The following is a 224480-nucleotide window of genomic DNA, read 5'->3' on the forward strand; positions in this document are numbered from 1 at the left end:
CGGCCGCGTCGCCAGCGCCTGGCCGAATTTGATCGCTGCGGGACCCAGCGACTGGAACGCCGTTGCATAGGCTGGCGATTCCGGCACCCGCGCGCCGAACCGGGCGATCCGCACCAGCCGCCGCACCACCGGCGGCGTCATCGCGTCCCGCTCGATGCCGCGCAGCGCGCCATGCCGCGCCAGCGTCCGCGCCCATTTCAGCAGCCGGAACAGGTGAGTCGCCGTGGAGGCCAACTAGATTTTCCAGCCCGAATGAATGGCGACCAGCCCGCCCAGCATCGGCTCGACCTTGGTGCGGACGAATCCGGCTTCGCCGATCATCCGCTCGACCGTGGGCATATCCGGAAAGCGGCGGATGGACTCGATCAGATAGCGATAGCTATCTTCGTCATCGGCGACGATCTTGCCGATCTTCGGCACCACCCGGTGCGAGTAGAAGTCGTAAAGTTCGGCAAAACCCGGCCAAAGCGTGGTCGAGAATTCGAGGCAGAAGAAGCGGCCGCCGCGTCTCAGCACCCGATGGGCTTCGCTGAGCGCGGCGGGAATGTCGGTCACGTTCCTGATGCCGAACGCGATCGTATAGGCGTCGAAGAAGCGGTCCGGCCATTGCAGCTTTTCGGCATTGGCCTCGCTCCACACCAGCCCGTCGAGCCCGCGTGCCTGGGCCCGGCCCATGCCGACTTCGAGCATCTGGGGGTTGATGTCGGCGACGGTGACGTTCGCGCCGGCGGCGGCGAGCCGGAAGGCGATGTCGCCGGTGCCGCCCGCCATGTCGAGAATGTCCTCGCCCGCTCGCGGCTTCACGCGCCGCACGAACCGGTCTTTCCACAGCCGGTGCATGCCCCCCGACATCGCATCGTTCATGATGTCGTAGCGCCGCGCCACGTTCGAGAAGACGGCGCCGACGCGCCGCGTCTTCTCCTGCGGATCGACTTCTTGGTAACCGAACGACACTGTTTCAGGCATGGGCGTCCGTTAGCGGGAGCTTGTGGGGCAAGCAAACGCCGCTTAGCGCGATTGGGTGCCTGAGCTTCCCGAAGTCGAGACGACCGTCCGCGGCCTGCGCCCCGTGTTGGAAGGGCAAGTGCTCACCTGGGTGGAGCCGCGCCGCGCCGATCTGCGCTTTGCCTTTCCGCCCGACCTGCGTCAGCGGCTGACCGGTGCGCGGGTGACGGGGCTTGGCCGCCGCGCCAAATATGGCCTCATCGACACCGATCGCGGCGACACGATGATCTTCCACCTCGGCATGTCCGGCCGCTGGCGGCTCGATCCGGAAGCGATCGGCACTCACGACCATCTGGTGCTGCAGACGGGGGAGGGGCGCCGCCTGTCCCTGAACGATCCGCGCCGCTTCGGCTCGGTCGATCTGGCCGCCAGCGCTGCGCTGGCGGATTATCCGGCGTTCAAGGCATTGGGCCCGGAGCCGCTTGGCCCCGAGTTGACCGGCCGCTATCTCGCGGCTGCCCTCAAAGGCCGCAGCGCGCCGATCAAGGCGCTATTGCTCGATCAGCGCATCGTCGCCGGTCTCGGCAACATCTATGTCTGCGAGGCGCTGCACATGGCCGGCATCGCGCCGACCCGCGCCGGCGGCCGTATATCGCTCAAGCGACTTGAGCTGCTCGTTACAGCTGTCAGGGCCGTGCTCGAAGCGGCAATCGAAGCGGGCGGCTCGACGCTCCGCGACTATGCCCGCCCCGACGGCGAATTGGGCTATTTCGCGAAGCAGTGGCGAGTGTACGGCCGCGAAGGCGAAGTGTGCGGCTGCGGCGCGACGGTCAGGCGCCGCGTAGACAGCGGCCGGTCAACCTTCTTCTGCGCGAGCTGCCAAAGATAGTAGATTACCTAAACACCGTTCGGGCTGAGCTTGTCGAAGCCCTCCCTTTCTTGACCTCACCGCCAAAGAAGAAGGAAGGCCTTCGACACGCTCAGGCCGAACGGCTTTTGGTGTTCAGCGATTCCCCTCCAGTTCCGCTTGCAGCGTCTGCACGTCGAGCAGCCGGTCGTTGATCGGGCCCTGATGCTTCTCCGCCCACGCCTTCAGCGCCGGATTGTCGCCGCCATTCTTATAGGCGCGAACGGTGCCGATGAGCAGGGTCAACGACTCCATCTGCTGCTCGGCGACTGCCTTTTCGAGCGGTGCCCCGTGAGTCGAGGAAAGGATGGCGAGGTCGCTCTGGTCGGTCGGTCCGGGCGTGGCCTCAACCTTCAGCCCACCGGCCTCCGCGATGCTCGCCAGCTCCTGCCGCGCGGCGCCCAGCTCCGCCACCATCTTCTGAGCGAGCGCGCGGGTATTGGCGCCTTCGCCCCGCTCCGACGCCAGCTTGGCGCTGGCAAGCGAGAAATCGAGGCTGCCCAGCACCGAAGACGCGAAGGGCTGGCCCTGCACTTCCTGCGGCGCCGGCCCGGCGGGTGGCTGGGCCGACTGGCCGGTGACCTCGATCTTGTCTTCAGGGGCGCTGACCTGCTCGCTGCAAGCAGGAATGAGCAGCAGCGTGGTTGCAACAAAAAGCATGTGCTTCGTCATCGATGGCCTCGGATCGGTTTTTCCGGGCGCGCCGCTAGCGGCCACTTGCGCGACCCGCAACCGAGTCACGAAACCGTCATGCATACGTCTCCGATGCGTAACGGTCCCGTCGCGAAACCGACGCTTTGCGGGCCTAGCGGCGTGTTCGACGACAGGCGGCGCCGACGCTGCCTTTCGACTGATTTCAAAGGGGATCATGATGTCGCGCACTCGCCTGCTTTTGATGCTCGGCGCCGCCATTCCGCTCGCGGCGTGCGGAGCCGATGAGATTTCGTCGCCCGGCACCGGCGGCAACATCATCATCAACAACCCGGCGCCGTCGCCGACTCCGACGCCGACCCCCACGCCGACGCCGACACCGCCGCCGCTCATCACCCCGGCCAGCGCCTGCCCGACCATCGCCGATCCGCAGGGCCTGACCGACTCCGGTACGATCACGAACAACAGTGTCGGCACTTTCCGGGTCTGCACGCTGCCGGCGCGCATCAACACCTCGATCACGCTGCCGAAGATCGCCGGTCTCGTTTACCGCCTTGGCGGCCGCACCGATGTCGGCACCGATCTCGGGCCGGCGCCGGGCGCGAACGAGACCCGCGTGACGCTGACCATCGATCCCGGCGTGATCGTGTTCGGCGGCACCGGTGTGTCATGGCTGAACGTCAACCGCGGCCACCGCATCTCGGCCGTCGGCACCGCCACCCAGCCGATCGTCTTCACCAGCCGCGACAACGTCGCCGGCCTGAACACCGAGAATTCGTCCGGTCAGTGGGGCGGGGTGGTGCTCTCCGGCCGTGCGCAGACCACCGACTGTATCGCGCCGGGCGCAACCCCGGGCACGGTCGCCTGCGAGCGCCAGACCGAAGGTGCGCAGGATCCGGCGCTCTATGGCGGCGCGACCAACACCGACAATAGCGGCACGATGAGCTTCGTGCAGATCCGCTTCTCCGGCTTCGTGCTTTCGGGCAACTCGGAGCTGCAGTCGCTGACCACCCAGGCGATCGGCCGCGCCACGCAGCTCAGCCGCATCATGTCGTTCAACAGCTCGGATGATGGCGCCGAGTTCTTCGGCGGCCGGGTCAACATGAAATATTTCGTGTCGATCGGCGCCGAGGACGACAATCTCGACACCGACACCGGCGTGAAGGCGAATTTCCAATACGTCCTCGCCGTGCAGCGCAGCGCCGTCGGCGACTCGATCATCGAAGCCGACTCGGACAATGCCAATGATGCGCAGACGCCGCGCCAGAACACTTATGTGTCGAACATGACGGCGATCCACCGCATCTCGACCTCGAACAATGCGGCGATCCTGCTGCGCGGCGGCACCGACTATCGGATCTTCAACTCGATCCTGGTCGCGCCGAACAGCACCTGCCTGCGCATCAGCCGCGCGAACACCGTCCAGGGCGCGGATCCGGCGCAGGACGAGCTCGGGCCGCCGGTGTTCCGCTCCGTGCTGTTCCAGTGCAATGCCACGCCGTTCACCGGCGCCAACAACGTCACCAACGATCAGGTGGCGGCGATCTTCGGCTCGGGCTCGAACAACAACAGCGCGACCTACACGCCGACCCTGACCGGGCTATTCGTCAACGGCGCGACCGAAACGGCGGTGCCGGCGTTCAACGCCACCACCTTCAATGCCGATCCGGAGACGCCGAACACGGTCTTTTTCGACAATGTGACCTATATCGGCGCGTTCCGCGATGCGAACGATCGCTGGTACCAGGGCTGGGTCTGCAACAGCAGCACTGCGGATTTCGGCGCAGCCAACACCAACGGCGCCTGCACCAGCATCCCGACGACCTGAGGCCGAAGCGAACGCATATCGAGGCGGGGCGCGGCCGATCGGGCGGCGCCCCGCCTCTGCACTAAGAGGTAATCGGAACATGGCTAAGCCACTGGCCCTAGCGAGCCTGTTGCTGATCTCGACGGCCCTGGTGTCGCCCGCTGCCTTTGCGCAGTCGGACGCACAGGCGCCGGGCGGGGCGGCGGAGACCGTGCCGCAGACGGCGCCCGACGCCGCTGCTTCGGAGGCGGAACAGGAAGCGCCCGAAGTCTCCGTTCCCGGCGGCGAGGAAGACATCGTCGTCCGCGGCCGCGCCTATACCGATCCCTCGCGCAATACCTCGCAGGTGCTGACCGTGCTCAGCACCGCCGACATTGCCCGCACCGGCGAAGGCGACATTGCCGGCGCGCTCGGCCGCACCACCGGCCTGAGTGTGGTGGGAAACGGATTCGTCTACGTCCGGGGTCTCGGTGACCGCTATTCGCTCGCGCTGCTGAACGGATCGCCGCTGCCGAGCCCCGAGCCGCTCAAGCGTGTCGTGCCGCTGGACATCTTTCCTACCTCGATCATCGCCTCGTCGCTGGTCCAGAAGACCTATTCGGCCAACTTCCCCGGCGAGTTCGGCGGCGGCGTGATCAACCTCACCACCAAGTCGATCCCGACCGAACCCTTCTTCACGATCGGCGCGGGCATCGGCTACGACACCTATACGACCGGCCAGCTCGGCTACACCTATTTCGGCAGCGACAGCGACTGGACCGGGTTCGACAACGGCAATCGCGACCGTCCGCCCGCCCTCCAGGCCTATATCCGCAGCGGCAACCGCATCTCTCAGGGCAATGTGAACACCCAGGAGATTGCGGCACAGCTGGTCAACAGCGACAATGCTGTCGTCTTCCGCAACAACGAAATCCCGGTCAATTGGTCGGCCTCGATCAGCGGCGGCAATGTCTGGGAACTGGGTGACGACCTGACGTTGGGCGTCATCGCCAACTTCGCCTATTCCAACAAATGGCGCACCCGCGACACGCTGCAGCAGACGCCGGCCTCGCAGGATCTGTCGACGCTCGGTTCCGACTTCCGCCAGGTCGCGACCGACAACCGCCTCGTGGCGAACGCGCTGGTCGGCTACGGCCTTGAATGGGGCGAGAACAAGGTCCGCTGGACCAACGTCTATATTCGCGACACGCTGAAGCAGGCGCGGCTCTCCCGCGGCTTCCGCCCGCAATCTTTCGGCGAGACCGAGTTTCAGCAGCAGGACACCGCCTGGTTCGAACGCCAGCTCGTCTCGACTCAGCTGGTCGGCGAGTTGAAGCCGATGGATGGCCTCAGCGTCGACCTTCGCGGCGGCTTCGCCAACTCGCAGCGCGAGGCGCCGAACGAGCTGAGCTTCACCTATGCGCGTAGCAATCGCGCGGGCGATCCGCTGGCCGACATCTTCATCAACAACCTGAACAACGGCAATCCTGGCGGCGCCAACATCACCTTCTCCGACCTGAACGAGGATCTCTGGTCGGCGGGAATCGACGTCACCTACCGCTTCACCGACGAGATCCGCGTCACCGCCGGCTATGCCTTTTCGGATACCCAGCGCCGGACCGAACGCCGCGACTTCCTAATCGTCGCGCCCGGCGGTCTGCCCGGTGCCGTTGGCGCGCTGCGTCCGGACCTGCTGGTCTCGCGCAACATCATCAACGGCTTCAACATCGGCCTGATCGAGGACGAGAGCAATCCGGTCTTCGACGCGACGCTTCGCAACCATGCGGGCTATGTGCAGGCAACGGTGCAGGTCACGCCGGAAGTCAGCGTGAATGCCGGCGTCCGCTACGAGACCGCCAAGCAGACGGTCGCGCCGGTGCAGGTCTACAACACGCCGGTCGCGTCGCTCGCATCGACGAACCTGGACAACGATTATTTCCTGCCGGCGGCGACACTCACCTATCAGATCAACGACGACATGCAGGTCCGCCTGAACGCGTCGAAGACGATCGCGCGGCCGCAGTTCCGCGAGCTGATCTTCCAGCCCTATTACGATCCCGAGAGCAACCGCCAGTTCCGCGGCAATCCGCTGCTCGAAGATAGCACGCTGCTGAACTTCGAGGGCCGGTACGAATGGTATTTCGCGCGGGAGCAGCGGCTGTCGCTGTCCGGCTTCTTCAAGAAGATCACCAAGCCGATTGAAACTTTCGCCAGCATCGACCAGGACAGTGTCGTCTCCAGCTTCGCCAACGCGCCGAGCGCCATCCTCTATGGCGGCGAGTTCGAGCTGACCAAGCACTTCAACCTGGACAACAGCTCCAGCCCCTTCTTCCAGCGCCGCCGCATCGTGCTGATCGGCAACTATACCTACACCAAGTCGGAGCTGCGCGTGGGCCCGAACGACCCGGCGCGCGTGTTCAACCAGTCCGCCAATCGCGCGACCGATTACTTCCGCGACGGCGCCCCGCTGACGGGACAATCAGACCATATCGTCAACTTCGAGATCGGCCTGGAAGACCGCGATGCGCTGTCACAGCAGACCTTCCTGATCAGCTATGCCAGCGACCGCGTCACCAACCGCGGTGCCAACGGTCAGCCCGACATTGTCGAGCGGCCGGGCTTCCGCCTCGACTTCGTCGCGCGCCAGGGCATTACGTTGGCGGGCATCGAGTCCGAGCTGAAGCTTGAAGCGCGGAACCTGACCGGAACGAAATATCGCGAGTTCCAGCAGAACGGCGACAACATCGTCTTCTACAACCGCTACGATCAGGGCCGTATCCTCAGCCTCGGCTGGAGCATGACGTTCTGAGTCGGCGCTCAAGCGCATCAGATTGAACCTAGAAACACCGCTCGGCCTGAGCCTGTCGAAGGCCTGTTCTTCTTTTCATGTCAAGAAGAGCAGGGCTTCGACAAGCTCAGCCCGAACGGGTCATGGGGTTCACGAACGGTGACCACGTCAGGCGGAACGCTCCATCGTCACCGCCACCAGCGCGATCCGTTCGACATCAGCATAAGCGGGCTTCTCCAGCTCCTCCCCGAACACGTCGGGATCGAGCTCGCGGCAGGCATGCTCGAGCCCAAGCTCCTCCGCCAACGCGGCCACCGCCTCGCACAGCGCGTTGCGGCCGCCGACGATCGCCGCGCCGCTGTAGAGGATCAGCCGCCCGCCAGGTGCGAGCCGCTCCGCCGCCATCCGCGTCATCTTGAGCGGGATCTCTCCGCCATGCATGCCGCCGCCGTCGCGATAGGCGCGCTCGCCATCGTCGATGATGTAAGGCGGATTGATGACGGCGAGGTCGATCGGATCCTCGACTTCGTCCAGCGTGTCGGACTCGACCGTCTCCACATCGATCCCCGCCGCCGCGGCGTTGATGCGCGCGAGCCGCAACGCCTTGGGATTAAGATCGGTCAGCGTCACCCGCGCTCCTTCGCTGCATAGCCCGGCGACGATGCCACCGACACCGGCGCCTGCGCCCATGTCCACGATGTGCGCGCCGGGCGCGAGTGGCTGGCGCGCCAGCTCGGCCGCGATCAGGTTGGCGAAACGGTAGGTGTCCGGCCCGAAGAACACCGAGTCCTCGGCCTCGGTCGGATAGGCGGAGTGAAGCCAGAGCTGGTTCGCCAGGCTCGACACCCGCAGCCGGCTCTTCACCTGCCCGTCAGCTTCTTCCAGCATGCCCGCCTGCCGCAACAGGTCCTCGACCGAGGCATCCAGCCCTGACCGGGCAGGCAAACTCCAGCCCAGCAGCCCGCGCAAGTCTCGGGCTTCCTTCATGTCAGGACGATCGAGCACACGGGCATGGCTGGCCGGCGTCGGCGTGACGAACTGATAGGCACGCACTTTCAACAGCTTCAGCAGGCTCAGAAGGGCAGTATTCGCTGATTCGCTCATATCGTAAGCGCAACGAGCTGCGGCCGGCCGCGTTCCAATCGTTCCTCCGTTCGCTTCTAGCGAAGCCGAGAAGCGTGCGCGACGTTGCACGCGTATCTCGACTTCGCTCGATACGAACGGGGGAATGTGCAACTTCGTTTCTGCCAGACGGTTCAGCCACAATGCTCAAGGCGGCCATTTTCGACATCGACGGAACCCTGATCGACAGCAACGATCTCCATGCCGAGGCCTGGGGCGAGACCTTCCGCCGCTATGGCATCGACCTCCCGCATCATGTGATCCGCGGCCAGATCGGCAAGGGCGGCGACAATCTGATGCCGGCGCTGCTCCCCGCCGACCTGCTCGAAAGCCGCGGGGAGGAGATCGAGAGCGAACGCAAGGCGCTGTTCAAGCGCGATTACCTGCCTCGCGTTAAGCCGTTTCCCGGTGTGCGGGAGCTGTTCCGGACGCTGAAGCAGAATGGCGCGCTCATCGCCCTCGCCAGTTCCGCGGCGGAAGAGGAGCTCGCGCACCATAAGCAATTGCTCGGCATTGCGGACTTGATCGACGGCGCCACCTCCGCCGACGATGTCGAGCATAGCAAACCGTGCCCCGACATCTTCCGCGCCGCGCTTGAGAAGTTCCCCGTCGCCGCCGACGAGGCGATCGTCGTCGGAGACACGCCCTATGACATGGAAGCCGCCGGCAAAGTCGGCATAGCCGCGATCGGCGTCCGGTGCGGCGGCTTCGCGCCGGACCTGCTGCGCTCTGCCGGCGCCCGCGCGCTATTCGACGGGCCCTGGTCCCTGCCGCACAGGATCGATGAATGGCTTGCCGGCGAGGGCACAAAAGCCTGTCCTACACGCGAGCCGGTGGGCTAGGCTCCTCTCACCAACCGGTCGAACCGCACAAAATGCACATCCTGCACGGCAAACGTCCCGTTACCTTTGTTGCCTTTGTGCAGATTGACCCGTCCGGCCTGGCCCGCTTAAGGCCGCGCCGCGAGGAGGCGAGATGAAGAAGATCTATCCCGACGCCGCGGCGGCCCTGGAAGGGCTGTTGTTCGACGGTATGACCATCTGTTCGGGCGGCTTCGGCCTGTGCGGCATTCCGGAGCGGCTGATCGACGCGATCCAGGCGAGCGGTGTCAAGGATCTGACCGTCGTCTCCAACAATGCGGGCATCGACAATGAAGGCCTCGGCAAGCTGCTCCGTACCCGCCAGATCAGGAAGATGATCTCCTCCTATGTCGGCGAGAACAAGGAGTTCGAACGGCAATATCTGTCCGGCGAACTGGAGGTCGAATTCTGCCCCCAGGGCACGCTCGCCGAACGCTGCCGCGCGGGCGGCGCCGGCATTCCCGGCTTCTACACCAAGACCGGCGTCGGCACGCTCGTCGCGGAGGGCAAGGAGCATAAGGAGTTCGACGGCGAAACCTACATCCTCGAACGCGGCATCCGCGCCGACCTGTCGATCATCAAGGGCTGGAAGGCGGACGAAGCGGGCAACCTCGTCTTCCGCAAGACCGCCCGCAACTTCAATCAGCCGATGGCGACGGCAGCCAAGATCTGCGTTGCCGAAGTCGAAGAGATCGTCCCCGTCGGCACACTGAACCCGGATGCGATCCACGTCCCCAGCATCTTCGTGAAACGCATGATCCTCGGCGCACCCTACGACAAGAAGATCGAGTTCCGCATGACGCGGGAGCGGGAGCCGGCGTGAGGCAGCCCAATCCGTGGTTGATGGTCGGCGGCTGGCTGAGCGTCATCGCGTCCCTTCTGCACGTCGCCTGCATCTTCGGCGGGCCGGACTGGTACCGTTTCTTCGGCGCGGGCGAGGCGTTGGCGCAGGCCGACGCACGGGGTGAATGGTATCCCGCCGTGATCACCGCGGGGATTGCGACCGTGCTCGCGATCTGGGCTGCCTATGCCTTCGCCGGCGCGGGCGTGATTGGCCGCCTTCCACTGATGCGGACCGCCCTGATCACGATCAGCGCGATCTATCTGGTGCGCGGCCTGTTCATCCTCCCCGTCCTGGCCGAAGCGCAGGCGCGGACGCCGTTTAATATCTGGTCGTCTTTGATCGTGCTGGCGTACGGCGTCGCTTACGCGATTGGGACGTGGCAGGCCTGGCCTCACCTCAAGCGGGTTGCTCTTCGGGCGGAGGCCGCTTGATCCTCTCTCTCCTCCTACTAGCGGCTGCCATTGAGGATCGCGCGGCCGATATCGCGGCCTTGCGTGAGGCCAAGCTGAACGCATGGCCCGGATATTACCGAGCGAACGATCCGGACGGGCTCGCCGCGTTTCTCGCCGACGGCTTCGTCGCGCTGAGCGACGATGGTTCGTCTGAGACCAAGGCTGAGGTTGTCGCCTGGGTGCGCGCGAACAAATGGGCGGGCGGTAGCAACGGCTTCCGCTACGACATCAAGGACATCGCCTTTTACAGCGAGAACATCGCGAATGTGTACGGCGTCGGATCCTTTGACGGTAAAGCCGCCGACGGCTCTGCCTGCCGGATGCGCTACACCTCGGCCAATATCTTCGTGCGCGAGGGCGGCCGGTGGAAGCCCAAATTCAGTCACACCAGCAAGGCCGCCTGCGCGGCAAAGGACAGCTAAAATGCCTTGGGACCGCAACCAGATGGCCGCGCGGGCGGCGCGGGAGCTGCAGGACGGCTTCTATGTGAATCTCGGCATCGGCATTCCGACCCTGGTCGCCAACCACGTCCCGGCGGGCGTCGAGGTCACGCTACAGTCCGAGAACGGCATGCTCGGCATTGGGCCGTTTCCGTATGAGGACGAGGTCGATCCGGACCTGATCAACGCCGGCAAGCAGACCATCTCGGAACTGCCCTCGTCCAGCTATTTCGGCTCGGAGCAGAGCTTCGCCATGATCCGAGGCGGCCATATCGACCTGACCGTGCTCGGCGCGATGGAAGTCAGCCAAGATGGCGACATTGCCAACTGGATGATCCCGGGCAAGATGATCAAGGGCATGGGCGGTGCAATGGATCTGGTCGCCGGCGTCAAGAAGATCATCGTGGTGATGGAGCATAACGCCAAGGACGGCAGCCCCAAGTTCATCCCGTCTTGCACGCTTCCGCTGACGGGCAAGAACGTCGTTGATATGATCGTGACCGATCTGGCGGTCTTCCAGCGCCCCGATCATCAGAGTCCGTTCAAGCTGATCGAATTGGCTCCGGGCGTCACCGCCGACGAGGTCAAGGCGAAGACGACGGCGCACTTCGTCTCCTAGGCCGCTCGTCCCGAGCGAAGTCGAGAGGCGCTGACATAGGACAGGAGACACGCCCCTCGACTACGCTCGGGACGAGCGATCTTGGTGATCGGGCAGCAGGGTTCCCGCGCTTCAGCCCCTCGTTTCTGTCGTTTCGTCGTGAAAACGGCAGCCAAGGCCTTGGCGTAACGCTGAATCTCTGATTCCTTAACCCTACATAAGGGGCAATCGGGTCACAGGGGTCGCTGGACGTGGTGAAGAACATCAAGATGGGAATCCAGCAACGACCCAAAGCGGCAGCGATCGGCGGCGGCGTCGCCGGCATGCTCGCGCTCGCGGCGATTGTCCCGGGGCTCATCGCGACCCGCTCGCCGGCCGTCGCGTCGCAGCCCGGCGTTTATCAAGGCGCTCGGTCCGGCCTGATCAACTCCGCCTATCGTGCGCCGTACAAGGTCGACTATGAGCGGCTCGACGCGCGGCTTCGCCTGGCTGCGACCAAGCCCGACATGGTCGGCATGGCCGTCGCGGTCATCGAGAATGGCGAAATCACCTTCGTCCAGGGCTATGGCAAGACGACGGCGAACGGCACTGAGCCGGTCACGCCCAACACTGTCTTTCGCTGGGCGTCGCTGTCCAAGGGCGTCGCCTCGACCATGGCGGGCCTGCTCGAAGCCGAAGGCAAGCTTTCGCTGAACGAGCCAGTGGCCAAGTTCAACACCACCCTGCGCCTGCCAAAGGGCGGCGAGGCGATGACGACCATCGCCGACATTCTGTCGCACCGCGTCGGCATCGCCCGTAACGCTAATGACGGCAAGCTGGAGAGCGGGGCCGATCCCAAGGCGCTGCGCATGGCGCTAGCGACGCTGCAGCCCGCCTGCGCGCCGGGTACCTGCCATACCTACCAGAATATCGCATTCGACACGGTCAGCGAAATCGTGGAGAAGGTGACCGGCCAGTCCTATCAGAACGAAGTCCGCCGCCGCCTCTTCGCGCCTTTGGGCATGCAGACGGCGAGCCTGACGCGAGCCGGGCTGATGGCGTCGCGCAGCTGGGCGCGCCCGCATGTCGGCCGCAACACCGTCCAGGTGAACGACAACTATTACCGCGTGCCGGCAGCCGGCGGCGTCAACTCGTCGATCATGGATCTGGCGATCTGGATGCGCGCCCAGATGGGCCTGGCCCCGCAGGTGCTGCCGCCGCAGGTGCTCGACACCATCCACCAGGCGCGTGTCGGCACGCCCCGGCGCGGCACGGCCTTCGCCCGCGCCATGGGCCCGTCGCAATATGCGCTCGGTTGGCGCGACTATAACTATGCCGGCCGCTGGCTGGTTGGGCACCAGGGCGCGGTGATGGGCTATCGCGCGACGGTCCTGTTCGACCCGCAGGCTAAGTCGGGCGTCGCAGTGCTCTGGAACTCGCAGACCGGCCGCCCGTCCGGCGTGCAGCTGGAAGTGCTCGAGATGCTCTACGGTCAGCCCCGCAACGACTGGCTGAAGCTCGACACCGCCACTGCCGCGCCGACCACCGAAACCATCGTCGAATAAGGCGGATTCACAGGACTGTCCCAGGCTGATACAGGTCGGGTCGTGACTGGGCAGCGCACGCTTTATCAGAAGATCTGGGACGCTCACGTCGTCGAGCGGCGCGATGACGGCACGTGCCTGATCTATATCGACCGGCATCTGGTCCACGAAGTGACCAGCCCCCAGGCCTTCGAGGCGTTGCGCCTCAACGGCCGCAAGGTGCGGCGGCCGGACCTGACCCTCGCCGTTCCCGACCATAATCTGCCGACGACGCCGCGCCGCGGCTCGAACGGCATGCGCCTGCCGATCGCCGACCCGGAAAGCGCCCAGCAGCTGGCGGCGCTAGAGCGCAACGCGCCCGCCTTCGGCATCCGCTACATTGCTGACACGGATCCGGAGCAGGGCATCGTCCATGTCGTCGGTCCCGAGCAGGGGTTCACGCTGCCGGGCTGCACTCTCGTCTGCGGTGACAGCCACACCGCGGCCCATGGCGCGCTCGGGGCGCTGGCCTTCGGCATCGGAACGTCGGAGGTGGAGCATGTGCTCGCCACCCAGACGCTGCTGCTGAAACAGTCCCGGTCGATGAACATCCGCATCGAGGGCAAACTCGGCTTTGGCGTCAGCGCCAAGGACCTGATCCTCCACATTATTGGCCGGATCGGGGCGGCAGGCGGCACCGGCTATGTAATCGAATATTCCGGCTCGACCATTCGCGACATGTCGGTCGAGGGGCGGCTGACCGTCTCCAACATGTCGATCGAAGCGGGCGCGCGCGCCGGCTTGATCGCGCCCGACGACAAGACTTTCGCCTATCTTGAGGGCCGCCCAATGGCGCCGAAGGGCGAAGCTTGGGAGCAGGCGCTCGCCTGGTGGCGCAGCCTGCCAAGCGACGAAGGCGCGGTGTTCGACCGCGTCGTCGATATCGACGCGACGGAGGTGGCGCCGACCGTCACCTGGGGCACTAGCCCGGAAGACGTGGCGCCGATCACCGGCGCCGTGCCCTCGCCCGATAGCTTCGCAGAGGCGGCCAAGCGCGAGGCGGCGGCCAAGTCGCTCGCCTATATGGGCCTCACGCCCGGCGAGCGGCTGCAGGATGTCGCGGTCGAGAACATCTTCATCGGCAGCTGCACCAACAGCCGGATCGAAGATCTGCGCGCTGCCGCCGCCGTGCTGAAGGGGCGCAAGCGCGCTGGCAATGTGAAGCAGGCCTTGGTCGTGCCTGGCTCCGGGCTGGTGAAGCGTCAGGCCGAGGCCGAGGGTCTTGACCAAATTTTCATTGATGCGGGCTTTGAATGGCGTGAGCCTGGCTGCTCCGCCTGTCTCGGCATGAACCCGGATAAGGTGCCGCCGGGTGAGCGCTGCGCGTCGACGTCGAACCGGAACTTCGTCGGACGCCAGGGACCCGGCGCGCGCACGCACCTGGTTTCGCCGGCGATGGCGGCAGCGGCGGCGGTGACGGGAAGGCTGACGGATGTGCGAACGCTGATGGGGGAGCGGGAATGATGCGGACGATCTTCGGAGCCTTGTTTCTGGTCGCTGCGACGCCTGTCGTCGCGCAAGGCGTGTCGCTCCACGCATTCGAGTGCGGCTCGGCGCCTGGGCGGGACGTCGCAATGTTTTCCGATAGCTACGGCCTGACCGGCGTCAAAAAGGACTTTATCGCCGGCTGCTATCTGATCCGCCACCCCAAGGGCATGCTGCTCTGGGACGCCGGCATGACGCCCGACATGATCGGCGCGGCCGAGCCGGTGATGGGCTGGACGCTCAAGCAGAGCATTCCCGACCGGCTGAAGGCGCTGGGCCTGACGCCCGCGCAAGTCACCCATGTCGGCATCAGCCACCATCATGCCGATCACAGCGGCGGCGCGCGGGACTTCCCTCACGCCGAACTGCTGATCGGCAGGGGAGATTGGGAGGCACTCAAGGCGATGAAGCCGGACGACCGTCCGGCCGCCCAGCTCGCACATTGGCTCACCGGCGGCGGCAAGGCAACGCCGGTCGCCGGTGACAAGGATGTGTTCGGCGACGGCAGCGTCGTCATGCTAGCCATGCCCGGCCATACGCCCGGCCACACCGTGCTGCTGGTGAGGTTGGCGAGCGGGCCGGTGCTCTTGAGCGGCGACCAGTTCCACTTCCGCGAGAATCGCGAGGCGAGGGGGGTACCTGGCTTCAACTGGAACCGGGCCGACACCTTGGCCTCGCACCAGCGCTTTGAGGACATTGCCAAGAATCTGAAAGCCCGCGTGATCATCCAGCATGATCCGCGCGACATGGCGCAGCTGCCCGCCTTTCCGGCAGCACTGAAGTAGCAAGACGGGGACGCGGGGACATGAAAAGAGCAATCGTGCTGCTGATCGCAGGCAGCTTGTTCAGCGGCATCGCCGCTTTCTCGGTGAGCGCCAAACCGGAGCCGGCGATGGTGGAGCAGCGTTGACGCCGGTCCGCACCATCGAGGGCGCGGCGATCCCGTTCGGCCGCGCCAATGTCGACACCGACGTGATCATCCCGGCCAAGTGGCTGAAGACGATCAGCCGGCAAGGGCTGGGCCGCGGAGCCTTCGAGACGGTGCGGGCAGAGGCCGGCAACGTCTTCGACGACCCGGCCTATGTTGGATCGCCCATTCTCATTGCGGGCGAGAATTTCGGCTGCGGATCGAGCCGCGAGCACGCCGCCTGGGCCCTGGCCGATCTCGGCATCACCGCGGTGATCGCGCCTAGCTTCTCGGACATTTTCTCCGGTAACGCATTCAAGAACGGCATCCTCACGGTCGAACTGCCCCGCGCCGCCATCGACCGTTTGATGGAGGTCGCCCGCACCGACCCGATCTCGATCGACCTCGAGGCGCAGACGGTGACCACACGCTTCCAGGACCGCTTCACCTTCGACATCGACCCGTTCCGCAAGCATTGCCTGCTGAACGGTCTCGATGAAGTGGGCCTCACGCTCGCGATGGACGCAAGCATTTCGGCCTATGAGACGAAGCGCGCGACAGAGATGCCTTGGCTTTAGGCCCGGCGCAACGTCCGCCAGCCGAACCAGCAGAGAAGGATCAGCACCGCTTCCACGACCATGGGCACTACCGCTCCTTCATGGCTGCCCGCCGCCGCCAGATTGAAGGTACGTCCGGTGATCGCAACGGCATAGAGCGCGGCTGGCACCATCAGGCCCCCGCCGCGCCCGGTCACCGCCGCATGCAGCGCAAAGCCGGCGCCGACCAGGAAGAAGCTCGACATATCGGCGCGGAGCGTCGCCAGGCCCGCGGCTCCCTGCGGCGTCACGAAAAATGCGCCCGCCGCCTGCTCGGTCGCGAAGAAGAACCAAAGCCCGAGCGCGGAACCGAACAGCGCCACCAGCATCGCGCCGATCCTTGCCAGTGCCACCATCTTGCGCCCCCCCGTCTCTGCAACGCAGGGTAGCGCAAGACACGCTCCGTGCAACCTCAGCCGATCGCCGGATCGGCGATGTCGCCCCGTCCGACCGCATCCAGGAGAGCAAGGCCGTCGATCGTCGCCACCAGCAGAGCTGCCTGGGCACGGCGCTCCTGCGGGGCGCCAGCGAGCCTCTGCTCGGCCCAATCGATGAAGCCGTCGGCAATCGCGGCGCCGATGGCGCGATAGGGCTCCTCGCAGCCCACCGCCCTAGCGCAGAGTTCGAGCCAGAGCCGCATGAAGGGCCGAAAAGCATCGCTCCGCATGACCCCGCGGAGTTGGTGCAGCAGCGTCGCGAAGTCTGTGCGCTCCGAACTGCTTGCCGCTTCGAGCATGGCGGCGAGGCGAGCGGCAATGGCCGACAACGCCTCAGTCATCAGCTCGTCCTTATCGCGAAAATAGTAGAGCAGCATGCGGTCACTGGTGCCGGTGGCGCGCGCAATCTGGCGCAGGCTGCCGGCGGCCAGTCCCTCGACGATCAGGTGGTTGACAACCCGCGCCAACACTTCGTCGCGCCGCTGATCTCGAATTTTCATGTCATGGCTGTAGCGCCCGCTACACACGCATGCTACATGTAGCATCTGCTACACGAAAGGATTCGGTCATGAGTGACTTCTGGCGCAAATGGGTCGTGATCTGGTGTCTGGCCATTGGCCTGTTCGGGGTGGTGCTGACGCTCGCAGCAGTGCCCGGCAACGACTCGATGTTGGTCGCACTCTTATCACAGTTCGGACCGGCACCCCAGTCGATCGATGCTCCGCTCCAGTTCGCGACCGGCCTAATGGGCGCCGTCACAATGGGGTGGGCGGCCACGCTCTACATGGCATTTCGAGCGGCCGAGTTGCTTCCGGCCGACGAAGCGGGACGTTTCTGGCACGGTATATTGGGCGGTGTCGTGCTGTGGTATGTGGTAGATTGCAGCCTCTCGGTCGCGACCAGGTTCGGCCTAAACGTCGTGCCGAACACCCTGTTCCTGATCGCCTTTCTCCTCCCCTTATGGGCAGCGGGTGTGCTGAAGCCGCAGCGACTCTCGACAGCATCCTGAAGCCCCGCCACAAGGCGCAGCACAGGATGAGGAGAGCTCAATGAAGGCCTTGTTGTCGCGCGCAGCCGGCGGACCGGAGACGCTGGAACTCGCCGAGGTGCCGGACCCGGTGCCCGGCAAGGGCGAGTTGCTCGTCCGCATCCAATATTGTGCGATCAACTATCCCGACGTGCTGGTGATCGAGGATAAGTATCAGTTCAAGCCGCCCCGGCCTTTCTCGCCGGGCTCCGAGGTGTCGGGCACGGTCGAAGCCGTCGGAGAGGGCGTCGAAGGCTGGCAGGTCGGCGACCGGCTGCTTGCCCTCACCGCATCATCCGGCGGATTGGCGGAGAAGGTCGCGGTAGCCGCCACCCGGGCCTTCAAGGTGCCGGAGGGCTTGCCGCTGAAGGAAGCCTCGGCCCTGCTGATGACCTACGCGACGACGATTCACGGCCTGCTCGACCGTGGGCATCTGACAGAAGGCCAGACCTTGCTCGTGCTCGGCGCGGCGGGCGGCGTCGGCCTGTCGGCGGTGGAACTCGGCAAGGCGTTCGGCGCGCGGGTGATCGCCGCCGTCTCGTCGAAGGAAAAAGCGCAGGTCGCGCGCGAGGCGGGCGCGGACGACACGCTCGTCTATGGCCGTGCCCCCTTCGACAAGGACGCGTCGAAGGCGCTCGCCGATCAGTTCAAGGCCAAGTGCGGGCCGGAAGGTGCGCACGTCATCTACGATCCGGTCGGCGGCGATTATGCCGAGCCGGCGCTGCGCTCAATCGCCTGGGAGGGGCGGTATCTGGTTGTCGGCTTCCCTGCGGGCATCCCGCGCCTGCCGCTCAACCTGACGCTGCTCAAGAGCTGCGACGTCTGCGGGGTCTTTTGGGGCGCCTTCACCATGCGCGATCCTAAACGCCACCAGGAGCATGTCGCGACGCTTTTCCGCCTCTGGCAGGAAGGCAAGATCGCTCCCCGCGTCACTGAGGCTTTCCCCTTGGAACGCGGCGGCGAAGCCATCGCCAAGCTCGCCTCACGCGGCGCCATCGGCAAGCTGGTGGTCGAGATCGGCTGACGCGTTGCGCGAGAAGCGCAGGGCACCTATCTCAGGTCCGAAACAAGAGGGGTAGAAATGACGACTTTCGACGATCGCGAGCGCGCGTTCGAGGCGAAGTTTGCCCGCGACGAGGAAATGCTGTTCCGTATCGTCGCGCGGCGGAACAAGCTGCTCGGCCAATGGGCGGCGAAGCTGATGAAGCTGACGCCCGAGGAGACCGACGCCTATTCCAAGGCGGTCGTGCAGGCCGAGTTCGAGGAAGCGCATGACGAGGACGTCATTCGGAAGCTGCTGGGCGACCTGACCAGCGCCGGAGTCGAGATGGACGAGGCCACCATCCGCAATGCGCTTGCCGAAAAAGCGGTCGAGGCGCGCCGCCAGCTGATCGAGGCGCAATCCTGACATGCCGATGGCGGCCGAACATATCGAGGCGATGATCCGCGAGGCGATCCCCGACGCCGATGTCGAGATCACCGATCTGGCCGGTGATGGCGATCATTATGCCGCGCGTGTCGTCTCGGCGAGCTTCAAGGGAATGCCGCGCGTCCGCCAGCACCAGAAAGTCTACGCGGCGCTGCAGGGCCGCATGGGCGGCGAGCTTCACGCGCTGCAGCTGACCACCGCCGTTCCGGCAGGAGAGTAGAGTATGACCGACGAATCCCAGGCCCGCATCCAGGAGCTGGTCTCCACCAACGACGTGCTGCTGTTCATGAAGGGCACGCCGCTCTTTCCCCAGTGCGGCTTTTCAAGCCGCGCCATTGCGATCCTCGACCGGCTCGGCGTCGATTATGAGAGCGTTGACGTTCTGCAGGACCAGGGCATCCGCCAGGGCATCAAGGCGTTCAGCGACTGGCCGACCATCCCCCAGCTCTATGTGAAGGGCGAGTTCGTGGGTGGCTCCGACATTATGATGGAGATGTATGAGAGCGGCGAGCTGGGCGAGCTGATGAGCGAAAAGGGCGTCGCCAAGGTCGGCTGAGGTGGAAGTCACCATCTACCACAATCCCGAATGCGGCACGTCGCGCAAGGTGCTCGCGGCGCTGCAGGAGGCTGGCCACGAGCCGCAGATCATCGACTACCGCAAGACCGGCTGGACGCGCGAGCAGCTGGAGGACTTGTTCGCGTGCATGGGCGTCAGCCCCCGCGACGCGCTACGCACGAAGGGCGCTCTGGCGGGCGAGCTCGGCTTGCTAGAAGGTGCGTCCGACGATCGCATCCTTGATGCGATGGTCGAGCATCCGGCGCTGGTCGAACGGCCGATCGTCGAGACGCGCAAGGGCGTTAGGCTCTGCCGACCGGCGGAGCGCGTGCAGGAACTGCTCTAAAGCTTCCACCCTTCGTCATTCTCGCGAAAGCGGGAACCCAGAGGTGCCACGAAGAAGAGCTGAGTCCCCGCTTTCGCGGGGATGACGAAGATTGGGTATGCTCAAGCCGGCCGCGGCAAATGCCGGAGGAGTTTGCGCGAACTCAAGGGTTCGAACAGGCCTTCGGGCCGCTCCGGATCGAGCGTTTCGCTCTCCGCGATCTTCTCGGCGGTGCGGCTGAACTCGGGCGGCACGAAGGTCTTGAGGCTGCGGCCATTGCCGCGCAGGCTCTCCACCGTTGCAATCAGCGAGCTGGTCTCGGCCAGCCGGCGCCGGACCTCGTGCGCCTCCGCGCCCAGATGCTCGGCGAGCAGGTCGGCGCGGATCGCCTCGATCATGTCCCGGGCGCCTTCGTTACCCGGGCAGCCTGTGTCGATCACCACGTCGCATTCGCTGTCCAAGCCCATCGACCGGTTGTTCATATTGGCCGATCCGACCCGCAGCACACGGTCATCGACCACCATGATCTTGGCATGGACGTAGATGTCCTCGCCCGCTTCGTTGACGGGCGTGTAGATGCGGAAGCGCTTGTCGCTGTCGATCTCTGCCAAAGATGCCATTAGCTCGGCGCGAGCCGGGCCCATGACCGCTTCCTCCAACCAACCATCCGCCGACTCCGGATTGACCAGCACGAACTCGGGCCCGGCCGGCTCCTTCAGCCGCTCGGCAATCGCCTCCGCCACGGCGCGCGACGCGAAATATTGGTTCTCGGCATAGACGAAACGCTCGGCGGAGCGGATCAGGTCGACGAACAGCCGCTCATTTTCCCGTACTTCCTCGCGATCCTCATAGCCCCCGCGGGTGCGTGCGATCCCCACCGACACGTCGCGGAAGTGGGGCTTGAGCTCCGGCGGCCAGACATCCTCGGCGGCCTTGGGTACGGGCAGCGGATCGCCACCGGCGACCTGCCAGCGTTCCCGGGCCAGTTCTCCCAGCGCGCGCGCCGCCGCGCCGTCCAGCGCCATGGTGGCATCGTGCCACGGATCGTAACGGCGGCGGGTGGTCGGCCGACGCCGGCCGGGCTGGTCCGGCGCATGAGCGCGCGTGTCCCAGCGATCGGCCGTCATGTCGATACCGCCGCAAAAGGCGAGGGCATCGTCGATCACCAGGATCTTCTGGTGGTGGCTGGCGCCAGTCGGGTGCGCGCCGTCCAGCTTGAAGGTGATCCGGTCGTGCCACATCCAGCGCGCCAGCCGCAGCAAAGTCGTGCCGCGCCCGAGCAGCTTCAGCGCGCCGATGTCCCATTTGAGGATGTGGATGTTGAGTCCCGGCCGGTGCTTCGCCAGCCACTGGATGAAGGGGCCGAGCTCGTTTGGCACGCCGTGGGTCGGACCGCCGGGCCCGTCTTCGCGGTCAAGGAAGATGCGCGTGTCGAAATCCCAGCCGATCAGGATGATCTGCTCGCGCGCCTTCAGCATCGCGCGCTTGGCGTGGCGGTAATAGTCGGCGGCGTCGATCACCACCGCAGCCCGGTTCGCCCTCTCGACGCGCCAGCAATTGCGGCCGGGCTCAAGGATCGGCGTGGGATCGGACATGCACGCGTAACGATCTTCCTTGTCTCCCGTTGCGCCGGAGCGGAAATGATTTCCGCTCGTTCTGAAGCGCATGAAAGATCAAAGGGCTAGGGACGCGGCAAGCCCGCTGGAGATGCCGGCGGAAGGCTGGCTCGATGTGCTGAAGCGCAGCTGGCGCGAAATGGGCAAGGACAACCTGTCGCTGATCGCGGCAGGGGTCGCCTTCTACGCCTTCACTGCCATGGTGCCACTGCTGGGCGCCGTGGTGCTGACCTATGGCCTGGTGGCGGAGCCCGCCTCCGTAGTCCGCCACTTCCAGGAGCTGTCGCAGATGCTGCCGGGCGAGGCGGCGAAGCTGATCGGCGAGCAGCTGATGAACGTCGTCAACACCGCCGGCAGCAAGAAGGGCCTGAGCCTGATTCTGGCGCTGGCCCTCGCTTTCTGGGGCGCGACCAAGGCCAGCGGCGCGATCGTCACTGCGCTTAACATCACCTATGAGGAGGAAGAGACGCGCGGCTTCATCAAGCGCACGCTGATCAACTTGGCGATGGTGCTCGGCGCCGTGCTCGTGGTCGGAGTGGCGATGGTGGCGATCACCGTCTTCGCCCATCTGGACCGCTTCCTGCCTGGTGCACCGGGCGCGCTGCTGTTCCTGGGCCGGCTAGTCTCCTGGGTGCTGCTCGCCGCGATCGGAGCGGCGGCAGTGGCGACGCTCTACCGCTATGCGCCCGATCGCGATGCCGCCAAGTGGCGCTGGCTCACGCCCGGCTCCGCCTTCGCGGCGATCGGCTGGGGCGTGCTGACTGCCGGCTTTGGCATCTATGTGGCGAATTTCGGCAATTACAACGCGACCTATGGCTCGCTGGGTGCCGTGGTGGTGCTGCTCACCTGGCTTTACCTCTCCGCGCTGGTGCTGCTGCTCGGTGCCGAGATGAATGCCGAACTGGAGCATCAGACGGCGCGCGACACCACGAGCGGACCAGAGCGCCCGCTCGGTCAGCGCAATGCCGAGATGGCGGATCGCGTCGCCCCTGACGAGCATGGCGAGCCGGTCAAGGCCTCTTCGCCCCGGCCTACACCGGCCCTGGCCCGCGAGGAGAAGCCGGGCGCCTTGCCTTACGGCCTCAAGGTCTCGGAAGCTTTGCTGATCCTGGTGCTGGCACTGATCCCCGGCCGCAAGCGTGGGCTGCAGCCCGCTGAATGACCAACGAGCGGACCATGGAAGAGCAAGCGGCCGAGCGCCCGGCCTGAACCGTCCGGCAGCGGACACCGTTGCTGGTCGGGAACGAGAATGGCGCGGTCGCGTTCGGAGATTGCGGACCACCGCTCCCCCCTTGCGGTTGTCCTGCACGTTCTGGGAGAAACATGATGAGGGTCTCACGCTTCTGCTTGGCTTTGGTCGCCCCGATCGGCCTGGCCGCCTGCACCAACATGGATGAAGAAGTCGCCGTCGCCCCCGCGCCGCCAGCCTGGCCCGGCGTGATCGTCGGCTCCGTGGCCGCCGACCGCAATGGCGATGGCATCGTCGATGGCTATTACACCAGCGATGGCACCTTTGTGGCCTATCAGGCGCCGCCGTGTCCGCAGCCGCAGATGATGATGCAGCCGGCTCCGGCTCCGTCGGGCGAGCGCGGGCTCTAAGCCCTAGCGGGCGCCGTCTCTCCGTGGCGGCGCCCGCACCTGCCTGAAGAAGGAAGTCAAAGTTGCGTAACTTGTATCGCGGCGCGTTCCTTGCCGCATTGCTGATTTCGACGCCCCTGGCCGGCGTTGCCGCGCAGAGCACTCCGGATGCAGTGGCGCTCGCGGTCAAGGAAAAGGCCGACGGCAAGTTCAAGTCCGTCTATGCGACCCGCGGCTTTTGGCCGCTCTGGGTCAAGGACGGGGCGCTGAGCCCGGCCGCCTCCAGCCTGATCTCCTATCTGGAGACCGCCGATCTGGATGGCCTCGAGCCGTCCGACTATGATGCGCGCGGCCTGCGCGAACTGGTTGACAGGGCTGGGTCAGGGGATCCCGAGACGCTTGCCCGGGCCGAGCTACGCCTGTCCCAGGCTTTTGCCCGCTATGTGCGGGACGTGCGCCGCGCCCCTAACGCGCAGATCCGTTTTCTCGACGAGGAGCTGCGGCCGAAGAAGCTGGGCGAGACCGATGTGCTGCGCGCCGCTTCGGTCGCGCCCGATTTCGATCGCTACATTCAGTCGATGGGCTGGATGAACCCCGCTTATTCCGGCCTGCGCCGCGCACTGGCGGAGCGGCGCGAGCGCTGGTCCAACCTGCCGCAAAACTATGTGCCCGAAGGCTCCGCGCTGAAGCCAGGTATGGGGGGCGATCGCGTCTGGGCGCTACGCGAGCGGCTCGGCCTCAATCCGCAGGGACGTTTCGACAAGAATGTCGTGACGGCGCTCCGCGCTTTCCAGGCCGCTCATGGCTTGAAGGCGGACGGCGTGGCGGGCGCAGGGACGATCGCGGCACTCAATCGCCCGACCAGCTGGTACGACCGCAAGCTGGCGGTCAATCTCGACCGCGCACGGCTTCTGCCGGGGCCAAATACGCGCCACATCGTCGTCGACAGTGCCGCGCAGCAACTGGTCTATTACCAGGACGGGGCGGAGGCGGGCCGCATGCGCGTAGTCGTTGGCAAGCCGGACCAGCAGACGCCGATGCTCGCCGGCATGCTGCGCTTTGCGACGCTCAACCCTTATTGGAATGTGCCGGACGACCTGGCCTATAAGCGCGTGGTCAGCCGCGTCCTCAACGGCGCCTCGCTCCAGCGGCTCGGCTTCGAGGCCCTGTCCGGCTGGGACGCCAATGCGCAGCTCCTTCAGCCGGAGTTCGTTGACTGGCAGGCGGTCGCCGACGGCCGCCAGCGCATCCGCGTGCGCCAACTGCCGGGGCCCGAGAACGCGATGGGCCGGGTCAAGTTCATGTTCCCGAACGATCTCGGCATCTACCTCCACGACACCAACGAGCCCGAGTTGATGAACCGCCAAGCGCGCTTCTTCAGCTCCGGCTGTGTGCGGCTGGAGGATGCGCAGCGGCTCGGCCAATGGCTGTTCGGTCAGCCGCTGAACGCGAACAGCGACCAGCCCGAGCAGCATGTGCCGCTGCCCCGCCCGGTGCCGGTCTATCTCACCTATATGACCGCGCAGGCGACACCCGAGGGCGTCCGCTTCCTCGAAGACGTCTATGGCCGCGACGAACTCGATCCGCGGGAGTTCGCGAGCCGGTAAATATCGTCATTGCGAGCGTCGCGAAGCAATCCAGTCGCTGGGTTCGGCGAAGCTGGATTGCTTCGTCGCTATGCTCCTCGCAATGACGGTGGTTACGGCCGCTGCGGATCGATCCGGGTGGTCTGGCTAGCCACCGCGACCCAGCGCCCGCCGCGGCGCGCGAACACGTCGGTGAAGCCCCAAAGTCCGCTCGTGTCCCGTCCGCTCATCGAGGTGATTTCTTCGTCCACGCCCTGGACGACGGCGACGTCGCCCATCACCTTCACGCGCAGATCTCGCACCTTCATCGACTTGATGACGTAGCGCCGGTCCTGCAGCCGCTTGAGCAAGGTCGATTTGGTGAAAAAGCCAAGCCAGTTCCCGCCGCGCCAATCGGGTGCGTAGAAGGCGCGCAGGAACGCCATGTCTTTGGAAACCAGTGCGCGAGCATAATCCTGCTCCAGCTTGATCAGCTCGGACTCGGCACGGCCTTGCTGCGCCAGAGCCGGAGCGCTCGCAATGGCAAGAGCGGCGATCAGCAGGAGCGGCAAGCGCTTCATGCGCTCGGCCTTTGCAGCCTCTTGCGATCCTGTGCAATATGGCCTGACGCGCCCGCTGTGCCTTGACGGGACAAGCTGCGGAAGCGAGCGGGAGCACCATGCGGCACAGCCTCTTTGCCTCGCTTCAGCGCGGCTTTCCTGAAGACTTGAACGCGCCGGCATTGGTCGAGCCGACCGCGAGCAGCATCAGCTATGGCGATCTGCTGAGGCGCTCTGGCGGTATAGCCGCCGCGCTTCAGTCGCAGGGGCTGAGGCAAGGAGATCGGCTGCTCGTGCAGACCGGCAAGTCCGTGGAGGGGCTGCTGCTGTACCTCGCCGCGATCCGCAGCGGGATCGTCTATGTGCCGCTGAACCCTGGCTACACGGCCGCCGAGATCGACTATTTCGTTCGCGATGCCGAGCCCGCATTGTTTGTCGATGAGGCGCGGCTCGCGGCGCTCGCAAGCGCTCCCGCCGCCGAGTTTGCCGATCCGGAACTTGCGGCGGAGTCGCTCGCCGCCATTCTCTACACGTCGGGCACGACAGGCCGCTCCAAGGGAGCGATGCTCAGCCAGCGCAACCTCGCCTCCAATGCGGAGACGCTGATCGGTGAGTGGAAGTTTACCGGGTCGGACCGGCTGATTCACGCGCTGCCGATCTTCCATGTCCATGGACTGTTCGTTGCGACCCACTGTGTGCTCGGATCGGGCGCGTCCATGCTCTGGCTGCCGGGCTTCGATGCCGATGCTATTCTGGCCGCGATGCCGGACGCCACCGTGCTGATGGGCGTGCCCACCTTCTACACGCGCCTGCTGGCCCGCCCGGACCTGACGCCGGAGCGCACATCCTCGATGCGGTTGTTCGTATCAGGATCGGCCCCGCTCTCTGCCGAAACTCACCGCGCCTGGGAGGGCAGGACAGGGCACCGCATCCTTGAGCGCTACGGCATGACGGAAACAGGCATGCTCGCCTCTAACCCCTACGAGGGGGCGCGGCGCGCCGGGAGTGTCGGACCCCCGCTGCCGGGCGTCGACATCCGTATCGCCTCGGCCGATGCTGACGGCGTCGGGGCTATCGAAGTGCGGGGTCCGAACGTCACCAGCGGCTATTGGCGAAATTTCGAGAAAACGGCGGAGTCCTTCACGCCCGACGGCTTCTTTCGAACCGGCGATCTCGGTCGATTCGATAACGACGGCTATCTCTGGATCGTTGGCCGCGCCAAGGACCTGATCATCTCCGGCGGCTTCAACGTCTATCCGGCCGAGGTGGAAGATGCGATCGAGGCGCTGCCTGGCGTCGCCGAAGTTGCGGTCGTCGGGGTGCCGCATCCGGACTTTGGAGAGGGTGTCATTGCCGTTATCGTTCCGCGGCCTGATCAAGTGGTCACTAAAGAGCGAGTTTCAGCCGCCCTGCGCGAGACCCTCGCCGCCTATAAACGGCCCAAGCGCATACTCATCCGCGACGCGCTCCCGCGCAATGCCATGGGCAAGGTCGAGAAGGCTGTCCTTCGGAAGGAACTCGCCGGCTTGTTCGCTTAGACGACGCGTTCCGCAAGCAGGCTCAGCTGATCAGCAGGCGCCAACTCGTCCTGGTCAGTCAGCGTGGTCGGATAATCGCCCGTGAAGCAGGCATCGCAATGTTGCGGACGGACGTCCGCGCGGCGCTCATGGCCAAGTGCCTTGTACAGGCCCTCGATCGACACGAAGGCGAGGCTGTCGGCATGAATATAGTCAGACATGCCGGGCACATCGAGCTTGGCCGCCAGCAGCTTCGCCCGTTCGGGCGTGTCGACGCCGTAGAAACAGCTGTGCCGCGTCGGGGGGCTGGCGATGCGCATATGCACTTCGGCCGCGCCCGCATCGCGCATCATCTGCACGATCTTGAGGCTGGTCGTGCCGCGCACGATCGAATCGTCGATCAGCACGACTCGCTTGCCGCCGATCAGCGCGCGATTGGCATTGTGCTTCAGCTTGACGCCAAGATGCCGGACCTGGTCGCCGGGCTGGATGAAGGTGCGGCCGACATAGTGGCTGCGAATGATGCCCAGTTCGAACGGAATGCCGGATTGCTGGGCATAGCCGATCGCCGCAGGCACACCGGAATCCGGCACAGGAATGACCAGATCGGCATCGACCGGCGCCTCGATCGCGAGCTGCGCGCCGATCGCCTTGCGCACATCATAGACGCTGGTGCCGTCCACGATCGAATCAGGCCTGGAGAAATAGACATGCTCGAAGATGCACGGCCGCGGATTGATCTTCCCGAAGGGCTGGATCGAGCGGACACCGGCATCTGTGACGATGACGATCTCGCCGGGCTCGACTTGGCGGATGAACTCGGCGCCGATCACGTCGAGCGCAACTGTCTCCGAAGCGAAGATGGTCGAGTCACCGAGCTTGCCCATCACCAGCGGGCGAATGCCGAGTGGATCGCGGCAGGCCAGCATGCCTTCCGGCGTCATGCAGATCAGGCTGTAAGCGCCCTCCAGCTGCTTCAGCGCGTCGATGAACTTGTCCAGCAGCGTCCGATATGTCGAGGTGGCGACCAGGTGAATGATCACCTCGGTGTCCGAGGTCGACTGGAAGATGGATCCGCGGCGGACGAGCTCGCGGCGGAGCTTCATCGCGTTCGAGATGTTGCCGTTATGCGCGACTGCGAAACCGCCGGAGCTCAGCTCCGCAAACAGCGGCTGAACGTTGCGGAGCGCGGTCTCGCCGGTCGTCGAATAGCGGACATGGCCGCAGGCGGCCCGCCCCGGCAGTCCGCGAATGACTTCGTCGCGGTCGAAGTTGCCAGCGACATGCCCCATCGCGCGATGCGTGTGGAAGTGGTGGCCGTCCCAGCTGGTAATTCCCGCCGCCTCCTGGCCGCGATGCTGAAGCGCGTGCAGGCCCAGCGCCACCACGGCCGAGGCAGTTTCGGCATCGTAGATGCCGAAGACGCCGCACTCCTCGCGCAGTTTGTCGTCGTCAAACGGATTGGTCGTGAGCATGTGAGAGACCGCGCCCTAAGCCTCGTTGGTGCGGCATATAGGGAGCGGGGGGCGATTTGTCTCCCCTCTGTCACAAAAAGAAAGCCCCGCCCGGCACGCTGCCGGACGGGGCTCGCTTTGCTTCAGCGTAGTGGCTTAGGCGTAGGTCACTGCGACGCTGCGGCGACGGCGCGCGGCGGCGCCGACAAAGCCGAAGCCAGCGATCATCATGGCCCAGGTGGCCGGTTCCGGCACCGCCAGGTCATAGCCCATCGCGTCGAAGGCGATCGCGTCGAACTTGGTGAAGGCCTGGAACGGACGGGTGCCATCAAAGCCGGTCGCCGTCGGGTCCATCAGACCGATTAGGTTGTTGGTGAGGCGGTCGTCCTTCCAGTGGCTCGCCTGGCGGCCATCGCCAACGGTGCGGCCGGTCGAAAGCAGCGCGAGGCAGTTCCGGCCCGCGTTGATCGAATAGCAGGCCTCGCCCGACACGGACCAGTCGAGGGTCTGCTTGCTGTTGAAGTTCTTGTAACGGAACAAGTCATGGACGGTGCCCCAGGCAAGGCCGTCGAGACCGGCTGCGCCGACGTTCACGTCCGCCAGATCGACGCCCGAGCGGAAGCCAAGCGCGTGGCCAATCTCGTGCGCGGCAACGCCAACAAAGTCGATCTTGCCTTCGGCGATGCCGTCGGAGCGGTCGAAGTCCCAGTCGAACTGATTGCTGAACTGCACCGTGCCGTCGCGGCCGTTCGGGTTGTTGGCGTTGTACATCGGGTTGAGACCCAGCGCCTTCACCTGCGCGGTGTTGATGTTGATGTTCAGATTGTCGACGGTGTTGTCGTTGTCCAGCGTCCGGCGCGTCGCGCTGATCGCCTGGCAGGTCGGCACGTTGGTGACGCAGTTGCCATCCTCGTTCGAGACGAAAGCTACGGTAGCGCCGCTCTGGAGGCTAGCCACGGCCGCATTGTCGAACACTGACTTCTTGTCCGCGTTCAGCAGCGTCTTCAGGCCCGCATAGGTGATGCTGTTGGTGGTCGAGCCGGTCGAGCCGAGCACGCCCGGGTTCAGCTGAGCAAAGCGCACGTCCAGGCGGATGGTGATGTCGTCGGTGAAATATTTCGAGAAGATCGCTGCCGCGGCGGTGAAGCCCTTGTGTGCGTCAGTGCCGACTTCGACCCCGCCGAGATTGTTCAGGATGAACTTCATGCCGCCACCACCGACGACATCGCTCTTCGCGGCTGCGTTCAGACCAGTGGTCTTGAGCGTGCCCTGGTTCTCGGTGAACTGGTGATTGCAGCTGGCAGTGTGGACGTGCTGCGCCATAGCAGGCACAGCCGATGCCGCGCAGCAGAGCGCTGCGAGAACAAGTTTCTTCATGGAACCCCTTCCCCAATAGACAGTCGATCCGAAACACCCCTCCGGATCGATCAGGCCCGAACGCCTATGATTAACAAATACTTGCGTCCAGACGCTTTTTTCATGCCGATGTCACATTTTCGGACAGGTGCGAAACGATCTCCAATGGGTTATCCGGTGGGCATGGACGAGCGAGAACAGGGCCGCCAACTGCAGCCCAGATGGAATGCGAACGGGCTGGTCACCGGCGTGGTGACGGATGCCGGAACCGGCGAGTTGCTGATGGTCGCGCACCTGAACGAGGAGGCGCTTCGTCTCACGCTGGCGACGGGGGAGGCGCATTTCTGGTCGCGCAGCCGCGGGCAGCTTTGGAAGAAGGGTGAGACGTCCGGCAACGTGCTTCGAATCGGAGAAGTGCGCGTCGATTGCGACCAGGATGCCCTGTGGCTTCGCGTGGAGCCCGCAGGCCCTGCCTGCCACACGGGGGAGCGGAGTTGCTTCTATAGGCGTGTAAACCCGGATGGATCGCTGGAGCGAGACACGGCAGCGCTTTTGCCCTAGCGCTGTCGAGTAGGTTCAGCCGGACGGAGTTGTTGATGCTCGATATTCTTCTGCTCGCATCGGCAGCCGCGGCGCAGCCGAACCCGGCGCAGCTCCGCGCCACCGTCGAAAAGCTGGTCAGTTTCGGCACTCGCCACACGCTCTCCTCCGCGACCGACCCGAAGCGCGGCATCGGTGCGGCGCGGCGCTGGACCGCAGGGCGGTTCGAAGCGCTCGGCAAGGCTTGCGGCGGCTGCCTGACCGTCGAAACGGTCGGCGACCAGTTCAGCGGCCCGCGGGCGCCGAATGGTGTGCGGGTCGAGAATGTTCTCGCGATCCAGCGCGGCACGTCCGACCCCGAACGGGTCGTCATCGTCCAGGGCCATATCGACAGCCGCGTCTCCGACGTGATGGATTTCACCTCCGACGCTCCCGGTGCGAATGACGACGCATCAGGGGTCGCGCTGGTCATGGAGGCGGCGCGGCTCCTCTCGAAGGAGAAGTTGGCGGGCACTATCGTCTACGCCGCTCTGTCTGGCGAAGAGCAAGGGCTCTGGGGCGGGCAGCTGCTAGCGCGGATTGCCAAGGAGCGCGGATGGAAAGTCGCCGCCGTCCTCAACAACGATATTGTCGGTAACACCACCGGTACAGGCGGCGCGCGCGACGACCGGCGCGTGCGCGTTTTCAGCGAAGGCATTACCGCGGCGGGCGATCTCGATACGCTAAAGGCGCAGCGTGCGAATGGCGGTGAGATGGACTCGCCATCGCGCGCAGTGGCCAAGGCGATCCGGCGGGTGGCCAGGCAGCAGCGCGGGCTCGAAGTGATCGCGGTGGGCCGGCCCGACCGGTTCCAACGCGGCGGCGACCACACCGCCTTTCTGAATGCGGGCATCCCCGCCGCGGTGCGCTTCAGCGAAGTGACGGAGAATTACGACCACCAACACCAGACGCTGCGCACCGAGAATGGCAAATTCTACGGCGACACGATCCAGTATATGGACTTTCCCTATCTGGCGAAGGTCACTGCGCTGAACATGGCCGTTGCGCGAGAACTGGCCAACGCGCCCGGAGCGCCGGAGGGCGTGACGATCGCCGGTGCGCTGAGTGCCGACACGACGGTGTCTTGGCAGCCTTCAGCAGGTGCGGCCCGCTATCGCATTCACTGGCGTCAGGCGGATGCGGGCGACTGGACTGATCACCGCGACGTTCCTGGCGATGCGACGAGCATCAAGCTCGACGGCGTGAACATCGACCATCATTTCTTCGGCGTGTCCGCACTGAGCGCGGGCGGTCAGGAAAGCGTGGTGAGCTTCGCCGGGCCCGCGCCCCGGCAGTAAGCGTGCCTATTCCGAAAGCTGGAGGTGATCGGCGAATTCCTCCAGCACGGCGCGGTACAGCTGCTGCTTGAAGGGCACGATCATTGCCGGCAGCTGCGACGGCTCCGCCCATTTCCAGGCGCGGAACTCCGGGTTCGGCGTGTCGATATGCACGTCTTCGTCCCGCCCCAGAAACCGGGCGAGGAACCAGGTCTGGCGCTGGCCGCGATACTTGCCGCCCCAGACCTTGCCCTTCAGCTCCTCCGGCAAGTCATAGTCGAGCTCGCGCGAGGCCCTGGCGACGATCTCGACCAGGTCGCGATCAATCCCCGTTTCTTCCTCAAGCTCGCGCAGCGCGGCCTCTTCCGCGCTTTCACCCGGATCAGTGCCCCCTTGCGGCATCTGCCAAGCGTCGAGGGCATTATCGAGCCGCTGCCCGACGAAGACCTTGTTCTCGGCGTTGAGTAGCATCACGCCCACGGCGGGGCGGTAGGGGAGGTCGCTCACTCCGCCGCGGCCGCGGACGTGTCGGCGCCGCGCGCGGCGATTGCCATGGTCAGCTCGGCCTCCGCTTCCAGGATCAAGTCCTTCAGGATGCGGAAGCAGGCGGCGACATCGCCGACGCTGGACGGGATGGCTTTGCGCAACGTGATGAAGCCATGGATGTTACCGACCGCTTCGCGATACACGGTCGGCACACCCGCCCTGACCAGCTCGGCGGCATAGGCGCGGCCCTGGTCGCGCAGCGGGTCGAGGCTGGCGGTGATGACCAGCGTCGGCGGTGTGCCCTCGTGGCGGTGCAGGATGGGAGCTGAGCGCAGATCGCCTTCAGTGGCGCGATAGGCTTCGTAGAAATAGCGCATTCCATCCTGGGTCAGCAGGTAACCGTCGCCGAAATCATGATAGGATTGGTATTTGGTGGCGTCATCGACGGCCGGATAAATTGGCCATTGCACGATGACGGGCACCTTCGCCGGCTCGTCCCGAAGCCGCTGTGTGACGACGATGGTCAGATTGCCGCCCGCACTGTCGCCCGCCAGCACGAGGCTGGTGACGTTCAGGCCCAGCTCGGCAGGACTGTCAGCCACCCACCGCGCCGCTGCTTCGCAATCGTCCGGAGCAGCCGGGAAGGGGTGCTCGGGCGCGAGGCGGTAATCCACCGCAATGACCGGCAGGTCGAGCGCGCGCGCCGCTTCGGCGCAGAAACTGTCGTGAGTTTCCAGGTCGCCGATGACAAAGCCGCCGCCGTGAAAGAAGACCATCGCGGGTCCGGGCTCGCGGCGCTCGCGTGCATCGTAGAGGCGCACTGGAATGCCGCGGCACTTCAGGTCGCGCTTGATCGCCAGTTCGCCTGCCGGCGGATCGGCGATCTCCTTCATGGCCAGCATTTGCGCGCGTGCTTCCGGCGCGCCAAGCTGGTGCATTTTGGGGCCGGGCAGGTTGTTCAGAAAACCAAGGAACATCTGCACGTCCGGGCGGACATAGGGCTGCGTCATCGTACGGTTCCTCTCATTTTGGTTTGCCGGAACCATAGCCAGCAGGTCACCCGAGCGAAAGGTTCAGCGCGCGGCGAGTGGCACTCCGAAGAGGTCATGCTCGTCGGCGTCCTCGATCAGGACGGAGACGATGTCCCCCTGCGTCAGGTCCCCGGCATCGCGGAGCAGGACATTGCCGTCGATCTCCGGCGCATCGGCCTGCGAACGGCCAGTCGCGCCGCCTTCCTCGTCCACCTCGTCGATGATGACGGGAAGGGTGCGGCCGATCTTCGCCTGGAGCCGCGCCGCGCTGATCGCCGCGGTCCGCTCCATGATACGGGCGTAGCGCTCTTCCTTCACCTCGTCGGGCACGGGATCAGGAAGGGCGTTGGCCGCCGCGCCCTCGACCGGCTCGAAGCGGAACGCGCCGACACGATCGAGTTGGGCCTCGTCGAGCCAGTCCAGCAGATACTGGAAATCCTCTTCCGTCTCACCTGGAAAGCCGACCACGAAGCTCGAGCGGATGGCGAGGTCCGGGCAGATCGCCCGCCAGGCCTTGATCCGCTCCAGCACCTTGGCGTCGTTCGCCGGCCGCTTCATCGCCTTCAGCACCTTCGCCGCCGCATGCTGGAAGGGGATGTCGAGATAGGGCGTGACCAGGCCCTCGGCCATCAAGGGGATGACCTGCTCCACATGCGGATAGGGATAGACATAATGGAGCCGCACCCAGGCGCCGAGCTTGCCGAGCTCGCGCGCCAGGTCCGTCATGTGCGCACGGACGGGCGCGCCCTTCCAGTTCCACTCGGCGTGGCGCAGGTCGACGCCATAGGCCGACGTGTCCTGGCTGATCACCAGCAGCTCACGGGTGCCCGCGGCAATCAGCTTTTCCGCCTCGCGCAGGATAGCATCCGGACGCCGGCTGGCGAGGTCGCCGCGCAGCGACGGGATGATGCAGAAGGCGCAGCGGTGGTTGCAACCTTCGGAGATCTTCAGATAGCTATAGTGGCGGGGCGTGAGCTTCAGCCCCGCTTCCGGCACCAGATCCAGGAAAGGCGAGGGGATGGGCGGCGCCGCTTCGTGCACCGCGTCGACCACCTGCTCATATTGATGCGCGCCGGTGACTGCGAGAACCTGCGGGAAACGGGCGCGGATCACTTCCGCTTCCTTGCCCATGCAGCCCGTGACGATTACCCGGCCATTCTCGGCGATGGCTTCGCCGATCGCTTCCAGGCTCTCTTCCTTGGCGCTGTCGAGAAAGCCGCAGGTATTGACCAGCACCACATCGGCCCCCGCATAGTCGGCCGACATCTGATAGCCGTCCGACCGCAGCTTGGTCAGGATGCGCTCGCTGTCGACCAGGTTCTTCGGACAGCCGAGCGAAACCATGCCGACCTTGGGCGGGGTGGGGAGTGCGGTAGCCATTGGGAAGGCGGGCGACATAGTGCGTCGGCGCGCGATTTGCCAGTGGCTCGCCCATCAAGGTTGCCAAGCGCCTCGGGAGCCGCTCAAATGCCGGGGTGAGTGGGGGGCGTCGATGTTGAGCGGATCGCCTGCGAGCCTGGTCGAGCGCGCCAGGGCTGCGATCGAACGCGGCGACCTGCTTTCCGCCTATGATCTGGCGCGGCCCGAGGGCGCGACCGGCAGCTCGCCCGAACTGGCCTATATCGCCGTGCTCGCCATGGCTCGGATGGGCGAGACCGAGCAGGCTATGCGGCTCTATGAGCTGAGCGGGCTTTCGACAGCCGACGATGTTGACAGCCAGGCGCTGGGCGCACGGCTGCTCAAAGATCATGCGCTGCAGGATGGACGCGGCTATGCCGGGCTGAAGCGGGCGGCGGAAGCCTATGCGGACGTCTATTTGCGCAGCCGCGATCCGTTTCCGGCGATCAACGCGGCCACGCTCAACCTGCTCGCCGGCGATCTGGAGCGGGCAGGTCAATTCGCGCTTTTTGCCCTGGGAGCGCCGTCGGTCGCTGAGCCCAAGGACTATTATGGCGCCGCGACCCAAGCCGAGGCGCTGGCGGTGCTTGGCCGCGAAGTCGAGGCCGTGGCGGCCATCGATCGGGCGCTGACTCTGCCGGGCGCCAATGTCGGGGCGCGCTCCTCGACACTGAGGCAGTTCGAGTTGCTTGCCCGATATCGGCACGAGGGCCACAAGCTCGCGCCTGTGATCAGGCGGCTGACGCCGCCAGCGGTCGTTACCTTCTCCGGTCATATTTTCAGGGCGGACGCGGAGAAGGAAGCGAGGCTCGCCGAACTCATCGACGCTCACCTGGACGAGTCGAATATCGGCTTCGGCTATGGCGCCCTAGCCGCAGGCGCCGACATCCTGATCGCCGAGCGGCTGCTCGATCGCGGCGCGACGCTCAACCTCGTGTTTCCGTTCAGGGAAAGCGACTTCATCGCCAACTCGGTGGTGCCGGCCGGTGATGAGTGGCTGAAACGCTATTACTCGGTTCGGGAAAGGGCGGCCGGCATCAACTTCGCCACCCTCGCGGACTTCGTGAACGATCCGGCCCAGTTCGGCTATGGCGCAACGGTCGCTATGGGCATGGCGCGGCTGCGGGCGCAGCATCTCGGCACGCGGGCGGTGCAACTGGCCCTGTGGGACGGCAATCCTCGTCCAGGAGCGGCAGCCGGGACGGCGCACGACGTGGATCAATGGCAAAGGACCGGCGGTACGACGATCCGAATAGACTCGGCCGGGCTCGACCGCTCGATCGGCTACAAGAGCAGCGACATGTCGCCGCCAGACCGTCGGCTCAAGGCTCTGTTGTTCGCAGACTTCCCCGGGTTCACGCGGATCAGCGAGGGCAAGTTGCCGCTCTTCTGGGCGCGGGTGATGACGATCGCCGGCAGGGTCTTCGCCGATCACGCGCCGGATGTGGATTTCACCAACAGCTGGGGCGACGCCGTGTTCGGCGTGTTCAGCACCGCCGAGGCCGCCGCCGACGCGGGCTTGGCCCTTCAAGCAGCGCTGCTGAGCGTGTCTCCCGCCGAACTGGGCTTGGACCGGCCGACGCAGATGCGTGTCAGCCTTCATTTCGGGCCGGTCTATTTCGGCCCGGACCCGATCACCGGACGCGAAGCCTTTTACGGGACCGAAATCTCGCGAGCGGCGAGAGTGGAGCCGCTGACCCCCCCAGGCAGTGTCTATGCCAGCCAGCCGCTGGCAGCGATATTGGCGAACACCGCGCCCGAGAAGTTCAGCGCCACCTATGTGGGCAAGATCGACCTGCCCAAGGGGTTCGGCCAGTACCCGCTCTATGCGCTCAGGCGCCGGCCGACCAAAGCTCTCTAGGCCGCCGCCGTAACCACGCGCCGGCGCCGGGCCGCACCGCCGATCAGGCCGAAGCCGCCGATCATCATCGCCCAGGTAGTAGGCTCAGGTACCGCCTGCGCGCGAGGATCGAACAGCGCGCCATATTTGATCGGGCCTTCGCCGCCCGGCTGCTCCGGTCGAGGCGCATCGAGGGGCACGAACGCGAAGGGGATACGATATGCGTCGTAGTTGCGGCCGATGACCGGATAGACGCCTTCGTCCACGAGGTTCGGACCGAAATCGCTGAGGCTGGTGATATTGCTCACGCCGCCATCATTGCGAGGATCGCCGAACACCACCTGCAACCCGGCGCAGTCCAACACGTCCTGGCACACCGCATCGGTATAGGTCTGATAGCTCGCAATATACGAAATCTGGGTGGTCTGACCCCCCGCGATTTGAAGCAGCGGGATGCTCAAAGCCGTCGCGCTCCAGTCGATCACTTCCCAGCGTTCGTCAGGATCGAAGGTTTCCGTCAGACCATTGAACACAAGATTGCCGGTGTTCAGATAGGCACCGTCTGAGTTTACCCCGCCAGTAGCCGCGTAGAGCGTGATCGGGTCAGATTCGACGCCAAAGGATTGAACGACGCGAAAGTCGAACGAGCCCCGCTGCGTGCCACCTCCGCGAATATGGGCAATATGGCCAGGCGTGATCAGCGAGTCGAACCGTAATGCCACCGGCCCGTCATTCTCGTTCGTCAAAGTGAAGGTGATGACGGTCTCACTGAACGTCGTCCCCGCGCCGACGGCATAATTGTCGTGCAGGAAGAAGAAGTTGCCGACATCGGCCGTTCCGATGTAGTTGACGCCAACTTCCGAGCTTTCGGTCGGCAGCGTGTCGGCGACGTAAAAGGTTTCCTTCTCGCCTCCGATCTTCGGAACGAAGCTCGTGCCGCTACCCGCGGCGAAGCCATACTGGTTCTGGACGGTCGCAGTCTCCTTGATGCCGGGCAGGGCCGCGGCGGCCGGAGCGGCTCCAAGAAGCGAAAGCGCTACGACAGGCGTACAGCTAGCCGCCAACAGGCGTAGATGATTGCGCATACTCGACTCCCCCTTACACAAGTAACGACTCGTTAACATTTTTCGGGAGCTCTTCCTAGAGAGAGGCCGCGTCCCTGCTGTGCGCTGCGACACAATTGTCCCGCCTGTAGACAAGAGCGGGCGCGGAGCGGTCCAGCTTGCGCTGGAGGGCGGAAGCAGCAGCGCAGGCGGAGGAGGCTTCTTTCGCCCGCTTTCCTGCGGCGAGAATTCGCGAGCGGAGTAGGAGCAGCTCAACCTGGTCGGGGTCGTCCGGGCCGTAATTGGCGTCGTAAATGACCTTGGTGCGCGCGACCCGTGCGAGGGCGGCCTCGGTCCGGCCGCGTTTGGCTTCCGCTTCGGCCGCATAAAAATCGGCGTCTCCGACCGCAGCATTGTTCGCCCCATAGATGCGCGCATAGAGCGCACGTGCCCGGTCGAGCGCCTGAAGGGCGCCTGCGGCATCGCCTTGAGCCGTGCGGATGCGGCCTTGAAGGATCAACGCAGCACCGATGGTCGGATGATCGCCTTCGAGCACCCGGTCATAGGTGGAGACAGCGCGCTTTATGCCGGCCGCCGCGCGGTCGAGCTCGCCGCGCTCGAAATCGGCCAGTGCGCGGTTCTGAAAGGCAGTGGCAGTGCGGACGTCGTTGGTGCCAAAGGCGGCGGCGTAGCTCGCCTCGGCTTGGCCGAAGAGCCGGTCGGCCTCGTCAAACCGCTTGATCCGGACAAGCGCACGGGCCTGTGCCATCGACACGCGGGCCAGCGCTTCGCGGTGGTCTCCGGGGAGCTTTGCGATCAGCTTTGCAGCTTCCCCAAGCAGGCGCGCCGACTCGGCATATCGGCCGGCGAGCACTTCCGCCATGCCGCGCTGCTCCAGCACTTCTGCATCGAGTTCGCCGGAATAGGCTGCGCTCTTGTCGTAAGAAGCGGCGGCGGCGTCGATCCTTTGTCGGAGCTGCGCCTGATCCCCGCGCTTGAACGCGACCGTCGCAAGCTTGAGCAGGGTCCGGGCGCGCTCTTCGCTGCCCTCGGGCTGGCGGGCGAGCGCCGATTGCAGATCGCGCTCCGCCTCCTTCAGCAGGCCGAGATTGTAATAGATCTCGCCCGTCGCGCGCAGCAGCCGTCCGCTGACCGCCGGCTCCGTCTTCAGCTCTACGCCCGCACGCCGACTGGCGCGGTTCAGGATGGTGAGTGCCGTGATGGTTCGCGGGTTGTCAGTCGCCGGATTGGCGATAGCGAAAGTGCCGATCAGGAACTCCAGGCTGCGATCGGCCAACTGCTGCTGCCTGACCGCGATCCGCCGCTGGCTTTCGGCGTAGATGGCGAGGCCGATCGTCACCACCATCACGGTCAGCGACACGCCCGTGATCCACATCATCTGGCGCTGCCGCCGCGCCGCGTCGCGCCGCACCAGCCCGTCCAGCCGGACATCGGCAATGCCGGCGATCAGCTTCAGCAGTGCGAGCCGCTTGCCGTCCTTGCCGGGGCGAATGTCGGCTGCGATCGGCTCGGCCGGTGTGTCGGACAGCGAGCCGCCTGGGGCGAGATGGAAGCGCAGCGCTTCGGGGAAGCATTCGGTGTCGCCGCCGGCATAGGGCTCGCCGGACAGGATCAGCGCCAGCGTGCGATGCTCGCCATGGATGCGCTTGAAGGTGAGGATTTCCTCATTGACCCATTTCGACTTGGCGGCGCGGGGGCTGCACAGGACGATCTGAAAGCGGGACTCGGCCAGTGCTGCCCGAAGATGCTCGCCCAGATCGCCGCTCGCCGGCAGCTCGTCCCGATCGCGGAAGACGGGCGGCAGCTTTCGCGGGACCGGCCCGAAGCTGGTCTCTGCTCCAACCAGGCTGCGCGGCATCCGGAACGTCTCGAGCGCCTGGTGCAGCCAGCGCGCCGCCGCCTGGTCCGAATGGCTGTAGCTGATGAAGGCCGAAAAGCGGGTCATGTCGAGACTGCGGGGACGATCTCGACGATCCGGTCGCCGGGCTCCAGCCGCTGCGCCTCGGGCTGCCAGAAGCCAAAGTCCCGCCCCTCGCGGATGATCCGCACGCCAAGTCCGGTCGTCAGGGCGGATAGCGGCCCGCCCGCTTCGGCGGCGGCGATCGGACGCTCCACCAGCTGCACATGGCCGGCCGCGCTGGCGAGATCGGTGATGTATTCGGTGGTGTGCGTGCCTTCGCATGATCCGGCGAGCAGCAACCCGGCGAAGCTGACGGGGTTGACGACCGTGGTCGCTCCCGCCTGGCGGGCGAGCAGTTCATTGTCTTCGGCCCGGATGGTCGTGCTGATCCGCAAGTTGGGCGCCAGGTGCCGCGCGGTAAGGGTGATCAGGATCGCCGTGTCGTCGCGGCCGGCAGTCACCACCAGTGCGTTCGCCTGGTTGATGCGTACCGCCTGCAGCGTCGCGTCGCGCGTCGCGTCGCCCTGAATGACGGTGCAGCCCAGCGTCTCGGCTTCCGCCACCGCTTCGGCGAGGCAGTCCATCACGACGATCCGCTCCGCCGGCATGCCGCGGGCGATGAGTTCCTCCGCCGTCTCGCGCCCGGTGACGCCGAAGCCGGCGATGACGGTGTGATCGGTCAGCGTCTTTTGAATGATGCTCATACGCCATCTGTCCCAAGTGCGGCGGATCACGAACGTATAGGCCGTGCCGAAGAAGATCATCACGACGAAGATGCGGATGGGCGTGACGATAAAGGCGTCGAACATCCGCGCCTGCTCGGTTACCGGCACGATATCGCCATAGCCGGTGGTCGTGACGGAGATCATCGTGAAATAGAGGATGTCAATCAGACTGATCTCGCCGCCGGCGCTGTCGCGCAGCCCGTCGCGGTCGAACCAGTGCACGGCGACGGCAAGCCCGATCAGCGCCAGCACCAGCAGAATGCGCCACCCGATCTGGAGCCAAACGGGCGTGCTGGATGGCCGCCGCAAGGTCAAATGACGTTGCGGCGGAACGCGCATGCTCAGCTATAGGCCTGTTCGAGCATGGCGAGGCTCGGCCTATGCGTCAGGTCCAGCTGCAGCGGCGTGACGGAGATGAAGCCGTCCGCCACCGCCTCGATATCGGTGGCGTGGGCCGGCGTATGCACCATCGGCCTCAGCCCGAACCAGAAATAGTCATAGCCGCGGGGGTCTGTCCGTTGATCGATGCGGGCGCGGCCGTAATCGTGAAAGCCCTGGCTGACCACGCGGATACCCTTCACCTGGTCCGCGGCCAAGGCGGGGAAGTTGATGTTGACGAGCGTGCGCGGCTCGAACGGCGCGTCGAGCAGGGGGCGGAGCACCCGCTCGCCCCAGGCGGTGGCGGCGTCGAACGGCACGGTGTCGCCCATGCCTTCGCGAGCATAGACTTGGCTCATCGCGATCGCGCGCACTCCGGCGAGCGCGCCTTCCATCGCCGCCGAGACGGTGCCCGAATAGGTGATGTCATCGGCCAGGTTGGCGCCCCGGTTGACGCCGGATAGCACCAGATCGGGTTTAAGCTCCTTCATCAGATGCCCGACCGCCATCATCACGCTGTCCGTCGGCGTGCCGGTGACGCAGAAGCGGCGCTCCCCCAGCTTGCGCAGGCGGATCGGACGGCTGAGCGTCAGCGAATGGCCGGTGCCCGATTGTTCCTCGGCCGGCGCGACCACCCAGATATCGTCGGAAAAGCAGCGCGCGATCTGCTCCAGGACCTTGAGGCCGGCGGCGTTGATGCCGTCATCGTTGGTCAGGAGAATACGCACTTTACGCTCCGCTGGGCCGTGGCGCCGGCGGAAGGACGGCGCTCAGGCGGGGTTAACCGACCCGCCGCGCGCCTGCAATCGCCGCCGCGACGCCGCTCCGACGAGCCCGAAGCCGCCGATCATCATCGCCCAGCTCGCCGGTTCAGGCACCGCTGAACCAAATGCGGCAACGGAAATGCCTCCGCTATAGTTCTCGCCGAACGGTTTGAAGAAAAATCCGGTCGAAAATGGCGCCGGCGCCAGCAGGCCGTCGCCTGCGATTGGGGCGGAGAGCGTGAAGATGCCGACGGTTCCGCCCTGCTTCTGCCCGACCACCAGCGAGTCGCCCTTGGCTCCCGCGATGAAGCTGAGCGAGAGCTCGCCTTGATAGTCGTCGCCGAACGGCTTGAAGTCGAACGCTTCGGCCCCGCGGCTGAGGCTGATCACTCGCACCGACCCATCGCCTGCCGCGATCTTGCTCGCGAACAAGGCATTCTGCCCGAGGAACTTGCCAGCGGCGAGGTTGATGCCGCCCTTATAGTCCTCGCCGAATGGCGTGAAGGAGCCGAGTGCCCGGCCGGTCGCACCGTCGAACGGCCTCACCGAGCCGTCGCCCGCCGCAGCCGTGACGATCAGTTCCGCGACGCCGTCGCCGTTCAGGTCTCCCGTCGCGACGCGCACGCCACCCTTGAACTCGGCATCGAACGCATCGAACGCGTGGGTGGTGGCGCCGTTGCCGTCGAAGACACGGACATGAGGGCCGGCGCCCGGCCCGGCCCCGGTGATGATGTCGGCCTTGCCATCGCCGTTGACGTCACCGGCCGCCACCGAGATGCCGCCCTTGAACTCCGCGCCGAACGGATCAACGGCGAGATGCTGCTTGAGCGTGCGCCCGTCGAACACCCGGACATGCGGGCCGCTGGCATGGCCCGTGACGAGGTCCGCCACGCCGTCGCCGTTGATGTCGCCAGCGGCAACATTGACGCCACCCGCTTGTTCGAAGGGAGACAGGCTGGTTAGGAATTTACCCGTGGAGTCGTAAAGAAGAGTGGTCTCCCCGCCGCCGAGCGCCATCCTGAAATGGCTCGTCTTGGGCGGCTCCTTGGCCGTCGCGGCGTCGGCGCGGTCGAGTGCCGGGAGAAGTGTCGCAGCGGCAGCGGCCGCGGCGAAGGACACTGTCAACGTCTTGCTCATGATGGCACCCCCTGTTGTGCGGTTCATGATTAACACGAACCGGGGCACCTAGCGAAGCCGCCCTCAGCCGGGTGTGAGCGCCGTCGCTCCGCCCATATAGGGGAGCAGGACCTCGGGCACACGGACCGATCCGTCCTTTTCCTGATAGTTTTCAAGCACTGCGACCAGGGTGCGGCCGACTGCCAGCGCCGACCCGTTGAGCGTGTGGACGAACTCGGGCTTGCCGCCTTCGCGACGAAAGCGCGCATTCATGCGACGAGCCTGGAAGTCGCCGCAGTTGGAGCAGCTGGAGATTTCGCGATACTTGCTTTGGCCGGGCAGCCAGACCTCGAGATCATAGGTCTTGCGGGCGGAAAAGCCCATGTCTCCCGCGCAGAGCAGCATCCGCCGGTATGGGAGCTCCAGCGCTTCCAGGATCGATTCTGCCGCGCGCGTCATTCGCTCATGCTCGTCTTCGGACGCTTCGGGCGCGGTGATTGATACCAGCTCGACTTTCTCGAACTGATGTTGGCGGATCAGCCCCTTGGCGTCCCGTCCCGCCGCGCCGGCTTCTGCCCGGAAACACTGGGTCAGCGCGGTGAAGCGAAGCGGCAGTTGCTTCTCTTCAAGGATCTTCTCGCGCGCCAGGTTGGTCAGGCTGACTTCCGCCGTGGGGATCAGCCAGCGATCGTCGATCGTGCGGAAGCTGTCCTCTGCGAATTTCGGTAGTTGGGTGGTCCCGAACATCGCCGCGTCGCGCACCAGCACGGGCGCATTGACCTCGGTATAGCCCCATTCGCTGGTGTTCTTGTCCAGCATGAACTGCCCGATCGCGCGGTGCAGCCGGGCGATGCCACCCTTGAGAAACGCGAACCGCGCACCGGCGATGGCCGCGGCGCTTTCAAAGTCTAACCCGAGCGCGGGCGCGAAATCAGCATGCTCCGGCCACTCGCCCTGCCGCGGCTCGCCCCAGCGCGAGACTTGCTGGTTGGCGTCCTCGTCCAGTCCGTCTGGCACCTCCGCCGCCGGCAGGTTGGGGATGACCGCGAGGTTAGCCTCCAAGGCTGTATCCGCTTCCCGTGCAGCATCCTCCAGCTCCGGCACGCGGGTCTTCAGCGCCGATACTTCCGTCAGAAGGGCGATCGCCTCTTCTTCGCGCTTCTGGGCCTTGGCGTTTCCGATCGCCTTGGACGCTTCGTTGCGGCGGGCGAGGGCGGCTTGCAGTTCCGTCTGTGCCGCCCGGCGCCGCTCGTCCAGCGACACCAGCGCGGCCGACAAGGGCTCCAGTCCGCGCCTCGCCAGGCCGGCGTCGAAGGCTTGCGGGTCGTCGCGGATCAGGCGGATGTCGTGCATGGGGCGCGGCTAGCGGGGGCAGGGGAGGCGCGCAACCCTGACGCCGCGGCGGGCGTTCAGAGGTTCAAACGGACAATGGAGGTTAGCCCGATGCAGATCCCGAACAACGGCTATGTGCTGGTCGCCGACGGCCGCAAGATGCTGTTCTTCCGCAACGAGGGAGACGAGGCCTATCCCAATCTGCAGGTCGTAACCGCGACCGAGCAGAAAAACCCGAAGACGAGCGATCAGGGCACGGACGAGCCCGGCACCACCTTCTCCAGCTCAGGCACTATGGGCTATCGCACCGGCGGCCGTAGCTCCTATTCGGACACCGACTTCCACACGCTCGAAGAGACCCGTTTCGCCGAGGATGCCGCCGATATGCTGAAAAAGCGGGCGCTGTCGAATGAGTTCGAAAGCCTGCTGATCGTGGCGCCGCCCTCGACCCTCGGTGACCTGCGCAAGCACTATCACAAGGAGGTGGAGCGGCGGCTGGTCGGTGAGATCGCCAAGGACCTGACCAACCACCCCGTCGACCAGATCGAGAAGATCATCTCGGAAGCTTGATCGGCGCTTCGTAAATGTCGGCGAGCCCCGGCTCCTGGCCGGGGCGCACTGCGGTCGAGGCGAAGCGCAACCGCTTGCCGTCGGCACTTAAGGACGGCGTGAAGGTGAACGGGCCGAAGTTGATGTCGGCGTCCAGAGGCACCGGCGTGGTCCATCCGCCGTCTTTCCAGCTGCTGACATGGATCTTGGCGGTGGCGCCGCTGCCTCGCCAGAGGGCGGCAAGACGGCCGTTCCGGCTGATGGTGAAGTCGCTGTCGCTCTCGGGCGTATTGAATGGCCCGGCTAGTGGCGCAGCAGCGCTGAAGCCGCTCCCCTGTTTCCGGGCGGCGTAGATATCGAGTCCGCCGGAGCCGCCTTTGCGCACGGAGCTGAAATAGAGGACGCCGTCGAGCAGCTCGGGGCCGAGCTCCGGGCCGGACGAATTCACCTCCGGGCCCAGCGGCTCGGGTGCACCCCATTTGCCGGCCCGGTGCACGGATCGCCAGATGTTCAGATCGCGCCGGTCCGGTTGCGCCGGAAGGGGGCGATCCGAGACGAAATAGAGTGTGCGACCATCGGGCGTCAGCCAGGGATCGGTGTCCGAGTATAGAGGGTGGGAAAAGCCGATCGGCTTGGCGGCCTGCCATCTGCCGTTCCGCCGCTCGGCGACCAAAATCCGGGCATTGCGGAAATCGGCTTCGGATCGCGCGAACACGGCCCGGCGGCCGAACCCGTCCGTGCTGTAATTGTAGTCGTTCAACGGCGACGAGGCGGCTTCGATCATCTGGGCCGCGGCGAACAGGAGCAGAAGATTCATGGGCTGCCTCCAGCGACATAAACACTGCCCCGCTAGTGCCATTCGACGGGAGACCTTTTGCCGTCGACAAATGGTTCCCGCAATTTGCGCCAAGCCGAGTAGCGATGCGACGAAACGAAAGTCTCTTCTGATTCCGCAGCTTGTGCGGAGTCTTGCGCACGCGTATAGGCCGCTCCCGGGCAGAAGGGGCGCGGACCCCGCAGCATAGTTGGGCCGCGACAGTGGAGCGGAGACGATTATGGCAACGGCGTTGAGTAGCGTTGAGGCGGGCGGCAAACTGCCGACGCCGGTCAATGATGACGATTATCGGCCAATCGCCGACGAACCGTTCATGAACCCGCGGCAGGTCGAGTATTTCCGCCGCAAGCTGATCAAATGGAAAGAGGAAATCCTCCGCGAAGCGAAGGACACGCTCGCGCATCTGCAGACGGAGTCGCTGCGCGAGCCGGATGTGACCGACCGCGCGTCGAGCGAGACCGACTGGTCGATTGAGCTGCGTACCCGCGACCGTCAGCGCAAGCTCATCTCCAAGATCGACGCGGCGCTCCGCAGGATCGATGAAGGCGAATATGGCTATTGCGAAGTGACCGGCGAGCCCATTTCGCTCGCCCGGCTCGAGGCGCGGCCGATCGCCACCATGACTGTCGAAGCGCAGGAGCGGCACGAGCGGCAGGAGAAAGTCTCCCGGGACGAGTGACCGGAAGATTTTCTTTACCGATTATCGACCTCTTTCCGGCAATGGTTCGCGCATGCAGCATGACCCGGAAATGACCAGCATGATCGAGGCGGCGCGGGACCGCGCGTCCGAGCGCCGCAACTTCTTTCTGTCGACTAACCTTGCCGGTCTAAGCGAGGGCACGCTGAACGCGCGCGTTCGCAATCTGTCGGCCGGCGGAATGATGGTCGAGTTAGCTGCAGAACCGGAGCCGGAGATCGTGCGTGGTCAGCGGCTTACGGCCGAGCTGCGCAACATCGGCCGGATCAAGGGCGAGATCGCCTGGTGCGAAGGGCGCCGCTTCGGCATCCGTTTCGACCGGGAGATAAATCCCGAGGCGGCGCGCAAGCCGCTGGTCGCGGGCGAAGGCACACCGGACTATGTGAAGCCGATTCTCGTGCCCGGCCGTTCGCTCAGATATGTCGAAAGTTTGAAGGGGCGGTAAGCGCCGGCCCCCTGGGCCGGCGCCCAGCCAGGCCTGATCAGGCCCGCGCCATCTCATCCTTCAGGCGAAGCTTTTGCTTCTTGAGGCTGGCGACGGTCGTGTCGTCGGGATGAGGTCGTTGAAGTTCGCTGACAATCAAGGCTTCGAGCCCGGCATGCTTGGCTTGGAGTGCGGCCAGATGCGTATTGTCCATTGCGAGACTCTCCTCTTCGTTTCGCCCATGGGGGGCGGAGTAAATCACAGCCTGAGAGCCTTGTCTCGCCCCATGTGACAGTTGTGCGACGAACGCAGGGCGCTCGCGCGACGGGCCGCTTGAGCCCATTCCGGAACCTGCCTAGGCTGAGGCCATGGGCATGAGCGAGGAAGAGATTCAGCGGCGCTTGGGGCTGCTGCGCGTCGAGCATCGCGACCTCGACGACTCGATCACGGCATTGCTGGCCAGCAGCCATATCGACCAGCTGCAGCTTGCCCGGTTGAAGCGCCGCAAGCTGCGGCTGAAGGACGAGATCGCGGTCCTGGAGGATCAGCTGATCCCAGACATCATCGCTTGATCTCGCCCCAGAACGGGACGGCATTTACCGCGAACCTCCGTATCGGCAGCACGCCGCTTGTGGCAAAAAAGGTCATGCCCTTGGATCGAACCAGAAAACTGATGACGGCCCGGCTGGTCGACAGCCTCTATACCGAGGCGATGGTGCTTGCCGACGAGGCGCGCAGCTATTTCGACGAGATCGGCCGCGCCGACCGTGACATCCTCAATCCGATGGACCGCGTCGCCTTCTCCTGCGAATCGCTGAAGGTGACCACGCGGCTGATGCACGTCATCGCCTGGCTGCTGACTCGGAAGGCGGTGGCGGCGGGCGAGATCCCCGAGCATGAGGCGCATGAGTCGCGGCGGCTCGGCCAGGCGGCGACCAGCGAGCATGAGACGATAGCCGGCCTTCCGGACACGGCGCGGGCGATAGTGACCGCCAGCATCGACCTCTACGACCGAATTGCGCGCATCGACCAAGAGATGGTCGAGCCTGAGCCGGACAGCCCGGCGCTCGGCCTGATCAGAAGGATCGAGCGGGCGCTCTGACGCGCTTAGATGCGGACCTTGCCCTGCAGTTCGGCGTAAGCGGCGCGATACTCGCGTTCCAGACGGTCGACGCGGTCGGCGACGCTCTCGACGGCAGTGACAGCACCGATGCCCTGGCCCGAGCCCCAGATGTCGCGCCAGGCCTTCTTCGCTTGGTTGGCGCCGCCGCCGAAGTTCATCGTCTTATAGTCGCCCTCGGGCAGGTTTTCGGGGTCGAGCCCGGCGGCTTCGATCGACTGGCGCAGATAATTGCCGTGCACGCCGGTGAAAAGGTTTGAATAGACGATGTCGGCGGCGCGGCCGGCGACGATGCCCTGCTTGTAGCCTTCATCGGCATTAGCCTCCTTGGTCGCAATGAAGGCCGAGCCGATATAGGCAAGATCGGCGCCGCACGCCTGTGCCGCTAGCACAGAGCGACCAGTGGCGATCGCCCCAGACAAGGCGATGGGGCCGTCGAACCACTCGCGAATCTCGGAAACGAGCGCGAACGGAGACTGGACGCCCGCATGCCCGCCGGCGCCTGCCGCCACCGGGATCAGTCCGTCAGCGCCCTTCTCGATTGCCTTGCGCGCAAAGCGGTCGTTGATCACGTCGTGGAGGGTGATGCCGCCCCAGCCGTGCACGGCCTGGTTTAAGTCCTCGCGCGCCCCCAATGAGGTGATCACGATCGGCACCTGCCATTTGGCACAGGTCTCGACGTCCTGCTCCAGCCGGTCGTTCGACTTGTGGACGATCTGGTTGACCGCGAACGGCGCCGCGGGACGATCAGGGTTCTCCCGGTTATGCTGGGCGAGTTCCTCGGTGATCCGGTGCAGCCATTCGTCGAGTAGCGACTGGGGCCGGGCGTTCAGCGCGGGAAAGGAGCCGACGATTCCCGCCTTGCACTGGGCGATCACCAGATCGGGTCCGGAAACAATGAACAGCGGCGAGCCGATGATCGGCAGGCGCAGGCGGTCGAAGATCGGCGGCAGGCTCATGCCGGTTTCATAGCGAAACGAAACCGCCCGGCAATGGCGGCTATTCGGCCGCTACGTCTTCCAGCGGAATCGGCACCGGGTCAGACAGGCGAATCGTGTCGAGGATGCGCGCGGTCTCGTCCCGCACCTTCAGCATCACCCAGTGGATGCGGCATTGTTCCTGCGTCACACAATTTTTGCACGGCTCATAGGCAAGCCGGCTGGCGCATGGCACCAGCGCAAGGCTGCCGCGCGTCAGGCGAATGATGTCGCCATAGCTGATCTCGGAGGGCCGCTTGGCAATCCAATAGCCGCCATCCTTGCCGCGCTGCGTCTCGACCAGACCGGCACGACCCATTTCGGAAAGAATCACGGTCAAAAACTTGGGCGGGATATTCTGTGCCGACGCGATCTCCGTCAGCTGAACCGGGCCTTTGCCGACCCGATCCGACAAATGCAGCAGCGCACGAATGGCATAACGGGTTCGTTGCGACAGCATGACTGGCCAAATGGCGGAAAAGCACCGAATTTTCAACTGCCGCCGGCGAACTCTTCAAAGTGAGAGAATTTGCGGTGAGGTGTGTTTCGGGGAGGTTTTCTACAGACGAAATGATATTCTGTGGATTGCCGACTCGCCGTCTGGAACGGCGGCGGTGCCGGGGGAGAATGGCTATGCCGGAGTCGCAGAACGAATATTGGGCTAGACGAGCTGATGAACATGCCCGTCTGGCGCAGATGACGTCCCATCAGGCAGCCTATGCCGCGCACGACACGTTGGCACGCGCCTATCGTCGACGGGCCGAGGAACGCCGCACCGGCGGTTGATCCTTCGAGGGGCAGCGGAGGCGCGACCCGCCTGCGCGGGTTGGGCGTCGCATGTTGACACCCCCCGACTCCTCACCTAATCGGGCCGCGCCTTGGCGGGGTCGCTCGCCTCCGTGCGTTTTCTGCCCTTTATGACAAGGTCTTTCGGGCCTCGCTTTACGAGGAGAACACGCATGGCGGAGAACGAGCCCGGCCTGGACCCGATCCGGGAGGATGCGCGGCTGGAAACGCTCGACGAGCGGCTGCAACGCGCCCGAACGGAAGAGGCGGTCAGGTCCGGCCAGGCGCGCGACAAAGGCGAGGATGATTACAACCTCGGCAATCGCGTGCTTGCGGAACTGATCGGCGGAATGGTCGGAGGATCGCTGATCGGCTGGGTGCTGGATCGCTTCCTCGGAACATCCCCTTGGCTCCTGCTCACGCTGCTGTTCCTCGGAATAGTTGTCGCGTCCAGGAACATCATCCGGATTTCCAACAAGCGCTCGAAGTGATCTTCGGAGCGCTTTCGGGCTAGTTTGAGGGTCGACGCGTGGCGAGTGGTGGCAAGATCGATCCGATGCACCAGTTCGAGGTGCAGACGATCGCGGAAGGCTTCAACCTGGGCGGTCAGCAGATCGCCTTCACCAACAGCGCCGCATGGATGCTGGTCACGGTCGTCGTGCTGTGGCTGTTCATGCTGGGCGGGATGAAGCGCGCCGTGGTGCCCGGCCGCTGGCAGATGATGGTCGAGAATTTCACCGGCTTCATCGACAACATGCTGAAGGCGAACATCGGCAACGAAGGGCGGAAATACCTTCCTTACGTCTTTTCGCTGTTCATGTTCATCCTGTTCGCGAACCTGCTCGGCCTGCTGCCGCTGGGGCTGGTGGGCCTCCACCCGTTCACCTTCACCAGCCACTTCACCGTCACCGGCGTGCTCGCGATCATGAGCTTTTCGATCGTGCTGATCGTCGGCTTCTTCAAGCACGGACTGCACTTCTTCAAGCTGTTCGTGCCGCACGGCACGCCACTCTGGCTGATCTGGCTGATTCCGGTGATCGAGTTCGTGTCGTTCATGGTGCGGCCCTTCTCCCTCGGCCTGCGGCTGTTCGTCGCGATGACCGCGGGCCACGTGCTGCTGAAGGTGCTCGCCGGCTTCGTGATCAACTCGACCAATGCCGGCGCCGGCTTCGGCCTTGGTGTCGGCATCCCCAGCTTCGTGCTGATGATCGGCATCTCCGCGCTCGAAGTGCTGGTCGCCGGCATCCAGGCCTATGTCTTCGCGCTGTTGACGTCTCTTTACATCAACGACGCCGAGCATCTTCACTAATCCTTTCAACGTCTTTCACTCAGGAGTTACTAAAATGGACGCAGAAGCAGCCAAGCTGATCGGTGCCGGTCTCGCCGCGATCGGCGCCGGCATGGCCGCCATCGGTGTGGGCACCGTGTTCGGCAACTTCCTCGAGGGCGCGCTGCGCAATCCGGGCGCGGCCGACAGCCAGCAGGGCCGTCTGTTCATCGGCTTCGCGGCCGCCGAGCTGCTCGGTTTGCTCGCGTTCGTTGTGGCGATGATCCTGATCTTCGTCGCTTAAACCGTTCCGGCCGGGTGTGCCCCGAGGGCGCCCCCGGCTTGAGAGGGTAAGATGCCTCAGATTTCCCAGCTCGCGGCGACTTATGCGTCGCAAATCTTCTGGCTGTTGCTGACCTTCGGTATCGTGTTCGTGGTCATCGGCCTCGGCATGGTTCCGAAGATTCAGGCCAATGTCGACCAGCGCGACCAGGCCGTTGCCGGCGATCTGGCGGCGGCGGAAGCGGCGCGAGCTGCGGCCGACCGGGCTGAGGAAGAGTGGCGGACGCGCGAAAATGCGATCCGCGCCGATGCGCAGAAGGTGATCGCCGAGGCGCGGGCAACTGCCGCCAAGTCGACCGAGCGGACGCTGGCTGCTGCCAATGAGCGGATCGGCGCGAAGCTCTCGGCCGAGGAAGCAAGGATCGCTGAGGCGAGCCGGGCTGCCATGGCCGAAATCGAGGTCGTGGCGGCGGAAGCGGCGCAGACGATCGTCTCCCGCCTGTCGGGCGCAAATGTCAGCGAGGCGGAAGCGCGCGACGCAGTGAAGGCGGTGCTAGCCAATGGCTGAGAATGTGAGCGCCGGGTCGGCGGAAGTCGCCCACAACCTGTCCGAAGCAGATAAGCTGCAGGGCTCGCCCCATACCGGCGGCGAAGCGATGGAAGCGCATGCCGGCGGCGTCGGCCAGACCAACCATCCCGATCCGGCCGCTCTTGGGCTGGATGCGACGGCCTGGGTGTCGCTCGCGATGCTGGTCTTCATCGGCATTCTGCTTTGGAAGAAGGTGCCGGGGTTGATCACCCGCGGCCTCGACAGCCAGATCGCAGCCATTCGTCAGCGTCTGGATGAGGCGAAGGCGCTGCGCGCGGAAGCCGAAACGCTGCGCGACGAATATGCCCGCAAGATTGCCGGCGCGGAGCAGGACGCGGCGAACATCGTCGCCCATGCTCAAGAAGAGTCGAAGACGCTGATCGCCGAAGCCGAGCAAAAGGCCGTTGAACTGAGCGCCCGCCGCGCGAAGATGGCCGAGGACAAGATCGCCGCCGCCGAGCGGCAGGCCGTCGCCGAAGTGCGCGCCAAGGCGGCCGAGGCTGCTGCCGCCGCGGCGGCGAAACTGATCTCCGAGCGTCATGACGCCAGTGCCGACAAGGCGCTGGTCGATCGCACCATTGCCGGACTCGGATCCGTTCACTGATATCAGACGGCGTGACAGGCGCCGGACCGACCTGCTAGGCCTCTCCCGACCACGGGGGAGGCCTTTCATGTTCAGATCGGTTGCAGCTTGGGTGCTGTTGGCTGCGGCATCGCCTGCCTTCGCCCAGAAGTGCCCGGAGCCCCTTGGCTGGGACGCGCCCGAGCGCCACGTCGCCACGCGCGCGCCGAACTTCCGCTTCGCACTCAAGCCCGACAGCTCCCACCTGCTACAGCTTTATCCGCAACTATCGGTGGTGCTGGCGGTGAAGCCTCCCAAGCCGGCAAGGCGCGGCGATCATGCCGGCCTCGCCGCGCTCGACATCGCCAAAGCGGGGCGGCTTGACGTGCTCCTCTCGGAGCGCGCCTATATCGACCTGGTCTATCGCGGCAAGCCGCTCCGGTCGGTCGAGCATGGCCGGCTCCAGTGCAATGGCATCTTCAAACGGGTGAGCTTCGACGTGCAGCCAGGACGGCATATCGTCCAGCTGACGAGCAGCGAAGCGAAAGCCATCCGACTGGCGACGATCACCAAAGCCCGGGGAACGCGCAAATAGCTTGTGCGTCATTGGTCTTGATCTAGGGCAGCGAACGATGAGTGATCTGCGCAGCGTAACTTATGTGAGCCGTGTCACCGGCTCGATGTCCGAAGCTGAGTTCACGCTGCTGGGGATCGAAGCCGGACGCTTCAACGCGCTCGACGGCATCACCGGCCTGCTCGTCTTCAACGGCGAGCGATTCTGCCAGACAATCGAAGGCGCGTCTGCAGCCATCGACGATCTGCTGGGACGGCTCCGTCGAGACCCCCGCCATGACGAGTTCACGGTGGTGAATGATGAAGCGACGGAGACGCGCCGCTTCCGTTCCTGGGACATGCACCTACTCGTTGTGCCCAGCGACAAACAGGCCGCGCTTGATCTTGCCCGCACGCGTTTCGAAGCGGAAGCCGACTATACGGCCCGGGCCAAAATCTATCAGACCGTCGAAAGCGCCTTCGCCTAGCCAAGCGCGTTGGCGGCGCTGAGCACCGCCCGGACGCTGGCGGTCGCGACATCGGCGTCGATGCCGACGCCGAACACGGTCTGCCCTTCAGGGGTGCGGCATTCGACATAGGCTGCTGCTTGAGCATCGGTGCCGTGGCCCATCGCGTGCTCGCTATAGTCCGCCACTTCGAGTTCGATGCCGAAGCTCTGCTGCATCGCGGCGAGCACCGACGAGATCAGGCCATTGCCGCGCCCGCTGACGCTGCGTTCCTCGCCGTCGCGCGCGATCCGACCGGCGAAGATGCGATGGGAGGCGTCCTGCTGCTCCTGATAAGAGACGAGCGCGAAGCGGCCGCCGTCCAGCGCGTAGGCGCGGCGGAACACGCCCCAAATGTCTTCCGCGTTCAGCTCGCGGTTGGTGGCGTCGGCGAAAGCCTGAACATGGCGGCTGAAATCCGCCTGGAGGCGCTTGGGGAGCTTCAATCCCTGGTCCTGCTCCAGCACCCAGGCGACGCCACCCTTGCCCGACTGCGAGTTGACCCGGATCACCGCTTCGTAGGACCGGCCGAGATCGGCCGGGTCGATCGGCAGATAGGGCACGTCCCACTGCTCGTCATTGCGCTGCGGCTGGGCGGCGAAACCTTTTTTGATCGCGTCCTGGTGAGAGCCTGAAAAGGCGGTGAAGACCAGCTCGCCCGCATAGGGTTGGCGCGGATGAGTCTTGATATTCGTGCAATATTCGACCGTGTTCACGATCTCGTCGATGTTCGACAGGTCGAGGCCCGGGTCGACGCCTTGCGTGTACATGTTGAGGGCGACGGTCACGAGATCGACATTGCCGGTCCGCTCGCCATTCCCGAGCAGGCAACCTTCTACCCGGGCGGCGCCAGCCAGCAGGCCCAGCTCCGTGGCGGCGACTCCGGTGCCGCGGTCGTTGTGGGTGTGCAATGAAACGATGACCGCGTCGCGGTTGGGAATGTTGCGGCAGAAATATTCGATCTGGTCGGCATAGATGTTGGGCATCGCCGCTTCGACGGTCGCAGGCAGGTTGAAGATGATCGGGCGTTCGGCCGTGGGGCGGAGCACGTTCATCACCGCCGAGCATACCTCCAGCGACACATCTAGCTCAGCCGTCGAGAAGGTCTCCGGACTATATTCGAAGCGCCAGTCGGTGCCCGGATAGCGTGCCGCCTGGTCGCGCAGGATCGACGCGCCTTCGACGGCGATCGCCTTCACGCCCGCCACGTCCAGGTTGAACACGATCCGGCGCCATGACGGCGACACGGCATTATAGAGATGGACGATGGCCGATCGGGCGCCCTCCAGGCTCTCGAAACTGCGCTCGATCAGGTCGCGCCGGCTCTGCGTCAGCACCTGAACAGTCACGTCGTCGGAAATCCGGCCGGAGCGGACGAGCCCCGAGATGAAGTCGAACTCAGTTTGGCCGGCAGACGGGAAGCCGACTTCGATCTCCTTGACCCCGATCCGCACCAGCAGGTCGAAAAAGCGCTGCTTCTTCTCGCCGTCCATCGGATCGATCAACGCCTGATTACCGTCGCGCAGGTCGGTCGACAGCCAAATCGGCGCCTTGTCGATGGTGCGGGCCGGCCATTGCCGGTCAGGCAAGTTCACCTGGGGGAAAGGGCGGTATTTGACGGACGGGTCGCGCAACATGGGTCTTCTCCGGAAAGCGGGCTGGGGTTCAGTCTGCTGTGCCCTTAGGCGCGGCGCCTTGGCCGCGTGCGGGTGCGCGCGCCTAAGGGCGCGTAAGTCGAAGAAGAAGGCCGCGAGCGGTCATCACTGCTCAGTCGCTAACCCAGTTTGTGCGAAAATGTCCATAACGCAGCAGCCATTATTAGCGGCTTGGTTACGATGCTGGCCGTAATCGCCTCCGACCAGCGCATTCGGAGTTCCCGATGATCCAGCTCTGTTACATCAGCACCGCGCGGCCTCAGGTCACCTGGGATAGTGTGGACGAGATACTCGCCACCTCTCGTCGCAACAACAGCGCCGCACGCGTGACCGGCCTGCTGCTGTTCAACGGCAAGCGCTTCCTGCAACTGCTCGAGGGCGCAGCCCCGCTGGTCGAGGCGACTTACGCGCGCATCCTGAAGGACCCGCGCCACTTCGCCGTGGTGAAGCTATCCGAGCGGTCCATCGACGAGCGGGAGTTCGGCGGCTGGGATATGGCCTTTGAGCGCTTTGCGGCCGAGAAGCGCGACTTGGTCTCGGACAAAGTCGCTCAGCTGACGCGCAGTGCCAGTCCCAGCGTTAAGGCTCTCTTCACCAGCTACGCGGCGATCTGATCGCTATTTCTGAAACGCGGCGGCGATATCGAGCTTCACCTCGTCGCCGACCATCGGCACGCCGAAACCCAGACCGAACTCACTGCGCCGGATGGTCGTGGTGGCGCGGAAGCCCACATTCTCCTTGCCGCCCATCTGCGCCGGAGCCTTGCCGGCGCCGTGGAAGCTGGCGTCGAGCGTCACGGGACGCGTCACGCCGTTCAGCGTCAGATTGCCGGTAATCCGCGCCTTTTGGCCGTTTGCGACCACCGCTGTCGAAACGAAGCGCGCGTCCGCGGGGTTGGCGCCGAAGAAATCCGGCTTGCCGCCCGCCTTGCCGGGACGGAGGAGATGCTCGGTCAGGCCTGCGCTTGCGGTCGTGACCTTCGACACCGGAATGGTCACGTCCACCTTGGCGGCGTTGGGGTTCTTCGGATCGATCGTCAGCGTGCCGGTCACATCGCCGAAAATGCCGCTGTAAGGAGAAAAGCCCAGGTGATCGAGCGTCCAGATCACCTGCGTATGGCCGGGATCGACCGTATAGGTGCCGCCAGTAACCGCCGCCGGATTGTTGCTGCCCGGAGGAGAAGCCGGAGCTTGCGCGATCAGCGGGGCTGCGAGCGCGAGCGGGGCGAGGAGCAGGACAAAACGGCGCATGGTGACCTCCGGCGATGTTGAGCCTTGAGGAGGTTTGCGGCGGGTCTCCTTCAGTAGCAATCAACAATTGCTATCCGGCCCCGTCGGTCCAGCTGCATGTTCAGCCGCTCGCGGCGAAGATCCTGGATCACGGCCTCGCCGGGCTTGATCCAGCGAATTTGATCGTGGCCCACTACCCGCCGCACACGGGCGCGGACGGCCGGGGTCGCCGGCTGGCGGAGAAAGGCGCGGGCGCGATCGGCCCCGCACGCGCTCGGCACGATGCCCAGGCAGTTGGAACCACGAGGACGCCTGATGTCCGGATTGATTCCGGGGCAGGGCGGAAGATCGCCAGGCGCGGCGAGGAGGGCGAGGGCGAAGTTCAGCATCTGCCCATCCTCCGCCCCGCTGGCTGAACCTGCGCTTACCTCAGAGCCGTTCGCTTCGAGCGAAGTCGAGAAGCGAGTTCGCCACCGGTGTTTCTCGACTTCGCTCGAAACGAACGGAGTTGGAGAGCCTAGTTCTTCGCCTTGTCGACCAGCTTGTTCGCACCAATCCAAGGCATCATCGCCCGCAGCTCGGACCCGACCTTCTCGATCGGGTGGGCAGCGGCGCGTTTGCGGGACGCCTTGAGCTCGGGCTGGCCGGCGCGATTGTCGAGCACGAACTTGGAGACGAAGCGGCCCGACTGGATGTCGTCTAGCACCCGCTTCATCTCGCGCTTGGTCTCGTCGGTGATGATGCGCGGGCCTGTGGTGATGTCGCCATACTCAGCGGTATTCGAGATCGAGTAGCGCATATTGGCGATGCCACCTTCGTACATCAGGTCGACGATCAGCTTCACTTCGTGGAGGCACTCGAAATAGGCCATTTCGGGCGCATAGCCCGCCTCGGTCAGTGTCTCGAACCCGGCCTGGATGAGGTGCGTCAGCCCACCGCAGAGCACCGCCTGTTCGCCGAACAGATCGGTCTCGCATTCTTCGCGGAAGTTCGTCTCGATGATACCGGAGCGGCCGCCGCCGATCGCCGACGCATAGGACAAAGCGAGGTCATGAGCGTTGCCTGACGAGTTCTGGTGGATGGCGACAAGGCAGGGCACACCGCCGCCGCGCTGATATTCCGATCGGACGGTATGGCCGGGACCTTTCGGCGCGACCATGATCACGTCGAGGTCGGCGCGCGGTTCAATCAGACCGAAATGGACGTTCAAACCGTGCGCAAAGGCAAGGGTCGCGCCCTGCTTCAGATTGGCCGCGAGGTCATCGGCATAGATGGCCGCCTGGTGCTCGTCGGGCGCGAGAATCATGACGAGGTCGGCCCAGCCAGCCGCCTCGGCATTGCTCATCACCTTGAAGCCGGCGCCTTCCGCCTTCTGCGCCGTGGCCGAGCCGGGGCGTAGCGCAATGGCCACCTCCGCCACTCCGGAGTCGCGCAAATTCTGCGCATGGGCATGGCCTTGGCTGCCATAGCCGACGATTGTGATCTTCTTGGTCTTGATCAGCCCGATATCCGCATCCCGGTCATAGTAAACGCGCATGTATTCTCCCGCTCTTTTGCCGTCATGCCGAACTTGTTTCGGCATAAGCCTTCAAGCGACGGATCGTCGGAAGTCTTATCCCGAACCAAGTTCGGGATGACGAGGTGAATTGTTTTCTACACCGCCTCCCGCCCGCGGGCGATGGCGACGACGCCGGTGCGGGCGACCTCGACCAGGCCGACCTCGCGCATCAGGGCGACGAAGGTGTCGATCTTTTCCGAGCCGCCGGTGACTTCGAAGACAAAGCTCCCCGTCGTGGCATCGACCACTCGCGCCCGATAGACATCGGCCAGCCGCAAAGCCTCGATCCGGTGATCGCCGACGCCTGCAACCTTCACCAGCGCCAGCTCGCGCTCGACGTGCGGGCCCAGCTCGGTCAGATCGATGACCTTGTGCACCGGCACCAGCCGGTCGAGCTGGGCGATGATCTGCTCGATCGTTGCGGGCGCGCCGGACGTCACGATGGTGATGCGGCTGACGCTTTCGTCTTCCGTCACATCGGCCACCGTCAGGCTCTCGATGTTATAGCCTCTGGCAGTGAACAGGCCGGCGATCCGCGCGAGAATGCCCGGTTCATTGTCCACGACGACAGAGAGCGTATGCCGCTCTTTGGTCTCCTCGGTGATGTGCATCAGACCAGCGCCTTGGCTTCGTCGTCCATCTCGCCCGAAACTTCGTTCGCCTGGAGGATCATCTCGGTGTGCGCCGCGCCCGAGGGGATCATCGGGAAACAATTGGCGAGCTTCGCGACGCGGCAATCGACCAGCACCGGGCCGGGCGTGTCGATCATGGTGGCGATACCGTCGTCCAACTCACCAGGCTTCTCGATGCGCAGGCCGGTCCAGCCATAGGCTTCCGCCAGCTTCACGAAGTCTGGAAGCGAATCGCTGTAACTCTCTGAATAGCGGCCGCCATAGGTCAGGTCCTGCCACTGCCGGACCATGCCCATATATTCGTTGTTGAGGATGAACAGCTTGACGGGCAGCCGGTACTGAGTGGCCGTCGCCAGTTCCTGGATATTCATCTGGATCGACGCTTCCCCGGCAATGTCGATGACGAGCGCATTGGGGTGGCCCAGTTGAGCGCCAATCGCGGCAGGCAGGCCATAGCCCATGGTGCCGAGCCCGCCCGAGGTCAGCCATTTGTTCGGCCGCTCGAACCCGAAATGCTGCGCCGCCCACATCTGGTGCTGCCCGACTTCGGTGGTGATGATCGGCTGGCGATGCTTCGTCGCTTCGTAGAGCGCGCGGATCGCCCGCTGCGGCATGATCTCCTTGCCGTTCTCCGAAAATGAGAGGCACGCCTTGCCGCGCCACTCGCCGATCTGCCGCCACCAGGCGCTCAGGTCGTTCTTCTGGTGGCCGCGGCCTTTCCAGATCCGGATCATGTCCTCCAGAGCGCGGCCGACATCGCCGACGATGCCGAGATCGACGCGGACATTCTTGTTGATCGAGGAACGATCGATATCGATGTGGATCTTCTTGGAACGCGGGCTGAACGCGTCCAGTCGGCCTGTCACCCGGTCGTCGAAGCGCGCGCCCAGGCACAGGATCAGGTCGGCCCCGTGCATCGCCATATTGGCTTCATAAGTGCCGTGCATGCCCAGCATGCCGAGCCACTGGTCGGAGCTCGCGGGCAGGGCGCCCAGGCCCATCAGCGTCGAAGTGACCGGCGCGCCGGTGATCTTCACCAGCTCCTGCAGCAGCTGCGACGCGCCGGGCCCCGAGTTGATGATGCCGCCACCTGTATAGAAGATCGGCCGCTCGGCTGCGGCGAGCATCTCGACCGCGGCTTCGATCAGGCGCGTCTCCGGCTTCACCTGCGGACGGTAGGTCTTGTGCTGGATGGCGCCGGGCTTGGCATAAGGCGCGGTCGCGACCTGCACATTCTTCGGCACATCGACCACGACCGGACCGGGCCGACCGGAGGTGGCGATGTGAAAGGCCTCGTGGATCACGGTCCCGAGCTTCGCGGGATCCTTCACCAAATAGTTGTGCTTGGTGCAGTGGCGGGTGATGCCGATCGTATCGGCTTCCTGAAATGCATCGGTACCAATCAGGGTCGTCGGCACCTGGCCGGTGATCACGACCATCGGGATCGAGTCCATCAGCGCGTCGGTGATGCCGGTGACCGCGTTGGTCGCGCCGGGTCCCGAGGTGACGAGCACCACTCCCGGCTTGCCGGTCGAGCGGGCATAGCCTTCGGCCGCATGCGTCGCCGCCTGCTCGTGACGGACTAGGATGTGCTTGATCTTCGTCTGCTGGAACAAAGCGTCGTAGATCGGCAGCACCGCGCCGCCAGGATAGCCGAACACATATTCGACACCCAGGTCGGTCAGCGCCTGGATCAGGATGTCGGCTCCGCTCAGTTCTTTGGGCATCAGTCTCAACCTTGCTGGACGGCGGCTGCTAGGGACACAAGTGAATAGCGTCAAGCAGCTTTCGTATTACTTTATTTCAACACGTCGGATATGACGATAAAGAAAAAGGCCGCCCGGAGAACGGACGGCCTGCATGCGGACCCTCGTCTCCGGACGACGTGTCAGGGGATAATAAGTACGAGTCCGACAAGGGCGCACGACCGCGGCGCGGCAAAGAGGCCGCCGTGCATGTCGAGGTGCGCCACTGAGGTCATTGCCCTATTCTTAGCAGCTCGCGCACCCCGTTTCTAGCCCCTCAGACGAGTGCCGCTTTCGAGCGGCGGCGCGTCGCCGCGCCGGCCATGGCGAAGCCGGCGATCATCAGCGCCCAGCTGGCAGGCTCCGGGACGGCCGCGAAGGAAATGCTGCCGTTAAAGGTGCCGAGATGGACTTCGCCGCGCTGCGTGAAACTCTTCGCCACCAAAGTGCCTTCGATCGGCGTGCTGTTCGTTACCGCGGCGTTGCGGGCGAGGACGGAGCCATGCACGATCCGCTGCAGATCGACCGTCGTCGCGTCGACGAAGTTCCAGATGATCCGCTGGTTCAAGGATTGGTTGAAGCCGGCAGCTGCATTTGCCGTCCAGTTGACCGCCGTTCCAGTCACGTTGACGATGATCGGAAAATCGCCCGCGCCCGCATTGAACTTGATCTCGGGCGAGGAGAGCAGGTTCCCGTTGATGTTGAACAGCGCGAAGGCGTTGCTGCCTTTCACCACGTTGAACGTAGGGCCTTGGCCGCCCATGACGATGCTGCTTGGGTTGTTCGCGAGTGTGAGGCCCGAGAGCGCTTCGCTGAGGTGCGCGAAATTGTCCGAGAAGGTCGTGGTGGTGGCGGCGATCGCGGCTTTCAGGTCATTAACGCCACCGGCTGCAAGGCTCGCATCCTTTGTGACGAAGGCCTGGTCCTGCACCTGAACGTTGGACGCTGTGGTACCGTAGTTCACCTTCTTGTTCGCGTTTGGATTGAAGCCAGAGTTGTTGAAGGATCCGCCGACCTTGCTCAGGCTTGAAGCCGCGTTCACGCGCAGGCCGAGGGCATTGCCGCCGATCTCCACCTGAACGGCGGGCAGATTGATGCCATTCAGCACGTTGACGCCGCTCGCGCCGAGATTGCCGCCGACCGTAAGGCTCGCGAACGCCGAGGCTACGAAGCTCTGGCCATTGGTCGCGCCGCTCGCGACCGTGCCGCTGCCGCCGAGATTGCCGCCGACGAACAGCTTGCCTTCGACATCGGAGGTCATGCCCATATTGCCGAGAACGATGACGTTAAGCTTGTTCATCGCATCGAGGCCGGCCTGGGCCTTCACAAAGTCGACGGCAGAGAGGGCAGGCGCTGCGGGCAGGGCAAGCGCAGCAGCACACAGCAAGAGGCGAGTGGAAACGGTCATGGTGAGAACCCCCCGAGAATGAAGTCGATAGGCAGCAGCCGCTCCTGCGTGGGAACAGCCGTCGAGCGCTTCCTTAACATTGCGGGCCCGTTCCGACAATTGATCGAGCCGCCGAAAGGCTTGATCGCTTGTTAGCCGACGAGACGCTTCGCCCAAAGTTCGGTGAGATACGGCGTCAGCGGCTCTTCGACGCGCGGCCAGTCTTCCGGTAGCTGGTGGCGGAACCAGGTGAACTGGCGCTTCGCATATCGCCGGGTGGCGAGCCGGCCCGCCTCGACCATCTCGGCGCGCGTCATGTCGCCATAGAGCCAGGCGGTGATCTCTCGCACGCCGATCGCACGCATCACCGGCAGGTCGGGGTCGAGTTTGCGCGCGAGCAGCCGCTCCACTTCGTCGACAGCTCCGCTTTCGACCATGCCCAGGAAGCGCGCGTCGCTGCGCTGCACGAGCCACTCGCGCGGCGGCACCAGGATCATAGGGCGGAGATGGACCTGGGTCCCGATGCCGCCGGCACGTTGCCGGTGCCAGGCGCCGAGCGGCTGACCGGTCGAGCGCACCACCTCGAGCGCGCGCTGGACGCGGGTCGTGTCGGCCGGCGCGAGTCGTTCGGCGCTTTCGGGGTCTTCCTGGCGCAGCGCAATGTAGGCCGCGTCCACCGCCATCGCTCGGACGGCGGCACGGATGTCGGGATCGATGTCGGGGATCGGCGCGATGCCCTGGAGCAGGGTGCGGATGTAAAGACCGGTGCCGCCGACCAGCAAAGGCGTGCGGCCGGCCCGATGCGCCGCCGCGATCTGCTCGCGCGCGTCGCGGGCCCAGCGTGCCGCAGAGCAAGCTTCCGCCCCATCGACATATCCGAACAGCCGGTGCGGTGCCCGGCTCATGTCGATCTCGTCGGGACGGGCGGAGAGGATGCGCAGGTCGCGATAGACCTGCGCCGAGTCCGCATTGATGATGGTGACCTCGCCATGCTCCGCCGCGGCGAGCGCGAGCGCGGTCTTGCCGCTCGCAGTCGGCCCTGCGATGAGCGCCAGCGGCGGGAGGTCGGCCGTGTTCATCGCGACAATCGTAGCAGCAGAGCAGTTAACGAAGCAGTCACTAATGCAGGCGCTGCCACAGGCGCATAGCCTCGAGCAGGTGCACGACGCGGTGTTCCGCCTGGCCTTTGCCGGAGATCCGGTCGCGGCGCGGAGTTCGCTCGAGCAGTTCCCGGCCGATGTCTTCGTGCGTCCGGCGGATGCACCCGCACCCCAGCTCCTGATCGCCGACATGGATTCGACGATGATCACCGTCGAATGCATCGACGAGCTCGCCGACTATGCGGGCGTCAAGCCCCAGGTCGCCGAAATCACCGAAAGGGCAATGCGCGGCGAGCTGGACTTTAACGACTCGCTGCGGGCGCGGGTGGCGCTGCTGAAGGGGCTCGACGTCGAGGTGCTCGCCCGCTGCTACGAGGAGCGGGTACGGATCATGGAGGGCGCCCGAACGCTGATAAGGACGTTGAAAGCGCGGGGGGCGCGCACTCTGCTCGTCTCCGGTGGCTTCACCTATTTCGCGGAGCGCGTGGCGGCGCAGATCGGCTTCGACGAGTACCGCGCCAATGTGCTCGGCGTGGGAGAGGGGCGCTTGGACGGCATCGTCGCGGAACCGATCCTCGGCGCCGAAGCCAAGCGGCAGGCTTTGCTGGAACAAGGCTTTGACCAGGCCGCCACGGTCGCGATCGGCGATGGCGCGAACGACATTCCGATGCTGCAGGCGTCGGGTCTGGGCATCGCATATCACGGCAAGCCGAAGGTGATCGCGGCTGCCGGAGCGGCGGTGCGGTTCGGCGACCTGACGAGTGTGCTGCACGGCCTGGAGGTACCGCGCGCCGAGTGGGTGGAGTGAGTGCAGACCGCAGCTTTGCAAATGGAGAGAAGGCGTTATCCGGTCGTTGTCGGCCTGCCGAGTCACTCACGGGCTCGGCGGTAGCGCGAAAGGACTGACGATCGGTATCTCCACCATTGGCGCGGCGATGATGCTGGCGCTGGCGCCCGAGCTGACGGAGAGTTCGACCGGGGAGGTTGCTGTGCCTGCTGCCGTCTCCTCCGCCGGCGACGGGGAGACAGGAGAGGCGCCGCCCAAGCCGGCGCGCGAGGCGGAGATCGTGGTGCAGGGCGACCCGAGCCGCGGCGAGCCGCTTGAGCAGCTCAATGTCGAGGGGTTTCGCGCCACGCAGAAGGTGGACAGGGCGGTGTTCGGGCCGGTGGCGCGGACCTATGGCAAGTCGGTGCCGCGCCCGATTCGCAAGGGGCTGCGCAACTTCCTCACCAATCTGCGCGAGCCGGTCGTGGCGGCCAATTATCTGTTGCAGCTGAAGGTTGGAAAGGCGGGCGAAACGCTCGGGCGCTTCGCAATCAACTCCACGATCGGCGTGGCGGGCGTGTTCGATCAGGCGAAGCGCAAGCCCTTCAACCTGCCGCGCCGCCGCAACGGCTTTGCCAATACGCTCGGCTTTTATGGCGTGAAGCCGGGGCCGTTCCTCTATCTGCCACTGATCGGCGCTACCACCCTCCGCGACATAGTTGGCAATGTCGTCGACCAGATGGCAGCGCCTTCTGTCACCGTGCCGCCGTTCGACCAGAGCCAGTATATCGCGCCGGTCGGTGTGCTGACCGCACTCGACGCCCGCAACGAATTCGATCAAGAGCTGGAACGACGGCGCGCCGGCGGCGATCCTTATGGCACGACGCGCAAAATCTATCTGGAGCGTCGCGCGGCCGAGATCGAGGCACTGCGCAATCCACGTCGGAGCAAGCCGGCACTCCCGCCAGAATGAAGCCCGCCGCAGGTCGAACTTAACCCGATCTTAGCCTCTGGCGTGCGACTCCGCGTGTGAAAGCCACACCCAAAAAGGGAAGCTATGCGCGTACTCGCAATGGCATCGCAAAAAGGCGGATCGGGGAAGACCACTCTTTCCGGTCACATTGCCGTCCAGGCCCAGCTCGCCGGAGCCGGCCCCGTCGTGCTGATCGACATCGATCCGCAGGGCTCGCTCGCGGATTGGTGGAACGAGCGGCAGGACGAATATCCCGCCTTCGCCCAGACGACAGTGGCGCGGCTGGCGAGCGATCTCGATCTGCTGCGCCAGCAGGGCTTCAAGCTGGCAGTGATCGACACCCCGCCGGCGATCACCATGGCCATTCAGAGCGTGATCCAGGTCGCCGAGCTCATCGTCATCCCGACGAGACCGAGCCCGCATGACCTGCGTGCGGTTGGCGCCACGGTCGATCTGTGCGACCGCGCGTCCAAGCCGCTGATCTTCGTCGTCAATGCGGCGACGCCCAAGGCCAAGATTACGGCCGAAGCTGCCGTCGCGCTGTCGCAGCACGGAACGGTCGCGCCGGTGACCATCCATCAGCGCACCGACTTCGCCGCGTCGATGATCGACGGGCGCACGGTCATGGAGACCGATCCAAAGGGCAAGTCCGCGGCCGAGATCGCCAATCTGTGGACCTATGTCTCTGACCGGCTGGAGAAGAATTTCCGCCGCACGGTCTTCAACGTGCCCGGCGTGCAACCGCACATGGCGGCGGCGCCCCGGCCCGTGCCGGGCTTCGGCCGGCGGGTGGTCGGCCAGTGAGGGGCGGGGGCATGAACGCCAAGCCCTTGGCTTCGCTCACCTCCGGCCTGCTCGCCCGCAAAGGCACCGCCAAGCCGGCGATGCGGCCCCAGGGCTTTGCCGGTTTCGGGCACCGCCAGGAGGATCTGGGCTGGAACGATATGGGCTTCGACGCGCCGCAGCCTGTGGCCGAGCCAGTGGTCGAGCCGCCGGTGATTGTTCGCCAGCAGGAGGAGCTCGCAGCGCGCTTCGCCGAGTCGGTGCAGGTGCCCCGCGCAGCGCCGGGCACGGCGCGAGACAAAGCCGCATTCACGCTGCGCCTGGATAGTGAGCGGCATTTGCGGCTGCGCCTCGCCTCCGCGGTGCGGCACCGGTCCTCGCAGCAGCTGGTGACGGAAGCGCTCGACGCATTGCTGGCCAGCATGCCCGAGCTGGACGAGCTCGCCGCCCAGGCCAAGGCCCGAGCCGAAGGGAAGTGACCATGGATCGCACGCTGTTCATGAAGGCCGCCGCTTCCGCGCTGGTGATCGCCAGCATGACGGCGGCTGCTCCGCCCGCTGCCAAGCACGCGCAGCAGGCGGAAAGGGCGCTTGCAAAGAACAAGCTTGGCGCCGCGGTGGAAGCGGCCGAGGCGGCTGTGGCCGCATCGCCGCAGGACGCCCGCTATCGCATGCTGCTCGGCCGCGCCTATCTGGCGGCGGGGCGGTACCAATCCGCCTCGGCAAGCTTTGCCGATGCTATCGCTCTGGACGAAAGCCGGGGTGGAGCGGCGCTGAGTCTGGCGCTCACCCGCATCGGCCTTGGCGACCAGGCCCGCGCACGCGACATCCTCGAGCGGCATGGATCGGTGATTCCGGCCGGTGACTGCGGTCTGGCGCTAGCGCTGGCCGGCGACACGGCTCAGGGCGTGCAGGTGCTGGAGGCCGAAGTGCGTGGCGGTGCCGCCGACGCCAAGACCCGCCAGAATCTGGCGCTTGCCTATGCGCTCGCCGGACGCTGGCCCGAAGCCAAATTGATGGCGTCCTACGACCTTGATCCGGTGACATTGTCGCAGCGGATCATGGAATGGTCGCGCTTCACCCGCGAGCAGCAGGCTTCCGCGCAGGTCGCGTCGCTGCTGGGCGTCGCTCCGGGCGCCGATCCGGGCCAGCCGCAGCGCCTGGCGCTGGCGCCGCAGCCCAAGGTCCAGCTGGCCGAAGTCGCGCCTCCTCCTCCTCCTCCTCCGCCGCCGGTGCAGATGTCGGCTGAAGCGAGTGAGCCGGCAGCGGTGGTCGAGCCGGCGCCGAGCCCGGCAGCGGCCATTCAGTTCGCCGAGCGCAACGAGGTTGTGCAGCAACTCGCTTCGCCGGTCGTCAAGGCGGCGCTGAAGCCGAAGGCGGCCCCGGCTCCGGCTCGCTTGCGTCCGGCCAGCTTCGAACTGCCGTCTGGCGGCCGGTTCGTGGTCCAGCTCGGTGCGTTTGACAGCGCCGGCGTGGCCGAAGCGGCTTGGAACCGGATGAACGGCCGGATCTCGCTGCTGCGCAACCTCTCGCCTTCTACGATGACGGTGGTGAAGGGCAATGCGACTTTCCACCGGCTCTCGGTCAGCGGCTTTGCGACGCGCGCGAACGCCGTCCGCTTCTGCGAGGAATTGCGGACGCGCGGCGGCCAATGCTTCGTGCGAGAAGCGGCCGGCGACGCGCCGCTGCAATGGGCCCGGCGCGGCGGCGGTACCCGGCTCGCCGCCCGTTAGGCGATTTCGCGGCCGCCTTTGAAGAGGCGGAGCACACGGCCTTGAACCGGTAATTTGTCGAACGGCGTGTTGCCGGCGGCTGCGCGCATCTTGCTTGAGTCCACGCGCCATGGCGCTTCGGGATCGACCAGAATTAGGTCGGCCGGCGCTCCCGGCCCAAGCCGCCCGCCTTCGAGCCCGAGGATACGGGAGGGGTTGGCGGCGAGCAGATCGAACAACCGCTCCAGTCCGATCAGGCCGTCGCGGACCAGGTTCAGCGACAGCGCCAGCAGCGTCTCCGCGCCCGCCGCCCCAGGCGCGGAGTCCGCGAAGGGCAGGCGCTTGTCCTCGGGGCCGCGGGGATCGTGACCGGACGAAAGCACGTCGATCGTGCCGTCGCGCACCGCCTCCAGCGCTGCCTGTCGATCGTCTTCCGACCGGAGTGGCGGCGAGAGATGCGCGAAGGTGCGGAAATCGGCGATGGCATTGTCTGACAGGAACAGGTGCGCCGGCGTGATCCCGCAGGTCACCGGCAGACCGCGCCCCTTGGCTGCGCGGATCTGATCGAACGCGGCGCGGGTGGTGACCTGGCGGAAATGGAGGCGGGCGCCGGTCTCCTCGACCAGCATCAGGTCGCGCGCGACCGCCATGGCTTCGGCACGCGCCGGAGCGGCGGGCAGGCCGAGCCGCGTCGCCGTCTCGCCCGCGGTAGCCACTGCGTTGGTCGTCAGCCCGTCATCCTCGGCATGCGATACGACCGCGAGATCAAAGGCGGCAGCGTAGCTCAGCACGCGGTGCATCACGCCTGAATCCGCGATCCAGCGGCGGCCGGTGGCGACGGCTCTGGCGCCGGCCGCTTTCATCAACCCGTACTCGGCAAGCTCCTTGGCCTGGAGGCCGCGTGTGGCGGCAGCGAGCGGGTGAACCCAGATGTCCGGCTTGCCTGAATAAGCGGCGCGCTGGATCAGGCCGGGATCGTCGAGCGGCGGCGACTGGTCAGGCATCAGCGCCGCCCGGGCGATGCCGCCGAAGCGGAACGCCGGGCCATCCACCCTGAAGACGCCCAGATCGACAATGGCCGGAGCAAGCAACATGCCGCGGCCGTCGATCGGCTCCGCCATCGCGGGGATCTCGCCTCCGATGGAAGCAATCGTCTCGCACTCGATGAGCACCGACGGAGCACTGCCGTCCGGCAGGCGAACATTGGTGAAGGCTTTCATGCCCAGCCCTCCAGGCCGCGGCGCTTACGCGTCAGCACGTCCAGGCAGGCCATGCGCACGGCGACGCCCATCTCCACCTGCTCGGTGATGGCGGAGCGGTCAGGATGGTCGGCGACGCTGGACGCGATCTCGACGCCGCGGTTCATCGGCCCGGGATGCATGACGATTGCGTCCGGCTTGGCGCGGGCGAGGCGTTCAGGCGTTAGGCCCCAGAACTGGTGATATTCGCGCAAGGAGGGCACGAAGCCGCCCGTCATCCGCTCCATCTGTAGGCGCAGCATCATCACCACATCGGCGCCGTCCAGCCCGCGATCGAAGTCGGTGAAACAGCGCACGCGCATCCGCTCCACCTCCGCGGGGATCAGCGTCGGCGGGCCGACCACCCGCACATCCGCGCCGAGCGAGGTCAGTGCGAGGATGTTAGAGCGTGCGACCCGGCTGTGGAGCACGTCGCCGCATATGGCGACGGTCAGGCCATGGATGCTGCCCTTGCGGCGTCGAATGGTGAGCGCGTCGAGTAGGGCCTGGGTCGGATGCTCGTGCCGCCCGTCGCCGGCGTTCAGGACCGGGCAGTCGACCTTGTCGGCGATCAGCTGCACCGCCCCCGAGCTCGCATGACGGATCACCATCACGTCGGCCCTCATCGCGTTCAAGGTCATCGCCGTGTCGATCAGCGTTTCGCCTTTCTTCACGCTCGACTGCGCCGCGTGCATGTTGACGACGTCGGCGCCGAGCCTCTTGCCGGCGATCTCGAAGCTCAGCAGCGTGCGCGTCGAGTTTTCGAAAAAGGCGTTGATAAGGGTCAGGCCGCGGAGGCGGTTGTCGCGCTTTTCGGTCGTGCGGTTGAGCTCTACCCACTGCTCCGCCTCGTCGAGCAGGAACGAAATCTCGTGCGGCTGAAGACCGGCGATCCCGAGCAGGTGCCGGTGAGGGAACATCATGGAGTCTGGCATTAAAGGCGCATCATAGCGCCCTGGTCCGCTTACGTCACCTGCGTAACCAATCCTGCTGCTGCATGAACAAGCCGCTCGGAGTCGGTTCAGGCGCGCTTTGGCAAAAGCGATTCGTGAGGTCGCGAGAGGGAGTAAAGATTATGCGAAAGCTCATGATGGCTCTGGCCGTTGCCGGTACCGCCGTTCCCACCGCTGTGGTCCTGGAGGCTCCGGCGGAAGCGCAGCGTTACTATGCCCGTGACGGGCGCACTTACTATGCGCAGCCCAACACTTATCGCTGCCGCCGGGGCAGCGGCACCACCGGCCTCGTCCTTGGCGGTGCGGCGGGTGCGCTGCTCGGTCGCTCGCTCGACGGCGGCCGTGACCGGACGCTCGGCACTGTCCTCGGCGCCGCCGGCGGTGCCCTGCTGGGCCGCGAGATCCAGCGCGGACGCCAGTCGCGGAACTGCTACCGTTAACGGTAAGCGCCGCTTCCGTTCGTATCGAGCGAGTCGAGATACGCTTCTCGACTTCGCTCGAAGCGAACGGATCAATTCTGGCTCAAGCCGCCTCGAGCTGCTTATGAACCACTTCATCGGCCAGCTTGCCGCTGATTTCCTGCAGATGGTCGAACTCGGCAGTGTAGCTCGCCAGGCCCTGGCTCATCGATCGCAGGTCGGCATCGAGTCCTTGGAGCGCTGACGAGGGCAGCAGCGCCTCTACCTTGTCCCAACGATGCCAGCCTTCGCGCGGCTCCATCCCCAGCATCTGCCCGCGCCGTGACGAGATCGCCGACGTGACCTTGGACGTCGCGCTGTTCGGCGCGAGGATCGTCACTTTTGAGACCGGCTCCAGCAAATAGGGCTGAGCGGCGGCAAGCGCTTCGGACATGGCGATCCGGCCTGCCGTGCGGAAGGCGAGTTCGGAACTGTCCACCGAATGGAAGCTGCCGTCCGTCAGCGTGACCGCGACGTCCACTACTGGAAAGCCGAGCGGCCCCTTCATCATCGCGTCCCTGATGCCGGCCTCCACCGCCGGGATATATTGCCGGGGGATCGCGCCACCGGTGATCTTGTCCTCGAACACGAAGCCGGAGCCGCGCGGCAGCGGGCGCAGCTCGATCAGACAATCGCCATATTGGCCATGGCCGCCCGATTGTTTCTTATGGCGTCCACGCTGCGTGACGGTGCGGCGGATCGATTCCTTGTAGCCGACGGTCGCGGGCCGGCTGGTCACGTCGACGCCGTAGCGTCGCTTCAGCCGGGCGAGCACGACATTCAGATGCTCGTCGCCCATTCCCTTGAGCAGGGTCTCGTGGTGCACTTCATCCTGTTCCCAGGTGAGCGCGCCATCTTCCTCGGTCAGCTTGTGGAGGGCGGTCGAGAGCTTCACATCGTCGTTGCGGTTCTTGGGGGAGATGGCGACGACGTGATTGGCGGTGACGCGCGGCACGGTCGGCGTCTCATAGCCCTGGCCTTTGCCGGTCAGCCATTCGCCCGCCTGCACCCCTTCGATCTTGGCGATCGCGATCACTTCGCCTTGTCCGGCGCGCGGTACCTTGCTGCTCCGTTCGCCTTGCATACGCAGGAGCGTACCAACCCGCACCGGCCCTCGTGCGCCCTTCAGCTCCGCGCCTTCCGACAAGGCGCCGCCGAACACCCGGACATAGGCCAGTCGACCGATCTGGTTGCCGTTCGAAATCTTGAAAACGAAGGCGCAGGCATCATCGGTGCCGAGACGCATCGCTGCGCGCTCCGGCGCGGGCGCTTCATGGCGCAATGCCTTGAGCAGCCGCCGGACCCCGAATCCGTTCAGCGCCGAGCCGAACATGACGGGAACTCCCAGATGCTCGCTCGTCTCGCGGGCCAGGTCGGCGAGCACCGTCTTCTGGTCGGGCGTCTCGTCCATCAGCAATTGTTCGAGCAGTGAATCGTCATGGTCGGCGAGCTGCTCGAGCAGGTGCATGCGGTCCGCCACTTCGCGTTCCATCAGCTCGGGCGGTATCTCGGTGCGCTCGGACGGTTTGCCGGGCACGTAGTGGAAGGCGCGCTCGAGCCCGACGTCCACGAAACCGGTGATGCGGTCGCCTTCCCAGATCGGAATGTGGCGCGCCAGCAGGGGCTTGGACGAGAGCGGCTGCAGCACTTCCAGCAGGTCGCGGAGCCGGCCGCGTGCCTGATCGATCTTGTTGACGAAGATGATGTGGGGAATGTCCATCGCTTCGAGTTGGCGAAGCGTCGGCTCGGTGAGCTGGGCGCGGCCCTGTTCCGGGTCGATCACCACCACGGCGAGATCGCAGGTGGCGAGCGCCAGCGCACCGTCCGCGACGAAGCCGACCGAGCCCGGCGTGTCGATCAGCGCGAAATGATCGTCGAGATAGTCGAAATGCATCAGATTGAGCTCGGTCGAGCCCCTTCGCGCTCGCGCTTCCGGAGAGGCGTCGCCGACGCAATTGCCGTTGTCGACGCTGCCCTGCCGATCGATCGCACCGCTGCAAAAAAGAAGGGCCTCGGCAAGGCTGGTCTTGCCAGCTCCACCGGGCCCGACAAGCGCGATCGCGCGTGTGCCAGCTGATCTACCAGGCATGATCGTCTCCTTCGTCTGCCGCGCAAGCAGTTCCGCGAAGAAGACGCGGCTGCTCGCGTCTGGTGAGTCGAAGCGATGATGGTCTGCCTGTGGATTGTTTCGGTCAAGGGGCTTTCCCGCCCGCGTTCGATGCGGAAGGGTGAGCGGAAAGGAGACAGGCTATGGCGAACGGGCAGGGCCCGCTTGCGGGTGTGCGGATCGTGGAGATGGAAGCGATCGGGCCGGTACCGCTCGCCGCGATGATCCTGGCGGACATGGGCGCGGACGTTGTGCGGCTTGTAAGGCCTGGCGCGCGCACGATAGGCGTGCTCGAACGGAGCCGCGCGACTGTCGAGGCCGATCTGAAAAGTGAGGACGGACAGGAGCTTGCCCGGTCGCTGCTCGGTAAGGCGGATGTGCTGCTCGAAGGCTATCGGCCTGGCGTGATGGAGCGGCTGGGGCTTGGGCCAGAGCAGGTTCAAGCCCTAAATCCCCGGCTGGTCTATGGCCGGATGACTGGCTGGGGCCAGACGGGCCCGTTCGCACAAATGGCCGGGCACGACATCAACTATATCTCCCTGACTGGCGCGCTGCACGCGATCGGCCGCGCCGGCGAGCCGCCCGTGCCCCCGTTGAACTTGGTCGGCGATTATGGCGGCGGCGCGATGTTCCTGGTCTCGGGCGTGCTCGCCGCCGTGATCCGCGCGCGGGAAACGGGTCAGGGCGATGTCGTGGACGTGGCGATGACCGAGGGCACGCTGACCCTGCTGTCGATGTTCCACGCTTTCCTGGCGGCCGGGCAATGGCAGGACCGGCCCGAGGCGAATCTGCTCGACGGCGGCGCGCATTTTTACCGCTGCTACGAATGCGCCGACGGCAAATATGTCGCGGTAGGCTGCCTTGAGCCACAATTCTATTCGGCTTGCCTTGAGGGGCTGAGGCTGGATGCCGCGGACTTCCCGCAATTCCCGCCCAATCGTTGGCCGGAACTCGCACAGGGATTCGCGGCCAGGTTTCGCGAGAAGACCCGCGACGAATGGGCTAAGATCTTCGCCGGCACCGATGCTTGTGTGACGCCCGTGCTGAGCTTCGCCGAAGCGCCCAGCCATCCGCATAATCAAGCGCGGGAGAGCGTCGCGGTGGCAAATGGCGTGACCCAAGCCGCGCCGGCTCCTCGCTTTGCAAACGCCGCGACGAAGATCGGTCCGACCGAAGCCTTGTCGGCGCAGGAAGCGATCAGCCGCTGGAGTTAGTTGCTGATGTTCCTATTATGTTCTAAACAGGGACATGGACTCGAGTCTCCGGCCTGCGCGAGGTGCGACGCTCAATCGGGAGAGTGCCCGCTTCAATCTGCCCGAGCGGGTCGCGGATGGCGACTGGCTGGACGAACGAGGCTGGATTGACGGCGAGCCGCCGCCGCTGCGCACCTCGGTGACGGTCGAAAAGCCAAAGACGATCATCACCAGGAACGCGTCGCCCGACGTTCCCTTTGACCGCTCGATCAACGCCTATCGCGGCTGTGAACATGGCTGCATCTATTGCTTTGCCCGGCCGAGCCACGCCTATCACGACCTCTCGCCCGGACTCGACTTCGAGACGAAGCTGTTCGCCAAGCCTGATGCCGCGGTACTGCTCCGCGCCGAGCTGATGAAGCCGGGCTACAGCCCCCGCCCGATCGCAATGGGCACCAACACAGACCCCTATCAGCCGATTGAGGGCAAATGGCGGATCACGCGCAGCGTGCTCGAAGTTTTGAGCGAGTGCCGCCACCCCGCGTCGATCACCACCAAGTCAGACCGGGTGACGCGCGACATCGACCTGCTTGGCCCAATGGCGGCGCAGGGGTTGACTGCCGTGGCGCTGTCGATCACGTCGCTCGATCCCAAGGTGGCGCGCACTGTGGAGCCACGCGCACCGCATCCCGAAAAGAGGCTCGCCGCGGTTCGGAAGCTCGCCGAAGCCGGCATCCCTGTGTTCGTGTCGATCTCGCCGGTGATCCCAGCAATCACAGATCACGAGATGGAGCATCTGATCGAACGGGCAGCGGACGCGGGTGCCCGAGGCGCCTTCTTTCTGCCGGTCCGCCTCCCGCACGAGGTTGCTCCCCTATTCCGAGCCTGGCTCGACGAGCATTTCCCCGACCGCGCCGACAAGGTGATGTCGATCATCCAGTCGATCCGCGGCGGCCGCGACAACGACCCGAACTTCTTCTCGCGCATGCAGGGGCAGGGGCCGTGGGCCGACCTGCTCCGCACCCGCTTCCATCGCATGTGCAAAAAGCTTGGCTTGAACGACGCGCGGATGGACCTCCGCACCGACCTGTTCCGCCCGCCTGACGGGGCGCAGCTGCGGCTACTTTAGGGCATCGTCATTGCGAGCGCAGCGAAGCAATCCATTTTCGGCGCGCGGCCACTCTGGATTGCTTCGTCGCTATCGCTCCTCGCAATGACGAGGCGTTCAATCGGTGATCTTGCGGGTGCGCGTCTCGGGAAGGAAGAGGGCGCCGATAACCACTGTCAGGCCGGCGACGACGATGGGGTACCAGAGGCCGCGATAGATGTTTCCGCTCGCCGCGACCATCGCAAAGGCGATCGTCGGCAAGAAGCCGCCGAACCAGCCATTGCCGATGTGATAGGGCAGCGACATCGAGGTGTAGCGGATGCGCGCGGGGAACAGCTCGACGAGCAACGCGGCGATCGGCCCATAGACCATCGTCACCAGCAGCACGAGCCAGACCAATAGCGCCACGATCAGCGGCCTGTTCATCGCGGCGGGGTCTGCCCTGGCGGGATAGCCGGCTTCTTCCAAGCCTGTGGTAATAGCCATGCGAAAATCGTCTGCGACACCGGCATAGCCGATGTTGCGCTCGCCAATGGACACTGTCGCTCCGGTGCCGCTGCCGCCCGCCGAGGTATAGGGCACGCCCGACTTGGCCAGGAGCGACTTGGCGATGTCGCAGCCGGTGCGATCGAATTTGTTGCGGCCGATTGGATCGAACTGGACCGAGCAACTCGCCGGGTCTGCTGTCACCACGACAGGTGCCCGCGCCTGCGCTGCGGCGAGCGCGGGATTCGCGGCCTGGGTCAGCCAGCCGAACACAGGCAGATAGGTCAGCGCGGCGAGCATGCATCCGGCGAGGATGATCGGCTTGCGCCCGATCCGGTCGGATAGCCAGCCGAAGAAGATGAAGGCGGGAGCGCCAATTGCGAGCGCCACCGCGATCAGGATGTTGGCGGTTGCGCCATCGACCTTCAGCGTCCGTTCCAGAAAGAAGAGCGCGTAGAACTGCCCCGTGTACCAGACCACCGCCTGACCCGCGACGGCGCCGAACAAGGCAATCAGCACCAGCTTCAGATTGCCCCAGCGCGCGAACGCCTCCGTCAGCGGCGCCTTGGAGGTGGTGCCTTCCTCCTTCATCTTCTTGAACACCGGGCTCTCGCTCAACTGCAGCCGGATCCACATCGATACGGCGAGCAGCAGCAGGGAGACGAGGAACGGGATGCGCCAGCCCCAGTCCGCGAAAGCCGCTTCGCCCAAGGCCGAGCGCACACCGATCACCACCAGCAGGGCAGCGAACAGGCCCAGGGTCGCCGTCGTCTGGATGAAGCTGGTGTAGAGCCCGCGCCGGTGATCGGGCGCATGTTCAGCCACATAGGTCGCCGCCCCGCCATATTCGCCCCCCAACGCCAGTCCTTGCAGCAGCCGCAGGATAACGAGCATGGCAGGCGCCGCCACGCCGATGCTCGCATAGCTTGGCAGCAAGCCGACGATGAAGGTCGACAGGCCCATGATGCCCATCGTGACCAGGAAGGTGTTCTTGCGCCCGACCAGATCCCCAATCCGCCCGAACAAGACCGCCCCGAACGGCCGCACCGCAAAACCAGCGGCAAAAGCGGCGAGCGCGAAGATGAAGCCGGTCGTCTCATTGACGCCCGAAAAGAACTGCGCCGAGATGATCGAAGCCAGCAGCCCGTAGAGGTAGAAATCATACCACTCGAACACGGTGCCGAGCGACGAGGCCGCGATAACAAGCTTTTCGCTCTGCCTGGCTCCGGCGAGTGACTCCGCTTCCCTCGCGTCCATTCCCACCCCCGGTGTCGACCAGCATCAGGTTTCGGCGCTGGCGGCACTTCCCGTCAACCCATGCAGGAGTCGCAAAAATCGGACGAGAATATGGGCGTGCCGGAGAAATGCGCCGGGATCAGCAAAAGCGGCTCTGCTCAACGCTACACCGACTATCGCTTAATTGGCGTCGGCGACACGTTAGGACGGATCGTGTCAGCCGGCGAGCTTCGCCAGCCCGCGCGACAGCTGCAGCGCGCCGTTCAGCCGCTGCTTCGGATTCGCCCAGTCGCGCGTGATGACCAGCTTGGAGTCAGGCCGCAGCTTGGCCGTTTCGCCGATCTTCTCCACATATTGCAGCACCGCCGGCACGTCGGGCGGCGTGTCGTTGTGGAAGGTGACGACCGCGCCCCTCGGACCCGTCTCGATCTTCGACACGCATGCCGCCTTGGCGTTCAGCTTGATCTCGATCAGCCGGATCAGGTTCTCGGTCGGGGCGGGGAGCTTGCCGAACCGGTCGATCAGCTCGGCCGCGAACCCTTCGATTTGCTCCGCCGACTCCAGTTCGTTGATGCGCCGGTATAGGCCCATGCGCAGGTCGAGGTCGGGCACATAGTCTTCCGGGATCATCACCGGCACATCGACGGTGATGGTCGGCGAGAACTCGTCGCGTCTCACTTCGTCGCGCCGCCCGCCCATCTTCGCCTCGGTGATCGCCTCTTCCAGCATCGACTGGTAGAGTTCGAAGCCGACTTCCTTGATGTGCCCTGATTGCTCGTCGCCGAGCAGATTGCCGGCGCCGCGAATATCGAGATCGTGGCTGGCGAGCTGGAAACCGGCGCCGAGACTGTCGAGATCGGAGAGAATCTTGAGCCGCTTCTCGGCCGTGTCGGTGATCGACGTGTCGGCGGGCGTGGTCAGATAGGCATAGGCCCGGATCTTGGCCCGCCCGACACGCCCGCGCAGCTGGTAGAGCTGGGCCAGCCCGAACCGGTCGGCATTGTTGACGATCAGCGTGTTGGCGCTCGGAATGTCGATGCCGCTTTCGATGATCGTGGTCGATACGAGCACGTCGTAGCGCCGGTCGTAGAAAGCGGACATGCGCTCCTCCACCTCGGTCGGCGCCATCTGGCCGTGCGCGACGACGTAGCGGACTTCCGGCACATCCTTGCGCAGGAACTCCTCGATGTCGGGCAGGTCCGCGATCCGGGGAGTAACGAAGTAAGACTGACCGCCGCGATAATGTTCGCGGAGCAAAGCCTCGCGCAGCACCACGGGATCCCAAGGCATGACATAGGTGCGGACTGCTAGGCGATCGACCGGAGGCGTCTGGATCACCGACAGATCGCGCAAACCCGACATCGCCATTTGCAGCGTCCGCGGTATCGGTGTCGCGGTCAGCGTCAGCTGGTGCACGTCGGTCTTCAGGGCCTTCAGCCGTTCCTTGTGGGTGACGCCGAACCGTTGCTCCTCGTCGACAACGACGAGCCCCAACTGTTTGAACTCTATGCCTTTTGCCAGAATGGCATGAGTACCAACGACGATGTCGATCTTGCCCTCGGATAGACCCTGCTTGGTCTCTTTGGCTTCCTTCGGCGGCACCAGGCGAGACAGGCGGCCAATCTTCAGCGGAAAGCCCTGAAAGCGATCGCAAAAGGTATTGTAGTGCTGGCGGGCAAGAAGCGTAGTCGGGCACACCACCGCGACCTGCAGCCCGGACATGGCCGCCACAAACGCGGCACGAAGGGCAACCTCGGTCTTCCCAAAGCCGACATCGCCGCAGACGAGCCGATCCATCGGCTTGCCCGCGGAGAGGTCGCCGAGCACATCCTCGATCGCCCGATCCTGGTCGTCCGTCTCCTCATAGGGGAACCGGTCGGCGAAGGCGGGGTAGCTGCCGCTGTCCGGCTCGGCCACTTCGGCGGGCCTAAGCGCCCGTTCGGCGGCGGTCTTGATCAGCTCGTGCGCGATCTCGCGGATGCGCTCCTTCATTGCGGCCTTGCGCCGCTGCCATGCCTCGCCGCCCAATTTGTCGAGCGCGACGCCTTCGCTCTCGCTGCCGTAGCGAGAGAGGACTTCGAGATTCTCGACCGGCACGTAGAGCTTGTCGCCGCCGGAATAGCTGACCGCGACACAGTCATGCGGCGTCTTGGCGACGGGCACCTGGGTCAGCCCTTCATAGCGGCCGATGCCATGATCGACGTGCACGACCAGGTCGCCGGGGCTGAGCGTCGCCAGTTCGTTCAGGAAGGCGTCGGCTTGCTTGCGGCGCTTGCGGCGGCGAACGAGCCGGTCGCCGAGCATGTCCTGCTCGGTCAGCAGCGCCACATCGGGCGTGGTGAAGCCGTGATCGAGGGGAAGAACGACCAAGGCGGCATTGGCCTTGTCGGCCGTGCCGAGCGCGTCCTGCCAGTCCTCTGCTGGCTTTGCGTTCTTCAGGCCATGGTCGCCCAGCAGGTTCGCCAGCCGCTCGCGCGCGCCGTTCGAATAGCTCGCCAGGATGACGCGGCGGCCGTCCTTCTTCAGCTTGCCGACATGCTTGACCACCGCCTCATAAACGTTGGCGTTCTGGGCCCGCTCGGGCGCGAAGTCCCGCGGCCCCTCTACGGCGAAGTCGAGGCTCTTGTCGGTCTCCGGGGCGGCAAATGGCGTGGCGAGGTGCACCGGCTGCGCCTCGATGGCGTCGCGCCATTCGTCCGCGGCCATATAGAGGCGCGGCGGCTCGACCGGGCGATAGCTGCCGGGCTGAGCCGTCATCGCGCGTTGGCGATTGGCATAATAATCGTCGATCGCCTCGAAGCGCTGATCCGCCGCGGCGCTGGAGCCGAAATCCCGGACGATCACCGCGTCGTCGCCGAGATGATCGAACAGCGTCGAGAGTTTGTCCTCCAGCAGCGGCAGCCAATGCTCCATGCCCGCAAGCCGGCGGCCCTCCGACACCGCTTCGTAGAGCGGATCGCCCGTGGCGGTGGCGCCGAACGCCTCCCGGTAGCGGCTGCGAAAGCGCTTGATACTGTCCTCGTCCAGCAGAGCCTCGGACGCCGGCATCAGCGTGAAGCCTTCGATCCGGTCGATGGTGCGCTGGTCGGCCGGGTCGAAGCGACGCACATTCTCGATCTCGTCGCCGAAGAAATCGAGCCGCAGCGCATAGTCCTCGCCGGTCGGGAACAGGTCGATCAGGCCGCCGCGGATGGCGAACTCGCCGGCCTCGGCCACAGTGTCGACGCGGCTATAGCCGTTGGCGGTGAGCTTGGCCGCAAGCTGGTCCCGGTCGATCCGCTCGCCCGGCGCGAGCTTCGCCACCAGCTGGCGGATGCGAAAGGGCGTCAGCGTGCGCTGAGTCGCGGCATTGGCGGTGGTGACGAGCAATTGCGCAGCGCCAGGCTTCTGCAGCAGGCGGTGCAATGCCGCGATCCGTTCCGACTGGATGCGCAGCGACGGCGAGGCGCGGTCGTAAGGCAGCACATCCCAGGCCGGGAAGGTCAGCACCTCCAGCTCCGGTGCAAAATATCCGGCGGCATCGACCAGCGCGCGCATAGCGGCCTCGTCCGACGCCACGAACACCGCGCGCTTCGAGGAGGCGCGTGCCAGATCGGCCATCAGCCAAGGCAGGAACCCGCCTGGCACGGAGGCGAGGGTGAGCGGCTCGGATGCGGAGAGGATTTTCTTCAGGTCGGGCATAAGGCTCTTTGGTTCGTCATTGCGAGCGCAGCGAAGCAAGCCAGCTTCGGCAGCAGTGGATCGCTTCGTCGCTGCGCTCCTCGCGATGACGGGGATGGCTCACTCCGAAATCGGAATATAATCGACGCGCTGCAGACGGTTCATCATCTCGCCCCGCCATTGCTCCGGCACCGGCGCCGAGCCGATCGCCCAGGCCATGATGTCCACATCCTGCTCGTTCATCAGCGCCTCGAACCAGCCGATCTGCTCATCGTTCCACCCATTCGAGTAGCGATCGAAAAAGCCGCCGACGAGCAGGTCCGCTTCCTTTGTGCCGCGGTGCCACGCGCGGAAGCGCAGGCGTTTCAGGCGAGTCTCCCGATCCATCTCTGTCCTTCCGTCATTGCGAGCGGAGCGAAGCAATCCAGCTTCGGCGCCGCTGGATTGCTTCGTCGCTTCGCTCCTCGCAAAGACGGTGGGGCACGGTTCGATACTCCAATAGGGTACAGCCGGACGGCGCTGGCGGGCGCTCCGGCGATGTGGTTAGAGGCTGCACTTAGGCATGCGACCCGAAATCCTCAATCCGCTGTTCGCCGAAGTGGAGGCGCTGAAGGGCATCGGACCGGGTCTGAAGAAGCCGCTCGAACGGCTCGGCCTGAAGCGCGCGGTGGATGTCGCCTTTCATCTGCCCAGCGGCTGGATCGATCGGAAACGGGTGGATCGGCTCGATCAGAGTGACGTGGGCCAGGTTGTCACCATTGCGCTGACGCCCGTCGATTATCGTCAGTCAGGCGGGCGTGGCCCTTTTCGCGTGCACGCGACGGACTCGGCGGGCAATTACGTCAGCCTCGTCTATTTCGGCGGCAACCCGGGATGGGCGAAGAAGCTGCTGCCGTTGGGCGAGGCGCGCACCGTATCCGGCAAGCTCGAAAGCTATGGCGAGTGGCTGCAGATCGTCCATCCGGACCTGGTTCTAAAGCAGGGCGAGGAGCCGCCGGCGACGCGCGAGGCCGTCTATCCGCTGTCGGAGGGCATCACCTCGCGGCGGCTCGGTCAGTTGGTCGAGCAGGCTTTGGATCGCGCGCCCGAACTGCCTGAGTGGATCGAGCCCAGCCTGCTGCGTCAGCGTGGTTGGACGCCTTGGCGCCGGGCTTTGGCGGCGGTGCATGCCGACCCATCCGACCAGGCGGCGCGGTGCCGGCTCGCCTATGACGAAATCTTCGCCAACCAGCTTGCGCTGATGCTGGTCCGCGCCTCGACGCGACGCCGCAAGGGGCAGCCGCTGCAGGGCGATGGACGGCTGCGCGACGCGCTGAAGCTGCCTTATGCACCGACCGGCGCGCAAAGCCGGGCGGTGCGTGAGATTGAAGGCGACCTCGCCCAATCCACGCCGATGCTGCGGCTGCTGCAAGGCGATGTCGGCTCCGGCAAGACGCTCGTGGCGCTGATGTCGTTGCTCGTGGCGGTGGAGGCGGGCACCCAGGGGGCGCTGCTCGCCCCGACCGAGATCCTCGCGCGCCAGCATTTCGACTCGCTGACGCGCATGCTGGCCGGGTTGCCCGTCAACGTTGCCATTTTGACCGGACGCGAGAAGGGGCGGGCGCGGGACTCAACACTGATGGGGCTGGCTGACGGTTCGATCGACATTCTGGTCGGCACTCACGCCATCTTCCAGCAAAGTGTGAACTACAAGCGCTTGGGCCTTGCTGTCGTTGATGAACAGCATCGCTTCGGGGTCGCGCAGCGGCTGATGCTGAGCCAGAAGGCCGAGAAGCCGCCGCACCTGCTGGTGATGACCGCGACGCCCATCCCGCGCACGCTAACGCTGACTCACTATGGTGAGATGGACGTCAGCCGCCTGGACGAGATGCCGCCTGGGCGTCAGCCCATCGAGACTCGGGTGATCTCCGACGAACGACTGGCCGAACTCGTCGACGGGCTTGGGCGGCACATTGAGAGCGGCGGCCAGGCCTATTGGGTCTGCCCGCTCGTCGAGGAGAGTGAGAAGAGCGACCTTGCCGCGGCGGAAGAGCGCGCCGCCGCCCTGCAGCTGCGCTTCGGCGACCGCGTTGGGCTGGTGCACGGCCGCATGAAAGGGCCGGAGAAGGATGCCGTCATGGCGGCATTCGCAAGCGGCCGCCTCTCGGTGCTGGTTGCCACTACAGTGATTGAAGTGGGGGTCGACGTTCCGAAGGCGACCCTGATGATCATCGAACATGCCGACCGCTTCGGGCTCGCCCAGCTCCACCAATTGCGCGGGCGCGTGGGGCGCGGCGAGGGCAAGTCGGTCTGCCTGCTGCTGCGCTCGCCCCAGTTGAGCGAGACCGCGCGCTCGCGACTCGCCCTGATGCGGGATACCAATGACGGTTTCCGCATCGCCGAGGAGGATTTGAAGCTGCGCGGCCCTGGAGAACTGCTCGGCACACGCCAATCAGGTGAGCATGTCTTCAAGCTCGCCACCCCGGATCTGCTCAACGAGTTGCTGCCCGTCGCCAGCCAGGATGCGCGCTTGCTCGTGGACCGCGATGGCGGATTAGAGGGCGAACGCGGCCGCGCCGCGCGACTGGCGCTTTACCTGTTCGAGCGCGACGCCGGCGTGAACCTGCTGCGGAGTGGGTAACATGCAGAGCCGTCATCCGAACTTGTTTCGGGATAAGGTATCGGTCACTCAGCGCTCGAGAGAGCCCTCAAACCTACCGCGGCTCAATCCTTATCCCGAACCAAGTTCGGGATGACGGCCGGGTGTCAAGAGCGGAAGCGCTTGATCAGCGACGTCCGCTTCGTCTCCCAACTCTCCAGTTCCAGCGTCTCTTCCGACTCCATGCCGACAATCTCGTCCGAGCCGGGATCGATGCGCTGGACTTCGGGATGCTGCGCATCGGCGACCGAGAGTAGGGGCGGGCGCGAGGGATCGTCAGGATTTTCGCCGATCACCATCGCCGAGCGGCCGGATTTCAGCCTCACCAACGCGCCGACCGGATAGATGCCGACGCTCTTCACGAACAGTTCGAACATCTCCGGATCGAAATGGCCGGACCAGCCGCGCATCGTCTGGACCGCCTCGACCGGAGTCCAGGGCCTCTTGTAGCAGCGCTCGGACGTGACCGCGTCATAGACGTCGCAGAGCGCGGCCATGCGCGCGAACAAGGTTATGCGGTCGCCAGTCAGGCCGTCCGGATAGCCGCTGCCGTCGAATCGCTCATGATGATGAAGGCACACGTCGAGCGCGTTGTGATTGACGCCGCTGCTGCGCGCCAGCAGCTCCCGGCCGCGCACCGGGTGCGTCTTCATGATGTCGAACTCGTCGGAAGTCAGCTCGCCGGGCTTGTCGAGCACCTCGGCCGGCATCACCGCCTTGCCGATATCGTGCAGCAGTCCTGCCATGCCGGCGTCGCGCACCGCCGCGTCGCCGAAGCGCAGCTCCCGCGCCAGATTGATCATCAGCGCGCAGACGGCGACCGAATGCATGTAATGATATTCGTGCCGGCTCTTCAGCTGCGCGATGCTGAGAAAGGCATGCGGGCTCTGGTCGATCGAGCTGGTGATCTCATCGACCATCGGCAGCAGCTTCTCGGCCTTGATCGCCTTGCCCAGCCGCACGTCCGAATACATGGCCGAGACGACGCGCTTGGAGCGGCCGAACAGCTTGGTGGCGCGCGAATAGCTGGAGGCAAAGCTCTGCGCCGGCCGTTGCACCGGTGCCGGGCGCGCCTGGATATAGGGCGCCGAGGGCCGGGCCGGCGGTTGCCAGCTGGCGGCGGGGTTCGAGATCTCGATCCGCGGATTGGGCGCGACCCCTCGTTCATCGTCGATGAACACGGCGGCGACGGCGCTCTCGCGCACGCGCTGGAGGTCGCGCTCCTTGGTCAGGACGAAGCGGGTGCGCCAGAAGGGATGGTCGAACCAGGAGCCGTCAAAGCCCTGGATGAACATGCCGAGTTCGACCTCGTCCGGCGAAATGCGCTGCAGTGCTATGGCCGTGCCCTCCCCATTGATCCCGGTTTATGGACAGGAGGTTAGAGACTGGTGAATCGGCCGGCTCTCGTGTTAGTCTGAAAGGACGAGGAGTGCGGCTGATGACGAGATTGATGGCGATGATCGCGGCCCTGGCCTTTGCAGCGGGCGCCGCGCATGCGGCGGATTGCTGCAAGGAAGGCGTCGAATGCTGCAAGCAGCACAAGCCCTGCTGCGATCATGAAAAAGGCAAGCCCGAGCCGAAGCCTGAGCCCAAGCCCGAGGACGGCCACGCCCACTAGGGCGCTAGCGAGCTTCCTTCGCCAAGGTGCCGAGCAGCTCCAGATAACGGGGCAAGTCGATCGAGCGGGCGAACTGACAGCCGATGCGGCCGGCCAGCGCCCAGCGCACTTCCGCGTCGCATTCGCCGACCACCGGCAGCCTGATCTTCAGCTTGGCGCCAGGTTCCACTGCCGCTTCGGTGCGCGCCATGAAACCGCTCGCCGAGATGTTGACGAGCTGAAGCGGAACCAAAGTCCCGCCGATCACGGCGCGGGCGCGGTGATAGATTTCCTCACGCGGCTCTTCCCGCCGATCCTGCTGCACCCGTGCGCCGGTGCCGAACGCGATCATTGAGCTTCCTCCGGCTTGCCGGACGAAAGCTAGGGGACCGGGCTTAACGGGCCCGCAAGGAACAGCGTTAAGCGAAACTTGCGCCGGCGCTAATTATCGCCATGGCCGCGCTTGCGCTCGATATGCTCCGGTATCGTGCCGTGCCGCGCATTGCCCGCGGCAGGCAGTGGATGACCGCGCTCCTTGGCATCCGCCGGGCGGTCTTCCGGCTCCACTTCGGCATCGTCGCGCCCGATGATTATGTCGGGGTCATTCTCCTTGGCCATGCCGCACCTCCTTGCATGCTGGGGTCTGCCGACTAGAAGCCGCGGGCGAGGAGATTGTTCATGGCGGATTTCTGGCCGGTCGAGAAAGAGCGCAGGCCGCTCAAGCAGATGCTCGAAAGCGACCCGGACCGGCTCGGCACCCTGACCCTCGAGGCAGCCGGTCTGTATTTCGACTGGACTAAGACGCACCTCACGGCCGATCTCCTGGCCCAGTTCGGCGCGCTTGCCGAACGCCAGGGGCTGAAGCAGGCGCGCGAGGCGCTGTTCGGCGGGCGCGTGGTCAACACCAGCGAGGGCCGTCCCGCTGAACACACTGCCGAGCGGGGCGAGGGCAATCCGGACAGCGTCGCGCGCGCGCGGACGTTCCACAACCGCATGCGGGCGCTGCTCGATGCGATTGAAGCCGGTGCGCTGGGCGATATCCGCCATGTGCTCCACGTCGGCATTGGCGGATCGGCGCTTGGCCCCGACCTGCTGATCGACGCGCTGGGCCGCGAAGCCGACCGCTACGATGTCGCGGTGGTCTCCAACGTGGATGGCGCCGCGATCGAAGAAGCGACCCGCGACTTCGATCCGCACGCGACCCTGCTTCTCGTCGCCTCCAAGACCTTCACCACAACCGAGACGATGCTGAATGCGGCAAGCGCTCTCAGCTGGATGGCGGAAGCGGGGGTCGAGGATCCCTATGGGCGCGTCGTCGCGCTAACCGCATCGCCCGAAAAGGCGATGGAATGGGGCGTCGACGAAACCCGCATCCTGCCCTTTTCCGAGAGCGTAGGCGGCCGCTATTCGCTCTGGTCCTCCATCGGTTTCCCGGTCGCGCTGGCGCTTGGCTGGGACGCGTTCGAGAGCCTGCTCGAGGGCGCCGCCGAGATGGACCGGCATTTCCGCCTGGCCGAGCCCGCCCGCAACGCGCCGCTGCTCGCCGCCTTCGCCGATCTCTATTATGCGCAGCTCCGCGGCTGCGAGACGCGCGCCGTCTTTGCCTATGACGAACGGCTGCGGCTGCTGCCCTCCTACCTCCAGCAGCTTGAGATGGAGTCGAACGGCAAGCGGGTGACACCTTCGGGCGAACCACTCGCCTGGCCGACGGCGCCGATCACTTGGGGCGGAGTCGGCACCGACGCCCAGCATGCCGTGTTCCAGCTGCTCCACCAGGGCACGCGTCTTGTCCCGGTCGAGTTCGTCGCAGTCGCGGAAGCCGGCGACAATCAGGACGAGGCGCATCACCGGACGCTTCTCACCAACTGCTTCGCCCAGGGCGCGGCGCTGATGACCGGCAAGGAGAGCGAGGACCCGCAGCGCGCCTATCCCGGTGACCGGCCCTCCAGCACCATTCTGCTGGAGCGGCTCGACCCCGCAAGCCTCGGCGCGTTGATCGCCTTCTACGAACACCGCACCTTCGCCAACGCCGTGCTGCTCGGCATCAATCCGTTCGATCAATTCGGCGTCGAACTCGGCAAGCAGATCGCCAAGTCGATAGAGAATGAAGGCACCGAGAAGTTCGACCCCTCCACGCGCGCGCTGATGGCGAGGGCATTCCGATGATTTCCCTGTTCATCGCCGCGGCCACGCTCTCCGTCCGTGGCGACCGCCTCTACATTCCGGCCACCATCAACGGGGTCGCGACGGAAGCGGTGCTGGACTCTGCCGCCGAGGCGACGTTCATCGACGATGACTTTGCTCGCCGGATCGGCACGGGCAAGGGCAAGTCCGTGACCGCCAAAGGCTCCGGCGGCAGTGCGGAAGCCGAACTGATCCAGGGCGCGCGGATCGATGCGCTGGGCGTGTCGATGCCGAACCTGACCATCGCCGTCATCGATCTCGACGATGTCGGCCAGCGGCTGTTCGGACGGCGGCTGGACGCGATCGTCGGCCGCGAGCTGTTCGACGCCAGCCGCCTGTCAATCGACATCGAGGGCGGCCAAATCGCCGCCATTCCCCGCACGAGCCAACCGAAAGGCGTTCGGCTGCCGCTAAAGTCGCATCACGGCATCGAGACGATGCCGGTGACGATCGAGGGCAAGGCGGTGCTGGCGGAGTTCGACTTGGGCAACGGCTCCGACCTGCTGATCGGCAAGCCCTTCGCGGAGCGGAGCGGTCTGCTCGCCCGCAGCCATGGCGCCGAAAAGGGCGGCGGCATCGGCGGCGCGGTCGACCGCCGCATCGTCACGCTCCGGACGATCCGAATTGCGGGCGTGACCTTCCGCAATGTCCGGGCTGCCATAGACGAGCAGCCCAACGCCGGCGATGCGAATGTCGGCGTCAAACTGCTGCGGCGCTTCCGCATCGTCACCGATTTCGCGCAAAAAGCCGTCTGGCTGCAGCCTCGGTCCGGCAAGCGCTAAGGAGCACCTGATGGCTGAGTTCGACTATGACCTGTTCGTTATCGGGGGCGGCTCGGGCGGCGTACGCGCGGCGCGAGTATCAGCGGCGCACGGCGCGCGCGTGGCGCTGGCCGAAGAGCATAAGGTCGGCGGCACCTGCGTTATCCGTGGCTGCGTGCCGAAAAAGCTGCTCGTCTATGGCGCGCACTTCGCGGAAGACCTGGCCGATGCCCGCCGCTTCGGCTGGAACGTTCCAAAGTGCGACTTTGACTGGCCGACGCTCCGCGACAATGTGCTGGCGGAGGTGGACCGGTTGAACGCCGCTTACACCACGACCCTTGAGAGCAACAAGGTCGAGATCATTCTGGAGCGGGCGACAGTCGCCGGCCCAAATACGGTGCGGCTGGCGAGCGGCCGCGAGGTTTCCAGCCGCTATATCCTGATCGCGACAGGCGCCTGGCCCGCTATCCCAGACGTGCCCGGCTCCGAACATGGCATCACATCCAACGAGGTCTTCCATCTCGACACCTTGCCCAAGCGCGTTCTGATTGCGGGAGGCGGCTATATCGCCAATGAGTTCGCCGGCATCTTCCACGAGTTCGGGTCGGAAGTGACGATTCTGAACCGCACCGATGTGATCCTGCGCGGCTATGACGAAAGCATCCGCGACCGGCTGCTGCAGATCTCGATGATCAAGGGAATCAACTTCCAGTTCAACTCCACCTTCAAGAGCATCGAGAAGACAGGCGAGGGGCTGCACATCACCTTCGATGGCTGCGAGCCGATGGACGTCGACCTGCTGCTCTTCGCAACCGGCCGCGTGCCTCACACCAAGGGGCTCGCGCTTGAAGACGCAGGAGTGAAGCTGGACAGAAATGGCGCCGTGGTGGTCGACGAAGACAGCAAGTCCTCTGTCGACAGCATCTATGCCGTGGGCGACGTCACCAATCGCGTGCAGCTCACTCCCGTCGCCATCCGCGAGGGCCAGGCGTTTGCCGACACGGTGTTCGGCAACAAGCCCTGGCGCGTCGACTATCATTGCATCCCCTCGGCCGTGTTCAGCCATCCGCCGCTGGCCGGTGTGGGGCTGACCGAAAGCCAGGCCAAGCAGAAATATGGCGCCGTCCGGGTCTATTCGTCGGACTTTCGGCCGATGAAGAACGTCCTCGCCAACCGCAACGAGCGCGCACTCTACAAGATGGTGTGCGAAGCGGAGACGGACCGCATTCTGGGCCTGCACATGATCGGCCCCGACGCTCCGGAAATCCTGCAGGCCGCTGCCGTAGCGGTGAAGGCCGGCCTCACCAAACAGGCATTCGACGACACCGTCGCCCTCCATCCCAGTATGGCCGAGGAGCTGGTGCTGCTCCGTTGACGTGCTATATTGCGCGAAATTGTAGGAGTGGTCCCATGCCGCAGATCAACGTTTCGGTGCCGGACGGCCTGAAGAACTGGATCGACCAGAGGTTGGACGAAGGACGCTATAGCAGTCCGAGCGACTATATTCGTGATCTTCTGCGCGAGGATGAACGACGCGCCCGAAGATTGGCCAAGTTGCAAGCCGCTATTGACGAGGGGCGAGCGTCCGGGCCTGGCCGGGACTATCGGAGCGTCTTCGAGGAGCTGCGAGAGAAGCGTCACGCGTCTGCATGACGAGCCTGCTCATTCAGCCATTGGCTGAGCTGGACCTTATCGAGATAGAAGGGTTCAGTCGTGACAATTTCGGCGACGACGTTGCGCGGTCCTATATGGATGCGATCGAGAGAGCATTGGATCGGCTACTCCTTCATCCTCAATCGGGAGCACACTTTGAAGGGATCAGGCCCCCGATCCGCTATCTTAGCATCGGCAAGCACAGAATTTTTTACGACTTCGATGGCAAGGCGATTTCGGTCGTGCGGGTGCTACATCAAGCAATGGTTCCGGAAGATCACCTTTGATCGGTTCGGTGCCTTTCTGTTCGTCAGGCGGGCAGCTCGAACAGGTCGGCCGTGATCGTCTTCTCGTCCTTGCCGAGCCGCTCCGATGAAGGACTGTCGCAGATAACGAGCAGGGCGCGGCCGACGTCATCCATCAGCGCCAGGCCTTCAGGGTGGTCTTCGCCGCGGCCGAAGGGAAGTTCGAGGATGCGCTCCGGCCGGTGGAGACGCACCTTGCGATCGTGCAGCGGCGGGTCGCTCACCCAGTCGGCCCAGCGATAGACGGCGCACGGGCCACTCAGCCCTGTCGTCGGCCCGGCCAAGATCAGCAGGTCGTCGCCGTGCCGCTTCAGGTCGCGGATGCCGAGCCCTTCCATTGCGAGCAGTCGCACCGTGGGGCTGCCGTTCAGCGCGATCCGCCCGGACTTCCTCGTCGTGACCGACAGTTCCAGCAGCACGGCATGGGTGCCGATCACCGGGCCCCGCAACCCCAGCGCCACGCGATCGCCGCAGACCGCGATGCCCTCGACATCCAGGCCGCCTTCCTTGGCCGGAACCTTGGTGAAGGGCGCGAGCAGTGGGTCGTCGCGCAGGGCCTTGGCGAGCGCATTGCCGTGCTTGGTCTGCGGCATCAGTCCGGCTCGGCGCTTGCCGTCGATCTTGACCGGCTGCCAGCCGGCTCCGTCCGGGAGCAGCGGCAGCCGGGCCAGCAGGCAGCGCGAGCGCGTGTCGCGCAGGTCGGCGAGCTGCTCGAGATCGATGCAGCCATCCTCCTGCTTTTCGGCCTTAGGCCGGGTCCGGGCATGGCTGCCGACGACCCAAAGCCAGCCGTCGCACTCGGCAAGCCCTTCGATGTCCGCCTCGGCTTCCGGATCGGCAAGGTCGAGCAGATCGGCAAGGGGGAAACGGCGATGATCGCCGGCGCCGTCAGGCCTGATCGTCAGCCGCTCGATCGCGCAGGCCTCGTCGCCGCCGACGAACAGGCTCGCCCCGATCCGCACGCTTGCCGACAGGTTGGTGACGGTCTCGTCATCGCCGGCCGCGTCGAAGCGCAGCGGGATCCGCCCGATCGGCTCGGCAGGCGGCGGCCAGCCCCTCATTGCGGCTTCATCAACTCGAGCACGGCGAGCGTCATTCCCTCGGTTCCGAGGCGGATCGATGGTTCGGGATCGATCTTGAACAATGGTGAGTGGTGAGAGGGGACGGGCGGGCCGCCTGCCTTTTGCGCGTCGAATGCTGCCTGTGGCGTGCCGCCGACCCAGAAATAGACGCCCTTCACGCCCAGCTCGGGCTGGACGAAATAGGCGAAGTCCTCCGCACCCATGCCGGTGCGGGGAGGGGAGATGACGGCCTGATCGCCGAACGTCTGGACGAAGCGGCTACGGATCCGCGCGGAAAGTGCTGGGTCGTTGACGGTGGCCGGGGTCGATTGAACCACCGTCACTTGCGGCAGTTTGTCTTCGGGCAGACCGTTCATGCGGCCGACATTGGCCGCGACACGCCGGATGCCGGCGAGAAGGGTCTTGCGCACCGTCTCGTCGTCGGCGCGCACCGTCAGCTGCAGCTCGGCCCGGTCGGAAATGATGTTGTGCTTCAGGCCGCTGCGGAACGCGCCGACAGTCACCACCGCCGGCTGCAGCGGTGCGATCTCACGGCTCACCAAAGTCTGGAGCGCCATCACCAGTTGGGCGCCCATCACGATCGGGTCCTTGCCCATGTGCGGCGAGGCGCCATGCGCGCCAACCCCGTGGATCACGATATCGACGCTGTCGGATGAGGAGGCGGTGATCCCCGGATCGGCCGCGATGCGCCCGGTCGGATGTTCGGACGTGACATGGAAGGCGAGCGCATATTGAGGCTTGGGAAAGCGGGTGTAGAGCCCGTCCTCGAGCATCTTGCGCGCGCCGCCGATCCGCTCTTCGGCCGGCTGGACGATGAAGAGGATGGTGCCGCGCCACTGATCCTTCATCGCCGCCAGCCGCCGCGCAGTGCCGACCAGCGACGTGATGTGCACGTCATGCCCGCAGGCATGCATGACCGGCTGCTCCTCGCCCTCGAGGTTCTTCTGCCGGACGGTCGACGCATAGGGCAGGCCGCTCGCCTCCTTGACTGGCAGCCCGTCCATATCGGCACGGACCAGCACCACCGGGCCCTCGCCATTCTTCATCACGCCGACCACGCCGGTGCCGCCTACGCCCTCGGTGACGGTCGCTCCGGCGGCGCGCAGCTGCTGCGCCATGATCTTGGCCGTCCGCGTCTCGACGTAACTCAGTTCCGGATTCTTGTGAAAGTCGACGAACAACGCGTTGAGTGACTTGTCGTAATCGGCCTTGATTGCATCCGAAAGCGGCGACGCGACCGCGCCCGACGAAAGCAGAGCGAGAGTGGCGATCAGGGACTTCATGCGGCTTCCTTGCGGTTGGAGACGAGATCGCCGACCACGGACGGATCGGCGAGGGTGGAGGTGTCGCCCAGGTTCGAGGTGTCGCCCTCGGCGATCTTGCGCAGGATGCGGCGCATGATCTTGCCTGAGCGGGTCTTGGGCAGGCCGGGCGCGAACTGGATCACGTCGGGGCTGGCGATCGGGCCGATTTCGTTCCGCACCCATTGAACCAGCGACTTGCGCAGTTCCTCGGTCGGCTCCTCGCCGACGTTCAGCGTCACATAGGCGTAGATGCCCTGACCCTTGATCTCGTGCGGCATGCTGACAACCGCCGCTTCGGCGACCTTGGGGTGCAGCACCAGCGCGCTCTCCACTTCGGCGGTGCCCATGCGATGGCCAGAGACGTTGAGAACGTCATCGACCCGCCCAGTGATCCAGTAGTAGCCGTCCTCGTCGCGGCGGCAGCCATCGCCGGTGAAATATTTGCCCGGATATGTGGTGAAATAGGTCTGGAAGAAGCGGGCGTGGTCGCCCCAGACGGTGCGCATCTGCCCCGGCCAGCTCTTGGCGATGCAGAGATTGCCCTCGGCCGCGCCCGCCAGCACATTCCCCTCGCCGTCGACGATCTGCGGATCGACGCCGGGCAGCGGCTTAGTCGCCGAGCCAGGCTTCAGCTCGGTGGCGCCGGGCAGGGGAGCGATGAGGGCACCGCCAGTCTCCGTCTGCCACCAGGTGTCGACGATCGGGCAACGGCCTTCGCCGACGACCGAATGGTACCAGCGCCACGCTTCGGGGTTGATCGGCTCGCCAACGGTGCCGAGCAACTTCAGCGACTTGCGGCTCGTCTTTGCGACCCAGTCATCGCCCTCGCGCATCAGCGCACGAAGCGCGGTCGGGGCGGTATAGGCGATCTCCACTTGGTGCCGGTCGACGACCTCCCAGATGCGAGACGGCGTCGGCCAGTTCGGCACGCCTTCGTACATCAGCGTCGTGGCACCGTTCGCAAGGGGGCCGTAGAGGATGTAGCTGTGCCCGGTCACCCAGCCGATGTCGGCCGCGCACCAGTAAATCTGGCCGGGTTGGTAATCGAAGACGAGCTCATGCGTGTAGCTGACCCAGGTCAGATAACCGCCGGTCGTGTGCAGAACGCCCTTCGGCTTGCCCGTAGACCCTGAGGTGTAGAGGATGAACAGCGGGTCCTCCGCCCCCATCGGCTCGGGCGGGCAATGATCGTAGCCGTCGTAAAGGAGCGAAGCCCAATGGTCGCGGCCCTCCATCATGGTCACTTCTGCGCCGGTCGCCTCTACGACGACGACGCTCTTGACACCGGGGCAGTGGGTCAAGGCGGTGTCCACATTCGCCTTAAGCGGTATTCGTTTGCCGCCTCGACGGCCTTCGTCTGCCGTCACTACTATCGAGCTGTCACAGTCTTGAATACGACCCGCCAGTGCGTCTGGAGAGAACCCGCCGAACACGACTGAGTGGATCGCGCCGATCCTCGCACAGGCTAGGATAGCGAAGGCTGCCTCCGGAATCATCGGCATGTATATAGTGACGCGGTCTCCTTTGGCCGCGCCGGCGCGCTTCAGAATGTTGGCAAATGCGCAAACCTCACGATGCAGCTGCCGATAGGTGAAGCGGCGGGGTTCCTCGGCGGGATCGTCCGGCTCCCAGATGATCGCGACCTGGTCCGGCCGGGTCTTCAGATGCCGGTCGATGCAGTTGGCAGACGCGTTGAGCTTGCCATCCGGATACCAGCTAATGTGAAAATCTTCTTCGCGGAACGACCAGTCGCCTGCGATCTCGGGCCGCTTGATCCAGTCCAGCCGTCGCGCCTGCTCCAGCCAGAAACTGCCCGGATCGGCGAGCGAGCGCCCATAGAGCTGCGTATATTTGTCGGCATTGACGCGGGCGCGCTTCGCCCAGTCTCCCGGCACCGGATAGATGTCCGCCATTCCGCTCCCCTATTCTTGCCGCGGACCTTAGTCTGCGGCCAAACCGATGCAATGGTTCACACGAGCCGCGCGGGCGCCAAGAAGAAGGCGTTGTTCGCGCGGAGACGCGGAGACGCAGAGAGTTCGCGCCTGCAACGAGGTCGCTCCTGTTCTTCCAGCCGGACCAGATATGTCGCTGCGCACCGGGTCAAATGCGGCCTCTCCGCGTCTCTGCGCCTCCGCGCGAACAATCTCTCCTTCCTGTCCTGGCGCCCTCGTGTGAACCCCATCCATTGCCTTCTGCACGAAAGCTTGAAATGAGCGGACCCATGCAGACCATTCTCGACGAACTCGAAAAGCGCCGCGAACAGGCTCGGCTGGGCGGCGGACAAAAGCGGATCGACGCGCAGCACGCCAAGGGCAAGCTCACCGCCCGAGAGCGGATCGAAGTCCTGCTCGACGAAGGCTCGTTCGAAGAGCTCGACATGTATGTCGAGCACAACTGCACCGATTTCGGCATGCAGGACCAAGTGATCCCGGGCGATGGCGTGGTCACCGGATCGGGGACGATCAACGGGCGCCTCGTCTTCGTGTTTTCCCAGGATTTCACCGTGTTCGGCGGCTCGCTGTCCGAACGTCATGCGCAGAAGATCTGCAAGATCATGGACATGGCCCTCAAGGTCGGCGCGCCGGTGATCGGCCTCAACGACTCTGGCGGGGCGCGCATTCAGGAGGGCGTGGCGAGCCTGGGCGGCTATGCCGAAGTGTTCCAGCGCAATGTGCTGGCCTCCGGCGTGGTGCCGCAGCTCTCGCTGATCATGGGCCCATGCGCGGGCGGCGCCGTCTATTCGCCGGCCATGACCGACTTCATCTTCATGGTGAAGGACTCGTCCTACATGTTCGTGACCGGCCCGGACGTGGTCAAAACGGTCACCAACGAGGTCGTGACGCAGGAGGAACTGGGCGGCGCCGTCACCCACACGACCAAGTCCGGCGTCGCCGACGTCGCCTTCGAAAACGACATCGACGCGCTCTTGGCCGCGCGCGACTTCATCGACTTCCTGCCGCTGTCGAACCGCGAACATGTGCCGGAGCGGCCCACCTCAGACCCCTGGGACCGGACCGACGAGAGCCTCGACACGCTGATCCCGGCCAACGCGAATCAACCCTATGACATGCACGAGCTCATTCGGAAGACGGTCGACGAAGGCGATTTCTTCGAACTGCAGCCGGCGCATGCGGGCAACATCATCATCGGCTTCGGGCGGATCGAGGGCCGCACGGTCGGCATCGTCGCCAACCAGCCGATGGTGCTGGCGGGCGTGCTCGATATCGCCAGCTCGAAAAAGGCGGGCCGCTTCGTCCGCTTCTGCGACGCCTTCGACATCCCGATTGTGACCTTCGTTGACGTGCCCGGCTTCCTGCCCGGCGTCGCGCAGGAGCATAACGGCATCATAAAAAATGGCGCCAAACTGCTCTTCGCCTATGCCGAAGCGACCGTGCCCAAGATCACCATCATCACGCGGAAGGCCTATGGCGGTGCCTATGACGTGATGGCCTCCAAGCACCTGCGCGGCGACTTGAACTACGCCTGGCCCACCGCCGAAATCGCCGTGATGGGCGCAAAAGGCGCGGTCGAGATTATCTTCCGCGGCAAGACGCCGGAGGAGATTGCGAAACGCACGGCGGAATATGAGGCGAGGTTTGCCAACCCGTTTGTGGCAGCCAGCAAGGGCTTCATCGACGAGGTGATCATGCCGCACTCCACCCGGCGCCGCATCGCGCTGGGGTTGCGCAAGCTGAGGGGAAAGCAGCTCGAGAACCCGTGGAAGAAACACGACAATATACCGCTCTAGGGAATTCGACGATGTTCGGCTTCTTCACCTACCCGCAGAAAGTCCATAATCGTTTGTACAAGCTTGGCTGGCGACCAGATACGGTCCCGCCGATCTCTAATATCTGGCTTCAGCTCATTCACACGCTCAGGAAGAACGGAGTTTCGCCGGATGATGCGGCGACTCTCTTAGACGGTGCTCTGCAAGGCGATCGTGCAAGTTTACGGGCAGTGAGCGGGAAAGCCGGCCTTTTCGGGCTCATGTATTTCGGAAATGAAGAGACGTGGGATCAGCACCCCGAAGCGTTTCGCAGGAAATAGACATGAAACTCGGCCGCTTGAACCATGTCGGGGTGGCGACACCCTCCATCGCAAATTCCATCACCTTCTACCGCGACGTCATGGGGGCGGAGGTGATCGGGGAGCCGTTCGACCTGCCCACGCAGGGGGTAAGAGTGTGCTTCGTCGACACGCCGAACAGCCAGATCGAGCTGATCGAGCCGCTGGGCGAGGGCTCGCCGATCCATGGCTTTCTCGCCAAGAACCCGGCGGGGGGGCAGCATCATCTCTGCTACGAAGTGCCCGACATCCACGCGGCCAAGGCCTGGTTCGAGGCTAAGGGCGCGAGGGTGCTCGGCGAACCGCGGATCGGGGCGCATGGCACGCCGATCTTCTTCGTGCACCCTAAGGACATGGGCGGCGTGCTGACCGAGATCATGGAGACGCCGCGCGACCACTGACGGACGCGCGAACATTCCTTCTCCGTTCGCTTCGAGCGAAGTCGAGAAGCGGACCAATTACCGAGCAAGCGTTTCTCGACTTCGCTCGAAACGAACGGAGTAGTTTTTGACCTACCAGACCATTCGCACCGAACGCACCGGCGACGTGCTGACCATCACCCTCAACCGCCCCGAGCGCCTCAATGCCGCGCCGCCCGAGATGTTCGACGAAATCGCCGATGCTCTCGACCATCTGGACGGCGCTCGGGCGGTGCTGATCACCGGGGAGGGAAGGGCCTTCTGTTCGGGCGCCGATTTGGCCGGGCGCGGCGACCGCACCGACGTAAGCGGCGGGCAGGGCGCGTATCGCGCGCTCACCCGGAGCTACAATCCGACGATGGTGAAGATCGCGCGGCTGGACGTGCCGGTGGTGACGGCGGTGAACGGCCCCGCCGCCGGTGTCGGCTGCAGCCTTGCGCTCGCTTCCGACTTCGCGATCGCGGGTGAGAGCGCCTATTTCCTCCAGGCCTTCGTCAATATCGGCCTGGTGCCGGACGGCGGCGCGAGCTGGATGCTGGCGCGGCTGGTCGGCAAGGCGCGCGCGACCGAGATGATGCTGCTCGGCGAGCGCATCCCCGCTGCCAAGGCAGAGGCCTGGGGGCTGATTTATAAGGCCGTGCCGGATGCCGAGCTGATGGATCATGCGAATGCGCTGGCGGCGCGCCTCGCAGCCGGCCCGACGCTGGCGCTCGGCCTGATGCGCCAGGGCCTCGCGGCTGCGCTGGAAAGCGATTACGCTAAGGCACTGACGATGGAGGCTGAAAACCAGCGCATTGCCGGCGACTCGGAGGATGCGCGGGAAGGCGGCATGGCGTTCCTGCAAAAGCGCAAGCCGGCGTTCAAGGGGCGGTAAACTCCAAGATCGTCAGCCCGGGCTTGACCCGGGCCAAGGCTTCTTTCTTAGGAAGGAGAAGCCCAGCCCCGGCTCAAGGCCGGGGCGACGAGAATGGTGGTATCGTGTTGAACAAGCCCACAGTCGCGGACTGGTCCGCCCTCGCCGCCAAGGAAGTGAAGGGCCGCGACCTGACCTGGCGCACGCCGGAAGGGATCGCCGTCAAGCCGCTCTACACGGCCGAGGACTCAGCCGAGCTCGAACCCGGCCTGCCCGGCTTTGCGCCCTTCACCCGCGGTGTCCGCGCGTCCATGTATGCCGGGCGCCCCTGGACCATTCGCCAATATGCCGGCTTCTCGACCGCCGAGGAGTCGAACGCCTTTTACCGCCGCAACCTCGCGGCCGGACAGAAGGGGCTCTCCGTCGCCTTCGATCTCGCTACGCACCGCGGGTACGATAGCGACCACCCCCGCGTTACCGGCGATGTCGGCAAGGCGGGCGTTGCGATCGACACTGTCGAGGACATGAAGATCCTGTTCGACGGCATTCCGCTCGATCAGATGTCCGTTTCGATGACCATGAACGGCGCGGTGATCCCGATCCTCGCCTTCTTCATCGTCGCGGCGGAGGAAAGCGGCGTCTCCCAGGAGAAGCTCGACGGCACCATCCAGAACGACATCCTCAAAGAGTTCATGGTGCGGAACACCTACATCTATCCGCCCGACCCGAGCATGCGGATCGTGTCCGACATCATCGGCTACACCTCGGCCAACATGCCGAAGTTCAACTCGATCTCGATCAGCGGCTATCACATCCAGGAAGCCGGCTCGACGATCGTTCAGGAGCTGGCCTTCACGCTGGCGGACGGCATCGCCTATGTCCGCGCCGCGCAGGAGAGCGGACTGGATATCGACGCCTTTGCAGGGCGTTTGAGCTTCTTCTTCAATATCGGCATGAACTTCTTTATGGAGGTGGCGAAGCTCCGCGCCGCCCGCCTGCTCTGGCACCGCGCGATGACGATGCTGGGCGCCAGGCAGGAGCGGTCGAAGATGCTCCGTACCCATTGCCAAACCTCGGGCGTTTCGCTCCAGGAGCAGGACCCGTACAACAACGTCATCCGCACCACCATCGAGGCGATGGCGGCGGTGCTGGGCGGAACCCAGTCGCTCCACACAAACGCCCTCGACGAAGCGATTGCGCTGCCCACCGACTTCTCCGCTCGCATCGCGCGCAACACCCAGCTGGTGATCCAGGAAGAGACCGGCATCACCAAGGTCGTCGATCCGCTGGGCGGCAGCTATTACATCGAAGCGCTGACCAACGAGCTTGCGACCAAGGCCTGGGAGATCATCGAACGGGTCGAGCGTGAGGGCGGCATGGCCAAGTGCGTCGCCGCCGGCTGGCCCAAGGCGATGATCGAGGAAGCCGCCGCCGCCCGCCAGGCCCGGGTCGATCGCGGCGAGGACGTGATCGTCGGCGTCAACAAATATCAGCCGGCGGAAGAAGGCAAGATCGACATCCTCGAAGTCGACAATCACCGCGTCCGCGAAGCCCAGATCGCGCGCATCGAGCGGGTGAAGGCGGGGCGTGACGAGGCGGCGTGCCAGGCTGCGCTGGATGCGTTGCGAGAGGGTGCGCGCTCAACCCCCAACTCGGTTCGGCCTGAGCTTGTCGAAGGCCTCCCTTCTTTGGCTCCGCAGCAGGAAGACAAGGGAGGGCTTCGACAAGCTCAGCCCAAACCGAGCCTAAAGACAAATCTTCTTGCGCTCGCAGTCACCGCCGCCCGGGCGCGCGCCACGCTCGGCGAGATCAGCAAGGCACTTGAAGACGTGTTCGGCCGCTACGGCACCACGCCGACGCCGGTGAAGGGCATCTATGGCGGCGCCTATGCCGATGACAGCCGCTGGGCGGCGGTCGTGGCCGGCGTCGAAGCGTTCGAACACCGTCGCGGCCGCAAGCCGCGCATTCTTGTCGCCAAGATGGGCCAGGACGGGCATGACCGCGGCGCCAACGTGGTCGCGTCGGCCTTCTCCGATCTGGGCTTCGAGGCGATCAGCGGGCCCTTGTTCCAGACGCCGGAGGAGACGGTGGTGCTGGCGCTCGAGAAGGACGTCGACGTGGTCGGCGCCTCCAGCCTCGCCGCCGGACACAAGACGCTGATCCCGGAGCTGATCCGCCTGCTGCGCGAGGCCGGGAGGCCGGATATCCGCGTCACCGCGGGCGGCGTCATCCCGAGCCAAGATTATGAGTTTCTCCGCCAGGCCGGGGTTGCCGGCATCTACGGTCCCGGCACCAACTTGGTCGAATGCGCCGCCGACGTGCTGCGCCTGCTCGGCCACAACATGCCGCCAGTCGAGGAAGCTGCCGAGTGAGTGAGGTATTGACCTGTTCCCCGGCGCAGGCCGGGGCCCAGCCTTGTTCTGGACCCCGGCCTGCGCCGGGGAACACGGGGATCAGGACCGACTGGACCCGCGAAGAAATCCGCGCCCTGTTCGAGCTCCCCTTCACCGAACTCCTGTTCCGCGCCGCAACCGTGCACCGCGCCCACCATGCGCCGGACCAGGTCCAGCTCTGCACCCTGCTCAGCATCAAGACCGGCGGCTGCCCGGAGGATTGCGGCTATTGCTCGCAATCGAAGTTCGCCGATAGCGGCGTCAAGGCGACCAAGCTGATGGACCCGCGCGCGGTGCTGCAGATGGCGGCGCAGGCCAAGGATGCGGGCTCGCAGCGCTTCTGCATGGGCGCGGCCTGGCGCAACCCGAAGGACCGCGACATGCCTGCCATCGTCGAGATGGTGAAGGGCGTGCGCGCCATGGGGCTGGAGACCTGCATGACCTTGGGCATGCTGACGCCTCTTCAGGCCGAACAGCTCGCCGCCGCGGGCCTCGATTATTACAACCACAATATCGACAGCAGCCCGGAATATTATGAGCGGGCGATCACCACGCGGACCATGGCCGACCGGCTCGACACGCTGGCGCATGTGCGCGGGGCGGGGATCAATGTCTGTTCGGGCGGCATCGTCGGCATGGGCGAGACGCGGGAGGACCGGGTGGGCTTCATCCACACGCTGGCGACGCTAGAGCGGCACCCGGAAAGCGTGCCCGTCAACGCGCTGGTGCCGGTCAAGGGCACGGTGCTGGGCGACATGCTCGCCGATACGCCGATGGGCAAGATCGACGATATCGAGTTCGTCCGCACCGTCGCCGTCGCGCGCATCACCATGCCGCGCAGCATGGTCCGCCTGAGCGCGGGCCGCGAAAGCATGTCGGAAGCGACCCAGGCCCTCTGCTTCCTCGCCGGCGCGAACAGCATCTTCACCGGCGACAAGCTGCTGACCGCGCCGAACGCCGGCGACAATGCCGACGCGGCCCTCTTTGCAAAGCTGGGATTGACGGCGCTGCAAGGCGAAGAGCCGATGCGGGTAGCCGCGGAATAAACATCTCGTCACCCCGGACTTGATCCGGGGTCCAGCTTGTTCTTGAGGAGCGCGGAGGAAGCGGGATGCAGGACGGGTCCGGCATGACGGTCAGGGGAGAGACAAAAGGATGTTCAAGAAAATCCTGATCGCCAATCGCGGCGAGATTGCGTGCCGGGTGATCCGGACTGCCAAGAAGATGGGGATCGCGACGGTCGCGGTTTATTCCGACGCCGATGCGCGCAGCCCGCATGTGATGATGGCGGACGAGGCGGTGCGGCTGGGGCCGCCGCCGGCCGCCGAAAGCTATCTGCTGGCCGATGCGATCCTCGCTGCGTGCAAGTCGACGGGGGCGGAGGCGGTGCATCCGGGCTATGGCTTCCTGTCGGAGCAGACCAGTTTTTGCCAGCTGCTGTCCGACAACGGCATCGCCTTCATCGGCCCGCCGCCGAACGCGATCGCGGCGATGGGCGACAAGATCGAGTCGAAGAAGCTCGCCAAGGCCGCGGGCGTGAATGTCGTGCCCGGTTATCTGGGCGACATCGCCGACACGGACGAGGCGGTGCGGATCGCATCCGACATCGGTTATCCGGTGATGATGAAGGCCTCGGCCGGCGGCGGCGGCAAGGGCATGCGGCTCGCCTGGTCCGAACAGGATGTGCGCGAAGGCTTCGAGGCGACCAAGCGCGAAGGGCTCGCCAGCTTCGGCGACGACCGCGTGTTCATCGAGAAGTTCATCGAAAGCCCGCGCCACATCGAGATCCAGCTGCTCGGCGACCAGCACGGCAACATCGTCTATCTGAACGAGCGCGAATGCTCGATCCAGCGCCGCCACCAGAAGGTGGTGGAGGAAGCACCGTCGCCCTTCGTCACGCCCGAGATGCGCCGCGCGATGGGCGAGCAGGCGGTGGCGCTGGCGCGGGCGGTCGGCTATTTCAGCGCCGGCACGGTGGAGCTGATCGTCTCCGGCGCCGACCCGACCGGCAAGAGCTTCTACTTCCTCGAAATGAACACCCGGCTGCAGGTGGAGCACCCGGTGACCGAGGCGATCACCGGCCTCGATCTGGTGGAGCAGATGATCCGCGTCGCCGCGGGCGAGCCGCTCGGCTTCACCCAGGCCGATGTGCGGCTGAACGGCTGGTCGGTCGAGAACCGGGTCTATGCCGAGGACCCGTATCGCGGGTTTTTGCCGAGCACGGGGCGGCTGGTGCGGTATCGACCCCCGGCTACCCAAACTCCGTTCGCTTCGAGCGAAGTCGAGAAGCGGGGTTCGGAGAAGGTGGATGCGCGTTTCTCGACTTCGCTCGAAACGAACGGGACCTCTTCTCCATACATCCGCGTCGACGACGGCGTGCTCGAAGGCGGCGAAGTCTCCCGCTTCTACGACCCGATGATCGCCAAACTGATCACTTGGGCGCCCACGCGCGAGGCGGCGATCGACAAGCAGATCGAGGCGCTCGACCGGTTCGAGATCGACGGCCTCAGCCACAATGTCGATTTCCTGTCCGCGCTGATGCAGCACCCGCGCTTCCGCTCCGGCGCGCTCACCACGGGCTTCATCGCCGAGGAGTATCCGGATGGCTTTCACGGCGCGCCCGCGTCGGACCAGCTGCTCGACCAGCTCGCCGCCGTCGCCGCGATGATCGGTCTCGAAACCGATGCCCGCGCCGCCGAGATCAGCGGTCAGCTCAACGGCTCGGAAGGCGTGGCCGCCGAACGCGTCGTGCGGATCGCGGGCCGCGACCTGCACCTCTCGTTCGACGAGGATGAGGACGGCCTGATCGCCACCATCGATGGCGACCGCAGCCTGTCACTCTCGGGCGACTGGACGCCGGGCCAGGCCCTGTTCGAAGGCAATGTCGACGGCGAGCCCGTCGCCCTGCGGATCGAGCGAAAGGGCCTGCAGTGGAAGCTCACCACCCGCGGCGCCGCGCATCTCGTCCAGGTACTGCCACCCCATATTGCCGCGCTCACCCGGCACATGATCGAGAAGGTGCCGCCGGACCTCTCCAAATTCCTGCTCTGCCCGATGCCGGGGTTGCTGGTGTCGCTGAACGTCGGCGAGGGCGACAAGGTCGAAGCTGGCCAGCCGCTCGCCACGGTAGAGGCGATGAAGATGGAGAACATTCTCCGTGCCGAAAAGGCAGGCGTGGTGAAGCGGGTCGAGGCGAAGCCCGGCGACAGCCTGCAGGTCGACGCGGTGATCCTGGAGCTGGAATAGCTAAGCGTCGAGGATCGCCACTGCCCTGATCCAGCCGGCGCTTGCCCGGGCGATCTTCACCGGGAAGCAGCTGAGCGTGAACCCCGCGGCGGGAAGCGCCTCCAGGTTGGTCAGCTTCTCGATCTGGTAATAGGGCCGAATGCGGCCGGCCTTATGGCCTTCCCAGATGACTGAGGGATCGCGGGCCTCGGCCCAGCGCCTGGCGGTGTGGCTGAACGGCGCGTCCCAGCTCCAGGCATCGGTCCCGACCACCTGCACGCCGCGTTCTGTCAGGTAAAGCGTCGCTTCCGCGCCCATGCCGCAGCCCTGGTCGGTAAAGTTCTCGGTGCCATAGACTGCACCCGATTGGACCAGCACGATGTCGAGCGGCTGGAGCTCATGGCCGATCCGCGCCAGCTCTGCCTCCACTTCGGCGGCGCGCACAACATGGCCATGCGGGCGGTCGGAGAAGTCGAGCTTCACGCCCGGGCGCAGGAACAGGTCCAGCGGCGCTTCGTCGATCGAGGGGGCAGGGGAGGCGCCCGCGTCCGTCGTCGAATGGAAGTGCCAGGGTGCATCCATATGCGTGCCGTTGTGCGTGGACAGCGTCACTTGCTCCACCGCCCAGCCTTCGCCGTCCGGCAGGTCCTCTCGGGTCAGGCCCGGGAAGAAATGCGCGATCTGCGGCCAGGTGCTTTCATGCGTCATATAGGTGACGCTGGGCCGCATCACCTCGGGGTCGGAGACCACATCGTTGGTGATCGGGATGGACAGATCGATGAAGCGGGGCATGCACCCTTATTCCGTTCGTATCGAGCGAAGTCGAGATACGCTTCTCGACTGCGCTCGAAGCGAGCGGGGTTAGGTGATCCAGAGGCGGAGAAGGTAAGCCACCGAGCCGACCGCCAGCACGCCCGCCGCCCACAGCGCCAGGAACCAGCCGATCCGCTTCAGCCAGAGCCTAGTGATAGCCGGCCTCGGCGACCTTGCCGCGGAACACCCAATAGCTCCAGGCTGTGTAGGCGAGGATGATCGGGATCAGCACCGCCGCTCCGACCAGCATGAAGATCTGGCTCTTGGCGGGGGCGGCTGCCTCCCAGATCGTCACCGCGCCCGGCACGATCTCCGGAAAGATCGAGATGCCGAGACCGAGCAGCGATAGTCCGAACAGCGCAAGCGTGTAGAAAAAGGGGCTGCGCTCGTGCCCTTTCGCCAGCGCGCGGAAGAGGAGAAAGGCCGTGATCGCCACCAGCAGCGGCACTTGCGCGGTCGCCAGCACGCCGGGCCAAGCAAACCAACGGCGCCAATATTCGCCCTCCAGGAACGGCGTCGCCGTGCTCACCGCGCCGATCGCGACCAGAGTGGCAATGGCGAGCGGCCTGGCCCAGCGCCGGGCATCGTCATGAATGCGGCCTTCGGTCTTCCACATCAGCCAACAGGCGCCGAGCAGCGCATAGCCCGCGACCAGGCTGGCGCCGGTCAGCAGCGAGAAGGGGCTCAGCCAGTCCCACCAGCCGCCGCCATAGGCGCGGCCCTCGACCGCAATCCCTTGCAGCAGCGCGCCGAGTGCAATGCCTTGCGCCAGAGTTGCGGTGAGGGAGCCGGCAAAGAAGGCCCAATCCCAGAAGGCGCGGTGCGCCGGGTCGCGCCAGCGAAACTCGAAAGCGACGCCGCGGAACACGAGTCCGAGCAGCATCGCGATCAAAGGGGCGTAAAGCGCCGGCAGGATGATCGCATAGGCGAGTGGGAAAGCGGCCAGCAGCCCGCCGCCGCCCAGCACCAGCCAGGTCTCGTTCCCGTCCCAGACAGGCGCGATCGCGTTCATCGCCGCGTCCCGCTCCTTGCCGACCTGGAAGCTCGGGAAGAGGATGCCGATGCCGAGATCGAACCCGTCCATCACGACGTACATCGCGATGGCAAACGCGATCACGAAGGCGAAGATCACGGTGATGGTGGGATCGGGCGTCATGGCAATGCCCACCTGACACCCAGAACCGGTTCGGGCTGAGCCTGTCGAAGCCCTCCCTTTTTGCGGCTTGCACCCCGAAGAAGAAGGGAGGCCTTCGACAAGCTCAGGCCGAACCGAGCATTAATGACCGAAGCCATCACCGCGCCCCCTCCGCCACATCGGGACGCGGATCGATGCGCCGGTCGACCTGGCTTGCCGGCGTGATGCCGGCGGTGCGGATCGGGGCGTCGGCCAAGCCGGGGTCGTGCGGCTGCGGTGCGTGGCCCATTAGCTTCAGGATATACCAGGTGCCGATGCCGAACACGGCGAAATAGACGATCACGAAGGCGATCAGCGAGCTCGCCACAGCCGGCGCGGCGAGTGGCGCGACCGAGTCCGCGGTCCGCAGCACGCCGTAGACGGTGAAGGGCTGGCGGCCGACTTCGGTCGTCACCCAGCCGGCGATCACGGCGACGAAGCCTGCCGGGCCCATCAGCACTGCCCAGCGATGCAGCAGACGCCAGTCATAGAGGCGTTTCGTCAAGCGGGCGACGAGGCTTGCCAGGCCGAGAGCCGCCATCAGGAAACCGAGCCCCACCATTATGCGGAACGACCAAAAGACGATCGCCACCGGCGGCTCGCGATCATCGGGGATGGTGTCGAGGCCGGCCAGCGGCGCATCGGCATCGTGCTTCAGGATCAGCGACGAGGCCTTGGGGATCGCCACAGCATAGTCGACGCGTTTCTCCGCCTGGTTCGGCAGTCCGAACAGGATCAGCGGCGCGCCGTCCGGGTGGCTGTCGAAATGCCCCTCCATCGCCATCACCTTGGCAGGCTGATGCTCGAGCGTGTTCAGGCCGTGCAGGTCGCCCAAGACGATCTGCAGCGGAGCGACCAGGGTCAGCATCCACATGGCCATGGAGAACATGGTGCGAGCGGACTGACTATGCGGAGCAGAATGAGGACTCGCCGTGGCGGGCGGCGGCGCGTCAGAGCCGACCGACGGCGCGCCTTTGCCGTGCCGCTCCCTCAGTAGGTGAAAGGCGCCGACCGCTCCGACCACCAGCGCCGTTGTCAGATACGCCGCCGTCACCGTGTGGGCGAAGCGATAGGGGAAGCTGGGGTTGAAGATGATCTCCCACCAGCTTCCCGTTGGCAGTAGCTGACCCGTCGGCCCGACCGAAAAGCCCACCGGCGTCTGCATCCAGCTGTTCACTGACAGGATCCAGAAGGCGGAGATCGCCGTCCCCAGCGCCACCATGCAGGTTGCGACGAAGTGCATGCCCCTGCCGACCCGCTCCATGCCGAACAGCATCACGCCCAGGAATCCCGCCTCCAGGAAGAAGGCGGTCAGCACCTCGTACTGCATTGGCGGTCCGATCACCGGACCCGCCTTGTCGGAGAAGACCGACCAGTTGGTGCCGAACTGATAGGACATGACGATGCCGGAGACGACGCCCATCGCAAAGGCGATGGCGAAGATCTTCAGCCAATATTTGAACAGGTCGAAATAGACGGCCTTGCCCGTCTTCAGCCACAGCCCCTCCAGCACCATCAGGTAGGAGGCGAGGCCGATCGAGAAGGCCGGGAAAATAAAATGGAAGGAGACGGTAAAGGCGAACTGGACGCGTGCCAGGAGCAACGCCAGTTCGCCATCGGTCACGCCGCCTCTACCTCCCGCCGTTCGGCGAGCTTGCGCTCCCAAGCCAGCGCATCCTGGATGATCGTGTCGAGGTTGTCGCGCTCCGGCCGCCATGGCAGGGCGGCGAGGATCGCGCTGTTGTCGGCGACGAGCTCGGGCGGATCGCCCGCGCGGCGCGCTTCCATGCGCCGCTCGATCGTCATGTTGGTGACCCGGTCCACCGCGTCCAATACCTCGAGCACCGAAAAGCCTCGGCCATAACCGCAGTTGAGCGTGTAGCTCCGTTTCGGCTCTGCAATCAACGCTTCCAGGGCGTGGAGATGCGCCGCCGCCAGGTCACTGACATGGATATAGTCGCGAATGCCCGTGCCGTCGGGGGTGGCGTAGTCGGTGCCATAGACGGAGACGTGGGAACGCTTGCCCGTCGCCGCTTCGACCGCGACCTTGATCAGGTGGGTGGCGCCCGCCGTCGACTGGCCGGTGCGCCCCTGCGGGTCGGCGCCCGCCACGTTGAAATAGCGGAGCGCGCAAAAATTGAGCGGATGCGCCGCGCTCACGTCGCGCAGCATCTTCTCCGTCATCAGCTTGGACTCGCCATACGGATTGATCGGACGGGTGGGCGTATCTTCGGTGATCGGCACCGTCTCGGGCATGCCATAGGTCGCGGCTGTCGAGGAAAAGATGAAATGCCTGACCCCGCACTCGACCGCGCTCTCGATCAGCGAGCGCGATGCGGCGGTGTTGTTCCTGTAATATTTGAGCGGCTTCTCGACCGATTCCGGCACGATGATCGAGCCCGCGAAGTGCATGATCGCGCCGACCTGGTGCCGGGAGAGCGTGTCGCGCACCAGCGCCTCGTCGTCGATCGAGCCCTCGACGAACTGGGCGCGCTCATCCACCGCCCAGCGGAAACCCGTCACCAGATTGTCGATCACCACGACCGGATAGCCGGCGTCCAGCAAGGCGAGCACGGCATGGCTGCCGATGTAACCGGCACCGCCGGTCACCAACACGGTAAGCTTGGTCATGAAGTCCCCTTAGTTCGGCCTGTTGACCGGTAAAAGACTGCGACCCAATGGGGGTTCCAGCGTTAGGGGCCTCGATGACACGACTTTTCCATATCAGCGACCCGCATTTTGGCTGCGAGGACCGTGCGGCCCTCGATTGGGTCCGCGAGCGTATTGCTGTGGAGCGGCCGGATGCCGTGCTGCTGACCGGCGACCTGACGATGCGGGCCCGCACCCGCGAGTTTCAGGCCGCGTGCGACTGGATCCTGACGCTGGACGCACCGGTGACCGTCGAGGTCGGCAATCACGACCTGCCTTACTTCAACCTGCTCGAGCGCTTCTTCATGCCCTATCGCCGCATCCAGCGGATCGAGCGGATGGTCGAGCGCGAGCTGGCGCTGCCCGGCGTCTCGATCGTGCCGCTGCGGACGACCGCGCGGGCGCAATGGCGCTTCAACTGGTCGCGCGGCTGGGTCGGCCCGCGCGCGCTCGCCCGCAGCCTCAAATGCATCGACGCGATCCCCGACCGCAAGGTCGTGCTGGTCACCGCGCACCATCCGCTGGTCGAGGTGCGGCGCGGCAAGGCCATGACCAAGGGCGGGGAGCGGGCACTGGCGGCGCTGGCAAAGGCGCAGGTGACGGCCGTGCTCAGCGGTCATGTCCATGACCCGTTCGACCTGGTTCACGAGACGCCGAACGGCCCCGTGCGGATGATCGGCGCCGGCACCCTGTCGAAGCGCATCCGCTCGACGCCGTGCAGCTTCAACGAGCTGACCATCGAGGGGGGCGGGGTGCGCGTGAAGGTCCGCACCTTCGGCGAACAGGTGCCGACTCCCGACATGCTGATCGACGACGTGCCCCCCAATGCCGAGCCGCCCAAGCCCGGCGAGCCGGTGGCGCCGGTGGGGGCCACTGCCTGACTTTTGTCCGTTCGTTTCGAGCGAAGTCGAGAAACGCGTGTGACGCCACGCTCCGCTTCTCGACTTCGCTCGAAGCGAACGGATGAGAGTTACGCCGCCTCCAGGCAGCGCATCCCCGGCTCGCACTCCGCTTCCGCAGCCGCGGCGTAGAGCAGGCAGTCGACCTCGCCGCCACGCGCGACGCTGTGCCGCTTGACCATGCGTCCGGTCGGCCGGAAGCCGAGCTTGCGCAGCACGCGGCCCGAGGCGGGATTGTCGACGAAATGCCCGGAATGGATAGGCCCCAGCTTCAGCGACTCTCGCCCGGCGCGGAGCAGCGCGTCCGCCGCCTCCGTGGCAAAGCCCAGTCCCCAATAGGGCCGCGCGATCCAATAGCCGATCTCGTGCCCATCCTCGTCCGGGTGGATGCCGACGCCGCCGACCAGCCGCGGCGCGGCGGAGGTGCGCGCAAAGACGAGCAGACTCCAATGCGTCTCCGCCTCTTGCTGAAGCCGCAGATAAGCCTCGGCGTCCGTCATCGTATAGGGCCAGGGGATGCGCGCGGTGTTGCGAGCGATCGCCGGATCGCTCGAGATGGCGCGCTGCACGGCGGCCGCATCCTCGATCCAGCCGGGCCTCAACAACAGCCTGTCGGTACGCACGAACATCCTCGCTCTCCTTGTTTGAGCGCGCCTTGCCGACCTTCGATGACGGCGCGGCGACAATGGAGAGGGAGAAAAACAAAAGGGAGACCGGGGCTACCCGTCTCCCTCGTCACCTGCCTTGGCAGATATTCGGGTCGCCCCAGTGGCGACCCGTTTTCACGTTCGCCCGTTACTCGGCCGCTTCGGCCATAATAGCGTCGACCGATACGTATTTGCGGCCGAGCTTGCCCTCGTGGAATCGCACGCGGCCCTCTGCGGTCGCAAAGAGGGTGTGATCCTTGCCAAGGCCGACATTGCGGCCCGGATAGGTCTTGGTGCCGCGCTGACGCACGATGATGTTGCCGGCAAGCACCTGCTCGCCGCCAAACTTCTTCACGCCGAGGCGGCGGCCAGCGGAATCGCGGCCGTTGCGCGAGGAGCCGCCTGCTTTCTTATGCGCCATGACTAACTACTCCTACGAACCTGTCTTACGCGGCCGCTTCGGCCGGAGCGGCTTCGGCGGTCTCCGCCTTGGCCTTGGTCTTCTTTGCCTTGGGCTGCTCGCCGCCGATCGACAGGATCTTGAGGATCGTGTGCTGCTGGCGGTGGCCATTGCGGCGGCGGTAATTGTGGCGGCGGCGCTTCTTGAAGACGATAACCTTTTCGCCCTTCGCCTGCGCGACGATCTCGGCGGCGACGGTCAGGCCGGCGGTCGCCTTCAGCTCGCCGCCTTCGCCCGCGAGCAGGACATCGCCCAGGGTCACCTGCGACCCGGCTTCACCGTCGAGCTTCTCGACAACGATCTTGTCTCCTGCGGCAACGCGATACTGCTTGCCGCCCGTGCGCACGACTGCGAACATGGCCCTCATCAATCCATCAAAGCTGAACGCCGCGCGGAAACCCTTCCGCACGGGAAGTGGCGCAGCTAAGTGAGCCTGCCCGCCTTGTCAACCGAAACCGCGACTGCCGCGCTGCCGATAACCCCCATATAGTAGAGCGTTGTCGACGCGTTTCCGCCATGGCGAAGCGGTTGACCCGACTCGCCCCTGTCGCTATGGGCCCGTGCTTCCGGGGCGCGGCATCTGTCGCGCCCCTCTCACATTCAAGCCGAACCCCAGAGGACCATCAATGGCGAATACGCCGCAAGCCAAGAAGCGCATCCGTCGCAACAATCGCCGCGCGGACATCAATCACGCGCGCATCAGCCGCATCCGCACTTTCGTGAAGAAGGTCGAAGCGGCGATCGACGCGGGTGACAAGGCTGCGGCCAGCGCCGCCATTGCCGCCGTGCAGCCGGAACTGGCGCGCGGCGTCGCCAAGGGCGTGCTTCACAAGAACACCGCCTCGCGCAAATTCTCGCGGCTGACCAAGCGGGTTTCGGCGCTCGCCTGAGCGCGCGAACCAGACGCTTTCAAGGTTCGGAAAAGGGCTCGTCGGCAACAGTGCCGGCGGGCCCTTTGCTTTGTGACGCTTGCGTTACGGCCAAGTGACGGTCTTTCCTTGATTCGTTCATGGCGCCTGTTGGAACAAGAGGTGAAACTCTACGGAAATCAGCCAGTTTTCAGCTGCTTTCCTGGAAAATGGCGGATTCCCGAGTCAACCTGGATTATTTCCGAAATGCGACAAAGCATCGCTTGATCGACTCACGAATCGAGCCCTACAACTCACTTCCCGGCACTCGAATCAGAGCTTCCGGGACCTAGTTTTGAGAGACGGTCAGAAGGCGCTGGAACCCCGCGTTTCAGCGACGGGAGAGGCTTGTCTCCAGGAAACTGCCGGACGGCCGGGGGGCTGGAACAGGCATAGGGGAGGGGCAATTGGGTCCAATGCTGGTGCGCGAGAAACATATGGATCGGGGCGAACAGGTCTCCGGCGCCTGGGCGGCTATCCGGGAGGGCCTGAAGCGTGACTGCGGTGCGCGGCTGTTCGACCATTGGTTGAAGCCGATCATGCTGGCCGGCATGAGCGACAAGGGCGATGTGGTGCGCCTGACGCTGCCGACCGAGTTCCACGCCAATTGGGTCCGCGCGCATTATGCCGACCGGCTGCTGCTCGCCTGGCGAGCCGCGCTGCCGATGGTTCGCGAAGTCCGCATCGACGTCGCGCCGAACGACATTGTGACCCGCGTCTACACGGCCGACGAGGCCGAGGTCGCGCCGACAGCGCCGCCGGCGCCGGGCTTCGATACGCGCCAGACCTTCGAGCGGTTCGTGGCTGGCGACGAAAACCGCGTGGCCTTCAACGCCGCCAAGGCGCTCGCCAATGGCGAGCTGCGCTTCTCGCCCCTGTTCATCCATTCGGCGACCGGGCAGGGCAAGACCCACCTGATGAACGCGATCGGCGCCGCATACCGCGCGCGCGTGCCCTCCGCGACCATCCTGTTCATGTCGGCCGAGCGCTTCATGGTCGAGTTCGTCTCGGCAATGCGCGACAAAGACACGCTCACCTTCAAGAGCCGGCTGCGTTCCGCCGACCTGCTGATGATCGACGATGTCCAGTTCATCTCGGGCAAGGGATCGACGCAGGAAGAGTTCCTTCACACGCTCAATGAGCTGACCGGCGCCGGCAAGAAGGTCGTCATCAGCGCCGACCGCGCGCCGCAGGCGCTCGACGGCGTGGAAAGCCGCATCCTGTCACGGCTGGCGAGCGGCCTGGTCGTCGACATCAAGCCCGCGACCTTTGCCCTCCGGCTGAAGATCGTGAAGGCCAAGCTCGCCACCATGGCCGATGTCCAGATGCCGGAGGCCGTCGCCGAGCTTCTCGCGGCTCGCATCCAGACCAGCGTCCGGGAATTGGAAGGAGCGCTCAATCGGTTGACGGCCTATGCGCTGCTCAACGACCGGGCGATCGACCTTGCGTTCGCGCAGGAAGTGCTGGGCGAGATGCTGAACGCATCGACTCGCCGCATCACCATCGATGAGATCCAGCGCGCCGTGTCGGCCCATTATGGCATGCGTCAGGCGGAGATGGTCTCCGCCCGCCGCGCCCGCGCCGTGGCCCGGCCGCGCCAGATCGCCATGTATCTGGCGAAGCGGCTGACGCCCCGCTCGCTGCCGGAAATCGGCCGGCGCTTTGGTGGCCGCGACCACACGACCGTCATCCACGCGGTCAAGCAGATCGAGCGCCTCCGCGGCGAAGACGCCGACCTCGACGCCGACGTCCGCACCCTGATCCGCCAGCTGGAAGCGTAATCGTCATTGCGAGGAGCGTAGCGACGAAGCAATCCACCTGGCATCAAGCCCCGAACTGGATTGCTTGGCTACGCTCGCAATGACGAGGGGTGTACGACCCTACCGCCGGCTCGGCAGTGGAATGCTCACTTTCACCGTCTGTCCGGAGTTCCCCGGGAAGCCCGAGAACATCGCCTGCACCAGATTCGGCACTAGCCACGGCAGGTCACCAGATCCGGACGTCGCAGCCGTGGATGAGTGAACCTCTAATGCCATGCCTGTGTTGTCCATCGACATGGCAGCAGTTGGATGTCGACAAGCGCTCCTCAGCGGACACTGAAAAATGCGATGGTCGCACTTAGGAGCCGCAGAAGCAGGCCCGAGTATCGGAATGGGCCTGCGCTACTGGGCCCATAGGTATGTAAAGCACGGCGTTCCTCGAAAAACCGCTCCTCGCCCCCGGCCTCTAGTTCCGCCAATCGCGCTTGCCTGTGTCTTTCCTCCTGGGCCCGTTTAGGCGGTGGCCAAAAAGTCAGAACAAGGCAAAGTACAATACCGGCAAGCACGGGGTATTGCTCAGCGATGAGGCGCAGCATCTGACCTTGCTAGCGCTGCTATGGCCGGTATCCACTCATGACGGCATCAGCAGCAGGGTCAGTCGGCATCTCCGCTGACGACCTATTGCAGACGCCTGTTGCGGGTGGAACAGTCGCCAAGTGAGCACCCGAAACAACGAGTTCGACTATCGCTCTGACGAAGTGCCAGATACGGCGCTGTTCGTCGTCGCGGACGAGCCATTGCTGGTATTCCCGTCAGTCGCGGCTGCTCAGCAGTATCTTGAAGCGGTGGATGTGCAAGACGGCGTCTACCCGGCTGCATATGGGCCGACTGGTAAGCCCTATCGCGTGGGCACCCGTGGTCGGCAGGTTGTGATTGAACCTACTGGTGAGACCGAGAAACCTGACGAACTAAGGACACTACTCGTCCAGTATCTGCACAGGCGGATCATCCGCGAAGCAGACGTTCATGTCTCACTTGAGGCGCTCGTCGAGGATGTTTGGAAGATCGAGAGCAGTTTTTGGCAGGAGCACGATCCATACGGCGACCGCTTCGGTAGTCGCATACCGGCGTGGGGCTGCTTGGCGTTCCTCTTAGCGGTAGCAACGATCCTCTACCTCGTCCTAGGTAACCCGGCATGTCCGCAATCCACCCATTGCGGACACCCTTGATGGAGAGGTCACCCGAGCCCGGCTCGGGTGAACCTGACAGCTACGATACGCCCCCCCAAGAGAGAGGGGCTAAGCCCAAGCCCTAAGACCCGGCCCGCCGGCTCGGCAGCGGAATGCTTACTTTCACCGTCTGTCCGGAGTTCCCCGGGAAGCCCGAGAACATCGCCTGCACCAGATTCGGCACCAGCCAGGGCAGGTCGTCGGACCGCGAAGTCGCCCGTGCGGTGCCTTCGAACACGCGCTCGCCGCCATTGGTGCGGTTGATCTCCATCCGCAGCTGGCTGTCATAAACGGTGTAGCTGCGCACGTCGGCGCCCCAGTCCGGGCCCCAGAAAGGATCGTAGAAGCCCCAACGGCCCCAGCCGCCGCGCGCCCAGCCGCCGCGGCCCCAGCCCCAGCCGCCATAGGGGTGACCCCAATAGCCGCCCCAGCCCCAGCCGGTGAAGCCGGGCGTCGTCGTCACGCGCTCGCGGCCATTGTCGACGAAATAGTCGAGGCTGACCACCAAATTGGCCGACCGTGCATCGCTCGCAGGGCGATAGCCGAAGCGCTGCAGTTCCTGGGCGACCAACCCGGCATAGGAGCGAAACTCGATGCTCCCCTCCAGCTTCGGATCGACCGGCTGGATGGTGAAGGTCTCGCCCTGCGGCGCGGGCGGCAGCATCGAAAAGCGGTTCACCCGGGCGTCGAACGTCTGGGAGCAGCCGCTCAGCGCGGCGAGCGCCAGCGGCGCCGCGGCAGCCGCGAGGATCTTTTTAGACAACATGTGCGAAACCCCTCGCATTTTTTACTTAATCTGAATGACCTAGACCAGCTGAACATCGGTTGAACGCTCCCAAGCGTCAACTCGTCGCCTGGCCTGATGTCTCTACATCCATGGCGCTGCTCGCAAACCGCTTAAGGAACGGCTCTTTCAACAGTTTGCGTGCGATAGCTTCGGCTGCCTCATTATCTCTCGCGATCAGCCGGACGATGACGTTCTTATCGGTCGCGCGCACTCGCCTCTTGATCGTCAATGCCCCTTTGCACCGCCTCATCGCTCAACCGGCTGATTTCGTCCGTCGACCTCTTTGGCCCTGGCCAGCGCGGAAGCTGATCAAGGTCAGCGGTCGTGGTGTCTGCCAAATCCCGTGGGCCCTCACCTGACAAGATCGAGTTGGCGCTCATCCTTTCATCTTTAACGTAGACGAGGGTTCAGCAACTACCATCCGAGCTAACGGCAGAGCCCCAGTGCACGATAAGCGCCGTCGAGCCGGGGCTGGGCGAGCGTGCGGGCGCGGGCAGCGCCGTCGTCCAGCACCTTGTCCAGAGCCGCCGCGTCGCTTCTCAGCGCCATGAAACGATCGCGGATCGGGCGCAGGGTCTCGACCAGCCGCTCGGTGAGCGCCGGCTTGAATGCGCCGAAGCCCTGGCCGGCATATTGCCCCAGCACCTGCTCGATGCTCTCATCGCCAAGCGCCGCGTGAATCGCGACCAGGTTCCGCGCCTCCGGGCGGCCGTCCAGCTCATCAGTCAAGGCGGGCAGGGGTTCGGGGTCGGTCTTCGCCTTGCGGATTTTCTGAGCGATGGTGTCGTCGTCATCGGCCAGGTTGATCCTGGACATGTCGGACGGATCGGACTTGGACATCTTGGCCGTGCCGTCGCGCAAGGACATGATCCGCGCAGCGGCGGGCGGGATGATCGGCTCGGGCAGGGTGAAGAGTTCCACCTCGTAATCGGTGTTGAACTTGGTCGCGATGTCGCGGGCGAGTTCAAGATGCTGTTTCTGGTCTTCGCCGACCGGCACGTGCGTGGTGCCGTAGAGCAGCACGTCGGCCGCCTGCAGCACCGGATAGGCGTAGAGTCCGATGCTCGCGCCTTCGCGGTTCTTGCCTGACTTCTCCTTGAACTGCGTCATGCGGTTGAGCCAGCCGATCCGCGCCGTGCAGAAGAGCAGCCAGGCCAATTCGGCATGCGCCGGCACCCGCGCCTGGTTGAACAGGATCGCTTTCGCCGGATCGACACCCGCTGCCAGCAGGGCCGCCGCCATTTCGCGCGTGTTGGCGGTCAGCTCCTCCGGCTTGTTGTAGACGGTGATCGCGTGCAGGTCGGCCAGGAAGAACAGCGTGTCGCCGCCCTTGGCCGCATTCTCGTCCTGCATCCTCACCCAGTTGCGGATCGCGCCGAGATAGTTGCCGAGATGGAGGTTGCCGGTCGGCTGGATGCCGGAGACGATGCGCATCAGGCAGACTTCTTCTTTCTGAGCAGGACGAGAATGTCCTCGCGGTTCATGGCGCCGATCACCCAAGCGACGGAGAAGTAAACGAGGGCGCCGGTTCCGGTAATCGCGGCGACTGCGAGCAGCCGCTTGCCGGTCGAGCCGTCGAACCAGCCTTGGAACAGATGGCTGACGCCCCAGATCGCTGCGGCCATCAGCAGACCGGCGAAGAGCTGGCGGACGATCCGCCCCCACAGCCAGCCTTGCACCTGGAAATGCCCGCGCCGCGCCAGGATCACGTAGAGCGCCAGCATGTTGAACCAGGCGGTCAGCGCCGTCGTCGTCGCCAGCGCGGCAATGCCGAGGAACGGGATCAGCGCAAAGTTCAGCGCCACGCCCAGCACCAGCATCGCGACCGCGATCCAGACCGGAGTCTTCACGTCCTTGCGGGCGTAGAAACCGGGAGTGAGCACCTTGATCAGCACATAAGCGGGCAGGCCGGCGACGATGATCGACAGCACCAGCGCCGTCGTCGCTGCGTCCTCCGCCGTGAAGCGTCCGCCCTGGAACAGCGCCGCCGTCATCGGCCCCGCTGCGACGGCCAGCGCGATCGTGGCCGGCAAAGTCAGCAGCATCGACAGCTCGACTGCCTGGCTCTGGATGCGCGCCGCGTCGCGGGCGTCGCCGCGGTCCACCGCGCGGCTCACCGCCGGCAGAATCGCCGTTCCCAGCGCCGATCCGATGATCGCAAGCGGAAGCTGGTTCAGACGGTCGGCGAAGCCTAGATAGACGAGCGACCCTTCGGGCAGGCTGGTTGCGAAATAAGCGTAGAAGAACTGGCTCAGATAATAGATGCCGCCGCCCACCGTTGCGGGGAGGATCAGGATCAGCAGCTCCTTCACGCGCGGCGTCATTTTGGGGAGCCGAAGGCGGATCTTCATGCCCGCCCGGTGCGTCGCCCACCAGCAGAGCGCCAGCTGCAGCACGCCGCCGACGACCACCGCCCAGGCGGTCGCTTCCGCCGTCTCCGGCCCGCCCTCATGATGCAGGAGTAATGCGGCGATCAACGCGAAGTTGAGCAAGGTCGGCGCGAACGCGGCCGCCACGAACCGCGTCAGCGAATTCAGCACGCCGGAGAAAAGCGACACCAGGCTGATCAGCAGCAAATAAGGGAAGGTCACGCGCGATAGGTGGACAGCAAGCTGGAATTTTTCCGGATCGTCCCGCCAGCCCGCCGCCAGCAGCCAGACAAAGCCGGGCATGAAGACCATGAACACCGCGGTGATCAGCAGGAGGATCGGCATGAACACCGACAGTACCTCCTCGGCGAACACGCGCGCGTCTTCCTGGCCGTTCTCCTTGTTCAGATACTGGCTGAACAAGGGCACGAAGCCCGACGAAAAGGCGCCTTCGCCGAACAGCCGGCGGAACAGGTTCGGGATGGTGAAGGCGAGGATGAAGACGTCCGCCGCCATCCCCGCGCCCATTACTCGCGCGAAGATCATCTCGCGCGCAAAGCCGAAGATGCGGCTGACGAGCGTCAGGCCGCCGATCGTTCCCGTCGCTTGTATCAGCCTCATCGGTCAGGTCCTCGCCCGGCGAGGATGCCGGCTCAGGCCTGACCCGCCGGCTGACCTTCGCCGAGCTGCGCCGCCTGCTGCGCCTGCTGCATGTAGAGTCCGGCAAAGTCGATCGGCTCCAGCATCAGCGGCGGGAAGCCGCCGTCGCGCACCGCATCGGCCAGCACGCGGCGGGCGAAGGGGAAGATCAGGCGCGGCGCTTCGGCATAGCAGAAAGGCTGAATCTGCTCTTCCGGCACGTTGCGGATGCCGAACAGCCCAGCATAGGCAAGCTCGACCGCGAAGGCGACGCCCTGATCGCCATGGGCGCGCACATCGACCTTCAGCACCACTTCATAAACGTCGTCCGCCGCCTTGTTCGAGCTGATGTTGAACTGCACGTCGATCTGCGGCTGCACCTGCCATTGGTAGACGGCCGGCGAGTTCGGGTTCTCGAACGACAGGTCCTTCACATATTGGGAGATGATGCCGACCTGCGGCATGTTGTCGGCGCCGTTCGCGAACTGCTCGTCGCCAAGCGTGCCTGTTTCCTCAACCATATATTCGAACCTTTCTGAAGACCGTCAGGGGCTCTGCCCTTCGGTGCGGGCGGTTAGCAGCAAGGCGGCAGGCGGGCAATGCTTTGGGGGGCGGATCGGAACCCGTTCCCCAAGCATTTGAAACGAGCGCGCCGCGCGCCTATGTTGCCACGGTTGTTCTGTTCGGAGGTTTGGTGGTCGGCATCGTTTTGCTCGCTATGGTCGCCGCGTTTCTCGCGCTGCGGCTCTACATGGTGCTCGGCAAGCGGAGCGGCCATGAACAGGCGCTGCCGCCCAAGCCGGCCGAAGAGCGGCTGGCCCCCATCCTCGCACCGCGCACCCAGGCGGACCAGGCCGTCGAGCCTGTAAATCCCGCCGACAGCGTCATCGATCCGGACGCAGCTCAAGGCATGCGCGCGATCCTTTCCGCCGACCCGTCCTTCGACGTCGCCCGTTTCATCGACGGCGCCAAGTCCGCCTATCGGATGATCCTGGAAGCATTCTGGCGCGGCGACGAGGAAGAGCTGTCCTGGCTGGTGGCGCCCGAGGTGAAGGAGGCGTTCGCTGCCGCAATCGCTGAGCGCAAGGAAGCGGGCCACACGCTTGAGAACCGGCTGATCTCGATCGAGAACGCGAAGATCGTCTCGGCCCGTCTGGAGAACCGGACGGCGCTGGTCACCGTCCACTTCACCGCCGATATCGCCGCCGTCACGCGCGACGCGGATGGCAATGTCGTCGCCGGCACGCTCGAAGACGCGGTGACGACGAACGACAGCTGGACCTTCATGCGCAACCTGCGCGAGTCCGATCCCAACTGGCTGCTGGTCGAAACCGACGAGGCGGCGTGATCCGCAACCGGGGGGTATTGGCGCTGGCGCTGCTGCTCGGCGCCTGCGTTCCCAAGCCGAGTCCGCCGGTCGCGCGACCCCCGGCGCCCATGACATTGCCCACCCCTGCACCGACGCCCACTTCAACACCCGCGCCGGCTAACGCGCGCAGCCTCGGCCTGCGTGCCGGTCCGGCGATCGCCTCCCTTCCGATATCTGCGGAGGGGGCGCAGCGGGCGCTCACGGCCTTTCGTATCAGCTGCCCCAGCCTCATGCGCCGGACGGACAATTCCGGCATCGCTGCCGATTGGCGCGCTGCCTGCGAACGAGCGCGCGTTGAGGCCGACGCGCGGAGCTTCTTCACCTCGGCCTTCGAGACGGCGCAGGTCGGCGATGGCGCCGCGATGGTGACCGGCTATTATGAGCCGGAGATTGCCGCCTCTCGCGAACCCCAGCCGGGGCTCGTCCCGGTGCTGCGCATGCCGCCGGAGCTGGTCGAGCAGCAAGTGCCGGTCTGCCCGCCCGCCGTCGACCCGGCGACGCAGCAACCCAACCCCGCCGCCTGTCCGCTCCAGAAGCAGCGCGGCCGCATCGTCGATGGCCAATACATCCCCTATTATGATCGTGCCGAGATCGAGGCGGGGGCACTGAACGGACAGGGACTGGAGATTGCCTGGGCCGATCCGATCGACCTCTTCTTCCTGCAGATCCAAGGCTCTGGCCGGCTGCGTTTCGCCGACGGCAGTATCGTCCGGATCGGCTATGCCGGGCAGAACGGCCATCCTTATACCGGCATCGGCTCGCTGATGCGGCAGCGTGGGCTGCTCGGAGCGGGGCAGACGAGCATGCAGGGCATGGTCGCCTGGCTCCGCGCCAACCCGGAAGCCGGGCGCGCGCTGATGAACGAAAACCGCTCTTACGTCTTTTTCCGCGAACTGACCGGCCCCGGCCCGCTCGGCGCCATGGGCCTGCCGGTCACGCCGCAAGGCAGCGTCGCCGCCGACCCCCGCTTCGTGCCGCTGGGCGCCCCGGTCTTCATCGACGTCGAACATGCAGTCGCCGACGGTCTCTGGATCGCACAGGACACTGGCGGCGCGATCAAGGGCCCGAACCGCTTCGACACCTTCTGGGGCCCCGGCGAAGAGGCCGCTCGGATCGCGGGCGGCCTGCTCAGCCGCGGCAAGGCCTGGCTGCTGCTGCCGCTCGGCACGCTCGACCGCATCGCCCGGGAGGGCACCAGTGCAGGGGCGCCGGCTCAGCGCTGAAGAAGCGAGCCTCTGGGCTCGCGTCATCGCAACCGTCGAGCCGCTGGCGGGGAGGGGGGCGGCAGAGCCCTCACTAACTCCCGCCCTTCCAAGCTCCCCGGCGAAGGCCGGGGCCCAGATCGCCGCCAAGCCACAGAATGGACCCCGGCCTTCGCCGGGGAACAGCAAAGCCAACACCCTGGACGGCAGCTGGGACCGCAAGCTCACTCGCGGCACGGTCCAGCCGGACATCGCCGTAGACCTGCACGGCCACACGCTCGACAGCGCCTATCGCGCGCTCGATGCGGGCCTCGATCGCGCCATAGCCCAGGGCGCGCGTGTCCTGCTCCTCGTCACTGGCAAGCCGCGCGAGCCCGGCTCAGGCCGCGGCGCGATCCGGGCTGCCGTCGGCGACTGGCTCGCCGCCTCCCGCCACGCCGACGAGATTGCCGCTGTCCGCGGCGCACACCCGCGCCATGGCGGATCGGGCGCGCTCTACATCATCCTCAAGCGCGCGCGGAAATAGCGTTCCCCGGCGCAGGCCGGGGCCCAGGAGTCGTCGCCGCGAACGCCAGCGATGGACCCCGGCCTGTGCCGGGGAACACAGTTCTAGATCGCCTGGGCCGAGCGCTGCTCCTAGCCACTTCTTAACTCCTTCTCCGCCATAGTCCGCGCTTTCGCAGTTCGAGGACGCGGCGCCAGAGCGATGGAGAGATTGACGCTGAAAAGCAGGGCGATCGCGTTCGCCTTTTGCAGCGGCGCCGTCGCCTTCATCCTTGCATTGTTCGCGACCGCGCAAAGCGGCATCGAGAGCGGCGATCTCACCCGCTCCGTCATCATCGCGATCGTTTGTGCCGTGATGAGCTGGGCGTCGGCCGAACGCGCCATTGCCGGCTATGCCGAAGCAGTGGACGATTCGATCGCACGGCTCGCTCAGGCTGCCGAGGGCGATCTGACCTCCCCGACCCCGTCGCGCGTCTCGACTGTCTTGCCCGAACTCGCCTCCTCACTGGACGGGTTGTTGACCCAGGTGCGGAGCAATCTCGACCGGGTCCATACGCTGGCGATGTTCGATCCGGTCACCCAGCTGCCGAACCGCACCCATTTTCGCCGCGAGGCGGGCGAGCTGCTGGAAGCGCTGGAACCGAACGAGGTGGCGGCGCTCTTCTTCATCGATCTCGACAAATTCAAGTCGGTCAACGACACCTTCGGCCATGCCCAGGGCGACCAGCTCCTCATCAAGGTCGCCGACCGCCTTCGCTCCCTCGTGGAAAGCAGGGAGGGGCGTCTCACCTTCCAGTCGCCGCCGCTGATCGGACGGCTGGCGGGCGACGAGTTCACCATGCTTGCCTCCGGGCTCGCCTCTGCCGACGAGGCCGAACGGATAGGCGACGCGCTGCTCGACACGCTCAGCGAACCCTATGAGCTGCTCGGCAGCGAAGTGGAAGTCGGCGCGTCGATCGGCGTCGCCATCCGGCCGGACCAGGGTCATTCGCTGCACGATCTGATGCGCGCCGCCGATATCGCGATGTATCATGCGAAGGCCAATGGCCGCGCTCGCGTCCAGCTCTTCACGCCCAGCCTCGCCGCCAGACTTGCCGACAATATGCGGCTGGAAACCGAACTGCGCGAAGCGGTCGAAGGCGATCAATTCGCCTTCTTCTTCCAGCCCCAGCTCTGCCTCGCCACCGGTCGGGTAGTCGGAGCCGAGGCGGTGCTGCGCTGGCGGCATCCCGCGCTCGGCCTGCTGGCGCCCGACCGATTCCTGCCGCACGCCGAGAAGACCGGTCTGGTGCACGAAATCGGCTATTGGGCTGTGGAGGCGATCGCCGCCGCGCTCGGCCGCTGGGAGCGGCTCGGCCTGACCACTCGCATTGCCGCCAATGTCAGCGCCCGGCAAATGGCGCGGCCCGACTTTTTCGCGCAGGTGCGGCACGCGCTTGCCCGTCATCGGGCCTCGGCCGACCTGCTTGAGCTGGAGATTAGCGAATCGATTGCGATGCGCTGCGACGACATGGCGCTGGCAGGCATAGCGCGGCTGCGCGAACAGGGCGCGACCGTCGTCATCGATGAGTTCGGCAGCGGCTATTCCAGCCTGTCGCGGCTGCAGGAAATGCCAGTCGATCGCGTCAAGATCGCTGGCTCGCTGATCACCGACCTAGCTTCGTCGGAACAGGCGCGCACCATCGTCCAGTCGGTGATCGCGCTGGTCCACGGCCTCGGCTACCATGTCGCGGCGGATGGCGTTGAAAGCCGTGCCCAGCGCGCCATTCTCGAAGTCGCCGGCTGCGATCACATCCAGGGACCCGCTATTGCCGGGCCGATGGCCGAGGCCGATTTTCACGCCTGGCTGAGCGAACGCCAGGACCAGCTTCGCCGCGCCTGAAGATTTCCTCTGTCCTACAGGCCCGCCGCTGTGCCAGCATGACGGCATGAACAAGGCTCTGGCGATCGCTCCACATCCCGAGATTCACAGATTGCACGTGCAGAATGTGCGGATTGTGCGGATTGTGCGGAACGTGCGGATTGGACAGCCGGCATGACCGACACCGCCGTTAAGGGCGCCCCGGAACCCCGGCCCGGCCTGCTCGCCGCTATTCGCCCCTATGTCGAAAAGGCGCCGCTTGCCGCCTTTTTCCTCGGCATCTCGTCGGGCTTTCCTTACGCGATGATCGGCGCGACGCTGACCACGCGATTGGCGCAGGACGGCATCGACAAGAAGACGGTCACTGCCTTCACCCTCGTCTTCCTCGCCTACAACTTCAAGTTTCTGTGGGCATGGATCGTCGATGGCGTGAAGCTGCCGCTGCTCGGCCGGCTGGGGCAGCGCGTGTCCTGGATGCTGGTCATGGGCGTGCTCGTGATGGCGGCCGTGGCCAATCTCGCCATGGTCGACCCAGGTGCCGATATCGGCAGCGTGGCGACCGCGGCCATTCTGGTCGGCATTGCCGGTGCCAGCTACGACATCGTCATCGACGCATACCGGATCGAGATCCTGGAGCCGCGTCAGCTGGGCGTTGGGTCCGGCATGAATCAATATGGCTGGCGCATCGGCTCGGCGGGGGCGGGGGCGCTCGCCTTGGTCGTGGCGGCCCGCGCCGGCTGGGAAGCCGCCTATCTCGCCTGTGCCGCGCTCGCGCTGCCGGCCATGATCACAGCCCTGCTGATGGGCGAGCCGGCCCGGCGCCGTGAACCCAAGCAGCGGGCTGGCTTCGGTCGTGCCGTCGAGGCGGTGTGGCGCCCGTTCGTCGAGTTCCTGACGCGGCGCGGAGCGATGCTGGTGCTGCTCTTCATCCTGCTGCACAAGATCGGCGACACGCTCGGCCAGCTGACGCTCCGCCTGCTGCTTGACGAGCTCACCTACACCAATGACGAGATCGCCCTGTGGGACGTCGGCATCGGCTTCTGGGCCTACCTGATCGGCATCTTCGTCGGCGGTATCATGTACGCCCGCCTCGGCATGAAGCGCTCGGTGCTGATCAGCCTGATGCTGATGGCCGTGTCCAACTTCAGCTTCGCGCTGCTCGCGGCAGCTGGCAAGACGAACCTCGGCCTAGCCGGCGCGATCGGCTTCGAGAATTTCGCAAGCGGGATCGGCGGCGTGACCGTCGTCGCCTATTTCTCGGCTCTGACCGACCTGCGCTTCACCGCCGCCCAATACGCCCTCATCTCGGCCGCCGCCAGCATCGTCGGACGGTTCCTCACCGGCACTACCGCGGGCGCTCTGGTCGAGCAGATGGGCTTCGTGAATTTCTACCTGCTGACCACCGTCGCTGCTTTACCCGGAATCCTGCTCTTCTGGGCGATGATGCGGGCCGGGCTGATCGATGCGTCGGTCGGCAGTGCGGGGCGCGAACCGGCTAACCCAGATCAAAGCGACTAATCCTCACGGGAACCCGAATCGTTGCCAGTCCGTTCTACGGGGACAAACCCGCCCCTCACGGAGCCCCTCAAAAGTGGCAACAAAACTCCATGCGGCCGACACGCCGCAGTTCTTGAATAATGCCTTTCAGCGGACCCTTGCCAAGTGGAACCGCGAACGGCTCGCGCCGGGCTTTCCCGACGAGGATTGGCGTCGCGGCTTCGATCGGAACATGCAGATGCTCCGCCTTGAAGGCGCCTTTCTCGACGAACTGCGCGCCGAGGTCGCAGACGATCTCGCCCAAGTGCCGGACGAGGCCGACGCGTTCATCGCCTGGTTCGAGGCGCTGAAGGACGAGGGGCCGGGGCAGAACCACCCGCTCTTCTCCTGGCTCGCCGAGACCGCGACCGAAGGCCAAATGCGCTGGTTCCTGACTCAGGAAGCGGCCGGCGAAGCGGGTTTCGACGATCTCGTCGCCATGACGCAGGTTAAGCTGCCACACGGTCCGAAGCTGGAATTGGCCGAGAATTACTGGGACGAAATGGGCCGCGGCCAATATCGCGGCATTCACGGCCTGCTGCTGACCGAGCTTGTCGAGACGATGCAGATCAAGCCCGAAATCGACACCACGGTCTGGGAAAGCCTGGCGCTCGCCAATGCGATGACCGCGATGGCAACCACCCGCCGCTACACCTGGCTGTCGGTCGGTGCTTTGGGCGTGGTTGAGCTCACGGCGCCGTGGCGCTGCGAGCATGTCTCGGCGGGTCTCAAGCGGCTTGGCTATGGCCAGCGCCAAAGGCTCTATTACGATCTCCACGCCAAGATCGACATCAAGCACAGCGAGGGCTGGAACACCAATGCGCTGATGCCGCTGGTCGCGGAAGACCCGCGCCGCGCTCGCTTCATCGCGGAAGGCGCACTGATCCGCATGCGCTGCGCCGAACGCTGCTTCGAACGCTATTCTGAGCTGCTCGAGAACGGTGCCGAGATCTACTGAGGCGGTTCGCCGTTCAGCTCCAGCACCTGTCCGGCGAGGTAGAGGGAGCCGGCGATCAGTACGGGACTGCTGCCCTCGGCAAGAGCCGAAGGTATGTCAGCACAGGTCCGTGCAGGCAGACCAAGACGCTTGGCAAGGTTAGCCAGCGTTCCAGGTCCATGGTGCTCATGACCCTCGATCGGAACGGCGGTCACCGATCGCAGAACCGGCGCGAGGATCGACAGGAATGCCTCGGCATCCTTGTTGGCGAGCATGCCGATGACGAGGTCCAGCTTGCGCTCGCCGAGGGTCGCCGCCAGCGCCTCGGCCGCGGACGGATTGTGCCCGCCATCGAGCCAGGCTTCGCGATCTCCGACCAGCGGCCCAGGTTTCAGCCGCTGCAAGCGGGCGGGCCAGCGCGCGTCGGCTATCCCCTGCAGGATCGCGGCATTGGGAGCTCGCACCGCGTTCTGGTGCCTCAGCATCGCGACGGCGAGAGCCGCATTGTCCAGCTGATGCACCCCCGGCAGATGCAGTTCGGGCAGCTCGAGCTCGCCAAAGCGATCACGGTAGGTCCGGCCATTCCGAACCCAGTGATCTCCTTTCTTCAGCCTCACGGCACCTGAACTCGCCACAGCGGCCTCGATGCTGCGCTCCGCCTCATCCGGATAGGTAAGGGTCACGATCGGAACTCCAGCTCGCGCAATGCCGGCCTTTTCGCCCGCGATTTCGCCCAGTGTGCTCCCGAGAAAGCTCTGGTGGTCGATGCCCAGCGCCGCGATGGCGCAGCAGGCGGGGCGCGGGATCACGTTCGTCGCGTCGAGCCTCCCGCCTAAGCCCACTTCGACGATGCACGCATCGGCGGGCGCCCGGCTGAAAACCAGGAACGCTGCTGCCGTCGTAACTTCGAAAAAGCTGGCGTTCAGGCCCTCGGCGTGATCGAGCACCTCTTCCAGCACTGCCGCGAGCGCCGCGTCGTCGATCAACCGGCCGGCGACACGGAGCCGCTCGTTGAAGCGGACGAGGTGTGGGCTGGTATAGACATGCGCCGTCAGCCCCGCCCCCTCGATCGCGGCGCGGAGGAAGGCGCAGGTGGAGCCCTTTCCATTGGTGCCTGCGACATGGAAGACAGGCGGCAGCTCTCGCTCCGGATTGCCGACGCGTCCCAGCAGTGCCGTGATCCGCTCGAGCCCCAATATGTCCCGGCCGGGCGAAAGGCGGGCAAGCCGCTCCAGCTGCCGCTGCACGGCAGGATCGGCCGAGCGGGCGAAGTCCATTGGCTTAGGCGGCAGCCTTCACCGGCGCCAAATAGCCGAGCAGCCGCGCCAGTGTCGCCGGCAAGTCCTTCCGCTCCACGATCATGTCGAGCATGCCATGTTCGAGCAGATATTCGGACGTCTGGAAGCCCTCGGGCAGCTTCTCCCGGATCGTGTTCTCGATCACCCGGCGACCGGTGAAGGCGAGTGTCGCCTTGGGTTCGGCAAGATGCACGTCGCCAATCAGCGCATAGGAGGCCATGACGCCGCCCGAGGTGGGGTCGGTCAGCACCACAATATAGGGCAGGCCCGCTTCCTTCAGCTCGGCCACCGCGACTGTCATGCGCGGCATCTGCATCAGCGAGAGAATGCCTTCCTGCATGCGCGCGCCGCCCGAGGCGGTGAAGACGATGTACGGCAGCCGCTCGGCAATGGCCGCGTGGATGCCAGCAATGAAGGCCTCGCCGACGCCGACGCCCATCGACCCGCCCATGAAGGCGAAGTCTTGCACGCCGACAATGGCCTCATGGCCGCCGATGGGCCCACGCGCATTGAGCAGCGCGTCCGGCTCGTTGGTGGCCGCGCGCGCCGCCTTTAACCGGTCGACATATTTCTTTGAGTCCCGGAAACGCAGCGGGTCTTCCGGCGCCTTGGGCGCTGGCAGCAGCGTGAACTTGCCATCATCGAAGATCTGCCGGAAGCGCGTGCGCGCGCCGATGCGGCCATGATGGTCGCAGCTCGGGCAGACCGACAGATTCTCCTCGTACTCTTTGGTGAAGACCATCTGCCCGCAACCTGGGCATTTCTGCCAGAGATTGTCCGGCGTCTCATTCTTGGTGACGGACGCGATCGCGTTGCGGACGCGGTTGAGCCAACTCATGCGGCCTGCTCCTGACGGGCGCCGGCCAATGCCTGGCTCAGCGCGGAAACGAAGTGACGGACGGCGCCCGGGGCATTCGCACCCTCCGCGCCGATTAGCTCGACGATCGCCGAACCGACGACCACGCCATCCGCGACGCGCCCGATCGCGGCTGCCTGTTCGGGGCTGCGCACCCCGAACCCGACGGCGACCGGCAGGTCGGTCCCGGCGCGCAGTCGTGCTACCGCCGCCTCGATCGACTGCTGGGCCGCCTGCTGCATGCCCGTGATGCCCGCGACCGAGACGTAGTAGATGAACCCAGACGCACCGTTCAGTACGGCGGGCAACCGTGTGGGATCGGTGGTCGGGGTGGCAAGGCGGATCAGATGGAGGCCAGTCTGGCGGAGAGCAGGGCCGAGCGCATCGTCCTCCTCGGGCGGAATGTCGACGCAGATCACGCCGTCGACACCCGCCGCTGCGGCTTCGCGCCCAAACCAGTCAGCGCCGCGCGCGAGCATCGGATTGGCATAGCCCATCAGCACCAGCGGCACGTTCGGGTGCCGCTCGCGAAAACCGCGCGCGATGTCGAGCAGGTCGCGGGTGGTGGTGCCTGCGCCGAGTGAGCGCAGGTTGGCACGCTGAATGGCGGGCCCGTCCGCCATCGGATCGGTGAAGGGCATACCCAGCTCGATGATGTCCGCGCCGCCTTCAACCAGCGCGTCGAGAACTGCCGGCGTGGCCGCAGGCGAAGGGTCTCCGCCGGTGACAAAGGTGACAAGCGCGGCGCGGCCCTGCTCCCGGCAGCGCGCAAAGGCCGTAGCGAGGCGATCGTTCACAGCTTCACGCCCAGCGCGTTGGCGACGGTAAAGATATCCTTGTCGCCGCGCCCGCAGAGATTGGCGAGGATGATTTGATCCGAGCGCATTTCCCGCGACTTGCGGACCACGGCTGCAATGGCGTGCGAAGGCTCCAGCGCGGGAATAATGCCTTCGGTGCGGCAGAGCAGCTGAAATGCGTCGAGCGCCTCCCTGTCGGTAGCACTTTCATAGGTCACGCGGCCGATCTCGTGCAGCCAGCTATGTTCCGGGCCGATGCCGGGATAGTCGAGACCGGCCGAAATCGAATGCGCCTCGGTGATTTGGCCGTCTTCGTCCTGCAGCAAATAGGTCTTGTTGCCGTGGAGCACGCCGGGCCGCCCGCCCGCCAGACTGGCGGCATGAGCATCGGTATCTAGACCGTGCCCCGCTGCCTCGACGCCGAGCATCGCCACGTCATCGTCCAGAAACGGGTGGAACAGCCCGATCGCGTTGGAGCCGCCGCCGATCGCCGCCACCAGCAGGTCAGGCAAGCGGCCTTCGCGCTCCAGCATCTGCGCGCGCGCCTCGCGCCCGATCACCGACTGGAAGTCGCGGACCAGCTCCGGATAGGGATGAGGGCCGGCAGCCGTGCCGATGATGTAGAATGTGTCCTCGACGTTCGCGACCCAGTCGCGCATCGCCTCGTTCATCGCGTCCTTGAGCGTGTGCGCGCCGCTCTCCACCGGTTTCACTTCGGCGCCGAGCAGCTTCATCCGGAAGACGTTGGGGCTTTGCCGCTCCACGTCGCGCGCGCCCATATAGATGGTGCAGGGCAGGCCGAAGCGCGCCGCGACGGTCGCGGTGGCGACGCCGTGCTGGCCGGCGCCGGTCTCGGCGATGATCCGCGTCTTGCCCATGCGCCGCGCGAGTAAAATCTGGCCGATGCAGTTGTTGATCTTGTGCGCGCCGGTGTGGTTCAACTCGTCGCGCTTGAAGTAGATCTTGGGACCACCCAGCGCCTCTGTCAGCCGCTCGGCGAAATAAAGCGGACTCGGCCGGCCGACATAATGGGCGAGCAGGTCGTCGAACTCCGCCTGGAACGCCGGATCAACTTTGGCAGCGCGATAGGCGGCCTCAAGCTCAAGGATCAGCGGCATCAGCGTCTCGGCGACGTAGCGGCCGCCAAACTGGCCGAAATGCCCGCGTTCGTCGGGCTGCGTCCGGAGAGAATTTGCCAGTGTCATAAAGCGGCGACCGCTTGGAGGAAGCGGGCGATCTTGTCCACATCCTTGACGCCCGGCGCGCTTTCGACGCCCGAGGAGACGTCCACCATAGACGCACCGGTCGTGCGCACCGCTTCGGCGACGTTGTCGGGCCCGAGACCGCCGGACAGTACCCATGGGGCCGGGTGGGGAAAGCCGTCGAGTAGCTTCCAGTCAAAGCGCAGCCCCATGCCGCCGGGCAGCCCGCCTGGAGGCGTCTTCGCGTCATAGATGACGCGCTCGGCGAGCCCGCGCCATCGATGCGCCTGATCGAGGTCTGCGCGGGTGCGGACCGGCACGGCAACCCACAGAGGCAGCCGGAAGCGCGCGCGGATCGCGGCGGCACGGTCCTTCTCGACCTTGTGCATTTGGAGAGCATGAAGCCGTGCGGATGCGATGGCGCTCTCCAGAAGGTCATCATGGGGGTCGACGAACACGCCTACTCTTCCCACGCGCTCCGGCGTGCGGGCGGCGAGGCCCGACGCCTTGTCGAAATTCAGATGCCGGGGGCTCGGCGGATAGAAGACGAGGCCGACATGGCTGGCGCCCCCCGCGACAGCGGCATCGAGGGTTTCAGGGGTGGAAAGGCCACAAATCTTGGACTGGACGCGAAGCATGTCTGATCCCCCATGCCCGTTCGGGCTGAGCTTGTCGAAGCCCTCCGTTTCTGTTGGATCCCGAAGAAGGCAGGCCTTCGACAAGCTCAGGCCGAACGGGTGGAGGATTAGAGCGTTGCTTCGATTGCCCGTGCGGCCAGGTCCGGATCTTCCGCCGCGGTGATCGGACGGCCGATCACCAGGATCGACGCGCCGTCGTTCAGCGCCTGGCGGGGGGTGACGACGCGCTTCTGGTCGCCGGCATGCGCATCGGCCGGACGCACCCCGGGAACGACGAAGAAGCCGCCTGGCCAGAGCCGCTTGGCCGCCTTCACTTCGGCCCCGGAGCAGACGACGCCGTCGAGCCCCGCCTCGCGAGCCAGCGCCGTCAGTCGCTCGACCTGCGCATGCGGGTCGGCATTGAACCCGATCGACTGCAGGTCCTCGCCATCGAGGCTGGTCAGCACGGTAACGCCGACCACCTTCGTGCCGGCGGGCGCGGCGGCCTTGGCATCCTCCATCATCGCCCGCCCGCCGGCTGCGTGCACCGTCAGCACAGCGGGCTCAAGGTCGCGCAGGGATTGAACCGCCTTGGCGACGGTGTTCGGGATGTCGTGCAGCTTCAGGTCGAGGAAGATGGGCAGGCCTAGATGCGCCATTTCGCTGACGCCGGAGCGTCCGTTGGCGGCGAAGAACTCCAGGCCCAGCTTGATCCCGCCAACATGATGACGGACCCGTGTGGCGATCGTCTTGGCGCGTTCCAGATCGGGCGTGTCGAGGGCGACGAAGATCGGACCCTTCATGCGCCACCCGGCGGGACGGGTGCGATCGGGGCGGCCGAGGCGAGTGGCTCCGCTCGGATGGGGGCGGGCTGAGGCGGCGGCGCCACCACGAAACCCGTGCTGGCGTGCGCCTGGCGGCGCAGGCGGTAGCGCGCAGCCTGCCACAGCAGCAGCGGCGGAATCAGGCCCAGCAGGAAGAAGAAACCCAGCAGCAGCGGCAGCTTCGTCTCCAGGATCATGCCGTTCCACAGATTGACCGCGACCACCGTCCAATTGTTGAAGCAGAACAGCGCGACGATCACCGCCACGACGATCCAGAACAGGGTCTTCAGGAACGACATGCCGTGTTCTTAGGGCGTCGAAACGTTCAAGGCTAGCCGATCTCGGCGCGCAGCTTTTGAACCAGTCCTGGCACCGCGAGCAGCCGCGGCGCCTCTTCGTCCAGGATCGCGTGGAACAATGAGCGCTTCAGCTCCGCGGCGACGCCAGGAGGCAGGGTGCGGTGCGCGGGCAGGGTAGAAAGGATGATGTCCACCAGCCGGTCGGCCCCGTGGAGCCTGCCCCAGAGATAGTCATTCTCGCGATAGCCGCGGCTGAAAAAGGCGCCGAAGCTGTTGAAGCGAATGCCTTTCAGCGTCGCCTCGGCGCGACCGGCACGGATCGTCGTCGCGTCGTCGGGGGAGATGCGGTCGACCTTGACCGTGTCGAACTCGCCGTCGCGTTCGCCGGTAATCGAAAGCGTCGTCAGGTCGTAAAAGGCGAACCCCAGATAGGCGAAGAGCATCTCGCGCTTCTCGAACTTGGGCAGTTCGCTCAAGGCATCGGACAGCAGGCGGTCGGCATCGTCGTCGATCCGGCGCAGGTCGCGCGCGGCGCCGATCGCATCGAGCGCGGCTCCGGTGTCATCCCGGATATGGCAAGCGAGCTCACGCACCTCGTCGGAGAAAAAGCTCGCCACTTCCCGTTCAAGGTAGAGCGAGAGGATCTGGTAAATGCAGCGCTCGAACGCCTCGCAAGCGGCGGCCAGCCGTTCGTCCGATTCCTGGATGGACGCCAGCTTACGCGCCAGGAAGCGCAGCCGGCGGATCCGGAAGCCGAGATCATGTTCGCGGAAGAAATCGATCGCGGGAGGCGTCGCGCCGCCGCCCTTGGCCGTGACCCGCTCCAGACCGCGCCGTTGCAGCTCTGCCCAGATCGCTTCACGCGCCTGGGTCCGGGTGGGCCCGACTCCCTGCGGCGTGATCCGCCTAACTAAGCCGGCCAGCTCCTCGACGATGCCGGAAAGCTTCAGATGGCCATAAGCGGCATAGGCTGGGCCGGAGCGCCGTGCCGCTTCCGTCTGCGCCCGCGATCGCCAATTGGCGATGCGTGCCGGCGTCGGGCTGTCGAGGAAGAAGCTGCCGCCGAACAGCTGCACGATCGCTTCTTCGACCTCTTCCTTCAGCGCGTCGACGACACGCCTTGTGCGCCCCGATCGCTCCGAGCGCCCCTGCAGCGTCTCGAGATTGTCGCGGATCGGCTGCTCGCGCGGAATCTCGGCGAGCGCACCCAGGATGGTCGAGAAAAAGCCCGGCGTTTCGCTGCCCTTGGTCCCGCCGACACTGATGCTGCGGATACCGGGCTTGGGATCGATATAGACGAAGCGCCGGTCGATCTCGCGCCGCGCCGACCGGTTCTTGAGCGCGTCCATGGCCGGCTTGAACGGAGCATTGGCCAGCACCGAACCGTCGATCAATATGGCACGGTCGGCCATTCCCGCGGCCGCGTGGCGGGGCAGGGCGCGGGCGAGGAACGGCTCGCGCCCGTCCCAATCGACGCCGCGCTGCTTCAAGACGGCGTCGAGTTCGCCGACGGTGAACGGCGGAAAGGCACCGGGAAAGCTGGCGGTCGCGCGTGCCGCAAAGGCGAGCTCGGCCGCTGCGCCCAGATGCCGCTCCGGCCCGCCCCGGTCTGAGAAGCTGACGGTCAGCCGATGCTCGGTCTCGACCACCTCAGGCGGGCTGTTCAGCCGCAGCCGCTGCGGGTGGCCGCGAAAGTCGGTGACGGTCACGAACAGGTCGAGCGGCTGCTCGTCCGGGAGGAGGGGAGGGCCGGCCGGTGACGCCGCCATCGCGTCCAGTGCGTCGAGCAGCAGACCGGTGAAGACCTCGCCTCCGAAGGGCGGCTCGAACCAGCGCGAGCGCACGAAGCTGGACAGCTTGCGCCGCACTTCGGCGCGGGTGTCGGGATCGACGCTCTCCATCGCCTCGCCGCCACGATCAGCAAGCATGGCCAGGGGAATGGCCCAGAGCTTGGAAAGGCGCGTCGCGCGCGCCTCCGGATCGATCAGCCGTTCCACATCGGCGGCTTCCAGCCACAAATCGGTGAGCGGATCGAGCGATTGGCCGGTCGCCACCGCTTGAGCCAGAAAGATGCCGTTGATGCCGCCCGCACTCGCGCCGGCGATGATGTCGGAAAAGACGGTCAGGCGGAGACCGGCATGGGTTTCGACCCGTTCGAGCAGCTGGCGATAGACTTCCTGCGATCCGGTGCAGAAGCGGCCGTCATGAAAGGCGCGGCTGGCGCGGGCGAGGCGCCAGATCTCCTTAGTGATGCCGTGCATGTAGACGGCGAGGCTGATGCCGCCATAGCAGATCAGCGCCAGCCGAAGCTCCTTCTCCCGCATGAGACGGAGGGTGACGCAAAGCAGTCAGCCTGTCGAGGCGAAGTCGGCCCAGATCGGCAGATGGTCCGACGCCTTGCGCGACGCCGCCGACAAATGGACGCCGCAGCCGACCAGCTCCAGTCCCGCGAACATAATCCGGTCGAGCGCGGCGACCTGCCGGCGTGCGTGGAAGCTGCGGCCGGTAGGGGCAAAGGTGAAATGATGGCCGAAGTCGCGCAAACAGCCTCCCTGCGGCGTCCACTCGTTCAGGTCGCCCATCATCACGGTCGGCAGCTTGGGGCGATGTTCGACGTGGTGGATGATGGCCCGGCTCTGCCGCCGCCGCCACAATCCCGAGAGATCGAGGTGCATGCCGACGACGCGAAGCGGTGTGCCGCGCACGTCCAGCTCGGCAGCAACCGCGCCGCGCGGCTCGAGCGAGGGGATGTGCAGCGCCTCGCAATGGCTCATGCCGACGTCGCGCCGGACCAGGATGGCATTACCATGCCAGCCGATGCCGCCGGTGCGGTGGGGCAGGGTCAACGCGCGATAAGGGCTATGCTCTTCCAGCAGATGCGCCGGCAGCGCGCTCAGCCGCTCGCCGAAGCGCCGGTCCGCCTCCTGCAGCGCGATCACATCGGCGTCGATCTCGCACAGCACCTGGATGATCCGTTCGGGATTGCGCCGGCGGTCGGTGCCGATCGCCTTTCGCATGTTGTAGCTCGCCACGCGGATCATGGCCGCCGCACCTAGGGATGGAAGCGCGGTGCGGCAACGGGTTGGCGGCGGGGGCAATGATCTGACATGGCGTGCCATGGCCGAACACGCCATTCGAAGGCTCAAACTGATCGGCGCGCTGCTTGCAGTGGTGCTGGCCGGCTATGCCGTTGGCTCGCTGCTCGATCGGGCACGGCTACCGGGCGTTGACCTCGACGCGAGCTCCGTCGTCGAGCAGCTTCATGCTGATCACACCGCGCCTGCGACGGGAAGTCCGCAGGCTGCGGTCCAGGTGGTCGTCTTCACCGACTATCGATGCGGCGTGTGCCGGATCGATCATGCGGGTGTGAAGCAGGTGGCGATTGCGCGGCCCGATGTGCGCTTCGTCTTCAAGGAATGGGCGGCGCTCGGACCGACCTCGCGGCTCGCTGCCGAAACGGCGCTCGCTTCGGCTTATCAGGGTCGCTACCAAGCCGCACGCGATGCGCTGATGCGCGCGCCTTTGTTCGATGGAGCATCGGTCCAGCGAGCGCTCGCCACGGCTGGGCTGGACTTGATCTGGCTGGAGGCGGATCTTCGCCGGCACAGACGGGAGATCGACAGGGAACTCGCGCTCGCCTCGCGCCAGGCCTTTTCGCTGGGACTGCCTGGAACGCCTGCCTATCTTGTGGGGCGGCGCTTGGTCGTGGGAAGGCTGGAGCGGGGGAAGCTGGAGCGACTGATCGCCCGTGCCGAGCGCGAGCTGCTCAAAGAATGATGCGGAAGCGGGCTCCGCCCAGATTGCTTTCCTCGACATCGATGCTGCCGTCATGGGCGAGGACTATCTGCCGTGCGAGGCTCAGGCCCACGCCCGTGCCCTTGGCCTTGGTGGTGAAGAAGGGGAGGAAGATCTCGCTTCTCTTCGCCTCCGGCACGCCGGGGCCATTGTCCTCGACCAGGATGGTCGCGCCGCTGCCGCGGATAGCCTGAAAGCGCAGCGCGATCCGTGGCGTCTCGCTATGCGCCTGGGCCGCTTCCGCGCCGTTGCGCAGCAGGTTGATCAGCACCTGGGCGAGCAGGTCCGGATCCGCGTCGATCATCATCGTTTCCGGTTCGACGCTGACTTCGAGCGCTATGCGCGTTGCGGGCCAGTCCGCCTGGAACAGCCGCCTCAGCTCGCCCGCGAACGGCGCGGCGATGAAGGTCTGGCGATTGACCTGCGGCGTGCGGCTGATCTGGCGATAGCTTTCGACAAAATGCATCACGCCGTCGGCGCGCCGGGCCAAGGTCTCCACTGCCGCCCGTGCATCGGCCACAGTCTCGTTCTCGCCCGTGTCCACTTCCTTCATCAGGTCGGCGGCGGTGCGAGCGAGGGAGGTGACCGGCGTCATCGAGTTCATGATCTCATGAGTGAGCACCCGCACCAGGTCGGTCTGCGTGGCGATCTCGACCGCGTTCAGCGCCTCCTGGATGGGTTGAACCGTGATCACCCGGTGGGCGCCGCCCAAGCGGTGAACCGCGGCCGCGCGCAGCAACGCACGCTGGGTGCGGCCGCCTTCGAGGGTTAGCGTGACGAGCTGGCGCTTGCCGGCTTCCATATTGGCCAGGCAGCGCGAAAAGCCTTCGCCGAAGACGGCGTAATCGTCGACGCGTACCCCATCCAGGGCGCCGAACATGCGGCGCGCCGTTTTGCCGACCGGCTCCACCCGCAAATCCTGGTCGATCAGCAGCAACGCGACCGGCAGGTCGTCGACGATCGCCTGCAGGAAGCGGCTTTCGTCAGCCATGCGCGATCGTTCCTCGCGCAGGCTGCGGATGCCGCTATCGAGCGCCTCGCCAAGCGCCTCGAAGCCGGCTCCGGCTTGAGGCCGGGAGAAGCTCGCCGACATGTCGCCGAAGCGGATCGCCTCGACGAAGCGAGTGACTTCATGATTGGTGCGCTGAATATAGTTCCACAGCATGGCCGCGGCACCGATCACCAGCGCGGCCGCGATCACACGGGCGGCGCCGAGATTGGGGTTCGACAGGGCGCCGGCAAAAGCGGCGAGGGCCGCCAGGAGCAGCAGCATACGCAAGGCGAGGCCGAGCGCGAACCGTCCCTTGAAGCCGAGGCTGTCCATCGTCAGCGCTGGATCGCTGCGGCCTTAAAGGCCATGCTTTTCCATGCGGCGATAGAGCGAGGCGCGGGTAAGGCCAAGTTCGTTCGCGGCAAGCGAGATGTTGTACGCATTTTTCTTAAGCGCGCGCTCGATCATCTGCTTCTCGGCCTTTTCCAGGTTAAGATCGGCATCACCGGTAACCGCGACCACCGGAATATGGTCCGCCTGGCGCCGGATCGAGAAATCCTCGACCGTGAGCGGCCCGCCGTCCGACAGGATCACCGCGCGCTCCGCCGCATGACGCAAGGCGCGGACATTGCCCGGCCAGTCATAGGCTGTCAGCGCCGCCAGCACGTCGCCCGAGAGCGGCTGCACCGGCTTGTCGTACTTGCGTGCGTAAAGGCCGAGGTAATGATCGAGCAGCACCGGAATGTCCTCGCGCCGCTGGCGGAGCGCGGGCAGTTCGATCTCGACCGTGTTCAGCCGGAACAGCAGGTCGGGCCTGAAGCGCGTTTCGTCCGACAAGGCCTCGGGCGCCAGATTGGTTGCGGCGACAACGCGGACGTCGATCGGAACCGACTTGTTGGAGCCTACCGGCGTCACGCGGCGCTGTTCGAGCGCAGTCAGAAGCTTAGGCTGCAAGTGCAGCGGAAGATTGCCGATTTCATCGAGGAACAAGGTGCCGCCATCGGCTGCCTGAAGCCGGCCGACGCGGTCGGAGCGGGCGTCGGTGAAGGCGCCCTTCACATGGCCGAACAGTTCGGAATCGAACAGGCTTTCGGCGACGGCGCCCAGATCCACCGACAGCATCACCCGGTCGGCGCGTCGAGACCGACGGTGGAGTTCGCGCGCGACCAGCTCCTTGCCCGTCCCGTTCTCGCCCAGGATCAGCACATTGGCGTCGGTCGGCGCGGCCCGCTCGATCAGCTGCATGACCCGCTTCATCGCCGGCGACGCGCCGAGCAGCGGCGTCTCCGAACCGGCCGCGGGCGCCGCCGCCGCCACGACCTTCTGTCGCTCGGTGGTGACCGCCTTGCGCGACTGGCGCAAAGCGGCCGCCGTGCGCACCGTCGCCAGCAGCCGCTCGTTGGACCAGGGTTTGGAGACGAAGTCGGTCGCGCCACGCTTCATTGCTTCCACGGCAATTTGCACTCCTCCATGAGCAGTGATCATCACCACCACCGCCTCGGGATCGCGTTCGATGAAGCGGGCGAGCGCTTCAAAGCCTTCGGCCGCGTTCGTCGCGCCGCGCGCGAAGTTCGCGTCCAGCAATATCACGTCGGGGCTGCGTCCGGCGGTTTTGGCCAGCGCCTCGTCGGGCTGCTCGGCGACGATCACTTCGGCGAACAACTCGCGGAGCAACAGGCGCGCTGCGAGCAGGATATCGGGGTCGTCATCGACGACCAGGGCGAGTTCGAAAGGCTTGGCGCTCACCGCGTCCGGCTCCGCACAGTCTGTGTTCGAATCCGGACATAGGCCAGTTGCGGCGGACGTGCACCCGCCGAGTGCAGGAAAAGAGCGCCGGACCAAAAAGCCAGCATTTCCGCGGCTCCCAGCAGCTTGGCACGGCTTTCGCTGATCTTCCGACGACCGGGCATTCCGCCCGGCGAACAGGATTTGGAGAGCCGAGGGATGATCAAGATTCGCCATTCCTTCGCGTTCGCGGCCACGGTCGCCGCCGCACTGACTACATTTGTAACCGTCGCGCCGCAACCGGCCAGTGCAGGCACCATCGCCTGCATCGAAGCCGACGAGCCGGTGCGCGTCTGAATGGCTGCAGGGCTGAGCCTGTCCGGGAACGGACACTTCTGTTCGCTTCCGGACAGGAAAGGCCGGGTCGATCTGCATCTTCCCCCTCGACTACATCTGTTTTCGTGGCTGGCACGATGCTTGCTGAGCTGCCTGTGGAGACCCGTGAATGAGCGTCGTTCGAATGAACTCTGAGACCAAGTCCCCCCGCGAGCCGGTGAGCGGCGGCGCGATGGACAAGGTTGTCGAGAAGAAGGGGCTCTCGAACAAACTCAAGGCCGGCATCGCCGCCGGCGCGCTCGCGGTCGTCGGCATCGGCTTCTACACCTATGCGCCGAGCAGCAACTCGCAGACCGTCGCCGCCGAGCGGCTGACGATCTCGACCGTCGAGCGGGGCACGTTCGACGACTTCCTGCCGCTCCGTGCGCGGGTGACGCCGCTGCTGACCGTCTATCTCGACTCGATTGAGGGCGGCCGGGTCGAGCAGGTGCTCGTCGAGGACGGCGCCAACGTCCAGAAGGGGCAGATGCTGGCGGTGCTGTCCAACGCCGAGCTGCAGCTGTCTGTGCTCGCCCGCCAGACTGAGGTCACCCAGCAGATCAACTCGCTGCGCAGCCAGGAACTGGCATTGTCGCAGACCCGTCTCGCGGACGAACGCGGCATCTATGAAGCCAGGGCCGCGCTCGACAAATCGGAGCGGCAATTCGCCCGTGAGAAGGCGCTGGCCGATCGCGGCTTCGTCGCCCGCAAGCAATATGAAGACACGCGCGCCGATTACGAGGCCAATCGCGGCCGCTATGCCGTCCAGGCCCGCACCCGCGCGACCAACGAGCGGCTGCAGTCGAGCCAGCTAGCCCAGCTGCGCGAGGCGGCCCAGTCGATGAACGCAGGCCTGGCGCTCGCCCGTGCGAACCTGGACTCGCTGAACCTGCGCGCGCCGGTCTCCGGCCAGCTCTCTGGTTTCTCGATCCAGGTCGGCCAGTCACTGGCCCGCGGCGAGCGCGTTGGCCAAATCGACAGCCCCGGCTCGAACAAGCTCATCGCAGGCGTCGACGAATTTTATCTCGGCCGCGTCCAGGTCGGCCAGAAAGCGACGATCGAGCAGGGCGGCAAGACCTGGCAGATGAAGGTCACCAAGATCTACCCGCAGGTCCGCAACGGCCAGTTCGAAGTCGACCTGCAGTTCGTCGGCGGCGAGCCGCAGGGGTTGCAGCGGGGCCAGACCCTGCAGGCGAAGCTGACGCTCGGCGATCCGGCGCCGGCGCTGCTGATCCCCAATGGCAGCTTCTACAACGACACTGGCGGCTCATGGGTCTTTGTCGTCACGCCCGACGGCTCGGAAGCGGTCAAGCGCACCGTCCGGCTTGGCCGCCGCAACGCCGATTACATCGAAGTGCTCGACGGGCTTCAGCCCGGCGAGAAAGTCCTCACCTCTCCCTACACCGGTTTCGCCGACAAGGACCGGCTCGACCTCCAGAAGCAGTGAAAGGAAGCGTCACATGCTGAGCATGCGTGAACTCTCGCGGGTCTACCGCACCGACACCGTCGAGACGACCGCGCTCGACCGGATCGACCTCGAAATCGCGGACGGCGAGTTCGTCGCGATCATGGGCCCGTCCGGTTGCGGCAAGTCGACGCTGTTGAACGTAATCGGCATGCTCGACAGCCCGTCGAGCGGTTCCTACGTTTTCAACGGCCAGGAAGTTGCGGGGCTCGCCGAAAGCCAGCTCGCCGACATCCGCAAGAAGCATATCGGCTTTATCTTCCAGAGCTTCAATCTCATCGACGAGCTCTCGGTCCGCGAGAATGTAGAGCTCGCGCTGCTCTACCACGACATTCCCGCTGCCGAGCGCCGCGCGCGTGTCGATGCGGTGATGGACAAGGTCGGCATCGCCCATCGCGCCAAGCATCGTCCGAGCCAGCTCTCGGGCGGTCAGCAGCAGCGCGTCGCCGTCGCCCGCGCGGTGGTCGGCGAGCCCAAGATGATCCTGGCCGACGAGCCGACCGGCAACCTCGATACTCAGCATGGCGAAGAAGTCATGCGGATGCTTCAGAAGCTCAACGCCGAAGGTTCGACCATCGTCATGGTCACCCACTCGCCGGCCCATGCCGATTATGCCGGCCGCGTCGTCAATATGCTCGACGGCCGCGTGCTGGTGGAGCGCCGCCGCGCCGCCTGAGCGCTTTCGCCGACTGCTGCGCGAGGAGGGAGAGAAGGGGATGTGGGGCAATTATCTGACGCTGGGTTTCCGGTCGTTGATGAAGAACGGCACTTACGCCTTCATCAACATCGCCGGCTTGGCGCTTGGGCTTGCCGCGTGCCTGCTGCTGCTCCTCTATGTCCGCTACGAGACGAGCTATGACGCATGGCTGCCTGACGCAGAACGCGTCTATCAGCTGCAGTCGGTCAACACCGATCCGGAAACCGGCCGCGTTACCGTCAGCCAGGGTTCTCATGGTGTCGTCGCCGCGCCGCTGAAGAAAGACTTTCCGCAGATCGAATATGCGGTGCGGGCGGACGTGTCGCAGCTCGTGCTCACGCGCGGCGCCGACCCGGTCTTTGCCGATGTCTGGATGACGGAGCCGGACTTCTTTCAAATCCTCCGGCTTCCGTTCCTTCGCGGCGACCCCGCAACGGCGCTGAACGACGCGAATGCACTCGTGCTCAGCCGCAGTGAGGCGATCCGACTGTTCGGCAGCCTGGATGTGGTCGGGCAGACCATCACCAATGTTCGGCGCGGCAAGAAGATCGAGAAGCGTATCACCGGCGTCTTCGAGAATCTGCCAAAGAACTCTCATCTCGACATCAAGAATGTTGGCCGGATCAGCGAGGAAGCCGCCGCGGAATGCAGCTGGAGCTGTATTAACGGCGGCGTCTATGTGAAGCTGCGACCCGGCACCACCGTGGCGCCGATCCATGCCGGTCTGCCTGCCTGGGAAAAGCGCAACATCCCGCCGCAGGATGTGGGCGGACAGAAGGTCAGCGAAGGCGATCGTTTCGATTGGAAGCTCGTCAACGTGAGGGACGTGCATCTGAGCGGCGCTGAAGGCGAGCCTGAAAAGCCGACCAACGACCGCACGACGATCGTCACCTTCACCGTCATCGCGCTGCTGATCCTTGGCATCGCGTCTGCCAACTTCGTCAATCTGGCGACGGCGCGGGCTGGGCAGCGGGCCCGGGAGGTAGCGCTCCGCAAGGTGCTGGGGGCGAGCCGCAAGCAGCTGCTCGTGCAGTTCCTGGGCGAGTCGCTGCTGCTGACCGCGATCGCGATGCTGATCGCCTTGTCGCTGGCGGAGCTGGTGATGCCTTGGCTGTCGGCCTTTCTGAACGCCGACCTGAAGCTCGCCTATCTGGGTACGGAGGGCGTGCTCGCGACCGTTGTGGGCCTCTGGCTGGCCGTCGGCCTGGCCGGCGGTCTTTATCCCGCCTTCTTCCTCTCGCGCTTCCAGCCTGGTGCGGTGCTGAAGGCCAACCGCTCCAATGCCGAGCCGCCCGGAACGGGGCGGGTGCGCAGCGCACTCGTGGTCGCGCAGTTCGCCGTTTCAATCGGCCTGATCGCCTGCACCATCGTGATCTACGCCCAGACGCAGTTCGTGCGGACCAACGATGCGGGCTATCGCCGCGAGGGCCTGTTCACCGTATCCAACATGGATCGGGCGGCAGTCGTACCCGTCGCGGACACGATCATCCGCGAGGCGCAGCGCATTCCCGGTGTGCAGGCGGCGGCGGGAGCGGCGATCTTCCCGGCGAGCGGAACCACCCTCAATGCCAAGGTAATCGTCCCCGGGCGCGCCAAGCCGGCGACGATTGGCTGGTATAGCGTCTCGCCCGAATTCTTCGAGACGGTGGGCACCAAGCTGCTCGCCGGCCGTACGCTCTCGTCAAGCTTCGCCAACGATGCGGTGCGCATCTCCGACGTGATCATGGCGGAAGGCGACGCGCTTAAGCAGCGCCAGCGCGAGTTGAACGCGCGTGGCGGCAACACCGTCGTCAACCGCACCGCCGCCAGGCAGATGGGCTTTGCCGATCCGGCAAGCGCCATCGGCAAGACCGTTCGGGTTAACACCTTCCAGGACGGCGCCGGGCTGCTGCCGCTGACCATCGTCGGTGTGGTCGAAGACAGCCGCTTCCGCTCGATGCGCGAACCGCCCGAGCCGATGATGTTCTACAATGACGGCCTGTATCTGCGCCTCGTCGTCCGTTACGAGTCCGACAACCCGGAAGCGGTGCGGCAGTCGGTCGGCCGACTATGGAAGCGGCTGGCGCCCGACGTGCCTTACGAGGCCGACTATGCCGAGGCCGAGTTGGCGGAGCTCTACCGCACCGATCGCGCACGCGGCATCAGCTTCGCCGGCTTCTCGCTCCTCGCCGTCGTCATCGCTGCCTTGGGGCTGTTCGGCCTAGCGGCATTCACGGCCGACCGCCGGACCAAGGAGATCGGCATCCGCAAGGTGTTCGGCGCCACCGTCGCCGACATCGTGAGGCTGCTTGCCTGGCAATTTTCCAAGCCGGTCATCCTCGCTAACCTAATCGCATGGCCGGTCGCATGGTGGATCATGCGAGACTGGCTCAACCAGTTCGACGCTCGCATCGCGCTGACGCCGGGGCCGTTCGTTGTCGCCGGCCTCCTCGCGCTGATCATCGCGGTCGGCACCGTGTCCAGCCACGCGATCCGCATCGCCCGCACCAACCCCATCCACGCCCTCCGCTACGAGTAGGACAAGACCCCATGTGGCGCAATTATCTGACCGTCGGCATCCGTTCGCTGATGAAGAACAAGGTCTATGCCGGGATCAACATCCTGGGGCTCGCCATCGGCATGGCCGCCTGCCTGATGATCCTGCTCTTCGTTCGCTATGAGTTCAGCTACGACAAGTGGCTGCCGAACAGCGACAATGTGTACCAGTTCCAGAGCTGGTATCAGGACAAGGACACGGGCGAGCAGAACAAGCTGCAGATGACGCCCTGGCCAGCGGGCAAGGCGGCCGCCAAGGATTTCCCGCAGGTCGAAAAGGAGGTCTACGCTTTTTCCACCGAGCCGGTGATGATCGAAAAGGGCGTCGCGATCACCATCGAGGACTTCATCTATACGGACGGCAACCTGCTCGAAGTGATCGAGCTGCCGCTGCTTTCCGGCAACCGCGCCGACCTGAAGGAGCCCGGCACGGCGGCGCTCTCCCAGTCGCAGGCGATCGCCCGGTTCGGCACCGACAATGTCGTCGGACGTACGCTGACGGTGATCAGCCGCGGCAAGAGCCGCGACTTCCGGATCGTCGCCGTCTTCAAGGACCTGCCGAAGAACAGCCATATCGAAGCGAACGCAATCGCGCGGATCGACTATGTCGCGTGGAACTCGGACACGCCCGACGCGCTCGACTGCTGGGGCTGCCAAAATGGTTTCGTCTATCTGAAGCTCAAGCCCGGCACGGACCCGAAGTCGATCGAGGCACAGCTTCCCGCCTGGGAGAAGCGCAACATCCCGATCCAGCGCACCGGCGAAGCAAGCTTCGACGCCGGCGAGGAGCAGGATTGGCATCTCGTCAACCTGAAGGACATCCATCTGGGCGAGGGCCAGGACGGCGCGATGCGGCCCGGGAACGACAAGGGCACGATCACGACCTTCGCTGTCATCGCGCTGCTGATCCTCGGCATGGCGGTGGTGAACTTCACCAATCTCGCCACCGCCCGCGCCAGCCAGCGCGCCCGTGAAGTGGCGCTCCGCAAGGTGCTGGGCGCGGATCGCCGGCAGCTGATCATCCAGTTCGTCGGGGAGTCGATCCTTGTGGCCTTCCTAGCCATGCTGATCGCGCTCGCCTTGGTTGAGCTGCTCACGCCGGCCTTCTCGTCCTTCCTCGATGCAGACATCCGCGTCCGCTATTTCGGCGAAGGCGGCATCGTGCTGCCAGTGATCGGCCTAGTGCTGGTCGTCGGCATTCTCGGCGGCCTCTATCCCGCCTTCTTCCTGTCGCGCTTCCAGCCGGCATCGGTGCTGAAGGCGAACAAGTCGTCGGCCGAGACGCCCGGCACCGGCCGTCTGCGCCAGGCACTGGTCGTCTGCCAGTTCGCGGTTTCTATCGGGCTGATCATCTGCACGGGCGTCGTTTACGCGCAGACCGTCTACGCCCGCACCGTCGATCCGGGCTATAAGCGCGATCACATCCTGCAAGTCGATGAGCTCAGCCGCTATCAGTTGCTCGGGCGCGGACAGCAGATCGCCGACGCCGCCAAGCGCGTGCCCGGCGTGCAGGCGGTCGGCCGCACCGGCATCGGCGTCGCCACGCAGAACAACAGCAACACTGGCGTGATGGTGCCGGGCCAGAAGGATCCGATCACCATCGGCATCTATTCGGTCGATCACGGCTTCAAGGACGCGGTCGGCATGAGCCTGGTCGCCGGCCGCTGGTATCGCACCGATGCGCCGATGGACGAGGTGAATGCCCCTTATCCGCCCGACAAGGCGGCCGAAGCGCAGCTGACTGCCCGTGGCGCCAACCTCGTTATCAACGAGCTCGCAGCCAAGCGGCTCGGCTATCGCGATCCCAAGGCGATCATCGGCAAGACATTCCGCGTCGCCATGTTCAGCGAGGAAGCGGGGCTGATGCCGGTCACCATCATCGGCGTGGTCAAGGATGCGCGCTTCCGCTCCATCCGCGAGCCGCTAGACCCGATGATGTTCGTGAACTCATCAACGGGCGGTCACACCCACATGATCGTCCGCTTCAACGGCGACCCGGCCGCCGTGCGGAAAGGCGTTGAAAGGGCTTGGCAGTCGGTGGCCCCGGATGTGCCCTTCGATGGTCGCTTCAGCGAGGACGTGATCGAAGAACTCTACAATGCAGAGGAGGCGCGGGCCCAGATCTTCGCCGCCTTTGCCATACTCGCGGTCATCGTCGGCTGTCTCGGCCTGTTCGGCCTCGCGGCGTTCACGGCCGATCGCCGCACCAAGGAGATCGGCATCCGCAAGGTGCTCGGCGCCCGCACGCGGGACATCGTGCGGCTGCTGGTCTGGCAGTTCACCCGTCCGGTCATCATCGCCAACCTGATCGCCTGGCCGGTGGCCTGGTGGCTGATGCGGGACTGGCTGAACAAGTTCGACGATCGCATCGCGCTTGGGCCGACGCCGTTCCTCGCCGCCGGACTTCTCGCGCTGCTGATCGCGATCGGCACGATCGGCGCGCATGCGATCAAGGTCGCGAGCGCCAATCCGATCCGCGCGCTCCGCTACGAATAGAGAAGGGGGCAGGCCCATGTGGCGCAACTATCTGACGGTGGGCGTCCGCGCCCTGATGAAGAGCCGTGTCTATGCGGCGATCAACATCCTGGGTCTCGCCATCGGCATGGCGGCCTGCCTGCTGCTGCTCCTCTACGTCCGTTATGAGCGCAGCTACGATAGCTGGCTGCCGAATGCGGAGAATATCTACCAGGTGCAGAACTGGTCGCGCGATCCCGAGACCGGCGACAGCTTCAAGCTCAGGATGACGCAATATGTGTCGATCCAGGCGCTTAGGAAGGATTTCCCGCAGGTCGTCGGCACGGCCTATGCGCTGAGCGCAGGGCCGGTGGTGCTGCGCAACGGTCAGCCGCTGAGCGTCGAAGATGCGGTGCGCACCGACAGCCTGTTCTTCGACGTTTTCCGCTTCCCGATGGTCGCGGGCGATCCGAAGACCGCGCTGCAGCAGCCCGGCCGCGTTGCACTCAGCGAAAGCGAGGCCGTCCGGCTGTTCGGCCGCTCCAATCCGGTCGGCGAGACGCTGACGATGATCGAGCGCGGCAAGCATGTCGATTATAAGGTCGCAGCCGTGTTCCGCGACCTGCCGAAGAACAGTCATATGAAGCTGACCATGGTGATCCGCTTCGATCCGGTTAGCTACTTCGTCGATTATCCCACCTGGCCGACCAGTTGGGGCGAAATCTCCGGCTGGGGCTATATCGCACTGAAGCCCGGGACGGATCCGAAGACGATCACCGACCAGCTCGAGGCTTGGGAGAAGCGCAACATTCCCGACACGCTGTTCGCGGGACGCGCCGAGAACCCCGGGCGTGACCAGGATTGGAAGCTGGTGAACGTCCGCGATGTGCATCTGGGCGAGGCTCAGATGGCGGCGGCGCGACCGGGCAATGACCGGACGACGATCGTCACCTTCTCGATCGTCGCGCTGCTGATCCTTGGCGTCGCATGTGTGAACTTCATCAATCTGGCGACCGCTCGAGCAAGCCAGCGGGCGCGCGAGGTGGCGCTTCGGAAGGTGCTCGGCGCCACGCGAACCCAGCTCGTCGTGCAGTTCATCGGTGAATCGCTGCTGATCGCGACCATCGCAATGATCGTCGCCCTGGCAATGGCTGAGCTGTTCATGCCGGCGCTGGCTGCGTTCCTGGATGCCGACCTGAAGCTCAATTATTTCGGCGGGGACGGCGTCGCCCTGCCGGTCATAGCCTTGCTGATCCTGGTGGGCGCAGCAGGCGGCGTTTATCCGGCGCTCTATTTGTCCCGATACAAGCCGGCGCAGGTTTTGAAGGCCAACAAGTCTTCGTCGGAGTCAGCCGGCACAGGCCGGCTGCGCAGCATCCTGGTGGTGGCCCAGTTCGCCGTTTCGATCGGGCTGATCATCTGCACCAGCATCGTCTACGCGCAGACCGTCTTTGCGCGCACCGCCGATCCCGGCTTCAAGCGCGAAGGCCTGTTGCAGGTAAATATCGGCTATCGCAGTCTGATCCCGACCAGCGAAGCGCTGGCGCGAGCCGTCGAGCGGGTGCCCGGCGTGGTCGGCGCAGCACGCACGGCGATCGGCGTCTCGACCAACAGCACCATGGGCCGGGCCGTGAAGGTGCCCGGGCGCGAGGAGACGGTCGGCGTCGGCAACTACGCGGTTGACGAAGGCTTCTTCGACACGATGCGCATCCGCTTGATCGCCGGCCGCCTGCTCGACCGCGAGCGGGAGATGGACGTCACCTCGGTGCCCTATCCGGAGAATGATCCAGAGGCGGAGCGGGCGCTCGCGGCCCGTGGCGGCAATGTCGTCATCAACGCGCTGGCAGCCGAACGGCTCGGCTTCAAGAAGCCGGAGGACGCGATCGGTAAGGATGTGCGTGTCGCGCTGAGCCTGGACACGACCCAGCCAATGGTGCCGGTGCGGATCGTCGGCGTGGTGGCGGACTCGCGTTTCCGCGACATCCGCACGCCGGTCGAGCCGATCATGTACCGGCTGGGCAACGACTATCAGTCCGCGCTGATGGTCCGCTATGACGATCCCGACCCGGCCGCGGTTCGGGATCGCATTGCGCAGGTCTGGAAGAAGTTCGCGCCCGACTTGCCCTATGAGGCCGAGTTCAGCGAAGACATCGTCGCCGAACTCTACACCGCAGAGCAATCCCGGGCGACGATCTTCGCCGGCTTCGCGGTGCTCGCGGTGGTAATCGGCTGCCTGGGGCTGTTCGGCCTCGCCACCTTCACCGCAGAGCGGCGCACCAAGGAGATCGGCATTCGCAAGGTGTTGGGCGCGCGGACGCAGGACATCGTCCGGCTGCTGGTCTGGCAGTTCACGCGTCCGGTGATCGTCGCCAACCTGATCGCGTCGCCGATCGCCTGGTGGGTGATGCGCGATTGGCTAAACACGTTCGACACGCGCATCGATCTCGGGCCTACGCCCTTCGTGCTTGCGGGCCTGATCGCGTTGGCCATCGCCATCGTCACCGTCGGCAGCCACGCGATGCGGATCGCCCGCACCAACCCTATCCACGCCCTCCGCTACGAGTAGGCCCACTGCTCCGCCCCGGCATTGCAAGCGCCGGGGCGGAGGCTTTCCTCCCGACCTGCGCGAGCCTAAGGGCTCCCCATGCGTTGGTCTCAAAATCTCGTTTCCGCCCGAAACACTTACGTCACTCATCTCGAATGCTCGATCAGCGGCGAGCATTATGAGGCGGACAAGGTGCATGGCCTGTCGGACAAGGGCCGGCCGCTGCTCGTCCGCTACAAACTCGACGCGGTCCGTGCCGGTCTTTCCCGCGCTGATCTGGAGCGGCGGCCGAGCGACATGTGGCGGTGGCGCGAGCTGCTGCCGGTGCGCGACGTCGACAACATCGTCAGCCTGGGCGAAATCGAAACGCCGCTCGTGCCGCTGCCGAAGAGCGGCGGCGCGAACGTGCTGGTCAAGGATGAGAGCCGGTTACCCACCGGATCGTTCAAGGCACGCGGCCTCGTCATGGCGGTGTCGATGGCTAAGGCGCTCGGCATCAGGCGCATCGCGATGCCGACCAACGGCAATGCCGGCGCCGCGCTTGCTGCCTATGCCAGCCGCTGTGGCATCGAGACGATCGTCTTCTGTCCGGCCGACACGCCGGAGATCAACATCCGAGAGACGGCGCTGCAGGGTGCGCGCGTCTATCGCGTCAACGGGCTGATCGACGAATGCGGCGCTATCGTGGGGAAGGGCGCGGCGGAAGGCCGCTGGTTCGACTTTTCGACGCTGAAGGAGCCGTATCGGATCGAGGGCAAGAAGACGATGGGCCTCGAGCTTGCGGCCCAGCTCGGCTGGGAGCTGCCCGATGCGATCTTCTACCCGACCGGCGGCGGCACCGGCCTGATCGGCATGTGGAAAGCGTTCGACGAGCTGGAGGCGCTGGGCTGGATCGGCCCGAAACGGCCGAAGATGTTCGCCGTCCAGGCCGCCGGCTGCGCGCCGATCGTCAAGGCGTTCGACGACGGCGTCGAGCATGCCGAGCGCTGGGAAAATGGCCATACCGTCGCCGCCGGCATCCGCGTTCCCAAAGCCGTCGGCGACTTCCTGATCCTCCGCGCCGTCCGCGAAAGCGGGGGCAGGGCGGTTGCCGTTCCGGACGAAGCGATCCTCGGCGCCGTCGCCGATGCCGCCCGCCAGGACGGCCTGCTCCTCTGCCCGGAAGCGGGCGCGACGCTCGCCGCCTATCGCCAGGCGCTCGTCGAAGGCTGGATCGGCGAGGGTGATCAGGCGGTGCTGTTCAACTGCGCCACCGGCCTCAAATACCCGATGCCGGAAGCGGGAGCCGCCCTGAACAAGGACCAGCCGATCGACTTCGACCGGCTCTAGTAGCCGGCGTTGGTGCGGACGGCGGGACTCGAACCCGCACTCCCATAGGGAAGCGGATTTTAAGTCCGCTGCGTCTACCGATTTCGCCACGTCCGCTTGCGCCAGGCGTCTGCTTGATCGGTGCGAGTGTCGGGCGGGTCAAGCCCATGGTTGCGAGGCCGGTCCGATTGCCGCTACGCGAGCCGCATGGACCCGATCATCCGCATCGCCGGCCTCACCAAGATCTACGACTCGGGGCATCAGGCGCTGAAACCCGTCGATCTGGAGATTGGGCGAGGCGAAATCTTCGCGCTGCTTGGCCCCAATGGAGCCGGCAAGACGACGCTGATCTCGATCATCTGCGGCATCGTCCGCCCCACCTCCGGCAGCGTGATCGTCGATGGTCATGACATCATCTCCAGCTATCGGGAGAGCCGGCGCGCGATCGGGCTGGTGCCGCAGGAGCTGACCACCGATCAGTTCGAAACGGTTTGGGACACGGTCAGCTTCAGCCGGGGCCTGTTCGGCAAGGCGCGCAACCCCGCCCATATCGAGCGAACGCTGAAGCAGCTGTCGCTCTGGGACAAGCGCGACACTAAGATCAAGGAGCTGTCCGGCGGCATGAAGCGCCGGGTGATGATCGCCAAGGCTCTCAGCCATGAACCGCGCATCCTCTTCCTCGACGAGCCGACCGCCGGCGTCGATGTCGAGCTCCGCCGGAGCATGTGGGACATGGTCCGTGAGCTGCGGGAGCAGGGCGTCACCATCATCCTCACCACTCACTATATCGAGGAAGCGGAGGAGATGGCCGACCGGGTGGGCGTGATCAGCCGCGGCGATCTGATCCTGGTCGAGGAGAAGAGCGCGCTCATGGCGAAACTCGGCAAGCGCGAACTGGCGCTGACTCTCGCCGAGCCGCTCGCCGCCATTCCGCCCGAGCTCGCCGATTGGCAGCTCGAACTGAAAGGCGAGGGCAATCAGCTCGTCTACACCTTCGACGCTAATGCAGAGCGCACCGGGATCGCGTCGCTGATCCGGCGGCTGACGGACCTCGGCATCGGCTTCAAGGATCTCGCCACCCGCGAAAGCTCGCTCGAGGACATCTTCGTCAATCTCGTGCATCAGGGGAGGGCAGCATGAACCTGCGCGGCGTGCTCGCCATCTATGGCTTTGAAATGCACCGCTTCAAGCGGACGCTGTGGACCGGCCTCGCCGTGCCGGTGATAACCACTTCGCTCTACTTCATCGTGTTCGGGTCGGCGATCGGATCGCGGATGACCGAGATCGGCGGTGTGCCCTATGGCGCCTTCATCGTGCCCGGGCTGATGATGCTGTCGCTGTTCACGGAGAGCATCTTCAACGCCTCGTTCGGCATCCACATGCCGCGCTTCACTGGCACCATCTACGAGATCCTGTCCGCCCCGCTCTCCGCATTCGAGACGGTGCTCGGCTATGTCGGCGCGGCGATGACCAAGTCTGTGATCGTCGCACTCGTCATCCTGCTTACCGCCAATCTGTTCGTGCCGGTCAGGATCGAGCATCCGTTCGTGATGATCGCATTCCTGTTGCTGATCGCCGCGACCTTCTGCCTGTTCGGCTTCATTGTCGGCGTCTGGGCGAAAGGGTTCGAGCAGCTGCAGGTGGTGCCGCTGCTGATCGTCACGCCGATGACCTTCCTCGGCGGCGCCTTCTACTCGATCGACATGCTCGCGGAGCCGTGGCGGACCATCACCCTGTTCAATCCGGTGGTTTATCTCATCAATGCCTTCCGCTGGAGCTTCTACGGCACCTCGGACGTGGCGGTGGGCTTAAGCTTCGCGATCACCCTCGGCATCTTCCTACTGTGCCTCGCCATCGTCGCCTGGATCTTCCGCACCGGTTATCGCCTGAAGAGCTGATGCAACCGCAGGGGCAGGCGGGCCGTTCTGCGCCCGCATGCTCCGCCACTCTCATTTCGCCGTAGCGCTGCTTGCGGCGGCGCCGTTGCAGGCTGCGCCGCTCAGCTTCGGCGAGATCGACGGTGGCCAGGACTATTCCGATCGTACCGACCTCGCCGACTGCACCGCCGAGGGCGCTGGCTATCGATGCACCCTGACCCGCAACACGTTCGGGGACCTCCGGCTGGACCGCGGCGTCATGACACTGGATGCGCGCGGCCGGGTGCGCACCCTGCAGCTGGCGCTCGACCGGCGCGACTTCGACCGCGGCCATGCCTTGCTCGTCGGGCGCTACGGCAAGCCGACTGCGCTCCAGCCCCGGCTGGAATGGCGACGCTTCGATGATGATGGCCGCATCACCCTTACTAGGGGTCCGCAAGAGGCGCTCGTCACGTTCGATTACCCGCGGAACAACGCGACGGGTGCGGTGCTGCGCCGCGAGGCGGTACGGGGCCTCTTGCTTTTCACGCTGGCAGGGCTCGCCGTGGGCGCCGCCCTGCGGCTCAGGCGGCCGCGCAAACCGGCGCAGCCGGTCTCTATGAAGCAGACTTTGGAACGCCGCTTGAGCGAGGGCAGGGACCTGAGCTTTTAAGCCTCACACGTTCAGGCGCTGGCGCATTTCCTTGCCGGGCTTGAAGTAGGGCACGCGCTTTGCGTCGACATCGACGGTTTCGCCGGTGCGCGGATTGCGGCCGGTGCGGGCATCGCGCGCGCGGGTCGAGAAGGCGCCGAAGCCGCGCAGTTCGACGCGGCCGCCATCGGCGAGGCGCTGGCTGATCTCGTCGAAGAAGATGGAGACGATCCTGTCGATCTCCTTGATGGACAGGCCGGGATTGTCGGCTGCCAGCATCTGGACGAGTTCGGACCGGATCATGTGGCTCCCTTTCATGCCTGGCGGGCCAAAGCTGGAGCGTCATCCGAACGTCGGAGCGCTGATCCCCCACCAATCATCGACGGTCCCCCCAGACCGCCACTCGACTGATTACGCTACATTACTTGGGCAAGCATAGCGCAAGGTCCCGGCTCTTGCGAGTCACGTCGGAAAAAACCGCCACTCGTTAACGAATGGCGGTTTTCCGTGCTTGCTTGCTTTACTTGCTCTCTTCGCGCGCCTTGTTGAGCGCGGCGCCGAGGATGTCGCCGAGCGAGGCGCCCGAATCGGACGAGCCATACTGGGCGACCGCCTTCTTCTCTTCCTCGATCTGCATCGCCTTGACAGAGAAAGTCGGCTTCTTCGAACGGTCGAAACCGGTCACCATGGCGTCGAACTTCTGGCCGACCTGGAAGCGCTCCGGACGCTGCTCGTCGCGGTCGCGACCGAGATCCGAGCGCTTGAGGAAGCCCGTGGCACCATCGTCGCCGGCCTGCACTTCTAGGCCGCCATCGCGGACCTCGAGCACGGTGACGGTGACGACTTCACCCTTGCGCAGGCGCGAAGCGTCGGCGCCGGCACCCGACGGGGCGCCACGCTCGAGCTGCTTCATGCCGAGCGAGATGCGCTCCTTCTCGACATCGACGTCGAGCACGACGGCCTGAACCGTCTCGCCCTTGCGGTGCAGGTTGAGCGCGTCCTCGCCCGAAATGCCCCAGGCGATGTCCGACATGTGCACCATGCCATCCACATCGCCTTCAAGGCCGATGAACAGGCCGAATTCCGTGGCGTTCTTGACTTCGCCCTCGACCTGGCTGCCGACCGGGTGCTTCTCGGCGAAGGCTTCCCACGGATTCTGCTGCGCCTGCTTCAGGCCCAGCGAGATGCGGCGCTTCTCTTCGTCCACCTCAAGGATGATGACATCCACTTCCTGCGAGGTGCTGACGATCTTGCCCGGGTGCACGTTCTTCTTGGTCCAGCTCATCTCGGAGACGTGGACCAGGCCCTCGATGCCGGCTTCCAGTTCGACGAAGGCGCCATATTCGGTGATGTTGGTGACGCGGCCATGCAGCTTGGCCCCGATCGGATATTTAGCCGAGGCGCCTTCCCACGGATCGCTCTCGAGCTGCTTCATGCCGAGCGAAATGCGCTGCGTCTCGCGATTGATGCGGATGATCTGCACCTTCACCGTGTCGCCGATGTTCAGCACTTCGGACGGGTGGTTGACCCGCTTGTAGCTGAGGTCGGTGACGTGGAGCAGGCCGTCAATGCCGCCCAGGTCCACGAACGCGCCATAGTCGGTGATGTTCTTGACGACGCCGTCGATCACCTGGCCTTCGTGCAGGCTCTGGATCAGGCCGGTGCGCTGCTCGGCGCGGGTCTCTTCCAGCACGGCGCGGCGCGACACGACGATGTTGCCGCGGCGACGGTCCATCTTCAGCACCTGGAAGGGCTGGGGAATGTCCATCAGCGGCTGCACGTCGCGAACCGGGCGGATGTCAACCTGGCTGCCGGGCAGGAAGGCCACGGCACCGCCGAGATCGACGGTGAAGCCGCCCTTGACGCGGCCGAAGATCACGCCGTCGACGCGGTTGCCGGCAGCGAACTCGCCCTCCAGCTTGTCCCAGGCGGCTTCGCGGCGCGCGCGGTCGCGCGACAGCATCGCTTCGCCGGAATGGTTCTCGACCCGGTCGACAAACACTTCGACTTCATCGCCGACATTCAGCTCGGCCTTCTGGCCCGGCGCTGCGAACTCGCGGAGCGGCACACGGCCCTCGGACTTCAGGCCGACGTCGATGACGGCCATGTCGTTTTCGATAGCGGTGACGGTGCCCTTGACGACGCGGCCTTCAAAGCCTTCGTTCGCACCGCCCAGAGTTTCGTTGAGAAGCGCTTCGAAGTCGGAGCGCGTGGGAAAAGCCGCAGTGGCCATAGAGGGGATAACTTCCTGCTTCACAGTTGCTGGCCAGCCGGTTGGTTCCGACGGTCTATCCCCGAGAGGACAAGGCCAATCCGCCCCACCGGCCCCATGCCGGTGAAGCATCAAGCTGACCCATGCTGCAGAGGAGGTTCGACAAGAATGCCAAAAGGGCGCACCGGAACCCCGTTGCGCCTTCCTCCGCGAGACCTGGGCTCGCCGGACGCGCGCGCCTTAGTGGAAAGCGCCTGAAGAGGCAAGCGGAAGCGCCCGGCGGAACCCATCCACCATCTCGTTCATTTGACGGCAAGGAGTCGCGGGGGTAATCCGGCGGCGTAACGGAGCGTGCCCCGGTCCTCGGAGGCGCGCCCTTTGTCATTGTTTGGGGAGGATTCTCTTGGCCGAACGCGCGCCTGCTTACACCCTCGCTCACATGGGTATCGACACCGGTGCCGAGCTCCACTGGAACCTGACGACGGCGCCGCTGATCGAGCATGCGGTGCGCCGCGGCGAGGGTGTGCTGGCGAAGGACGGTCCGCTGGTCGTCGCGACCGGCAAGCACACGGGCCGATCGGCCAACGACAAGTTCATCGTCCGCGATGCCGAGACCGAGCAGACCGTCTGGTGGGGCAAGACCAACAAGGGCATGACCCCCGAGCACTTTCAGGCGTTGAAGCAGGACTTCCTCGCCCACCTGAAAACCAAGCCGACCCTTTTCGTGCAGGACCTGTTCGGCGGCTCGCAGCCCGAGCACCGGGTGCGCGTCCGCGTCATCAACGAGTTCGCCTGGCACAACCTCTTCATCCGCACGCTGCTGGTGCGCCCGGAAGAGAGCGACCTTCCCGGCTTCCAGCCCGAATACACGATCATCGACCTGCCAAGCTTCCAGGCGGATCCGGCGCGTCATGGCACGCGCTCGGAAACGGTAATCGCCGTCAATTTCAGCGAGAAGCTGATCCTGATCGGCGGCACCGCCTATGCCGGCGAGATGAAGAAGTCGGTGTTCGGCATCCTCAACTATCTGCTGCCCACCAGGGGCGTGATGCCGATGCATTGCTCGGCCAATATCGGCCCGAACGGCGACACGGCGGTGTTCTTCGGCCTCAGCGGCACCGGCAAGACTACTCTGTCGGCCGACGCCAGTCGTACGCTGATCGGCGATGACGAACATGGCTGGTCGGACACGGCGGTCTTCAACTTCGAAGGCGGCTGCTATGCCAAGATGATCCGTCTCTCGCCGGAGGCAGAGCCTGAAATCTACGCGACTACCAAGCGCTTCGGTACCGTGCTCGAGAATGTCGTCATCGATCCAGTCACTCGCGAGCTCGACTTCGACGACAACAGCCTCGCCGAAAACAGCCGCGGTGCCTATCCGATCGAGTTCATCCCGAACTGCTCCGAAAAGAATCTCGGCCCCGTCCCGCGCAACATGATCTTCTTGACGGCCGACGCCTATGGCGTGCTGCCGCCGATCGCGAAGCTGACGCCCGATCAGGCCATGTATCACTTCCTGTCCGGCTACACCGCGCGCGTGGCGGGTACGGAGATCGGCGTGACCGAGCCGGACGCGACTTTCTCCACCTGCTTCGGCGCGCCTTTCATGCCGCGCCATCCGTCCGTCTACGGCAATCTTTTGAAGGAGCGGATCGCCAAGGGCGGCGTCGATTGCTGGCTGGTCAACACCGGCTGGACCGGCGGCAAATACGGCACCGGCTCGCGCATGCCGATCAAGGCGACGCGCGCTCTCTTGAACGCAGCGCTCGACGGCTCGCTCAACAATGCCGAGTTCCGCACCGATCCGAACTTCGGCTTCAAGGTGCCGGTGAGCGTGCCCGGCGTCGATCAGGCGATCCTCGATCCGCGCAGCACCTGGGCTGACAAGGACGCGTACGATCAAACCGCGGCCAAGCTCGTCCAACAATTCATCGACAACTTCGCGCAGTTTGAAAGCCATGTCGACGAGGGGGTCCGACAAAGCGCCCCCAAGGCCGCCTAAACAGCCCGGTCACTGACGGATCGGGCACCCTGACAAGGAGCCCGATCCGGATGACCGACCATTCACCCCGCCTGTTCACCACCGCCGCCGAGGTCCGCCGCCTCGGCGAAGGGCTGATCGCCTGCGCGTTGGAGCGCGCCGAATGGACGCACGAGGCGCATCTTGGCGCCACCCTTTACTTGGTGGTCGAACGGCCCGAGCTCGATCTCGACGCGGAACTGCCCGGCTTCATCCGTCGCTTCAACGAGAGCGTCGGGGGCCGGAACAGCGACACGGAAGGCTATCACCACACCATCACCCTCACCTACCTGAACGCGATCCGGGATCATGCTGCGGAGACGAAAGGGCTGGAGCTGTGCGCGCGGACCAACAAGCTGCTGCTGAGCGAGCGCGGCCGGCGCGACTGGCCGCTGCGCTTCTACACGCCCGACCGACTCTTTTCGGTGGAAGCGCGACTGGGCTTCATCGCGCCCGACCGGTGAGAAGCAGATGTCGATTTTTTACAAGACCCGGCCGCTTGCGCGCTTTACCCTCTTCCAAGGGGCTGGGGGCTCCGCCTATGAATGGCAAGGGGTGGGCGGCTGCCTCGGGGCAGCGGCACGGTCAAGACGGCGACGGCTCGCAGGTCGAGCGCATGGCCCAGATCCTGGCTGCCGTGCTCGGCTGTCTGCGCGAGCAATTCGCCCATGATTATTTTCGCCGCTGTGCCTTTGCCGCTCGCGGTATTCGGACCCTGTTGCTCCAGCAAGGCATTCCAAACCGAGTCGTCGGGGGGCGGTTCACGGCGCTGGTCGTGGCGAAGTTCGGCTCCCGCTACGCCCTTCAAGGCTTCCAGGACGGTCCCGAACTTTATCCGCACCTTTGGATCGAGACCGACGACCGGCTGATCGATCTCGGCCCCTATCTGCTCCCCTCCGGCTCACCCTTTCCGATCGTCGCCATGCCGCCGCTGATCTGGAACCGCGCCGAGCAGCTCCCCGCCGCCCTTCGCTACGAGGCGATCGACACGGTGCCGGACGATGCGCCATTCAGCGTCGATCCTGAGGTCGACCGTCAAGGCGAGGTCTTCGCCGCGCGCTGCGTCGAGAGTTGCGAGGTGCGGGCGGCTTTCCCTTACTGGATCGCGACTGGCGACAAGGCCTTGCGGGATCAGGCCGACGATCCCTGGGTCAAAGGCGTGCGCCATTTCGAGCAGGTCGTCCGCAAGCTCCCGAACATGCCGCATTGACGGGGCGGGATCGACTGCGGTCATGATGTGTTCGTTAGTCGGGAGGACACCATGCGCTATCGTCAGCTCGGATCGAGCGATCTTCAGGTTTCGGAAATCTCGCTCGGCTCTTGGCTGACCTATGGCGTCGGCGTCGATGCGGAGAATGCCGCCGCCTGCGTGCACCGCGCGCTCGACCTGGGCATCAACCTGATCGACACCGCCAATATCTATGGCCGCGGCGCGGCGGAGAGCTTTCTCGGCGCCGTCCTCAGCGGCGTGCCGCGGAGCAAGTACATCATTGCGACCAAGCTGTTCTTCCCGATGACAGAGACGGATCGCGGCCTGTCCCGCGCTCAGGTCGAAAAACAGCTCGATGCTTCGCTCAAGCGGCTGCGGGTGGACGTGATCGATCTCTACCAATGCCACCGCCACGATCCCGACACGTCGATCGACGAGACGATGCTGGCGCTGACCGACGCGGTGAAGGCCGGCAAGGTCCGCTACTTGGGCTTTTCAGAATGGCCCGCCGACCGGGTGCGGGAGGCGATGGCGGTGGGGGGTGCGGAGAAGTTCGTCTCCAGCCAGCCTCAATATTCGCTGCTGTGGCGCCAGCCTGAGCGGGAGATCATCCCGCTCTCGCGCGACAACGGCATCTCGCAGATCGTCTGGTCGCCGCTCGCCCAGGGCGTGCTGACCGGGAAATACGCACCCGACGCGCCGCCGCCGCCCGGCACTCGCGCTACTTCGGAAGAAATGGGCGGCTGGATCGACCGCTGGATGCAGCGGCCGGTGCTGGAGGCGGTACAGCGCCTCAAGCCGCTGGCGGCCGAAGCCAGGCTGACCCTCGGCCAGCTCGCGCTCGCCTGGGTGCTGAAAGAGCCGAACGTCGCCTCCGCGATCATCGGCGCCAGCCGCCCAGCCCAGGTCGAGGAGAACGCCGCCGCGTCCGGCGCCCAGGTCGATCCGGCACTGTTTGCCGAGGCGGAACGGATCGTCGGCGAGGCGCTCGGTCGCGCGTGAAAAGAAAGGGGCGGCTCTCCCCTACAGAGCCGCCCCAGCCCTCCCGGTGGAGGAGGGTTAGCGCATGCTCATTTCCATCACGTCCGACGCCGACGGATTGGGGCGGCCGCGTTCGACCGTACGCCGGACGGCGGCCGGCGAGATGCCGAGCGCGCGGAAGCTCTGTGCGTCGCCGGCCGTGCGGATGGCCGCGCCGGCAGCGCGCATGTCGGCCACATAGTCCGGCGTCACGCCCAGCGCCTTCATGCCCGCGGCACCCTGTGGCGTCACGTCGAGCCCGGCCGCCTTGAAGCGGGCAACGTCGGCCCCTTTCACACCCAGCGCCTTCATCGAGCTCAGATCGCTTGCCTTCAGGCCGGCAAAGGCGCCGCGCATCTCGCGCGCATAGTCGGCGGTCACGCCCAGCGCGGCGAAGGACATCAGGTCGTGCGGCTGCAGCGCGCCCGCGATCAGCGGCTTCACTTCGCGCACCATCTCCGGCTGCACATCGACCGCCTTCATGCCGACATAGTCGCTTAAGCTCCCCATCGCGCCTTCGCGGCGGAGCGCGGCGATATAGTCGGTGCGCACGTCAAGCAGGGGCAAGGCGAGCAGCTGGTAGCGGCGCTCGCTCCAGTCATTGGGCACGCCCATGGCGGCGATTCGCGACCAATAGGCGGCGCTTCCGTCATAGCGCAGCGTGCCCGAGCCCTCGCCACCCCGGAAACGGCCGGAGAAGGTCATCGTGCCCGCCTCGCGCCGCAGCACGAACGTGACCGGCCTGTTGCTGTCGAGATCGGCCGCGCTCAGCCCCTCCAGCTCGGCCAGCTTCACGCCGGTGCCCAGCATCGATCCGCGCCGCTCCATCACGTTCAGCTGCAGCATGCCGGCGTCGGACTTGCTGAGCTTCGCCGTCCAGGGCGCCTCGACCGCGACATTGTTCTCAGGCGCCACGGCGGTGGCGACCGGTCGCACCTCGGCCGGCGGATTGAGCAGCATCAGCAGCGGCAGTGCAAAGGCGACTTTCATATGACCTCCGGAATATCTATCTCGCTTCCTCGCAAGAGACGGGCCAAAGCGCTCATCCAGGGATTTCCGCGGGTTTTCGACTACATACGTAATCGAAGTGTCCGCTCACGAACGATCGAGTGTCCGGAAGCGGACGCATGTGGAGGCAAAAGATGGGCTATCGGGTGGTGGTCGCCGGCGGCACCGGCAATGTCGGACGGGAGATGCTGAACATCCTCGCCGAGCGCGAATTCCCACTGGACGACCTGGCGGTGCTCGCTTCCTCGCGCAGCCAGGGCGATGAAGTGGAGTTCGGCGAGACCGGCCGCCGTTACAAGGTCCAGAATATCGAGCATTTCGATCCCAAGGGCTGGGACATCGCCCTGTTCGCGATCGGCTCGGAAGCGACCAGGATCTACGCCCCCAAGTTCGCCGCCGCCGGCTGCACGGTGATCGACAATTCGTCGCTCTACCGGATGGATCCGGACGTGCCGCTGATCGTGCCCGAAGTGAACCAGGACGCGATCAACCTCTACACCCGCAAGAACATCATCGCGAACCCGAATTGCTCGACCGCGCAGCTCGTCGTCGCGTTGAAGCCGCTGCACGACGCCGCCAGGATCAAGCGCGTCGTCGTCGCGACTTATCAGTCCGTCTCCGGCGCCGGCAAGAACGGCATGGACGAGCTGTTCGAGCAGAGCCGCAACATCTTCGTCGGTGAGCAGGCGGAGCCCAAGAAGTTCACCAAGCAGATCGCCTTCAACGTGATCCCGCACATCGACAGCTTCCTGGACGACGGCTCGACCAAGGAAGAATGGAAGATGGTGGTCGAAACCAAGAAGATCCTCGATCCCAAGGTGAAGGTGATCGCCACCTGCGTGCGCGTCCCCGTTTTCGTCGGCCACTCCGAAGCCGTCTATGTCGAAATGGAAAATGAGCTTTCGGCAGAAGACGCCCAGCGCATCCTGCGCGAGGCGCCGGGCGTGATGCTGGTCGATAAGCGCGAGGATGGCGGCTACGTCACCCCGATCGAATGCGTCGGCGAGTTCGCCACCTATGTCAGCCGCGTCCGCGAGGACCCGACGGTCGAAAACGGCCTCGCCTTCTGGTGCGTCAGCGACAACCTGAGGAAAGGCGCCGCGCTCAACGCCGTCCAGATCGCAGAGCTGCTCGGCCGGCGGCACTTGCAGAAGGCGGCATGAGTCTGAGACACGGCCAACTCATATGGTGTAGTTGAGGGAAGTGGTTCAAAGCCGCTGACATGAGCAAGCGAACGATCTGGGGCATCCACATGCCCAGAGAGCATGGCCTTACACCCGTTCAGGACGGACATGTTGCGATCGGTTGGCACCAGCTCGGTGATTTAAGTCAGATCAAGCCAACGAGAGAGGCGTTCAAAGCGGCCTATGCACGCGCGTTCCCGAATGCCAAGCCAGGCGAGATCCCTGTCGGCGCGGGACTGCTCTATAGGTTCGCCGTAGAAATGCAGCCGGGCGACCTGGTGATCTTCCCTTCCAAGCCTGACCGCATGGTAAACATTGGAGTGGTCGACAGTCCATATATTTACGACGTGTCCAAACCGCTCAATCGGCCGAACATTCGGAGGGTGGCTTGGCTAAAGCATATTCCGCGTACGTCATTCTCGCAGAGCGCTCTGAACGAAATAGGATCAGCGCTGACGCTGTTTCAGGTCAGCTCCAACGCGGATGAATTTATCGCCGCATTGGAAGGTAGGTCGCTTGAGCCAGAAGCTCTCGATGAGGCAAGCGCCGAGCGTGTCGCGGAGCAGGTGGAGGAGTCCACCGCAGACTTTATAATCAAGCGTCTCAAGACTGCGCAAACCGCGTACCAGTTTGAACACTTCGTGGCGCATCTTCTGAAGTGCATGGGTTATTTCGCTCGAGTTACTCAGGCCTCAGGTGATGGCGGCGTGGACATAATCGCACATCGCGACGAACTCGGTTTCGAGCCACCTATCATCAAGGTTCAATGCAAGCAGATCACGAGCACAGTGGGCCGACCAGAAGTCCAGCAACTTCATGGCGCGATTGAGCACGGTGAGCACGGTCTCTTTGTCACGTTAGGCGGCTTCTCCGCAGATGCCCGAACGTTTGAGCGCACGAAGCCCAATCTGCGCCTGATAGATGGAGAGGCACTTATCGATCTCATTTATGGGCATTACCATCAGTTCGAGCCGCGGTATCAAATGCTACTCCCGCTCAAGCGTTCGTACACGCCCGGCACGGTGGTCGCGACGGACTGAGCCGCGGCAAGTTAGTTAAAGACGCTTGGTCCCGAGACACTCGCAGAGCCTAGACCAGTGCTCATCGTGGCGCAGACGACCTAGAGGCGTTCTGCTGCATAGTGTGGAGAGCTTACGCCGCCGCCTTGCGCCGCTCCGCCAGCTCCTGGTTGAGCATTTCGGCCAGCAGGAACGCCAGTTCCAGGCTCTGCGCAGCGTTGAGACGCGGGTCGCAGTGCGTGTGGTAGCGGTCGGCGAGGCTCTGTTCAGTCACGTCGACCGCGCCGCCGGTGCATTCGGTGACGTTCTGGCCGGTCATCTCGGCGTGAATGCCGCCGCCGAAGCTGCCTTCGGCGCGGTGGACGGCGAAGAAGCCGCGGACTTCAGCGAGGATGCGGTCGAAGGGGCGGGTCTTGTAGCCGTTCGCCGCCTTGACGACATTGCCGTGCATCGGGTCGCAGCTCCACACGACCGGATGCCCTTCGCGGGTGACCGCGCGGACCAGCTTGGGCAGACCGGCCTCGATCTTGTCATAGCCGTAGCGAGTGATGAGCGTGATCCGGCCGGCCTCGCGGCCTGGATTGAGCGTGTCCAAGAGCCGCAGCAGCGTGTCGGGCTCAAGGCTCGGGCCGCATTTGAGGCCGATCGGATTGCCGATGCCGCGCATGAATTCGACATGGGCCGAACCCTCGAAGCGCGTCCGGTCGCCGATCCACAGCATGTGCGCGCTGGTGTCGTACCAGTCGCCGGTGAGGCTATCCTGCCGGGTCAGCGCCTGCTCATACGGGAGGAGCAAGGCCTCGTGGCTGGTGTAGAAGGTGGTGCCCTTGAGCTGCGGCACCGTGTCCGGGTTGATGCCGCACGCGGCCATGAAGTCGAGCGCTTCGCCGATGCGGTCGGCGAGGTCGGTATATTTCTTCGTCCAAGGGCTGCGGCCCATGAAATCATGGGTCCAGCGATGGACCTGGTGCAGGTTGGCGTAACCGCCCTGCGCGAAGGCGCGCAGCAGGTTCTGGGTGGCGGCGGACTGGCTGTATGCCTTGATCATCCGCCGGGGATCGGGCGCGCGGCCTTCGGGCGTGAAGGCGATGTCGTTGACATTGTCGCCGCGATAGGAAGGGAGCGAGACGCCGTCCTGCTCTTCCAGGTCGGAGGAACGCGGCTTGGCGAACTGGCCCGCCATGCGGCCGACCTTCACCACCGGCAGCTTCGATGCGAAGGTCAGGACCACAGCCATCTGCAGGATCACGCGGAAGGTGTCGCGGATGTTGTTCGGGTGGAACTCCGCGAAGCTTTCCGCGCAGTCGCCCCCCTGGAGGAGGAAGGCCTTGCCCGCCGCAACCTCGGCCAGATCCGCCTTCAGCTCGCGCGCTTCGCCGGCAAAAACGAGAGGCGGGAAGTTGCGCAGCTCCGCCTCCGCCGCTTCCAATGCGGCGGGGTCGGGGTAGGTCGGGAGCTGGCGCGCTTCGTGGCGGCGCCAGCTGTCGGGAGTCCATTTCTGCGCCATAGTGCTCCGGCAATTGCGCGCCGCAGCATGGGATTGCAACAAAGAGAAACTGCCCGGGCCATAAAGATCAGGCGCCGGGTACCCCCAGCGTCTTTGCCGCCTGGACCAGTTCGGCGCGGGAGCCCGGATTGGCGGCAATGGCCTGTTGTAGGGCCTGGCTCGCCTCGCGGCTCTGGCCGAGCATCATGCGGCTGCGGATCAGCATCATCCAGCGATCGGGCTGTTTCGGATTGGCCTGGAGCTTGGCGGCGAGGCCGTCAACCATGCCGCGCACCATCTCCTCCTGCGTTCCGGGCGGCAGCTTCGAGGCAGCGGCCATTTGCTCGCGGCTCGGCCCTGGAATCCCGTTCAATGCCGCAGCGGGTCCGGTGGGAGCGGCCGGGCGGATAGCGGCCAGGCGGGCCTTGACGTCGATCTTCTCCTTCTCCGCGACCTGTTCGATCGTCTTGCGAACGTCGGCTTCCCAAGGCGCGCCGGCGGGGGTGTCCTTCAGGAGCGCCATCCAGGTGTCGATGGCCTCGGCATGCTTGCCCGCCATGTCTTGCTCGACGCCGATGAAATAGCGGGAGCGGGGGTCCTTCGGGTCCAGCGACAGCGCCTTTTTGAAGGCGGCGGATGCGTCCTTCGGCACATCGCCCGATCCGGCCAGGACCAAAGCCTCGCCAAGCGAGGACCAGTAATCGGCATTGTCGGGCTTGAGTTGGGTCGCCTTGCGATAGGCGGTCGCCGACTCCGCGAAGCGGCCGGTTTCGAAGAAGGACCAGCCGAGCATACGCCAGCCCTCGGCGTCGTTCGGATTGGCCTTGAGCTTCGCCTCAAGCGACGAAATCATCGCGTTGACGTCCGGCTGCGCGCTGGCCGAAGCGGAAGGCGCCGGTGCAGGCGCATCGGCGGCACGATTGCGCGACACGCCCACACCCACCGCGACGATCGCCAACGCCGCCGCCCCGAACAGCGCGATCCTGGCGGCCGGGACCTTCTGTGCGGCCGTCTTCTCAATCTCAACCATCAGCACTTCCGTCGTTTTTGTGGAGGCGGTCACTAGCGCGGCGGAACGGACTTGATAAGAAGGGGCGGGGCGCATGCTGGCCGACATCGGCGATAAGCCGGGCGGCAGCGGTTGGCGTTGAAGTGGGGGAATATCGTGTCGGACATTTTCCGGATCGCGATCGTCGGATCGGGACCTGCAGGCCTGAGCGCCGCCGGGCGCGCCGCGCAGCTGGGCCTCAGCCATGTGCTGCTCGAAAAGACGGACCATCTGTCGGACACCATCTACAAATATCAAAAGGGCAAGCATGTGATGGCGACGCCATCGCAGCTGGTCCTGCGCTCCGACCTCGATTTCGAGGCCGGCAAGCGCGAAAAGGTGCTCGGCACATGGGACGAGCAGACGGCTAAGCACGGCGTCAACGTGATGCTCAATGCCGAGGTAAAAGCGATCACCGGGCAGAAGGGTGACTTCACGATTCTCCTGACAAACGGCCAGGAAGTGAAGGCCGAGAACATCATCCTGGCGATCGGCACTCAGGGCAATCCAAACCTGCTGCGCGTGCCGGGCGTCGAGCAGGCGAACGTCCAGTACACGCTCGACGATCCGGGCGAGTATGTGGACGAGCATATCACCGTCATTGGCGCGGGCGATGCCGGGATTGAGAATGCGCTGGGCCTCGGCGCCGACCCCGAGCAGCGCAATAGCGTCACCATCATCAACCGCTCCGCCGATTTCTCGACGGCGAAGGACGCGAACATCAAGGCCTTGCTCGCCGCGCGCGACGCCGGACGCATCCAGGTGCTGACCGAAACAACGACCAACCGCTTCGAGCCGGGGCACATCGTGTTCGACACGCGCGATGGCGAGCTCAAAATCCGCTGCGACCGCGTGATCGCGCGGATGGGCTCGGCCCCGCCGCGCGCCTTCGTCGAGGGCTGTTGCGCGGAGTTCGAGGACAAGGAGGACCCGCGCAACCCCGGCAAGATGATGAAGGGGGTGAAGGCGGGCACGGGTGTCCAGTTCACCAGTGCCGACCGGGTCTCCTATCCCAAGCTGTCGCCGGTGTTCGAATCGACGGTTCCCGGCATCTTCGTGATCGGCGCGCTCGCCGGCTATCCGCTGATCAAGCACTGCATGAACCAGGGCTATGACGTCGTCGAGTTCATCAACGGCAACACCGACCTGAAGCCAGCCGATGAGCCCATCCTGGAAAAGAAGTTCGCGAGCCTGCCCAAGGGCCGCAGCGTTTCCGAGTGGCTGGAATTCCTGCGCACCAACGTCAGCATCCTGGAAGGCATGTCGCCGCTCCAGATGCGCGAGTTCATGCTCGATTCCGAAGTGAAGGCCTATGGCCCCGGCGAAATCATCTTCGAGCGCAACGAGCCGGGATCGTCGCTGTTCGGCATTGCCCAGGGCTCGGTGCTGGTCGAGGTCGATCCGAACAACTCGGCCATCACCGTGCCGATCGGCACCGGCGAGATTTTCGGCGAAGTCGGCCTGATCTCCGGCCGCCGCCGCGGGGCGACGGTGCGTGCGGGCGAGCCGGCGATCGTGGTCGAAATCCCGCGCACGGCTGCGCTGCGCCTGCAGAGCCAGGTGCCGGCGGCACGGGCGGCGATCGCACGAATTTCGACCGAGCGGCAGCTGCTGCAGCTGTTCAAGTCCGGCCTGAAGAAGGAAGACGTGGCGGAAGTCGCCGCGGCTGCGCAGGTGATGACGATCAAGGCCGGCGACGCGGTGATCACCGAAGGCGAGGAGGGGAACGACATCTTCGTCATTCGCTCCGGGTCGATGATCGTCGAGAAGACGGTCGGCGGAAAGCCGGTGTTCCTTTCCTATCTGCCGGCCGGGTCGTTCGTCGGCGAAATGGCGCTGATCGGCGGCGGCCGGCGCACCGCGACGGTGCGGGCCGCGATCAAGTCGGACGTGATCCGCCTGCCGGGCGAAGCCTTTGCGCGGCTGATGGAGCGCAACGCCGAACTGGCCGAGCGGGTGCGCCGCGACATGGCCTCACGCCAGGACCTGAACGCCTTCATCGAAGCGAAGAAGGACAGCTTCTCGGGCGTGGTCGACATGTATTCGGCAACCGCCAAGTTCCTGGTCGACAACGGCATCGGCGAAGCCACCGACGTGCTGCTGATCGACGAGAATCTGTGCGTCGGCTGCGACAACTGCGAAAAGGCCTGCGCCGACAGCCATGATGGGCTAAGCCGGCTCGATCGCGAGGCAGGCAAGACCTACGCGCATCTGCACGTGCCTACCTCTTGCCGGCATTGCGAGCATCCGCATTGCATGGCCGACTGCCCGCCCAACGCGATCCACCGCGGGCCGGACGGCGAAGTGTTCATCGACGACACCTGCATCGGCTGCGGCAATTGCCAGCGCAATTGCCCTTATGGCGTGATCCGGATGGACAAGGTTCCACCCAAGAAGCCGGGCTTGCTCAGCTGGCTGTTCCTGGGGCTCGGGCCGGGCCCCGGCGAGCCGAGCCACGAATGGTCATACAAGCACGCCAAGGGGGAGGCGCCGAAAAAGGCGATCAAGTGCGACATGTGCTCAGGGATCGAAGGCGGCCCGGCCTGTGTTCGCGCCTGCCCGACCGGCGCCGCGATCCGCGTCGCGCCGGAGGAATTCCTGACCATCGCGCGGCTGGAGAAGGCGTGATGCACATGCATGATCACCGCCCGGACCCGTTCGGCCTGAGCTTGTCGAAGGCCTGCTCTTTTCATTTCGAGCCCACAAGAAGAACAGGGCTTCGACAAGCTCAGCCAAGGCGGATCGGGGAAGCCGGAGGCTCACCATGCTGATGGTCAAGAACCCGGCGATGACCAGCAAGCGCGAGCGCTCGTCCACCCACGACGGGTTCCTGCGCTACCGGAACTTCCGCTGGGCTAAGATCGCCTCGATCCTCGCGCTGGTGGCGATCGTCGCCTATCTGATGATCGACGTGCAGCCGCGGCATAATGGCGGCAGCGCCTATGGCTATGTGCTGGGCACGATCGGCGCGCTGCTGATCTTGTGGCTGACGCTGCTGGGCGTACGCAAGCGGGCGATGACGCGCGGCCGTTGGTCGCTAAAGGCCTGGACCTCCGCGCATGTCTATCTCGGTCTCTCGCTGATCGTCATCGCGACGCTGCACACTGGCTTCCAGTTCGGCTGGAACGTTCACACCCTTGCCTATGCGCTGATGATGGTCGTGATCCTGTCGGGCATTTACGGCATCTCGATGTACGCTGCGCTGCCGCGCATGCTCAGCGACAATCGCGACATGATGACCGAAGCACAGATGCTCGATGCGCTGCGGTCGATGGACCGGCAGCTGCACGACGCCGCCCAGCCGCTCGAACAGCGCCACGCCGACCTCGTTCAGGCATCGCTGGACCAGGATGCGTTCGGTGGCGGCGTTTGGGCGCGGCTGACTGGCCGTTATCCGAACTGCGCGACGCGGGCAGCCCAGGCGGAGATCCGCCGCGAGACGGCCTATCGGCCCAATGTGGGAGACGACCCGCTGGAGAAGATCGACGCGCTGCTGACCCGCAAAGAGGCGATCCTCGCGCGCGTGCGGCGGCATTTGAAAATCAAGTCGTTGCTTGAAGTGTGGCTGTACATCCACGTGCCGGTCACCTTCGCGCTGATCGCCGCGCTGTCGGCGCACATCGTTTCAGTCTTCTTCTATTGGTAAAGGGCGGCCGGGGGGCATGAGCTTCATCATTCGTCAGGTCTCGCGGACCGCCGATGGCCGCGAGATCGTTCGTCCGACAACCGTTCAGGGGCTGCAGATCAGCGTCGGCCGCCTGACCGACAATGACGTGCATCTGGCGGACCTTGCTGTCGAGCCCAAGCATGCGGTCATTTCCGAGCCCGTGCCCGGGCGGCTGGTCGTCCAGTCGGTGTCGGGCCTCGGCTTCGGCTTTGATGGCCGAACCGTGATGCGTGCCGAGATCGAGCCGGCCACCAGTGGCGCCGAGCTGCGCTTCGGCAGCCATCGGCTGACCCTTGGCCAGGAAGACGGCGCGGTAACCATTACGGTCGAGCGCGTCGAGGCATTGTCGGACGCGTCCGAGGCGAAGGACCAGCAGACCGTCTTCACTCTCCGCGGGCTGATGCCGGGCAAACGGATCAGCGCCTATGCCTTTATCGGATTAGTGCTGGCGGCGTTCCTTGCCTGGCCGGTCTATACCTATGCCACTTATCGCGGCGAGAAGATCCGGCCGAACGGCTTCCACGCCGACAAGACCTGGACCTCGGGCAAGCTCAGCAAGGCGCATGCGGAGCTGGAGAATGACTGCCAGGCCTGCCACACCGACGCATTCGTGGCAGTCCGCGACAATGCCTGCGTCGCCTGCCACACCGACTCGCACGGGCAGAAGGCCGCGGGGCTGCAGCGAGTGGCAATGAGCGGCCCAGGACGTCCTGGCCCTGCGGCATACGACCATGCGCCGCTCGACAAAATGCTCGCCTCCCGCGGAGAGTCGGATTTCGGCGGCCGGATCAAGAGCTTCTTCAAGCGCACCTTCAACGTGCCGGAAGGGCGCTGCGTCGAATGCCACACTGAACATGAAGGCGCCGGGCCGATGCCGGCGACGCAGCAGCAATTCTGCGCCGACTGCCACAACGGGCTGGGGGGACGGCTGCAGTCGGCCGGCTTCAAGTCGAGCGTCGGCGATGCCACCGATTTCGGACTCAAGCATCCGCAGTTCCGACCGGTCGTCCTGGCCGGCTATGACGAAGCTAATCCGGTGCCCTTCGAGAAGCGGGACGCGCGTGCCGGCGGCAATCCGCTACTCGGCTGGAAGATGCAGCGGACCGTCCTCGACAAGCCGCTTCGAATGGAAAACGGCCTGAAATTCACCCACGCCCAGCATGTCTCGACCACTAACGGCGTCGCGCAGATGTGGCGGCGCGTCTCGCCTGGCCAGGGCGAAGGCATGGACTGCCAGGACTGCCACAAGACCGATCCGAGCGGCACGCGCTACCAGCCGGTGCGGATGGAGACGGCGTGCCAGGCCTGCCACAGCCTGGGCCTGCAGACGGTCGGCGGCACGGTCCGCCAGCTGCCGCATGGCCAGCCGGCACAGGTGATCGCCGACATCCGTGCCTTCTACGGCTCCAGCGGCAACTTCCGCGCGACCGGGCTGCCGATCGCGCGCTACACCCGCTCGCGGCCGGGCGAAGTGAATGCGGAACGGCGCTCGATCGATCTCGCCCGGGCAGCGGCGCTGATGCCGGGCCGGGGCGATTCGCTGATCCGCGCTACCTTCGCGCCGGGCGGAGTGTGCGGCGAGTGCCACAAGGTCAGCTTCACCGGCGGCGACGGCGTGCGAATCGCTCCCGTCGCCCAGCCGGTCCGCTATCTGCACAAGGGCTGGTTCGATCATCGGGCGCACGACAATCTGGACGTGCGAGGTGCGAACGGCAGCCGGCGCTATGGCTGCCGCGACTGCCATGTGGCCGAAAAGTCAAACAATGCCAGCGATTTGCTTCTTCCGGGCCTGGCTAACTGCCAATCCTGCCACACTGGCGAAAAAGGTGCGACCAATGCGCGGCTTGTGCGTTCCGGCACAGCCTCGGGCTGCGCGATGTGTCACGACTACCACGCCGACGAGGGAGCGCCCTGGGTGCTCAAGCGTGGGGGGAGAAAAGCGGCTCCGGCGAACCAGGTGGCAAGCCTCCAGGTTCGCTGGCGCTGAGGGGTAGGTTTAACCGCTGGTTTGCCTGTGCGCTGTTAGGGGCAGTGCCGGGTGAAGGGGAGCGGTTGGACCAGAACAGGCGAGTAGCATGCTCATCGCGCAGATCACGGATATCCATCTGGGGTTCGATCCGGACAACCCCAGCGAATTCAATCGTAAGCGGCTGGATCATGTCCTGAAGGTCCTGACCGCCATGCGGCCCATGCCCGATCTGCTGCTGGCGACTGGCGACCTTGTCGATCGCGGCGATCTGGCGAGCTACAAACGGCTGCGCAATGCGCTGAGCGTCTGCCCATTCCCCGTCTGGCCGTGCCTCGGCAACCACGATCTGCGGGAGACGTTCTGCGAGGCGTTCCCCGAAATCCCGGTCGTGGACGGCTTCGTCCAGTATGAAGTGAATGCGGGGCAGATCCGGTTCCTGATCCTCGATACGCTGGAGGAAGGGCGCCACGGCGGCGCCTTTTGCGAGACCCGCGCCCGCTGGCTGCGGGCACGCCTGGCGGAGCAGCAGGACCGCGACACGATCATCGTGATGCACCACCCGCCGGTCGATGTCGGCATCGAGTGGATGGCGACCGATCCCGAAGAGCCATGGGTCGAGCTCTTCTCCCAAACTATCGCCGGCCACCCCCAGGTGAAGGGCATCATCTGCGGACACCTCCACCGCCCGATCTGCGTTGCGTGGCGCGGAACCACCATCTCCATCTGCCCCTCGACGGCGCCGCAGGTCGCGCTCGATCTCGCCCCGATCGATCCCGACCGTCCGGACAATCGCGCGATGATCATCGCCGATCCGCCCGCCTATGCGCTGCACAAATGGAATGGGCGAGAGCTGGTCAGCCACTTCGACAATGCCGACGACCATGTGATGCTGGCCAAGTTCGACGCCAACATGCAACCGCTGGTGAAGGCGCTGCTGGCGGAGCGGCCCTCGCACCAGCGGGAAGAGAAGCGCTCAGCCGCTTAAGGCGGCGCGCGCTTTCGCAAGGCGCTCGACGGCGGCGTCGAGCGTGTCGTCCTGTTTGGCGAAGCAGAGGCGGACGATGTTCGTTACCGGGTCCTCCGCGTAAAAGGCGGAGACGGGAATGCCCGCGACGCCGAACTCCTTCACCAGTCGTTCGCAGAAGGTGACATCGTCTAACGCTATGCCTGAGGCGGTCAGGTCGATGTTGAGGAAATAGGTGCCTTGGCTCGGCAGCACCGCCCAGCCGGCGGCCCTAAGGCCCGCAGCCAGTCGGTCCCGCGAGCGGGCATAGCCGGCGCGCATCTGGTCGAAATAGCCACTGTCCTTGCCGAGACCATAGGCGGCGGCCGCCTGAAGATTGGGCGGCGTGGTGAAGGTCAGGAACTGGTGCGCGCGGGAGAGCGGCACCGCCAGTTCGGGCGCGGCGCACATCCACCCTGTCTTCCAGCCGGTCAGCGAGAAGATCTTGCCCGCCGAGCCGATCTTGACAGTGCGGTCCCGCAGCTGGGGCAGGTTCATCGGCGACAAATGCCTGCGCCCGTCGAAGATTAGATGCTCCCAAACCTCATCGCTGATCAGCACGGCGCCCGCGGCGATCACGCGATCGGCAAGCAGCGTCAGCTCGGCTTCGCTGATTAAGGTGGCGGCCGGGTTCAGCGGCGTGTTCAGGATCACGGCTTTGGTGCGATCGCTGAAGACGGCATTCAGCGCTTCGGCTGTGATCGTCCAGTTCGGCGGGGCGAGGCGTACGAGGCGGGGCACGCCGCCGGCGCGGCTCACCAACGGCAGATAGGCGTCGTAGAGCGGCTGGAAGAGCACCACTTCGTCGCCCGGCGAGACAAGCGCCAGGATCGCCGCCGCCAGCGCCTCGGTCGCGCCCGAGGTGACGATCACTTCGTCGGGGGTGAGGTCGAGACCTTGGTGCCGAGCATAATGAGCCGCCACAGCTTCCCGCAGCTCTGGCAAGCCGGTGGACGGAGGATATTGGTTGGAATGTTCGACCAGCGCACGGGCCGCGGCCTCGACCACGTCCTCGGGTCCGTTCGAGTCCGGAAAACCCTGGCCCAGGTTGATCGCGCCCGTCGCTCTCGCGCGCGCCGACATATGCTCGAAGATGGTGGTCGGCATCGCAGCGTAGAGCGGGTTCATCGAGGCTCCTCGCGCCCGGCTCCGTTCGGCGCGGGCTCGTTCAACCCCTTTTTCCCGGGCTTACCGAAAAAGGGAAGGGAGGGCTTCGACAGGTTCAGCCCGAACGGGTAGTAGTGCCGTGATGAACATCCTCGTGCTCTATGGCTCATACCGGCGCGACCGCGCGGGCATTCGGCTCGCGCGCTATGCGGTGGCCGAGTTGACGGCGCGCGGGCACAAGGTTGAACTGATCGATGCGCAGGCGGTTGGCCTGCCGATGCTTGACCGCATGTTCAAGGAATATGCGCCGGGCGAGGCGCCTTCTAACATGGCCAACTTGGCAGCGAAGATCAGGGCCGCCGAGGCCTTCGTGTTCGTCGTGGGCGAATATAATTGGGGCATGCAGCCGGGTCTGAAGAACCTGACCGACCATTATCTGGAGGAGTGGTTCTGGCGGCCCGCGGCGATCCTCAGCTACTCGGCCGGGCGCCTCGCTGGCGCGCGGTCGAGCCTGGTCTGGCACGGCACCTTGTCCGAAATGGGCATGGTCGTCATCTCCAGCACGATCGGCGTAGGCCAGATCGGGCAGGCGCTGGACGAGCAGGGCACGCCCACCGGGGATGGCGGCGCCGCGCTGGCGCGGGCCTTTCCGCGCTTCGCCGCTGACCTCGAATGGTGGGGCGAGGCGGCCCTGGCGCAGCGCGAGCGGCGGGCACCGCCTTACTGATGACGATTGAGGAAGTCGAAACTGCGCTGATCGCGATCGGGCGTTACTTTCAAGCCCGCGGCTGGGCGCCCGCGACTGCCGGCAATTACTCTGCGCGGCTGCAGGACGGCCGGATCGCGATTACCGTATCGGGGGCGCACAAGGGGCGGCTCACGTCGCGAGACATCATGGTGCTTGGTTCCGGTCATCCGGGCCGCCCTTCGGCGGAGACCGCCCTCCATCTCTCCATCTACCAGGCGTTCCCGGAGGCCGGCTGTGTGCTGCACAGCCATGGCGCGGTGTTGGTCGCGCTGAGCCGGGTGCTGGGCGACGAATGGGTTATCGAGGGGCATGAGCTCGCGAAGGCGCTGCCGGGCGTGACCAGTCACGATATCCGCATCAGCGTTCCGATCGTCGAGAACAGCCAGGACATGATCGAGATCGAAGCGGCGGTCATGCCACGGCTCGGCATCGTGCCGGCTTATCTGATCCGCGGGCATGGCATCTATGGCTGGGGACGCGACACTGCGGAGGCCGAGCGCGTGATCGAAGCGCTGGAATGGCTCGCCGAGGCCGAGTTGGCAGAAAGGAGCTTGCGGGCATGTCGCGACTGACCCTGTTCACCGAAGCCGGAGAGCGGCTGCGCGACACCGACAACGCCGCCGAGATCGCGAGTGCGCTCGGCACGATCGGCGTGCGCTTCGAACGCTGGCCGCTTGAGGCCTATGAGGATCGCGTGGCGGCGCTCCGTGGGGACGGGTACACGACGACCGACACGGTCAGCGTCTCGCCCGACCATCCGGAGCGGGATGCGATGCGGGCGAAGTTCCTGTCCGAGCACCGCCATGCCGAAGACGAAGTTCGCTTCTTTCTCGCCGGAGAAGGCCTGTTCACGCTGCGCGACGGCGGGCATGTTTACGCGGTGCTATGCACGGCGGGCGACATGATCTCGGTTCCGGCCGGCATGCGCCACTGGTTCGACATGGGCCCGCAGCCGAGCTTCACCGCGATGCGCTTCTTCCGCACGCCGAAAGGGTGGGTAGGGGACTTTACCGGCGACCCGATCGCCGACCGCTTTCCGCGCCACGCACCGGCATGATCAAGGCAATCCTGACCGATATCGAAGGCACCACCAGCAGCATCGCCTTCGTTACCGAGACGCTATTCCCTTACGCCCGGGCCCGCCTCCGCGATCATCTTCGGGACCACCCGGAGCAGGCGCAGGGCATACCCGGCGATACATTGGAGCGATGGATCGACGAGGATCGCAAGGAGCCGGTGCTGAAGGCCATTCAGGGGCGCATCTGGCGGCAGGGCTATGAACGCGGCGAGTTGAAGGGGCATATCTATCCCGACGCGGCTGCGGCGCTGCACCGGTGGCACGAGCAGGGACTGCGCCTGTTCGTCTACTCGTCCGGCTCAGTCGAGGCGCAGAAGCTCATCTTCGGACACAGCGAGGCAGGGGACCTTACGACCTTGTTCGAGGGCTATTTCGATCTGGGCGTTGGTTCGAAGCTCGAAACTGTATCCTACGTCCGCATCGCTGAAGAGATTGGCGAGAAGCCTTCCGCGATCCTGTTCCTGTCCGACAATCCGGCCGAGATCGCGGCAGCGCGCGAGGCCGGGCTGCAGGTCCAGCTGATCGACCGCGGCCGCGGCGACACGTTCGAAAGCATCTGCCATTGAAGCTCGAAGGCGAATGGGTGCGGTCGGTCGCCCGAACTGAGAGCGGCATTCTCATTCTGGATCAGCGCAAATTGCCCTGGAGCGTCGATTGGGTGGAACTTCGCTCCGCGGAGGAAGCGCATCGAGCGATCCGCGAGATGTGGACTCGGGGCGCGCCGCTGATCGGAGCCGTGGCCGCTTACGGCCTGGCGATGGCCCTGCAGGACGATCCGCTGCAGTTGGACGCAACCTATGCCCGGCTTGCAGAGGCCCGCCCGACGGCGATCAATTTGCGATGGGCTTTGGATCAAGTGCGCGATGCGGTTCGCAACCTGCCGCTTACCGAACGCGCGGAAGCGGCACTCCGGCGCGCCGATGCGCTGTGCGACGAAAATGTCGCGCTCAACCGCGCGATCGGCGAGCATGGGTTGGCGCTGCTCGAAGAACTGCACGCCCGCCATCCGAACCGGCCGCTGAACATCCTGACCCACTGCAATCCGGGGTGGCTGGCCACCGTCGATTACGGCACGGCGACTGCGCCCATCTACCTGGCCCATGACAAGGGCCTGCCGCTCCATGTTTGGGTCGATGAAACGCGGCCGCGCAATCAGGGCGCGTTGCTCACTGCCTTCGAACTCTCCGGCCACGGAGTGCCGCACAGCGTCATTGCGGACAATGTCGGGGGGCTGCTGATGCAGCGCGGCCAGGTCGATCTGGTGATTGTCGGCACCGATCGCGTCACCGCCAATGGCGATGTCTGCAACAAGATCGGCACCTATCTGAAGGCGCTCGCCGCGCACGACAATGGCGTGCCCTTTTATGTGGCGCTGCCCTACACGACCATCGACCGCTCTTTGGCCTCGGGCGATCTGGTGCGGATCGAGGAGCGGGACGCGGAGGAGCTGTCCTGGCTCACCGGCCCGACGCAAGCGGGCGAACTGGCAACCGTAATGGTCACCAGCTCGCCCGCCTATAATCCGGCTTTCGACGTTACGCCCGCCCGGCTGGTCACCGGCTATATCACCGAACAGGGCGTGACCGCGCGGATTTGATCAGCGCTTCAGCGGCCCGCCCATCGCGGTCTGAATGCGGCGGATTTCCTCAAGATGTCGCTGCACGATCGGGATAGCAGCCGCCGCAGCTGCCTTCAGCCCAGGATTGTCGCCTTGGGCGGCGAACGCCTGGTGCAGCGCCAGCGCCTCTTCATGCGCCATCACCTGCTGATCGACGTAGAGCCGCTCCATCTTGGCGTGACCTGCCTCGCGCAGATCCTTGAGCATCGCGGTGTGCTTCTGATTGGGTCCACCTGGGTTGCCGATGCTTGCCTGTTTCGCCGCAGCCATAACGGACGCGCTGGTGTTCGCATGATCCGTTACCATCATCTGCGCGAAGTTGCGCACGTCCGGATTGGACGCATGCTGCAAGGCCAGCTTGCTCGACTGGACTTCGTAAGTGTCGGACGACGCCGCCATCGCGACATAGGTGGCCGAGGAGACTCTCGCCGCGAGCGGCGGGGCGGAAGGCGCGGTCTGGGCTAGGGCGGGGGCGGCGCCCGCCAACAACGCTAAGGCGATGATGCTCTTCATGATTGGTCCTCCTGCTGTTCTTGGCGACCTCAACCCCTTGGGTGGGAGGGCGGTTCCGATTTGCGGGGAACGGCGGGCGGTGCCGGAGGGTTGTTGCAGCGACGCTTTACCCAAGAGGGAGATGAATCATGGCGACCGACGCTTCCGACCGTTCGACCAGCAAACAGCGCTCGACCGATCGCTCATCGCGCGAAGAGGGCGGCATTTTTTCCGGTGCGACCGGAGCGATGATCGGCGCGGCCGCGGCGGGTGTGGCCGTCGGTCTGATGGCCAATCTCGGCCGCAAGGCGGCGGTGCAGGCGCCGACCATGATGGCGGGCGATTGGGACCAGGCGCTCGCGGCCGAGCATGCCGCGACGCTGAAGCTGTTCGATGCGCTCCAGGCAACGACCGAGAAGAATACCACCAAGCGCTCGATGCTGCTGATGCAGCTAAAGCATGCGCTGGCCAAGCACGCGCTGCAGGAGGAGAATGCGATCTATCCGGCACTGCGTGACGCCGGGCAGAAGGAGCAGGCCGATCACCTCAACCACGATCACGGCTATGTGAAGCAGTTCCTCTACGATCTGGAGAATATGCCCAAGGAGTCGCCGGCTTTCCTGACCAAGGTGGCGGAGTTCCGCGCGGCGATCGAAGAACATGCCGGCGAGGAAGAGCGGACGATCTTTCCGGCGCTCAAGGCCAAGCTGAGCCCGGACAAGAACAAGGCGCTCACTGCGCTGATGAACAAGGAAGGTTTCAAGCTGGCTTGATGCCTCCGTTCGCTTCGAGCGAAGTCGAGAAGCGTATCTCGACTTCGCTCGATACGAACGGGAAAGGAGATTACCATGGACCTGAAAGGCAATCTGTCGACCGAGCATCAGTTGGCCGGTGACGCGAAGCGGCCAGACTCGGCCACGCTCGACAAGAACCGGACGCCCGAGGACGAAGGCAGCGACCGCGGCCAGCGGCCTTTCATTGCCGGCAATGGCGAAGTGCGCGGCTCCGGCGCGGGTGCCGGCGGCGGCAATCTGCGCGAGGATTATGACGATGAGCAGGCCTCTGGCGGTGGCGACCTGACCCGCGGGTCCGGTCAGGACGAGGAGCGGCGCCAGAATCATGAAGCGGTGCACAATGGCAATCGCCTAAGCGAAGCCGGCGCACATGACGGCGTGGAAGACCAGATCCACAAGGCAGTCGACAATCAAAGCAGCGTGTCGCCGGACGATTATCCCGAAAAGAACAGCATGGGTCATGCCGACAAGGGCTGACCCATTCGGTCCCTGGTTCAGCCTTGGGCTCGACATGTGGATGCTGGGGGCCGAGGCGTCGTCGGTGATCGCGCTTCGCACCCTGAAGCTGGCTGGGGGCGGAGCCGCGGCGCGTGCCGAGGCCGAGAGGATGGTCAGCGAGAAGTTCGCCGCGGCGATGACGCTGTCGCAGCAGGCAATGCTTGGCCAGCTTGGCACAAGCATACCGGACATAGGCGCTAAGGCGGTGGCGAGCTATCGCCGCAAGGTGCGGGCTAACCGCAAGAGGTTGAGCAGGGCCTAGGCGCAGTCGTCGACGCAGGAGTGGCGAAGCAGTGCAGCCACGCCTGCGGCGCGCTGGACTGCTTCGCTTATCTCAACATCGTGTCAGGCATAGACGATGCGACCCGCGCTGCGGCGGCGGCGCATGCTTGCGCCGATCAGGCCTAGACCGCCGATCATCATCGCCCAGGTTGCGGGTTCGGGCACCGCATTGGGGTTGTTACCCGGCGCCGGGATCGTCACCGAGCCCAGCGTGAACAGCGCTGTGTCGGCGCCGGTGGTCGGATCGTTCTTGGTCGTGCGGGCATAGAATCCGTCCGACGAAACGCCGCCAAAGACCGACCGCGCGGACAGGCCTTCAATGTCAAAGGCAAGAGTCGGCCCACCCGTCGTCCGGAAGCCGCTGCCGAAATAGGTGAACACAAGGTTCGTCTTCGTCGGGTCGTCGGTGAAGCCCGGCGTCAGCGGCGCGGCGCTGACCAGCTCCGTGCTGGCAACAAGAAGCGGCGACGAAGACCCGACCGACGGCGAGATATAACCGTCGAAATCGAAAATCACGAACCGGTCGCCATTACGCAGACCCTCATTGGCATTGAGGGTAGCCTGGTAGCGGAAGGTGTAGTTGCTCGGCCCATTGGTCTGCACGGACTGAAGCGTGAGAATGGCAGCAGTCGCCGGTGTGGCGGCAGCCAGGACCGCCGCGGCGGCCGCGAACAGATACTTCATGCGAGGAACTCCCCTGTCCCGAACCACAGCCCCAATCGTACCGGTTCGGCTGAGTCGCAGACTTACCAGATTAACCATGTTCTGGTAATGGCTTTCTCACTGATTTTATTAATCTTTTCATCCCCGAAACGAAGCACTCTGCTCACCCGCAGACCGCTACGCCTTGCGTCAACACAGTTCCGACATAGCAGGGCTTGCCGAGCACGGCGTCGAGGGCGGGCCTGTGGATCAGCAGATGGCTGGCGCCGAAGACGACCAGCACGGATTTGCCGGCGTTCAGATGATCGATGATCAGGCGGTGCAGATGCGCGTCGCGTGCCCTGGAAACGGCATAAGCGATGCGGTTCGTGGCGAACCTGCCATCCGCTAGCGGGCCGACTTCTTCCGTGTCGAAGTCCTGCCCGAGCGGTTTGCCGTTGAGGCGGCGATACCAGTCGGTCCAATCTTCGTGCGTCGCGAGCACCGAACCCGGGAGCTGGAGCGCCGTTCGCCTTTTCGCCAGTTCGGCTTCGACCAGCGGTTTCAATCGGACGTCGGCGGCGTCTGCGATCTTTCGCTCGCTGATCCACTGGGGGATGCTGCGCAGGACGTAGAAGCCGAGCAGGTCCGACTCCCGCAACTTGGCGGCTAGTACGCTCTGTTTCACAGCAAGATCATCGGGCTCGCCGCCGATCAGGTTGGCGGGCTCTTGCTGTGCGCCAACTACGGTCGGCACCGTCTCGCCTTCCTCGACGAAGCCGTCCGGCCGCGGCTTGCTCGACATCGCATAGTTCAGCACGGTAGGAGGATTGGCGCCCCGGGAGGTGGCAAAGCCTTCGGCGATCACAACCTCGAAACGGAAGGACGCATAAGCGTCGCGAATGAGCCGGAAGGTCAGGCTGTCGTCGCGATTCGCATGTTTGGCGGCGACAAAGACCAGCCGACGCGGCCCAATCTTGTAGACGGCGGCGAAGGCATCCTCCGGTTGACTGTCCCGCAGCGTCGTCGTCCAGGGGGCGAGCGCTTCCGGCACCGGGCGCAATGGGGCGGTGGCGCAGCCGGCGAGGAGGAGGAAGGCCGCGAGAGAGCGTCGCATGTGACTGGACCTCCGGGGTCAATGATCAACCAGGTGGTTATAGCAACCCCATGCTCCGCATGCTCGAATGGCCGCTTGCGCCGATGATGACATGGTCATGGACCTGGATTCCCAGACGCTTGCCGGCTTCGACGATGTCGCGCGTAACGGCGATGTCCTGTTTGGAGGGGCTCGGGTCGCCGCTCGGGTGGTTGTGGACCAGGATCAGGCTGGAGGCGTGCAGATCGATGGCGCGACGTATCACCTCGCGCGCATACATGGCCGCCTCGCTGGTGGTGCCTTCGCTGAACGCCTCGTTGCGGATCAGCCCGTTCTTGGCATCGAGGAACAGCACGCGGACCCGCTCGATCGGCAGCGCCGCCATGTCGGCGCGGAGATAGTCGAGCAGCGCGTTCCAGCTGCCGAGGATCGGCCGCGCCTTGATCTGGGCGGCAAGCAGGCGCAGGGCTGCGGCATTGACGATCTTCAGCGCCGCCACTGTCGTTTCCGAAAAGCCGGCGCGCTCGATCGCCTCGGCGTCGGCGGCGAACAACCCGCCGATGCCACCGAACTCGTTCAGCAAGCGTTTCGCGAGCGATTTGGTATCGCGGCGCGGAATGACGAGGGCGAGCAGATATTCGACGATCTCATGGTCGAGCAGCGCATCCGGGCCCTGCCGCAACAGCCGCTCGCGCAGACGCGCCCGGTGCCCGGCGCCTTCGTCTTCCCCCGCCATAGCCTTGGGGCTTAAAGCCAGTCATGGCTGAGGTCGAGATGGAAGCATTGGTGCGCCGCCGCCCGCGCGCACGGCGCATCGCGCTGGCGCTGCTGCTGGTGCTCGCCATGCTAATGCTCGGCCTGTGGCTGGCGCGCAAGCCGATCGCATCCAACTTCATAGACCGCGAACTGGCGCGGCGGGGCGTGCCGGCGCGTTATGAAGTGAAGCGGATCGGCCTTCGCACCCAGCGGCTGGAAGGCCTCAGCATCGGCAACCCGCGCGCGCCGGACCTGACCGCGGAATGGGTCGAGGTGGATCTGCGCCCAACCTTCGGCACGCCGGAAGTACGGGTGATCCGCGCCCATGGGGTGCGGTTGCGTGGACGGCTCGTGAACGGCCGGCTGCGGCTTGGGGCGGTGGACCGGCTGCTGCCTGCGCCGACGGGCAAGCCCTTCCGCTTGCCCGACCTGCCGGTGGCGGTCAGCGATACGCAGCTTGCCCTCACCACGCCAGCGGGCGCGGTGCGGCTGGCGCTGGAGGGGCGTGGCAATCTCGCCAACGGCTTCGCCGGTCGCTTTGTCGCGACTGCCCCCACCTTGAATGCCGGCGGTTGCACGATCGCGGGCGGGGGATTGCAGGGCAGGGTAACCACCAGCAATGCCCGCCCGCGTCTCGCCGGTCCGCTTCAAGCGCGCGAGTTGGACTGCGGAAGCGTGGAACTGGCCGGAGTGAGCGGCGCGGTCGATGCCACCTTGGAGCCGGGGCTCGATGGCTGGCGCGGCGATTTGGCGCTGGCGGCCAGACGCTCGCTCGCCGCCGGCTGGTCGGCGAGCAGAAGTCGGGCACAGATCGACTTTGCCGGTAACGCCGAGCGGACCTCGGGCATGCTGCGCCTTGCCGCCATTGCTCCGTCAGGTTCTGCTGGGTCGGCCGCCAGCGCAACGCTCGGAGGGCGTTACACGATAGAGAGCGCGCGGGCCGAGCGGCTGGACGAGGCTGGCACGCCCAGGGCCATGAGCATCCGCTTCGAAGGCGGGCTGTCGGCCTCGGCTGTGTCGCTGACCAATGCACCGCGTCTGGACGGCTTTGCCCGGAGCGTTGCGGGGACCCCACTCGAGCCCGTCGCTCAGGCGCTTGCGCGCGGAGCGGCAGGGCTGGGCCGTTCGGCGGAGCTCCGCGCCAGCCTGAGCGCTTCGATGCGCGGCAGCCAGGGCTCGGTTCGGATCGGCAGCGCTGCTCTCAACGGGAACCGCGCGGAGCTGCGCTTTGCCGGGCGCGAGGGGGTGCGCGTTCTGTGGCCCGGGAGCGGTCAGCCGCAGGTGGACGGACGCCTGACGCTGGCCGGCGCCGGCATGCCGCGCGTGACCGCCGACCTGAGGCAGAGCGCACCGGGCGCATCTTTATCAGGCGTTGCGACAATGGAGCCGTTCGCGGCGGGTGGTTCGCGGATTGCGCTGGCGCCCGTGCGGTTCGACGCAGGGCGCTTCTCGACCGTGATCAATGCAAGCGGGCCGCTGTTCGGTGGCAGGGTCGAAGGAGCGCGGCTTGCACTTCTGGGCCGACTCGGGTCGGGCGGTCTCGTGCTCAATCCCGGCTGTGCGCCGTTGGGCTTCCAACGCCTGGCGGTCTCAAGCCTGACCCTTGACCCGGCGGCACTCAGGCTCTGCCCTGTCGGCGGCGCGCTGGTCGCGAATGGCCGGATCGCCGGTATCGTCGAAGCTCCGCGGCTGCGCGGCACATTGGGACAGAGCCCGATCACCCTCGCCGCATCCCGGCTGCGCTTCGAGGGCAGTGAGTTCCGGATCGCCGACCTGAATGCTCGCCTTGGACGGGACGATCGGATCAGCAGGCTCGAGGTCGCGAGCCTGACGGGCAGGGCGAGCAACGGCGTCGGCGGCCGTTTTGCCGGGGCTTCGGGACAGGTCGGCAAGGTGCCGCTCCTGGTCAGCGACGCGAATGGCCGCTGGCGCTTCTCTGGCGGCGTGCTCGATGTGAGCGGCGCGCTGATGGTGTCGGACGAGCCGGACCCGGCGCGCTTTCGCCCGCTCGCCTCGCGCGACTTCGCGCTCCGCATCCGCGGCAATGACCTGGCGGCGAGCGGTCACTTGCAGGAGCCCGGCAGCGGCACGCGTGTCGCGGAGGTGCAGCTGCGGCACGACCTTGGCAGCGGCATCGGCAATGCGGACTTGAACGTGGACGCGATCCGCTTCACGCCCGAAGGCCTGCAGCCCGAGCAGCTGACACGGCTTACGCTGGGCGTAATCGCCGATGTGGACGGGACGCTTGCCGGACAGGGGCGCATTGCCTGGACGCCGGAGCGGGTCACCAGCACCGGTGACTTCCGAGTCCGCGCCGCCTCACTCGCGGCGCCGTTCGGGCCGGCGACCGGCATTTCGACCGACATCCGCTTCACCGACCTGCTGGGCCTCGAAACGGCGCCGGGCCAGACGGTCACCGTCGCCACCGTCAATCCCGGTATCCTGGTCGAGGAAGGCGTGGTCCGCTACCGGATCGCGCCCGGTTTCAAGCTACAGATCGAGGAAGGACGCTGGCCCTTTGCGGGCGGCGAACTGCTGCTACGCCCGACGCTGCTCGACTTCTCAGAGGACGCCGCGCGCGAGCTCGTCTTCGACATTCGCGGGCTCAATGCGGCGCGGTTCGTCAACAAGCTCGAATTCTCGAACGTCAACGCGACCGGCATATTCGACGGCACGCTGCCGATGGTCTTCGATGCGGACGGGGGGCGGATCGTCGGCGGCGCGCTCGCGTCCCGTCCTGGCGGCGGCACCTTGTCCTATATCGGCGAGGTTTCGAATGCGAACCTCGGCATCTGGGGCGGCATCGCCTTCGATGCGCTCAAGTCGATTGCCTATGAGAATATGACGATCGGGCTCAATGGCCGCATCGACGGCGAGATGGTTAGCCAAATCCGCTTCGCCGGAGTCAGCCGCGGCACGATCGAGCCGGTCGCGACGGGACTGATCGCTCGCGTCGGCGGGCAGCTTGCGCGCGAGCTCCAGCAAATTCCGTTCGTCTTCAACATCCGGATCACGGCGCCATTCCGCGGGCTGATCGCCATGTCGCGCAGCTTCAGCGACCCCTCTTTGCTCATCGGGGACCGGCTCGGCGCCGGCTTCGAAGCCGTTCAGCCCTCCGACAGCGGGAATAAGCGATGAAGGACATGATGTTGACGCGTGGGGCAGGGGATGCGAGCCATAGGGCCATGCGAAGCCTTTCGCTCCTCCCGATCCTGATCGCCGCCTCCGGATGCGTGCAAGTGAGCGCGCCCGAGCGGCCGATCGAGATCAACCTGAACGTCAACGTCAAACAAGAAGTGCTCGTTAGGCTGCAGCGTGATGCGCAGCAGCTGATCGAGGAGAACCCGGAGTTGTTTCCGCGATGACCAAGCGTGGCAAGATCATCATTGGCTTGAGTGGCCTGGCGCTGCTCGCCTGGGGCGGCGTGGCGCTGGCGCAGAGCGGGGCGGTGAGCGCGGCGATCGCCGCCGGCCAGGTCGGCGAACGGGCGGACGGCTATCTCGGCATTCGCGGTTCCGTCGGAGCGGACGTGCGCGCGGAGGTCGAGCAGATCAACATCAAGCGCCGCGCGCTCTACACCAGCCGGGCCCAGCAGCGCGGCGTGGCCGTCGAAGCCGTGGCAGCGGCGACCGCGTGCCAGGCGATGCAGCGGGTGGGCGTCGGCCATGCTTATAACAGCGGCGGCGGCTGGGCCGTCCGCGGCGCCGGCGATCCGGCGCCCAAGCCGGGCAATTGTCCCTAAACCTTCCGGCGTCATTGCGAGCGAAGCGAAGCAATCCAGGTAGACGTTGAGCCATTTGGATTGCCGCGTCGCTGCGCTCCTCGCAATGACGGGCACAGAAAAGGGCTCCGCTCTCACATGAGAACGGAGCCCTTGTTCGTTCCAGCGGCAGCGATCAGGCGGTCGCCTGTTCGCCTTCCGGAGCGGCGGTCGCAGCGGCGATGTCGCCGGGTTCCGCATTCGGGTCGAAGGCTTCGGTGAAGCCGGCCGCGTCCTTTTCGAACATCTCGGCCATCACGTCGACGCCCTGCGCCTGCAGCTCGGCTTCTTCCGGCGAGCGGGCAACGTTGACGGTGATCGTCACCGACACTTCCGGGTGCAGCGCGACCTTGACCGTGTTGACGCCGATCGCCTTGATCGGCTTGTCGAGCACGACCTGGTTCTTCTGGACCTTGACGCCGTCAGCCTCGAGCGCCTCGACGATGTCGCGGACGGAGACCGAGCCGTAGAGCTGGCCGGTGTTCGATGCCTGACGGATCAGGGTCACCGACTTGCCGTCGACATTCTTCGACGCCTTTTCGGCGTCGGCGCGGCGGTTCGCATTGTCCGCCTCAATCTGCGCGCGATTGGCTTCGAAGACCTTGCGGTTGGCTTCGTTGGCGCGGAGCGCCTTCTTGCGCGGCAGCAGGAAGTTGCGGGCAAAGCCCGGCTTCACGGAGACGACGTCGCCGATGCCGCCCAGCTTCTCGACGCGTTCAAGCAGAATAACGTCCATGAGGGCAGTTCCTTACTTCACAATATAGGGCAGGAGGCCAAGGTGCCGCGCACGCTTGATCGCCTGGGCGAGCTCGCGCTGCTTCTTGGCCGAGACCGCAGTGATGCGGCTGGGGACGATCTTGCCGCGCTCGGACACGAAGCCCTGTAGCAGACGGACGTCCTTGTAATCGATGCGCGGCGCGTCCTTCGCGGAGAAGGGGCAGCTCTTGCGGCGGCGGAAAAACGGGCGTGCCATGGTCTTAAGCTCCCATCATCTCGTCGCGGTCGTCGCGGCGCGGACGGCGCTCGCTGCGATCGCGGTCGCTCTTGCGCATCATCACCGACGGGCCGCCTTCGTGCTCGTCGACGCGGACGGTCATGTAGCGGATCACGTCTTCGTTGATCGCGGTCTGGCGCTCAAGCTCGGCGACAGCGCCGGCAGGCGCGTCGATGTCGAGCATCACGTAGTGCGCCTTGCGGTTCTTCGCGATCCGATAGGCGAGGTTGCGGAGGCCCCAGGTCTCGGTCTTCACGACCTTGCCCTGATTGTCCTCGATGATCTTGGTGGCGGCTTCCGCCAGCGCGTCCACTTGCGCCTGTGCCAGATCCTGGCGCGCAAGGAACACATGCTCGTAAAGAGCCATGGTCTTCCTTCATATGTTGGCCGATCGCTGACGCCGCCCCGTGCGGACGCCCCTCCGGCTGTCGTCTCAATGCAAACAGGGCGGAGAGACATGGCTCCCGCCCCGCGGCGGCGCCAATGCACGAAATTGGTCCGGAGCGCAAGCGCGCCCGAGCCGTTGTGAGCGCATGACCGATCCCAACCGTCCCCTGCGCCTCGGCTTTCCCGTCAAGGTGCTCGGCAAGCCCGGCCTGAAGAGTAACGACACACGGCGCTGGCAGAAGAACCCGCATCTGAAATGCTCGCTCGAGCATGTCAGCGAGATCCTCGACTATCTGCATAAGGAGCGGCTGGACATGTACCGGCTGTCGTCGGACCTCGCGCCTTACGCCACGCATCCCGATATGCCGCAGTTCCACTCCATGGTGGCCGAGAGCGATGCCGAGCTGCGGGCGTTCGGGGCGAAGGCGCGCGAATATGACGTCCGGCTGAGCTTCCATCCCTCGCAATATGTGCTGCTGAACAGCCCCGATCCGGCGCTGACGAAGAAGAGTATCTGGGACTTCGCGTCGCAGGCCGAGATGCTCGACCGCATGGGGTGCGGCGACGAAGCGGTGATGGTGACGCATGTCGGCGGCGTCTATGACGATCACGAGGCGAGCCGCGCCCGCTGGATCGAAGGCTGGGAGCAATGCCCGGACTTTGTGAGGCGCCGGCTGGTGCTGGAGAATGACGATCTCCGCTTTTCCGCCGCGGACGTGCTATGGATTCACGAACGCACCGGCGTGCGGCTGATCTTCGACTATCAGCATTTCTGGTGCCTCAATCCCGAGCGGCTTGATATGCGCGAGACGCTGGAGCGTTTCCTCGCGACCTGGCCGGAGGGCGTGCGGCCGAAGATCCACTTCTCCTCACCGCGCACCGAGATGCGCGAAGTGAAGCGGGCGATCACGCCGAAACAGCGTGCTGCCGCCAAAGCGGGGAAGAGTGCCGGCAAAAAAGGCGAGGTCACCAAGGCGCCGGTCAAGGCGGCGGCCCGAGTCAAGACGGTGCTGCTGCCACCGGTCTGGACCGGCCATAGCGACTTCACCAACCCGTTCGAGTTCGCGACCTTCATGCGCATGGCGGAAGGCTTTGAGTTCGACGTGATGATGGAGGGCAAGTCGAAGGACATCTCGATCCTGAAGCTCAGGCCCGACCTGCTCCGCTACGCGCCCGATGTGGCGGCGCGCTTCGGCATCCATGCCGAGGATGCGGCCGAGATCTTCGCCGACGAAGCCGCGCTCGACAAGGGCGTCAGCGCCGACGCGGAGCCTGACGTGGATGAGGGAGACATGGCGCTGGCGGCAGAGTAACTCATTGCCGCATCTGCGCCGCGGCTGCGCCTGAGTAGCCATATTTCTTGACTGACCCCCATCCAAGGACCGACGCTGCGGCTTCGTTTCTTGCGGATGAACATCATGACAAACACCCCGCCTCGCATCGTCGGCTTGACGACCTCCGTCTCCTTCACTTTGCAACAGGCGCTGGCCCAGCAGCTGATCGACAGCAGCATCCAGGTCGCTGATGATGAGAGCTATGCCGGCATGGTGCTGCACGTGTCCGGCTTTGGCGAATATGTACAGGTTAGACACGAAGGCACTGGGCCGGATCAAGTCGGCATTTCGGGCAACACAATCACATATGCGGGTGCCCAAGTCGCTCAGTTCGCAGGGGGAGTGGGAACCGATCTGGCGATAACATTCTCCACATCAGATCCCGCGATCCTGACACGCGTCATCGGCAACCTTCTGTTCTTTGCGCCGGCCGCACGTGATTCCACGCGCCTGATCCACTACACTCTTTACGACGGCAGCGGCGCCCGGTTCGATCAGGATGTTCGGTTGACTCTTGGCGCCGGAACCCAGCCCTCGCCTGAGAACGACACCCTTTACGGCAGCGCAGCGAATGACCACCTGAACGGCCTGGCGGGCGACGATCTGCTCTTCGGCTTCGAAGGCGACGATGTGCTGATCGGAGACACCGGCAAGGATGTCATGGACGGCGGAGCCGGGAGCGACGTCTTTTACGTTGATAACCCCTTGGACATCGTCACCGACCCGGTTGCAGCCGGTGTCGACCGCGTCGCGACTTCCGTCAGCTATGTTTTGCCGGGAGGGGCCGACATCGAAATCTTCGAGGCGATCGACTCGACATCGGTCGCTGCCATCGATCTTGGCGGAAACAATTACGGGCAGACGATCGTCGGCAATGCCGGCAACAACCTGATCAACGGCGGGGGCGGCGATGATCTTTTGGCCGGGCTGGGGGGCGACGACACGCTGATTGGCAGTCCTGGTGCCGATCTGATGTACGGCGGTGTGGGAAACGACGTCTACTTCGTGGATGCCACGGGTGATCGGGTATACGAGACAGTTGGGGAGGGACGAGACCGGGTCGCCGTTTCGATCAGCTATGCGCTGGAACCTCAGGCCTCAGTGGAAATCCTGGAGACAACAGCGCTTGCGGGGACGAGCTCCATCGATCTGAGGGGCAGCTCAGCCAGCCAAATGATCATCGGGAACAATGGCGCGAACCGCTTTGACGGAGGCGGCGGCAATGATTGGATGATCGGCGCTGGCGGTGACGACAGTTTCAACGGCACCTATTCGGCCTCTCGCTACGAGGGCGGCGCGGGAAACGACACCTATTTCATCTATGACGGATCGGATCTGGTGGTTGAGCTCGCTGGAGGGGGCGTTGACCGTGTGGCAGTACTTCAGAGCTACCACTTGGCTGCCGGCTCCGAAGTCGAAATATTGGAGACCCTTGATATCCAACGTCTCGATAAATTTTCCCTCATTGGTAATGAGTTCGGCCAGTTGATCATCGGCAACAGAGCCGACAATTTTCTGGACGGGAAGCTTGGTTCGGACCTTCTCGTCGGCGCCGGTACCGATAATGTTTTTAACGGTGGCGATCGCTTCGCCTTCACGACTGCGCTGGGTCCCGACAACATCGACAGAGTCGAGGACTTTTCCCACGACGTAGACACGATCGTGCTCGACGACGCGATCCTGAAGGACCTGAGCCCTGGCTCATTGGACCCAAACCGCTTCGTAACTGGCCCAGCGGCTACAGATGCGGATGATCGCCTAATCTATGAGCAATCGTCTGGGACATTGATGTTCGATGCGGATGGCACCGGCACGATCCCGCCGGTGACTATCGCCATTTTCACGGGCTCGCCTGTCATCAGCCCCAGCGATTTCTTGATAATCTGAACGGCAGAGGGTGGTGGAGCTGTCCCAGGATGAAACGGTGGAACGCGTGATCCTTTGCTGATTTGATCATCGCTTTACGGCAGAACAGACCCTCGCAATCGTCTCCGGGGTGAGGGGACGGGGGTGTCGTCAGGGGGTTATGAAAATGCGGGCTTATGTTCTCGGTGCTTTCGTCGGTGCCGTTTCCGTGGCGAGCGCCAGTGCGGCGTATGCAGCAATGCCGATCCCTGCTGTGTTCAACTTCACCGTCGGCAGCAATAGCAATGTCCAGGACGGCAATGCACGGATCTTCAGCGCCACGTCGCCAAACCTTGGCACTTTCAAGGTGCGCGCGACGGCCTGGAGCCTCGAAAAGATCGGCACAAACACCTTCGTGCGCGATTCCAAGCTCATGGTCTATGACGGTGGCCTGGGCGTAATCTCTGGCGACGACGGCAATGGCGACAATAACCGCCACACTATCGACAACAGCGTGCGCAAGGACTTTATTCTTTTGCAGTTCGATGCGCCCGTGCGGCTGCTGACCGCGACCTTCAACACCTACAGCGTGTTGGGCGGCACCAAAGATAGCGACGCGACCATCAAATATGGCTGGACGCAGAATCCTTGGAACAGCAGCATGGCCCCCTTCATCAACGACAAAAACGTATCGGTGCTGAACGCGCTTTTCGCCGGCTCCTATTCGTCGCTGACCAGCCTCACCGGCAACAACACCCGTAACATCAACATCCAGAACAAATGGGGCAATCTCTGGATGATCGGGTCCGACTGGACCAACGCGGACGGACGCATCGACGGCTTCAAGCTGACGAACCTCGCCGTCGTGCCGGAACCCGCCACCTGGGCGATGATGATCACCGGCTTCGGCTTTGTCGGCGCGGCGATGCGGCGGCGTAGCCCACAGGCTGTGACGGCTTGACACTAGGCCGGCACTTGATCGGGGACCCTAGTTTATGAAGCGGCTGATCTTGGCAGCCTGACCCGGGATCAGGAGCCCTTGTTCCACGCGCCCGGGCCGCTGTGCACGCGGACCGCCTCGGATATCGCTGAGCTTATACGACCAGTAGGTGAAATAGAGAGCGCCGGGATGATCCCGCGCCTCCCCCTCGAGGATCTGGAACGGCCCCGTATTGATCCGCCCCAGCTGTGGCACCAGGTTGATGTCCAGGCCTCCGCCCAAAGTATGCGGAATGGCGTGGCCGCGATGGACATAGGTATCCCCGCCTTTGGGGCTTTGTTTCTGCCGGCTGCTGTCTCGCTTATGGTCAACCCGCCCGCCGCTGACGCCCCAGGCGGCGATCAGCCGAGAGTCGGTAACGCTGAAAAGGTAGTTGGCCTTGTCAACCGTCGTCCAAACCGAGCCGCTCGGTGAGCCGAACGTGCTGTAGTCGTACAGCCACAAGTCGACGAGTTCCTTGACGATCGGCGACCAAGCCTTGTCGTCGGCCTGGGGAGGTAACTCTGCCAGCATCTCGTCAACGAAGCTATAGTCCGGCATTGCCTCTACTCTGCCGCGATCGCCAGCGGCTCCGACTGCGGGCCGCGGATGACCTTGCCAGGTCGGGCGGGCTGGAGTTCGCCGTTCCGAAACGTGACTTCGCCCGACTTCACCGTCGCAACATAGCCACGGGCCCTTTGCAGCAGCCGGCGGCCCCCGGCTGGCAAATCCCAGGCGAGGTACGGCTTTTCGAGCGCGAGCGTGTCCAGGTCGATCACGTTCAGGTCGGCGAGATAACCGGGGCGGACCAAGCCTCGATCGTGGAGGCCGTAAAGCAAAGCCGTATCGCGGCACTGGCGCCGGACGGCGAGTTCGAGCGGGATGGTGCCCCGCTTGCGGTCGCGCACCCAATGCTGGAGCAGGAAGGTGGGCGAAGCGGCATCGCAGATCGTGCCGCAATGGGCGCCGCCATCCGACAGCGAGATGACGATATCGTCGCGGTTCAACAGCAAGTCGCGAACGAAATCGAGATTGCCGTCCGCATAGTTCAACAACGGCAGATAGATGAAACCGTTGCCCTGGTCGGCCATCAGCAGGTCATAGGCAATCTCCGCCGGATCGCGGTCCTGAGCGGAGGCGAGGGCGGCAATGCTTTCTTCAGGTGCGGGCTCATAATCCGGTATGTCGCCGAGCGGGAACTGCATGCCCCAGCCGCCAGTCACGATCATCAGCAGTGGAGCGATGTCCGGATGCTCGGGTGGCAGGTTGGCTTCGCCGAGCAGCTGCGCCTTGACAGCGGGATCGGAGAGCCGGGCATATTGCTCCGGCCAAGGCAGCTCGGCGATGGCCTGCCAGCTCGGGCGCATGCGGAACGGGTGGACCGTGCCGCGCCAGTTCATGAGAATTCCGGTGCCGCGGAGCGAAATTTGCGCAACGACATTGGCGCCATTGTCATTCGCGCCGCGCGTCGACGCCATCTGCTCGGTCCAGTGCATCGCCTTCAGCGGCGACTGGAGCATGGCGAAGGTGACGGGTAGGCCGGTTTCCTTCGACAGCGCTTCCATCCAGCCGAACTCGTTCCATTCCGGCTGCAGGTCCGACGCCATTTCGAACACGCCATGGCCGACCCTCGCCATCGCCCGGCCGATGCCGATCAGCTCCTCAGCGGTGGCGGTGGTGCCCGGGACGAGTTCGCCGTCGATCGACTTATGGATAACGGTGCGGCTGGTCGAAAAGCCGAGGGCACCGGCGCGCAGCCCTTCCTCAACGATGCGCGACATCTCGGCGATCTCCGCCTCGGTCGGGATTTCGTTGCGTGCGCCGCGCTCACCCATCACATAGGCGCGCACGGCCCCATGCGGCACGTGGCAGCCGACATCGATGGTGCGCGGCAGCTTCTCGAGCGCCGCCATATAGTCTGGGAAGCTCTCCCAGTCCCAGCTCATGCCCTCTGCGAGAGCGGTGCCGGGAATGTCCTCGACGCCTTCCATCAGGCCGATCAGCCACTGGTGCCGATCTGGTCGCGCCGGCGCGAAGCCGACGCCGCAATTGCCCATCACGACAGTGGTGACGCCGTGCCAGGACGAAGGCGCCATCTCCGGATCCCAAGTGGCCTGGCCGTCATAATGGGTGTGGATGTCGACGAAGCCCGGGATGACGATCTTGCCCGCCGCATCGATCTCCTCGCGTCCAGCGGCGGAGACCGTGCCGACAACGCTGATCAACCCACCGTCGACCGCGACATCGGCCATGAACGGCTTGCCGCCCGACCCGTCCACCACCGTCCCGCCGCGAATGACCAGATCGTGCATGGCGCCTCTCCTTCTGTTTGACGGCACAGTATCACGGAGCGGCGGCGCGCGCTAAGACGCTACGTCATGACCGCGCAGACCGTTCGACTCGCCGCCACCGACATCGATCCCGACGATCACCTGTCGCTGCCGGGCTGGCTCTATCACGATCCTGAGTTCTTCCAGGCCGAAGTCGCGCGATTCCTGCGTGCCGCTCCTCAGGTGGTGTGCCATGTGAACGAGCTGGCGCGCCCCGGCGAGTGGCGGAGCCTGGAGTATCTGGGCGAGAGCGTAATCGTCGTGCGCTGCGAGGACGGCGAGGTGCGCGCCTTTGCCAATATATGCCGCCATCGGGGCTCACGGCTGGTCGATGGCGAGGCGGGCTGCGCTAAGAAGCTCGTCTGCCCTTATCATGCCTGGACCTATGACCTGGACGGCCGGCTGTCGGGCGTGCCGATGAAGAGCGAGTATCCGGGGCTCGATCAAGGCAAGCTGGGTCTGGTGCCGATCGCGATGGAGGTGTGGCGCGGCTTCCTCTTCGTGACGCTGGAGCCGGGCGCGCCCTCTGTGGCAAAGATGATGGCGCCCTACGAGCATGAGATTGCGCCCTATCGCTTCGAGGAGCTGCAGCCGATCGGCCGGGTGACGCTGCGCCCACGCGCGCTCAACTGGAAGACGATCGCCGATAACTATTCCGATGGCTTGCACATCCCGGTCGGGCACCCGGGACTGACGCGGTTGTTCGGCCGATCCTACGCGATCGAGGCCAATGAGCATGTTGATCGCATGTCCGGACTGCTGGTCGAGCGGCCGTCTGCCAATCCGAGCGAGCGCGCCTATCAGCGGCTCCTGCCGCGCGTCGATCACCTGCCCGAAGCACAGCAGCGGCTGTGGCTCTATTACAAGCTCTGGCCGAACGTTGCCTTCGACATCTACCCGGACCAGATCGATTTCATGCAGTTCCTGCCGACGAGCGCGACTACGACCACCATCCGCGAGATCAGCTATGCGCTGCCCGACGATCGCCGCGAGATGCGGGCGGCGCGCTACCTGAACTGGCGCATCAACCGGCAGGTCAATGCCGAGGATACCAGGCTGATCGAACGCGTTCAGGCCGGCATGGCTTCCCCGAGCTATGTCGCCGGGCCTTTGGGGACAAGCGAGGTTTGCCTGCGCAGCTTCGCCCGCAAGCTGCGCCGGTTGATCCCGGAAGCGCGGCTGCCGCACTCCCCGGCATCCGGCTGGAGCAAACGCCCGCCGCTTGCATCGGCGACCTGACCTTTCTACGCGCACCCCCTTCAACAAGGGGTCAGACATGCGCGCATTCATCTTTCCGGGACAGGGCAGCCAGGCGGTCGGCATGGGCCAGGCGCTGGCTGATGCGAGCGCCGCCGCGCGGGAGGTGTTCCAGGAGGTGGACGAAGCGCTCGGCCAGAGCCTGCTTCGCCTGATGTGCGAAGGACCCGCCGACGAGCTGACGCTGACCGAAAATGCGCAACCGGCGATCATGGCGAACGCGATTGCCACCCTGCGCGTGCTGGAACGCGAAGGCGGCCTGCGGCTGGCCGACAAGGCGGAGTTCGTCGCCGGCCACTCGCTCGGCGAATATACGGCGCTCTGCGCGGCCGAAGCGCTTGACCTGACCACCACCGCCAAGCTGCTGAAGCTGCGCGGCCAGGCCATGCAGGCGGCCGTGCCGGTCGGCGAGGGTGCGATGGCCGCGATCCTGAAGCTGGACTTCAGTCAGGTGGCGGAGATCGCAGAGCAGGCGGCGCAGGGCGAGGTGTGTACCGTCGCCAACGACAATGCGCCGGGCCAAGTCGTCATATCGGGCCACAAGGCCGCTATCGAGCGCGCCTCCGAACTGGTGAAGAGCGCGGGCGGCCGCGCCATGCCGCTGCCCGTCTCTGCCCCGTTCCATTGCCCGCTGATGAAGCCAGCCGCCGATGCGATGGAAGAAGCGCTCGGCAGGGCCGATCTCCGTGCTCCGCTTGTGCCGGTGTTCGCCAATGTAACGGCAGCGCCGGTCGCCGACCCAGGCGAGATCCGCCGGCTGCTTGCCGAGCAGGTCACCGGCACCGTCCGCTGGCGCGAAAGCGTGCTCGCCATGCAGGAAGCGGGCGTGCACCACTTCGTCGAGTTTGGCGGCAAGGTCCTGGCCCCCATGATCAAACGCATCGCACCGGACGCCGAGGCCGTGAGCGTCGTCAGCATGGACGAGTTGGAGCAAGTCTCGAAGGTCTTATGAGTTCGCGCAGAGACGCAGAGGCGCAGAGAGGCCGTACCGCTTGAAGGACATCGATCTGATCAGTGGCGATGTGGTCGATGCAGCCTTTCGGCTGCATCAGGAACTTGGCCCTGGTCTCCTTGAGAGCGTCTACGAGATTGTGCTGGCAGGCTGGCTTGAACGGCGTGGCTACCTTGTAGAGCGGCAAAAGCCCATCGACATCCAGTTCGACGGGTTGCGTTTCGACGGGGCCTTCAGAATCGACCTGTTGGTCGAGGGTCGTTTACTAGTGGAGGTAAAGTCGGTCGAGAAGCTGAACGCGGCGCATGCTAAACAACTCCTCACCTATCTTCGCCTGACCCGTCCCACCTGTCGGTCTGCTGATCAACCTCGGCGGCGCGATGCTGAAGGACAATATTAGGCGGCTTGTTAATGATCACCGCCCCTCTGCGTCTCCGCGTCTCTGCGCGAATCCAACTCAGGAGTAAGACATATGTTCGATCTGTCGGGAATGACCGCCCTCGTCACGGGGGCGTCCGGGGGCATCGGGTCAGCCATCGCGGAAGCCTTGGCAGGGCAGGGCGCCCGCGTCGCGCTTTCGGGCACGCGTGAGGAGGCGCTGCGCCAGGTTGCCGGGCGGGTCGGCGGGGAGGCAGTGGTGCTGCCTTGCAACCTGTCGGACGCCGCAGCTGTGGACGCGCTGGTGCCGCAGGCGGTGGAGGCGCTCGGCGGAAAGCTCGACATCCTCGTCAACAATGCCGGCGTGACGCGCGACAACCTCATCCTGCGGATGAAGGACGAGGAATGGGACCAGGTGATCCGGGTCAACCTTGAGGCTGCGTTCCGTCTTTGCCGCGCCGCCGCCAAGCCGATGATGAAGGCTCGCTTCGGGCGGATCGTCTCGATCACTTCGGTGGTCGGAGCGACCGGCAATCCGGGCCAAGCCAACTACGCCGCGTCCAAGGGCGCGCTCACGGCCATGTCCAAGGCACTGGCGCAGGAACTGGCCAGCCGCGGAATTACCGTCAACTGCGTTGCGCCCGGGTTCATCACCTCGCCGATGACCGACGCGCTTCCCGAGGCACAGAAGGAAGCACTGACCGGCCGCATCCCTGCCGGACGCCTGGGCGAAGGAGGCGATATTGGTGCGGCGGTGGCGTATCTCGCCAGCAAGGAAGCGAGCTACGTCACCGGCCAGACGCTGCACGTCAATGGCGGCATGGCGATGATCTAGCGGGCGGCGAGCCGCTCCTCGCCGACCAGGTCCGCAACCTCCGCCTGGTCGAGCACGCGGCCGTGCAGGCCCATCATTGTCTCGACCGGCAGTTTCCGGACCTTCAGCCAGGCGAGGAAGCTGCGCGAGGTGTCGTTGAGCGGATACTCGCCTGCGTTCACCAGATCGGCCTGGTAGAGCAGTTTCTGCTTCGGGAGATAGACGACGAGCATCTGCCGCGCGTGCGGATTGGGCCCGACATCATAAACTTCGACCCGATTGGTCGCATCCTCGAACACGCGCGAACCCTGCACCGCCAGCACGTTTGCGGGACGCGGCGCCCTGGCAAGAGTGTCCGGCGTGCTGGGATGGGTCTGGGCGATCCGCTCGATCAGCGGCTTGGCTTCGGCCGAAGCGACGATGGTCGCGCCCGCCGCCACATAGCCGCGGATCCCGCCGAGATGATCCTGGTGATGATGGCTCTGGACCAGATAGCGGACGGGCTTGCCCGGCGCGAGCTTTGCAATCTCGCCGATCAGCTTTTCGGATGTGGCCGTGTCGATCGGCGCCTCCGCCACCAGCACATGATCCGCGAAGGCGACCGCGAGGACATTGTACGACCATTGCGCCTTGGTGTCGGTGACGTTCTGGAGCAGCCACACATTGTCGCCCAGCGGCTTGGCCGAGAAAGGCGGTCGCCAGCTATAGTCGCCCTTCTGAGCACCGGCCGGTAGCGCCAGTTCGGTCGTGCTTGGACCCTGTTCATCGACGTGCTTGAGCGCGAGACGGCTCGCGACCGTGCCGAAGAGGACGGAGACCTGCCGTTCCTCCACCCCACTGGGCACGGCTACTCCGCCGATGCGGCGATAGGGGCCGAAGCGCACGCTGGCATAGCGATCGCCATGGACGCTCGGCGAGGGCTTGGTGTCATAGCCGGCGAGCAGCTTGGTGCGCGCGTCGAACAGCAGCTCGCCGCCCCTGCCGTTCGGATAGGCATAGGCAATCCGCACATGCTCATCCTTCTCCGGCAGCAACTGCAGCGAGGCCGCAGTCCGCGCGACGCGTGCCAGGGTTTCGTGCGGCAGCGCCATCTCGAGCCCGGGCACAGCACCGGGCAGGTCCTCGGCCGTGCCGGTCCGCCTGTCATAGGCGAACCCTTTGTCGGCCGTTTTTGCCGCGTGAGTCTGGAAGCGGAAATCGCCCGCGATCGCCGCATCGAGATCGGAGACGCTCGCATTGGCGCTATTGTCGACGGTAATCGATAGTCGCCGCGGATAAGGTTCAAAGCCGCCGGCGACGGCGAGCGACTGGCCAGGATCGATCGAACTCCCTTCGAAAACGATGCGCGCCTTGAGCGTCTTTGCGGCGTCGGCGCCGTGCGCCCGCTGCGCGGCTTCGATCAGGGCGAGCGCTTCCGGCTGCTTGACCGGCTCGGCGGCGTTCAGCGCAAGGGCGAGCGTCAGAAACATGCGGTGGGTCTCCTTTGGCGCGGCAGCTGCGGCTCAACCGGGAGACGAGCAACGCAGTCTCGACCAAGCGTCGGAGGTTCTCGACCAAAAAATGCTGTCGGGCGCCCGGTGCCCGCCGGAAGCGGAACCGACATCCGAGCTCGTCTGGGCTCGGCCCGTCGCTGGGAACCGGTAGATCATCCTTCGACCCGCTCCCGATGGCTGGTCTGGAAACCTTGGGCGACAAGCGAAGCAATGCGCTCTGCCACCACCTCCGGCGATTTCACGCTCATCGGGTCTTCGCCGGGAAAGGCGCGCTCGCGCATTTTGGTGCGGGTGGCGCCCGGGTCGAGTATCGCGACTTTCACTTTGCCAAGATTGCGCTGTTCCTCGGCATAGCTGAGCACGAGCGTCTCGAGTGCCGCCTTGGAGGCGCCATAGGCTCCCCAATAGGCCCGGGGACTGGCGCCGACGCTGGAGGTCAGGGCAATCAGCTTGCCGGGCGCGGCGGCGCGGAGCAGCGGGTCGAAGGCGGCGATCAGTGCGGCCTGGGCACCGACATTCAGCGTCAGGAGCTTGGCAAACTCCTTTGGATCGATCGCCGGAACCGGGCCGAGCGTGCCGAGCATGGCAGCGTTCAGCACCATCGCGTCGAGCTTGTTCCAGCGGCTGGAGACGGCTGTCGCCAGGCGACCGATGCTGTCGCCATCCATCAGATCCAGCGGCGCGATCGTTGCCGTGCCGCCGGCCTGGTGAATGCGCTCCTCGATCTTTTCCAGGTCGTTGGCGGTTCGCGCGGTCAGGATGACATGGGCGCCGGCACGGGCGAGCGCTTCGGCGGCGGCGGCGCCGATGCCGCGACTGGCGCCTGTGACGAGAGCGAGTTGGTCAGCGAGGGGACGGTCGGTCATGCGGACCCCTTAGCGGGGCGTGGGCGTGGGTCCAGCCTGAACCGGTCCGCCGGCGAGTGGCGCGTCGAGCTGCGAGTCTCCGCCCAGCGTCCGGTAGAGCTGGACCAGATTCTGCGCGCGACCGAGGCGCGTCGCCACCAGCTGTCGTTCGGCGGCGTAGAGGCTCCGCTGCGCGATCAGCGTCTGCAGGAACGGGTCGATGCCACCGCGGAAACGCGCTTCGCTGAGACGGTAGTTGTCTTCGGAAGCTGCGCGGTTGGCGCGCTGGGCGCGGAGTTCCTCGTCGATCGTGCCTCGCCGGGCGAGCGCGTCGGAGACTTCGCGGAAGGCTGTCTGGATCGTGCGCTGGTAAGTGGCCAGAGCGGCGTCCCGCTGCGCTTCTGTCACGCGGACATTCGCCCGGGCGGCGCCGCCCTGGAAGATGGAATAGCTGGCGCCCGGCGCAATTGACCAGTTGAACGCGTCGCCGGAAAAGAGCGAAGACAGAGTCGAACTTGCAAAGCCCAGGGCCGCGGTCAGGCTGAAGCGGGGGAAGAGAGCGGCGCGCGCGGCGCCGATCTGGGCATTGGCGGCCCGAAGCTGATACTCGGACTGGACCACGTCCGGACGCCGGAGCAGGATGGTTGAGTCGAGGCCGGCAGGGAGCTCGGCCACCCCCTCCTCTGCATCGCCAAGCGACCCTGGCAGCAATGCCGTGTCGATCGGAGCGCCGACGAGCAACTGCAGCAGGTTCACGTCCTGCGCGAGCGACGTGCGCGCCTGAGCCGCATCGGCTCGCGCCTGCTCCAGCACCTGTTCGGCCTGGCGCAGATCCGTGCGAGGGGCGATGCCTCCCTCCAGCCGCAGGCGCGTGAGGCGCACACTCTGTCTGGCGTTGGCGACGGTGCGCTCGGCAATGGCGAGCAGGTCGCGATCCGCGGCGTAGGTGAGCCAGGCCGCGGCGATGTCGCTCACCAGCAGGAGACGAACCGAGCGGGCTGCAGCTTCGGTGGCGAAATAGCGGTTGCGCGCAGCTTCGGTGAGCGAGGCGATGCGGCCGAAGAAATCGATCTCGTAATTGGAAAGGCCCAGTTGCGTGTTGAGGAAGAGCTGACGGCCGGATGCCGCACTGCCGACGCCAGTGCCAGCACCGTTGCCGCGGTCGGTCTCCGTTGCGCTGGCGCTTGCTACGATGTTCGGGAAGAAGGCGCCACGCTGCGCCCTGAACTGCTCGCGCGCCGCCGCGATGTTGGCGGCGGCGACGGCGAGGTCCCGATTGTTGACGAGCGCGGTTTCGATCAGCTGTTGCAGCCGCTGGTCCTGGAAGATGTCGCGATAGGTGACTGTGGGGAGCGCCGCTTCCGACTGGCGGAGATAGGCGTCCCCGGCGGGCCAGGAGAGGGGGATGGGCGGCTCGGGACGTTCGTAGCGCGGGCCGAGCGTGCAGGCAGAGAGGGCCAAACTTGCAGCCACACAAAGAAGGGAGGGCTTCGACAGGCTCAGCCCGGACGGTGTTGGGGTGGGGGGCATAGTAGTCACGCCTCCGCCGGCCGCTGCCGCCGCCGCTTCAGCCATTCGCGGCCATCGCGGACGCCGCGGCGGACGAGGACGAAGAAGAGCGGGATGTAGAAGATGGCGAGAATGGTCGCCGTCAGCATGCCGCCGATCACCGAAGTGCCGATCGCGACGCGGCTCTTGGCGCCGGCGCCGGTCGAGATGGCGAGCGGGAGCACGCCGAATATGAAGGCGAGGCTGGTCATCAGGATGGGGCGCAGCCGGATGCGCGCGGCCTCCAACGCTGCGTCAATGACGCGCTTGCCGGCCTTTTCCGCCTGCTCGGCGAACTCGATCATGAGGATCGCATTTTTGGCAGCGAGGCCCATGGTGGTCAGCAGGCCGATCTGCAGGAACACGTCGTTTTGGAGGCCGCGCAGCGTCACGGCAAACACCGCGCCGACAAGGCCGAGCGGGATCACCAGCAGCACCGCGACCGGGATCGACCAGCTTTCGTAAAGTGCGGCCAGGCAGAGGAAGACGACCAGCAACGACAGGCCGTAAAGGACCGGCGCCTGGCCGGATGACAGACGCTCTTGGTAAGAGAGCCCGCTCCAGGCGACCGAGACGCCGGGGATCTGCTGGGCCAGCTCCATCATCCGGTCCATCGCCTGGCCGGAGCTGGTGCCGGGCGCGGCCTGGCCCTGGATCTCGTAGGAGGGCACGCCGCCGAAACGGCCGAGCGATACGGGGCCGACCTGCCAACTCGTCTGGGCGAAGGAGGAGAAGGGCGCCATCTGTCCGTCGCGGCCGCGCACGAACCACTGGTACAGGTCTTCGGGCGCTGCGCGGTAAGGCGCATCGCCCTGCACGAAGACGCGCTTGACGCGGCCGCGGTCGATAAAATCGTTGACGTAGCGGCCGCCCCAGGCCGTGGAGAGGGTCTGGTTCACATCGGCCTGAGTGAGGCCGAGCACGAACAATTTCTGCTGGTCCAGGTCGACGCGCAGATTGGGCGTGTCCGGCAATTCGCTCTGGCGCACGCCGGTCAGCATCGGATCGTTGCTCGCCTCTTCGACCAGTCGATCGCGCGCCGCCTTGAACTCCTCGCGCGAAAGGCCGCCCGAGTTCAGCAGCTGCATCTGGAAGCCGCTCGACTGGCCGAGACCTCGGATAGCGGGCGGCACCAGCGCGAAGATCTGCGCGTCCCGCAGGCCGCCAAAGGCGCGGCCGATTCGCTCGGTGATGCCCTCAGCGCTATTCTCCTCTCCTTCGCGCTCTTCCCAATCGGCGAGATTGATGAAGGCGTTGCCGGCGTTCTGGCCCGAAGGACCGCCGCCGCCGCCGCCTGCGACGGTGAAGAGCACGTCGACATTCTTCGCCTCGGGCCCGCGCAGCAGATAATCTTCCACCTGCTGCTGCACCTGCTGGGTGCGGGCGAGCGTCGCGCCGGCCGGCAGACGAATCTGAGCCTGGGCGAAGCCCTGATCCTCGGTCGGCAGGAAGCTGGTCGGCAGGCGCAGGAACAGGGCAGCAAGCAGCACCACGGTCAGCGCGTAAATGCCCAGGAACAGCCATTTGCGGTCGATCACCCGGCGCGCCGCGTAAGTGTAGCGGTCGACCATTTTCGCGAAGCCGCGATTGAAGCCGTTGCGGGCGCGCTCAGTCCAGGCGGCCAGGCGCGGAAAACGCGTCGACGTGATGCGGCCATTATGCTTCGGCTTGAGCAAGGTGGCGGTAAGGGCAGGGCTCAGCACCAGTGCGACCACCACCGACAGCACCATTGCCGACACGATGGTGACGGAGAATTGGCGGTAGATCACGCCCGTCGAGCCGCCGAAAAAAGCCATGGGCAGGAACACGGCGGAGAGGACGAGGGCAATGGCGATCAGCGCCGTCGAGATCTCGCTCATCGACTGGATGGTCGCGTCGCGCGGGCTCATGTCCGGATTTTCCTCGAGCAGGCGCTCGACATTCTCCACGACCACGATCGCATCGTCGACGAGCAGCCCGATGGCGAGCACCAGGCCGAACAGGGTGAGCGTGTTGATCGAGAAACCGGCGACCGCGAACACTGCGAAGGTGCCGAGCAGCACCACCGGCACGGCGATCGTCGGGATCAAGGTCGCGCGCCAGCTCTGCAGGAACACGAACATAACGATCACGACCAGGATCACCGCTTCGATGAGGGTGATCACCACTTCCTCGATCGACAGCTTGATGAAGTCGGTCGCGTCGTTCGGAAAGGCGTAGGTGTAGCCGGGCGGAAAGTTGCGCGCGACGCGGGCCACCTCCGCCTTGACCAGTTCGGCAGTCGTGAGCGCGTCCGCGCCCGGCGCCGTCGAAATGGCGAAGCCGGCGCCTGGATGCCCGTTCACGCGGCTGACCGCGTTGTAATTCTCCGAGCCGAGTTCCACCCGGGCCACGTCGCCCAGGCGAACCGTGGCGCCGGCTTGCGTGGTCTTCAGGATGATTGCGCGGAACTGCTCCGGCGTCTGCAGCCGCGACTGCGACGTGACGGTCGCGTTCAGCATCTGCGTCTGCGGCATGGGTTGGCCGCCGATTTCGCCCGCAGTGATCTCGGTATTCTGCGCCTGGATTGCCTGGACCACATCGCCCGGCATCAGCTGGTAGGAAGCGAGCCGGGCCGGATCGAGCCAGACGCGCATCGCGTATTGAGAGCCGAACACGTTGGTGTCGCCGACGCCGGGCAAGCGGCTGATCGGGTCGCGCATGTTCGATTCGAGCCAGTCGGATACGTCCCGGTTCGTCGCGCGGTCGGTCTGGTCGTAGACGGCGACGATCATGAGGAAGTCGGGGTTCGACTTGGTGACGGTCAGGCCCTGCTGCTGCACCTGCTGGGGCAGACGCGGGAGAGCCTGCTGGACGCGATTTTGGACCTGCACTTGGGCGGTGTCGGGATCAGTGCCCTTCTCGAATGTAAGGCTGATATTGACGCCGCCGCGGGCGTTCGATGTGGAACTGAAATACAGGAGCCCGTCGATACCCGACAGCTGCTGTTCGATGATCTGCGTAACGCTGTTCTCGACCGTCTCGGCGTTCGCGCCGGGATAGTTGGCGCGGACGTTCACCTGCGGCGGAGCGACGTCGGGATATTGCGCGATCGGCAGCGAGAAGAGCGCGCCGAGGCCGAGCAGCATGATCAGGATCGCGATGACCCAGGCGAAGATCGGCCGGTCGATGAAGACGCGGGACATCAACTTCTCCCCTCCCCATCAGGGGATGGGAAGGGGGTGGGGCAGGCAGGAGAGATCAGGTGATTGAGGGTATGCCCCACCTCAACCCCTCCCCTGAAGGAGAGGGGCTCAGGTCGCGAACTCGTCACTTGCCCGCTCCGCCACGCCCACCAGGCGCAGAACGGTTCGGATCGATGCGCTGGGGAGCGCTGGCTGGCACGGGCCTGACCGGCTGGCCCGGGCGGGCGCGGCCCAGTCCTTGCGTGATCACCCGGTCGCCTGGGTTCAGTCCTGCGGTAACGACCCAGAAGGCGCCTTGCGTCCGTTCCGCCCGGACTGTCCGCATCTGCGCCTTGTTGCCGGGACCGACCACCAGCACCGTAGCATTGCCCTGCGGATCGCGGCTAACCGCCTGCTGCGGCACCAGGAAGGCGCGGGTGTCGACCGCTTGGGCGAAGACGGCGCGGACGAACATGCCCGGCAGCAGCAGCCCCTGCGGATTGGGAAAGCTGGCGCGCAGCGTTACCGTGCCGGTGCCAGGATCGACCACGACCTCGGAGAACTGGATGGTGCCGGTCAGGCCATAGTCGCTGCCATCCTCCAGCTTCAGCCGGACGGCCGCGCGGGCAGGCATGACGTTGCCCTGCGACAGCAGGCGGCGGAGCGCGAGCAGCTCGCTGGTCGATTGCTGGATGTCGACGAAGATGGGGTCGAGCTGCTGGATCGTGGCGAGCGGATCGGGCTGGTTGGCGGTGACCAGCGCGCCTTGGGTGAACAGCGAACGGCCGATGCGCCCGCTGATGGGGGCCGGCACTCGGGTGAAGCCGAGATTGACCTGCGCCGTGCGGAGCGCCGCGCGTTGTTGGTTCACCGCGGCCTGGGCCTGCCGCGCCTGGGCCGCGGCGTCGGTATACTCCTGCTGGCTGACCGCCTGCATCCGGGCGAGGGGGCGCAGCCGCTCCGCGCGGAGCCGGGCCGCTTCGGCCGTCGCTTCGGCCGCGGCAACATTGGCCTGGGCCTGGGCTTGTCCTGCTTCGGTCAGGCGAGGATCAATCTGGTACAGCGTCTGTCCAGCCCGGACATAGCTGCCTTCGGTGAAGAAGCGGCGCTGGATGACGCCGGAAATCTGCGGCCGCACTTCGGAAACGGCATAGGGTGTCGTGCGGCCTGCCAGCTCAGTCGTAATCGCCACCGATGTCGGCTGGACCACGACAAAGCCGACTTCCGGCGTGCCGCCTCGGCCGCCCGGACCACCTGGACCTTTCTTGGCGCTGTCCGCCTGATCGCTGCAAGCGGAGATCAGCAGCAGTGCAGAAAGCAGGAGGGTTGGCGCTGCTTTGTTGTTCATTCGGTAGCAGCTCGCAACGAGTCGAACACCGCTGTTCCGTTAACGGCTGCAGCGGGGAAGTCGATACTGCCAAAAGTCATGGGCCGACGTTCGTCGAACGGAGCCGACGTTCAGCCGTTTTCCGGTCTTCTGCGGATCAGCCCGATCGACACCAGCGACATGACCGGTTCGTCGTGCTGGTTGAAGACGGTCGTGCGCGCCCGATAGCTGCCCATATCCGGCCGGCTGCGCGACGGAGTTTTGTCGAGCACTTCGCTCTCGGCACGCAGCTTATCCCCGGGATAGACGGGCTTCAGCCAGCGCAACTCGTCGACACCAGGTGAGCCGAGCCCGGCCTGCTGGTTATTCGCCATATTGTCGACGATCATTCGCATCAGCATCGCGCATGTGTGCCACCCGGACGCGGAGAGCCGGCCGAAATACGTCTTGGCCGCAGCCTCGTCAGACAGGTGGAAGGGTTGCGGATCGTAGCGGGAGGCAAACTCGACCACTTCCTCACGCGTCACTTCATAGCCGCCGAAGCTGGACCTGGCGCCGATTTCGATATCTTCCCAGAATTGCACCAGCCACCTCCGTCTCTTCTCCCGCCGGTAGAGCAAGGCAAAAGGCGTTCGGCAAGATCGGCGGAGGGGCGGCCCGCGTTGGGAACCATTACGACCGCCCCTCCGCCTGCCGCTCGACAGTCGTGCAGGGTCGCTTGCTGCACAACCGGCGGAGGCCGAAAGCCGGCGTCCGCTCGAGCGGCATCAAGTCATGCGAGTGATTCGACCGTGGTCCTCCGCCGCGCAAAAGCTCCGGCCGCGGCGAAGCCTGCGATCATCATTGCCCAGCTTGCCGGCTCAGGCACCGGGTTGGAGTTTTGAAAGCTGAGCGAAATCACTTGGCTCAGCTGGTAGGGATCGGTGAGATTGCCGATTTCAATAAAGCCGGACAAACCCGTGAAGCTCACTTTGCCACTCGCGCCATTGAAGAACAGCGCCGACAGGCAGTTGCTGCAACCGACGCCGAAAGGACCAGTGCCAATCCCGGCAGGGTCGGCGAACTCGATCTCGCCACTGGTGGAAGGCGGAGTACCCGTCGTATCGCCTTCGAAGTTTAGCCCGATGAACTGCTCGCCGGAGCCCGGAACGACGAAGCGATCGTCGAGCGTAACCGTGAACTCGATCCGGTCGCCAGCAACCAACTCGGCCGGGAGCGGGTCGTTGGCATCGAGCACCAGCCGACCGGTGTCATAGATCCGGTTGAACGCCGGGAAGCTCGAATATTGTGTGTTCGCAACCGTGCCGCTGAACGACAATGTATACGTCGCCGAAGTGGCGGGTACAGCCATGGTCGTGGCGAGCATGGCCGCCACCGCATATCTCAACATGATGAGGTCACCCCTGTTTTACTCGAGCCTCTGAGGCTCACTTGCGATCATGGCCGAGGCGTTACCCCGACGGCATGGGGTGGGACCGGGCGGTTGCGGGCGTTAGCGGACATCGGTGTATCGGCGGGCGACCGGGACGGATACGCGCTCGCTGGTGCTTTCGGCAGCGTCGAGAAGCCTCGCCGCACCGGACCTGTCGCCGGAGGCGGCGCGCAGCATCGCCGCTTCGATGAAGCCCGAGCCGCTGCTTCGCTGCCCTGCCTCGGCATCTTCCGCGAGGGCGGACAGCATCGCCACACTGCCTTTCTCGGCCAGCAATCGTCTCGCCCTGCCGTAGCGGGCAAGCGCAGCTTCGTCGCCGCGAAGGCGCACCCATTCACTCAGTTCGTTGATAAACCCTTGGTGGTCGCCTCGCCTGAGCGCGACCCAAGCCAGCACCCGATGTGCGCTGACGAGTCCAGGCTGCACGTCGAGGACCATGTTCGCCAGCCGATCGGCTTCGGCCACTCGGCCGGCGAAGAGCAGGTCGAATGCCTGGTCAGCCAGCACTGCCGCATTTGATGGGTCGAGCGCCCTCGCACGAGTGAATGCAGCCTGAGCCTCGACATGGCGTCCGCTCGCCGAGAGCGCGTTCGCGTACCAGAGCTGGGTCTGCGCATTGTCGGGCTTCAGCTCGGCGGCGCGCGCGAAAGTTTCGAGCGCCTCTGGATCGCCATCGTGCCAGAAGCGGACGAATGCCAGCGCACGCAGCCCGGAGGCGGAGCGGCGATCGATGCGAAGCGCCGCCTCGGCGGCCTCGCGCGCGCGGGCATAAGCGACGTCATCAGGCATGGTGCCGAACTCGCGCATCAGCAGATAGCAATCGGCGAGCTTCGCCAGCGCCTCCGACCTGCCGGGATGTTCGCGCGCCAGCCGGGCGAAGATGGCTGCGGCCTCGGCGATGCCACGCGGAGTTCGGCCGTTCCACAGGAACACGCCGCGAAGATAAAGCTCGCGGGCGGCGGGGTGCTCTGCATAGGGCTCCGCCTCGGCACGGTCAGCCTTGGCGACAACATAGAGAGTGCCGGCGAGCGGCACGCCCAGGATCAGCGCCGCGGCGCCGGCGATCTCCCGCATCGACCGACGCTTGGACGGGGATGACGGCGCCGTCGCTGGATCTGGTCCGACGTCTTCGTCTACCGCGCCGGCGCCTTGCAGCCACTGCCGGAGCTCGTCCGGATCGGCCCAGATGCGCGGACGTTCGCCGCCAGGGATGCGGTGAATCGGCAGGCCGCGCGTCGCCTCCCAGCGCCGCACGGTCCGCTCGTCACGGTTCAGGAAGACCGCGATCGCTTTCCAGCCATCCAGGCGTTTCGAGGCCACCCCACCTCCACCCCATTTAGCCGGGCCTCTACCATGACGGGCGGCAGGGCGCCACGCTTCACGTCCGTACTTGGTCGAGCAGAGACGTGGATTGGCGGATGACAGTCGCGGCCGCGGCTGGCAAAGGCGCGGCGGTTTCGAAGCAATGAGGTCGAGATGCGGAAGCTGGCGAGTCTTGCGGTGCTGGCGCTGCTGTCTGCCTGCGCAACGGTGACCGAACGACGGGCCGCGCCGGTCGAGGTCAAGATCATCGCCTTCAACGATTTTCACGGCGCGCTTGAGCCACCAAAGTGGGCAATCAACGCCACCGCTCCGGACGGGAGCGCCGTTCGCGTACCTGCCGGTGGCGCCGCCTATCTCGCCTCCGCTGTCGCCCGGTTGAAGGCCGACAATCCGAACAACGTCGTAGTGGCGGCCGGCGACCTGATCAGCGCCTCGCCGTTCGTCTCCTCCCAGTTCCTCGACGAGCCGACGATCCTGGCGATGAACCTGATCGGCCTCGACCTGAACGCGGTCGGAAATCACGAGTTCGATCGCGGGCCTGACGAGCTGCTGCGTATGCAGAAGGGCGGGTGCGCCAGGCACACCAACCGGGAGCCGTGCCGGCTGGACAAGGAGTTTCCGGGTGCCCGCTTCAGCTTCCTGGCGGCCAATGTCCGCAAGCCGGACGGGTCGACTTTGCTGCCCGCGACCTCGATCCGGAGCTTTGGGCGCGGGCGGTCGGCGGTGCGGGTCGGCTTTATTGGCCTGACGCTCAAGGACACGCCGACTTTGGTGGTGCCGTCGAGCGTTGCCGGGCTAAGCTTCGAGGAAGAAGCCGGCACGATCAACGCGTTGGTCCCCAAGCTGCGCGCTGACGGAGCGGACGCGATCGTCGTCCTGATCCATCAGGGGCTCTATACCAAGACCGGCTACAACGACAAAAGCTGCGGCGGAGTAAGCGGCGATCTGCTGCCGATCCTGGCGAAGCTCGATCCTTCTATCGACGTTGTGGTCTCCGGCCACACGCATAGCGCCTATGTCTGCGACCATGGCACGATCGACCCGAGCCGGCCCTTCCTGGTCACCAGCACAGGGCGGAGCGGCACGGTCCTGACCGACATTCGCCTCGCCATCGATCCGGTAGCCGGCCGGGTGGTGTCGAAGCAGGCGGACAATCTAATTGTGCAGGGCGAGGCTTTCACCAACCCGTCCGGCACCGTGCCGCTCAATGCTGCGTTCCCGTCCTACCCGGCCGAGCCGCGCGTCCAGGCTCTAGTCTCGCGTTATGTCGCTGCCGCCAAGCCGATCGCCGAGCGCGTGGTTGGCCGGATGAGTGGCGAAGCGCTGCGCACCACCACGCTTTCCGGCGAGTCGGTGCTCGGCAACCTGATCGCCGATGTGCAGCGCAAGGCGACCGGAGCCGATATCGGTTTCATGAACAGCGCGGGCCTCCGGGCCGACCTGGTGCCGGGAGCGGATGGGAGCGTCAGATACGGCCAGCTCTATGCCGTACAGCCCTTCGGCAACGTGGTGCAGGTAAAGGGGCTGACCGGCAGCCAGATCCGCGCAGTACTGGAGCAGCAATTCGCTAGCGGCGCCAACACGGTCGAGCGCCCCATGATGCTGCTCGTGTCGGAGGGCTTCAGCTACAGCTACGATCTGCGGCGGCCGCAAGGGCAGCGCATCCTCGACATGCTGCTGAACGGCGCTCCGATCGCTGACGACAGGCTCTATCGCGTGGCGGTCAGCAACTTCCTAGCGACAGGCGGTGACAACTTCACCGTCTTTCGCGAAGGCACCGAGATCGCGCCGAACGGGCCTGAAGACATCGACGCGTTCGAAGCCTATGTGACCGCCGCCGGCACTCTGGCTCCGCCGCTGGCAAACCGCATCCGGCGGCTCGACGCGCAGCCTTAGACATTGAAGCGGAACAGCATCACGTCGCCGTCCTGCACCACATACTCCTTGCCTTCCTGGCGCAGCTTGCCGGCCTCTCGCGCACCGCTTTCGCCGCCGAGCTTCACATAATCGTCAAAGGCGATCGTCTCGGCGCGAATGAAGCCGCGCTCGAAGTCGGAATGGATCACGCCCGCCGCCTGGGGAGCCTTCGCGCCCTTGTGCACCGTCCAGGCGCGGGCTTCCTTCGGGCCGGCGGTGAAGAAGGTGATCAGGTCGAGCAGCGAATAGCCGGCGCGGATCACGCGCGCGAGGCCGGTCTCGCTTAAGCCAAGATCGGCCAGGAAGGCGGCGCGATCTTCCGCCTCCAGCGTCGCGATCTCGGCCTCGATCGCAGCGGAAACGACCACGGCCTCGGCGCCTTCGGCCTTGGCCTTCTCGAACACGCGGGCCGAGAGCGCATTACCCTCGGCGGCATCGCCCTCGTCCACGTTGCAGACATAGAGGACTGGCTTGGACGTCAGCATCTGCGCCTGCTCGAAATGGCGGCGCTCTTCCTCGTCCTTCGGGCTCGTCAGCCGGGCAGGCTTGCCGTCACGCAACAAGTCGAGCGCCTGGCCGAGCACCGAAGCGGCGATCTTCGATTCCTTGTCGCCCTGCTGACCCTTCTTGACCAAATTGGGCACGCGCTTTTCGAGGCTTTCCAGGTCGGCGAGCATCAATTCGGTCTCGACCGTCTCGGCGTCGGCGATCGGATCGACCTTGCCTTCGACATGCGTCACATCGCCATTCTCGAAGCAGCGGAGCACGTGCACCACGGCATCGACTTCGCGGATATTGCCGAGGAACTGGTTGCCGAGGCCCTCGCCCTTGGACGCCCCGCGCACCAGCCCGGCAATGTCGACAAAGGCGAGCTGCGTCTCGATCTTTTTTGCCGAGTTCGCGATCTTCGCCAGCTGGTCCAGCCGCGGATCGGGCACGGCCACCTGGCCGACATTCGGCTCGATCGTGCAGAACGGATAATTGGCCGCCTGCGCCGCCGCCGTCTCGGTCAGTGCATTGAACAAGGTGGACTTGCCGACATTCGGCAGCCCGACAATCCCGCAACGAAAACCCATTCCTAGTCCTTGGTGTCGACGCGCCAGGGCGGGAACCGGCGGTTCTGCCCAGCGTGATAGATGCAGATTTGATTGCCGAACGGATCGGCCAAGCGCGCCTCGCGCCAAAGCCAGCTTTGGTCAACCGGCTCTTGCGTCAACGTCAGGTCCAGCCTCGCCACAAATGCATCCACATCCTCGACTTCGAAATAGACGATGGTGGAGCCGCCGGTCTCCTTGGCCAACTCGATCGAGAAGGTTTCGCCGCTGGGCGTCTCGAAGCGAGCGTAGTGCGGCGGCGCGTAAACGATCTGCCGCAGGCCCAGCTTGGTGTAGAAGCTGACGGCGGCGTCATAGTCTTGAACGCCGACCGTGACCTGGTTGAGCTTCATGCCATTCTCCTACCAGCGATAGTTGAAGCTGATGCTGATCCGCTCGGCCTTGGCTGTGCTGGGCAGCACTTCGTGGCGGAGCCAGCTTTCCCAGAGCAGGATCGTGCCGGGCCTGGGTTCGACAGTAACGAAGCTGCGCAAGGGATCGGGTGCGTCCTCTGCCCGCGGCGGGGCGGCCATCAGCAGGGGCAGGCGGGGATCCTCGAAACGGATCGCGCCCCCGCCTAGCGGAGTCTCGACGTAGACAGTGCCCGAGACGACGCTGTGCGGGTGGATGTGGCCGCTATGCGCGCCGCCCGGCTTCAGGACGTTGACCCAGATGCTGTCGAGCTTGAGCTTGCGGCCGGCCAGATCAAAGGCGCAGGCCTTGGCGAAAGCGACGACGTGCTTGTCGAGCAGGCGGGCGAGGTCGGAAAAGCGCGGATCGCGGCGCGGAAGATCGTTCAGCGACGCGTAGGAGGTGTAGCCGCGATAGCCCTTCTCTTTCGACCAAGCGCGGCCGGCACGGTCCTCGGCAGCGAGCATGCGCACGGCATCCGCGAGTTCGTCGAGGAGCGCCGGTTCGCCGAGTTCGGCTTGGTAGAGCGGGGTGGTAAAGAGGGAGCGCACTATCACGCTTCCCCCTTATCCGTTCGCTTCGAGCGAAGTCGAGAAGCGTGTCTCGACTTCGGCTCGACACGAACGGGTTAGGAAGGCTGCAGCCGCAACGCCACATCGTTCATGAACCGCGCGTCGTCGCCTTTGGCCAGCCACTCAGCCTCCGCCGCAACGGCGCCGAGCAGATCCGTCAGCGGCTCGATCTCTGCCTTGGCGAAGTTGCCGAGGACGTGGCCGGTTACCCGGTCCTTGTGGCCAGGGTGGCCGATGCCAAGCCGGACGCGGCGGAAATCCGGGCCGAGATGCGCGTCCAGCGAGCGGATGCCGTTATGGCCCGCAGTGCCGCCGCCGATCCGGACCTTGACCTTGAAGGGGGCGAGGTCGAGCTCGTCATAGAAGGCGGTCACGTCGCCGGGATTGAGCTTGTAGAAGCGCATTGCTTCACCGGCGGCCCGGCCGCTTTCGTTCATGAATGTGGCGGGCTTCAGCAGCAGGATCTTCTCGCCGCCGATGCGGCCTTCCTGCGCCCAGCCCTGAAAGGCGCGCTTGGGTGGCGCGAAATCATGGACCTCGGCGATGGCATCAACCGCCATGAAGCCGATATTGTGCCGGTGCATCGCATACTGCGCGCCCGGATTGCCGAGGCCAACCCAGATTTGCATCGAGAAAGCACGTCATGCTGAACTTGTTTCAGCACAAGGCATCCATCTGCGGAGAGACGGACGCCTTATGCCGAAACAAGTTCGGCATGACGCTTATATCAGGCGCCTTCGCCTTCGGCCGGGGTTTCGTTGTCGCCTTCGGACGACTTCAGGCCCGACGGGGCGACGATGGTCGCGATGGTGAAGTCACGGTCGGTGATCGCGGACTTGGAACCCTGCGGCAGGGTCACATGGCTCAAGTGGATGGAGTCGCCGACATCGAAGCCCTTCAGGTCGATGACGATCTCGTCCGGGATCTCGGCTGCGTCGCAGACCAGCGACAGCTCGTGGCGGACGATGTTGAGCACGCCGCCGCGCTTCAGGCCGGGAGAGGCTTCTTCATTCTCGAAGCGCACCGGCACTTCGACGGTCACGGTCGAATGCTCGCCGATGCGCAGGAAATCGACATGGAGCGGACGATCGGTGACCGGGTGGAACTGCACGTCCTTGGGTAGGGTGCGAGTGCCGTTGATCATCACGACCGAGTTCATGAAGTGGCCGGTCATGAGCGCCTTCATCAGCTCGCGTTCCTCGAGGTGAATACCCTCGGGTGCTTCGTTGTTTCCGTAAATGACGGCGGGTACGCGGCCTTGACGGCGGATAGCACGGGAGGCTCCCTTGCCAGCCCGTTCGCGCACCTCGGCCGACAGCGTCAGCGTCTCGCTCATCGCATGTCTCCAAGTAGCAGGTCAGGTTCAGTTGCTCCGCCACGCCTCCAGGGATGACCATGACGGAAGCGCGGGCGCATAGACGCGGTCGGCTGCAAAAGCAACTATTGCACCCGCTGTACCTTGAGCCGCTGCTTCTGGAGCAGGTCGATGACCGAGCCTTTGCCGGCGAGGTGGCCGGCCCCCACAGCGACGAAGACGGTGCCGGGCTTGTCCATCCGCGCCTTCAGCCACTGTGCCCAGTTTGCGTTGCGCTCGTCGATCAGTACCTTGGCGATCTCCGGGGCCTTTTTTAGTTCATCGTCGAAGGTGCGGGCGATAGCGCCGGTGTCGCCGCTGCTCCAGGCGCGGACCATCTTCTGGAAGTCCGCCTTGGCGGAGCTCGCATCGTCAAGCATGCTGACGAGCAGCTTGCGCTGCGTCTCTTCAGGCATACGGTCGAAATAGCCGAGCTGCTGGGCCGTGGTCTCGAGGCCGGACACCGGCTTGCCGCCGATGCTGGAGCGCAACGTCGTCTCGACGCCCGCGTCCGCCGAGGCGCCCATGTCCGTGTACATGGAGGCGCCCAGGGTGATCGCGACCGCCCAGGTCTCCATCGCATTCAGGGCCTTAAGCGGCAGGCCCTTCTTGGTGATGAGCGCTTCCAGCTGGGCCCGCTTCTCCGCCGGCACGCGGTCGAGCACGGGTGGCAGCCCGGGCGACTGGGCCATTTTGCGATAGGTCTCGGCGATGGCTGCCTTGTCGCCCTGATCGGCGATCTCGAGCACCAGCTCGTCAGCGCTGGCGAGCGTGTGTTCAAAGCGCGGGGTGCGCCACTTCAGGTCCGACGGCAGGACATGGACCGTACCGAACAGATAGATGGTCGTGTCCGGATCGGAGAGCTTCCACATGGCCGGTTTTGCGGGCGGCGCGGCGGGCGCGGCGCTCCCGCACGCAGACAGAGACAGGGCGAGGAGAAGGGAGGCAAGGATACGCATGGAGCGCGCTTATCGCCGCAACCATGAACGGAGGGCAACCGTTAGCGGCTGATCGCGCCCTTGCAGCCTTGGACGTCTGGCCGCGGCGCGTAATATGACGGGGTGCCACGGTGCGCGCGAACCGTACACGTCTCCGCGCGCTTGATCAGTTCGGGACGCAGGCCGGCCGGGATGCCGGGCTGCCGGGCTAGTTGCCGATAAAGGGCTTCACGCCATTCGATCTCGTTCATGCCCACCTTCCTGTGGCGGGTCCAAACGAACGGATTGCGTTCGGGATGCTTTCGTTTCGGCTGCGGTGAGAAAAAATGTTTGCCGAAGCGCTACTTGGCTCGTCTGGCGGTCGTGATAACGACGGGCTCAGCAAGATACTGGCCTTTCATCACGCCCTCGCCCTTGTTCGGGTCGGTGGGTGCGGCAAGGAGGGACTTCACCAGGTCCATGCCTTCGACGACCCGGCCAAAGGCGGCGAAACCGGAGTCGCCGCCCGGCTGCGCGTCGAGCGAAGACGTGTCGCCGACGACGATGAAAAAGTCGCCGGCGCCGGTGCCAGGCGCCGCGCGGGCGAGAGAGATGGTGCCGCTCTTGTGGCTGAGACCCGTCTTGCTCGTGGGCTCGTGCGCCACCGGAGGCAAGGTGCGCTTCGGGTCGTTGCGCGTGCCGAACTGGATCAGGCCGTAATCGGCGGCATTGGGCGCTTTGGCGGCGCGGTAGAAGGCGGCTCCGTCGAGCCTCTTCTGGTCGACATAGCGGAGGAAATTGGCCGTGGTCAGAGGCGCGCGGCTTTTCTCGAGTTCGAGCACCACCGGACCCTGGGTGGTGGTTAGAGTGACCTTAACGGTTTCGGGCGCCGGCGCGGCGGGCGGCGGGGCTTCCTGTCCGAGGGCGAGGGCGGCGAGCAGGGCGAACATCTTCATATCCCTGCCATATAGCGGCACCGCGGCGCTGGCGCGACCTTCTTGAACCAGCCTTCTGCCACCTCATATTGCTTCAGACCCGCGCAAGCGGTCCACAGCTCAAATGGTTAAGCCGGGAACAGCCCGGCACATTCGGCATTGTGGTTTCAGGAGCGGTGGCTAACATAGCCCCTGCTAGCGAGGGCCTGCGCTGAGCGGGCCGAGGGATGATGGAATGACGAAATTGAGCGGCGGGGACTCCAAGAGCACGCTCTACTGCTCCTTCTGCGGCAAGTCGCAGCACGAGGTGCGCAAGCTGATCGCGGGCCCGACCGTGTTCATCTGCGACGAATGCGTGGAGCTGTGCAACGACATCATCCGCGAGGAGACCAAGTCGGCGCTCGTGTCCAAGAAGGACGGCGGCGTGCCGACCCCGCAGGAAATCTGCGACGTTCTCGACGATTATGTGATCGGGCAGAAGCAGGCCAAGCGCGTCCTCTCGGTGGCGGTGCACAACCATTATAAGCGCCTGGCGCATGGCCAGAAGGGCGCGGATGTCGAGCTCGCCAAGTCGAACATCCTGCTGGTCGGGCCGACCGGCTGCGGCAAGACTTTGCTCGCGCAGACGCTCGCTCGCATCCTCGATGTCCCCTTCACCATGGCGGATGCGACGACGCTGACCGAGGCCGGTTATGTCGGCGAGGATGTCGAGAACATCATCCTGAAGCTGCTTCAGGCTTCCGACTATAATGTTGAGCGGGCGCAGCGCGGCATCGTGTATATCGACGAGATCGACAAGATCAGCCGCAAGGCCGAGAATCCGTCGATCACCCGCGACGTGTCGGGCGAAGGCGTGCAGCAGGCGCTGCTAAAGCTGATGGAAGGCACCACCGCTTCCGTGCCGCCCCAGGGCGGGCGCAAGCATCCGCAGCAGGAATTCCTGCAGGTCGACACGACCAACATCCTGTTCATCTGTGGCGGCGCCTTCTCGGGGCTTGAGAAGATCATCGGCGATCGCCTGCAGGGCAAGTCGATCGGCTTCGGCGCCTATGTCGCGGCGCCCGACGAGCGCCGCACCGGTGAAGTGCTGCGCCAGTGCGAGCCCGAGGATCTGCTGAAGTTCGGCCTCATCCCCGAGTTCGTCGGCCGCCTGCCGGTGATCGCGACGCTGGAAGACCTCGACATCGACGCCCTGGTCAAGATCCTCAGCGAGCCCAAGAACGCGCTGGTTAAACAATATCAGAAGCTGTTCGACATGGAGGATGTGCGCCTTTCCTTCCAAGAGGATGCGCTGACCACCATCGCGAAGAAGGCGATCGCTCGTAAGACCGGCGCGCGCGGTCTGCGGTCGATCCTCGAAGCCATCCTGCTCGACACCATGTTCGATCTGCCTTCGATGGACGGCGTCGACGAGGTGATGATCGACAAGGATGTGGTCGAAGGCCGCAAGGATCCGGTCCGCGTCTATGCGAAGAAGAAGGAAAGCGGCGCCGCCTGATCGGTCGCGCCGCAGCCTTCACCCAGCGCTGAAGCTGGCAATGCGCAGTTCGAAATAGGGGCGGCCGTTCTGATCGATCCGGATCAGGTGCGGCCATAGGATGCCGCTGACTCGCCGGTGATCGCCGAAGTGGAAGTGCTGCAATATGGTCGAGCCATCTTCGGCGCTGCGGACCTGGTTTTCGGCGCCGATCAGCGTCGCCTGCTCGTCGAAGCGGAGCAAGGTCTCAGGCGCGGCGGGGTGGCGGACGCGGAGCGTGTTGCCAGCGGCCCTGACCGCTACGCTGGGCGCCTGCAAGTCGGTCAGTCGCATCAGCCCGTAGATCGCGAATTGCTGCTGTTCGTGCGTGCGCATGCGCTCCGGCATCGGCAGCCGCACGCCGCGACGCTCCAGCCAGGCATCGGCTGGCTCCAGCACCATCGATCGACGCGATGCGGGACCTTGCTCGAGCAACCAGGAAGTGGAGCGTGCGCGCCGAAAGGGCTCGACCATCGTGTCGACGCCGATGCCGATCATCTTCCCGGCAGCGAAGATCGTGGCCGTGCCAGTCCAGCGCAGCGCACGAGCACGGCGCAGCGCCTCCCTGCCGCCGGCTCGCTCAATGGCGCGCGCCAGCAGGTCGGGTGCGGGGGCGCCTCGGAACGCGAGGAGCAGGGGCAGGGCGGCGACGAACGCCCGCCGATCAAGCATTTGGGGGCGCCACGAAGTGGAAAGGTGCATAAGCTAGCGTCCGCCTGAGTCGAGGGCGATTGATGCGTGTGGCGCCCGCCCCATATAGAAGGAAAGCGCGCGTCTTCGCGCAACCGGAGTTTGCATGAGCCAGAGTTTCCCCGTTCTCCCGCTGCGGGACATCGTCGTTTTCCCGCACATGATCGTTCCCCTGTTCGTCGGCCGCGACAAGTCCGTCGCCGCGCTCGAACAGGCGATGGCGGGCGACAAGCAGATTTTCCTGGTCGCCCAGCTCGATCCGGCGAATGACGATCCGGATCGCGACGATCTTTACGACCTGGGCGTGATCGCGACCGTGCTGCAGCTGCTGAAGCTGCCTGACGGCACTGTGCGCGTGCTCGTCGAGGGCAAGCAGCGCGCATCGCTCGATGTGCTGGAGCGCGACGGCGAGCCGATGACGGCAACCGTCACGCTGATTGAAGAGGATAAGAGCGAGAGCGTCGAGGCCAAGGCGCTGATGCGCTCGGTTGTCGAGCAGTTCGAGAATTATGCCAAGCTCAACCGGAAGCTGCCGGCCGAAACCGCGGTGCAGCTCGCCGAGATTGAGGAGCCGTCGCGGCTCGCTGATGCGGTTGCCGCCAACATCTCGGTTAAGGTCGCAGACAAGCAGTCGCTGCTGGTCGAACTCGACCCCGCGCGCCGCCTGGAGATGGTCTTCGCCTTCATGGAAGGTGAGTTGGGCGTGCTCCAGGTCGAGAAGAAGATCCGCAGCCGTGTGAAGCGGCAGATGGAGAAGACTCAGCGCGAATACTATCTGAACGAGCAGCTGAAGGCGATCCAGCGCGAGCTGGGCAATGAGCCGGAAGAGGATGGCGACGAGATCGCCGAACTCACCGCCAAAATTGCCAAGCTGAAGCTTTCGAAAGAAGCGCGCGCCAAGGCCACCTCCGAGCTCAAGAAGCTCAAGACCATGGCGCCGATGTCCGCAGAAGCGACCGTCGTGCGCAATTATCTCGACGTGCTGCTGGGACTGCCCTGGGGCAAGAAGTCGAAGCTGAAGCGCGACATTCCCGAGGCCGAGCGCATCCTCGACGAGGACCATTACGGTCTGGAGAAGGTCAAGGACCGGATCGTCGAATATCTCGCCGTCCAGGCGCGCACCAACAAGCTGAAGGGGCCGATCCTGTGCCTCGTCGGCCCGCCGGGCGTGGGCAAGACCTCGCTCGGCAAGTCGATCGCTCGGGCGACCGGCCGCGAGTTCGTACGCCAGTCGCTGGGCGGCGTTCGCGACGAGGCCGAGATTCGCGGTCACCGCCGCACCTATATCGGCTCGCTGCCGGGCAAGATCGTGACCAACCTGCGCAAGGCGGGCACGTCCAACCCGCTGTTCCTGCTCGACGAGATCGACAAGCTCGGTCAGGATTTTCGCGGCGATCCCGCATCCGCACTGCTGGAAGTGCTCGACCCGGAGCAGAACAACAAGTTCAACGACCATTATCTGGAGGTCGACGTCGATCTGTCGGACGTGATGTTTGTCACCACGGCCAACTCGCTGAACCTGCCTCAGCCGCTTCTAGACCGTATGGAGATCATCCGGCTGGAAGGTTACACCGAGGACGAGAAGGTCGAGATCGCCAAGCGCCACCTGATCGAAAAGCAGATCGAGGCGCATGGCCTTAAGCCGAACGAGTTCGTGCTGACCGAGGATGGCCTGCGCGACCTGATCCGCTACTACACGCGGGAAGCCGGTGTCCGCACGCTGGAGCGCGAGATCGCAAAGCTTGCTCGCAAGGCACTCCGCCGGATTCTCGAAGGCAAGATCGAAAAGGCGGAGATCACGCCCGAGAACCTGTCCGACTATGCCGGTGTTCGAAAGTTCCGGCACGGGGTCGGCGAAGAGGAGCATGGCATTGGCGCCGTGACCGGCCTCGCCTGGACCGAAGTCGGCGGCGAGCTGTTGACGATCGAGAGCGTCACGGTGCCCGGCAAGGGTCAAGTCAAGACCACCGGCAAGCTGGGCGAAGTGATGCAGGAGTCGGTGCAGGCCGCCTTCAGCTTCGTCCGCGCCCGCGCGCCGGCTTACGGCATCAAGCCGAGCCTGTTCGGCCGCAAGGACATCCACATCCACTTGCCTGAGGGCGCGGTACCGAAGGATGGGCCTTCGGCCGGCATCGGCATGGTCACCTCGATCGTCTCGACCCTGACCGGCGTGCCGGTGCGCAAGGATGTCGCAATGACCGGCGAAGTAACGCTGCGCGGCCGCGTGCTACCGATCGGCGGCTTGAAGGAGAAGCTGCTCGCAGCGCTGCGGGGCGGCATCAAGACCGTCTATATCCCGCAGGAGAACGAGAAGGACCTCGCTGAGATCCCGGCCAACATCAAGGAAGGCCTCGACATCCTGCCGGTCGCCCATGTCGACCAGGTGCTCGCCGGCGCTCTGACCCAGCCGCTGACCGCGATCGAGTGGACGGAAGCAGACGAATTGGCTGCCCAGCCGCCCGCAGGCCTGCCGCCGGTTCGGCCCGAAGGCGAAGCGACCGTCCGCCATTGATCACAAACGGGACAAGGGCGCTGCCATGGCCATTGACGCCGTGGCAGCGCTCCGCCTTACTGCAAGGCTGATTCACACCCGAGTCCGTAGGGGCGAGGACCGGGAGAGAGGGGCCAAGGCAGAATGAACAAGCAGGAACTGATCGGCACGGTCGCCGACAATGCGGGGCTGAGCCGTGGCGACGCGGCCAAGGCGGTCGAGGCGGTGTTCGACACCATCTCGACCGCGCTGAAGCGCGGCGACGAAGTGCGGCTGGTCGGCTTCGGCACCTTCACGGTCAGCCGACGCAAGGCGTCCACGGGCCGCAATCCGCGTACCGGCGAGCCGATGTCGATCAAGGAATCGAGCCAGCCCAAGTTCAAGGCCGGCAAGGGCCTGAAGGACGCCTGCAACGTCTAGCGGCTAGACAGGTCTGCGCCGCTCCCTTAAGGGCGGCGCTTCCCGATTTCGGGCGCGTAGCTCAGTGGTAGAGCACACCCTTCACACGGGTGGGGTCGTAGGTTCAATCCCTACCGCGCCCACCATCGCCAAAGCCCCGGACGTTACCTGACGTTCGGGGCTTTTGCGTGTTCAAGCTCTTGAATTTGCGAGCTTACATCTCATCTTCAATCGATCGTTCAACAATCGAAAGGAGGTGGTCAAATGTCTCATTGTCTTGACGCGAACATGGCGCAGCAGGTGAGCGCGGCCTCCGGAGCGGGGTTCGTGCGGGCTTGAGAGGCCATGTACGGCTGACAATGGAAAGGCCGTCCCAAAGGGGCGGCCTTTTGCTTTCGGGAAGGTACAAGTCAGGCAATGATCCAAGACATCGCGCATCTCGGCCTGGTCGATGAGCAGGAGATAGAGCTCGACGCGGCGGCGCTCGAGATCGCCGCGCTCGATCACGCCGACGTCGATCTGGAGGACTATGTCGATCTGCTCCAGGCTATGACCGACCGTCTGCTGACGCGTGCGGTGACGGCGCACAGCGCTGCCGCACAGGCGGCCGCCCTTGCAGACGTCGTTGCGGGCGAGTTCCGCTTCCATGGCGACCGCGACACCTATGATGACCCCGCCAATGCCGACCTGATCAGCGTGATCGATCGGCGCAAGGGCATGCCGATCGCGCTCTCCATCCTCTATGTCGCCGTGGGGCGCCGCATCGGCTGGACGGTGCATGCGCTCAACACGCCAGGCCATGTGCTGGTCGCCATCGGCGAGGACGAGCCCATCATCATCGATCCCTTCAACCGCGGTGCGCGCGTGGAGCCGGAGCAGCTTGTCGCCCTGCTGCAGGCGATGCTCGGCACTGCGCCGCTGCGGGACGAACATGTCGCGCCGATGTCGAATCGAGCCGCGCTGCTGCGCCTGCTAATGAACCAGGCGAGCAGGGCGGAGCGGTCGAACGATGCAGAGCGCGCGCTCGCCATTTACGAACGCATCGTCACCATCGCGCCGGCGCATAGCCAGGGCTGGTGGGAACTGGGGCGTTTGCAGATCGCCTTGGAGCAAAGCTCGGCCGCCCGCGAAAGCCTCACCTCCCTGCTGGAGACGACGCGCGATCCGTTCGTCCGCGCCCAGGCGAACAGCGCCCTGGATGCTCTGGCGACTTAGCGTGAGGCCCCTTCGCCTTCGACGTCATTGCGAGGAGCGAAGCGACGAAGCAATCCAGCGCGGGACGTGGATTGCTTCGCTGCGCTCGCAATGACGGAGAACTATGCGCCAGCCAAATGATCCCCCAACCGCAACGACAGCGCCACGATCGTGAGGGTCGGATTGGCCCAGCCGCCGGTGCTGAAGGACGAACTGCCGGCGACGTAGAGATTGTCATAGCCGTGCGCGCGGCAGTTCGGATCGACCACGCCGGTGGCGGGATCCTCGCTCATGCGGGTGCCGCCAATATGGTGGTAGCCGGCGATCGGGTGATTGCCTACCGTCGGGTCAACCGGCCATTGCGCGCCGGGTTCGAGCAGCCAGGGGCTCGGCGTCACCCAACCACGGCCGAGGCGCTGAAGCTCTTCGCCGAATATTTTTGCGAACACGCGGGCCGTGTGCTTGTCAGCGTCGAGCAGCTGCCACGACAGATCGGCGCGGCGGTGCCCAAGCGTGTCGCGTTCGTTCGATAGCAGCACGCGGCTGTCAGGATTGGGCGCCTGCTCGCCGCGGACAATCAGATACAGGTCGGTCATGCCCGCCTTAGCGCGGGCCTGCTCGATCGCGCCGCGGATGGTGCGGTGGAACCAGGCGCGGATGCCGCGATAGGCATGGTCGAGGCGCCGGCCGCCGCGGCTGGGGTTAATCGCGTGCTTGAGGTTGTGGTAGACCTTGTTGCCGATCGCGACCCCCTTGGCCGGATCGCCCTGCAGCTTGAACGTGACGATGCTGTTGAGCGCCTGCTCCCGTTCCTGTGTCGCGTCGCTCAGCCGCAGCACGGGGGCGAGGGGCGGGCCTTTGCGCATGAAGCGTTTCTGGAACAGGTCCCAGAGCTCATAGGGGCGATCCGTCTCGACCTTACCGATGCGGCCGCAGGGATGCTCCATGAAGAAGCGGCCGACCTGGTCGCGCGCATTGCCGATGCCATGCGGCTCGACGTCGTTCGAAACGAGCAGCAGCCGGCTATTCTCGATCGCTCCCGCCGCAAGCACATAGCGCCGCGCGCGGACCGGCCGGGCGGGACCGTCCAGCGACTGGATCGAGACTTGATCGATCGTGCGGCCGCTTGGGTCCGCCTGGACCTTTACCGCATTGGCGTGGAGCAGGATGCGAATGCGCGGATGCTCGAACAGGTCCTTGGTCCGGGCGGCGGCGAAGCGCTCGCTGGCCTCGTCGAAGCGCCAGAGATCGAGGCCGAGCTTGTCCGGATCGAAGCCCGGATCGCCAAGGCCAAGCGTGCCCCAGATGTCGTTTTCGTAGTTGAACTCGCCGAGTTCGAAGATGTCGTGCGCCTGCCGGTAATAAGGCATCAGCGCATGGCGCGTGATCGGCCAGCCGCTGTGCGGCACCCAGGCGCGCTTCGCGAAGTCGATCTCGTCGAGCAAGGCCGCGCGTCCGCCCCAGATCGATACGGTGCCGCCGAAGAAGCGGAGCCGCGACTCTTCCAGATCGTAATAGGGCATGCCGACATTGGCGCCCTTATAAAGCTTCTGCGTCTTTTCCTCGAAATCGAGGCCGCCGCTTTCGATCAGGATGACGCTTTGCCCGCGTTCGAGCAGGCGGCGGGCGAGGGTAACGCCCGCCGCGCCGCCGCCGACGATGCAGACGTCGGCCGGCAAATCGGCTGATTCGGGTTCTTTCCGAAAATCGATCAGCATGTCAGGCGGCCTCTTGAGCGCCGCCGCGCATCGTGTCGCGCCACCAGCATCCGAACATCGCGATCGCGTAGAGGATGCGGCCGTGGTTGGCGACACCCGCCCGGTGCTCGGCGAAGAGCTGGTCGACGGCGGCCGGCTTCAGATAGCCGCCGTGGACGGCGCCGCTGTCGTGCCAAGCCTCTTGTGCGAAGGCACTGAAGTCGCCGCGAAACCATTCGGCGAAGGGAAGCTGAAAGCCGAGCTTCTTCTTGGTGAGGGCGTTCGGCGGCAGCCACGGCTCGACCGCCTTGCGGAGTGCATATTTGCCGACCTTCCCGCGCAGCTTCATGTCCGTGGGCATGGTCAGGCTCCAGTCGACGAAATGGTGCGACAGGAACGGAACGCGGGCTTCCAGCGAGTGGGCCATGCTGCCCCGGTCGAGCCGGTTGAGCAGCGACCCGGGCATGTGGACGGCGATGTCGGCCAGCATAAATTGCTGTAGCGGGTCGAGCCGCCGCGCCTCTGCTTCAGGGAAATATTCCTGCTCCAGCCGGAGGAAGGCGTCAGGCCCGTCCTGCCGTAGCCAGAAATCATGCTCGTAGAGGCGCGCACGCGTCGCTGGAGAACTGATCTGGGTGCCCGCGAAGAAGCGCTGAAAGCTGTTGTCGAGCATGGCCGCATCGCGAAAGCGGCGGCTGTTCTGGCGCAGATAGGCAAGGCGCGTGCCGCCGAGCGCCGCGAGCTTCTCGGCGCCGCTGGCGACGGGGCTCAGCCCGCGCAGCAAAGGTGCCCAGCGGGCTGCGGCTAGCGCGGTGCGCTGGCGCTTATAGCCGGCGAAAATCTCGTCCGACCCTTCGCCGCACAGCACGACCTTGACGTGGCTGGCGGCCAGGCGGGAGAGATGCCAGATTGGGACGGCGGCGGTGGCGGCACAAGGTTCGTCGAAAGCGGCCTGGACGGCAGGGAGCAGGTCACCGGCGGCAATCGGCTCCAGCGGGAGCACGATATGCTCCAGGCCCAGGTGACCGGCGATCCGTGCGGCCGCTGCCGTTTCGTCGATCGATGTGCCGGGGAAACCGACGGTGAAGGCCTTGACCGGCGCCGTTGCCACGCGCGCCATGGAGGCCGCGATGGCGCTGGAGTCGACGCCGCCGGACAGGAAGGCGCCAACCGGCACGTCGGCGAGCATGTGATGCTCGACCGTACGCTGGACCCGTTCGCGCGTTTCCTCGATCCACGCCGCTTCCGACAGACCCTGGCGAACCTGGAAGCGCGGGCGCCAGAAGCAGCTGACCTTCGGCGCACCCTCTGGGCCGATGTGCAGCACATGCCCAGGCTCGAGGCTGTGCACCTGGGCGTAGATCGAGCGCGGCCGCTGGACATGGCCGAAGCTGAAGAAGTCGTGCACGCCGCGTTCGTCCAGGTCGAACCGGTGCTCGGGCAGCACCAGCAGCGAGCGGATCTCGGAGGCAAAGGCGACTCCGCCATGCTGCTCGGTCAGGTAGAGAGGCTTGATGCCGAGCGGATCGCGGGCCAGCGTCAGCCGCCGTTCGGCCATGTCCCAAATAGCCACGGCATACATGCCTTCCAGCTTCAGCCAGGCGTCATCGCCCCAGCGGAGGAAGCTGGCGAGCAGTGTTTCGGTATCGCTGTGAGTCGAGAAGCGAAGACCTGCGGCTTCCAGCTCAGGCCGCAGTTCCAGATGGTTGTAGATCTCGCCGTTGAAGACGATCGAATATCGGCCGTCGGGCGAGTGGATCGGCTGATGGCCGCCGGCCAGGTCGATGATGCTCAATCGCCGCATCCCAAAGCCGAAGTCGCCATCGGTGAAGTAGCCGGCATCGTCGGGCCCGCGATGCACGATGCGGTCATTCTGTGCGGCGATCACATCTTCGGCCACCGGCTTTCCGCCGCGCCTGTACCAGCCCGCAATCCCGCACACGTCGATGCACCTATCCGGTAACGAAGAACACGCCGTCCTTTAGTGCCGCCGAGCGGCTTGCCAAAGCGCAGATGTGGCGATCGCCTATTCCAGCCAGTCGCGCATGTCAGGCGCGTCCACGACCTTATACGGGATGCCGTGGGGGCCGAGGAACAGCTTCTCCATCTCCGCCCGGCTGAAGGGCCGTGAGCCCAGCCGGCCGAAAACGGCGATTTGGCCACCCTGTTCGTCCACCGCGCGGTCGCGGTCCAGGCCTTTGCTGAGCGCCAGGGCAGCCGAAGGCGTGCGCGCCCAGGCGATCAGTTCGGGCATGGGGGCCGGGCTGAAGCCGTAGAAGTTCGGCTGGCTGCCGGGACTGGTCAGCTGGATGACCTTCAGACCGTTCCGCCCATCCGCGACATAGCCGATCAGCGACGCGTTCGTGGTGCCGACGATCACGTCCTCGGCATCGTTCAGCTGCCCCCCGAACGTCTCCTTGCGGTAGATGACGGGGGCGGCCGGCCTGGTTACGTTGACGATTGCCAGTCCTTCGCCCTTGGCCGCCACATAGAGATAGGTGCGGGCGATATACATCTTGCGGGCGTCGGCCAGCGGGATGGTGCCCGACGGCACGGGGACCGGCGCGCGCATGTTGGTGACGTCGAACAGCTTCACGCCATCGCGGTCGGTCACCCAGAGATAGCGGAACTGGATCGTCGAGGCGCGGGCGTCCTGCAGCGGAACTTCCGCGGCAAGCTTGGGGTGCTTCGGATCATTGAGATCGACAACGGCGAGACCGCGCGCGGTCGTGATATAGGCGATGTGCCCGGCGAGCGTGATGTGCTTGGCGCCATTGAGCACGCCGCCCGGGTTCCAGGTCACGTTCCGTTTCAGGAAGTTGTTGCGGAACTCGCCGTCGGCCATTGTCGTCACGTCGACCAGGATCAGGCCTTCTTCGGCATCCGTCACCACCGCGTAGCTGTAGATGGGGTGGAAGGGCTGTTCCTCGTTGATCGTGCGCATCTCCGCCGTGTTCTTCAGCGGATTGATCGCCTGCATGGTCGGCAGCGCCATGCAGGTGGCGTTGCGCGTCTTCACATGCGTGTCGTGACCAAGGCTCGAGAAGGGGCCGGTGACGATCGGCTCGGAGAAGCCCTTGTTGGCGATCGAGGCCACGTCATAGACGCGGAAGCCGCCGCGCCCTTCGGCGACATACATATATTCGCCGCGGAGCTGCAGGCAGCCGACGCGTCCGCCGGCATTCTGCACGACGTTGCGGAAGATCTCCGGCGACTTGGTCTCGCCGGACAGGTCGCCGTCGAAGCGAATGCCACGCGTCCATTCCTTTAGCTCGCGGCCATTCTGATCGACATGGAGCTTGTAGAAATCGGGATAGGCATAGCGGTGCAGGTAGGAGCCGATCACCGCCTGCGGCTCGTCCCATTCGGTGACGCGGATCGCCTCGAAGGCGCCGTCAAGCCCGGTCCAGGCATTCAGCCCGACGAAGTTCACGAAGTTCGTGCCGAGCAGCAGCAGCTGCGACATGATCGCGTTGTTGTCTTCATTCGCCGACAAATGGCAGTCGGTGCAGGTCTTTGTCTCTGTCTTGCGCACCGTGTGCGGGAAGTGCGGCGCAAAGGCCTGTGACGAGAAACCAGCGGCCGAGACCGGCGGCTGCTGCACATAGATGCGTTCTCGGTTCAGGTTGGTCGAGGACAGCACCAGCGCCGACGAGGAGCGGACAGGGGCGATGATCGCACCCTTGGTGGTCTGGTGCCGGCCGAGCTGGAACATCTCGTCCCGGGCAACTTGAGGGTTGTAGGTCGCGAAGTTGCGGGTCTCCTCGCCCTCATATTTGTGGCTGGTGGTCTTCCAGTTCGCCTCGATCGGCAGGTGGCAGCCGCCGCACGAGGTGGTCCAGGACAGATGGCAGGTGAAACAGGCCATCTTGTCGTCGCCGTGCGCGCGATCGCCCAGCTTCACGCCCGAGCCGAAGGCGAATTTGCCGTCTTCGGCGCCACGGCGCGACATCAGCTTGGCGCGGGCCGCCTTGGCGTTGAAGTGAGTCGAGGCGCGGTCGACCGAGTCTTTGACGAGGCTGACCTTCCATTCGAGCTTCGGATCGACGATCGAGCGCTGGATCAGCACCCGCTGGCCGTGTTCGTCGGTGGTCCATTCGAAGCGGCGCTGGCCGTCGGCATTGCGCAGCAGCGCAAGATTGTTGCCGCTCGGCGGCGCCGCGGGCCCGGAGGTCAGCAGCGTAGGGTAAGCGTCGGCGGTACCGTGGCAGTCCTTGCAACCGATTTCGATCGCGTTCGCGACTTCGCCATAGATCAGGCCATTGCCGTGATTGTCCTGGGCAAAGTGGCAGTCGGCGCACTGCATGCCCTTTTCGGCATGGATGTCCATCATGTGGACGGTCTTGCCCGGATTGGTACCGGCCTCGACGAACTTTCCTTCGCCCTGCTTGCGCCATTTCTCCGGATCGTCCGGATCGACCTTGTTGCCGTCGGCGTCGAGCAGATTGCCTTCGCGGTCGCGCTTCAGGATCGCGCGGAAGTTCCAGCCATGGCCGTGATAGTCGGCGAACTGCGTGTCCTTCAGCAGCGGGTTGATGTCGTAAACATTGCGCAGGATCTCGAGATCGCCCCACAGGCCACGCGCCGCCGCCGCCTCGGGATTACGGTCGTTGATCGCGCGCACGGTCGCCGCGTCGGGATAATGCTGCGACTTGAACTTCTTCTTATAGTCCTCGTCGGACATGCCGTCCGGCCGCGGGAATTTGTTCTCGGGTCCGGGCCACAGGAAGGGCGCGTCGGACTCATAGTCCCACATGGTGTAGCCGAGATAGGAGTTCAGGAAGATGTTCGGCTGGTGCATGTGGCAATTCATGCACTGGGCGGTCGGGATCGCGCGCGTGAAGGCGTGCTGGATCGGGTGGCCCTTCTCCTTCGGCGCTTCCTTGGCCGCGGAGCCGTGCGCGCCATAGGCCTTTACCGCGCCATGAGCCGGCGCCTTGCCATGGCCATCGTCATGGCCGGACTTCTGCAGCTTGTTCGCGATGGTCGGATCGACGGTCGCTGTCTGGCCGTCGCGGCCATATTTGGCCCAGGTGAGGCTGTGCCGCGGCTCGCGGTCGTTCGCATAGACCACATGGCAGCCCGCGCAGCCTGAGTTGCGATAGTCGCCCGGCTGATCGTTCGTGCCCATGAACCACATGAAGGGGTCGTTGAGGCGCGTCTTGTGGATGTTGAGCGCGGGGATGGCGACGCGCAGGCCGGTGCCGGGGCCGCGGTTTGACTGCTTCAGGTCCGGGCGGCCGGGCTCGTCAAGCCGCTGGATCGATCCGGTCGAGTTGGGCAGGCCGATCTCGGCGAAGTTCGAGTTGATCGTGCGGCCCCCGCGCTCGAACACGCGGAACACGTCGGCGGGCGGGATCACTGTCCAGGCCGGCAGCGGATAGAGGACGGGCAGGGCGCCGCGCTTCTTCTGCGCATCAGTGACGGTGCCGTGCGGATTGCCGGGCGACATGATCTTCGCCGGTTCGCCGGTGCGGGTATAGGCCTCGCCGAGAACGTAATTCTTGAACGGGACGATGCCGTTGTTATAGGCAGCGCCGCCCCACAGCATCGCGCCCGAGGCCATGATCGAGCGCTCGGCCGCCTCGATCACTTCCATATGGCAGGCGCCGCACGCCTCGCGCGCCACGCGATAGTCGGACGGATTGACGAAGCGGATATATTCCGGCGCTTCCTTGTTCAGCAGCGTGTAGCCGCGCTCCGGATTGGCGGAGGACGGCCAGTGCCAGCTGTTCGGATATTTGGGCAGCACGTGCGCCTTGTCGCGCAGCGCGACGTAGCGCGGATCGTCATGCTTCCAGCTCGGGTCGATCGCGTCCTTGATCGGGGTGCCGCCATGGCAGTCGACGCAGCTGAGCGCGACGGCCTGCGACACGTGCATGGTGGGCGCGTCGCTGGCGGTGTGGCAGCCGGTGCAGCCGGCATTCTGCGCCGCCATGTCCTCCGGCGTGCGATCGCGCGGCGCGGGCGGAAAGAAGGGGTAAGTGCGCGCCACCGGCTTCTCGGCCGAGGAGGCGATAAGTTGCGGGCCGATCAGCGCTGCGATCAGCAGGGCGAGGGAGCCGAGAAGGGCGTGGATGGCGCGCATCAGTAGGTCAGGATCGCGTTGAAGAGGACGGAATAGAAGCGGCTGTCGCGCGGGCGGCTGGAGAACAGATCCTTGAAGCCGTTGCCGGGCTGCAGCATCGCGCCGGACAGGCGGAAGACAATGTTCTGATTGGCCTTGGGCCGCCAGATCGCTGCCGCCGAGAGGTCGAAGCCGATGTCCTTGGGGATAGAGCCCTCAACGCGCAGGGCGCGGAGCG

215 protein-coding genes, 2 tRNA genes and 4 pseudogenes (2 of these 221 only partly in view) are annotated in these 224480 nt (G+C 65.3%); 116 read left to right on the forward strand and 105 right to left on the reverse strand.

Translation table 11 applies throughout. From position 1 onward, the window contains the following. Nucleotides 1–234: the 5' end (the start) of a 2-polyprenylphenol 6-hydroxylase gene (gene ubiB / locus VGT77_RS02150; RefSeq protein ID WP_327459121.1), read on the reverse strand. The gene continues 1299 nt to the left of window position 1, outside the view; the window shows 234 of its 1533 coding nt (coding positions 1–234); its start codon is at nucleotides 232–234; its stop codon lies off the left edge, out of view. Further along, entirely contained in the window at nucleotides 235–966 is a 732-nt protein-coding gene (locus VGT77_RS02155; protein WP_327459123.1) for a class I SAM-dependent methyltransferase, read from the reverse strand. Nucleotides 967–1021: 55 nt separating this feature from the next. On the opposite strand from VGT77_RS02155, the gene mutM reads away from it, so the two are divergent. After that, nucleotides 1022–1834 carry a bifunctional DNA-formamidopyrimidine glycosylase/DNA-(apurinic or apyrimidinic site) lyase gene (gene mutM, locus VGT77_RS02160; protein WP_327459125.1) on the forward strand — a complete coding sequence of 271 codons (813 nt, stop codon included), beginning with the start codon at nucleotides 1022–1024 and terminating at the stop codon, nucleotides 1832–1834. A 114-nt stretch (nucleotides 1835–1948) separates the two neighbouring features. On the opposite strand, the gene VGT77_RS02165 is transcribed toward mutM, so the two are convergent. Further along, a complete protein-coding gene (locus tag VGT77_RS02165; protein ID WP_327459127.1) occupies nucleotides 1949–2512 on the reverse strand; it encodes a DUF4142 domain-containing protein in 564 nt (187 codons plus the stop codon). Between the two features lie 208 nt (nucleotides 2513–2720). On the opposite strand from VGT77_RS02165, the gene VGT77_RS02170 reads away from it, so the two are divergent. Next, complete coding sequence (locus tag VGT77_RS02170) at nucleotides 2721–4331, forward strand: hypothetical protein (protein ID WP_327459129.1); 1611 nt, start codon at nucleotides 2721–2723, stop codon at nucleotides 4329–4331. Between the two features lie 79 nt (nucleotides 4332–4410). Continuing rightward, entirely contained in the window at nucleotides 4411–7098 is a 2688-nt protein-coding gene (locus VGT77_RS02175) for a TonB-dependent receptor domain-containing protein (RefSeq protein WP_327459131.1), read from the forward strand. Nucleotides 7099–7245: 147 nt separating this feature from the next. On the opposite strand, the gene VGT77_RS02180 is transcribed toward VGT77_RS02175, so the two are convergent. Beyond that, nucleotides 7246–8181 carry a methyltransferase gene (locus tag VGT77_RS02180; RefSeq protein ID WP_327459133.1) on the reverse strand — a complete coding sequence of 312 codons (936 nt, stop codon included), beginning with the start codon at nucleotides 8179–8181 and terminating at the stop codon, nucleotides 7246–7248. A 161-nt stretch (nucleotides 8182–8342) separates the two neighbouring features. Between VGT77_RS02180 and VGT77_RS02185 the strand changes: the two genes are divergently transcribed. From VGT77_RS02185 to leuD, 9 genes are all read left to right on the forward strand, one after another. Continuing rightward, entirely contained in the window at nucleotides 8343–9041 is a 699-nt protein-coding gene (locus tag VGT77_RS02185; protein ID WP_327459135.1) for an HAD family hydrolase, read from the forward strand. A gap of 133 nt (nucleotides 9042–9174) precedes the next feature. Beyond that, nucleotides 9175–9882, forward strand: a complete 708-nt coding sequence (locus tag VGT77_RS02190; RefSeq protein ID WP_327459137.1) for a CoA transferase subunit A — start codon at nucleotides 9175–9177, stop codon at nucleotides 9880–9882. Beyond that, nucleotides 9879–10334 (forward strand): hypothetical protein, encoded by a 456-nt coding sequence (locus VGT77_RS02195; RefSeq protein ID WP_327459139.1) that lies wholly within the window; start codon nucleotides 9879–9881, stop codon nucleotides 10332–10334. The genes VGT77_RS02190 and VGT77_RS02195 overlap by 4 nt, the downstream gene beginning before the upstream one ends. Beyond that, on the forward strand, nucleotides 10331–10777 hold the full coding sequence (locus tag VGT77_RS02200; RefSeq protein WP_327459141.1) for a nuclear transport factor 2 family protein: 447 nt from the start codon (nucleotides 10331–10333) through the stop codon (nucleotides 10775–10777). Before VGT77_RS02195 ends, VGT77_RS02200 begins: the two co-directional genes overlap by 4 nt. Before the next feature lies 1 nt (nucleotide 10778). Next, nucleotides 10779–11414 (forward strand): CoA transferase subunit B, encoded by a 636-nt coding sequence (locus tag VGT77_RS02205; RefSeq protein WP_327459143.1) that lies wholly within the window; start codon nucleotides 10779–10781, stop codon nucleotides 11412–11414. A gap of 230 nt (nucleotides 11415–11644) precedes the next feature. Beyond that, nucleotides 11645–12937: a serine hydrolase domain-containing protein gene (locus tag VGT77_RS02210; protein ID WP_327459145.1), complete on the forward strand. Its 1293-nt coding sequence runs from the start codon at nucleotides 11645–11647 to the stop codon at nucleotides 12935–12937. A gap of 42 nt (nucleotides 12938–12979) precedes the next feature. Continuing rightward, nucleotides 12980–14419, forward strand: a complete 1440-nt coding sequence (leuC, locus tag VGT77_RS02215) for a 3-isopropylmalate dehydratase large subunit (protein WP_327459147.1) — start codon at nucleotides 12980–12982, stop codon at nucleotides 14417–14419. Next, the gene (locus tag VGT77_RS02220) at nucleotides 14416–15225 is read left to right on the forward strand and encodes an N-acyl homoserine lactonase family protein (RefSeq protein ID WP_327459148.1); all 810 of its coding nucleotides are present in this window, start codon (nucleotides 14416–14418) and stop codon (nucleotides 15223–15225) included. Before leuC ends, VGT77_RS02220 begins: the two co-directional genes overlap by 4 nt. Nucleotides 15226–15346: 121 nt before the next feature. Beyond that, nucleotides 15347–15925, forward strand: coding sequence for a 3-isopropylmalate dehydratase small subunit (gene leuD / locus VGT77_RS02225; protein ID WP_327459150.1), 579 nt, complete (start codon nucleotides 15347–15349; stop codon nucleotides 15923–15925). On the opposite strand, the gene VGT77_RS02230 is transcribed toward leuD, so the two are convergent. Both VGT77_RS02230 and VGT77_RS02235 read right to left on the reverse strand, forming a co-directional pair. Then, nucleotides 15922–16299 carry a hypothetical protein gene (locus VGT77_RS02230; RefSeq protein WP_327459152.1) on the reverse strand — a complete coding sequence of 126 codons (378 nt, stop codon included), beginning with the start codon at nucleotides 16297–16299 and terminating at the stop codon, nucleotides 15922–15924. The two genes, leuD and VGT77_RS02230, sit on opposite strands and share 4 nt — an antisense overlap. A gap of 56 nt (nucleotides 16300–16355) precedes the next feature. Further along, complete coding sequence (locus VGT77_RS02235) at nucleotides 16356–16880, reverse strand: TetR family transcriptional regulator (RefSeq protein ID WP_327459154.1); 525 nt, start codon at nucleotides 16878–16880, stop codon at nucleotides 16356–16358. Between the two features lie 68 nt (nucleotides 16881–16948). On the opposite strand from VGT77_RS02235, the gene VGT77_RS02240 reads away from it, so the two are divergent. Genes VGT77_RS02240 through arsC form a run of 6 tightly spaced genes read left to right on the forward strand, consistent with a single transcriptional unit; the run spans nucleotide 16949 to nucleotide 19738 of the window. Beyond that, nucleotides 16949–17389 (forward strand): hypothetical protein, encoded by a 441-nt coding sequence (locus tag VGT77_RS02240; RefSeq protein WP_327459156.1) that lies wholly within the window; start codon nucleotides 16949–16951, stop codon nucleotides 17387–17389. A 40-nt stretch (nucleotides 17390–17429) separates the two neighbouring features. Further along, on the forward strand, nucleotides 17430–18431 hold the full coding sequence (locus VGT77_RS02245) for an NADPH:quinone oxidoreductase family protein (RefSeq protein WP_327459158.1): 1002 nt from the start codon (nucleotides 17430–17432) through the stop codon (nucleotides 18429–18431). Nucleotides 18432–18488: 57 nt separating this feature from the next. Continuing rightward, a complete protein-coding gene (locus VGT77_RS02250) occupies nucleotides 18489–18815 on the forward strand; it encodes a DUF1476 domain-containing protein (RefSeq protein WP_327459161.1) in 327 nt (108 codons plus the stop codon). Nucleotide 18816: 1 nt separating this feature from the next. Continuing rightward, nucleotides 18817–19056, forward strand: coding sequence for a BolA family transcriptional regulator (locus VGT77_RS02255; protein ID WP_327459163.1), 240 nt, complete (start codon nucleotides 18817–18819; stop codon nucleotides 19054–19056). Between the two features lie 3 nt (nucleotides 19057–19059). Further along, nucleotides 19060–19392, forward strand: a complete 333-nt coding sequence (gene grxD / locus VGT77_RS02260; RefSeq protein ID WP_327459165.1) for a Grx4 family monothiol glutaredoxin — start codon at nucleotides 19060–19062, stop codon at nucleotides 19390–19392. Between the two features lies 1 nt (nucleotide 19393). Further along, the gene (arsC, locus tag VGT77_RS02265) at nucleotides 19394–19738 is read left to right on the forward strand and encodes an arsenate reductase (glutaredoxin) (RefSeq protein ID WP_327459167.1); all 345 of its coding nucleotides are present in this window, start codon (nucleotides 19394–19396) and stop codon (nucleotides 19736–19738) included. A 101-nt stretch (nucleotides 19739–19839) separates the two neighbouring features. Here the strand turns inward: arsC and VGT77_RS02270 are convergent, their stop codons facing one another. Beyond that, complete coding sequence (locus VGT77_RS02270; protein WP_327459169.1) at nucleotides 19840–21312, reverse strand: phospholipase D-like domain-containing protein; 1473 nt, start codon at nucleotides 21310–21312, stop codon at nucleotides 19840–19842. A gap of 70 nt (nucleotides 21313–21382) precedes the next feature. Between VGT77_RS02270 and VGT77_RS02275 the strand changes: the two genes are divergently transcribed. From VGT77_RS02275 to VGT77_RS02285, 3 genes are all read left to right on the forward strand, one after another. Next, nucleotides 21383–22495: a YihY/virulence factor BrkB family protein gene (locus VGT77_RS02275; RefSeq protein WP_327459170.1), complete on the forward strand. Its 1113-nt coding sequence runs from the start codon at nucleotides 21383–21385 to the stop codon at nucleotides 22493–22495. Between the two features lie 161 nt (nucleotides 22496–22656). Further along, nucleotides 22657–22932, forward strand: coding sequence for a hypothetical protein (locus tag VGT77_RS02280; RefSeq protein ID WP_327459172.1), 276 nt, complete (start codon nucleotides 22657–22659; stop codon nucleotides 22930–22932). A 62-nt stretch (nucleotides 22933–22994) separates the two neighbouring features. Next, the gene (locus VGT77_RS02285) at nucleotides 22995–24518 is read left to right on the forward strand and encodes a L,D-transpeptidase family protein (RefSeq protein WP_327459174.1); all 1524 of its coding nucleotides are present in this window, start codon (nucleotides 22995–22997) and stop codon (nucleotides 24516–24518) included. A gap of 92 nt (nucleotides 24519–24610) precedes the next feature. Here the strand turns inward: VGT77_RS02285 and VGT77_RS02290 are convergent, their stop codons facing one another. Beyond that, on the reverse strand, nucleotides 24611–25057 hold the full coding sequence (locus VGT77_RS02290) for a nuclear transport factor 2 family protein (protein ID WP_327459176.1): 447 nt from the start codon (nucleotides 25055–25057) through the stop codon (nucleotides 24611–24613). 98 nt (nucleotides 25058–25155) lie between these two features. Between VGT77_RS02290 and VGT77_RS02295 the strand changes: the two genes are divergently transcribed. Further along, entirely contained in the window at nucleotides 25156–26574 is a 1419-nt protein-coding gene (locus VGT77_RS02295; RefSeq protein WP_327459178.1) for an AMP-binding protein, read from the forward strand. Here VGT77_RS02295 and purF read toward each other — a convergent pair. The 3 genes and pseudogenes from purF to VGT77_RS02305 form a co-directional block, all read right to left on the reverse strand. Beyond that, a complete protein-coding gene (purF, locus tag VGT77_RS02300; protein WP_327459180.1) occupies nucleotides 26571–28028 on the reverse strand; it encodes an amidophosphoribosyltransferase in 1458 nt (485 codons plus the stop codon). The two genes, VGT77_RS02295 and purF, sit on opposite strands and share 4 nt — an antisense overlap. Nucleotides 28029–28163: 135 nt before the next feature. Further along, nucleotides 28164–28265, reverse strand: a pseudogene (locus VGT77_RS15570) (PEPxxWA-CTERM sorting domain-containing protein); the annotation flags it as partial. A 15-nt stretch (nucleotides 28266–28280) separates the two neighbouring features. Then, nucleotides 28281–29384 (reverse strand): annotated as a pseudogene (locus VGT77_RS02305) (NF038122 family metalloprotease); the annotation flags it as partial. A gap of 144 nt (nucleotides 29385–29528) precedes the next feature. Here VGT77_RS02305 and hisI point away from each other — a divergent pair. Together hisI and VGT77_RS02315 are read left to right on the forward strand one after the other, a co-directional pair. Beyond that, nucleotides 29529–29924 carry a phosphoribosyl-AMP cyclohydrolase gene (gene hisI, locus VGT77_RS02310; RefSeq protein WP_414713347.1) on the forward strand — a complete coding sequence of 132 codons (396 nt, stop codon included), beginning with the start codon at nucleotides 29529–29531 and terminating at the stop codon, nucleotides 29922–29924. Nucleotides 29925–29959: 35 nt separating this feature from the next. Beyond that, entirely contained in the window at nucleotides 29960–31240 is a 1281-nt protein-coding gene (locus VGT77_RS02315; protein WP_327459184.1) for a M28 family metallopeptidase, read from the forward strand. Between the two features lie 6 nt (nucleotides 31241–31246). On the opposite strand, the gene VGT77_RS02320 is transcribed toward VGT77_RS02315, so the two are convergent. The 3 genes from VGT77_RS02320 to rimO form a co-directional block, all read right to left on the reverse strand. Then, nucleotides 31247–31726 (reverse strand): RNA pyrophosphohydrolase, encoded by a 480-nt coding sequence (locus VGT77_RS02320; protein WP_327459186.1) that lies wholly within the window; start codon nucleotides 31724–31726, stop codon nucleotides 31247–31249. Next, on the reverse strand, nucleotides 31723–32715 hold the full coding sequence (locus VGT77_RS02325) for an alpha/beta hydrolase (protein WP_327459188.1): 993 nt from the start codon (nucleotides 32713–32715) through the stop codon (nucleotides 31723–31725). Before VGT77_RS02325 ends, VGT77_RS02320 begins: the two co-directional genes overlap by 4 nt. 63 nt (nucleotides 32716–32778) lie before the next feature. Continuing rightward, complete coding sequence (gene rimO, locus VGT77_RS02330) at nucleotides 32779–34116, reverse strand: 30S ribosomal protein S12 methylthiotransferase RimO (protein WP_327459190.1); 1338 nt, start codon at nucleotides 34114–34116, stop codon at nucleotides 32779–32781. Nucleotides 34117–34228: 112 nt separating this feature from the next. On the opposite strand from rimO, the gene VGT77_RS02335 reads away from it, so the two are divergent. Continuing rightward, complete coding sequence (locus VGT77_RS02335; protein WP_327459192.1) at nucleotides 34229–35995, forward strand: tetratricopeptide repeat-containing protein; 1767 nt, start codon at nucleotides 34229–34231, stop codon at nucleotides 35993–35995. On the opposite strand, the gene VGT77_RS02340 is transcribed toward VGT77_RS02335, so the two are convergent. The 7 genes and pseudogenes from VGT77_RS02340 to serS form a co-directional block, all read right to left on the reverse strand. Continuing rightward, entirely contained in the window at nucleotides 35992–37059 is a 1068-nt protein-coding gene (locus VGT77_RS02340; protein ID WP_327459194.1) for a PEPxxWA-CTERM sorting domain-containing protein, read from the reverse strand. The two genes, VGT77_RS02335 and VGT77_RS02340, sit on opposite strands and share 4 nt — an antisense overlap. Before the next feature lie 55 nt (nucleotides 37060–37114). Further along, nucleotides 37115–38983 carry a toll/interleukin-1 receptor domain-containing protein gene (locus VGT77_RS02345; RefSeq protein WP_327459195.1) on the reverse strand — a complete coding sequence of 623 codons (1869 nt, stop codon included), beginning with the start codon at nucleotides 38981–38983 and terminating at the stop codon, nucleotides 37115–37117. After that, complete coding sequence (locus VGT77_RS02350; RefSeq protein WP_327459197.1) at nucleotides 38980–40002, reverse strand: potassium channel family protein; 1023 nt, start codon at nucleotides 40000–40002, stop codon at nucleotides 38980–38982. Before VGT77_RS02350 ends, VGT77_RS02345 begins: the two co-directional genes overlap by 4 nt. A gap of 2 nt (nucleotides 40003–40004) precedes the next feature. Then, nucleotides 40005–40769 (reverse strand): 5'/3'-nucleotidase SurE, encoded by a 765-nt coding sequence (surE, locus tag VGT77_RS02355; RefSeq protein ID WP_327459199.1) that lies wholly within the window; start codon nucleotides 40767–40769, stop codon nucleotides 40005–40007. A gap of 42 nt (nucleotides 40770–40811) precedes the next feature. Next, nucleotides 40812–40925 (reverse strand): annotated as a pseudogene (locus VGT77_RS15575) (PEPxxWA-CTERM sorting domain-containing protein); the annotation flags it as partial. Nucleotides 40926–41360: 435 nt separating this feature from the next. Further along, nucleotides 41361–41969, reverse strand: a pseudogene (locus tag VGT77_RS15580) (FG-GAP repeat domain-containing protein); the annotation flags it as partial. Nucleotides 41970–42005: 36 nt separating this feature from the next. Continuing rightward, nucleotides 42006–43274, reverse strand: a complete 1269-nt coding sequence (gene serS, locus VGT77_RS02365) for a serine--tRNA ligase (protein ID WP_327459203.1) — start codon at nucleotides 43272–43274, stop codon at nucleotides 42006–42008. Between the two features lie 90 nt (nucleotides 43275–43364). Between serS and VGT77_RS02370 the strand changes: the two genes are divergently transcribed. Continuing rightward, the gene (locus tag VGT77_RS02370; protein WP_327459205.1) at nucleotides 43365–43823 is read left to right on the forward strand and encodes a host attachment family protein; all 459 of its coding nucleotides are present in this window, start codon (nucleotides 43365–43367) and stop codon (nucleotides 43821–43823) included. On the opposite strand, the gene VGT77_RS02375 is transcribed toward VGT77_RS02370, so the two are convergent. Then, nucleotides 43807–44619, reverse strand: a complete 813-nt coding sequence (locus tag VGT77_RS02375) for a hypothetical protein (RefSeq protein ID WP_327459206.1) — start codon at nucleotides 44617–44619, stop codon at nucleotides 43807–43809. The genes VGT77_RS02370 and VGT77_RS02375 overlap by 17 nt on opposite strands. A gap of 238 nt (nucleotides 44620–44857) precedes the next feature. Here VGT77_RS02375 and dksA point away from each other — a divergent pair, with 238 nt between their 5' ends. Both dksA and VGT77_RS02385 read left to right on the forward strand, forming a co-directional pair. Next, nucleotides 44858–45316: an RNA polymerase-binding protein DksA gene (dksA, locus tag VGT77_RS02380; RefSeq protein ID WP_327459208.1), complete on the forward strand. Its 459-nt coding sequence runs from the start codon at nucleotides 44858–44860 to the stop codon at nucleotides 45314–45316. Nucleotides 45317–45368: 52 nt separating this feature from the next. Then, nucleotides 45369–45779, forward strand: a complete 411-nt coding sequence (locus tag VGT77_RS02385; RefSeq protein WP_327459210.1) for a PilZ domain-containing protein — start codon at nucleotides 45369–45371, stop codon at nucleotides 45777–45779. A gap of 37 nt (nucleotides 45780–45816) precedes the next feature. Here the strand turns inward: VGT77_RS02385 and VGT77_RS02390 are convergent, their stop codons facing one another. Continuing rightward, on the reverse strand, nucleotides 45817–45972 hold the full coding sequence (locus tag VGT77_RS02390; RefSeq protein ID WP_327459211.1) for a YdcH family protein: 156 nt from the start codon (nucleotides 45970–45972) through the stop codon (nucleotides 45817–45819). A gap of 160 nt (nucleotides 45973–46132) precedes the next feature. Between VGT77_RS02390 and VGT77_RS02395 the strand changes: the two genes are divergently transcribed. Continuing rightward, nucleotides 46133–46330 (forward strand): YdcH family protein, encoded by a 198-nt coding sequence (locus VGT77_RS02395; protein WP_327459213.1) that lies wholly within the window; start codon nucleotides 46133–46135, stop codon nucleotides 46328–46330. 101 nt (nucleotides 46331–46431) lie between these two features. Beyond that, nucleotides 46432–46860, forward strand: coding sequence for a DUF1465 family protein (locus VGT77_RS02400; protein WP_327459215.1), 429 nt, complete (start codon nucleotides 46432–46434; stop codon nucleotides 46858–46860). Nucleotides 46861–46865: 5 nt separating this feature from the next. Here VGT77_RS02400 and VGT77_RS02405 read toward each other — a convergent pair whose 3' ends face one another. Further along, nucleotides 46866–47837, reverse strand: a complete 972-nt coding sequence (locus VGT77_RS02405; RefSeq protein WP_327459217.1) for a nitronate monooxygenase family protein — start codon at nucleotides 47835–47837, stop codon at nucleotides 46866–46868. A gap of 40 nt (nucleotides 47838–47877) precedes the next feature. Beyond that, nucleotides 47878–48315 carry an Rrf2 family transcriptional regulator gene (locus VGT77_RS02410; RefSeq protein ID WP_327459219.1) on the reverse strand — a complete coding sequence of 146 codons (438 nt, stop codon included), beginning with the start codon at nucleotides 48313–48315 and terminating at the stop codon, nucleotides 47878–47880. A 173-nt stretch (nucleotides 48316–48488) separates the two neighbouring features. On the opposite strand from VGT77_RS02410, the gene VGT77_RS02415 reads away from it, so the two are divergent. The 8 genes from VGT77_RS02415 to VGT77_RS02450 all read left to right on the forward strand — a co-directional run bounded on the left by VGT77_RS02415 (nucleotide 48489) and on the right by VGT77_RS02450 (nucleotide 52381). Then, entirely contained in the window at nucleotides 48489–48641 is a 153-nt protein-coding gene (locus VGT77_RS02415; RefSeq protein WP_327459221.1) for a hypothetical protein, read from the forward strand. 173 nt (nucleotides 48642–48814) lie between these two features. After that, nucleotides 48815–49132 carry an AtpZ/AtpI family protein gene (locus tag VGT77_RS02420; protein ID WP_327459223.1) on the forward strand — a complete coding sequence of 106 codons (318 nt, stop codon included), beginning with the start codon at nucleotides 48815–48817 and terminating at the stop codon, nucleotides 49130–49132. A 38-nt stretch (nucleotides 49133–49170) separates the two neighbouring features. Further along, entirely contained in the window at nucleotides 49171–49950 is a 780-nt protein-coding gene (locus tag VGT77_RS02425) for a F0F1 ATP synthase subunit A (RefSeq protein ID WP_327459225.1), read from the forward strand. Between the two features lie 34 nt (nucleotides 49951–49984). Next, on the forward strand, nucleotides 49985–50212 hold the full coding sequence (locus VGT77_RS02430) for a F0F1 ATP synthase subunit C (protein WP_327459226.1): 228 nt from the start codon (nucleotides 49985–49987) through the stop codon (nucleotides 50210–50212). A 51-nt stretch (nucleotides 50213–50263) separates the two neighbouring features. Beyond that, nucleotides 50264–50758, forward strand: a complete 495-nt coding sequence (locus VGT77_RS02435) for an ATPase (protein ID WP_327459228.1) — start codon at nucleotides 50264–50266, stop codon at nucleotides 50756–50758. Next, the gene (locus tag VGT77_RS02440) at nucleotides 50751–51383 is read left to right on the forward strand and encodes a F0F1 ATP synthase subunit B (RefSeq protein WP_327459230.1); all 633 of its coding nucleotides are present in this window, start codon (nucleotides 50751–50753) and stop codon (nucleotides 51381–51383) included. The genes VGT77_RS02435 and VGT77_RS02440 overlap by 8 nt, the downstream gene beginning before the upstream one ends. A gap of 67 nt (nucleotides 51384–51450) precedes the next feature. Further along, nucleotides 51451–51936: a hypothetical protein gene (locus tag VGT77_RS02445; RefSeq protein ID WP_327459231.1), complete on the forward strand. Its 486-nt coding sequence runs from the start codon at nucleotides 51451–51453 to the stop codon at nucleotides 51934–51936. Between the two features lie 37 nt (nucleotides 51937–51973). Continuing rightward, nucleotides 51974–52381, forward strand: coding sequence for a BLUF domain-containing protein (locus VGT77_RS02450; RefSeq protein WP_327459233.1), 408 nt, complete (start codon nucleotides 51974–51976; stop codon nucleotides 52379–52381). Here the strand turns inward: VGT77_RS02450 and leuA are convergent. Next, nucleotides 52378–54036 carry a 2-isopropylmalate synthase gene (leuA, locus tag VGT77_RS02455; RefSeq protein ID WP_327459235.1) on the reverse strand — a complete coding sequence of 553 codons (1659 nt, stop codon included), beginning with the start codon at nucleotides 54034–54036 and terminating at the stop codon, nucleotides 52378–52380. The two genes, VGT77_RS02450 and leuA, sit on opposite strands and share 4 nt — an antisense overlap. Nucleotides 54037–54278: 242 nt before the next feature. Here leuA and VGT77_RS02460 point away from each other — a divergent pair, with 242 nt between their 5' ends. Continuing rightward, on the forward strand, nucleotides 54279–54668 hold the full coding sequence (locus VGT77_RS02460; protein ID WP_327459237.1) for a BLUF domain-containing protein: 390 nt from the start codon (nucleotides 54279–54281) through the stop codon (nucleotides 54666–54668). A 3-nt stretch (nucleotides 54669–54671) separates the two neighbouring features. On the opposite strand, the gene VGT77_RS02465 is transcribed toward VGT77_RS02460, so the two are convergent. From VGT77_RS02465 to miaA, 7 genes are all read right to left on the reverse strand, one after another. Next, complete coding sequence (locus tag VGT77_RS02465; protein WP_327459239.1) at nucleotides 54672–55304, reverse strand: YceI family protein; 633 nt, start codon at nucleotides 55302–55304, stop codon at nucleotides 54672–54674. A 50-nt stretch (nucleotides 55305–55354) separates the two neighbouring features. Further along, on the reverse strand, nucleotides 55355–55672 hold the full coding sequence (locus tag VGT77_RS02470; RefSeq protein WP_327459240.1) for an I78 family peptidase inhibitor: 318 nt from the start codon (nucleotides 55670–55672) through the stop codon (nucleotides 55355–55357). Nucleotides 55673–55800: 128 nt separating this feature from the next. Next, nucleotides 55801–56820 carry a ketol-acid reductoisomerase gene (gene ilvC, locus VGT77_RS02475; protein WP_327459241.1) on the reverse strand — a complete coding sequence of 340 codons (1020 nt, stop codon included), beginning with the start codon at nucleotides 56818–56820 and terminating at the stop codon, nucleotides 55801–55803. A gap of 116 nt (nucleotides 56821–56936) precedes the next feature. Continuing rightward, entirely contained in the window at nucleotides 56937–57452 is a 516-nt protein-coding gene (gene ilvN / locus VGT77_RS02480) for an acetolactate synthase small subunit (RefSeq protein WP_327459243.1), read from the reverse strand. Next, nucleotides 57452–59200: an acetolactate synthase 3 large subunit gene (locus tag VGT77_RS02485; RefSeq protein ID WP_327459245.1), complete on the reverse strand. Its 1749-nt coding sequence runs from the start codon at nucleotides 59198–59200 to the stop codon at nucleotides 57452–57454. The genes ilvN and VGT77_RS02485 overlap by 1 nt, the downstream gene beginning before the upstream one ends. A 295-nt stretch (nucleotides 59201–59495) precedes the next feature. Further along, nucleotides 59496–60626: a collagen-binding domain-containing protein gene (locus tag VGT77_RS02490; protein WP_327459247.1), complete on the reverse strand. Its 1131-nt coding sequence runs from the start codon at nucleotides 60624–60626 to the stop codon at nucleotides 59496–59498. A gap of 131 nt (nucleotides 60627–60757) precedes the next feature. Then, the gene (gene miaA, locus VGT77_RS02495; protein WP_327459249.1) at nucleotides 60758–61684 is read right to left on the reverse strand and encodes a tRNA (adenosine(37)-N6)-dimethylallyltransferase MiaA; all 927 of its coding nucleotides are present in this window, start codon (nucleotides 61682–61684) and stop codon (nucleotides 60758–60760) included. Here miaA and serB point away from each other — a divergent pair. From serB to VGT77_RS02520, 5 genes are all read left to right on the forward strand, one after another. Continuing rightward, nucleotides 61677–62513 carry a phosphoserine phosphatase SerB gene (serB, locus tag VGT77_RS02500; protein WP_414713348.1) on the forward strand — a complete coding sequence of 279 codons (837 nt, stop codon included), beginning with the start codon at nucleotides 61677–61679 and terminating at the stop codon, nucleotides 62511–62513. The two genes, miaA and serB, sit on opposite strands and share 8 nt — an antisense overlap. Before the next feature lie 46 nt (nucleotides 62514–62559). Continuing rightward, entirely contained in the window at nucleotides 62560–63444 is an 885-nt protein-coding gene (locus tag VGT77_RS02505) for a VacJ family lipoprotein (protein ID WP_327459253.1), read from the forward strand. An 84-nt stretch (nucleotides 63445–63528) separates the two neighbouring features. Further along, nucleotides 63529–64248: a ParA family protein gene (locus VGT77_RS02510; RefSeq protein WP_327459254.1), complete on the forward strand. Its 720-nt coding sequence runs from the start codon at nucleotides 63529–63531 to the stop codon at nucleotides 64246–64248. 11 nt (nucleotides 64249–64259) lie between these two features. Then, the gene (locus tag VGT77_RS02515; RefSeq protein WP_327459256.1) at nucleotides 64260–64706 is read left to right on the forward strand and encodes a hypothetical protein; all 447 of its coding nucleotides are present in this window, start codon (nucleotides 64260–64262) and stop codon (nucleotides 64704–64706) included. A gap of 2 nt (nucleotides 64707–64708) precedes the next feature. Continuing rightward, nucleotides 64709–65959 carry an SPOR domain-containing protein gene (locus tag VGT77_RS02520; RefSeq protein ID WP_327459258.1) on the forward strand — a complete coding sequence of 417 codons (1251 nt, stop codon included), beginning with the start codon at nucleotides 64709–64711 and terminating at the stop codon, nucleotides 65957–65959. Here the strand turns inward: VGT77_RS02520 and VGT77_RS02525 are convergent. Both VGT77_RS02525 and VGT77_RS02530 read right to left on the reverse strand, forming a co-directional pair. Then, nucleotides 65956–67158, reverse strand: a complete 1203-nt coding sequence (locus VGT77_RS02525) for a dihydroorotase (protein WP_327459260.1) — start codon at nucleotides 67156–67158, stop codon at nucleotides 65956–65958. The genes VGT77_RS02520 and VGT77_RS02525 overlap by 4 nt on opposite strands. Continuing rightward, on the reverse strand, nucleotides 67155–68111 hold the full coding sequence (locus VGT77_RS02530) for an aspartate carbamoyltransferase catalytic subunit (protein WP_414713349.1): 957 nt from the start codon (nucleotides 68109–68111) through the stop codon (nucleotides 67155–67157). Before VGT77_RS02530 ends, VGT77_RS02525 begins: the two co-directional genes overlap by 4 nt. A 140-nt stretch (nucleotides 68112–68251) precedes the next feature. Here VGT77_RS02530 and VGT77_RS02535 point away from each other — a divergent pair, with 140 nt between their 5' ends. Continuing rightward, the gene (locus VGT77_RS02535; protein ID WP_327459264.1) at nucleotides 68252–68569 is read left to right on the forward strand and encodes a glycine zipper 2TM domain-containing protein; all 318 of its coding nucleotides are present in this window, start codon (nucleotides 68252–68254) and stop codon (nucleotides 68567–68569) included. 82 nt (nucleotides 68570–68651) lie between these two features. Here VGT77_RS02535 and VGT77_RS02540 read toward each other — a convergent pair whose 3' ends face one another. Beyond that, nucleotides 68652–70676, reverse strand: coding sequence for an elongation factor G (locus VGT77_RS02540; RefSeq protein WP_327459266.1), 2025 nt, complete (start codon nucleotides 70674–70676; stop codon nucleotides 68652–68654). Nucleotides 70677–70837: 161 nt separating this feature from the next. Here VGT77_RS02540 and VGT77_RS02545 point away from each other — a divergent pair, with 161 nt between their 5' ends. Next, a complete protein-coding gene (locus VGT77_RS02545) occupies nucleotides 70838–71908 on the forward strand; it encodes a CaiB/BaiF CoA-transferase family protein (protein ID WP_327459267.1) in 1071 nt (356 codons plus the stop codon). Nucleotides 71909–71942: 34 nt separating this feature from the next. Beyond that, on the forward strand, nucleotides 71943–73016 hold the full coding sequence (locus tag VGT77_RS02550) for a PA0069 family radical SAM protein (RefSeq protein ID WP_327459269.1): 1074 nt from the start codon (nucleotides 71943–71945) through the stop codon (nucleotides 73014–73016). 96 nt (nucleotides 73017–73112) lie between these two features. On the opposite strand, the gene VGT77_RS02555 is transcribed toward VGT77_RS02550, so the two are convergent. From VGT77_RS02555 to VGT77_RS02565, 3 genes are all read right to left on the reverse strand, one after another. Further along, nucleotides 73113–74738: an MFS transporter gene (locus tag VGT77_RS02555; protein WP_327459271.1), complete on the reverse strand. Its 1626-nt coding sequence runs from the start codon at nucleotides 74736–74738 to the stop codon at nucleotides 73113–73115. A 195-nt stretch (nucleotides 74739–74933) separates the two neighbouring features. Next, nucleotides 74934–78398: a transcription-repair coupling factor gene (mfd, locus tag VGT77_RS02560; protein ID WP_327459273.1), complete on the reverse strand. Its 3465-nt coding sequence runs from the start codon at nucleotides 78396–78398 to the stop codon at nucleotides 74934–74936. A gap of 99 nt (nucleotides 78399–78497) precedes the next feature. Next, nucleotides 78498–78764 (reverse strand): succinate dehydrogenase assembly factor 2, encoded by a 267-nt coding sequence (locus tag VGT77_RS02565; RefSeq protein WP_327459275.1) that lies wholly within the window; start codon nucleotides 78762–78764, stop codon nucleotides 78498–78500. 175 nt (nucleotides 78765–78939) lie between these two features. Here VGT77_RS02565 and recG point away from each other — a divergent pair, with 175 nt between their 5' ends. Further along, nucleotides 78940–80997 carry an ATP-dependent DNA helicase RecG gene (gene recG / locus VGT77_RS02570; RefSeq protein ID WP_327459276.1) on the forward strand — a complete coding sequence of 686 codons (2058 nt, stop codon included), beginning with the start codon at nucleotides 78940–78942 and terminating at the stop codon, nucleotides 80995–80997. A 125-nt stretch (nucleotides 80998–81122) separates the two neighbouring features. Here recG and VGT77_RS02575 read toward each other — a convergent pair whose 3' ends face one another. Next, entirely contained in the window at nucleotides 81123–82373 is a 1251-nt protein-coding gene (locus VGT77_RS02575) for an HD-GYP domain-containing protein (RefSeq protein ID WP_327459596.1), read from the reverse strand. Nucleotides 82374–82453: 80 nt separating this feature from the next. On the opposite strand from VGT77_RS02575, the gene VGT77_RS02580 reads away from it, so the two are divergent. Further along, complete coding sequence (locus tag VGT77_RS02580; RefSeq protein WP_327459277.1) at nucleotides 82454–82633, forward strand: hypothetical protein; 180 nt, start codon at nucleotides 82454–82456, stop codon at nucleotides 82631–82633. Between the two features lie 4 nt (nucleotides 82634–82637). Here the strand turns inward: VGT77_RS02580 and VGT77_RS02585 are convergent, their stop codons facing one another. Together VGT77_RS02585 and VGT77_RS02590 are read right to left on the reverse strand one after the other, a co-directional pair. After that, nucleotides 82638–82964, reverse strand: a complete 327-nt coding sequence (locus VGT77_RS02585; protein WP_327459278.1) for a PilZ domain-containing protein — start codon at nucleotides 82962–82964, stop codon at nucleotides 82638–82640. An 89-nt stretch (nucleotides 82965–83053) separates the two neighbouring features. Continuing rightward, complete coding sequence (locus VGT77_RS02590; protein ID WP_327459279.1) at nucleotides 83054–83230, reverse strand: hypothetical protein; 177 nt, start codon at nucleotides 83228–83230, stop codon at nucleotides 83054–83056. 60 nt (nucleotides 83231–83290) lie between these two features. Between VGT77_RS02590 and pgi the strand changes: the two genes are divergently transcribed. The 5 genes from pgi to VGT77_RS02615 are packed head-to-tail and all read left to right on the forward strand — an operon-like array spanning nucleotide 83291 to nucleotide 87497. Continuing rightward, complete coding sequence (gene pgi / locus VGT77_RS02595; protein ID WP_327459280.1) at nucleotides 83291–84778, forward strand: glucose-6-phosphate isomerase; 1488 nt, start codon at nucleotides 83291–83293, stop codon at nucleotides 84776–84778. Beyond that, complete coding sequence (locus VGT77_RS02600) at nucleotides 84775–85578, forward strand: retropepsin-like aspartic protease (RefSeq protein WP_327459281.1); 804 nt, start codon at nucleotides 84775–84777, stop codon at nucleotides 85576–85578. The genes pgi and VGT77_RS02600 overlap by 4 nt, the downstream gene beginning before the upstream one ends. A 10-nt stretch (nucleotides 85579–85588) precedes the next feature. Beyond that, entirely contained in the window at nucleotides 85589–86932 is a 1344-nt protein-coding gene (gene gorA, locus VGT77_RS02605; protein WP_327459284.1) for a glutathione-disulfide reductase, read from the forward strand. Between the two features lie 35 nt (nucleotides 86933–86967). Beyond that, on the forward strand, nucleotides 86968–87210 hold the full coding sequence (locus tag VGT77_RS02610) for a type II toxin-antitoxin system ParD family antitoxin (RefSeq protein WP_327459286.1): 243 nt from the start codon (nucleotides 86968–86970) through the stop codon (nucleotides 87208–87210). Continuing rightward, a complete protein-coding gene (locus tag VGT77_RS02615; RefSeq protein ID WP_327459288.1) occupies nucleotides 87207–87497 on the forward strand; it encodes a type II toxin-antitoxin system RelE/ParE family toxin in 291 nt (96 codons plus the stop codon). The genes VGT77_RS02610 and VGT77_RS02615 overlap by 4 nt, the downstream gene beginning before the upstream one ends. A 23-nt stretch (nucleotides 87498–87520) precedes the next feature. Here the strand turns inward: VGT77_RS02615 and VGT77_RS02620 are convergent, their stop codons facing one another. From VGT77_RS02620 to acs, 3 genes are read right to left on the reverse strand one after another with little or no spacing between them, the layout of a single operon-like run. After that, on the reverse strand, nucleotides 87521–88576 hold the full coding sequence (locus VGT77_RS02620) for a DUF3616 domain-containing protein (RefSeq protein ID WP_327459290.1): 1056 nt from the start codon (nucleotides 88574–88576) through the stop codon (nucleotides 87521–87523). Beyond that, a complete protein-coding gene (locus tag VGT77_RS02625; protein WP_327459292.1) occupies nucleotides 88573–89880 on the reverse strand; it encodes an amidohydrolase in 1308 nt (435 codons plus the stop codon). The genes VGT77_RS02620 and VGT77_RS02625 overlap by 4 nt, the downstream gene beginning before the upstream one ends. Further along, entirely contained in the window at nucleotides 89877–91814 is a 1938-nt protein-coding gene (acs, locus tag VGT77_RS02630; RefSeq protein ID WP_327459294.1) for an acetate--CoA ligase, read from the reverse strand. Before acs ends, VGT77_RS02625 begins: the two co-directional genes overlap by 4 nt. A 308-nt stretch (nucleotides 91815–92122) precedes the next feature. On the opposite strand from acs, the gene VGT77_RS02635 reads away from it, so the two are divergent. The 7 genes from VGT77_RS02635 (at nucleotide 92123) to VGT77_RS02665 (ending at nucleotide 100877) form a co-directional block, all read left to right on the forward strand. Next, complete coding sequence (locus VGT77_RS02635) at nucleotides 92123–93649, forward strand: acyl-CoA carboxylase subunit beta (RefSeq protein ID WP_327459296.1); 1527 nt, start codon at nucleotides 92123–92125, stop codon at nucleotides 93647–93649. Between the two features lie 11 nt (nucleotides 93650–93660). Then, a complete protein-coding gene (locus tag VGT77_RS02640) occupies nucleotides 93661–93948 on the forward strand; it encodes a hypothetical protein (protein ID WP_327459298.1) in 288 nt (95 codons plus the stop codon). Nucleotides 93949–93950: 2 nt separating this feature from the next. Continuing rightward, nucleotides 93951–94367: a methylmalonyl-CoA epimerase gene (mce, locus tag VGT77_RS02645; protein ID WP_327459300.1), complete on the forward strand. Its 417-nt coding sequence runs from the start codon at nucleotides 93951–93953 to the stop codon at nucleotides 94365–94367. A 106-nt stretch (nucleotides 94368–94473) separates the two neighbouring features. Further along, the gene (locus tag VGT77_RS02650; RefSeq protein ID WP_327459302.1) at nucleotides 94474–95259 is read left to right on the forward strand and encodes an enoyl-CoA hydratase-related protein; all 786 of its coding nucleotides are present in this window, start codon (nucleotides 94474–94476) and stop codon (nucleotides 95257–95259) included. Nucleotides 95260–95363: 104 nt separating this feature from the next. Then, entirely contained in the window at nucleotides 95364–97610 is a 2247-nt protein-coding gene (gene scpA / locus VGT77_RS02655; RefSeq protein WP_327459304.1) for a methylmalonyl-CoA mutase, read from the forward strand. Between the two features lie 80 nt (nucleotides 97611–97690). Further along, a complete protein-coding gene (bioB, locus tag VGT77_RS02660; protein ID WP_327459598.1) occupies nucleotides 97691–98677 on the forward strand; it encodes a biotin synthase BioB in 987 nt (328 codons plus the stop codon). Nucleotides 98678–98786: 109 nt separating this feature from the next. Next, nucleotides 98787–100877 carry an acetyl/propionyl/methylcrotonyl-CoA carboxylase subunit alpha gene (locus tag VGT77_RS02665; protein WP_327459306.1) on the forward strand — a complete coding sequence of 697 codons (2091 nt, stop codon included), beginning with the start codon at nucleotides 98787–98789 and terminating at the stop codon, nucleotides 100875–100877. Here VGT77_RS02665 and VGT77_RS02670 read toward each other — a convergent pair whose 3' ends face one another. The 5 genes from VGT77_RS02670 to galE all read right to left on the reverse strand — a co-directional run bounded on the left by VGT77_RS02670 (nucleotide 100878) and on the right by galE (nucleotide 105474). Beyond that, entirely contained in the window at nucleotides 100878–101648 is a 771-nt protein-coding gene (locus tag VGT77_RS02670; protein WP_327459308.1) for a cyclase family protein, read from the reverse strand. 69 nt (nucleotides 101649–101717) lie between these two features. Further along, nucleotides 101718–101861, reverse strand: coding sequence for a DUF2474 domain-containing protein (locus tag VGT77_RS02675; RefSeq protein ID WP_327459600.1), 144 nt, complete (start codon nucleotides 101859–101861; stop codon nucleotides 101718–101720). Continuing rightward, nucleotides 101818–102825, reverse strand: a complete 1008-nt coding sequence (cydB, locus tag VGT77_RS02680) for a cytochrome d ubiquinol oxidase subunit II (RefSeq protein ID WP_327459309.1) — start codon at nucleotides 102823–102825, stop codon at nucleotides 101818–101820. Before cydB ends, VGT77_RS02675 begins: the two co-directional genes overlap by 44 nt. A gap of 136 nt (nucleotides 102826–102961) precedes the next feature. Further along, nucleotides 102962–104467 (reverse strand): cytochrome ubiquinol oxidase subunit I, encoded by a 1506-nt coding sequence (locus VGT77_RS02685; protein ID WP_327459311.1) that lies wholly within the window; start codon nucleotides 104465–104467, stop codon nucleotides 102962–102964. Next, nucleotides 104464–105474 (reverse strand): UDP-glucose 4-epimerase GalE, encoded by a 1011-nt coding sequence (galE, locus tag VGT77_RS02690; RefSeq protein ID WP_327459313.1) that lies wholly within the window; start codon nucleotides 105472–105474, stop codon nucleotides 104464–104466. Before galE ends, VGT77_RS02685 begins: the two co-directional genes overlap by 4 nt. A gap of 74 nt (nucleotides 105475–105548) precedes the next feature. Here galE and VGT77_RS02695 point away from each other — a divergent pair, with 74 nt between their 5' ends. Next, entirely contained in the window at nucleotides 105549–106373 is an 825-nt protein-coding gene (locus tag VGT77_RS02695) for a metallophosphoesterase (protein ID WP_327459314.1), read from the forward strand. A gap of 89 nt (nucleotides 106374–106462) precedes the next feature. On the opposite strand, the gene VGT77_RS02700 is transcribed toward VGT77_RS02695, so the two are convergent. The 3 genes from VGT77_RS02700 to rplU form a co-directional block, all read right to left on the reverse strand. Then, entirely contained in the window at nucleotides 106463–107020 is a 558-nt protein-coding gene (locus tag VGT77_RS02700; RefSeq protein ID WP_327459316.1) for a GNAT family N-acetyltransferase, read from the reverse strand. Nucleotides 107021–107186: 166 nt separating this feature from the next. Further along, on the reverse strand, nucleotides 107187–107459 hold the full coding sequence (rpmA, locus tag VGT77_RS02705) for a 50S ribosomal protein L27 (RefSeq protein ID WP_327459318.1): 273 nt from the start codon (nucleotides 107457–107459) through the stop codon (nucleotides 107187–107189). A 25-nt stretch (nucleotides 107460–107484) separates the two neighbouring features. Beyond that, the gene (rplU, locus tag VGT77_RS02710) at nucleotides 107485–107856 is read right to left on the reverse strand and encodes a 50S ribosomal protein L21 (protein ID WP_327459601.1); all 372 of its coding nucleotides are present in this window, start codon (nucleotides 107854–107856) and stop codon (nucleotides 107485–107487) included. 268 nt (nucleotides 107857–108124) lie between these two features. Here rplU and rpsT point away from each other — a divergent pair, with 268 nt between their 5' ends. The 3 genes from rpsT (at nucleotide 108125) to VGT77_RS02725 (ending at nucleotide 111395) form a co-directional block, all read left to right on the forward strand. Further along, entirely contained in the window at nucleotides 108125–108388 is a 264-nt protein-coding gene (rpsT, locus tag VGT77_RS02715; RefSeq protein WP_327459320.1) for a 30S ribosomal protein S20, read from the forward strand. 434 nt (nucleotides 108389–108822) lie between these two features. After that, nucleotides 108823–110187, forward strand: coding sequence for a chromosomal replication initiator protein DnaA (gene dnaA, locus VGT77_RS02720; protein WP_327459322.1), 1365 nt, complete (start codon nucleotides 108823–108825; stop codon nucleotides 110185–110187). Nucleotides 110188–110882: 695 nt separating this feature from the next. Continuing rightward, complete coding sequence (locus VGT77_RS02725) at nucleotides 110883–111395, forward strand: hypothetical protein (RefSeq protein WP_327459324.1); 513 nt, start codon at nucleotides 110883–110885, stop codon at nucleotides 111393–111395. 82 nt (nucleotides 111396–111477) lie between these two features. Here the strand turns inward: VGT77_RS02725 and VGT77_RS02730 are convergent, their stop codons facing one another. The 4 genes from VGT77_RS02730 to secB all read right to left on the reverse strand — a co-directional run bounded on the left by VGT77_RS02730 (nucleotide 111478) and on the right by secB (nucleotide 115711). Beyond that, nucleotides 111478–112161, reverse strand: a complete 684-nt coding sequence (locus tag VGT77_RS02730) for a DUF4136 domain-containing protein (protein ID WP_327459326.1) — start codon at nucleotides 112159–112161, stop codon at nucleotides 111478–111480. Nucleotides 112162–112608: 447 nt separating this feature from the next. Beyond that, nucleotides 112609–113616 (reverse strand): tryptophan--tRNA ligase, encoded by a 1008-nt coding sequence (gene trpS, locus VGT77_RS02735; protein WP_327459327.1) that lies wholly within the window; start codon nucleotides 113614–113616, stop codon nucleotides 112609–112611. Further along, nucleotides 113616–115172, reverse strand: coding sequence for a murein biosynthesis integral membrane protein MurJ (gene murJ / locus VGT77_RS02740; RefSeq protein WP_327459329.1), 1557 nt, complete (start codon nucleotides 115170–115172; stop codon nucleotides 113616–113618). Before murJ ends, trpS begins: the two co-directional genes overlap by 1 nt. A 32-nt stretch (nucleotides 115173–115204) precedes the next feature. After that, complete coding sequence (gene secB / locus VGT77_RS02745; RefSeq protein ID WP_327459331.1) at nucleotides 115205–115711, reverse strand: protein-export chaperone SecB; 507 nt, start codon at nucleotides 115709–115711, stop codon at nucleotides 115205–115207. A 173-nt stretch (nucleotides 115712–115884) separates the two neighbouring features. On the opposite strand from secB, the gene VGT77_RS02750 reads away from it, so the two are divergent. From VGT77_RS02750 to VGT77_RS02775, 6 genes are all read left to right on the forward strand, one after another. Beyond that, on the forward strand, nucleotides 115885–116538 hold the full coding sequence (locus VGT77_RS02750) for a Tim44/TimA family putative adaptor protein (protein ID WP_327459333.1): 654 nt from the start codon (nucleotides 115885–115887) through the stop codon (nucleotides 116536–116538). A 251-nt stretch (nucleotides 116539–116789) separates the two neighbouring features. Further along, nucleotides 116790–117782 carry a murein transglycosylase A gene (locus tag VGT77_RS02755; protein WP_327459335.1) on the forward strand — a complete coding sequence of 331 codons (993 nt, stop codon included), beginning with the start codon at nucleotides 116790–116792 and terminating at the stop codon, nucleotides 117780–117782. Then, nucleotides 117757–118287, forward strand: a complete 531-nt coding sequence (locus VGT77_RS02760; protein WP_327459337.1) for a Smr/MutS family protein — start codon at nucleotides 117757–117759, stop codon at nucleotides 118285–118287. Before VGT77_RS02755 ends, VGT77_RS02760 begins: the two co-directional genes overlap by 26 nt. Nucleotides 118288–118467: 180 nt before the next feature. Next, entirely contained in the window at nucleotides 118468–120147 is a 1680-nt protein-coding gene (locus VGT77_RS02765) for a putative bifunctional diguanylate cyclase/phosphodiesterase (protein ID WP_327459339.1), read from the forward strand. A gap of 153 nt (nucleotides 120148–120300) precedes the next feature. Next, nucleotides 120301–121644, forward strand: coding sequence for an AmpG family muropeptide MFS transporter (locus VGT77_RS02770; protein ID WP_327459341.1), 1344 nt, complete (start codon nucleotides 120301–120303; stop codon nucleotides 121642–121644). Between the two features lie 73 nt (nucleotides 121645–121717). After that, nucleotides 121718–122620, forward strand: coding sequence for an iron-containing redox enzyme family protein (locus tag VGT77_RS02775; RefSeq protein ID WP_327459343.1), 903 nt, complete (start codon nucleotides 121718–121720; stop codon nucleotides 122618–122620). Here the strand turns inward: VGT77_RS02775 and VGT77_RS02780 are convergent. From VGT77_RS02780 to VGT77_RS02820, 9 genes are all read right to left on the reverse strand, one after another. Beyond that, a complete protein-coding gene (locus VGT77_RS02780; RefSeq protein WP_327459345.1) occupies nucleotides 122614–123876 on the reverse strand; it encodes a folylpolyglutamate synthase/dihydrofolate synthase family protein in 1263 nt (420 codons plus the stop codon). The genes VGT77_RS02775 and VGT77_RS02780 overlap by 7 nt on opposite strands. Nucleotides 123877–123880: 4 nt before the next feature. After that, a complete protein-coding gene (accD, locus tag VGT77_RS02785) occupies nucleotides 123881–124735 on the reverse strand; it encodes an acetyl-CoA carboxylase, carboxyltransferase subunit beta (protein ID WP_327459347.1) in 855 nt (284 codons plus the stop codon). After that, nucleotides 124732–125550, reverse strand: a complete 819-nt coding sequence (gene trpA, locus VGT77_RS02790; RefSeq protein WP_327459349.1) for a tryptophan synthase subunit alpha — start codon at nucleotides 125548–125550, stop codon at nucleotides 124732–124734. Before trpA ends, accD begins: the two co-directional genes overlap by 4 nt. Continuing rightward, a complete protein-coding gene (trpB, locus tag VGT77_RS02795; RefSeq protein ID WP_327459351.1) occupies nucleotides 125547–126755 on the reverse strand; it encodes a tryptophan synthase subunit beta in 1209 nt (402 codons plus the stop codon). Before trpB ends, trpA begins: the two co-directional genes overlap by 4 nt. Continuing rightward, a complete protein-coding gene (locus VGT77_RS02800; RefSeq protein WP_327459353.1) occupies nucleotides 126752–127390 on the reverse strand; it encodes a phosphoribosylanthranilate isomerase in 639 nt (212 codons plus the stop codon). Before VGT77_RS02800 ends, trpB begins: the two co-directional genes overlap by 4 nt. 107 nt (nucleotides 127391–127497) lie before the next feature. Continuing rightward, nucleotides 127498–128172: an orotidine-5'-phosphate decarboxylase gene (gene pyrF, locus VGT77_RS02805; RefSeq protein ID WP_327459355.1), complete on the reverse strand. Its 675-nt coding sequence runs from the start codon at nucleotides 128170–128172 to the stop codon at nucleotides 127498–127500. After that, complete coding sequence (locus VGT77_RS02810; RefSeq protein ID WP_327459357.1) at nucleotides 128169–128492, reverse strand: hypothetical protein; 324 nt, start codon at nucleotides 128490–128492, stop codon at nucleotides 128169–128171. Before VGT77_RS02810 ends, pyrF begins: the two co-directional genes overlap by 4 nt. Before the next feature lie 32 nt (nucleotides 128493–128524). Next, nucleotides 128525–130816, reverse strand: a complete 2292-nt coding sequence (locus tag VGT77_RS02815; protein ID WP_327459359.1) for a patatin-like protein — start codon at nucleotides 130814–130816, stop codon at nucleotides 128525–128527. 24 nt (nucleotides 130817–130840) lie between these two features. Beyond that, nucleotides 130841–131533 (reverse strand): endonuclease/exonuclease/phosphatase family protein, encoded by a 693-nt coding sequence (locus VGT77_RS02820; protein ID WP_327459361.1) that lies wholly within the window; start codon nucleotides 131531–131533, stop codon nucleotides 130841–130843. A gap of 76 nt (nucleotides 131534–131609) precedes the next feature. Here VGT77_RS02820 and VGT77_RS02825 point away from each other — a divergent pair, with 76 nt between their 5' ends. Then, nucleotides 131610–132269, forward strand: coding sequence for a thioredoxin domain-containing protein (locus VGT77_RS02825; protein WP_327459363.1), 660 nt, complete (start codon nucleotides 131610–131612; stop codon nucleotides 132267–132269). On the opposite strand, the gene VGT77_RS02830 is transcribed toward VGT77_RS02825, so the two are convergent. After that, nucleotides 132259–133611 (reverse strand): sensor histidine kinase, encoded by a 1353-nt coding sequence (locus VGT77_RS02830; protein WP_327459365.1) that lies wholly within the window; start codon nucleotides 133609–133611, stop codon nucleotides 132259–132261. The two genes, VGT77_RS02825 and VGT77_RS02830, sit on opposite strands and share 11 nt — an antisense overlap. Nucleotides 133612–133635: 24 nt before the next feature. Continuing rightward, nucleotides 133636–135024, reverse strand: a complete 1389-nt coding sequence (locus VGT77_RS02835) for a sigma-54 dependent transcriptional regulator (RefSeq protein ID WP_327459367.1) — start codon at nucleotides 135022–135024, stop codon at nucleotides 133636–133638. 198 nt (nucleotides 135025–135222) lie between these two features. Here VGT77_RS02835 and VGT77_RS02840 point away from each other — a divergent pair, with 198 nt between their 5' ends. The 7 genes from VGT77_RS02840 (at nucleotide 135223) to VGT77_RS02870 (ending at nucleotide 146403) form a co-directional block, all read left to right on the forward strand. Continuing rightward, entirely contained in the window at nucleotides 135223–135360 is a 138-nt protein-coding gene (locus VGT77_RS02840) for a hypothetical protein (RefSeq protein WP_327459369.1), read from the forward strand. A gap of 163 nt (nucleotides 135361–135523) precedes the next feature. Beyond that, a complete protein-coding gene (locus VGT77_RS02845) occupies nucleotides 135524–136825 on the forward strand; it encodes an efflux RND transporter periplasmic adaptor subunit (RefSeq protein ID WP_327459371.1) in 1302 nt (433 codons plus the stop codon). Nucleotides 136826–136838: 13 nt separating this feature from the next. After that, entirely contained in the window at nucleotides 136839–137519 is a 681-nt protein-coding gene (locus VGT77_RS02850) for an ABC transporter ATP-binding protein (protein ID WP_327459373.1), read from the forward strand. 40 nt (nucleotides 137520–137559) lie between these two features. Continuing rightward, nucleotides 137560–140058: an ABC transporter permease gene (locus tag VGT77_RS02855; RefSeq protein ID WP_327459375.1), complete on the forward strand. Its 2499-nt coding sequence runs from the start codon at nucleotides 137560–137562 to the stop codon at nucleotides 140056–140058. An 11-nt stretch (nucleotides 140059–140069) separates the two neighbouring features. Next, the gene (locus VGT77_RS02860; protein ID WP_327459377.1) at nucleotides 140070–142571 is read left to right on the forward strand and encodes an ABC transporter permease; all 2502 of its coding nucleotides are present in this window, start codon (nucleotides 140070–140072) and stop codon (nucleotides 142569–142571) included. Nucleotides 142572–142587: 16 nt separating this feature from the next. Next, entirely contained in the window at nucleotides 142588–145095 is a 2508-nt protein-coding gene (locus VGT77_RS02865; RefSeq protein WP_327459379.1) for an ABC transporter permease, read from the forward strand. 78 nt (nucleotides 145096–145173) lie between these two features. Next, nucleotides 145174–146403: a threonine synthase gene (locus tag VGT77_RS02870; protein ID WP_327459381.1), complete on the forward strand. Its 1230-nt coding sequence runs from the start codon at nucleotides 145174–145176 to the stop codon at nucleotides 146401–146403. A gap of 10 nt (nucleotides 146404–146413) precedes the next feature. Here VGT77_RS02870 and VGT77_RS02875 read toward each other — a convergent pair. Beyond that, nucleotides 146414–146499 (reverse strand) — tRNA-Leu (locus tag VGT77_RS02875). A gap of 90 nt (nucleotides 146500–146589) precedes the next feature. Between VGT77_RS02875 and VGT77_RS02880 the strand changes: the two genes are divergently transcribed. The 3 genes from VGT77_RS02880 to VGT77_RS02890 are packed head-to-tail and all read left to right on the forward strand — an operon-like array spanning nucleotide 146590 to nucleotide 148911. Further along, a complete protein-coding gene (locus VGT77_RS02880) occupies nucleotides 146590–147522 on the forward strand; it encodes an ABC transporter ATP-binding protein (protein WP_327459383.1) in 933 nt (310 codons plus the stop codon). Continuing rightward, nucleotides 147519–148280, forward strand: coding sequence for an ABC transporter permease (locus VGT77_RS02885; RefSeq protein WP_327459385.1), 762 nt, complete (start codon nucleotides 147519–147521; stop codon nucleotides 148278–148280). The genes VGT77_RS02880 and VGT77_RS02885 overlap by 4 nt, the downstream gene beginning before the upstream one ends. A gap of 37 nt (nucleotides 148281–148317) precedes the next feature. Next, nucleotides 148318–148911, forward strand: a complete 594-nt coding sequence (locus VGT77_RS02890) for a hypothetical protein (protein ID WP_327459386.1) — start codon at nucleotides 148318–148320, stop codon at nucleotides 148909–148911. A gap of 3 nt (nucleotides 148912–148914) precedes the next feature. Here VGT77_RS02890 and VGT77_RS02895 read toward each other — a convergent pair whose 3' ends face one another. Both VGT77_RS02895 and rpsA read right to left on the reverse strand, forming a co-directional pair. Beyond that, nucleotides 148915–149193, reverse strand: coding sequence for an integration host factor subunit beta (locus VGT77_RS02895; protein ID WP_327459388.1), 279 nt, complete (start codon nucleotides 149191–149193; stop codon nucleotides 148915–148917). Nucleotides 149194–149410: 217 nt separating this feature from the next. After that, nucleotides 149411–151123, reverse strand: a complete 1713-nt coding sequence (gene rpsA, locus VGT77_RS02900; RefSeq protein WP_327459390.1) for a 30S ribosomal protein S1 — start codon at nucleotides 151121–151123, stop codon at nucleotides 149411–149413. A gap of 382 nt (nucleotides 151124–151505) precedes the next feature. On the opposite strand from rpsA, the gene VGT77_RS02905 reads away from it, so the two are divergent. The 4 genes from VGT77_RS02905 to VGT77_RS02920 all read left to right on the forward strand — a co-directional run bounded on the left by VGT77_RS02905 (nucleotide 151506) and on the right by VGT77_RS02920 (nucleotide 155334). Beyond that, entirely contained in the window at nucleotides 151506–153104 is a 1599-nt protein-coding gene (locus VGT77_RS02905; RefSeq protein WP_327459392.1) for a phosphoenolpyruvate carboxykinase, read from the forward strand. Between the two features lie 50 nt (nucleotides 153105–153154). Beyond that, on the forward strand, nucleotides 153155–153586 hold the full coding sequence (locus tag VGT77_RS02910; RefSeq protein WP_327459394.1) for a hypothetical protein: 432 nt from the start codon (nucleotides 153155–153157) through the stop codon (nucleotides 153584–153586). A 77-nt stretch (nucleotides 153587–153663) separates the two neighbouring features. Beyond that, entirely contained in the window at nucleotides 153664–154332 is a 669-nt protein-coding gene (locus VGT77_RS02915; RefSeq protein WP_327459396.1) for a hypothetical protein, read from the forward strand. 51 nt (nucleotides 154333–154383) lie between these two features. Continuing rightward, nucleotides 154384–155334, forward strand: coding sequence for an aldo/keto reductase family protein (locus VGT77_RS02920; protein WP_327459398.1), 951 nt, complete (start codon nucleotides 154384–154386; stop codon nucleotides 155332–155334). A gap of 57 nt (nucleotides 155335–155391) precedes the next feature. Here the strand turns inward: VGT77_RS02920 and VGT77_RS02925 are convergent, their stop codons facing one another. Next, complete coding sequence (locus VGT77_RS02925) at nucleotides 155392–156342, reverse strand: hypothetical protein (RefSeq protein WP_327459399.1); 951 nt, start codon at nucleotides 156340–156342, stop codon at nucleotides 155392–155394. A gap of 152 nt (nucleotides 156343–156494) precedes the next feature. On the opposite strand from VGT77_RS02925, the gene VGT77_RS02930 reads away from it, so the two are divergent. Both VGT77_RS02930 and VGT77_RS02935 read left to right on the forward strand, forming a co-directional pair. Further along, the gene (locus tag VGT77_RS02930) at nucleotides 156495–157523 is read left to right on the forward strand and encodes an aspartate-semialdehyde dehydrogenase (RefSeq protein WP_327459603.1); all 1029 of its coding nucleotides are present in this window, start codon (nucleotides 156495–156497) and stop codon (nucleotides 157521–157523) included. Nucleotides 157524–157582: 59 nt separating this feature from the next. Then, nucleotides 157583–158584 carry a restriction endonuclease gene (locus tag VGT77_RS02935; protein ID WP_327459401.1) on the forward strand — a complete coding sequence of 334 codons (1002 nt, stop codon included), beginning with the start codon at nucleotides 157583–157585 and terminating at the stop codon, nucleotides 158582–158584. 112 nt (nucleotides 158585–158696) lie between these two features. Here VGT77_RS02935 and VGT77_RS02940 read toward each other — a convergent pair whose 3' ends face one another. Then, nucleotides 158697–160070, reverse strand: a complete 1374-nt coding sequence (locus tag VGT77_RS02940; RefSeq protein ID WP_327459403.1) for a class II 3-deoxy-7-phosphoheptulonate synthase — start codon at nucleotides 160068–160070, stop codon at nucleotides 158697–158699. Between the two features lie 67 nt (nucleotides 160071–160137). Continuing rightward, nucleotides 160138–161079, reverse strand: coding sequence for a tetratricopeptide repeat protein (locus VGT77_RS02945; RefSeq protein ID WP_327459405.1), 942 nt, complete (start codon nucleotides 161077–161079; stop codon nucleotides 160138–160140). Nucleotides 161080–161214: 135 nt separating this feature from the next. Here VGT77_RS02945 and VGT77_RS02950 point away from each other — a divergent pair, with 135 nt between their 5' ends. From VGT77_RS02950 to VGT77_RS02965, 4 genes are all read left to right on the forward strand, one after another. Then, the gene (locus VGT77_RS02950) at nucleotides 161215–163725 is read left to right on the forward strand and encodes a cyclic nucleotide-binding domain-containing protein (protein WP_327459406.1); all 2511 of its coding nucleotides are present in this window, start codon (nucleotides 161215–161217) and stop codon (nucleotides 163723–163725) included. A 136-nt stretch (nucleotides 163726–163861) separates the two neighbouring features. Continuing rightward, nucleotides 163862–164743 (forward strand): hypothetical protein, encoded by an 882-nt coding sequence (locus VGT77_RS02955; RefSeq protein WP_414713350.1) that lies wholly within the window; start codon nucleotides 163862–163864, stop codon nucleotides 164741–164743. A 16-nt stretch (nucleotides 164744–164759) separates the two neighbouring features. After that, a complete protein-coding gene (locus VGT77_RS02960; protein WP_327459408.1) occupies nucleotides 164760–166751 on the forward strand; it encodes a hypothetical protein in 1992 nt (663 codons plus the stop codon). A gap of 88 nt (nucleotides 166752–166839) precedes the next feature. After that, nucleotides 166840–167718, forward strand: a complete 879-nt coding sequence (locus VGT77_RS02965; RefSeq protein ID WP_327459409.1) for a phosphodiesterase — start codon at nucleotides 166840–166842, stop codon at nucleotides 167716–167718. Here VGT77_RS02965 and VGT77_RS02970 read toward each other — a convergent pair. Then, entirely contained in the window at nucleotides 167707–168864 is a 1158-nt protein-coding gene (locus VGT77_RS02970) for an aminotransferase (RefSeq protein WP_327459410.1), read from the reverse strand. The genes VGT77_RS02965 and VGT77_RS02970 overlap by 12 nt on opposite strands. Before the next feature lie 121 nt (nucleotides 168865–168985). Here VGT77_RS02970 and VGT77_RS02975 point away from each other — a divergent pair, with 121 nt between their 5' ends. From VGT77_RS02975 to mtnA, 5 genes are read left to right on the forward strand one after another with little or no spacing between them, the layout of a single operon-like run. Further along, entirely contained in the window at nucleotides 168986–169570 is a 585-nt protein-coding gene (locus tag VGT77_RS02975; protein ID WP_327459607.1) for an NADPH-dependent FMN reductase, read from the forward strand. Beyond that, complete coding sequence (gene mtnB / locus VGT77_RS02980; protein ID WP_327459412.1) at nucleotides 169570–170163, forward strand: methylthioribulose 1-phosphate dehydratase; 594 nt, start codon at nucleotides 169570–169572, stop codon at nucleotides 170161–170163. Before VGT77_RS02975 ends, mtnB begins: the two co-directional genes overlap by 1 nt. Further along, entirely contained in the window at nucleotides 170151–170648 is a 498-nt protein-coding gene (locus VGT77_RS02985; RefSeq protein WP_327459414.1) for a 1,2-dihydroxy-3-keto-5-methylthiopentene dioxygenase, read from the forward strand. The genes mtnB and VGT77_RS02985 overlap by 13 nt, the downstream gene beginning before the upstream one ends. Next, nucleotides 170645–171235, forward strand: a complete 591-nt coding sequence (mtnC, locus tag VGT77_RS02990; protein ID WP_327459416.1) for an acireductone synthase — start codon at nucleotides 170645–170647, stop codon at nucleotides 171233–171235. The genes VGT77_RS02985 and mtnC overlap by 4 nt, the downstream gene beginning before the upstream one ends. Next, nucleotides 171232–172266, forward strand: coding sequence for an S-methyl-5-thioribose-1-phosphate isomerase (gene mtnA / locus VGT77_RS02995; protein WP_327459418.1), 1035 nt, complete (start codon nucleotides 171232–171234; stop codon nucleotides 172264–172266). The genes mtnC and mtnA overlap by 4 nt, the downstream gene beginning before the upstream one ends. Here mtnA and VGT77_RS03000 read toward each other — a convergent pair whose 3' ends face one another. Then, nucleotides 172267–172800: a DUF4142 domain-containing protein gene (locus tag VGT77_RS03000; protein WP_327459420.1), complete on the reverse strand. Its 534-nt coding sequence runs from the start codon at nucleotides 172798–172800 to the stop codon at nucleotides 172267–172269. Between the two features lie 128 nt (nucleotides 172801–172928). Here VGT77_RS03000 and VGT77_RS03005 point away from each other — a divergent pair, with 128 nt between their 5' ends. From VGT77_RS03005 to VGT77_RS03015, 3 genes are all read left to right on the forward strand, one after another. Next, entirely contained in the window at nucleotides 172929–173552 is a 624-nt protein-coding gene (locus VGT77_RS03005; protein WP_327459421.1) for a hemerythrin domain-containing protein, read from the forward strand. A 75-nt stretch (nucleotides 173553–173627) separates the two neighbouring features. Beyond that, the gene (locus VGT77_RS03010) at nucleotides 173628–174050 is read left to right on the forward strand and encodes a hypothetical protein (protein WP_327459423.1); all 423 of its coding nucleotides are present in this window, start codon (nucleotides 173628–173630) and stop codon (nucleotides 174048–174050) included. Continuing rightward, a complete protein-coding gene (locus tag VGT77_RS03015) occupies nucleotides 174034–174333 on the forward strand; it encodes a hypothetical protein (RefSeq protein ID WP_327459425.1) in 300 nt (99 codons plus the stop codon). The genes VGT77_RS03010 and VGT77_RS03015 overlap by 17 nt, the downstream gene beginning before the upstream one ends. Nucleotides 174334–174416: 83 nt before the next feature. Here VGT77_RS03015 and VGT77_RS03020 read toward each other — a convergent pair whose 3' ends face one another. The 3 genes from VGT77_RS03020 to radC form a co-directional block, all read right to left on the reverse strand. Next, complete coding sequence (locus VGT77_RS03020) at nucleotides 174417–175037, reverse strand: PEPxxWA-CTERM sorting domain-containing protein (RefSeq protein ID WP_327459426.1); 621 nt, start codon at nucleotides 175035–175037, stop codon at nucleotides 174417–174419. Between the two features lie 142 nt (nucleotides 175038–175179). Further along, nucleotides 175180–176112, reverse strand: a complete 933-nt coding sequence (locus VGT77_RS03025; RefSeq protein WP_327459428.1) for a hypothetical protein — start codon at nucleotides 176110–176112, stop codon at nucleotides 175180–175182. A gap of 37 nt (nucleotides 176113–176149) precedes the next feature. Then, a complete protein-coding gene (radC, locus tag VGT77_RS03030; RefSeq protein WP_327459430.1) occupies nucleotides 176150–176827 on the reverse strand; it encodes a RadC family protein in 678 nt (225 codons plus the stop codon). A 23-nt stretch (nucleotides 176828–176850) separates the two neighbouring features. Here radC and VGT77_RS03035 point away from each other — a divergent pair, with 23 nt between their 5' ends. The 3 genes from VGT77_RS03035 to VGT77_RS03045 are packed head-to-tail and all read left to right on the forward strand — an operon-like array spanning nucleotide 176851 to nucleotide 180589. Next, entirely contained in the window at nucleotides 176851–179985 is a 3135-nt protein-coding gene (locus VGT77_RS03035; protein WP_327459431.1) for an intermembrane phospholipid transport protein YdbH family protein, read from the forward strand. A 47-nt stretch (nucleotides 179986–180032) separates the two neighbouring features. Then, on the forward strand, nucleotides 180033–180212 hold the full coding sequence (locus tag VGT77_RS03040) for a YnbE family lipoprotein (RefSeq protein ID WP_327459433.1): 180 nt from the start codon (nucleotides 180033–180035) through the stop codon (nucleotides 180210–180212). Then, a complete protein-coding gene (locus VGT77_RS03045; RefSeq protein ID WP_327459435.1) occupies nucleotides 180209–180589 on the forward strand; it encodes a DUF1318 domain-containing protein in 381 nt (126 codons plus the stop codon). The genes VGT77_RS03040 and VGT77_RS03045 overlap by 4 nt, the downstream gene beginning before the upstream one ends. 154 nt (nucleotides 180590–180743) lie before the next feature. Here the strand turns inward: VGT77_RS03045 and rplI are convergent, their stop codons facing one another. From rplI to rpsF, 3 genes are read right to left on the reverse strand one after another with little or no spacing between them, the layout of a single operon-like run. Continuing rightward, nucleotides 180744–181343, reverse strand: coding sequence for a 50S ribosomal protein L9 (gene rplI / locus VGT77_RS03050; RefSeq protein ID WP_327459437.1), 600 nt, complete (start codon nucleotides 181341–181343; stop codon nucleotides 180744–180746). Nucleotides 181344–181355: 12 nt separating this feature from the next. Next, complete coding sequence (gene rpsR / locus VGT77_RS03055) at nucleotides 181356–181580, reverse strand: 30S ribosomal protein S18 (protein WP_046347832.1); 225 nt, start codon at nucleotides 181578–181580, stop codon at nucleotides 181356–181358. Between the two features lie 4 nt (nucleotides 181581–181584). Then, nucleotides 181585–181968: a 30S ribosomal protein S6 gene (rpsF, locus tag VGT77_RS03060; RefSeq protein WP_327459444.1), complete on the reverse strand. Its 384-nt coding sequence runs from the start codon at nucleotides 181966–181968 to the stop codon at nucleotides 181585–181587. A gap of 166 nt (nucleotides 181969–182134) precedes the next feature. Between rpsF and uvsE the strand changes: the two genes are divergently transcribed. The 3 genes from uvsE to VGT77_RS03075 all read left to right on the forward strand — a co-directional run bounded on the left by uvsE (nucleotide 182135) and on the right by VGT77_RS03075 (nucleotide 186128). Next, nucleotides 182135–183301 carry a UV DNA damage repair endonuclease UvsE gene (gene uvsE / locus VGT77_RS03065; RefSeq protein ID WP_327459446.1) on the forward strand — a complete coding sequence of 389 codons (1167 nt, stop codon included), beginning with the start codon at nucleotides 182135–182137 and terminating at the stop codon, nucleotides 183299–183301. Between the two features lie 96 nt (nucleotides 183302–183397). Continuing rightward, nucleotides 183398–185209: a calcium-binding protein gene (locus tag VGT77_RS03070; RefSeq protein ID WP_327459448.1), complete on the forward strand. Its 1812-nt coding sequence runs from the start codon at nucleotides 183398–183400 to the stop codon at nucleotides 185207–185209. 145 nt (nucleotides 185210–185354) lie between these two features. After that, on the forward strand, nucleotides 185355–186128 hold the full coding sequence (locus VGT77_RS03075; protein ID WP_327459450.1) for a PEPxxWA-CTERM sorting domain-containing protein: 774 nt from the start codon (nucleotides 185355–185357) through the stop codon (nucleotides 186126–186128). A gap of 27 nt (nucleotides 186129–186155) precedes the next feature. Here VGT77_RS03075 and VGT77_RS03080 read toward each other — a convergent pair whose 3' ends face one another. Together VGT77_RS03080 and VGT77_RS03085 are read right to left on the reverse strand one after the other, a co-directional pair. Next, entirely contained in the window at nucleotides 186156–186707 is a 552-nt protein-coding gene (locus tag VGT77_RS03080) for a hypothetical protein (protein WP_327459452.1), read from the reverse strand. 5 nt (nucleotides 186708–186712) lie between these two features. Continuing rightward, nucleotides 186713–188458: an N-acyl-D-amino-acid deacylase family protein gene (locus VGT77_RS03085; RefSeq protein ID WP_327459454.1), complete on the reverse strand. Its 1746-nt coding sequence runs from the start codon at nucleotides 188456–188458 to the stop codon at nucleotides 186713–186715. Nucleotides 188459–188524: 66 nt separating this feature from the next. Here VGT77_RS03085 and VGT77_RS03090 point away from each other — a divergent pair, with 66 nt between their 5' ends. From VGT77_RS03090 to fabG, 4 genes are all read left to right on the forward strand, one after another. Beyond that, nucleotides 188525–189715, forward strand: a complete 1191-nt coding sequence (locus tag VGT77_RS03090; protein ID WP_327459456.1) for an aromatic ring-hydroxylating dioxygenase subunit alpha — start codon at nucleotides 188525–188527, stop codon at nucleotides 189713–189715. Nucleotides 189716–189752: 37 nt separating this feature from the next. Beyond that, nucleotides 189753–190685, forward strand: a complete 933-nt coding sequence (gene fabD / locus VGT77_RS03095) for an ACP S-malonyltransferase (RefSeq protein ID WP_327459458.1) — start codon at nucleotides 189753–189755, stop codon at nucleotides 190683–190685. 40 nt (nucleotides 190686–190725) lie between these two features. After that, nucleotides 190726–191085: a GxxExxY protein gene (locus VGT77_RS03100; RefSeq protein WP_327459459.1), complete on the forward strand. Its 360-nt coding sequence runs from the start codon at nucleotides 190726–190728 to the stop codon at nucleotides 191083–191085. Between the two features lie 72 nt (nucleotides 191086–191157). After that, nucleotides 191158–191898, forward strand: coding sequence for a 3-oxoacyl-[acyl-carrier-protein] reductase (gene fabG, locus VGT77_RS03105; RefSeq protein ID WP_327459461.1), 741 nt, complete (start codon nucleotides 191158–191160; stop codon nucleotides 191896–191898). Here the strand turns inward: fabG and VGT77_RS03110 are convergent. The 8 genes from VGT77_RS03110 to VGT77_RS03145 all read right to left on the reverse strand — a co-directional run bounded on the left by VGT77_RS03110 (nucleotide 191895) and on the right by VGT77_RS03145 (nucleotide 202985). After that, entirely contained in the window at nucleotides 191895–193346 is a 1452-nt protein-coding gene (locus VGT77_RS03110) for an MBL fold metallo-hydrolase (protein ID WP_327459464.1), read from the reverse strand. The two genes, fabG and VGT77_RS03110, sit on opposite strands and share 4 nt — an antisense overlap. Nucleotides 193347–193522: 176 nt before the next feature. Beyond that, the gene (locus VGT77_RS03115) at nucleotides 193523–194236 is read right to left on the reverse strand and encodes an SDR family NAD(P)-dependent oxidoreductase (RefSeq protein ID WP_327459465.1); all 714 of its coding nucleotides are present in this window, start codon (nucleotides 194234–194236) and stop codon (nucleotides 193523–193525) included. A 9-nt stretch (nucleotides 194237–194245) separates the two neighbouring features. After that, a complete protein-coding gene (locus VGT77_RS03120; RefSeq protein WP_414713351.1) occupies nucleotides 194246–195745 on the reverse strand; it encodes an efflux transporter outer membrane subunit in 1500 nt (499 codons plus the stop codon). Between the two features lie 5 nt (nucleotides 195746–195750). Then, on the reverse strand, nucleotides 195751–198930 hold the full coding sequence (locus tag VGT77_RS03125; RefSeq protein WP_327459469.1) for an efflux RND transporter permease subunit: 3180 nt from the start codon (nucleotides 198928–198930) through the stop codon (nucleotides 195751–195753). A 121-nt stretch (nucleotides 198931–199051) separates the two neighbouring features. Next, complete coding sequence (locus tag VGT77_RS03130) at nucleotides 199052–200254, reverse strand: efflux RND transporter periplasmic adaptor subunit (protein ID WP_327459471.1); 1203 nt, start codon at nucleotides 200252–200254, stop codon at nucleotides 199052–199054. A gap of 110 nt (nucleotides 200255–200364) precedes the next feature. After that, entirely contained in the window at nucleotides 200365–200817 is a 453-nt protein-coding gene (locus VGT77_RS03135) for a MaoC family dehydratase (protein ID WP_327459473.1), read from the reverse strand. Between the two features lie 188 nt (nucleotides 200818–201005). Continuing rightward, nucleotides 201006–201599 (reverse strand): PEPxxWA-CTERM sorting domain-containing protein, encoded by a 594-nt coding sequence (locus tag VGT77_RS03140; protein WP_327459475.1) that lies wholly within the window; start codon nucleotides 201597–201599, stop codon nucleotides 201006–201008. A gap of 126 nt (nucleotides 201600–201725) precedes the next feature. Continuing rightward, complete coding sequence (locus VGT77_RS03145) at nucleotides 201726–202985, reverse strand: tetratricopeptide repeat protein (protein ID WP_327459477.1); 1260 nt, start codon at nucleotides 202983–202985, stop codon at nucleotides 201726–201728. 156 nt (nucleotides 202986–203141) lie between these two features. On the opposite strand from VGT77_RS03145, the gene VGT77_RS03150 reads away from it, so the two are divergent. Next, complete coding sequence (locus VGT77_RS03150; protein ID WP_327459479.1) at nucleotides 203142–204884, forward strand: bifunctional metallophosphatase/5'-nucleotidase; 1743 nt, start codon at nucleotides 203142–203144, stop codon at nucleotides 204882–204884. Here the strand turns inward: VGT77_RS03150 and ychF are convergent. The 8 genes from ychF to VGT77_RS03190 all read right to left on the reverse strand — a co-directional run bounded on the left by ychF (nucleotide 204881) and on the right by VGT77_RS03190 (nucleotide 210209). Further along, nucleotides 204881–205981, reverse strand: coding sequence for a redox-regulated ATPase YchF (gene ychF / locus VGT77_RS03155; RefSeq protein ID WP_327459481.1), 1101 nt, complete (start codon nucleotides 205979–205981; stop codon nucleotides 204881–204883). The two genes, VGT77_RS03150 and ychF, sit on opposite strands and share 4 nt — an antisense overlap. A gap of 2 nt (nucleotides 205982–205983) precedes the next feature. After that, the gene (locus VGT77_RS03160; protein WP_327459483.1) at nucleotides 205984–206352 is read right to left on the reverse strand and encodes a VOC family protein; all 369 of its coding nucleotides are present in this window, start codon (nucleotides 206350–206352) and stop codon (nucleotides 205984–205986) included. A gap of 9 nt (nucleotides 206353–206361) precedes the next feature. Further along, nucleotides 206362–206967 (reverse strand): TIGR02466 family protein, encoded by a 606-nt coding sequence (locus VGT77_RS03165; protein WP_327459485.1) that lies wholly within the window; start codon nucleotides 206965–206967, stop codon nucleotides 206362–206364. 71 nt (nucleotides 206968–207038) lie between these two features. Continuing rightward, entirely contained in the window at nucleotides 207039–207611 is a 573-nt protein-coding gene (pth, locus tag VGT77_RS03170) for an aminoacyl-tRNA hydrolase (protein WP_327459487.1), read from the reverse strand. Between the two features lie 98 nt (nucleotides 207612–207709). Then, entirely contained in the window at nucleotides 207710–208318 is a 609-nt protein-coding gene (locus VGT77_RS03175) for a 50S ribosomal protein L25/general stress protein Ctc (protein WP_327459488.1), read from the reverse strand. A 104-nt stretch (nucleotides 208319–208422) separates the two neighbouring features. Further along, nucleotides 208423–209295, reverse strand: a complete 873-nt coding sequence (locus tag VGT77_RS03180) for a TraB/GumN family protein (protein WP_327459490.1) — start codon at nucleotides 209293–209295, stop codon at nucleotides 208423–208425. Between the two features lie 41 nt (nucleotides 209296–209336). Then, nucleotides 209337–209525, reverse strand: coding sequence for a hypothetical protein (locus tag VGT77_RS03185; protein WP_327459492.1), 189 nt, complete (start codon nucleotides 209523–209525; stop codon nucleotides 209337–209339). 90 nt (nucleotides 209526–209615) lie between these two features. Beyond that, nucleotides 209616–210209, reverse strand: coding sequence for a peptidylprolyl isomerase (locus VGT77_RS03190; RefSeq protein WP_327459494.1), 594 nt, complete (start codon nucleotides 210207–210209; stop codon nucleotides 209616–209618). A gap of 214 nt (nucleotides 210210–210423) precedes the next feature. On the opposite strand from VGT77_RS03190, the gene clpX reads away from it, so the two are divergent. Then, a complete protein-coding gene (clpX, locus tag VGT77_RS03195) occupies nucleotides 210424–211686 on the forward strand; it encodes an ATP-dependent Clp protease ATP-binding subunit ClpX (RefSeq protein WP_327459496.1) in 1263 nt (420 codons plus the stop codon). 18 nt (nucleotides 211687–211704) lie between these two features. Here the strand turns inward: clpX and VGT77_RS03200 are convergent, their stop codons facing one another. After that, nucleotides 211705–212376 (reverse strand): hypothetical protein, encoded by a 672-nt coding sequence (locus VGT77_RS03200; protein ID WP_327459498.1) that lies wholly within the window; start codon nucleotides 212374–212376, stop codon nucleotides 211705–211707. A gap of 124 nt (nucleotides 212377–212500) precedes the next feature. Between VGT77_RS03200 and lon the strand changes: the two genes are divergently transcribed. From lon to VGT77_RS03220, 4 genes are all read left to right on the forward strand, one after another. Beyond that, nucleotides 212501–214906 carry an endopeptidase La gene (gene lon / locus VGT77_RS03205; RefSeq protein ID WP_327459500.1) on the forward strand — a complete coding sequence of 802 codons (2406 nt, stop codon included), beginning with the start codon at nucleotides 212501–212503 and terminating at the stop codon, nucleotides 214904–214906. A gap of 123 nt (nucleotides 214907–215029) precedes the next feature. Next, complete coding sequence (locus tag VGT77_RS03210; protein WP_327459502.1) at nucleotides 215030–215305, forward strand: HU family DNA-binding protein; 276 nt, start codon at nucleotides 215030–215032, stop codon at nucleotides 215303–215305. A gap of 50 nt (nucleotides 215306–215355) precedes the next feature. After that, a tRNA-Val gene (locus tag VGT77_RS03215) sits at nucleotides 215356–215430 on the forward strand. 271 nt (nucleotides 215431–215701) lie between these two features. Then, on the forward strand, nucleotides 215702–216499 hold the full coding sequence (locus VGT77_RS03220) for a transglutaminase-like domain-containing protein (protein WP_327459504.1): 798 nt from the start codon (nucleotides 215702–215704) through the stop codon (nucleotides 216497–216499). A 101-nt stretch (nucleotides 216500–216600) separates the two neighbouring features. Here VGT77_RS03220 and VGT77_RS03225 read toward each other — a convergent pair whose 3' ends face one another. From VGT77_RS03225 to VGT77_RS03240, 4 genes are all read right to left on the reverse strand, one after another. Next, nucleotides 216601–218196: a GMC family oxidoreductase gene (locus VGT77_RS03225; protein ID WP_327459506.1), complete on the reverse strand. Its 1596-nt coding sequence runs from the start codon at nucleotides 218194–218196 to the stop codon at nucleotides 216601–216603. A gap of 1 nt (nucleotide 218197) precedes the next feature. Beyond that, nucleotides 218198–220117, reverse strand: coding sequence for an asparagine synthase (glutamine-hydrolyzing) (gene asnB / locus VGT77_RS03230; protein WP_327459508.1), 1920 nt, complete (start codon nucleotides 220115–220117; stop codon nucleotides 218198–218200). A gap of 84 nt (nucleotides 220118–220201) precedes the next feature. Further along, the gene (locus tag VGT77_RS03235; protein WP_327459510.1) at nucleotides 220202–224263 is read right to left on the reverse strand and encodes a multiheme c-type cytochrome; all 4062 of its coding nucleotides are present in this window, start codon (nucleotides 224261–224263) and stop codon (nucleotides 220202–220204) included. Next, nucleotides 224263–224480, reverse strand: the 3' portion of a protein-coding gene (locus VGT77_RS03240; protein WP_327459512.1) for a hypothetical protein. The gene runs 1642 nt beyond the window's last position; only the last 218 of its 1860 coding nucleotides appear in the window; its start codon lies off the right edge, out of view; its stop codon occupies nucleotides 224263–224265. The genes VGT77_RS03235 and VGT77_RS03240 overlap by 1 nt, the downstream gene beginning before the upstream one ends.

Source organism: Sphingomonas sp. (genome assembly GCF_035944535.1).
Lineage (GTDB): Bacteria > Pseudomonadota > Alphaproteobacteria > Sphingomonadales > Sphingomonadaceae > Sphingomonas_B.

What these genes read in the sequence shown, in the direction of transcription:
- VGT77_RS02155 (WP_327459123.1), bottom strand. Translation starts at nt 966, where the DNA reads ATGCCTGAAACAGTGTCGTTCGGTTACCAAGAAGTCGATCCGCAGGAG.
- VGT77_RS02165 (WP_327459127.1), bottom strand. Translation starts at nt 2,512, where the DNA reads ATGCTTTTTGTTGCAACCACGCTGCTGCTCATTCCTGCTTGCAGCGAG.
- VGT77_RS02170 (WP_327459129.1), top strand. Translation starts at nt 2,721, where the DNA reads ATGATGTCGCGCACTCGCCTGCTTTTGATGCTCGGCGCCGCCATTCCG.
- VGT77_RS02175 (WP_327459131.1), top strand. Translation starts at nt 4,411, where the DNA reads ATGGCTAAGCCACTGGCCCTAGCGAGCCTGTTGCTGATCTCGACGGCC.
- VGT77_RS02180 (WP_327459133.1), bottom strand. Translation starts at nt 8,181, where the DNA reads ATGAGCGAATCAGCGAATACTGCCCTTCTGAGCCTGCTGAAGCTGTTG.
- VGT77_RS02185 (WP_327459135.1), top strand. Translation starts at nt 8,343, where the DNA reads ATGCTCAAGGCGGCCATTTTCGACATCGACGGAACCCTGATCGACAGC.
- VGT77_RS02190 (WP_327459137.1), top strand. Translation starts at nt 9,175, where the DNA reads ATGAAGAAGATCTATCCCGACGCCGCGGCGGCCCTGGAAGGGCTGTTG.
- VGT77_RS02205 (WP_327459143.1), top strand. Translation starts at nt 10,779, where the DNA reads ATGCCTTGGGACCGCAACCAGATGGCCGCGCGGGCGGCGCGGGAGCTG.
- VGT77_RS02220 (WP_327459148.1), top strand. Translation starts at nt 14,416, where the DNA reads ATGATGCGGACGATCTTCGGAGCCTTGTTTCTGGTCGCTGCGACGCCT.
- VGT77_RS02230 (WP_327459152.1), bottom strand. Translation starts at nt 16,299, where the DNA reads ATGGTGGCACTGGCAAGGATCGGCGCGATGCTGGTGGCGCTGTTCGGT.
- VGT77_RS02235 (WP_327459154.1), bottom strand. Translation starts at nt 16,880, where the DNA reads ATGAAAATTCGAGATCAGCGGCGCGACGAAGTGTTGGCGCGGGTTGTC.
- VGT77_RS02240 (WP_327459156.1), top strand. Translation starts at nt 16,949, where the DNA reads ATGAGTGACTTCTGGCGCAAATGGGTCGTGATCTGGTGTCTGGCCATT.
- VGT77_RS02245 (WP_327459158.1), top strand. Translation starts at nt 17,430, where the DNA reads ATGAAGGCCTTGTTGTCGCGCGCAGCCGGCGGACCGGAGACGCTGGAA.
- VGT77_RS02250 (WP_327459161.1), top strand. Translation starts at nt 18,489, where the DNA reads ATGACGACTTTCGACGATCGCGAGCGCGCGTTCGAGGCGAAGTTTGCC.
- VGT77_RS02255 (WP_327459163.1), top strand. Translation starts at nt 18,817, where the DNA reads ATGCCGATGGCGGCCGAACATATCGAGGCGATGATCCGCGAGGCGATC.
- grxD (WP_327459165.1), top strand. Translation starts at nt 19,060, where the DNA reads ATGACCGACGAATCCCAGGCCCGCATCCAGGAGCTGGTCTCCACCAAC.
- VGT77_RS02270 (WP_327459169.1), bottom strand. Translation starts at nt 21,312, where the DNA reads ATGTCCGATCCCACGCCGATCCTTGAGCCCGGCCGCAATTGCTGGCGC.
- VGT77_RS02275 (WP_327459170.1), top strand. Translation starts at nt 21,383, where the DNA reads ATGAAAGATCAAAGGGCTAGGGACGCGGCAAGCCCGCTGGAGATGCCG.
- VGT77_RS02280 (WP_327459172.1), top strand. Translation starts at nt 22,657, where the DNA reads ATGATGAGGGTCTCACGCTTCTGCTTGGCTTTGGTCGCCCCGATCGGC.
- VGT77_RS02290 (WP_327459176.1), bottom strand. Translation starts at nt 25,057, where the DNA reads ATGAAGCGCTTGCCGCTCCTGCTGATCGCCGCTCTTGCCATTGCGAGC.
- VGT77_RS02295 (WP_327459178.1), top strand. Translation starts at nt 25,156, where the DNA reads ATGCGGCACAGCCTCTTTGCCTCGCTTCAGCGCGGCTTTCCTGAAGAC.
- purF (WP_327459180.1), bottom strand. Translation starts at nt 28,028, where the DNA reads ATGCTCACGACCAATCCGTTTGACGACGACAAACTGCGCGAGGAGTGC.
- hisI (WP_414713347.1), top strand. Translation starts at nt 29,529, where the DNA reads ATGGGTTATCCGGTGGGCATGGACGAGCGAGAACAGGGCCGCCAACTG.
- VGT77_RS02315 (WP_327459184.1), top strand. Translation starts at nt 29,960, where the DNA reads ATGCTCGATATTCTTCTGCTCGCATCGGCAGCCGCGGCGCAGCCGAAC.
- VGT77_RS02325 (WP_327459188.1), bottom strand. Translation starts at nt 32,715, where the DNA reads ATGACGCAGCCCTATGTCCGCCCGGACGTGCAGATGTTCCTTGGTTTT.
- rimO (WP_327459190.1), bottom strand. Translation starts at nt 34,116, where the DNA reads ATGGCTACCGCACTCCCCACCCCGCCCAAGGTCGGCATGGTTTCGCTC.
- VGT77_RS02335 (WP_327459192.1), top strand. Translation starts at nt 34,229, where the DNA reads ATGTTGAGCGGATCGCCTGCGAGCCTGGTCGAGCGCGCCAGGGCTGCG.
- VGT77_RS02340 (WP_327459194.1), bottom strand. Translation starts at nt 37,059, where the DNA reads ATGCGCAATCATCTACGCCTGTTGGCGGCTAGCTGTACGCCTGTCGTA.
- VGT77_RS02345 (WP_327459195.1), bottom strand. Translation starts at nt 38,983, where the DNA reads ATGACCCGCTTTTCGGCCTTCATCAGCTACAGCCATTCGGACCAGGCG.
- VGT77_RS02350 (WP_327459197.1), bottom strand. Translation starts at nt 40,002, where the DNA reads ATGCGCGTTCCGCCGCAACGTCATTTGACCTTGCGGCGGCCATCCAGC.
- serS (WP_327459203.1), bottom strand. Translation starts at nt 43,274, where the DNA reads ATGCACGACATCCGCCTGATCCGCGACGACCCGCAAGCCTTCGACGCC.
- VGT77_RS02370 (WP_327459205.1), top strand. Translation starts at nt 43,365, where the DNA reads ATGCAGATCCCGAACAACGGCTATGTGCTGGTCGCCGACGGCCGCAAG.
- VGT77_RS02375 (WP_327459206.1), bottom strand. Translation starts at nt 44,619, where the DNA reads ATGAATCTTCTGCTCCTGTTCGCCGCGGCCCAGATGATCGAAGCCGCC.
- dksA (WP_327459208.1), top strand. Translation starts at nt 44,858, where the DNA reads ATGGCAACGGCGTTGAGTAGCGTTGAGGCGGGCGGCAAACTGCCGACG.
- VGT77_RS02385 (WP_327459210.1), top strand. Translation starts at nt 45,369, where the DNA reads ATGCAGCATGACCCGGAAATGACCAGCATGATCGAGGCGGCGCGGGAC.
- VGT77_RS02390 (WP_327459211.1), bottom strand. Translation starts at nt 45,972, where the DNA reads ATGGACAATACGCATCTGGCCGCACTCCAAGCCAAGCATGCCGGGCTC.
- VGT77_RS02395 (WP_327459213.1), top strand. Translation starts at nt 46,133, where the DNA reads ATGAGCGAGGAAGAGATTCAGCGGCGCTTGGGGCTGCTGCGCGTCGAG.
- VGT77_RS02400 (WP_327459215.1), top strand. Translation starts at nt 46,432, where the DNA reads ATGACGGCCCGGCTGGTCGACAGCCTCTATACCGAGGCGATGGTGCTT.
- VGT77_RS02405 (WP_327459217.1), bottom strand. Translation starts at nt 47,837, where the DNA reads ATGAGCCTGCCGCCGATCTTCGACCGCCTGCGCCTGCCGATCATCGGC.
- VGT77_RS02410 (WP_327459219.1), bottom strand. Translation starts at nt 48,315, where the DNA reads ATGCTGTCGCAACGAACCCGTTATGCCATTCGTGCGCTGCTGCATTTG.
- VGT77_RS02415 (WP_327459221.1), top strand. Translation starts at nt 48,489, where the DNA reads ATGCCGGAGTCGCAGAACGAATATTGGGCTAGACGAGCTGATGAACAT.
- VGT77_RS02420 (WP_327459223.1), top strand. Translation starts at nt 48,815, where the DNA reads ATGGCGGAGAACGAGCCCGGCCTGGACCCGATCCGGGAGGATGCGCGG.
- VGT77_RS02430 (WP_327459226.1), top strand. Translation starts at nt 49,985, where the DNA reads ATGGACGCAGAAGCAGCCAAGCTGATCGGTGCCGGTCTCGCCGCGATC.
- VGT77_RS02435 (WP_327459228.1), top strand. Translation starts at nt 50,264, where the DNA reads ATGCCTCAGATTTCCCAGCTCGCGGCGACTTATGCGTCGCAAATCTTC.
- VGT77_RS02440 (WP_327459230.1), top strand. Translation starts at nt 50,751, where the DNA reads ATGGCTGAGAATGTGAGCGCCGGGTCGGCGGAAGTCGCCCACAACCTG.
- VGT77_RS02445 (WP_327459231.1), top strand. Translation starts at nt 51,451, where the DNA reads ATGTTCAGATCGGTTGCAGCTTGGGTGCTGTTGGCTGCGGCATCGCCT.
- VGT77_RS02450 (WP_327459233.1), top strand. Translation starts at nt 51,974, where the DNA reads ATGAGTGATCTGCGCAGCGTAACTTATGTGAGCCGTGTCACCGGCTCG.
- leuA (WP_327459235.1), bottom strand. Translation starts at nt 54,036, where the DNA reads ATGTTGCGCGACCCGTCCGTCAAATACCGCCCTTTCCCCCAGGTGAAC.
- VGT77_RS02460 (WP_327459237.1), top strand. Translation starts at nt 54,279, where the DNA reads ATGATCCAGCTCTGTTACATCAGCACCGCGCGGCCTCAGGTCACCTGG.
- VGT77_RS02465 (WP_327459239.1), bottom strand. Translation starts at nt 55,304, where the DNA reads ATGCGCCGTTTTGTCCTGCTCCTCGCCCCGCTCGCGCTCGCAGCCCCG.
- VGT77_RS02470 (WP_327459240.1), bottom strand. Translation starts at nt 55,672, where the DNA reads ATGCTGAACTTCGCCCTCGCCCTCCTCGCCGCGCCTGGCGATCTTCCG.
- ilvC (WP_327459241.1), bottom strand. Translation starts at nt 56,820, where the DNA reads ATGCGCGTTTACTATGACCGGGATGCGGATATCGGGCTGATCAAGACC.
- ilvN (WP_327459243.1), bottom strand. Translation starts at nt 57,452, where the DNA reads ATGCACATCACCGAGGAGACCAAAGAGCGGCATACGCTCTCTGTCGTC.
- VGT77_RS02485 (WP_327459245.1), bottom strand. Translation starts at nt 59,200, where the DNA reads ATGCCCAAAGAACTGAGCGGAGCCGACATCCTGATCCAGGCGCTGACC.
- VGT77_RS02490 (WP_327459247.1), bottom strand. Translation starts at nt 60,626, where the DNA reads ATGACCGTTTCCACTCGCCTCTTGCTGTGTGCTGCTGCGCTTGCCCTG.
- miaA (WP_327459249.1), bottom strand. Translation starts at nt 61,684, where the DNA reads ATGAACACGGCCGACCTCCCGCCGCTGGCGCTCATCGCAGGGCCGACT.
- VGT77_RS02510 (WP_327459254.1), top strand. Translation starts at nt 63,529, where the DNA reads ATGCGCGTACTCGCAATGGCATCGCAAAAAGGCGGATCGGGGAAGACC.
- VGT77_RS02515 (WP_327459256.1), top strand. Translation starts at nt 64,260, where the DNA reads ATGAACGCCAAGCCCTTGGCTTCGCTCACCTCCGGCCTGCTCGCCCGC.
- VGT77_RS02520 (WP_327459258.1), top strand. Translation starts at nt 64,709, where the DNA reads ATGGATCGCACGCTGTTCATGAAGGCCGCCGCTTCCGCGCTGGTGATC.
- VGT77_RS02525 (WP_327459260.1), bottom strand. Translation starts at nt 67,158, where the DNA reads ATGAAAGCCTTCACCAATGTTCGCCTGCCGGACGGCAGTGCTCCGTCG.
- VGT77_RS02530 (WP_414713349.1), bottom strand. Translation starts at nt 68,111, where the DNA reads ATGCCAGACTCCATGATGTTCCCTCACCGGCACCTGCTCGGGATCGCC.
- VGT77_RS02535 (WP_327459264.1), top strand. Translation starts at nt 68,252, where the DNA reads ATGCGAAAGCTCATGATGGCTCTGGCCGTTGCCGGTACCGCCGTTCCC.
- VGT77_RS02540 (WP_327459266.1), bottom strand. Translation starts at nt 70,676, where the DNA reads ATGCCTGGTAGATCAGCTGGCACACGCGCGATCGCGCTTGTCGGGCCC.
- VGT77_RS02545 (WP_327459267.1), top strand. Translation starts at nt 70,838, where the DNA reads ATGGCGAACGGGCAGGGCCCGCTTGCGGGTGTGCGGATCGTGGAGATG.
- VGT77_RS02550 (WP_327459269.1), top strand. Translation starts at nt 71,943, where the DNA reads ATGGACTCGAGTCTCCGGCCTGCGCGAGGTGCGACGCTCAATCGGGAG.
- VGT77_RS02555 (WP_327459271.1), bottom strand. Translation starts at nt 74,738, where the DNA reads ATGGACGCGAGGGAAGCGGAGTCACTCGCCGGAGCCAGGCAGAGCGAA.
- mfd (WP_327459273.1), bottom strand. Translation starts at nt 78,398, where the DNA reads ATGCCCGACCTGAAGAAAATCCTCTCCGCATCCGAGCCGCTCACCCTC.
- VGT77_RS02565 (WP_327459275.1), bottom strand. Translation starts at nt 78,764, where the DNA reads ATGGATCGGGAGACTCGCCTGAAACGCCTGCGCTTCCGCGCGTGGCAC.
- recG (WP_327459276.1), top strand. Translation starts at nt 78,940, where the DNA reads ATGCGACCCGAAATCCTCAATCCGCTGTTCGCCGAAGTGGAGGCGCTG.
- VGT77_RS02580 (WP_327459277.1), top strand. Translation starts at nt 82,454, where the DNA reads ATGACGAGATTGATGGCGATGATCGCGGCCCTGGCCTTTGCAGCGGGC.
- VGT77_RS02585 (WP_327459278.1), bottom strand. Translation starts at nt 82,964, where the DNA reads ATGATCGCGTTCGGCACCGGCGCACGGGTGCAGCAGGATCGGCGGGAA.
- VGT77_RS02590 (WP_327459279.1), bottom strand. Translation starts at nt 83,230, where the DNA reads ATGGCCAAGGAGAATGACCCCGACATAATCATCGGGCGCGACGATGCC.
- pgi (WP_327459280.1), top strand. Translation starts at nt 83,291, where the DNA reads ATGGCGGATTTCTGGCCGGTCGAGAAAGAGCGCAGGCCGCTCAAGCAG.
- VGT77_RS02600 (WP_327459281.1), top strand. Translation starts at nt 84,775, where the DNA reads ATGATTTCCCTGTTCATCGCCGCGGCCACGCTCTCCGTCCGTGGCGAC.
- gorA (WP_327459284.1), top strand. Translation starts at nt 85,589, where the DNA reads ATGGCTGAGTTCGACTATGACCTGTTCGTTATCGGGGGCGGCTCGGGC.
- VGT77_RS02610 (WP_327459286.1), top strand. Translation starts at nt 86,968, where the DNA reads ATGCCGCAGATCAACGTTTCGGTGCCGGACGGCCTGAAGAACTGGATC.
- VGT77_RS02615 (WP_327459288.1), top strand. Translation starts at nt 87,207, where the DNA reads ATGACGAGCCTGCTCATTCAGCCATTGGCTGAGCTGGACCTTATCGAG.
- VGT77_RS02620 (WP_327459290.1), bottom strand. Translation starts at nt 88,576, where the DNA reads ATGAGGGGCTGGCCGCCGCCTGCCGAGCCGATCGGGCGGATCCCGCTG.
- VGT77_RS02625 (WP_327459292.1), bottom strand. Translation starts at nt 89,880, where the DNA reads ATGAAGTCCCTGATCGCCACTCTCGCTCTGCTTTCGTCGGGCGCGGTC.
- acs (WP_327459294.1), bottom strand. Translation starts at nt 91,814, where the DNA reads ATGGCGGACATCTATCCGGTGCCGGGAGACTGGGCGAAGCGCGCCCGC.
- VGT77_RS02635 (WP_327459296.1), top strand. Translation starts at nt 92,123, where the DNA reads ATGCAGACCATTCTCGACGAACTCGAAAAGCGCCGCGAACAGGCTCGG.
- VGT77_RS02640 (WP_327459298.1), top strand. Translation starts at nt 93,661, where the DNA reads ATGTTCGGCTTCTTCACCTACCCGCAGAAAGTCCATAATCGTTTGTAC.
- mce (WP_327459300.1), top strand. Translation starts at nt 93,951, where the DNA reads ATGAAACTCGGCCGCTTGAACCATGTCGGGGTGGCGACACCCTCCATC.
- VGT77_RS02665 (WP_327459306.1), top strand. Translation starts at nt 98,787, where the DNA reads ATGTTCAAGAAAATCCTGATCGCCAATCGCGGCGAGATTGCGTGCCGG.
- VGT77_RS02670 (WP_327459308.1), bottom strand. Translation starts at nt 101,648, where the DNA reads ATGCCCCGCTTCATCGATCTGTCCATCCCGATCACCAACGATGTGGTC.
- cydB (WP_327459309.1), bottom strand. Translation starts at nt 102,825, where the DNA reads ATGACGCCCGATCCCACCATCACCGTGATCTTCGCCTTCGTGATCGCG.
- galE (WP_327459313.1), bottom strand. Translation starts at nt 105,474, where the DNA reads ATGACCAAGCTTACCGTGTTGGTGACCGGCGGTGCCGGTTACATCGGC.
- VGT77_RS02695 (WP_327459314.1), top strand. Translation starts at nt 105,549, where the DNA reads ATGACACGACTTTTCCATATCAGCGACCCGCATTTTGGCTGCGAGGAC.
- VGT77_RS02700 (WP_327459316.1), bottom strand. Translation starts at nt 107,020, where the DNA reads ATGTTCGTGCGTACCGACAGGCTGTTGTTGAGGCCCGGCTGGATCGAG.
- rpmA (WP_327459318.1), bottom strand. Translation starts at nt 107,459, where the DNA reads ATGGCGCATAAGAAAGCAGGCGGCTCCTCGCGCAACGGCCGCGATTCC.
- rplU (WP_327459601.1), bottom strand. Translation starts at nt 107,856, where the DNA reads ATGTTCGCAGTCGTGCGCACGGGCGGCAAGCAGTATCGCGTTGCCGCA.
- rpsT (WP_327459320.1), top strand. Translation starts at nt 108,125, where the DNA reads ATGGCGAATACGCCGCAAGCCAAGAAGCGCATCCGTCGCAACAATCGC.
- dnaA (WP_327459322.1), top strand. Translation starts at nt 108,823, where the DNA reads ATGCTGGTGCGCGAGAAACATATGGATCGGGGCGAACAGGTCTCCGGC.
- VGT77_RS02730 (WP_327459326.1), bottom strand. Translation starts at nt 112,161, where the DNA reads ATGTTGTCTAAAAAGATCCTCGCGGCTGCCGCGGCGCCGCTGGCGCTC.
- trpS (WP_327459327.1), bottom strand. Translation starts at nt 113,616, where the DNA reads ATGCGCATCGTCTCCGGCATCCAGCCGACCGGCAACCTCCATCTCGGC.
- murJ (WP_327459329.1), bottom strand. Translation starts at nt 115,172, where the DNA reads ATGAGGCTGATACAAGCGACGGGAACGATCGGCGGCCTGACGCTCGTC.
- secB (WP_327459331.1), bottom strand. Translation starts at nt 115,711, where the DNA reads ATGGTTGAGGAAACAGGCACGCTTGGCGACGAGCAGTTCGCGAACGGC.
- VGT77_RS02755 (WP_327459335.1), top strand. Translation starts at nt 116,790, where the DNA reads ATGCGCCGGACGGACAATTCCGGCATCGCTGCCGATTGGCGCGCTGCC.
- VGT77_RS02765 (WP_327459339.1), top strand. Translation starts at nt 118,468, where the DNA reads ATGGAGAGATTGACGCTGAAAAGCAGGGCGATCGCGTTCGCCTTTTGC.
- VGT77_RS02770 (WP_327459341.1), top strand. Translation starts at nt 120,301, where the DNA reads ATGACCGACACCGCCGTTAAGGGCGCCCCGGAACCCCGGCCCGGCCTG.
- VGT77_RS02780 (WP_327459345.1), bottom strand. Translation starts at nt 123,876, where the DNA reads ATGGACTTCGCCCGCTCGGCCGATCCTGCCGTGCAGCGGCAGCTGGAG.
- accD (WP_327459347.1), bottom strand. Translation starts at nt 124,735, where the DNA reads ATGAGTTGGCTCAACCGCGTCCGCAACGCGATCGCGTCCGTCACCAAG.
- trpB (WP_327459351.1), bottom strand. Translation starts at nt 126,755, where the DNA reads ATGACACTGGCAAATTCTCTCCGGACGCAGCCCGACGAACGCGGGCAT.
- VGT77_RS02800 (WP_327459353.1), bottom strand. Translation starts at nt 127,390, where the DNA reads ATGCTTCGCGTCCAGTCCAAGATTTGTGGCCTTTCCACCCCTGAAACC.
- pyrF (WP_327459355.1), bottom strand. Translation starts at nt 128,172, where the DNA reads ATGAAGGGTCCGATCTTCGTCGCCCTCGACACGCCCGATCTGGAACGC.
- VGT77_RS02810 (WP_327459357.1), bottom strand. Translation starts at nt 128,492, where the DNA reads ATGTCGTTCCTGAAGACCCTGTTCTGGATCGTCGTGGCGGTGATCGTC.
- VGT77_RS02815 (WP_327459359.1), bottom strand. Translation starts at nt 130,816, where the DNA reads ATGCGGGAGAAGGAGCTTCGGCTGGCGCTGATCTGCTATGGCGGCATC.
- VGT77_RS02820 (WP_327459361.1), bottom strand. Translation starts at nt 131,533, where the DNA reads ATGATCCGCGTGGCGAGCTACAACATGCGAAAGGCGATCGGCACCGAC.
- VGT77_RS02825 (WP_327459363.1), top strand. Translation starts at nt 131,610, where the DNA reads ATGGCCGAACACGCCATTCGAAGGCTCAAACTGATCGGCGCGCTGCTT.
- VGT77_RS02830 (WP_327459365.1), bottom strand. Translation starts at nt 133,611, where the DNA reads ATGGACAGCCTCGGCTTCAAGGGACGGTTCGCGCTCGGCCTCGCCTTG.
- VGT77_RS02840 (WP_327459369.1), top strand. Translation starts at nt 135,223, where the DNA reads ATGATCAAGATTCGCCATTCCTTCGCGTTCGCGGCCACGGTCGCCGCC.
- VGT77_RS02845 (WP_327459371.1), top strand. Translation starts at nt 135,524, where the DNA reads ATGAACTCTGAGACCAAGTCCCCCCGCGAGCCGGTGAGCGGCGGCGCG.
- VGT77_RS02850 (WP_327459373.1), top strand. Translation starts at nt 136,839, where the DNA reads ATGCTGAGCATGCGTGAACTCTCGCGGGTCTACCGCACCGACACCGTC.
- VGT77_RS02855 (WP_327459375.1), top strand. Translation starts at nt 137,560, where the DNA reads ATGTGGGGCAATTATCTGACGCTGGGTTTCCGGTCGTTGATGAAGAAC.
- VGT77_RS02860 (WP_327459377.1), top strand. Translation starts at nt 140,070, where the DNA reads ATGTGGCGCAATTATCTGACCGTCGGCATCCGTTCGCTGATGAAGAAC.
- VGT77_RS02865 (WP_327459379.1), top strand. Translation starts at nt 142,588, where the DNA reads ATGTGGCGCAACTATCTGACGGTGGGCGTCCGCGCCCTGATGAAGAGC.
- VGT77_RS02870 (WP_327459381.1), top strand. Translation starts at nt 145,174, where the DNA reads ATGCGTTGGTCTCAAAATCTCGTTTCCGCCCGAAACACTTACGTCACT.
- VGT77_RS02880 (WP_327459383.1), top strand. Translation starts at nt 146,590, where the DNA reads ATGGACCCGATCATCCGCATCGCCGGCCTCACCAAGATCTACGACTCG.
- VGT77_RS02885 (WP_327459385.1), top strand. Translation starts at nt 147,519, where the DNA reads ATGAACCTGCGCGGCGTGCTCGCCATCTATGGCTTTGAAATGCACCGC.
- VGT77_RS02890 (WP_327459386.1), top strand. Translation starts at nt 148,318, where the DNA reads ATGCTCCGCCACTCTCATTTCGCCGTAGCGCTGCTTGCGGCGGCGCCG.
- VGT77_RS02895 (WP_327459388.1), bottom strand. Translation starts at nt 149,193, where the DNA reads ATGATCCGGTCCGAACTCGTCCAGATGCTGGCAGCCGACAATCCCGGC.
- rpsA (WP_327459390.1), bottom strand. Translation starts at nt 151,123, where the DNA reads ATGGCCACTGCGGCTTTTCCCACGCGCTCCGACTTCGAAGCGCTTCTC.
- VGT77_RS02910 (WP_327459394.1), top strand. Translation starts at nt 153,155, where the DNA reads ATGACCGACCATTCACCCCGCCTGTTCACCACCGCCGCCGAGGTCCGC.
- VGT77_RS02915 (WP_327459396.1), top strand. Translation starts at nt 153,664, where the DNA reads ATGAATGGCAAGGGGTGGGCGGCTGCCTCGGGGCAGCGGCACGGTCAA.
- VGT77_RS02920 (WP_327459398.1), top strand. Translation starts at nt 154,384, where the DNA reads ATGCGCTATCGTCAGCTCGGATCGAGCGATCTTCAGGTTTCGGAAATC.
- VGT77_RS02925 (WP_327459399.1), bottom strand. Translation starts at nt 156,342, where the DNA reads ATGAAAGTCGCCTTTGCACTGCCGCTGCTGATGCTGCTCAATCCGCCG.
- VGT77_RS02930 (WP_327459603.1), top strand. Translation starts at nt 156,495, where the DNA reads ATGGGCTATCGGGTGGTGGTCGCCGGCGGCACCGGCAATGTCGGACGG.
- VGT77_RS02935 (WP_327459401.1), top strand. Translation starts at nt 157,583, where the DNA reads ATGAGCAAGCGAACGATCTGGGGCATCCACATGCCCAGAGAGCATGGC.
- VGT77_RS02940 (WP_327459403.1), bottom strand. Translation starts at nt 160,070, where the DNA reads ATGGCGCAGAAATGGACTCCCGACAGCTGGCGCCGCCACGAAGCGCGC.
- VGT77_RS02945 (WP_327459405.1), bottom strand. Translation starts at nt 161,079, where the DNA reads ATGGTTGAGATTGAGAAGACGGCCGCACAGAAGGTCCCGGCCGCCAGG.
- VGT77_RS02955 (WP_414713350.1), top strand. Translation starts at nt 163,862, where the DNA reads ATGCTGATGGTCAAGAACCCGGCGATGACCAGCAAGCGCGAGCGCTCG.
- VGT77_RS02960 (WP_327459408.1), top strand. Translation starts at nt 164,760, where the DNA reads ATGAGCTTCATCATTCGTCAGGTCTCGCGGACCGCCGATGGCCGCGAG.
- VGT77_RS02965 (WP_327459409.1), top strand. Translation starts at nt 166,840, where the DNA reads ATGCTCATCGCGCAGATCACGGATATCCATCTGGGGTTCGATCCGGAC.
- VGT77_RS02970 (WP_327459410.1), bottom strand. Translation starts at nt 168,864, where the DNA reads ATGAACCCGCTCTACGCTGCGATGCCGACCACCATCTTCGAGCATATG.
- VGT77_RS02975 (WP_327459607.1), top strand. Translation starts at nt 168,986, where the DNA reads ATGAACATCCTCGTGCTCTATGGCTCATACCGGCGCGACCGCGCGGGC.
- mtnB (WP_327459412.1), top strand. Translation starts at nt 169,570, where the DNA reads ATGACGATTGAGGAAGTCGAAACTGCGCTGATCGCGATCGGGCGTTAC.
- VGT77_RS02985 (WP_327459414.1), top strand. Translation starts at nt 170,151, where the DNA reads ATGTCGCGACTGACCCTGTTCACCGAAGCCGGAGAGCGGCTGCGCGAC.
- mtnC (WP_327459416.1), top strand. Translation starts at nt 170,645, where the DNA reads ATGATCAAGGCAATCCTGACCGATATCGAAGGCACCACCAGCAGCATC.
- VGT77_RS03000 (WP_327459420.1), bottom strand. Translation starts at nt 172,800, where the DNA reads ATGAAGAGCATCATCGCCTTAGCGTTGTTGGCGGGCGCCGCCCCCGCC.
- VGT77_RS03005 (WP_327459421.1), top strand. Translation starts at nt 172,929, where the DNA reads ATGGCGACCGACGCTTCCGACCGTTCGACCAGCAAACAGCGCTCGACC.
- VGT77_RS03010 (WP_327459423.1), top strand. Translation starts at nt 173,628, where the DNA reads ATGGACCTGAAAGGCAATCTGTCGACCGAGCATCAGTTGGCCGGTGAC.
- VGT77_RS03015 (WP_327459425.1), top strand. Translation starts at nt 174,034, where the DNA reads ATGCCGACAAGGGCTGACCCATTCGGTCCCTGGTTCAGCCTTGGGCTC.
- VGT77_RS03020 (WP_327459426.1), bottom strand. Translation starts at nt 175,037, where the DNA reads ATGAAGTATCTGTTCGCGGCCGCCGCGGCGGTCCTGGCTGCCGCCACA.
- VGT77_RS03025 (WP_327459428.1), bottom strand. Translation starts at nt 176,112, where the DNA reads ATGCGACGCTCTCTCGCGGCCTTCCTCCTCCTCGCCGGCTGCGCCACC.
- radC (WP_327459430.1), bottom strand. Translation starts at nt 176,827, where the DNA reads ATGGCGGGGGAAGACGAAGGCGCCGGGCACCGGGCGCGTCTGCGCGAG.
- VGT77_RS03035 (WP_327459431.1), top strand. Translation starts at nt 176,851, where the DNA reads ATGGCTGAGGTCGAGATGGAAGCATTGGTGCGCCGCCGCCCGCGCGCA.
- VGT77_RS03040 (WP_327459433.1), top strand. Translation starts at nt 180,033, where the DNA reads ATGCGAAGCCTTTCGCTCCTCCCGATCCTGATCGCCGCCTCCGGATGC.
- VGT77_RS03045 (WP_327459435.1), top strand. Translation starts at nt 180,209, where the DNA reads ATGACCAAGCGTGGCAAGATCATCATTGGCTTGAGTGGCCTGGCGCTG.
- rplI (WP_327459437.1), bottom strand. Translation starts at nt 181,343, where the DNA reads ATGGACGTTATTCTGCTTGAACGCGTCGAGAAGCTGGGCGGCATCGGC.
- rpsR (WP_046347832.1), bottom strand. Translation starts at nt 181,580, where the DNA reads ATGGCACGCCCGTTTTTCCGCCGCCGCAAGAGCTGCCCCTTCTCCGCG.
- rpsF (WP_327459444.1), bottom strand. Translation starts at nt 181,968, where the DNA reads ATGGCTCTTTACGAGCATGTGTTCCTTGCGCGCCAGGATCTGGCACAG.
- uvsE (WP_327459446.1), top strand. Translation starts at nt 182,135, where the DNA reads ATGACCGATCCCAACCGTCCCCTGCGCCTCGGCTTTCCCGTCAAGGTG.
- VGT77_RS03070 (WP_327459448.1), top strand. Translation starts at nt 183,398, where the DNA reads ATGAACATCATGACAAACACCCCGCCTCGCATCGTCGGCTTGACGACC.
- VGT77_RS03075 (WP_327459450.1), top strand. Translation starts at nt 185,355, where the DNA reads ATGCGGGCTTATGTTCTCGGTGCTTTCGTCGGTGCCGTTTCCGTGGCG.
- VGT77_RS03080 (WP_327459452.1), bottom strand. Translation starts at nt 186,707, where the DNA reads ATGCCGGACTATAGCTTCGTTGACGAGATGCTGGCAGAGTTACCTCCC.
- VGT77_RS03085 (WP_327459454.1), bottom strand. Translation starts at nt 188,458, where the DNA reads ATGCACGATCTGGTCATTCGCGGCGGGACGGTGGTGGACGGGTCGGGC.
- VGT77_RS03090 (WP_327459456.1), top strand. Translation starts at nt 188,525, where the DNA reads ATGACCGCGCAGACCGTTCGACTCGCCGCCACCGACATCGATCCCGAC.
- fabD (WP_327459458.1), top strand. Translation starts at nt 189,753, where the DNA reads ATGCGCGCATTCATCTTTCCGGGACAGGGCAGCCAGGCGGTCGGCATG.
- fabG (WP_327459461.1), top strand. Translation starts at nt 191,158, where the DNA reads ATGTTCGATCTGTCGGGAATGACCGCCCTCGTCACGGGGGCGTCCGGG.
- VGT77_RS03110 (WP_327459464.1), bottom strand. Translation starts at nt 193,346, where the DNA reads ATGTTTCTGACGCTCGCCCTTGCGCTGAACGCCGCCGAGCCGGTCAAG.
- VGT77_RS03115 (WP_327459465.1), bottom strand. Translation starts at nt 194,236, where the DNA reads ATGACCGACCGTCCCCTCGCTGACCAACTCGCTCTCGTCACAGGCGCC.
- VGT77_RS03120 (WP_414713351.1), bottom strand. Translation starts at nt 195,745, where the DNA reads ATGCCCCCCACCCCAACACCGTCCGGGCTGAGCCTGTCGAAGCCCTCC.
- VGT77_RS03130 (WP_327459471.1), bottom strand. Translation starts at nt 200,254, where the DNA reads ATGAACAACAAAGCAGCGCCAACCCTCCTGCTTTCTGCACTGCTGCTG.
- VGT77_RS03140 (WP_327459475.1), bottom strand. Translation starts at nt 201,599, where the DNA reads ATGCTCGCCACGACCATGGCTGTACCCGCCACTTCGGCGACGTATACA.
- VGT77_RS03150 (WP_327459479.1), top strand. Translation starts at nt 203,142, where the DNA reads ATGCGGAAGCTGGCGAGTCTTGCGGTGCTGGCGCTGCTGTCTGCCTGC.
- ychF (WP_327459481.1), bottom strand. Translation starts at nt 205,981, where the DNA reads ATGGGTTTTCGTTGCGGGATTGTCGGGCTGCCGAATGTCGGCAAGTCC.
- VGT77_RS03160 (WP_327459483.1), bottom strand. Translation starts at nt 206,352, where the DNA reads ATGAAGCTCAACCAGGTCACGGTCGGCGTTCAAGACTATGACGCCGCC.
- pth (WP_327459487.1), bottom strand. Translation starts at nt 207,611, where the DNA reads ATGCAAATCTGGGTTGGCCTCGGCAATCCGGGCGCGCAGTATGCGATG.
- VGT77_RS03175 (WP_327459488.1), bottom strand. Translation starts at nt 208,318, where the DNA reads ATGAGCGAGACGCTGACGCTGTCGGCCGAGGTGCGCGAACGGGCTGGC.
- VGT77_RS03180 (WP_327459490.1), bottom strand. Translation starts at nt 209,295, where the DNA reads ATGCGTATCCTTGCCTCCCTTCTCCTCGCCCTGTCTCTGTCTGCGTGC.
- VGT77_RS03185 (WP_327459492.1), bottom strand. Translation starts at nt 209,525, where the DNA reads ATGAACGAGATCGAATGGCGTGAAGCCCTTTATCGGCAACTAGCCCGG.
- VGT77_RS03190 (WP_327459494.1), bottom strand. Translation starts at nt 210,209, where the DNA reads ATGAAGATGTTCGCCCTGCTCGCCGCCCTCGCCCTCGGACAGGAAGCC.
- clpX (WP_327459496.1), top strand. Translation starts at nt 210,424, where the DNA reads ATGACGAAATTGAGCGGCGGGGACTCCAAGAGCACGCTCTACTGCTCC.
- VGT77_RS03200 (WP_327459498.1), bottom strand. Translation starts at nt 212,376, where the DNA reads ATGCTTGATCGGCGGGCGTTCGTCGCCGCCCTGCCCCTGCTCCTCGCG.
- lon (WP_327459500.1), top strand. Translation starts at nt 212,501, where the DNA reads ATGAGCCAGAGTTTCCCCGTTCTCCCGCTGCGGGACATCGTCGTTTTC.
- VGT77_RS03210 (WP_327459502.1), top strand. Translation starts at nt 215,030, where the DNA reads ATGAACAAGCAGGAACTGATCGGCACGGTCGCCGACAATGCGGGGCTG.
- VGT77_RS03220 (WP_327459504.1), top strand. Translation starts at nt 215,702, where the DNA reads ATGATCCAAGACATCGCGCATCTCGGCCTGGTCGATGAGCAGGAGATA.
- VGT77_RS03225 (WP_327459506.1), bottom strand. Translation starts at nt 218,196, where the DNA reads ATGCTGATCGATTTTCGGAAAGAACCCGAATCAGCCGATTTGCCGGCC.
- VGT77_RS03235 (WP_327459510.1), bottom strand. Translation starts at nt 224,263, where the DNA reads ATGCGCGCCATCCACGCCCTTCTCGGCTCCCTCGCCCTGCTGATCGCA.